General features: G+C 60.9%; 213 protein-coding genes and 2 tRNA genes (1 of these 215 running past the window's edge). 135 read left to right on the forward strand and 80 right to left on the reverse strand.

The features are described 5' to 3' along the window. Positions 1–16 precede the first annotated feature (16 nt). Genes AEYBE204_RS22480 through AEYBE204_RS22500 form a run of 5 tightly spaced genes read left to right on the forward strand, consistent with a single transcriptional unit; the run spans position 17 to position 2,901 of the window. Positions 17–484 (forward strand): SRPBCC family protein, encoded by a 468-nt coding sequence (locus AEYBE204_RS22480; protein WP_023460625.1) that lies wholly within the window; start codon positions 17–19, stop codon positions 482–484. Between the two features lie 9 nt (positions 485–493). Then, the gene (locus AEYBE204_RS22485) at positions 494–1,183 is read left to right on the forward strand and encodes a YceI family protein (protein ID WP_023460626.1); all 690 of its coding nucleotides are present in this window, start codon (positions 494–496) and stop codon (positions 1,181–1,183) included. 1 nt (position 1,184) lies between these two features. Further along, on the forward strand, positions 1,185–1,655 hold the full coding sequence (locus AEYBE204_RS22490) for an SRPBCC family protein (RefSeq protein WP_023460627.1): 471 nt from the start codon (positions 1,185–1,187) through the stop codon (positions 1,653–1,655). A 1-nt stretch (position 1,656) separates the two neighbouring features. Continuing rightward, positions 1,657–2,217 (forward strand): SRPBCC domain-containing protein, encoded by a 561-nt coding sequence (locus AEYBE204_RS22495; RefSeq protein WP_052019214.1) that lies wholly within the window; start codon positions 1,657–1,659, stop codon positions 2,215–2,217. A gap of 57 nt (positions 2,218–2,274) precedes the next feature. Continuing rightward, positions 2,275–2,901 carry a hypothetical protein gene (locus tag AEYBE204_RS22500; RefSeq protein WP_023460629.1) on the forward strand — a complete coding sequence of 209 codons (627 nt, stop codon included), beginning with the start codon at positions 2,275–2,277 and terminating at the stop codon, positions 2,899–2,901. Here AEYBE204_RS22500 and AEYBE204_RS22505 read toward each other — a convergent pair. Then, positions 2,898–3,740, reverse strand: coding sequence for a LytTR family DNA-binding domain-containing protein (locus tag AEYBE204_RS22505; protein ID WP_023460630.1), 843 nt, complete (start codon positions 3,738–3,740; stop codon positions 2,898–2,900). The two genes, AEYBE204_RS22500 and AEYBE204_RS22505, sit on opposite strands and share 4 nt — an antisense overlap. Before the next feature lie 69 nt (positions 3,741–3,809). Between AEYBE204_RS22505 and AEYBE204_RS22510 the strand changes: the two genes are divergently transcribed. The 10 genes from AEYBE204_RS22510 (at position 3,810) to lpdA (ending at position 17,373) form a co-directional block, all read left to right on the forward strand. Further along, a complete protein-coding gene (locus AEYBE204_RS22510; RefSeq protein ID WP_023460631.1) occupies positions 3,810–4,355 on the forward strand; it encodes a DUF2306 domain-containing protein in 546 nt (181 codons plus the stop codon). Positions 4,356–4,410: 55 nt separating this feature from the next. Then, on the forward strand, positions 4,411–5,349 hold the full coding sequence (locus AEYBE204_RS22515; RefSeq protein ID WP_023460632.1) for a TraB/GumN family protein: 939 nt from the start codon (positions 4,411–4,413) through the stop codon (positions 5,347–5,349). Positions 5,350–5,413: 64 nt separating this feature from the next. Then, the gene (locus tag AEYBE204_RS22520) at positions 5,414–6,682 is read left to right on the forward strand and encodes an MFS transporter (protein WP_023460633.1); all 1,269 of its coding nucleotides are present in this window, start codon (positions 5,414–5,416) and stop codon (positions 6,680–6,682) included. Between the two features lie 223 nt (positions 6,683–6,905). Next, complete coding sequence (gene sucC / locus AEYBE204_RS22525) at positions 6,906–8,108, forward strand: ADP-forming succinate--CoA ligase subunit beta (RefSeq protein ID WP_023460635.1); 1,203 nt, start codon at positions 6,906–6,908, stop codon at positions 8,106–8,108. A 9-nt stretch (positions 8,109–8,117) separates the two neighbouring features. After that, positions 8,118–9,002, forward strand: a complete 885-nt coding sequence (gene sucD / locus AEYBE204_RS22530) for a succinate--CoA ligase subunit alpha (RefSeq protein ID WP_023460636.1) — start codon at positions 8,118–8,120, stop codon at positions 9,000–9,002. Positions 9,003–9,362: 360 nt separating this feature from the next. Further along, positions 9,363–12,341, forward strand: coding sequence for a 2-oxoglutarate dehydrogenase E1 component (locus AEYBE204_RS22535; protein ID WP_023460637.1), 2,979 nt, complete (start codon positions 9,363–9,365; stop codon positions 12,339–12,341). 73 nt (positions 12,342–12,414) lie between these two features. Beyond that, positions 12,415–13,929: a 2-oxoglutarate dehydrogenase complex dihydrolipoyllysine-residue succinyltransferase gene (odhB, locus tag AEYBE204_RS22540; protein WP_023460638.1), complete on the forward strand. Its 1,515-nt coding sequence runs from the start codon at positions 12,415–12,417 to the stop codon at positions 13,927–13,929. A gap of 84 nt (positions 13,930–14,013) precedes the next feature. After that, on the forward strand, positions 14,014–15,207 hold the full coding sequence (locus AEYBE204_RS22545) for a patatin-like phospholipase family protein (protein WP_023460639.1): 1,194 nt from the start codon (positions 14,014–14,016) through the stop codon (positions 15,205–15,207). Positions 15,208–15,309: 102 nt separating this feature from the next. Then, complete coding sequence (locus AEYBE204_RS22550) at positions 15,310–15,855, forward strand: hypothetical protein (RefSeq protein WP_023460640.1); 546 nt, start codon at positions 15,310–15,312, stop codon at positions 15,853–15,855. Positions 15,856–15,963: 108 nt separating this feature from the next. Then, on the forward strand, positions 15,964–17,373 hold the full coding sequence (gene lpdA, locus AEYBE204_RS22555) for a dihydrolipoyl dehydrogenase (RefSeq protein ID WP_023460641.1): 1,410 nt from the start codon (positions 15,964–15,966) through the stop codon (positions 17,371–17,373). A gap of 136 nt (positions 17,374–17,509) precedes the next feature. Here lpdA and AEYBE204_RS22560 read toward each other — a convergent pair whose 3' ends face one another. The 4 genes from AEYBE204_RS22560 to AEYBE204_RS22575 are packed head-to-tail and all read right to left on the reverse strand — an operon-like array spanning position 17,510 to position 19,814. After that, positions 17,510–17,893 carry a DUF2442 domain-containing protein gene (locus AEYBE204_RS22560; RefSeq protein ID WP_023460642.1) on the reverse strand — a complete coding sequence of 128 codons (384 nt, stop codon included), beginning with the start codon at positions 17,891–17,893 and terminating at the stop codon, positions 17,510–17,512. After that, positions 17,886–18,131: a DUF4160 domain-containing protein gene (locus AEYBE204_RS22565; RefSeq protein WP_031229587.1), complete on the reverse strand. Its 246-nt coding sequence runs from the start codon at positions 18,129–18,131 to the stop codon at positions 17,886–17,888. The genes AEYBE204_RS22560 and AEYBE204_RS22565 overlap by 8 nt, the downstream gene beginning before the upstream one ends. Before the next feature lie 35 nt (positions 18,132–18,166). Next, a complete protein-coding gene (locus AEYBE204_RS22570) occupies positions 18,167–19,081 on the reverse strand; it encodes a tyrosine recombinase XerC (RefSeq protein ID WP_023460644.1) in 915 nt (304 codons plus the stop codon). Between the two features lie 34 nt (positions 19,082–19,115). Then, positions 19,116–19,814, reverse strand: coding sequence for a DUF484 family protein (locus tag AEYBE204_RS22575; protein ID WP_023460645.1), 699 nt, complete (start codon positions 19,812–19,814; stop codon positions 19,116–19,118). Between the two features lie 97 nt (positions 19,815–19,911). Between AEYBE204_RS22575 and AEYBE204_RS22580 the strand changes: the two genes are divergently transcribed. Together AEYBE204_RS22580 and AEYBE204_RS22585 are read left to right on the forward strand one after the other, a co-directional pair. Continuing rightward, on the forward strand, positions 19,912–22,119 hold the full coding sequence (locus tag AEYBE204_RS22580; protein ID WP_023460646.1) for a primosomal protein N': 2,208 nt from the start codon (positions 19,912–19,914) through the stop codon (positions 22,117–22,119). 89 nt (positions 22,120–22,208) lie between these two features. Continuing rightward, the gene (locus AEYBE204_RS22585) at positions 22,209–23,369 is read left to right on the forward strand and encodes a sterol desaturase family protein (protein WP_023460647.1); all 1,161 of its coding nucleotides are present in this window, start codon (positions 22,209–22,211) and stop codon (positions 23,367–23,369) included. On the opposite strand, the gene AEYBE204_RS22590 is transcribed toward AEYBE204_RS22585, so the two are convergent. Both AEYBE204_RS22590 and AEYBE204_RS22595 read right to left on the reverse strand, forming a co-directional pair. Further along, positions 23,370–24,185, reverse strand: coding sequence for a hypothetical protein (locus AEYBE204_RS22590; protein ID WP_023460648.1), 816 nt, complete (start codon positions 24,183–24,185; stop codon positions 23,370–23,372). Between the two features lie 114 nt (positions 24,186–24,299). After that, positions 24,300–25,112 carry a TerC family protein gene (locus AEYBE204_RS22595; RefSeq protein ID WP_023460649.1) on the reverse strand — a complete coding sequence of 271 codons (813 nt, stop codon included), beginning with the start codon at positions 25,110–25,112 and terminating at the stop codon, positions 24,300–24,302. 316 nt (positions 25,113–25,428) lie between these two features. On the opposite strand from AEYBE204_RS22595, the gene AEYBE204_RS22600 reads away from it, so the two are divergent. From AEYBE204_RS22600 to AEYBE204_RS22620, 5 genes are all read left to right on the forward strand, one after another. Further along, entirely contained in the window at positions 25,429–25,983 is a 555-nt protein-coding gene (locus tag AEYBE204_RS22600) for a F0F1 ATP synthase subunit delta (protein WP_023460650.1), read from the forward strand. A 5-nt stretch (positions 25,984–25,988) separates the two neighbouring features. Then, the gene (gene atpA, locus AEYBE204_RS22605) at positions 25,989–27,521 is read left to right on the forward strand and encodes a F0F1 ATP synthase subunit alpha (protein ID WP_023460651.1); all 1,533 of its coding nucleotides are present in this window, start codon (positions 25,989–25,991) and stop codon (positions 27,519–27,521) included. A gap of 81 nt (positions 27,522–27,602) precedes the next feature. Next, positions 27,603–28,472: a F0F1 ATP synthase subunit gamma gene (locus AEYBE204_RS22610; protein WP_031229591.1), complete on the forward strand. Its 870-nt coding sequence runs from the start codon at positions 27,603–27,605 to the stop codon at positions 28,470–28,472. A 12-nt stretch (positions 28,473–28,484) separates the two neighbouring features. Next, a complete protein-coding gene (gene atpD, locus AEYBE204_RS22615) occupies positions 28,485–29,930 on the forward strand; it encodes a F0F1 ATP synthase subunit beta (RefSeq protein ID WP_023460653.1) in 1,446 nt (481 codons plus the stop codon). Between the two features lie 5 nt (positions 29,931–29,935). Further along, positions 29,936–30,211, forward strand: a complete 276-nt coding sequence (locus AEYBE204_RS22620) for an ATP synthase F1 subunit epsilon (RefSeq protein WP_023460654.1) — start codon at positions 29,936–29,938, stop codon at positions 30,209–30,211. A gap of 191 nt (positions 30,212–30,402) precedes the next feature. Here the strand turns inward: AEYBE204_RS22620 and AEYBE204_RS22625 are convergent, their stop codons facing one another. After that, positions 30,403–30,693, reverse strand: coding sequence for a DUF1330 domain-containing protein (locus AEYBE204_RS22625; RefSeq protein ID WP_023460655.1), 291 nt, complete (start codon positions 30,691–30,693; stop codon positions 30,403–30,405). A 229-nt stretch (positions 30,694–30,922) separates the two neighbouring features. On the opposite strand from AEYBE204_RS22625, the gene dapF reads away from it, so the two are divergent. From dapF to AEYBE204_RS22650, 5 genes are all read left to right on the forward strand, one after another. Then, entirely contained in the window at positions 30,923–31,756 is an 834-nt protein-coding gene (gene dapF, locus AEYBE204_RS22630) for a diaminopimelate epimerase (RefSeq protein WP_031229593.1), read from the forward strand. Next, complete coding sequence (gene mtaB, locus AEYBE204_RS22635; protein ID WP_023460657.1) at positions 31,756–33,066, forward strand: tRNA (N(6)-L-threonylcarbamoyladenosine(37)-C(2))-methylthiotransferase MtaB; 1,311 nt, start codon at positions 31,756–31,758, stop codon at positions 33,064–33,066. Before dapF ends, mtaB begins: the two co-directional genes overlap by 1 nt. Before the next feature lie 133 nt (positions 33,067–33,199). Further along, positions 33,200–34,141, forward strand: a complete 942-nt coding sequence (gene ftsY / locus AEYBE204_RS22640; protein WP_023460658.1) for a signal recognition particle-docking protein FtsY — start codon at positions 33,200–33,202, stop codon at positions 34,139–34,141. Continuing rightward, the gene (locus AEYBE204_RS22645) at positions 34,142–34,825 is read left to right on the forward strand and encodes an inner membrane-spanning protein YciB (protein ID WP_023460659.1); all 684 of its coding nucleotides are present in this window, start codon (positions 34,142–34,144) and stop codon (positions 34,823–34,825) included. Between the two features lie 88 nt (positions 34,826–34,913). Then, complete coding sequence (locus AEYBE204_RS22650; RefSeq protein ID WP_023460660.1) at positions 34,914–35,555, forward strand: MarR family winged helix-turn-helix transcriptional regulator; 642 nt, start codon at positions 34,914–34,916, stop codon at positions 35,553–35,555. On the opposite strand, the gene AEYBE204_RS22655 is transcribed toward AEYBE204_RS22650, so the two are convergent. From AEYBE204_RS22655 to AEYBE204_RS22670, 4 genes are all read right to left on the reverse strand, one after another. Beyond that, positions 35,552–35,842: a hypothetical protein gene (locus tag AEYBE204_RS22655; protein ID WP_023460661.1), complete on the reverse strand. Its 291-nt coding sequence runs from the start codon at positions 35,840–35,842 to the stop codon at positions 35,552–35,554. The genes AEYBE204_RS22650 and AEYBE204_RS22655 overlap by 4 nt on opposite strands. Positions 35,843–35,896: 54 nt before the next feature. Next, positions 35,897–36,676: a hypothetical protein gene (locus AEYBE204_RS22660; protein ID WP_023460662.1), complete on the reverse strand. Its 780-nt coding sequence runs from the start codon at positions 36,674–36,676 to the stop codon at positions 35,897–35,899. Between the two features lie 448 nt (positions 36,677–37,124). Next, a complete protein-coding gene (locus tag AEYBE204_RS22665; protein ID WP_023460663.1) occupies positions 37,125–38,177 on the reverse strand; it encodes a deoxyhypusine synthase in 1,053 nt (350 codons plus the stop codon). Positions 38,178–38,324: 147 nt separating this feature from the next. Beyond that, a complete protein-coding gene (locus AEYBE204_RS22670) occupies positions 38,325–39,593 on the reverse strand; it encodes a type III PLP-dependent enzyme (RefSeq protein ID WP_023460664.1) in 1,269 nt (422 codons plus the stop codon). 321 nt (positions 39,594–39,914) lie between these two features. Between AEYBE204_RS22670 and AEYBE204_RS22675 the strand changes: the two genes are divergently transcribed. From AEYBE204_RS22675 to AEYBE204_RS22690, 4 genes are all read left to right on the forward strand, one after another. Further along, positions 39,915–40,721, forward strand: coding sequence for a phosphonate ABC transporter ATP-binding protein (locus AEYBE204_RS22675; RefSeq protein WP_023460665.1), 807 nt, complete (start codon positions 39,915–39,917; stop codon positions 40,719–40,721). A 1-nt stretch (position 40,722) separates the two neighbouring features. Next, positions 40,723–41,748, forward strand: coding sequence for a phosphate/phosphite/phosphonate ABC transporter substrate-binding protein (phnD, locus tag AEYBE204_RS22680; protein WP_031229600.1), 1,026 nt, complete (start codon positions 40,723–40,725; stop codon positions 41,746–41,748). Next, on the forward strand, positions 41,748–42,566 hold the full coding sequence (gene phnE / locus AEYBE204_RS22685; protein WP_023460667.1) for a phosphonate ABC transporter, permease protein PhnE: 819 nt from the start codon (positions 41,748–41,750) through the stop codon (positions 42,564–42,566). Before phnD ends, phnE begins: the two co-directional genes overlap by 1 nt. Before the next feature lie 213 nt (positions 42,567–42,779). Continuing rightward, positions 42,780–43,199, forward strand: coding sequence for a hypothetical protein (locus tag AEYBE204_RS22690; protein WP_023460668.1), 420 nt, complete (start codon positions 42,780–42,782; stop codon positions 43,197–43,199). 8 nt (positions 43,200–43,207) lie between these two features. Here AEYBE204_RS22690 and AEYBE204_RS22695 read toward each other — a convergent pair whose 3' ends face one another. Then, positions 43,208–44,278 (reverse strand): glycosyltransferase family 1 protein, encoded by a 1,071-nt coding sequence (locus tag AEYBE204_RS22695; RefSeq protein ID WP_023460669.1) that lies wholly within the window; start codon positions 44,276–44,278, stop codon positions 43,208–43,210. Between the two features lie 349 nt (positions 44,279–44,627). On the opposite strand from AEYBE204_RS22695, the gene AEYBE204_RS22700 reads away from it, so the two are divergent. The 6 genes from AEYBE204_RS22700 (at position 44,628) to AEYBE204_RS22725 (ending at position 50,415) form a co-directional block, all read left to right on the forward strand. Continuing rightward, positions 44,628–45,251, forward strand: a complete 624-nt coding sequence (locus AEYBE204_RS22700) for a TetR/AcrR family transcriptional regulator (protein ID WP_023460670.1) — start codon at positions 44,628–44,630, stop codon at positions 45,249–45,251. After that, complete coding sequence (locus AEYBE204_RS22705; RefSeq protein ID WP_023460671.1) at positions 45,252–45,665, forward strand: DUF5990 family protein; 414 nt, start codon at positions 45,252–45,254, stop codon at positions 45,663–45,665. An 86-nt stretch (positions 45,666–45,751) separates the two neighbouring features. Beyond that, positions 45,752–47,272: a PQQ-dependent sugar dehydrogenase gene (locus AEYBE204_RS22710; RefSeq protein ID WP_023460672.1), complete on the forward strand. Its 1,521-nt coding sequence runs from the start codon at positions 45,752–45,754 to the stop codon at positions 47,270–47,272. 32 nt (positions 47,273–47,304) lie between these two features. Further along, a complete protein-coding gene (gene panD, locus AEYBE204_RS22715) occupies positions 47,305–47,670 on the forward strand; it encodes an aspartate 1-decarboxylase (RefSeq protein ID WP_023460673.1) in 366 nt (121 codons plus the stop codon). Between the two features lie 248 nt (positions 47,671–47,918). Beyond that, positions 47,919–49,796, forward strand: a complete 1,878-nt coding sequence (locus AEYBE204_RS22720; RefSeq protein ID WP_023460674.1) for a ribonucleoside-diphosphate reductase subunit alpha — start codon at positions 47,919–47,921, stop codon at positions 49,794–49,796. A gap of 139 nt (positions 49,797–49,935) precedes the next feature. Next, positions 49,936–50,415, forward strand: coding sequence for a GNAT family N-acetyltransferase (locus tag AEYBE204_RS22725; RefSeq protein ID WP_023460675.1), 480 nt, complete (start codon positions 49,936–49,938; stop codon positions 50,413–50,415). Here the strand turns inward: AEYBE204_RS22725 and AEYBE204_RS22730 are convergent. After that, positions 50,412–50,759: a DUF1428 domain-containing protein gene (locus AEYBE204_RS22730; RefSeq protein WP_023460676.1), complete on the reverse strand. Its 348-nt coding sequence runs from the start codon at positions 50,757–50,759 to the stop codon at positions 50,412–50,414. The two genes, AEYBE204_RS22725 and AEYBE204_RS22730, sit on opposite strands and share 4 nt — an antisense overlap. A gap of 166 nt (positions 50,760–50,925) precedes the next feature. Between AEYBE204_RS22730 and AEYBE204_RS22735 the strand changes: the two genes are divergently transcribed. Beyond that, positions 50,926–53,136 (forward strand): TonB-dependent receptor, encoded by a 2,211-nt coding sequence (locus AEYBE204_RS22735; RefSeq protein ID WP_023460677.1) that lies wholly within the window; start codon positions 50,926–50,928, stop codon positions 53,134–53,136. Positions 53,137–53,146: 10 nt separating this feature from the next. On the opposite strand, the gene AEYBE204_RS22740 is transcribed toward AEYBE204_RS22735, so the two are convergent. The 4 genes from AEYBE204_RS22740 to AEYBE204_RS22755 all read right to left on the reverse strand — a co-directional run bounded on the left by AEYBE204_RS22740 (position 53,147) and on the right by AEYBE204_RS22755 (position 56,831). Further along, on the reverse strand, positions 53,147–53,500 hold the full coding sequence (locus tag AEYBE204_RS22740; RefSeq protein ID WP_023460678.1) for a DUF1428 domain-containing protein: 354 nt from the start codon (positions 53,498–53,500) through the stop codon (positions 53,147–53,149). After that, positions 53,500–53,973 (reverse strand): RNA pyrophosphohydrolase, encoded by a 474-nt coding sequence (locus AEYBE204_RS22745; RefSeq protein WP_023460679.1) that lies wholly within the window; start codon positions 53,971–53,973, stop codon positions 53,500–53,502. The genes AEYBE204_RS22740 and AEYBE204_RS22745 overlap by 1 nt, the downstream gene beginning before the upstream one ends. Positions 53,974–54,041: 68 nt before the next feature. Next, positions 54,042–55,292, reverse strand: a complete 1,251-nt coding sequence (locus tag AEYBE204_RS22750; RefSeq protein ID WP_023460680.1) for a divergent polysaccharide deacetylase family protein — start codon at positions 55,290–55,292, stop codon at positions 54,042–54,044. A gap of 96 nt (positions 55,293–55,388) precedes the next feature. Next, the gene (locus AEYBE204_RS22755; protein WP_023460681.1) at positions 55,389–56,831 is read right to left on the reverse strand and encodes a S41 family peptidase; all 1,443 of its coding nucleotides are present in this window, start codon (positions 56,829–56,831) and stop codon (positions 55,389–55,391) included. Between the two features lie 347 nt (positions 56,832–57,178). Here AEYBE204_RS22755 and AEYBE204_RS22760 point away from each other — a divergent pair, with 347 nt between their 5' ends. Then, positions 57,179–58,222: an aspartate-semialdehyde dehydrogenase gene (locus AEYBE204_RS22760; protein WP_023460682.1), complete on the forward strand. Its 1,044-nt coding sequence runs from the start codon at positions 57,179–57,181 to the stop codon at positions 58,220–58,222. A gap of 196 nt (positions 58,223–58,418) precedes the next feature. Here the strand turns inward: AEYBE204_RS22760 and AEYBE204_RS22765 are convergent, their stop codons facing one another. Continuing rightward, positions 58,419–59,141 (reverse strand): hypothetical protein, encoded by a 723-nt coding sequence (locus AEYBE204_RS22765; RefSeq protein ID WP_023460683.1) that lies wholly within the window; start codon positions 59,139–59,141, stop codon positions 58,419–58,421. A gap of 69 nt (positions 59,142–59,210) precedes the next feature. Further along, a complete protein-coding gene (locus AEYBE204_RS22770) occupies positions 59,211–60,353 on the reverse strand; it encodes a murein hydrolase activator EnvC (RefSeq protein WP_023460684.1) in 1,143 nt (380 codons plus the stop codon). A gap of 249 nt (positions 60,354–60,602) precedes the next feature. Here AEYBE204_RS22770 and AEYBE204_RS22775 point away from each other — a divergent pair, with 249 nt between their 5' ends. Then, positions 60,603–61,607 carry a TerC family protein gene (locus AEYBE204_RS22775; RefSeq protein WP_023460685.1) on the forward strand — a complete coding sequence of 335 codons (1,005 nt, stop codon included), beginning with the start codon at positions 60,603–60,605 and terminating at the stop codon, positions 61,605–61,607. 45 nt (positions 61,608–61,652) lie between these two features. On the opposite strand, the gene rlmH is transcribed toward AEYBE204_RS22775, so the two are convergent. From rlmH to rplU, 7 genes are all read right to left on the reverse strand, one after another. After that, a complete protein-coding gene (gene rlmH / locus AEYBE204_RS22780) occupies positions 61,653–62,144 on the reverse strand; it encodes a 23S rRNA (pseudouridine(1915)-N(3))-methyltransferase RlmH (RefSeq protein WP_023460686.1) in 492 nt (163 codons plus the stop codon). A 1-nt stretch (position 62,145) separates the two neighbouring features. Continuing rightward, on the reverse strand, positions 62,146–62,526 hold the full coding sequence (gene rsfS / locus AEYBE204_RS22785) for a ribosome silencing factor (RefSeq protein ID WP_023460687.1): 381 nt from the start codon (positions 62,524–62,526) through the stop codon (positions 62,146–62,148). 140 nt (positions 62,527–62,666) lie between these two features. Then, positions 62,667–63,320 carry a nicotinate-nucleotide adenylyltransferase gene (locus AEYBE204_RS22790; protein ID WP_023460688.1) on the reverse strand — a complete coding sequence of 218 codons (654 nt, stop codon included), beginning with the start codon at positions 63,318–63,320 and terminating at the stop codon, positions 62,667–62,669. Between the two features lie 8 nt (positions 63,321–63,328). Then, the gene (obgE, locus tag AEYBE204_RS22795; protein WP_023460689.1) at positions 63,329–64,381 is read right to left on the reverse strand and encodes a GTPase ObgE; all 1,053 of its coding nucleotides are present in this window, start codon (positions 64,379–64,381) and stop codon (positions 63,329–63,331) included. Between the two features lie 132 nt (positions 64,382–64,513). Beyond that, positions 64,514–65,131, reverse strand: coding sequence for a GNAT family N-acetyltransferase (locus AEYBE204_RS22800; protein ID WP_023460690.1), 618 nt, complete (start codon positions 65,129–65,131; stop codon positions 64,514–64,516). A gap of 367 nt (positions 65,132–65,498) precedes the next feature. Further along, positions 65,499–65,768, reverse strand: a complete 270-nt coding sequence (rpmA, locus tag AEYBE204_RS22805) for a 50S ribosomal protein L27 (RefSeq protein ID WP_023460691.1) — start codon at positions 65,766–65,768, stop codon at positions 65,499–65,501. A gap of 26 nt (positions 65,769–65,794) precedes the next feature. Continuing rightward, the gene (gene rplU / locus AEYBE204_RS22810) at positions 65,795–66,313 is read right to left on the reverse strand and encodes a 50S ribosomal protein L21 (protein ID WP_023460692.1); all 519 of its coding nucleotides are present in this window, start codon (positions 66,311–66,313) and stop codon (positions 65,795–65,797) included. 290 nt (positions 66,314–66,603) lie between these two features. Here rplU and AEYBE204_RS22815 point away from each other — a divergent pair, with 290 nt between their 5' ends. The 5 genes from AEYBE204_RS22815 to AEYBE204_RS22835 all read left to right on the forward strand — a co-directional run bounded on the left by AEYBE204_RS22815 (position 66,604) and on the right by AEYBE204_RS22835 (position 72,310). After that, entirely contained in the window at positions 66,604–67,749 is a 1,146-nt protein-coding gene (locus tag AEYBE204_RS22815; protein ID WP_023460693.1) for a GTP-binding protein, read from the forward strand. 137 nt (positions 67,750–67,886) lie between these two features. Further along, positions 67,887–68,876, forward strand: coding sequence for a WD40 repeat domain-containing protein (locus AEYBE204_RS22820; RefSeq protein WP_023460694.1), 990 nt, complete (start codon positions 67,887–67,889; stop codon positions 68,874–68,876). 154 nt (positions 68,877–69,030) lie between these two features. After that, a complete protein-coding gene (gene mtgA / locus AEYBE204_RS22825) occupies positions 69,031–69,723 on the forward strand; it encodes a monofunctional biosynthetic peptidoglycan transglycosylase (protein WP_023460695.1) in 693 nt (230 codons plus the stop codon). Between the two features lie 10 nt (positions 69,724–69,733). After that, a complete protein-coding gene (locus AEYBE204_RS22830; RefSeq protein ID WP_023460696.1) occupies positions 69,734–70,294 on the forward strand; it encodes a hypothetical protein in 561 nt (186 codons plus the stop codon). Between the two features lie 120 nt (positions 70,295–70,414). Further along, entirely contained in the window at positions 70,415–72,310 is a 1,896-nt protein-coding gene (locus AEYBE204_RS22835) for a M2 family metallopeptidase (RefSeq protein ID WP_023460697.1), read from the forward strand. A gap of 100 nt (positions 72,311–72,410) precedes the next feature. On the opposite strand, the gene AEYBE204_RS22840 is transcribed toward AEYBE204_RS22835, so the two are convergent. Continuing rightward, positions 72,411–73,406, reverse strand: a complete 996-nt coding sequence (locus AEYBE204_RS22840; RefSeq protein WP_023460698.1) for an isopenicillin N synthase family oxygenase — start codon at positions 73,404–73,406, stop codon at positions 72,411–72,413. Between the two features lie 302 nt (positions 73,407–73,708). Between AEYBE204_RS22840 and AEYBE204_RS22845 the strand changes: the two genes are divergently transcribed. The 8 genes from AEYBE204_RS22845 (at position 73,709) to AEYBE204_RS22880 (ending at position 82,220) form a co-directional block, all read left to right on the forward strand. Then, a complete protein-coding gene (locus tag AEYBE204_RS22845) occupies positions 73,709–75,475 on the forward strand; it encodes a S1C family serine protease (protein ID WP_023460699.1) in 1,767 nt (588 codons plus the stop codon). A 170-nt stretch (positions 75,476–75,645) separates the two neighbouring features. After that, positions 75,646–76,326, forward strand: coding sequence for an OmpA family protein (locus AEYBE204_RS22850; RefSeq protein WP_023460700.1), 681 nt, complete (start codon positions 75,646–75,648; stop codon positions 76,324–76,326). 60 nt (positions 76,327–76,386) lie between these two features. Beyond that, the gene (locus AEYBE204_RS22855; protein ID WP_023460701.1) at positions 76,387–77,166 is read left to right on the forward strand and encodes a WecB/TagA/CpsF family glycosyltransferase; all 780 of its coding nucleotides are present in this window, start codon (positions 76,387–76,389) and stop codon (positions 77,164–77,166) included. A gap of 66 nt (positions 77,167–77,232) precedes the next feature. Next, positions 77,233–78,279, forward strand: a complete 1,047-nt coding sequence (gene pseB, locus AEYBE204_RS22860) for a UDP-N-acetylglucosamine 4,6-dehydratase (inverting) (protein ID WP_023460702.1) — start codon at positions 77,233–77,235, stop codon at positions 78,277–78,279. Next, on the forward strand, positions 78,276–79,457 hold the full coding sequence (gene pseC, locus AEYBE204_RS22865; RefSeq protein WP_023460703.1) for a UDP-4-amino-4,6-dideoxy-N-acetyl-beta-L-altrosamine transaminase: 1,182 nt from the start codon (positions 78,276–78,278) through the stop codon (positions 79,455–79,457). The genes pseB and pseC overlap by 4 nt, the downstream gene beginning before the upstream one ends. A gap of 247 nt (positions 79,458–79,704) precedes the next feature. Then, positions 79,705–80,754, forward strand: coding sequence for a pseudaminic acid synthase (gene pseI / locus AEYBE204_RS22870; protein WP_023460704.1), 1,050 nt, complete (start codon positions 79,705–79,707; stop codon positions 80,752–80,754). Between the two features lie 34 nt (positions 80,755–80,788). Then, a complete protein-coding gene (locus AEYBE204_RS22875) occupies positions 80,789–81,400 on the forward strand; it encodes a hypothetical protein (RefSeq protein WP_023460705.1) in 612 nt (203 codons plus the stop codon). Positions 81,401–81,410: 10 nt separating this feature from the next. Further along, positions 81,411–82,220: an alpha/beta hydrolase gene (locus AEYBE204_RS22880; RefSeq protein ID WP_023460706.1), complete on the forward strand. Its 810-nt coding sequence runs from the start codon at positions 81,411–81,413 to the stop codon at positions 82,218–82,220. 84 nt (positions 82,221–82,304) lie between these two features. Here the strand turns inward: AEYBE204_RS22880 and AEYBE204_RS22885 are convergent, their stop codons facing one another. The 4 genes from AEYBE204_RS22885 to moaA all read right to left on the reverse strand — a co-directional run bounded on the left by AEYBE204_RS22885 (position 82,305) and on the right by moaA (position 86,481). Then, complete coding sequence (locus AEYBE204_RS22885; protein WP_023460707.1) at positions 82,305–83,513, reverse strand: Yip1 family protein; 1,209 nt, start codon at positions 83,511–83,513, stop codon at positions 82,305–82,307. Positions 83,514–83,639: 126 nt separating this feature from the next. Then, a complete protein-coding gene (gene glp, locus AEYBE204_RS22890) occupies positions 83,640–84,878 on the reverse strand; it encodes a gephyrin-like molybdotransferase Glp (protein WP_023460708.1) in 1,239 nt (412 codons plus the stop codon). Then, on the reverse strand, positions 84,875–85,441 hold the full coding sequence (moaB, locus tag AEYBE204_RS22895) for a molybdenum cofactor biosynthesis protein B (protein ID WP_023460709.1): 567 nt from the start codon (positions 85,439–85,441) through the stop codon (positions 84,875–84,877). Before moaB ends, glp begins: the two co-directional genes overlap by 4 nt. Before the next feature lie 17 nt (positions 85,442–85,458). Next, positions 85,459–86,481, reverse strand: coding sequence for a GTP 3',8-cyclase MoaA (gene moaA, locus AEYBE204_RS22900; RefSeq protein ID WP_031229617.1), 1,023 nt, complete (start codon positions 86,479–86,481; stop codon positions 85,459–85,461). Between the two features lie 119 nt (positions 86,482–86,600). Between moaA and AEYBE204_RS22905 the strand changes: the two genes are divergently transcribed. Then, entirely contained in the window at positions 86,601–88,199 is a 1,599-nt protein-coding gene (locus tag AEYBE204_RS22905) for a carboxylesterase/lipase family protein (protein ID WP_023460711.1), read from the forward strand. A 276-nt stretch (positions 88,200–88,475) separates the two neighbouring features. Beyond that, entirely contained in the window at positions 88,476–88,718 is a 243-nt protein-coding gene (locus AEYBE204_RS22910) for a hypothetical protein (protein WP_155908182.1), read from the forward strand. A 5-nt stretch (positions 88,719–88,723) separates the two neighbouring features. On the opposite strand, the gene AEYBE204_RS22915 is transcribed toward AEYBE204_RS22910, so the two are convergent. The 5 genes from AEYBE204_RS22915 to AEYBE204_RS22935 all read right to left on the reverse strand — a co-directional run bounded on the left by AEYBE204_RS22915 (position 88,724) and on the right by AEYBE204_RS22935 (position 94,393). Further along, positions 88,724–89,155, reverse strand: a complete 432-nt coding sequence (locus tag AEYBE204_RS22915) for a GNAT family N-acetyltransferase (protein ID WP_023460713.1) — start codon at positions 89,153–89,155, stop codon at positions 88,724–88,726. Then, positions 89,152–89,982 (reverse strand): alpha/beta hydrolase, encoded by an 831-nt coding sequence (locus AEYBE204_RS22920; RefSeq protein ID WP_023460714.1) that lies wholly within the window; start codon positions 89,980–89,982, stop codon positions 89,152–89,154. Before AEYBE204_RS22920 ends, AEYBE204_RS22915 begins: the two co-directional genes overlap by 4 nt. 9 nt (positions 89,983–89,991) lie before the next feature. Beyond that, the gene (locus AEYBE204_RS22925) at positions 89,992–91,302 is read right to left on the reverse strand and encodes a polysaccharide lyase family 1 protein (RefSeq protein ID WP_023460715.1); all 1,311 of its coding nucleotides are present in this window, start codon (positions 91,300–91,302) and stop codon (positions 89,992–89,994) included. Positions 91,303–91,326: 24 nt separating this feature from the next. Then, on the reverse strand, positions 91,327–92,766 hold the full coding sequence (locus tag AEYBE204_RS22930) for a mannitol dehydrogenase family protein (protein ID WP_023460716.1): 1,440 nt from the start codon (positions 92,764–92,766) through the stop codon (positions 91,327–91,329). Between the two features lie 139 nt (positions 92,767–92,905). Then, positions 92,906–94,393, reverse strand: coding sequence for a UxaA family hydrolase (locus tag AEYBE204_RS22935; protein WP_031229621.1), 1,488 nt, complete (start codon positions 94,391–94,393; stop codon positions 92,906–92,908). Positions 94,394–94,665: 272 nt separating this feature from the next. Here AEYBE204_RS22935 and AEYBE204_RS22940 point away from each other — a divergent pair, with 272 nt between their 5' ends. Beyond that, positions 94,666–95,775, forward strand: coding sequence for a LacI family DNA-binding transcriptional regulator (locus AEYBE204_RS22940; protein ID WP_023460718.1), 1,110 nt, complete (start codon positions 94,666–94,668; stop codon positions 95,773–95,775). Positions 95,776–95,915: 140 nt separating this feature from the next. Next, complete coding sequence (gene uxaC / locus AEYBE204_RS22945; RefSeq protein ID WP_023460719.1) at positions 95,916–97,328, forward strand: glucuronate isomerase; 1,413 nt, start codon at positions 95,916–95,918, stop codon at positions 97,326–97,328. 152 nt (positions 97,329–97,480) lie between these two features. Here the strand turns inward: uxaC and AEYBE204_RS0119765 are convergent, their stop codons facing one another. After that, entirely contained in the window at positions 97,481–98,005 is a 525-nt protein-coding gene (locus AEYBE204_RS0119765) for a hypothetical protein (protein WP_023460720.1), read from the reverse strand. 193 nt (positions 98,006–98,198) lie between these two features. Here AEYBE204_RS0119765 and AEYBE204_RS22950 point away from each other — a divergent pair, with 193 nt between their 5' ends. The 9 genes from AEYBE204_RS22950 (at position 98,199) to AEYBE204_RS22990 (ending at position 110,461) form a co-directional block, all read left to right on the forward strand. After that, the gene (locus AEYBE204_RS22950) at positions 98,199–99,341 is read left to right on the forward strand and encodes an ABC transporter ATP-binding protein (protein ID WP_023460721.1); all 1,143 of its coding nucleotides are present in this window, start codon (positions 98,199–98,201) and stop codon (positions 99,339–99,341) included. Next, positions 99,331–100,233: a carbohydrate ABC transporter permease gene (locus tag AEYBE204_RS22955; protein ID WP_023460722.1), complete on the forward strand. Its 903-nt coding sequence runs from the start codon at positions 99,331–99,333 to the stop codon at positions 100,231–100,233. The genes AEYBE204_RS22950 and AEYBE204_RS22955 overlap by 11 nt, the downstream gene beginning before the upstream one ends. 1 nt (position 100,234) lies before the next feature. Further along, a complete protein-coding gene (locus AEYBE204_RS22960; RefSeq protein WP_023460723.1) occupies positions 100,235–101,107 on the forward strand; it encodes a carbohydrate ABC transporter permease in 873 nt (290 codons plus the stop codon). Between the two features lie 4 nt (positions 101,108–101,111). After that, a complete protein-coding gene (locus AEYBE204_RS22965) occupies positions 101,112–102,410 on the forward strand; it encodes an ABC transporter substrate-binding protein (protein ID WP_035441426.1) in 1,299 nt (432 codons plus the stop codon). Continuing rightward, on the forward strand, positions 102,411–103,943 hold the full coding sequence (locus AEYBE204_RS22970; protein ID WP_023460725.1) for a glycoside hydrolase family 28 protein: 1,533 nt from the start codon (positions 102,411–102,413) through the stop codon (positions 103,941–103,943). It abuts the gene before it with no gap. After that, positions 103,937–105,115, forward strand: coding sequence for a glycoside hydrolase family 105 protein (locus AEYBE204_RS22975; protein WP_023460726.1), 1,179 nt, complete (start codon positions 103,937–103,939; stop codon positions 105,113–105,115). Before AEYBE204_RS22970 ends, AEYBE204_RS22975 begins: the two co-directional genes overlap by 7 nt. Further along, positions 105,112–105,954: a 2-keto-4-pentenoate hydratase gene (locus AEYBE204_RS22980; RefSeq protein ID WP_023460727.1), complete on the forward strand. Its 843-nt coding sequence runs from the start codon at positions 105,112–105,114 to the stop codon at positions 105,952–105,954. Before AEYBE204_RS22975 ends, AEYBE204_RS22980 begins: the two co-directional genes overlap by 4 nt. Positions 105,955–106,302: 348 nt before the next feature. Beyond that, positions 106,303–109,290 carry a TonB-dependent receptor gene (locus tag AEYBE204_RS22985; protein ID WP_023460728.1) on the forward strand — a complete coding sequence of 996 codons (2,988 nt, stop codon included), beginning with the start codon at positions 106,303–106,305 and terminating at the stop codon, positions 109,288–109,290. A gap of 142 nt (positions 109,291–109,432) precedes the next feature. After that, the gene (locus AEYBE204_RS22990; RefSeq protein WP_023460729.1) at positions 109,433–110,461 is read left to right on the forward strand and encodes a sugar kinase; all 1,029 of its coding nucleotides are present in this window, start codon (positions 109,433–109,435) and stop codon (positions 110,459–110,461) included. Here AEYBE204_RS22990 and AEYBE204_RS0119770 read toward each other — a convergent pair. The 3 genes from AEYBE204_RS0119770 to AEYBE204_RS23000 all read right to left on the reverse strand — a co-directional run bounded on the left by AEYBE204_RS0119770 (position 110,458) and on the right by AEYBE204_RS23000 (position 116,349). Beyond that, positions 110,458–112,170: an ATP-binding protein gene (locus AEYBE204_RS0119770; protein ID WP_023460730.1), complete on the reverse strand. Its 1,713-nt coding sequence runs from the start codon at positions 112,168–112,170 to the stop codon at positions 110,458–110,460. The genes AEYBE204_RS22990 and AEYBE204_RS0119770 overlap by 4 nt on opposite strands. Before the next feature lie 256 nt (positions 112,171–112,426). Further along, positions 112,427–114,373 carry a M1 family metallopeptidase gene (locus tag AEYBE204_RS22995; protein WP_023460731.1) on the reverse strand — a complete coding sequence of 649 codons (1,947 nt, stop codon included), beginning with the start codon at positions 114,371–114,373 and terminating at the stop codon, positions 112,427–112,429. Positions 114,374–114,528: 155 nt separating this feature from the next. Next, positions 114,529–116,349: a DEAD/DEAH box helicase gene (locus tag AEYBE204_RS23000; protein WP_023460732.1), complete on the reverse strand. Its 1,821-nt coding sequence runs from the start codon at positions 116,347–116,349 to the stop codon at positions 114,529–114,531. 455 nt (positions 116,350–116,804) lie between these two features. On the opposite strand from AEYBE204_RS23000, the gene AEYBE204_RS23005 reads away from it, so the two are divergent. Together AEYBE204_RS23005 and carB are read left to right on the forward strand one after the other, a co-directional pair. After that, complete coding sequence (locus AEYBE204_RS23005) at positions 116,805–117,302, forward strand: PilZ domain-containing protein (RefSeq protein WP_155908184.1); 498 nt, start codon at positions 116,805–116,807, stop codon at positions 117,300–117,302. 410 nt (positions 117,303–117,712) lie between these two features. Then, positions 117,713–121,012 carry a carbamoyl-phosphate synthase large subunit gene (carB, locus tag AEYBE204_RS23010; RefSeq protein WP_023460734.1) on the forward strand — a complete coding sequence of 1,100 codons (3,300 nt, stop codon included), beginning with the start codon at positions 117,713–117,715 and terminating at the stop codon, positions 121,010–121,012. Between the two features lie 243 nt (positions 121,013–121,255). Here carB and serA read toward each other — a convergent pair whose 3' ends face one another. Continuing rightward, entirely contained in the window at positions 121,256–123,181 is a 1,926-nt protein-coding gene (gene serA / locus AEYBE204_RS40955) for a phosphoglycerate dehydrogenase (RefSeq protein ID WP_023460735.1), read from the reverse strand. A gap of 218 nt (positions 123,182–123,399) precedes the next feature. Between serA and AEYBE204_RS23020 the strand changes: the two genes are divergently transcribed. The 7 genes from AEYBE204_RS23020 (at position 123,400) to AEYBE204_RS23050 (ending at position 129,490) form a co-directional block, all read left to right on the forward strand. Continuing rightward, positions 123,400–124,314, forward strand: a complete 915-nt coding sequence (locus tag AEYBE204_RS23020) for an Hsp33 family molecular chaperone HslO (protein WP_023460736.1) — start codon at positions 123,400–123,402, stop codon at positions 124,312–124,314. A gap of 83 nt (positions 124,315–124,397) precedes the next feature. Then, complete coding sequence (locus AEYBE204_RS23025; protein WP_023460737.1) at positions 124,398–124,748, forward strand: GFA family protein; 351 nt, start codon at positions 124,398–124,400, stop codon at positions 124,746–124,748. A 110-nt stretch (positions 124,749–124,858) separates the two neighbouring features. Continuing rightward, positions 124,859–126,292, forward strand: a complete 1,434-nt coding sequence (gene cysG / locus AEYBE204_RS23030) for a siroheme synthase CysG (protein WP_023460738.1) — start codon at positions 124,859–124,861, stop codon at positions 126,290–126,292. After that, positions 126,289–126,600: a DUF2849 domain-containing protein gene (locus AEYBE204_RS23035; protein WP_023460739.1), complete on the forward strand. Its 312-nt coding sequence runs from the start codon at positions 126,289–126,291 to the stop codon at positions 126,598–126,600. Before cysG ends, AEYBE204_RS23035 begins: the two co-directional genes overlap by 4 nt. After that, positions 126,600–128,243 carry a nitrite/sulfite reductase gene (locus tag AEYBE204_RS23040; protein ID WP_023460740.1) on the forward strand — a complete coding sequence of 548 codons (1,644 nt, stop codon included), beginning with the start codon at positions 126,600–126,602 and terminating at the stop codon, positions 128,241–128,243. The genes AEYBE204_RS23035 and AEYBE204_RS23040 overlap by 1 nt, the downstream gene beginning before the upstream one ends. Next, entirely contained in the window at positions 128,230–128,745 is a 516-nt protein-coding gene (locus AEYBE204_RS23045; protein ID WP_023460741.1) for a DUF934 domain-containing protein, read from the forward strand. Before AEYBE204_RS23040 ends, AEYBE204_RS23045 begins: the two co-directional genes overlap by 14 nt. A 4-nt stretch (positions 128,746–128,749) precedes the next feature. Further along, positions 128,750–129,490, forward strand: a complete 741-nt coding sequence (locus AEYBE204_RS23050) for a phosphoadenylyl-sulfate reductase (RefSeq protein ID WP_023460742.1) — start codon at positions 128,750–128,752, stop codon at positions 129,488–129,490. Between the two features lie 177 nt (positions 129,491–129,667). On the opposite strand, the gene AEYBE204_RS23055 is transcribed toward AEYBE204_RS23050, so the two are convergent. The 4 genes from AEYBE204_RS23055 to AEYBE204_RS23070 form a co-directional block, all read right to left on the reverse strand. Continuing rightward, positions 129,668–130,918, reverse strand: a complete 1,251-nt coding sequence (locus AEYBE204_RS23055; RefSeq protein ID WP_023460743.1) for an MFS transporter — start codon at positions 130,916–130,918, stop codon at positions 129,668–129,670. 90 nt (positions 130,919–131,008) lie between these two features. Beyond that, a complete protein-coding gene (gene pseF, locus AEYBE204_RS23060) occupies positions 131,009–131,698 on the reverse strand; it encodes a pseudaminic acid cytidylyltransferase (RefSeq protein WP_023460744.1) in 690 nt (229 codons plus the stop codon). Then, complete coding sequence (locus AEYBE204_RS23065; protein ID WP_023460745.1) at positions 131,695–132,624, reverse strand: hypothetical protein; 930 nt, start codon at positions 132,622–132,624, stop codon at positions 131,695–131,697. The genes pseF and AEYBE204_RS23065 overlap by 4 nt, the downstream gene beginning before the upstream one ends. Continuing rightward, positions 132,625–132,846 carry a phosphopantetheine-binding protein gene (locus AEYBE204_RS23070; RefSeq protein WP_023460746.1) on the reverse strand — a complete coding sequence of 74 codons (222 nt, stop codon included), beginning with the start codon at positions 132,844–132,846 and terminating at the stop codon, positions 132,625–132,627. It lies immediately after the preceding gene. Between the two features lie 112 nt (positions 132,847–132,958). On the opposite strand from AEYBE204_RS23070, the gene AEYBE204_RS23075 reads away from it, so the two are divergent. The 12 genes from AEYBE204_RS23075 to AEYBE204_RS23130 all read left to right on the forward strand — a co-directional run bounded on the left by AEYBE204_RS23075 (position 132,959) and on the right by AEYBE204_RS23130 (position 142,476). Beyond that, positions 132,959–134,020 (forward strand): ketoacyl-ACP synthase III, encoded by a 1,062-nt coding sequence (locus AEYBE204_RS23075; RefSeq protein WP_023460747.1) that lies wholly within the window; start codon positions 132,959–132,961, stop codon positions 134,018–134,020. After that, on the forward strand, positions 134,020–135,108 hold the full coding sequence (locus AEYBE204_RS23080; protein ID WP_023460748.1) for an aromatic ring-hydroxylating dioxygenase subunit alpha: 1,089 nt from the start codon (positions 134,020–134,022) through the stop codon (positions 135,106–135,108). The genes AEYBE204_RS23075 and AEYBE204_RS23080 overlap by 1 nt, the downstream gene beginning before the upstream one ends. After that, the gene (locus AEYBE204_RS23085) at positions 135,105–135,899 is read left to right on the forward strand and encodes an SDR family NAD(P)-dependent oxidoreductase (protein ID WP_023460749.1); all 795 of its coding nucleotides are present in this window, start codon (positions 135,105–135,107) and stop codon (positions 135,897–135,899) included. The genes AEYBE204_RS23080 and AEYBE204_RS23085 overlap by 4 nt, the downstream gene beginning before the upstream one ends. Before the next feature lie 5 nt (positions 135,900–135,904). Beyond that, a complete protein-coding gene (locus tag AEYBE204_RS23090; RefSeq protein ID WP_155908186.1) occupies positions 135,905–136,699 on the forward strand; it encodes an alpha/beta fold hydrolase in 795 nt (264 codons plus the stop codon). Beyond that, positions 136,689–136,931, forward strand: a complete 243-nt coding sequence (locus AEYBE204_RS23095) for a hypothetical protein (RefSeq protein WP_023460751.1) — start codon at positions 136,689–136,691, stop codon at positions 136,929–136,931. The genes AEYBE204_RS23090 and AEYBE204_RS23095 overlap by 11 nt, the downstream gene beginning before the upstream one ends. Further along, complete coding sequence (locus AEYBE204_RS23100; protein ID WP_023460752.1) at positions 136,928–138,034, forward strand: class I adenylate-forming enzyme family protein; 1,107 nt, start codon at positions 136,928–136,930, stop codon at positions 138,032–138,034. Before AEYBE204_RS23095 ends, AEYBE204_RS23100 begins: the two co-directional genes overlap by 4 nt. Further along, entirely contained in the window at positions 138,031–138,762 is a 732-nt protein-coding gene (locus tag AEYBE204_RS23105) for an SDR family NAD(P)-dependent oxidoreductase (RefSeq protein ID WP_023460753.1), read from the forward strand. Before AEYBE204_RS23100 ends, AEYBE204_RS23105 begins: the two co-directional genes overlap by 4 nt. A gap of 14 nt (positions 138,763–138,776) precedes the next feature. Beyond that, on the forward strand, positions 138,777–139,763 hold the full coding sequence (locus AEYBE204_RS23110) for a ketoacyl-ACP synthase III (RefSeq protein WP_235068035.1): 987 nt from the start codon (positions 138,777–138,779) through the stop codon (positions 139,761–139,763). Then, complete coding sequence (pseG, locus tag AEYBE204_RS23115; RefSeq protein WP_155908188.1) at positions 139,700–140,752, forward strand: UDP-2,4-diacetamido-2,4,6-trideoxy-beta-L-altropyranose hydrolase; 1,053 nt, start codon at positions 139,700–139,702, stop codon at positions 140,750–140,752. Before AEYBE204_RS23110 ends, pseG begins: the two co-directional genes overlap by 64 nt. Beyond that, on the forward strand, positions 140,745–141,305 hold the full coding sequence (locus AEYBE204_RS23120) for a GNAT family N-acetyltransferase (RefSeq protein WP_023460756.1): 561 nt from the start codon (positions 140,745–140,747) through the stop codon (positions 141,303–141,305). The genes pseG and AEYBE204_RS23120 overlap by 8 nt, the downstream gene beginning before the upstream one ends. Before the next feature lie 84 nt (positions 141,306–141,389). Further along, complete coding sequence (msrB, locus tag AEYBE204_RS23125) at positions 141,390–141,866, forward strand: peptide-methionine (R)-S-oxide reductase MsrB (protein ID WP_023460757.1); 477 nt, start codon at positions 141,390–141,392, stop codon at positions 141,864–141,866. A gap of 247 nt (positions 141,867–142,113) precedes the next feature. Further along, positions 142,114–142,476, forward strand: coding sequence for a hypothetical protein (locus AEYBE204_RS23130; protein WP_023460758.1), 363 nt, complete (start codon positions 142,114–142,116; stop codon positions 142,474–142,476). A gap of 78 nt (positions 142,477–142,554) precedes the next feature. Here AEYBE204_RS23130 and AEYBE204_RS23135 read toward each other — a convergent pair whose 3' ends face one another. After that, positions 142,555–143,988 carry an aldehyde dehydrogenase family protein gene (locus AEYBE204_RS23135; protein ID WP_023460759.1) on the reverse strand — a complete coding sequence of 478 codons (1,434 nt, stop codon included), beginning with the start codon at positions 143,986–143,988 and terminating at the stop codon, positions 142,555–142,557. A 379-nt stretch (positions 143,989–144,367) separates the two neighbouring features. On the opposite strand from AEYBE204_RS23135, the gene AEYBE204_RS23140 reads away from it, so the two are divergent. The 4 genes from AEYBE204_RS23140 (at position 144,368) to gltB (ending at position 153,719) form a co-directional block, all read left to right on the forward strand. Further along, the gene (locus AEYBE204_RS23140; RefSeq protein WP_023460760.1) at positions 144,368–145,528 is read left to right on the forward strand and encodes a DegT/DnrJ/EryC1/StrS aminotransferase family protein; all 1,161 of its coding nucleotides are present in this window, start codon (positions 144,368–144,370) and stop codon (positions 145,526–145,528) included. Positions 145,529–146,049: 521 nt separating this feature from the next. Then, positions 146,050–147,333: an ammonium transporter gene (locus tag AEYBE204_RS23145; RefSeq protein ID WP_023460761.1), complete on the forward strand. Its 1,284-nt coding sequence runs from the start codon at positions 146,050–146,052 to the stop codon at positions 147,331–147,333. 417 nt (positions 147,334–147,750) lie between these two features. Then, a complete protein-coding gene (locus tag AEYBE204_RS23150) occupies positions 147,751–149,196 on the forward strand; it encodes an NAD(P)-dependent oxidoreductase (RefSeq protein ID WP_023460762.1) in 1,446 nt (481 codons plus the stop codon). Continuing rightward, the gene (gltB, locus tag AEYBE204_RS23155; protein WP_023460763.1) at positions 149,193–153,719 is read left to right on the forward strand and encodes a glutamate synthase large subunit; all 4,527 of its coding nucleotides are present in this window, start codon (positions 149,193–149,195) and stop codon (positions 153,717–153,719) included. The genes AEYBE204_RS23150 and gltB overlap by 4 nt, the downstream gene beginning before the upstream one ends. Positions 153,720–153,860: 141 nt before the next feature. On the opposite strand, the gene AEYBE204_RS23160 is transcribed toward gltB, so the two are convergent. The 7 genes from AEYBE204_RS23160 to AEYBE204_RS23190 all read right to left on the reverse strand — a co-directional run bounded on the left by AEYBE204_RS23160 (position 153,861) and on the right by AEYBE204_RS23190 (position 161,637). Further along, positions 153,861–154,226, reverse strand: coding sequence for an endonuclease domain-containing protein (locus AEYBE204_RS23160; RefSeq protein ID WP_035441433.1), 366 nt, complete (start codon positions 154,224–154,226; stop codon positions 153,861–153,863). Between the two features lie 140 nt (positions 154,227–154,366). Continuing rightward, positions 154,367–155,818 (reverse strand): SEL1-like repeat protein, encoded by a 1,452-nt coding sequence (locus tag AEYBE204_RS23165; protein WP_023460765.1) that lies wholly within the window; start codon positions 155,816–155,818, stop codon positions 154,367–154,369. 223 nt (positions 155,819–156,041) lie between these two features. After that, on the reverse strand, positions 156,042–157,655 hold the full coding sequence (gene pgi, locus AEYBE204_RS23170) for a glucose-6-phosphate isomerase (RefSeq protein ID WP_023460766.1): 1,614 nt from the start codon (positions 157,653–157,655) through the stop codon (positions 156,042–156,044). After that, complete coding sequence (locus tag AEYBE204_RS23175; RefSeq protein ID WP_023460767.1) at positions 157,652–158,647, reverse strand: glycosyltransferase family 2 protein; 996 nt, start codon at positions 158,645–158,647, stop codon at positions 157,652–157,654. The genes pgi and AEYBE204_RS23175 overlap by 4 nt, the downstream gene beginning before the upstream one ends. Further along, on the reverse strand, positions 158,640–159,812 hold the full coding sequence (gene queG, locus AEYBE204_RS23180; protein WP_023460768.1) for a tRNA epoxyqueuosine(34) reductase QueG: 1,173 nt from the start codon (positions 159,810–159,812) through the stop codon (positions 158,640–158,642). Before queG ends, AEYBE204_RS23175 begins: the two co-directional genes overlap by 8 nt. Positions 159,813–159,934: 122 nt before the next feature. Beyond that, positions 159,935–160,627, reverse strand: coding sequence for a glutathione S-transferase family protein (locus AEYBE204_RS23185; protein WP_023460769.1), 693 nt, complete (start codon positions 160,625–160,627; stop codon positions 159,935–159,937). Further along, a complete protein-coding gene (locus AEYBE204_RS23190) occupies positions 160,624–161,637 on the reverse strand; it encodes a cation diffusion facilitator family transporter (protein ID WP_235068038.1) in 1,014 nt (337 codons plus the stop codon). The genes AEYBE204_RS23185 and AEYBE204_RS23190 overlap by 4 nt, the downstream gene beginning before the upstream one ends. 170 nt (positions 161,638–161,807) lie before the next feature. On the opposite strand from AEYBE204_RS23190, the gene AEYBE204_RS23195 reads away from it, so the two are divergent. Then, the gene (locus AEYBE204_RS23195; RefSeq protein ID WP_023460771.1) at positions 161,808–162,995 is read left to right on the forward strand and encodes a citrate/2-methylcitrate synthase; all 1,188 of its coding nucleotides are present in this window, start codon (positions 161,808–161,810) and stop codon (positions 162,993–162,995) included. 46 nt (positions 162,996–163,041) lie between these two features. Continuing rightward, positions 163,042–163,839: an undecaprenyl-diphosphate phosphatase gene (locus AEYBE204_RS23200; protein WP_023460772.1), complete on the forward strand. Its 798-nt coding sequence runs from the start codon at positions 163,042–163,044 to the stop codon at positions 163,837–163,839. 106 nt (positions 163,840–163,945) lie between these two features. On the opposite strand, the gene AEYBE204_RS23205 is transcribed toward AEYBE204_RS23200, so the two are convergent. Continuing rightward, entirely contained in the window at positions 163,946–164,917 is a 972-nt protein-coding gene (locus AEYBE204_RS23205) for a complex I NDUFA9 subunit family protein (protein ID WP_023460773.1), read from the reverse strand. 220 nt (positions 164,918–165,137) lie between these two features. Between AEYBE204_RS23205 and AEYBE204_RS23210 the strand changes: the two genes are divergently transcribed. The 7 genes from AEYBE204_RS23210 (at position 165,138) to AEYBE204_RS40200 (ending at position 169,131) form a co-directional block, all read left to right on the forward strand. Beyond that, a tRNA-Leu gene (locus AEYBE204_RS23210) sits at positions 165,138–165,224 on the forward strand. A 172-nt stretch (positions 165,225–165,396) separates the two neighbouring features. Continuing rightward, positions 165,397–166,614 carry an integrase arm-type DNA-binding domain-containing protein gene (locus AEYBE204_RS23215; RefSeq protein WP_023460774.1) on the forward strand — a complete coding sequence of 406 codons (1,218 nt, stop codon included), beginning with the start codon at positions 165,397–165,399 and terminating at the stop codon, positions 166,612–166,614. Positions 166,615–166,620: 6 nt separating this feature from the next. Further along, positions 166,621–167,184, forward strand: coding sequence for a hypothetical protein (locus tag AEYBE204_RS23220; protein WP_155908191.1), 564 nt, complete (start codon positions 166,621–166,623; stop codon positions 167,182–167,184). Between the two features lie 165 nt (positions 167,185–167,349). Continuing rightward, positions 167,350–167,550: a helix-turn-helix domain-containing protein gene (locus AEYBE204_RS23225; protein WP_023460776.1), complete on the forward strand. Its 201-nt coding sequence runs from the start codon at positions 167,350–167,352 to the stop codon at positions 167,548–167,550. Positions 167,551–167,561: 11 nt separating this feature from the next. Then, positions 167,562–167,999, forward strand: a complete 438-nt coding sequence (locus tag AEYBE204_RS23230; protein ID WP_023460777.1) for a helix-turn-helix domain-containing protein — start codon at positions 167,562–167,564, stop codon at positions 167,997–167,999. Between the two features lie 38 nt (positions 168,000–168,037). Then, a complete protein-coding gene (locus tag AEYBE204_RS40195) occupies positions 168,038–168,706 on the forward strand; it encodes a hypothetical protein (RefSeq protein ID WP_023460778.1) in 669 nt (222 codons plus the stop codon). Positions 168,707–168,732: 26 nt separating this feature from the next. Further along, a complete protein-coding gene (locus AEYBE204_RS40200; protein WP_023460779.1) occupies positions 168,733–169,131 on the forward strand; it encodes a hypothetical protein in 399 nt (132 codons plus the stop codon). A gap of 186 nt (positions 169,132–169,317) precedes the next feature. On the opposite strand, the gene AEYBE204_RS39810 is transcribed toward AEYBE204_RS40200, so the two are convergent. The 7 genes from AEYBE204_RS39810 to AEYBE204_RS40205 all read right to left on the reverse strand — a co-directional run bounded on the left by AEYBE204_RS39810 (position 169,318) and on the right by AEYBE204_RS40205 (position 176,793). After that, on the reverse strand, positions 169,318–170,307 hold the full coding sequence (locus AEYBE204_RS39810; protein ID WP_081724561.1) for an HNH endonuclease: 990 nt from the start codon (positions 170,305–170,307) through the stop codon (positions 169,318–169,320). Between the two features lie 5 nt (positions 170,308–170,312). Beyond that, the gene (locus AEYBE204_RS23245) at positions 170,313–171,209 is read right to left on the reverse strand and encodes a restriction endonuclease (protein WP_023460782.1); all 897 of its coding nucleotides are present in this window, start codon (positions 171,207–171,209) and stop codon (positions 170,313–170,315) included. 9 nt (positions 171,210–171,218) lie between these two features. Then, positions 171,219–172,709, reverse strand: coding sequence for a DNA sulfur modification protein DndB (locus AEYBE204_RS23250; protein ID WP_023460783.1), 1,491 nt, complete (start codon positions 172,707–172,709; stop codon positions 171,219–171,221). Then, positions 172,706–174,082, reverse strand: a complete 1,377-nt coding sequence (locus tag AEYBE204_RS39315) for a restriction endonuclease subunit S (RefSeq protein WP_155908192.1) — start codon at positions 174,080–174,082, stop codon at positions 172,706–172,708. Before AEYBE204_RS39315 ends, AEYBE204_RS23250 begins: the two co-directional genes overlap by 4 nt. Positions 174,083–174,129: 47 nt before the next feature. Next, the gene (locus AEYBE204_RS40640) at positions 174,130–175,539 is read right to left on the reverse strand and encodes a class I SAM-dependent DNA methyltransferase (RefSeq protein ID WP_255346416.1); all 1,410 of its coding nucleotides are present in this window, start codon (positions 175,537–175,539) and stop codon (positions 174,130–174,132) included. A 20-nt stretch (positions 175,540–175,559) separates the two neighbouring features. Further along, the gene (locus AEYBE204_RS40645) at positions 175,560–176,411 is read right to left on the reverse strand and encodes a type I restriction enzyme HsdR N-terminal domain-containing protein (protein ID WP_200862152.1); all 852 of its coding nucleotides are present in this window, start codon (positions 176,409–176,411) and stop codon (positions 175,560–175,562) included. Positions 176,412–176,505: 94 nt separating this feature from the next. Continuing rightward, positions 176,506–176,793, reverse strand: a complete 288-nt coding sequence (locus tag AEYBE204_RS40205; protein ID WP_155908194.1) for a hypothetical protein — start codon at positions 176,791–176,793, stop codon at positions 176,506–176,508. A 56-nt stretch (positions 176,794–176,849) separates the two neighbouring features. Between AEYBE204_RS40205 and AEYBE204_RS41055 the strand changes: the two genes are divergently transcribed. Together AEYBE204_RS41055 and hsdR are read left to right on the forward strand one after the other, a co-directional pair. Beyond that, positions 176,850–176,957, forward strand: a complete 108-nt coding sequence (locus tag AEYBE204_RS41055) for a DEAD/DEAH box helicase family protein (protein WP_200862153.1) — start codon at positions 176,850–176,852, stop codon at positions 176,955–176,957. Between the two features lie 4 nt (positions 176,958–176,961). Beyond that, positions 176,962–178,665: an EcoAI/FtnUII family type I restriction enzme subunit R gene (gene hsdR / locus AEYBE204_RS40960; RefSeq protein WP_023460787.1), complete on the forward strand. Its 1,704-nt coding sequence runs from the start codon at positions 176,962–176,964 to the stop codon at positions 178,663–178,665. Between the two features lie 178 nt (positions 178,666–178,843). Here hsdR and AEYBE204_RS23265 read toward each other — a convergent pair whose 3' ends face one another. After that, positions 178,844–180,343 carry an HD-GYP domain-containing protein gene (locus AEYBE204_RS23265; protein ID WP_023460788.1) on the reverse strand — a complete coding sequence of 500 codons (1,500 nt, stop codon included), beginning with the start codon at positions 180,341–180,343 and terminating at the stop codon, positions 178,844–178,846. Between AEYBE204_RS23265 and AEYBE204_RS23270 the strand changes: the two genes are divergently transcribed. Together AEYBE204_RS23270 and AEYBE204_RS23275 are read left to right on the forward strand one after the other, a co-directional pair. Continuing rightward, positions 180,342–180,800 (forward strand): hypothetical protein, encoded by a 459-nt coding sequence (locus tag AEYBE204_RS23270; RefSeq protein ID WP_023460789.1) that lies wholly within the window; start codon positions 180,342–180,344, stop codon positions 180,798–180,800. The genes AEYBE204_RS23265 and AEYBE204_RS23270 overlap by 2 nt on opposite strands. Positions 180,801–180,812: 12 nt before the next feature. Next, positions 180,813–181,250 (forward strand): hypothetical protein, encoded by a 438-nt coding sequence (locus AEYBE204_RS23275; RefSeq protein WP_023460790.1) that lies wholly within the window; start codon positions 180,813–180,815, stop codon positions 181,248–181,250. A gap of 44 nt (positions 181,251–181,294) precedes the next feature. Here AEYBE204_RS23275 and AEYBE204_RS23280 read toward each other — a convergent pair whose 3' ends face one another. From AEYBE204_RS23280 to AEYBE204_RS23305, 7 genes are all read right to left on the reverse strand, one after another. Then, positions 181,295–181,804 (reverse strand): hypothetical protein, encoded by a 510-nt coding sequence (locus tag AEYBE204_RS23280; protein ID WP_162148390.1) that lies wholly within the window; start codon positions 181,802–181,804, stop codon positions 181,295–181,297. Positions 181,805–181,865: 61 nt separating this feature from the next. Then, positions 181,866–186,851 (reverse strand): DUF11 domain-containing protein, encoded by a 4,986-nt coding sequence (locus AEYBE204_RS23285; RefSeq protein ID WP_023460792.1) that lies wholly within the window; start codon positions 186,849–186,851, stop codon positions 181,866–181,868. Between the two features lie 69 nt (positions 186,852–186,920). Further along, a complete protein-coding gene (locus tag AEYBE204_RS23290) occupies positions 186,921–188,024 on the reverse strand; it encodes a DUF11 domain-containing protein (RefSeq protein ID WP_023460793.1) in 1,104 nt (367 codons plus the stop codon). A 69-nt stretch (positions 188,025–188,093) separates the two neighbouring features. Further along, the gene (locus AEYBE204_RS23295) at positions 188,094–188,552 is read right to left on the reverse strand and encodes a DUF11 domain-containing protein (RefSeq protein ID WP_023460794.1); all 459 of its coding nucleotides are present in this window, start codon (positions 188,550–188,552) and stop codon (positions 188,094–188,096) included. Between the two features lie 27 nt (positions 188,553–188,579). After that, the gene (locus AEYBE204_RS23300; RefSeq protein ID WP_155908198.1) at positions 188,580–189,509 is read right to left on the reverse strand and encodes a DUF11 domain-containing protein; all 930 of its coding nucleotides are present in this window, start codon (positions 189,507–189,509) and stop codon (positions 188,580–188,582) included. 406 nt (positions 189,510–189,915) lie between these two features. Next, positions 189,916–191,310 (reverse strand): alkaline phosphatase, encoded by a 1,395-nt coding sequence (locus AEYBE204_RS0119795; protein ID WP_023460796.1) that lies wholly within the window; start codon positions 191,308–191,310, stop codon positions 189,916–189,918. A 227-nt stretch (positions 191,311–191,537) separates the two neighbouring features. Then, positions 191,538–191,611, reverse strand: a tRNA-Gly gene (locus AEYBE204_RS23305). Between the two features lie 289 nt (positions 191,612–191,900). On the opposite strand from AEYBE204_RS23305, the gene AEYBE204_RS23310 reads away from it, so the two are divergent. Both AEYBE204_RS23310 and AEYBE204_RS23315 read left to right on the forward strand, forming a co-directional pair. After that, entirely contained in the window at positions 191,901–192,422 is a 522-nt protein-coding gene (locus tag AEYBE204_RS23310) for a GcrA family cell cycle regulator (protein WP_023460797.1), read from the forward strand. A 65-nt stretch (positions 192,423–192,487) separates the two neighbouring features. Further along, positions 192,488–193,027 carry a hypothetical protein gene (locus AEYBE204_RS23315; RefSeq protein ID WP_023460798.1) on the forward strand — a complete coding sequence of 180 codons (540 nt, stop codon included), beginning with the start codon at positions 192,488–192,490 and terminating at the stop codon, positions 193,025–193,027. A 4-nt stretch (positions 193,028–193,031) separates the two neighbouring features. On the opposite strand, the gene AEYBE204_RS40210 is transcribed toward AEYBE204_RS23315, so the two are convergent. Both AEYBE204_RS40210 and apaG read right to left on the reverse strand, forming a co-directional pair. Continuing rightward, the gene (locus tag AEYBE204_RS40210; RefSeq protein ID WP_155908200.1) at positions 193,032–193,451 is read right to left on the reverse strand and encodes a hypothetical protein; all 420 of its coding nucleotides are present in this window, start codon (positions 193,449–193,451) and stop codon (positions 193,032–193,034) included. After that, on the reverse strand, positions 193,448–193,849 hold the full coding sequence (apaG, locus tag AEYBE204_RS23320) for a Co2+/Mg2+ efflux protein ApaG (protein WP_023460799.1): 402 nt from the start codon (positions 193,847–193,849) through the stop codon (positions 193,448–193,450). Before apaG ends, AEYBE204_RS40210 begins: the two co-directional genes overlap by 4 nt. 102 nt (positions 193,850–193,951) lie before the next feature. Here apaG and AEYBE204_RS23325 point away from each other — a divergent pair, with 102 nt between their 5' ends. Next, positions 193,952–194,956: a 2'-deoxycytidine 5'-triphosphate deaminase gene (locus AEYBE204_RS23325; RefSeq protein ID WP_023460800.1), complete on the forward strand. Its 1,005-nt coding sequence runs from the start codon at positions 193,952–193,954 to the stop codon at positions 194,954–194,956. Between the two features lie 121 nt (positions 194,957–195,077). Next, positions 195,078–195,293, forward strand: a complete 216-nt coding sequence (locus tag AEYBE204_RS23330; protein ID WP_023460801.1) for a YodC family protein — start codon at positions 195,078–195,080, stop codon at positions 195,291–195,293. Positions 195,294–195,485: 192 nt separating this feature from the next. On the opposite strand, the gene AEYBE204_RS23335 is transcribed toward AEYBE204_RS23330, so the two are convergent. From AEYBE204_RS23335 to AEYBE204_RS23345, 3 genes are read right to left on the reverse strand one after another with little or no spacing between them, the layout of a single operon-like run. Continuing rightward, positions 195,486–196,436, reverse strand: a complete 951-nt coding sequence (locus AEYBE204_RS23335) for a hypothetical protein (protein WP_023460802.1) — start codon at positions 196,434–196,436, stop codon at positions 195,486–195,488. After that, a complete protein-coding gene (locus AEYBE204_RS23340) occupies positions 196,436–197,419 on the reverse strand; it encodes a glycosyltransferase family 2 protein (protein WP_023460803.1) in 984 nt (327 codons plus the stop codon). Before AEYBE204_RS23340 ends, AEYBE204_RS23335 begins: the two co-directional genes overlap by 1 nt. A 1-nt stretch (position 197,420) precedes the next feature. Then, a complete protein-coding gene (locus tag AEYBE204_RS23345) occupies positions 197,421–198,554 on the reverse strand; it encodes a GNAT family N-acetyltransferase (protein ID WP_023460804.1) in 1,134 nt (377 codons plus the stop codon). 265 nt (positions 198,555–198,819) lie between these two features. Between AEYBE204_RS23345 and AEYBE204_RS23350 the strand changes: the two genes are divergently transcribed. The 8 genes from AEYBE204_RS23350 to argF all read left to right on the forward strand — a co-directional run bounded on the left by AEYBE204_RS23350 (position 198,820) and on the right by argF (position 203,770). Further along, on the forward strand, positions 198,820–199,017 hold the full coding sequence (locus tag AEYBE204_RS23350) for a hypothetical protein (RefSeq protein WP_155908202.1): 198 nt from the start codon (positions 198,820–198,822) through the stop codon (positions 199,015–199,017). Between the two features lie 8 nt (positions 199,018–199,025). After that, a complete protein-coding gene (locus tag AEYBE204_RS0119800) occupies positions 199,026–199,463 on the forward strand; it encodes a hypothetical protein (RefSeq protein WP_155908204.1) in 438 nt (145 codons plus the stop codon). An 11-nt stretch (positions 199,464–199,474) separates the two neighbouring features. Further along, entirely contained in the window at positions 199,475–199,909 is a 435-nt protein-coding gene (locus AEYBE204_RS39320) for a hypothetical protein (RefSeq protein WP_023460807.1), read from the forward strand. Positions 199,910–199,923: 14 nt separating this feature from the next. Then, complete coding sequence (locus AEYBE204_RS23355; protein ID WP_023460808.1) at positions 199,924–200,112, forward strand: helix-turn-helix transcriptional regulator; 189 nt, start codon at positions 199,924–199,926, stop codon at positions 200,110–200,112. Positions 200,113–200,162: 50 nt separating this feature from the next. Then, positions 200,163–201,086 carry a TraB/GumN family protein gene (locus AEYBE204_RS23360; RefSeq protein ID WP_023460809.1) on the forward strand — a complete coding sequence of 308 codons (924 nt, stop codon included), beginning with the start codon at positions 200,163–200,165 and terminating at the stop codon, positions 201,084–201,086. Positions 201,087–201,217: 131 nt separating this feature from the next. After that, positions 201,218–201,559 (forward strand): hypothetical protein, encoded by a 342-nt coding sequence (locus AEYBE204_RS40215; protein ID WP_155908206.1) that lies wholly within the window; start codon positions 201,218–201,220, stop codon positions 201,557–201,559. Between the two features lie 64 nt (positions 201,560–201,623). After that, a complete protein-coding gene (locus AEYBE204_RS23370; RefSeq protein ID WP_023460811.1) occupies positions 201,624–202,847 on the forward strand; it encodes an aspartate aminotransferase family protein in 1,224 nt (407 codons plus the stop codon). Beyond that, positions 202,847–203,770: an ornithine carbamoyltransferase gene (argF, locus tag AEYBE204_RS23375; protein WP_023460812.1), complete on the forward strand. Its 924-nt coding sequence runs from the start codon at positions 202,847–202,849 to the stop codon at positions 203,768–203,770. The genes AEYBE204_RS23370 and argF overlap by 1 nt, the downstream gene beginning before the upstream one ends. Positions 203,771–203,973: 203 nt before the next feature. On the opposite strand, the gene AEYBE204_RS23380 is transcribed toward argF, so the two are convergent. Further along, positions 203,974–204,192: a hypothetical protein gene (locus tag AEYBE204_RS23380; RefSeq protein ID WP_035441548.1), complete on the reverse strand. Its 219-nt coding sequence runs from the start codon at positions 204,190–204,192 to the stop codon at positions 203,974–203,976. A gap of 222 nt (positions 204,193–204,414) precedes the next feature. On the opposite strand from AEYBE204_RS23380, the gene AEYBE204_RS23385 reads away from it, so the two are divergent. The 9 genes from AEYBE204_RS23385 (at position 204,415) to AEYBE204_RS23425 (ending at position 219,526) form a co-directional block, all read left to right on the forward strand. Beyond that, a complete protein-coding gene (locus AEYBE204_RS23385) occupies positions 204,415–207,657 on the forward strand; it encodes an SEL1-like repeat protein (RefSeq protein ID WP_023460814.1) in 3,243 nt (1,080 codons plus the stop codon). 73 nt (positions 207,658–207,730) lie between these two features. Continuing rightward, positions 207,731–208,651 (forward strand): sulfite exporter TauE/SafE family protein, encoded by a 921-nt coding sequence (locus tag AEYBE204_RS23390; protein WP_023460815.1) that lies wholly within the window; start codon positions 207,731–207,733, stop codon positions 208,649–208,651. Between the two features lie 214 nt (positions 208,652–208,865). Beyond that, positions 208,866–209,675, forward strand: coding sequence for a TIGR02186 family protein (locus AEYBE204_RS23395; RefSeq protein ID WP_023460816.1), 810 nt, complete (start codon positions 208,866–208,868; stop codon positions 209,673–209,675). Positions 209,676–209,854: 179 nt separating this feature from the next. Continuing rightward, positions 209,855–212,764, forward strand: coding sequence for an ATP-dependent DNA helicase (locus tag AEYBE204_RS23400; protein ID WP_023460817.1), 2,910 nt, complete (start codon positions 209,855–209,857; stop codon positions 212,762–212,764). A 175-nt stretch (positions 212,765–212,939) separates the two neighbouring features. Then, the gene (gene leuA, locus AEYBE204_RS23405) at positions 212,940–214,613 is read left to right on the forward strand and encodes a 2-isopropylmalate synthase (RefSeq protein WP_023460818.1); all 1,674 of its coding nucleotides are present in this window, start codon (positions 212,940–212,942) and stop codon (positions 214,611–214,613) included. A 168-nt stretch (positions 214,614–214,781) separates the two neighbouring features. Continuing rightward, positions 214,782–215,849, forward strand: a complete 1,068-nt coding sequence (locus AEYBE204_RS23410; RefSeq protein WP_023460819.1) for a DUF2125 domain-containing protein — start codon at positions 214,782–214,784, stop codon at positions 215,847–215,849. Positions 215,850–216,078: 229 nt separating this feature from the next. Continuing rightward, entirely contained in the window at positions 216,079–216,921 is an 843-nt protein-coding gene (locus tag AEYBE204_RS23415) for a chorismate mutase (protein ID WP_023460820.1), read from the forward strand. 88 nt (positions 216,922–217,009) lie between these two features. Further along, on the forward strand, positions 217,010–218,113 hold the full coding sequence (hisC, locus tag AEYBE204_RS23420; RefSeq protein WP_023460821.1) for a histidinol-phosphate transaminase: 1,104 nt from the start codon (positions 217,010–217,012) through the stop codon (positions 218,111–218,113). A 309-nt stretch (positions 218,114–218,422) separates the two neighbouring features. Continuing rightward, positions 218,423–219,526, forward strand: a complete 1,104-nt coding sequence (locus AEYBE204_RS23425; protein ID WP_023460822.1) for an aromatic ring-hydroxylating dioxygenase subunit alpha — start codon at positions 218,423–218,425, stop codon at positions 219,524–219,526. A gap of 92 nt (positions 219,527–219,618) precedes the next feature. Here the strand turns inward: AEYBE204_RS23425 and AEYBE204_RS23430 are convergent, their stop codons facing one another. Continuing rightward, positions 219,619–220,299, reverse strand: a complete 681-nt coding sequence (locus AEYBE204_RS23430; protein ID WP_052019234.1) for a TetR/AcrR family transcriptional regulator — start codon at positions 220,297–220,299, stop codon at positions 219,619–219,621. A 343-nt stretch (positions 220,300–220,642) separates the two neighbouring features. On the opposite strand from AEYBE204_RS23430, the gene AEYBE204_RS23435 reads away from it, so the two are divergent. Both AEYBE204_RS23435 and AEYBE204_RS23440 read left to right on the forward strand, forming a co-directional pair. Beyond that, positions 220,643–220,849, forward strand: coding sequence for a twin transmembrane helix small protein (locus AEYBE204_RS23435; RefSeq protein ID WP_023460824.1), 207 nt, complete (start codon positions 220,643–220,645; stop codon positions 220,847–220,849). Further along, positions 220,842–221,411, forward strand: coding sequence for a cob(I)yrinic acid a,c-diamide adenosyltransferase (locus AEYBE204_RS23440; RefSeq protein WP_023460825.1), 570 nt, complete (start codon positions 220,842–220,844; stop codon positions 221,409–221,411). Before AEYBE204_RS23435 ends, AEYBE204_RS23440 begins: the two co-directional genes overlap by 8 nt. A 19-nt stretch (positions 221,412–221,430) precedes the next feature. Here AEYBE204_RS23440 and AEYBE204_RS23445 read toward each other — a convergent pair whose 3' ends face one another. Next, positions 221,431–221,760, reverse strand: a complete 330-nt coding sequence (locus tag AEYBE204_RS23445; RefSeq protein WP_023460826.1) for a hypothetical protein — start codon at positions 221,758–221,760, stop codon at positions 221,431–221,433. Between the two features lie 243 nt (positions 221,761–222,003). Here AEYBE204_RS23445 and AEYBE204_RS23450 point away from each other — a divergent pair, with 243 nt between their 5' ends. The 5 genes from AEYBE204_RS23450 to AEYBE204_RS23470 all read left to right on the forward strand — a co-directional run bounded on the left by AEYBE204_RS23450 (position 222,004) and on the right by AEYBE204_RS23470 (position 226,312). Then, the gene (locus AEYBE204_RS23450; protein ID WP_023460827.1) at positions 222,004–222,750 is read left to right on the forward strand and encodes an electron transfer flavoprotein subunit beta/FixA family protein; all 747 of its coding nucleotides are present in this window, start codon (positions 222,004–222,006) and stop codon (positions 222,748–222,750) included. 1 nt (position 222,751) lies between these two features. Then, entirely contained in the window at positions 222,752–223,684 is a 933-nt protein-coding gene (locus AEYBE204_RS23455) for an electron transfer flavoprotein subunit alpha/FixB family protein (RefSeq protein ID WP_023460828.1), read from the forward strand. Positions 223,685–223,789: 105 nt separating this feature from the next. Continuing rightward, positions 223,790–224,668: a 3-hydroxybutyryl-CoA dehydrogenase gene (locus AEYBE204_RS23460; protein WP_023460829.1), complete on the forward strand. Its 879-nt coding sequence runs from the start codon at positions 223,790–223,792 to the stop codon at positions 224,666–224,668. A gap of 4 nt (positions 224,669–224,672) precedes the next feature. After that, complete coding sequence (locus AEYBE204_RS23465; protein ID WP_023460830.1) at positions 224,673–225,134, forward strand: hypothetical protein; 462 nt, start codon at positions 224,673–224,675, stop codon at positions 225,132–225,134. Further along, on the forward strand, positions 225,131–226,312 hold the full coding sequence (locus tag AEYBE204_RS23470) for a DUF418 domain-containing protein (protein ID WP_023460831.1): 1,182 nt from the start codon (positions 225,131–225,133) through the stop codon (positions 226,310–226,312). Before AEYBE204_RS23465 ends, AEYBE204_RS23470 begins: the two co-directional genes overlap by 4 nt. A gap of 170 nt (positions 226,313–226,482) precedes the next feature. On the opposite strand, the gene AEYBE204_RS23475 is transcribed toward AEYBE204_RS23470, so the two are convergent. Then, on the reverse strand, positions 226,483–227,067 hold the full coding sequence (locus AEYBE204_RS23475; protein WP_023460832.1) for a CDP-alcohol phosphatidyltransferase family protein: 585 nt from the start codon (positions 227,065–227,067) through the stop codon (positions 226,483–226,485). Next, positions 227,067–227,756: a TlpA disulfide reductase family protein gene (locus AEYBE204_RS23480; RefSeq protein WP_023460833.1), complete on the reverse strand. Its 690-nt coding sequence runs from the start codon at positions 227,754–227,756 to the stop codon at positions 227,067–227,069. The genes AEYBE204_RS23475 and AEYBE204_RS23480 overlap by 1 nt, the downstream gene beginning before the upstream one ends. 37 nt (positions 227,757–227,793) lie before the next feature. Here AEYBE204_RS23480 and argH point away from each other — a divergent pair, with 37 nt between their 5' ends. From argH to lysA, 3 genes are all read left to right on the forward strand, one after another. Then, positions 227,794–229,161: an argininosuccinate lyase gene (gene argH / locus AEYBE204_RS23485; RefSeq protein WP_052019235.1), complete on the forward strand. Its 1,368-nt coding sequence runs from the start codon at positions 227,794–227,796 to the stop codon at positions 229,159–229,161. After that, on the forward strand, positions 229,158–229,451 hold the full coding sequence (locus AEYBE204_RS23490) for a hypothetical protein (RefSeq protein ID WP_023460835.1): 294 nt from the start codon (positions 229,158–229,160) through the stop codon (positions 229,449–229,451). Before argH ends, AEYBE204_RS23490 begins: the two co-directional genes overlap by 4 nt. Before the next feature lie 91 nt (positions 229,452–229,542). Further along, a protein-coding gene (gene lysA, locus AEYBE204_RS23495) for a diaminopimelate decarboxylase (protein WP_023460836.1) crosses the window boundary here: on the forward strand, positions 229,543–230,686 show its 5' portion. The gene runs 176 nt beyond the window's last position; 1,144 of the gene's 1,320 nt are visible here — the first part of the coding sequence; its start codon is at positions 229,543–229,545; the stop codon falls past the right edge of the window.

Consider the following 230,686-nt stretch of genomic DNA (forward strand, 5'->3'; position numbering starts at 1 on the left):
CCCGAAAGGAAACTCCATGAGTCTCAAAGACCGCGAACTGGTCCTCACCCGCACGCTCGATGCGCCGCGTGAGCTGATCTGGCGTTGCTGGACCGACCCCAAGCTGCTGGCCGAATGGTTCTGCCCCAAGCCGTGGTACATCGATGAAGTCAAGCTCGACGTCCGCAGCGGCGGCAGCAACAGCTTCACCATGCACGGCCCGAACGGCGAGACCGTCCCCAATCGCGGCGTCTATCTGGAGATCGTCGAGAACGAGAAGATCGTCCTGACCGACGCCTATACGACCGCCTGGGAGCCGTCGGAAGACCCGTTCATGACGGCCATCGTCGAACTGAGCGACGCCGGTGACGGCAAGACGCTCTATGTCGCCACGGCGCGTCACTGGTCGGTCGAAAAGAAGGTCCAGCACGAACAGATGGGCTTCCACGTCGGTTGGGGCATCTGCGCCGATCAGCTCGAAGCCCTCGCTCAAACCCTGAAGTAGGAGGTTGTCATGCGTCTTTTGCCCTTTACCTTCGGTCTGCTGGCGGTTGCCGGTTTGGCGGCCTGTTCGCCCAAGCCCGTTGAAAAACCGCCGGTGGCCGCGCCCGAAGCGCCGCAAGCCGTCGCGCCCAAGGATTTCCCGGCGGGCGACTATAAGCTCGACAAGTCCCACGCCAGCCTGACCTTCACGGTCAACCACACGGGTTTCTCGACCTACACGGCAGGCTTCGATGCCTTCGATGCCCACCTGACCATCGACCCCAGCGCCCCCGAAGCCGCCAAGCTTACGGCCAGCGTCGACGTCAAATCGCTTGACCTGCCGACCCCGCCGACCGGCTTCCACGATAGCTTGATGGGGGCGCAGTGGTTCGACGCGGCCAAATATCCGCAGATGACCTTCGTTTCGACCAAGGTGGAAAAGACCGGTGATTTCACGGCGAAAATCTACGGCGACCTGACCCTGCATGGCGTGACGAAACCGGTGGTTCTGGATGCGACGCTGAACGGCGGCTATGCCGGGTTCGCGCCCTATGATCCTGCCGCCCGCGTCGGTTTTTCAGCAAAAGGCACGATCAAGCGCTCCGACTTCGGCATCAGCTACGGCATCCCCGCGCCCGGCACGGTGATGGGCGTCGGCGACAGCGTCGGCATCGCCATCGAAGCCGAGTTCTCCGGCCCGCCGTTGAAAGCGGAGAAGTAACATGACCCGTCACGTTACCCCGCATACCATGATCATCACCCGCGATCTGAAATTCGCGCCGTCGGTGGTGTTCAAAGCCTGGGCCGATCCGGTCGCCAAGGCCAATTGGTTCTCAGGCCCGCCCGACTGGGAGGCCGAGCCGCACCGGCTCGACTTCCGCGTCGGCGGCGAAGAATACAGCGCTGGCGGCCCGAAAGGCGGGCCGATGCACATCATGCGCGGCGTCATTCACGAGATCGTGCCGCCAGAGACAGGAGAGGCGCGCATCATTTCCAGCTTCACCATGCACGTCGATGAGACCATACTGACCGTGTCGCTGGCGACGATCGAGTTCGTGGCCACGGCGACGGGCACGAAAATGACCCTGACCGAGCAACTCGTCTTCCTTGACGGCTGCGACCACATCGCCGACCGCGAGCACGGCACCAAGGCCATGCTCGACATGATGGAAGCCTATCTGAGCCGGCAATGACATGACCGATATACCCCCTATGCTGACCGTCACCACCGAAGACCACCACGACGTTGTGATGGTGCGCCATTTCGATGCTCGCCCGGCGCTGGTCTGGCTGGCCTTCACTCAGGCTGAACATATGGCGCAGTGGTGGGGGCCGTCGACCTTCACCGCCCGCGCCGAAATGGATGTGCGGCCGGGTGGCGCCTATGTCATCGACATGATCGGGCCGGACGGGTCTGTCTCGCCGATGAAGGGTCGCTATATCGAGGTCATCGAACCCAAACGACTGGTCTTCGACTTCGATATTTCGGAACACGGGCCGGCGTTCAACCGCATGCTGCGCGAAACCTATATCGCATGCGGCGGCGGGGCCGACGATCCGCTGGGGACGTGCAACACTATCACCGTGACGTTCGAGGACGAAGGCCACGGCACGCGCCTGACTTTCCGTCAGGGACTGGCCACCGCGGCCGAACGCGACGCCTATGTGAAGATGGGTACCGCGGAAGGCTATGCCGAAAGCTGCCTGAAACTGGATAAGCTGCTGGCGTCGATGCAGTTGTTTTTCCACGGTTAAGGTAACCTTGAGCCCACGCGTCGGATATAATAGACTGCCCTCAAAGAGGGGGAGACTATGAAGTTCGGTGTTCTGGCGATCGGTATATTGGCCGTCTTGGCAGGTTCTGTGGGGGCTGCAACGCCGCCTGATGTGCCCTATGGTTATCTGGAAGAGGTGAAAGCGCCACCGCGAGCGAAGGTAGCGCCGTCGGTGTTTCGGTTGGGGGCGTTGACTTATCGGTTCGAGCAAACGCCCTTGATCGATCTGGCCAAGGCAACCGGCCATAAGCGCATCGGCCACAAAGGCGATGCGTCGGAGGCTCTGGATTGGTTGTGCTTTACGATAAAAGCACCGCAACCCTATCGTCTGTGGCTGTCGTCCAGCGAGATGGGCGGCGGGACGGTCGATGGTGTCGATATGCGCGCTGAGGCAGCGACGGCGACGGAGGACTGTCCGATCCTGGCCGCGCGCCTGACGCCGGTATCCGTCGATGGCGTAAGGATCGGCATGACGCAGGCCGAGGTGCGCAAGGCGCTGGGGGCGCCCTCTGATCAACGTGACGGCTGGTGGATCTATACCTACGAAAAGAACGTCCGACCCAGCGATCCGGGTTACTTTTTCACGGCCTATGGCCACATGATGCTGCATTTCGAAGATGGGCGACTGACTCAAATCAGTGCCGTTCGGGTTACGTCCAACTAAACCCAGCCGTCGGCGCGCAGGGCCTTCTGGAAGCTGCGGCTGACCGGGGCTTCGAGGTCGCCTTTCAGCACAAGACAGACCTTTCCGTCTTGTTTGCGGATGTCGGTGATGGCGTCCTTGGCCACCCACCATGAGCGGTGCGTCTGGCTGCCTTCGATGCCTTCCAGTTCGCGGATAGCGTCGTAAAGCCGCATCAGGATCATCGTGTTTCCGGCGCTGGTATGGACACGCAGATAGTGATCTTCGGCGGTGATGGCGTAGATATCCGCGCGCTGGTGCTTGAACGGCAGGCGCTCCAGAAAGGCGACGGCGGCAGGCGTGGCCTCGGCGACGGGCGCGACGAAGGCGTGGCTTTGCTGGGGCTCGCGGTTGATCAGCATGTTCAGGCCGGTCATCGCCGCCGACAGGATGCCGACCGGGGTCAGCAGATGCACATAGTTCGACAGGTTCCATACAGACCCGCCGAAGAGGGGTGTCAATAACCATACCACGACGGAAATCGCCGGAGTTAACAGAACGACCAGCAGCGCGGCATAGGGCAGGGGCCGGTGTTCCAGCTTCAGCCGCGCGCGCAGGACGTGAAACGTAAAGCTCTCGACAAAGACCGCGACCAATGTCCCCAGCACCATGACCGGCACCCAATAGATCAGCCGGTGCCACAGCGGCATGGCGCCAGTGCCAAATGCGCCGATCAGGCTGAGAAACACGCCCATACCGATGGCGACGCCCGTGGCGCGCAACCAGTTGCGCCAGTTGCGCGTCCACACTTCCGCCGTCGTTGGCGAAGCGTGAACGGCCGGCGGCGTCGTTTCACGCAATTCCGGCCCCGTCTCACGCATGGTTCAGTCCCCTGTCGAATGGCCGCGCTATTGGAGCCAAGCCGCGTCCATAACTCAAGGGGTAATTCCATGGCAACGACCGTTCCGGGCAAATTCAACTATCTACGCAGCTTTATCGCCGCTGTCCTGCTGACGGTCGCTGTCATCGGGATCGCCGTGTGGATGACCGGCGGCGACCTCAGCCGCATCGGCGAGGTCGTCGCGCAAAGCCGTTTGCATACGCCGCATCTCAATCTGATTGCGCAGTCGTCTTTGGCGACGCAGATACATCTGAGTGCCGCGTGTCTGGCGTTCCTGATCGGGCTTTATCAGCTCATGGGGCCGAAGGGCCGGACGCCGCACCGCGTGCTGGGCTATATCTGGCTGGCCCTGATGCTGACGGCGGCGATATCGAGCTTCTGGCTGAAAGGCCTGAACCACGGTGCCTATAGCTTCATCCATATCCTGTCCGGCTGGACGGTGGTGGTGGCGCCGATGATCCTCTATTCGGCAAGGACGAAGAATATCAAGCGCCACCGCAACATGGCCACGGGCCTGTTCATGGGCGGACTGGTCGTGGCGGGCCTGTTCGCCTTCATTCCGGGGCGTCTTATGTGGCAGGTGTTTTTCGGCTGATTGCCATAGGCTCATAAACGCGGCATCCTGCTCTGAAAACAGGGGCGGGACGACGATGAAGCGGCTTATCGGTATAGTTTTGGCCTTGATCGCCTGTTCGATCGGGTCGGTGGCCGCTCAGACCAAAACCCAGTGGTCCGATATCACCGAGGTCGTCGTCCGTGCGCCAAACAGCGGTCCGGCCATGTGGAAGCTGACGCGGGGCGATTCGACGGTTTGGGTGCTCGGCACGCTGATCCTCATGCCGGAGGGGCTCAAATGGGATCAGAAACGTCTGGCGCGGACGCTGAACGGTGCGCAGTGGCTGATCACACCGGCTATCAGCCAAAGCGATCCGACACGGGCGACTGAACTACAGAAAATAGCGAGGCTGCCGAACAATGGGCGGCTCTATGATGTGTTGTCGGAGACCGTCTATGCCCGGTTCGAAGACGTGGCGCAGCGTGAGCATCTGGCGATCAACGACTACAATCGTCTCCAGCCGGTGATCGCCACGGGCAACCTGTCGCGCGATGTTCTGAACGCGCATGGTTTGTCGATCAGGGCGGTCTATGATCAGATGACGACGACGGTCCGTAAATCGAAGGTCAAGGTCCGGCGGGCCGGCCATTACGATCAATCCGCCCTGATTACCTACTATGCCGGTCTGGACACCGCCAGCGCCGAGGCCTGTACCGTCAACGGACTCGACGGCCTGGACTACGACCTCAGGACGACGAAGGATATGGCCAGGGCCTGGGCCGTCGGCGACCTGAAAGGCGTCATGGCGCTTTATCGCGAGCCGGATTTCCTGACCTGCGTCCTGTCGGGCGAAACGACCGCGGCCCTGTATCAGACCTATGCCATCGACCATATGACGGCGGTCCTCGACGCCGCCCTGAACGTGCCGGGCAAGAGCGTCGCCATCGTGCCGTTCGACGACCTGCTGCGCAAGGACGGCGTGCTGGATCGCCTGCGGCTCAAGGGCGTGGATATCAGCGCGCCCGCCTTATGAATATAATAGCTTCGTTTTTTTAAACGACGTGTTAGATTCCGTCTGTTAATGCGGCGGGCAGAGTATGACTGAGGGTTCAAAGACAATCGGCTGGCGGGCGCATCTGTGCCTGAGTCTTCTGCTGGTCGTCTATATCTTCAACTTCATCGACCGTCAGATCCTGTCGATCCTCGCTCAGCCGATCAAGGCGGAACTGAACCTCACCGACGCGCAATTGGGCTGGCTCGGCGGCTTCGCCTTTGCGCTGTTCTACACACTGGTGGGTATCCCGGCGGCGCTCTACGCCAATCGCATCGGGCGGACGAAGATGATCGCAGGCGCTTTGATGCTGTGGAGCGCGGCGACGGCCTTTTGCGGCTTGGCCTCGTCCTATGCCATGCTGGCGGTCGGGCGCTTCGGCGTCGGTATCGGCGAAGCGGGCGGCGTCGCCCCGGCGCAAAGCCTGATCAGCGATCTCTATCCGCCGCAGCACCGCGCCAAGGCGATGGGCGTCTTTTCGATGGGCGTGCCGCTGGGCTCGGGGCTGGGCATCATGTTCGGTGGGCTGGTCGCGGCGATCTTCGACTGGCGCTGGGCTTTTATTGCCGTCGGGCTGGCGGGGGTGATCTTTGCGCCGGTCTTTTTCTGGGGTGTCAAGGATGGCTGCGAACGCCCGGTCGACACGCGGCGCACTGCGCGCGACGCTCTCGGGGCTGTCATCCGTAACCGCAGTTTGTGGCTGATCTCGCTGGGGGCGTCTTTGTCGTCGGTCATCGGCTACGGTCTGATGTTCTGGCTGCCCTCGGTCTTCATGCGCTCGTTCAAGGCGAGCCTGATGTCGGCCTCGATCGGGTTTGGGCTGATCGTCCTGATCGGCGGAGTCATCGGCATCGCGGGCGGGGCGTGGCTGGCCGATAAACTGGGGGCGAAATCGCCACGCAGCTTCGTCTTCGTGCCTGCGGTCGCCTATCTGCTATGCATCCCCGTCTATGCGCTGGTCCTGCTCGATCCGGCGTTCGGGTTCAGCACGGTGTCCGGCTTTGCGTTACTCCTGCTCGCTCAAGCGCTGGGATTGGTGTGGATGGGGCCGGTCATGGCCAGTCTGCACCACGTGGTTGCCCGCGAAGACCGTGCCCTGGCCTCGGCGGTGTTTCTGTTCGTCACCAATGTCATCGGGTTAGGCTTCGGGTCGTGGATTCTGGGCGCGATTTCCGATTATTTATCACATAATTACGCCGAAAACGCCCTCAAGATGTCGGTAACGGGGGGCTTGGGCTTTTACATTCTGGGCGCGACCTGTTTCGCGCTGGCGTCGCGAACCCTTGCTCAGGACTGGAAAAGCGGTCAATCCTGACTGCGGGAATCATCACTTTTGCAATGCGGTATCAATTTTCGACGATCTTGCAGTTGCACAACGCCATTGCGGACCTTATAAACCCTGCCCGTAAGCAGGACGGGCAACGGTGTTCGGCCAGCCAGACCTTAAACATGTCGCCCGGGCGGTTCGTCATCGCCCAGATTTGTCATTAGGGTATCGCGTTCGCGATGCCTGACATCCCTTTTTCAAGACCGGTTCCATGAACATTCACGAGCATCAAGCCAAGGCCGTCCTCAAAGAGTTCGGCGTCGCCGTTCCGCGCGGCTATCCCGCCTATTCCCCCAAGGAGGCCCTTGAGGCCGCCAAGAACCTGAAAGACGATTCCACCAAGGTGTGGGTGGTCAAGTCGCAGATCCACGCCGGTGGCCGCGGCAAGGGCAAGTTCGAAGGCCTCGGTGCCGACGCCAAGGGCGGCGTCCGCGTCGTGAAGTCGCCGGCCGATGTCGAAGCCAATGCCGACGAAATGCTCGGCCGCGTTCTGGTCACGCACCAGACCGGCCCGGCGGGCAAGCAGGTCAACCGCCTGTACATCGAAGAAGGCGCCGACATCAAAAAGGAGCTTTACCTGTCGCTCCTCGTCGACCGCGTCACCTCGCGCGTCAGCGTCGTCGCCTCGACCGAAGGCGGCATGGACATCGAAGAAGTCGCCCATTCGACGCCTGAGAAGATCCATTCCTTCACCATCGACCCCGCCACGGGCGTCTTCCCGACGCACGGCCGCACTCTGGCCGCCGCGCTGGGTCTGAAGGGCGATCTGGCCAAGCAGGGCTTCAAGCTGCTTCAGCAACTGTACGCGGCGTTCAACGCCAAGGACATGGACATGCTGGAAATCAACCCGCTGATCATCACCGGCGACGACCAGCTTCTGGTTCTGGACGCCAAGGTGTCGTTCGACTCCAACTCGCTCTTCCGTCATCCGGACATTCAGGCGCTTCGCGACCTGACCGAAGAAGACGCCAAGGAAATCGAAGCCTCGAAGTTCGACCTCAGCTACATCGCCCTTGACGGCGAAATCGGCTGCATGGTCAACGGCGCGGGTCTGGCCATGGCCACGCTCGACATCATCAAGCTCTACGGTTCGGAGCCCGCCAACTTCCTCGACGTCGGCGGCGGCGCCACGACCGAAAAGGTCACCGCGGCCTTCAAGATCATCACCTCGGACCCCAAGGTGAAGGGCATCCTCGTCAACATCTTCGGCGGCATCATGAAGTGCGATATCATCGCCACGGGCGTGATCACCGCGGTGAAGGAAGTTGGTCTCAAGGTGCCGCTGGTCGTGCGCCTCGAAGGCACCAATGTCGATCTCGGCAAGCAAATCATCAATGAAAGCGGCCTGAACGTGATCGCCGCCGACGATCTGGCCGATGCGGCCGCCAAGATCGTCAAGGCAGTGAAGGGCTAAGGTTTAAACATGTCTGTACTTATCAATCGCGACACCAAGGTCATCACGCAGGGCTTCACCGGCGCGCAGGGCACCTTCCACTCCGAACAGGCGATCGCCTATGGCACGCAGGTCGTCGGCGGCGTGACCCCCGGCAAGGGCGGCACCACCCACATCGGCCTGCCGGTCTATGACAGCGTGGCCGAAGCCAAGGACCGCACGGGCGCCACGGCCTCGGCCATCTACGTTCCGCCGCCCTTCGCGGCCGACGCCATCCTTGAAGCCATCGAAGCCGAAATCCCGCTGATCGTCTGCATCACCGAAGGCATCCCGGTGCTGGACATGGTCAAGGTCAAGCGCGCCCTGTCGGGTTCGAAGTCGCGCCTCATCGGTCCGAACTGCCCCGGCGTCCTGACGCCGAACCAGTGCAAGATCGGCATCATGCCGGGCAACATCTTCTCCGAAGGTTCGGTCGGCGTCGTCTCGCGTTCGGGCACGCTCACCTATGAAGCCGTGTTCCAGACGACCAATGCCGGTCTCGGTCAGACGACCGCCGTCGGCATCGGCGGCGACCCGGTCAAGGGCACCGAGTTCATCGACGTGCTGGAAATGTTCCTCGCCGACGAAGCCACCAAGTCGATCATCATGATCGGTGAAATCGGCGGTTCGGCCGAAGAAGACGCCGCTCAGTTCCTGATCGACGAAGCCAAGCGCGGTCGCAAGAAGCCGATGGCCGGTTTCATCGCGGGCCGCACGGCGCCTCCGGGCCGTCGCATGGGCCACGCCGGTGCGATCATCTCCGGCGGCAAGGGCGGCGCGGAAGACAAGATCGCCGCTATGGAAGCCGCAGGCATCCGCGTCTCGCCGTCGCCGGCAGCGCTGGGTGAAACGCTTCTGGCCGTGCTGAAGGGCTAAGTCTTATACCTCCCTGCACTTTAGTGCGGGGAGGGGGACCGCACGAGATGACCGAAGGTCAGCGAGATGTGGTGGTGGGGTGCCTTAAGTTCCACAGCTATATTGTGGTTAGCAGGTATCCACCCCACCACCATTCGCTTTGCTCATGGTCCCTCTCCCCGCCAGCGGGGAGGTATGATTTAGCACTTTGAAATACATCTTTCATGAAAGGCGCGTAATTTCGGTTACGCGCCTTTTTGCCGGTTCTCAACAGGTAATAAACAGAGTATAGGCAAAGGCGTCGGGCGGTGTCGTTATTGGCCGCCTTCACACCAGTGGAAAGGGAGACGGTGTCGTCATTGGCCGTCTCAGGGTATACATATGGCAGACGATTCCGGTCGCCTTAATCAGGTTTTCGCAGAAACATCGTTTCTGTATGGCGGCAACGCCCTGTTCATCGAACAGATTCAGGAGAAGTGGGCAGCCGATCCCAACTCCGTAACGCCCGCCTGGCGGGCCTTTTTCGATCAACTCATGGATCAACCGGCGAATGTGGCGCAGAACGCCTCGGTCGGCGGCTGGGCGCGCCCGGTACTGGATGCGCGCGATGAGCTGACCTCGGCCATGGACGGGTTCTGGCCCGCCGTCGAGGCCAAGGCCGCCAAGGGCATCGCCGACAAGTCGGCCAAGGACGTCGCCGCCGGTAAACCCGCCGCTTCGGCTGCCGATCTGCAAAACGCGGCGCGCGACTCGGTCCGCGCCCTGATGCTGATCCGCGGTTACCGTATCCGCGGCCACCTTCAGGCCAATCTCGACCCGCTCGGCCTTGAGCCGAAGGGCGACAATCCGGAACTTCAGCCCGCGCACTGGGGCTTTACCGATGCCGACATGGACCGTCCGATCTTCATCGACGGCGTGCTGGGCATGGAAACGGCGACCCTGCGCGAAATCCTGCAAATCCTCCGCCGCACCTACTGCGCCAATGTCGGCGTGCAATATATGCACATCGCCGACCCCGCCGAAAAGGCGTGGATTCAAGAGCGCATCGAAGGCCGCGACAAGGAAATCACCTTCACCAAGGAAGGCAAGATCGCCATCCTCAAGAAGCTGATCGAGACCGAAGGCCTCGAACGCTTCCTGCACCGCCGCTTCCCCGGCACCAAGCGCTTCGGCCTCGACGGCGGTGAAGCGCTCATCCCTGCGATGGAGCAGATCATCAAGCGCGGCGGCAATCTCGGCGTCAAGGATATCATCCTCGGCATGCCGCACCGTGGCCGCCTGAACGTGCTGACTGCCGTGATGGGCAAGCAGTACCGCGCCCTGTTCCACGAATTCCAGGGCGGTTCGACCGTCCCCATGGACATCGACTCGACCGGCGACGTGAAATACCACATGGGCGCGTCGTCGGACCGTTCGTTCGACGGCAACAACGTCCACCTGTCGCTGACGGCCAACCCGTCGCACCTTGAAATCGTCAACCCGGTGGTGCTGGGCAAGGCCCGCGCCAAGCAGGCCTATCATATCAAGGCCAAGGGCGACGGCGTGCTCGACCGCACGCAGACCATCCCGTTGATCCTGCACGGCGACGCCGCCTTCGCGGGTCAGGGCGTAGTGGCGGAATGCTTCGCGCTGATGGGCCTCAAGGGTTACAAGACCGGCGGCACGCTGCACATCATCGTCAACAACCAGATTGGTTTCACGACCGCGCCGCGCTTCTCGCGCTCCTCGCCCTATCCGTCGGATCAGGCGCTGGGCGCGCAGGCCCCGATCCTGCACTGCAACGGCGACGACCCGGAAGCCGTGGTCTTCTGCGCCAAGGTGGCCACCGAGTTCCGCCATCAGTTCGGCAAGGACGTCGTCATCGACATGTTCTGCTATCGCCGCTTCGGTCACAACGAAGGCGACGATCCGACGTTCACGCAGCCGATCATGTACGCCAAGATCAAGGACCATCCGTCGACGCGCGAAATCTACGGCACCCGTCTGGTCGCCGAAGGCGTCGCCACGGCGGCGGAAATCGACGCCTGGGTCGCCGAATTCGAAGCCTTCCTGAACGTCGAATTCGATGCCGGCAAGGAATACAAGGCGACCAAGGCCGACTGGCTGGACGGCAAGTGGTCGGGCCTCGGCCTGCCCGAGGACGACGAGCGCCGGGGCTCGACCTCGGTGCCGCGCGCCAAGCTGGAAGAGATCGGCAAGAAGATTACCACCATCCCGAACGAGATCGACGCGCACAAGACCCTGCGTCGCGTCATAGACGGCCGCCGTCAGGCGATCGATTCGGGTGAGAACCTCGACTGGGCGCTGGCCGAGCATCTGGCCTTCGGCTCGCTGCTCGACGAGGGCTTCGATGTCCGCCTGTCGGGTCAGGACTCGATCCGCGGCACCTTCTCGCAGCGCCATTCGGCCTTCATCGATCAGAAGACCGAACACCGCTACTTCCCGCTGAACCACCTGCGCGACGGTCAGGCCCATTACGAAGTCATCGACTCGGCCCTGTCCGAAGAGGCGGTGCTGGGCTTCGAATACGGCTATTCGCTGGCCGATCCGAACACGCTGGTCATGTGGGAAGGCCAGTTCGGCGACTTCGTCAACGGCGCTCAGGTCGTCATCGACCAGTTCATCTCGTCGGGTGAACGCAAGTGGCTGCGCATGTCGGGTCTCGTCATGCTGCTGCCGCACGGCTACGAAGGTCAGGGCCCGGAACACTCCTCCGCGCGCCTCGAACGCTTCCTTCAGGCCTGCGCCGAAGACAATATGCAGGTCGCCAACTGCACGACGCCGGCCAACTACTTCCACATCCTGCGCCGTCAGATCCACCGTCCGTTCCGCAAGCCGCTGATCATCATGACGCCGAAGTCGCTTCTGCGTCACAAGAAGGCGGTCTCCTCGATCACGGAAATCTCCGAAGGTTCGTCGTTCCACCGCGTGCTGCACGATGATGCCGAGCGCCGTCCGGACGTCGCGGGCGTCAAGCTGGTCGCCGACGACAAGATCCGTCGCGTCGTCCTGTGTTCGGGCAAGGTCTATTACGACCTGCTGGAAGACCGTGAGAAGAAGGGCATCAAGGACGTCTATCTGATGCGTCTGGAGCAGTTCTATCCGTGGCCGATGAAGTCCCTGCTCACGGAGCTGGGCCGCTTCAAGAACGCCGAACTGGTCTGGTGTCAGGAAGAGCCGAAGAACATGGGCGGCTGGACCTTCGTCGACCCGTGGCTGGAGCTGACGCTCGACAAGCTCAAGATCAAGGCCAAGCGCGCCCGCTACGTCGGTCGTCCGGCCTCGGCCTCGACCGCCGCCGGTGTCATGAGCCGCCACCTCAAGGAACTCGAAACGTTCCTGAACGAAGCGTTCGCCTAACCATCCTTCATACGGGGCGCGCAACGGTGCGCCCCGACCTCACTGAATTCAAAAGATAAATCGGAGCCTTATCATGGCCGACATCCTCACACCTGTTCTGGGCGAATCCGTCGCCGAAGCCACCATCGCCAAGTGGACCAAGAAGCCCGGCGACGCCGTCAAGAAGGACGAAATCCTCGTCGAGCTGGAAACCGACAAGGTCTCGCTCGAAGTGGCCGCCCCTGCCGACGGCACCCTCACCGAAATCCTCGCCGGTGAAGGCGACACCGTCGTCCCCGGCACCGTTCTAGGCCGTATCGGCGGCGCGGGCGAAGTCGCCGCTGCCGCACCTGCCGCTAAGGTTGACACCCCTGCCGCGGCTCCGGCTCCGGCGGCTGCCCCCGCCGCTTCGGGTGCCCTGCTCGACGTGAAGACCCCGGTCATGGGTGAATCGGTTGCCGAAGGCGCGATCTCGCGCTGGGCCAAGAAGGCCGGTGAAGCCGTCAAGAAGGACGAAATCCTCGTCGAGATCGAAACCGACAAGGTCGCCGTCGAAGTCGCCTCGCCCGCCGATGGCACACTCGCCGAAATCGTGGCCGCCGACGGCGCGACCGTGACGCCGGGTCAGGTCATTGCCCGCATCTCGACCGATGGTTCGGTGGTCGCCGCCGCACCGGCACCGGCCCCTGCCGCAGCGCCCGCACCGGCGCAAAAGGCTTCGGACCACCTGTCGCCCGCCGTCAACCGCATCGTCTCGGAAACCGGCCTGAACACCGCCGGTATCGCCGGTTCGGGCAAGGACGGCCGCATCACCAAGGGCGACGCTCTGGCCGCCCTGTCGAACCCGGCGCCGACGGCCATCGCCCCGGTCACCACGCCCGCCGCGCAGATCGCCCCGCGCGAAGTCGGCCCGCGTGAAGAGCGCGTGAAGATGACGCGCCTGCGTCAAACGATCGCCCGTCGCCTGAAAGAGTCGCAATCGACCGCGGCTCAGCTCACCACCTTCAACGAAGTCGACATGACGACGGTGATGAGCCTGCGCAACACCTATAAGGACGCCTTCGAGAAGCGCCACGGCGTCAAGCTCGGCTTCATGTCCTTCTTCGCCAAGGCGGTCGTCGCGGCGTTGAAAGACATCCCGGCGGTCAACGCCGAAATCGACGGCACCGACATCATCTACAAGAACCACTACGACCTCGGCATCGCCGTCGGCACCGAAAAGGGCCTCGTCGTGCCGGTTCTGCGCGATGTGGACACCCTGTCGCTGGCCGGTATCGAAAAGGGCATCGCCGGTCTGGGTAAGCAGGCCCGCGACGGCACCCTGTCGCTGGACCAGTTGCAAGGCGGCACCTTCACCATCACCAACGGCGGCATCTACGGCTCGCTGATGTCGACGCCGATCCTCAACATGCCGCAGGTCGGTATTTTGGGTATGCACAACATCGTGCAGCGTCCGATGGTCGTCAACGGTCAGATCGTCGCCCGTCCGATGATGTACCTCGCCCTCAGCTACGATCACCGTATCGTGGACGGCAAGGAAGCCGTGACCTTCCTGGTAAGAATTAAGGAAGGTCTCGAAGACCCGCAGCGTTTTATTTTGGATGTGTAAGCGTCTGAAAGTCTGACATTGAAAGCCGCTTCGTTGACGCAACGGAGCGGCTTTTGTTTTGAATGCAGCGCGGTATAATGCAGCATGACCCACGCCCTGATCCGATCGTTCAAACACGCTGCGGCAGCCGTAGGCATCGCGATTTCGATGTCGGGGTGCGTAACGCTGGAACGGCCCGAGCAGGACTATCCCAAGACCTCCGACTTCGCGCCGATGGGCTTCAAAAACGCCCGCATGTCGGCCAGCGACCCGACGCTCCCGGCCAAGCTCGAAGCCGATGCCCGCAACGAGATGAAGCTGTCGGCCAAAAGCCGCTTCGACGTGCTGGCGCTGTCCGGTGGCGGCGCGGACGGCGCGTTCGGGGCCGGGGTGTTGCTCGGCTGGACCAAGCGCGGCGACCGGCCGCAGTTCCGCATGGTCACCGGCGTCTCAACCGGCGCCCTGATCGCGCCCTTCGCCTTCCTCGGTCCCGACTACGATGAGAAACTTAAAGAAGCCTATACCTCCGGTGCGGCCAATGGCCTGAGCCGGTCGCGCGGCCTGATGTCGCTGTTCACGCCGGGTATTCTCGACACCAATGCCCTGAGCGGTCTGGTGACGCGCTATGTCGATGAGCCCATGCTGATCGCCATCGCCCGCGAACACGCTAAAGGTCGGCGGTTGTTAGTCGCGACGACCAATCTCGATGCCCAGACCGGGGTCCTGTGGGACATCGGTGAAATCGCCAGCGAAGCGGTGGCGGCCAAATCGCCCGAACGGTTGAAACAGGCCCGCGACCTGATCTGTCAGGTGCTGGTCGCCTCGGCCTCGGTGCCGGGGGCCTTCGCGCCGGTGATGATCGATGTCGAACGTCCGATCAATGGCGGCGTTCAGCATTTCCGCGAGATGCACGTCGATGGCGGTGTGACCCTGCCGTTCTTCGTCTTGCCGGAATCGATGCTGAACTGGACCGTGCCACGCGACCTGATCAGCGGCGGGCATATCTACGTGCTGGTCAATGGCAAGATCACCCCGCAACCGGCCATCACCACCTATAACGCGCTCAACATCATGGCGCGCTCGCTCGATACCTTGACCAAGGCGCAGGCCCGCACGACCCTGATCACGCTGGAAAGCTTCGGTCAGCGCAACAATATGGGCGTGTCGTTCGTCTCCTTACCCGACGAATTTGCCGAAGGCGGTCTGCTAGCCTTTCAGGAAGATTCCATGCGCCGCGTCTTCTATTACGGCTTCCAGTTGGGCGCATCGGACAAGCTGTGGGCCAAACCGGAAAAATAAACAGACGGTTTGAACCTCTCCCGGCGCACGAAAACCCCATAGGCAAACTCCCGTAACTGCGGTACAAAATGGGTTAACCATGTCTTAAAGGTGGAACGCCCCATGAAGTATCTGCGCTGGATGATCGCCATTATCGTGCTGGCCTATGCCGGATGGATCGCCTTCCCGGTCGTCAAGAACGCCTTCACGCCGACCTACGACCCCAGCGTCCCGACGCGTCAGGCCGACGACACCTCCTACCGCAGCGGGCCGTCGATTACTGCGAACGACGACGCCTACGGGACCGACGTCGTGGTGCCGACCGACTCGATTCAGGGTGAAACCGCCGTCGCCGCTATCGAAACCGACAACAAGCCGGTGATCTGGCTGTGGGCCGGAGTCGTGGTGTTTTATCTGCTCTCCGCGTTCCTGCTGGCCAAGGGCAATCTGCGCGCGGGACTGGCCTATGGGGCGGCCTTCGTCGCCGATGTGACCCTGACCTATCTGACCAAGGGCGAGGCCGGTTCAGGCCTGTTCGACAAGATATTAGAGACCCTGTCCGGCTGGGACCCGCGCTATACCCTGACGCTGGTGGCGCTGGTGCTGGGCTTCATCGTCCTCATGGCGCGCGGCCGTCCGCTGCCGAAGCGTCATCTGGCGATGGAATAGGGCACAATCCGCCAAAAATCGCCGGTCGGGCTGTGAATAGACTTGACCCTGCGGCTTGAGGATTTTACGGCAGAGCACATATATTTTTGCACGAAATAAGGCTCAGTCATGTCTCAGGAACAAAGCTTCGACGTCGTCATCATCGGCGGTGGTCCCGGCGGCTACAATGCCGCGGTGCGTGCCGGTCAACTGGGCCTGAAAACCGCGATCATCGAATCGCGCGGCGTACTGGGTGGCACCTGCCTGAACGTCGGTTGTATGCCCTCGAAGGCCCTGCTGCACGCCTCGGAACTGTTCGAAGCCGCGACGCACGAATTCAAGACCATCGGCATCGAAGTCCCCGCGCCGACGCTCAACCTCGTCCAGATGATGAAGGCCAAGCAGGACAGCGTCACCGCCCTGACCAAGGGCGTCGAGTTCCTGATGAAGAAGAACAAGGTCACCTATATCCCCGGCTTCGGCAAGATCGAGGGTCAGGGCAAGGTGTCGGTCACCGCGCAGGACGGTTCGGTCCAGCAGCTTTCGACCAAGAACATCGTCATCGCCACGGGCTCCGAGCCCACCCCGCTGCCGGGTGTCGCCGTCGATCAGAAGCAGATCGTCGACTCGACCGGCGCCCTGTCGCTGCCAAGCGTGCCCAAGCATCTGGTTGTCGTGGGCGCGGGCATCATCGGCCTTGAACTCGGTTCGGTCTGGCGTCGTCTGGGCGCCAAGGTGACCGTGGTCGAATTCCTCGACCGTATCACGCCGGGCATGGACACCGAAGTCGCCACGGGCTTTCAGAAAATCCTGACCAAGCAAGGCTTCGAGTTCAAGCTCGGCACCAAGGTCACCGCCGCTAAAACCTCGGACAAGGGCGTTGCGCTTAGCCTTGAGGCTGCAAAAGGTGGCAATGCCGAAACGCTCGACGCCGACGTGGTGCTGGTCGCCATCGGCCGCCGTCCGTTCACCTCGGGTCTGGGCCTCGAAAACGTCGGCGTGGCCACGGATCAGCGCGGCTTCATTCCGACCGACCACTTCAAGACCTCGGCCCCTGGCGTGTGGGCCATCGGCGACGTGATCACCGGCCCGATGCTGGCGCACAAGGCCGAAGAAGACGCGGTCGCGGCTATCGAACTGATCGCCGGTAAGGCCGGTCACGTCGATTACGATCTGGTCCCGTCGGTCGTCTATACCTTCCCGGAAGTGTCGTGGGTCGGCAAGACCGAAGACCAGCTCAAGGCGGCGGGTGTGCAGTACAAGGTCGGTAAGTTCCCGTTCATGGCCAACAGCCGTGCCAAGATCAACCACGAGACCGACGGCTTCGTAAAGTTCCTGGCCGATGCCAAGACCGATCGCGTCTATGGCGTCCATATCCTCGGCCCGCAAGCCGGTGAAATGATCGGCGAGGCCTGTGTGCTGATGGCGTTCGGCGGCGCGTCGGAAGATCTGGCGCGCATCTGCCACCCGCACCCGACGCGTTCGGAAGCCGTCCGTCAGGCGGCCATGGGCGTCGAAGGCTGGACGATGCAGGCGTAACGCATGTGTTACGGGGTTTGGGGCCTGTGGCCCCAAGTCTTTCTAAACAAAAGAAAAGCCTCGCTTTTTGGAGCGAGGCTTTTCTTTTGTTCAAAGGTTTCGTGGGGTCGCGGACCCCACACCCCATAACCGGAGCTCACGCGGCTTCCGTCTTTTTCGGTCGTCCGCCCATCTTGCCATTCAGGCGGCTTGCCTGACTGCGCTTCAACCGCTTGAGCATAATCGTCGATCCCATGTGATCAGCGAGCAGTTGTGCAATGGAAAGGTCGGCGTCGAGGGCGGGGATATGTAAGCCGTAACCACGCCCCTCGATAACGAGTTTGCGCAGGTCGGCCGGGGATGCTTCGGCCAGCTCCGGAATCAGTCGCGTAGGAATACCGGCCCGCGTACCGTTCGAAAGGCTGATGCAGATTTCATGATGACGCGCATCATACCGCGCGCTCTCGGCCACCATGACCGGCGCTTTTTTAAGGGTTCTGGCAGCAAATTCAGCCGCATTGGGCATTTTGAATTCAGCCATGAATCTCACTCCATTTTTCGCAGATAGCGGTCAGGTTCTCAGCAATGGCTTCGCCGATTTTTCTGACCTCTGTGGGTTTGAAGCCTTCCTGTTCCATAAGTTCAACGGGGCCATCCGGTCCGTTCAACGCGAATCTCGCCCGCGCTTCGTTACCTTTGACGGCGTGAACATGCGGTGGCGGATGATCGTTCGTATAGATGATGACCCGTATGTTCCCGATTTGCAAAACCGTAGGCATGACGTAGTATATCAAAACCTAACTATATGTCTAGGTTAGCCCTTCGGATGCGCCGCCGCATAGGCGGACAGCAGGCGTTCGGCATCGACTTGGGTATATTTCTGCGTCGTCGAGAGCGACACGTGCCCCAGCAGCTCCTGAATCGAGCGCAGATCGGCCCCTGAGCCCAGCAGATGCGTGGCGTAGGAATGGCGCAGGGCGTGCGGTGTGGCGCGATCGGACAGGCCTAGTCGCGAGCGCATATGCTGTACCGAAGCCTGCACATGACGTGGCGACAAGGGGCCGCCGCGTTTGGCGCGGAACAGTTCGTCGTCAGCGGAGAGATTGAACGGTTGCAGGCCTTTATAGGTCTCGATGGCCGCACGCACCTCATCCAGCACGGGGACAAGGCGCGTCTTGTTGCCCTTGCCGACGATGCGCAGGCTATCGGTCAGCGGCGTGTCCTTGATACGCAACGACAGGGCTTCGGAAATCCGCAGACCGCAGCCGTAGAGGAGCAGGTAGACCGCCTGATCGCGGGCGGCTTCCCACTCAGTCTTGTCCGCATCGAGCACGGCTTCCTGCATCAGCCCCAGCGCCTGATCTTCGTTGAGCGGGCGGGGCAGGGTGGCTTTCAGGCGCGGCCCGCGCATCAGGGCCACCTGCGGGCTCGACATCCCCAGATGCAGGTCGAGATAGCTATGGAAGGATTTGATGGCCGACAAATGCTGCGCCAGAGAGCGTGGCGACAGGGGCGGGTCTTTGGACCTCAGATGCGCCATCCAGCCGCGAATATCGACCGAGGTCAGGTGCGTCAGGTCGTTGAGGTCGATCTCGCTGCCGAGGGTGCGTTTCAGATGCGCCAGATAGAGCCCGAAGGCATGGCCATAGGCTTCCAGCGTGCGCGGTGAACAGCGCTTCTGGGCCTTCATATAGGTCAGCCATTGCAGGCGGGTATCGTCGATGGTCATGCGCCCAGATTAGGCGCGAATGGTAAGCAAGTGCTTACGACAAAACCGGCCAGCGTTCGGCAACGCGTTCGACGACACGGGTGACGAAGGCAACAAGTTCAGCGCCCATTTCCGGGCTGAAGCCGTCGAAATCAGCCGAGCCGAAGGCCACGGCGCCGGGACGGCCATCGCGCCACATGGCCGTGCGCAGGACGGCGGCGGATTTGATGCGGCGGACATCTTCGCCGAACAGGGCGCGGCAAACCCCTTCGGGGCCAAGCAGAGACAGACCGGTCTCACCGATGATGTAGTCGACGCCGCCGTAATCGAGCGTCATCCAGCCAAGCGGCACGGGCGCGGTGTCTTCCAGCGCAATCGTCGCGGAAACGAGGCCGAAACGGCTGCGCACCTCCTCATTGAGGCGGCGCGCCAGATCGGAATGGTTCCGCGCTTCCATCAGGCTAAGGATCAGGCCGTGGGCCTGATTCTGCGCATCGAAATTGGCTTTTGCGGTCAGTTCAAGCTGCCGGCGGACGTCAAAATCCTTGATCGCCTTGGCTTCCAGCCGCGACAGGGCGGCGGGGCCGAAGTCAATCAGGTTGCGCGTCTTGGGTTGCAGGCCCATGGCGTCGAGTAGGGCGCGATCCTGTTTGATTTCCTGCGCGAAGTCAGGCAACAGACCGCGCAGCGTCTGATAATCCATCAGCGCGGCAAGGCGTTCTACGGTGCTGGGTTCGCGGTAATCGGAAGACATCTGTGGTTAGCAACGCGTTAAGCTTGTGGTCAGCCCAATTGATGACATAAAATCTGCATCAGCATGAGTCAAATCTATGGTTAATACGTAAATTCTTATGGATGCCCTGTTCACCACCGCTGAAATGACGCGTCCGATGCGGTGCACGAAGGTGGCTGTGCTGGCACCGATGGACACGCCGCTCGATTATGCATTGCCGGACGATATGATGCTCAGTGTCGGTGACCACGTCTGGGTGCCGCTTGGGCACGCGAAAATTCGCGGGCTGGTGACCGAGATTTCGGACACGGTCGAGACCGAATTCAAGCTCAAACCGATTGCGGCGAAGATCGACGATGAACCGGTGCCCCCGGCATCCCTGCGCTTCTGGCTGTGGGCGGCGGGCTGGACCCTGACCGCGCCGGGGACGTTCCTCAAGGGCTGTTTACAGGCGCTGAAAACCCCGAAAGCTCAGGTCAAACACGGCTTTGTCCGCACCGAGGCCGAACCCGTCAAGCTGACGCCGAAGCAGATGCGTGTGCTTGAGGTCGCCGTCTTGGCCATGAGCGCCGCTGAACTGGCCCAAGCCGCCGGGGTGACCGTCGGCGTGGTGCAGACTCTGGAGAAAAAAGGCTATCTGACGCGCGTCGAATTTACCGCGCAGGGTTTCGATGCGCCCGATCCGGATTTCATGGCACCGACGCTGAACGGCGATCAGGCGGCGGCGGATCGTCTGCTGGAAATGGAGTGGGACAGACAGGTCTTTTCACCTGTTTTGTTGGACGGAGTGACCGGGTCCGGCAAGACCGAGGTCTATCTGGAAACCGTGGCACGGGCGTTACGCGACGATCCTACCGCTCAGGTGATGATCCTGCTGCCGGAAATCGCCCTGACCACGGCGGTTATGGGACGTCTGAAGCGCCGCTTCGGCGTCGATCCGGTGCAATGGCATTCGGCCATTTCGCCCAGCCAGCGCCGCCGTATATGGGAAGGCGTGGCGCGCGGTGAGGCCCGGCTGATCGTCGGCGCCCGTTCGGCTCTGTTCCTGCCCTATGCCAATCTGAAGCTGATCGTCATCGACGAAGAGCACGACGGCTCGTTCAAACAGGAAGAAGGCGTGCGCTATCAGGCGCGCGACCTCGCCGTCATGCGCGCCCATCAGGAAGGCTTCATGGTCGTCATGGCCTCGGCGACGCCGTCGCTGGAAACCCTGACCAATGCCCAAAAAGGCCGCTATGCCTGGGTGCGGCTGGAGCAGCGCCACGGCACGGCGCAACTGCCGGATATCGACCTGATCGATATGAAGGCCCACGCGCCCGAAGCCGGGCCGACCGGCGACAAATGGTGGCTGTCCGATCCATTGGTGAAGGAGATCGAGGCGACCTTGGCGCGGCGCGAACAGGTCCTGCTGTTCCTCAATCGCCGGGGCTATGCGCCACTGGTCCTGTGTCGGGCGTGCGGTGAGCGGATGACTTCGCCGAAGACCGATAGCTGGCTGGTCGAACACCGGGCGACCGGGCGGCTGGTCTGTCACCTGACCGGTTTCTCGATGAAAAAGCCCGACCGCTGCCCGCATTGCGGCGCGCTGGACAGCCTGACCTCGATCGGACCGGGGGTCGAGCGCATTCTGGAAGAGGTGCGCGAGCGCTTCCCGGCGGCGCGGGCGGAAATATTCTCGTCCGACACCACGCCTGATGCGGACTCGTCGGCGGCCCTGATCAAGCGAGTCGAGGACCACGAAACCGATATCCTGATCGCCACGCAGGCGGCGGCCAAGGGGCATAATTTTCTCAACCTGACCCTCGTCGGGATTGTCGATGCCGATCTCGGCCTCAAGGGCGGCGATTTGCGCGCGGCGGAGCGGACGTTCCAATTATTGGCGCAGGCAACGGGCCGTGCCGGTCGCGCGGAAAAGGCCGGACGGGCGGTGCTGCAAACCTATTCGCCGGAGCATCCGGTCATGCAGGCGCTCAAGGCGCAGGACCGCGAGGCCTTTTACGCCTACGAACAGATGAGCCGCGAAATCGCGCAGTTTCCGCCGTTCGGGCGGCTGGCGGCGGTGATCCTGTCGGCTAAGGACAATGCTCTGCTTAACCGCTTCGGGCGCGAACTATCGCTGGCGATTCCGAACACGGAAGGTATCGACGTCTATGGCCCTGCCGATGCGCCGTTGAGCCTTGTGCGCGGCATGTGGCGCAAGCGGTTTCTGGTCCGCGCCGACCGCAATCGCGACCTGCAAGGGTTCATGACCGCGTGGCTGAAAAGCGTGAAGACGCCGAATGCGGTCCGCGTGGTGACCGATATTGAGCCGTATAGTTTTCTGTGACGGCAAAATAATCGTCATGCGTGCGCCCGCCTAAACCTGACGTTAGGTAATATTGGCTATGTCTCGATGTGAAACCGAGGGGCATTTCCATGATAACCAAGCTGCGTCTGGCGATCCGCAACGACCTTGAGGCCGCGGCCGAAGCGCGCGTTTTCGGGTCCGGCTGGCTGAGCGGCGTGCTGGCGCTGGTGCTGGGCGGATCGGCCCTGTTGTTGCTGCTGGCGCATCAGTATCCGGCGTGGTTTTCGGTCGAAGATCTCGAAGCCGTCCACGCCAGCCCTTATTATATGCTGGGGGTTCAGGCTCTGGCGCTCGCTGCGTTCGCGCTGGCCTGCGTCAATCTGGTCCTGCGTCGGAACAAGATTCTGGGGTTCAGCGCCGTCGCCTTCGTGCTTATGACGACGACCCTGGGCGCGATCGGTGCCCAGACCATTCCCGGCGAAGGCATCAATTTCGGCGTCGACTGGTTTATCCTCAATCTGCTGCTCAAGGGCCTGTTGTTCGTGCCGCTGGAAAAGCTGTTCAGCGGCGACAAGCCGCAGCCGCTGTTTCGCTACGAATGGCGCGAAGACCTGCTCTATTTCCTGATCTCCAGCCTGCTGATCCAGATCATGGCCTTCATCTCTCTGGCCCCGACCATGGCGATTCTGAAACACGCCGCGCTGTGGCAGTCATTGCGGGATGCGGTCGCCGCCCAGCCCTATATCGTGCAATTCGTCGAGCTGATGCTGATCGCCGATTTCATGCAGTACGGCTTTCATCGCCTGTTCCATCAGGTGCCATTCCTGTGGCGCTTTCACGCCGTCCACCATTCGGCGCAAGCCATGGACTGGATGGCCGGTTCGCGGATGCACCTGTTTGAAATCCTGCTCCTGCGCGGTGTGACGATCATTCCGCTCTATGCGCTGGGCTTCGATCAGAGCGCGCTCTACGGCTACATATTCTTCGTCTATCTTGTTTCGGCCTATGTCCACGCCAATCTGCGCTTCAAGGACGAGGGGATCTCCCTGTTCTTCGTGACGCCGCGCTTCCATCACTGGCACCACGGCATCGAAAAAGAAGCCATCGACGTGAATTTCGCCGTGCATTTTCCGTGGATAGACCGGCTGTTTGGCACCTATTATCTGCCGAAAGGGCAGTGGCCGTCAGGCTATGGTATCGGCGGTCATCCGGTGCCCAAGGGCTGGTGGGCGCAATTCATCTACCCGTTGCAGCGGGAAAAGAAGCCCGTGCCCGAACCGGCGGAATGATCAGGCGTAAAGCACCGATTTCGGGCCGAAGACCGCGCGTTCATCGTCGAGGCCCTTGCTGAGGTCTTCGAATTCTTCCTCGATGTCCTTCATGTCCTCGTAAGAACTGCGGAAATCCTCGACCGTATCCTTGCCGACTTTTTGAAAGGTCAGCTTGATCTTGGCGGTTTCGAGCAGTTCCTTGGTGGCTTTCATGAAGCCGCGCACCAGCCGCATGAACTCGCCGACCTCCATCAGTTCGCCCTGAGCCCGGTCGCGCTCGGTTTTCACATAGGCTTCGGCGGCGGTTTTCGCCTCAAGCGGTGTCTGGGGTTTTTCGGCGGTTTCCGAGGTTTCGGCGGTGGCTTCAACCGCGGTGTCGCCTTCGACCGCTTCCGTGGGCACGTCTTCCGACGTGGTCTCGACCTCGCTCACGGCGTCGGAGGCTTCAGCCTCGACGTCCTTCGTCTCGTCCGGGACGGGCGTACTGGCGGTGACCTGCGCGGCGGCATAGCCCGACACATCGCTCGAATTGCCGCCCGCCCTGACATATTCCTTGACGATGGCTTTCAGCTCTTTCATCGCCTGCGCCAGCAGTTTGGCCATCATCTTAGGGTCGTTTTCGCCCAGCTTTTTGATGATCTTCATGCGCTCGAAAAGCTGCATCAGCTTTTCCTTGGCGCGGGCGCGGGTATCGTCGCGCACCTTGCGCGGCACATCGCGGACATCGTCCATCGCCTGTTTCTGAGCGCTGAGTTTCTCGGCCTTGAGCGCCTTGAGTTTTTCGGCCATGCCGCCCGTCGTCAGCGACGGCATGAAGGTCGTTCTGATGTCCATGGTCCTCAGCCTTCTGCTGTGTGTCGGGATGGTAACAGAACAGGCTTAACCGAATCTGAAACGCAAAACGCCTCCGGAAAACCGGAGGCGTTGCAAAAGCAAACCGTGTTTGCCTTAGATATGAGAATCGGGGTGCTTTTCAGCGCCTTGGGCCGCCTTCTTCTTCTGGCTGGCGCGCGAGAGCATGTTCAGGCCCTCGACCAGTGCCGAGAAGGCCATGGCGGCGTAGATATAGCCCTTGGGGACGTGGACGCCGAAGCCTTCGGCGATCAGCACGGTGCCGATCATCAAAAGGAAGCCGAGCGCCAGCATGACGACGGTCGGGTTCTTTTCGATGAAGTTGGCCAGCGGGTCCGACGCCAGCAGCATGACCAGAACCGCGACGACGACGGCGACCATCATGACGGGGACGTGGTCGGTCATGCCGACGGCGGTCAGGATCGAGTCGACCGAGAAGACGAGGTCGAGCAGGATGATTTGAACGATGGCGGCGCCGGCATTGTTGATGGTGGCGTTCTTGGCGTCCATCACGTCATGCGTCGGCGCAGGATCAACCGTATGGTGGATTTCCTTGGTCGCCTTCCAGACGAGGAACAGGCCGCCGGCGATCAGGATCAGGTCTTTCCACGAGAACGAGGTCTCGAACATCGGCTCACCGTGTTCGCCCAGCGGCCCGATAAGGCCCAGATTGAACACCTCGGCCTTCAGGCCGATGATCCAGCCGATGGTCAGCAGCAGACCCAGACGCATGATCAGGGCCAGACCGATACCGAGGCGGCGGGTCTTCTGGCGGTCTTTCTCCGGCAGCTTGTTCGACAGGATCGAAATGAAGACGAGGTTGTCGATGCCGAGCACGACCTCCATCACGATGAGGGTGACAAGGGCCGCCCAGACGGCGGGATCGGAAAAAAGGGCCACAAGGTCCATAGGATATGTCTCTGAAAGCAATAGGGTGCGCTATACATAGGGCAACCCCGTTAAAGCACAATCAGTCGCATAACAGGAAAATCGTTTGCATAAGGCGCTAGGCCCATTTTTCGGGCAACCATTGCAGATAGGCGGAAAAATCTGAAAATCATCTATGATCTCGTCCGGTCACAGAAAATTGAAAAATGCCGTTTGGTTGGTTGCGATGCGGGAGACCCCATGCTAAGAGGCGCGCGGCTTTAAAAGCTTGGCGCCTTGTATGTGTGCGCCTGTCAGGCTGCGCCCATTCCAATTATTTCTTTTGCCGGAACCTGCCGTGAGCGATATTTTTACAGAAACAGAGGTCGGCGCCCGTTACGCCAAGGCCGTGTTCGAACTGGCCGTTACCGCTGGTTCTATCGACGCCGTCCATGCCGATCTGGTAACTCTTAAGGCTTTGCTGATCGAGAGCAAGGACCTGCGCCGTCTGGTGACCTCGCACGCCTTCACCTCAGCCGACAAGCTGAAGGGCCTGACCGCCGTTCTGGAAAAGGCCGCGCCGAACGCCCTGACGATCAAGGCGCTGGGCCTGATCGCGCAGAATGGCCGCCTGTCTCAGGTTTTCGGTTTCATCACCGCGTTTAACCGCCTGCATGACGCCCGCAAGGGCATCGTTTCGGCGGTCGTTGCCTCCGCCACCACGCTTTCCGAAGCCCAGGTGGCCGATCTTCAGGCGGCCCTGCGCACTGCGCTGGGCCGTGACGCCGTGATCAGCCAGTCGGTTGATCCGTCCCTGCTCGGCGGGCTTAAGGTCCGCGTGGGCTCGCGTCTGTTCGACGCGTCGCTCAAGACTAAACTCGACTCCCTCAAATTCGCCCTTAAGAGAGCGTAAGACTCATGGACATTCGTGCTGCCGAAATCTCGGCCATCCTCAAAGCTCAAATCGCCGGTTTCGGTGAAGAAGCCGACGTTTCGGACGTAGGTTCCGTTCTGTCGGTCGGCGACGGTATCGCCCGCGTTCACGGCCTCGACAAGGTTCAGGCCGGTGAAATGGTCTCCTTCCCCAAGGCGGGCGTCAAGGGCATGGCCCTGAACCTCGAAAAGGACAATGTCGGCGTCGTTATCTTCGGCGAAGACCGCGAAGTCCGCGAAGGCGACGAAGTCCGCCGCCTCGGTGAAATCGTGCAGGTGCCGGTCGGCAAGGGCCTTCTCGGCCGCGTCGTCAACCCGCTGGGCGAGCCCATCGACGGCAAGGGTCCGATCGAAGTGACCGAATTCCGCCGCGTCGACGTCAAGGCCCCCGGCATCATCCCGCGCAAGTCGGTGCACGAGCCCGTGCAGACCGGCATCAAGGCCATCGACACCCTGATCCCCGTCGGCCGCGGCCAGCGCGAACTGATCATCGGTGACCGTCAGACCGGTAAGACCGCCGTCGCCATCGACGCCATCCTGAACCAGAAGGCCGCTAACGCCGGTTCGGACGAGTCGGCCAAGCTGTACTGCATCTACGTCGCCATCGGCCAGAAGCGTTCGACCGTCGCCCAGATCGTCAAGGCACTGGAAGAAAACGGCGCGCTGGAATACACCATCGTCGTCGCCGCCACGGCGTCCGAGCCCGCCCCGCTGCAATTCCTGGCACCGTTCGCCGGTTGCGCCATGGGCGAGTTCTTCCGCGACAACGGCATGCACGGCCTGATCATCTATGACGATCTGTCGAAGCAAGCCGTCGCCTATCGTCAGATGTCGCTGCTGCTGCGCCGTCCGCCGGGCCGCGAAGCCTATCCGGGCGACGTTTTCTATCTCCATTCGCGTCTGCTGGAACGCGCCGCGAAGCTGAACGAAGACAATGGTTCGGGCTCGCTGACCGCTCTGCCGATCATCGAAACCCAGGCCAACGACGTGTCGGCCTACATCCCGACCAACGTGATCTCGATCACCGACGGCCAGATCTTCCTTGAAACCGACCTGTTCTATCAGGGCATCCGCCCCGCCGTGAACGTCGGCCTGTCGGTGTCGCGCGTCGGCTCGGCCGCCCAGATCAAGGCGATGAAGCAGGTTGCCGGTTCGATCAAGGGCGACCTTGCCCAGTATCGCGAAATGGCCGCCTTCGCCAAGTTCGGTTCGGACCTCGACGCCGCCACGCAGCGCCTGCTGGCCCGCGGTGCGCGTCTGACGGAACTGCTGAAGCAACCGCAATATTCGCCGCTGAAGGTCGAAGAGCAGGTTGCGGTGATCTACGCCGGTACGCGCGGTTACCTCGATAAGGTCGCCGTCAACGAAGTCGGTCGTTTCGAGCGCGAATTCCTCAGCCTCCTGCGTGGCAAGCACGTCGAACTGCTGGCCGCCATCCGCGACAAGAAAGCCCTGTCGCCGGAGCTGGAAGAGCAATTGAAGGCCATCGTCACGGACTTCGCCGCCAACTTCGCTTAATAAACAACCTCCCCTGCGACAGCGGGGGAGGGGTCAGCTTGCTGGCCGGAGGGGCAAGGCCCCGATTTATAGGGACTATTCATGGCAAGTCTTAAGGACATGCGCGTTCAGATCGCCAGCGTGAAAGCCACGCAGAAGATCACCAAGGCCATGCAGATGGTCGCCGCCGCCAAGCTCAAGCGGGCTCAGGACGCGGCTGAGAACGCACGCCCCTACGCCAAGCGCATGGCCTCGGTCATCGCCAATCTGGCGCGTGGCGTGTCGGGCGATGCCGCACCGAAGCTGCTGGCCGGGACCGGCTCGACGCAGAACCATCTGGTCGTCGTCGCCACCGCCGATCGCGGTCTGGCCGGCGGGTTCAACTCCTCGATCGTCCGCGCGGCGCGCGAACACATCCGCGAGCTGATCGCCGAAGGCAAGACCGTCAAGGTGCTGACCGTGGGCCGCAAGGGCCTCGATCAGCTCAAGCGTCAGTATGCCGACCGCATCACCGGTTCGTTCGAACTGGCCAAGACGCTGAACCTCGATGTCGCGCAGCCGATCGCCGACGCCATCTTCACGGCGTTCGACAACGGTCAGGCCGATGTCGTAACCCTGTTCTACAGCCAGTTCCGTTCGGTCATCTCTCAGGTGCCGACCGCGAAGCAACTGATCCCGGCCCAGATCGAAGCCAGCACCGAGGAAACTTCGGGCGGCGCGGTCTATGAGTACGAGCCGTCGGAAGAAGAGATTCTCGAAACGCTGCTGCCGCGCAATCTGACGGTTCAGATTCTGGCCAGCCTTCTGGAAAACAACGCGGGCTTCTATGCCGCCCAGATGAGCGCGATGGACAACGCCACGCGCAACGCGGGCGAAATGATCAAAGCCATGAACCTGAAATACAACCGTAAACGCCAGGCGCAGATCACGACCGAACTGATCGAGATCATCGCCGGTGCCGAAGCCATCTAAGGATTATTGAAAATGTCCGCCCATCAAACGATTACGGCCAATAAGGGCCGCGTCACCCAGGTTATCGGTGCCGTTGTCGACGTCGAATTCGACTCGAACCTGCCCGCCATCCTCAACGCTCTGGAAACCGTCAACACGGCTTCGGGTTCGCGCCTCGTCCTCGAAGTGGCGCAGCACCTCGGCGAAAACGCCGTGCGCACCATCGCCATGGACGCCACCGAAGGCCTCGTCCGCGGTCAGGAAGTGACCGACCTCGGCGCCCCGATCACCGTTCCGGTCGGCCCGGCGACGCTTGGTCGCATCATCAACGTCATCGGCGAGCCGATCGACGAAGCCGGTCCGATCGAAACGCAATTCTTCAACCCGATCCACGCCGATGCTCCGGCGTTTGCGGACCAGGCCACCTCGGCTGAAATCCTCGTCACCGGCATCAAGGTCATCGACCTGATCTGCCCGTACGCCAAGGGTGGTAAGATCGGCCTGTTCGGCGGTGCCGGCGTCGGCAAGACCGTGACCATTCAGGAACTGATCAACAACATCGCCAAGGCCTACGGCGGCTATTCGGTGTTCGCCGGTGTCGGTGAGCGTACCCGCGAAGGCAACGACCTCTATCACGAAATGATCGAGTCGAAGGTGAACGAACACGGCGGTGGCGGCGCGTCGCGCTGTACGCTGGTTTACGGTCAGATGAACGAGCCGCCGGGTGCCCGCGCCCGCGTCGCCCTGACCGGTCTGGCTCAGGCCGAATATTTCCGCGACGTCGAAGGCAAGGACGTTCTGTTCTTCGTCGACAACATCTTCCGCTTCACGCAGGCCGGTTCGGAAGTGTCCGCTCTGCTGGGCCGTATCCCGTCGGCGGTGGGCTATCAGCCGACGCTGGCGACCGAAATGGGCAAGCTGCAAGAGCGCATCACCTCGACCAACAAGGGTTCGATCACCTCGGTTCAGGCTGTGTACGTGCCCGCCGACGACCTGACCGATCCGGCTCCGGCCGCTTCGTTCGCCCACCTCGACGCCACGACGGTTCTGTCGCGTTCGATCGCCGAACAGGGCATCTATCCGGCCGTTGACCCGCTCGACTCGACCTCGCGTATCCTCGATCCGCGCATCGTCGGCGAAGAGCACTACAACACCGCCAACCAGGTCCAGCAAATCCTCCAGCAGTACAAGTCGCTGAAGGACATCATCGCCATCCTCGGCATGGACGAACTGTCGGAAGAAGACAAGCTGGTCGTGGCCCGCGCCCGTAAGATCCAGCGCTTCCTGTCGCAGCCGTTCCACGTCGCCGAAATCTTCACCGGCACGCCGGGCGTTCTGATGAAGATCGAAGACACCATCAAGGGCTTCAAGGGCCTTTGCAACGGCGACTACGACCACCTCCCCGAAGCGGCCTTCTACATGGTCGGCGGCATCGAGGAAGCCATCGCCAAGGCCGAGCGCCTGGCGGGTGAGGCCTAATCATCATGGCCGAGAAGCTCCACGTCTCTCTGGTGACACCGGAAAAGGAACTCTTTTCCGGTGACGTCGATCAGGTGATCGCACCGGGTTCCGAAGGCGAATTCGGCGTGCTGGTCAATCATGCGCCGTTCATGACGACGCTGGCCGAAGGTATGGTAACCATCCTCGACGGTGACAAGAAGCGCATGTATCAGGTGCGCGGCGGCTTTGCCGACGTGAACGCCGAGGGCATGACCATTCTGGCCGAAAGCGCCGAGGAATATGTCGAAACGGTCCACTAAGGATCGGTTTCTGACGGCTCAAATTAAACCCCCGCTGGATTGCTCCGGTGGGGGTTTTTGTTTTCCCCCTCGCCCCTTTGGGGAGAGGGTTGAGGTGAGGGGGCAACACCGAGCGTGGGATTTCCCCCTCACCCGGCCCAAAGACTATCGTCTTTGCGCCACCCTCTCCCCGAAGGGGCGAGGGGAAGTCCTTACTCCACGCCTTCGACCAGAACCATGTTGAACTCAGCCGCGTTGAGGCGGTGTTCGCGGGCGGCCTGATAGTCCGGCGAGTTATAATAGCCGAGCGCCGCCTCATAGGACGGGAACTCAAGGATCACGACGCGCGGAAAGCCCTGACCTTCCAGCACTTCCGAACGCCCGCCACGTGCCAGCGGCGTCATGTTGAAGGCTTCGGCCGGGGCCTTGGTCCCTGCGCCGTACTTGGCGTAGGATTCGGGATCGCTGACCTTGGCCTGAGCGATGATGTAAGCTTTGGGCATATGAGCATTCTCCTGTTGCTAATACTCCCCCACTTGTGGGGGAGATACCGCCGTCAGGCGGGAGAGGGGGGCCTTACAGCCGGAAAGGCCCCCCTCCGTCGTTTTCGCTAAAGCTCAAACGCCACCTCCCCCGCAAGCGGGGGAGTATTTGGGAAGCATATGTGTCGGTTAGCAAGAATTTGCACAAAAGCCTACAGTTCGACGCCATTTGCGACTATATAGGCCCCAAATGAGTACACCTTTTCTCAAGATGAACGGCCTCGGCAATGATTTCATTGTCGTTGATGCCCGGACCCGGAGTTTCCAACCCGCCGCGGAGCAGATCCGTGCGTGGGGTAATCGTGCATCTGGCGTCGGTTTCGATCAGTTGATCGCCATCGAAGCCTCGCCCGAAGGCGACGCCTTCATGCGCGTGTGGAATTCCGACGGTGGCACGGTCGAGACCTGCGGCAATGCCTTGCGCTGCGTGGCCTGGTATCTCGATCAGGACCAGCCCGATACTGAGCTGAAAATCGACACACTGGGCGGCAAGACGACCGCACGGGTGCTGGAGCGCGACGCGAAGACCGGCATCGCTTCGGTCGATATGGGTAAGCCGCGCCTTGACTGGACGCAGATTCCGCTCTCAGAAGAAATGAACACCGAACGGCTGGAGCTTCAGGTCGGCCCCATCGACGCGCCGCTCTATCACACGCCGTGCGCCGTCTCGATGGGCAACCCGCACGTCGTGTTCTTTGTTGACGATGTCTCCACCGTCGATGTCGAGCGCACCGGCAGCCTGATCGAGAACCACCCGCTGTTCCCCGAAGGCGTCAATGTCGAGTTCGCGCAGGTGATCGACCGCAACACCATCCGCATGCGGGTGTGGGAGCGCGGCGCGGGCATTACTAAGGCCTGCGGTACTGGAGCTTGCGCCACATTGGTCGCCTGCGCGCGGCGCGGCCTGACCGATCGCCATGCCAATGTCATCATGGACGGCGGGCCGCTGCATATTCTGTGGCGTTCCGATGATCACGTCATCATGACCGGCCCGGTCGAGGTCGAATTCGAGGGCGCGCTGTAGTGGCTCACGATCACGCGCACGAAGAGGTTCTGGCGGAAGCGCCGGAAACGCCCGTCGGCCTGCAAAACGGCGTCGAGGTGGTCACCTTCGGCTGCCGTTTGAATTCGTACGAGTCCGAACTGATCCGCAAGACGGCGGCCAATGACGGCCTCGACGGTGCGATCATCTTCAATACCTGCGCCGTGACGGGCGAGGCCGTGCGTCAGGCGCGTCAGGCCATCCGCCGGGCGCGCAAGGAAAACCCGGACGCCAAACTGATCGTCACCGGCTGTGCGGCGCAAACCGATCCCGACACCTTCGCCACTATGAGCGAGGTCGATTTCATCATCGGCAATGGCGATAAATCGACCGCCGGGGCCTATGCCCTGACGCCGGACTCGGCCCGCATCGCCGTCAACGACATCTTCTCGGTGCGTGAAACCGCCGGGCACCTGATCGACGGGCTCAAGGATCGCGCCCGCGCCTATGTCGAGGTGCAGAACGGTTGCGACCACCGCTGCACCTTCTGCATCATCCCCTATGGCCGCGGCAATTCGCGCTCGGCGGCGGCGGGCGACGTGGTGGGGCAGATTTCGCGTCTGGTCGATGAAGGTTATAACGAGGTGGTCCTGACCGGGGTCGATCTGACCTCGTGGGGCAACGACCTGCCGGGGACGCCGCAACTGGGCAACCTGGTCGGGCGTATCCTGAAGCACGTGCCGGACCTCAAACGTCTGCGTCTCTCGTCGATCGATGCGGCGGAAATCGACGACAGTCTGATGCGGCTGTTTGCCGATGAAGAGCGTCTGGCGCCTTATCTGCATCTCAGCCTGCAACACGGGGACGACCTGATCCTCAAGCGCATGAAGCGCCGCCACCTGCGCGCCGATGCCATCAAGCTGGTGCAGCAGGTGCGGGCCCTGCGCCCGGACGTGGCCTTCGGGGCCGATATGATCGCCGGGTTCCCGACCGAAACCGAGGAACACTTTGCCAATTCGGTGGCGCTGGTCGATGAATGCGATCTGGCGTTTCTGCACGTCTTTCCGTACAGCCCACGCCCTCAGACCCCGGCGGCGAAAATCCCGCAACTGCCGCGTCCGCTGATCAAGGACCGCGCCGCGCGTCTGCGCGCCAAGGCGGGTGAGGCGCTGGTGCGGCACCTCGATCGTCAGGTCGGACGTGAGATTTCGGCGGTCGTCGAAAAGGACGGCTTTGCCCGCGCGGCGGACTTTACCGAAGTGCTGTTCGAGGGGGCGGCGACGATTGGTGGTCTTGCGTCCTTACGCATTACGGGCCATGACGGTAAGCGCGCGCTTGCGGCAATAGCTTAACTTCCCTCGCCCCTTTGGGGAGAGGGTGGACAAAGACGTTAGTCTTGGCCGGGTGAGGGGGAAACCCACTCACAGCGGCCCCCTCACCCCAACCCTCTCCCCGTGGGGGAGAGGGGGTTTGACTAGGACGGTTATGACCGAGAAGAAACCCGGCTGGTTTTCGCGCCTGACTCAGGGCCTGTCGAAGACCTCTCAACAACTGACCGAGCAGGTGACGAGCGTCTTCGTCGCCAATAAAGCGCTGGACGCGGCGGCGCTCGAAGAGCTTGAAGACATGCTGATCGAGAGCGATTTCGGTCCGCAGATTTCGGCGACCATCGCCGCCAAGATGGCCGAGCGCAAGTTCGCCGATAACGACCCCAATGCCGTCAAAGAAGCCTTGGCCGCGGCCATTGCCGACGAGCTGAGGGGCCGTGAAGAGGGCTTCGATCCGCTGTCGGGCCCCAAGCCCAATATCGTTCTGTTCGTCGGCGTTAACGGCTCCGGCAAGACGACGACGTTAGGGAAGATCGCGGCGTCTCTGACGGCGCGCGGGGCCAAGGTTCTGATCGTCGCGGGCGACACCTTCCGCGCCGCCGCCGTCGAACAGCTCAAGGTCTGGGCCGAGCGCGCCAAGGCCGACTTTATGGGCCGCAAGACCGGCGCCGATGCGGCGGGACTGGCCTACGATGCCTGTGTGCGCGCCAAGGAAGAGGGCTACGACGTCGTGCTGATCGACACGGCAGGCCGTCTGCAAAACAAACAGCAACTGATGGACGAGTTGCTCAAAATCGTCCGCGTCATCAAGAAGGTCATCGACGGCGCGCCGCACGAGACCCTGCTGGTGCTCGACGCCACGGTGGGTCGCAACGCGCTGGCGCAGGAACAGATTTTCGGCCGTCAGGCCTTCGTGTCGGGCCTCGTTATGACCAAGCTGGACGGCACGGCGCGCGGCGGCATTCTGGTGCCGATCGCCAAGGCCTCGGACGCGCCCATCAAGCTGATCGGTGTCGGCGAGGATATCGAAGACCTTCAGCCGTTCCGCGCGCGCGAATTCGCCCGCTCTATGGTCGGCCTTGAACCTTTAGGTGAGTAAATGAGCGACCCGAAACCCAAGATCGAGATCACCGAAGCCCAAGCCGAGGCCATTCCCGAAGTCATCGTGCCCGATGCACCGGAACCGGCCGCGACCAACTGGGTCAAGTCGGCCATCGACTTTGGCCCGGTCGTCGGGTTTGCCGCCAGCTTTTTCATTTTCAAGAAACTCGGGATCGGCGGGACTGACGCGACCGCCCCGATGATCTATGCGACGGATGTGTTGATCGCGGTGTCGATTATCGCCCTGATCGCAGCCCTTATCATCGAAAAGCGTATCGCGTGGATTCCGCTGGTGGCGACCCTGTTCGCCATTCCGATGGGTCTGATGACCATCTTTTTCCACGATCCGGTCTTCATCAAGGTCAAGGTCACCGTGGTCAATGTCCTTATCGGCGGTATTCTGGGCATAGCCGCGCTGATGAAAAAATACCCGCTCAAAAGCCTGCTCGGCAGCGCCCTGAACCTGCGCGAGACGGCGTGGCCGACCCTGACCTGGATCTGGGTAGCCTTTTACGGGGTTATGGCTGTGGCCAACGAGGTCATCTGGCGGACGCAGTCGGACGATCTGTGGGTGACGTGGAAGCTGGGCTCGATGTTCGGCGGGCCGGTGCTTCTGACCCTTATCCTGACGCCATTCCTGATGAAGAATATTGTGGAAGACAGCAAGTCTTCCGCCACCTGATGGTTGTCCGTCAGTACGCGGATGGATTTGTCGCGAAACTGTGATATTATAATGCTTATATGCGCGCATTCCATCCGGGAGGCGGTGCATGAAAAAGCATAAGCGTAACCATTTTCAGGGGTCCGAGTTGTTAGAAAATTCGCCGTCGCATCTGCTGCATCGTGTCCTTCAGATCGCGCTCGATATCTATACCGAAGAAACCGGCGACAACGCCCTGACCCAGCGTCAGTACGCGCTGCTGCTGGCGGTGGACTCGGCGGAGGGCCTGACCCAGACCGACCTCGTCAAGGCGACCGGCATCGACCGCTCGACGCTCGCCGATATGGTAGCGCGTCTGATCACCAAGGGGTGGCTGGAGCGCGAACGCTCCGCCGCCGATGCCCGCGCCAATCTGGTCCGCCTGTCGACCGAAGGCCGCATGGTGCTGCGCGATATCCAGCCCAAGGTCGAGGCCGCCGACGAGCGTATCCTGAGCCTCCTGTCGCCACCCAAGCGCGACAGCTTCATCAAGCTGCTGCGCAAGATCGCCGCCGTACGCGAAGAGGCCTCCGACGACGAGACCGTCGCCAAGAAGGTCAAGGCCGACAAGAAGGGCGATAAAAAGAAGAAGCACAAGAAGGCTGGCAAGAAGAGCAAGCATTCGTTCTCGGACGGGCCTCTGCCGTTCCCTGAACTGGATAATGGTGCGGTCGAAGAAACTGCCGCCGTAACTGAAACCGAAAAAGCTTAGACCCGAATATTCAAAAGGCTGCCGGGGCGCATCAGTTGCGCCTCCTCCGGCTTGAGGCCTTGCGCGATATCGGCGGCCTTGAAGGTCGCGGGCGTGACCCCTGCGGGCTTGGGCGCAGCCTGCTCCACATTGCCCGCAGCCTGACGGAAGAAGGCTTTCTGCGCCGACAGCGCGCCGTTGAACCGCGTGGCTGTGTCGGTAGACGCAGGCTTGGCGGTCGCGCCCGTGGCTTGTGCTGGGCGGCCCAGAATCATCTGCGACAGGGAAGAGGGGATCGGCGTGGTCATGACCCTATATGTCGCCGAATCAGGTATTTATTTAGTTAACGGCGGATTAGGAATCTATTCGATGCGTTTATAATCCTTGCCGTCGTAGGGTTTCAGCGCGAACGCTTTTTCCGACACCACGGCGATGGGAATGAAAGAGGGGATATCGGTGCGCGGCACCCATTCCAGCTGATCGGTGGTCCCGGCTTTGAGCGCCTGCATAACAGCGCGGTCCTGCATCAGGATCCAGCTGCCGTCCTTGAGGCGCAGGGCGCGGGCCTCGACATAGGTCATGAAGCCCCGGCGCATGAAATCGATACAGACCAGCCTGAGTTGCTTTTTCGAGACCCATTGGCCTTCGTCGCAATTGACAGGGAAATAATGGACCTTTTTCGTCGCCCAATCGACGATATACCAGCCGTTGCCATTGGCGGCGGGCGTCAGGCTGGCGATGTAGCGGCCATCCGGCGACGCTGTACCGCCGTCGACCAGCATATAGCCGGTGCCGTCCTGATCGATGATCAGCTGATCGCGGTTTTCGACCGCATCATAGGTAATGACCGGCAGATCGGCGCGGCCTTCGGCGTCGCGCAGGCGCATGACACCGGTAAACCGCTTGTCTGGCCCATTGGCGGGACAGGGGACCTTGGCGCAGGTTCTGGCGCTGAGTTCGCCGATCCTGTCGCCGTCGCTGTAGATCGTGAAGACGTCGTTGCGGCGCTTGACCAGGCCGCGGTGTTTCTTGAGCAGGGCGGCTTCGCGTGCTTCCGGCGTGACGGGGGCCTGCGCCTGTATCGGCACGGTCATGGTGAGCGCTGTCAGGGCGGTTACACCCGCCAGTATCCACGCTTTCATAAGATCCCCACCTGTTTCAATCCCGCGACTATCTCAGGTCGTTTGACGACTGGCAAGTTACGATGACTGTGAGGATGGGGGGCCGGATATTTACGCGAGCCCCGTCCGTCTGCCCGGCACGCTGGGGGAGTATGAAAGTCGGATCGATGGCAAAAACAGAAACGGCCCTCTCTGGGGGGCAGAGAGGGCCGCGCATGCCGCCGGATTCGAGGGGGGGGGATGATCCCGGCGACGAACTGTGGGTCAACGACTCAACATCTATAAGCCGTAACCGATAAAGTCTAAATAAGAGTTATTTCGCAAAAGGGAAGAGGTAAAATAAAAAAAATCTCGATTATTTTACCTGAGGCTCCCGACGATGGTGACTTTGTACCGATAAGTGTACGAATTCGTCTCAATCATCTGCGAATTAATCTTATTTACTCATACGTTACGTAAATTGCGCAAATTAAGCAAACAGCTTGGCCCAGTTGCGCTTTTCACGGCTCTTCCACGCACCGCGATGATAGGCGTCCGATCCGATCAGCGGCACGACGGTCGTGGCTTCGGCGAAGACCATCTGCTCATAGGTGGTCGAGACCTTGCCCCACGAGGCGGCTTCCTTGAGCGTCGAAGACGAGCAGGCGCCGTCGCGCACGTCGGCGACCGTGATCTGCACTGCATATTTGTGCATGTCGGCTTCGACACCGAGGATTTCGGCGCAGACGACGGTGTCCTGGGCGAAGTTCTTCGGCACGCCGCCGCCGACCATGAACAGGCCGGTGGTGCCCGCCGCGATCTTGACGTCGGTCAGTTCGCGGAAGTCGGCCACGGCGTCGATCATCAGGTAAGGTTGCTTGGCGGCGATACGCTCCTTCTGGTGCTTGACCAGACCGAAACCGGCGGACGAGTCGACGAAGGCCGGGCAGAAGATCGGCACGCCTTCTTCGTAGGCGGTCTGGATCAGCGAGCCCGGCTTCTTGGCATTGCCTTCCGACAGCCACTTGCCCATTTCCCAGATGAATTCACGCGAGGAATAGCCGCGCGGCTCAAGGCGGTTGCAGATCTCAAGGATCGTGTGGTCGCAGGCCTGAAGCTCTTCTTCGTCAATATAGGTATCGTAGATGCGGTCGATATAGTTGTCGCGCAGGACGTTATCGTCCACCTGACCGGCAGCCTGATAGTGCTTGAAGCCGAGCGCTTCGAAGAAGTCCATGTCGACGATCGAAGCGCCCGTGGCGACGACGGCGTCGATCATGCCGAACTTCACCATGTCGCGATAGACGTGCATGCAGCCGCCGGCCGAGGTCGAACCGGCCAGGATTAGCCACGGCGAGCAGGACTGGTCTTCCAGCGCCATGTTGAAGATGTCGGCGGCACGCGCGGTATCGCGCGACGAGAACGACATCTTGCGCATCGAGTCGATGATCGGACGCGCGTCGTACGAGGTGATGTCGACGTGCTCAACGGTGTTCTGGAGCAGGGCGGCTTTCTGGTTGGATTGGAGGGTATCAGCGTTCATCTCTTGAGTCCTTTGAGATAGGAGAAGGGTGAGCGCCCGTCATGGGCCCGTAATCCCCCAGACGGTGCGATGGGGCGGGAATAGAAAGAACGGCGGCGCTATAGAACATAAGCGCCGCCGTGGCAAATCAAGGTTTTATAAGAAACCTTATTTCGAGCGCTTCTTGCCGCGCTTGCCGCCTTTCGGGCGGTTGAGGCGGACGACCTTGTTCTCTTCGACGGCGTCGTAGGCGTTGCGTGGCACGTTGAGCGAGCGCGGGGCCAGACCGAACAGCGAGGCCATCGGCGCTTCGTCGAGGAAGACCGTTTCGCTTTCGCCATAGCCGTTGAAACCGGTGGTCATGGCGACGCCATAGGCCCCCAGCATACCGATTTCGACGTAATCGCCTTCGTCCACATCGGCGGGCAGCCAGAACGGCCCCGGCATGTGGTCGATGGAATCGCAGGTCGGGCCGTAGAAACGGAACGGTTTCAGTTCTTCGGTCTCATCACCCTCTTCTGCCCGATGCAGGCGCACCGGGAACGGCCACTTGGCGTGGGTCGCGTCGAACAGATTGCCGTAGGCGCCGTCGTTCAGATAGAGGGCGTCGCCCTTGCGCAGTTCGACACGGGTCAGGATCGAGGTCGATTCCGCCACCAGCGAGCGGCCGGGTTCGGCCCACAGTTCGGTCGTCTCGTGTACCTTCATCTCTTCGAAGGCACGGTCGATGACGTCCATATATTCGGGCAGGGACGGCGGGATCATGCCGGGATAGACCGACGGGAAGCCGCCGCCGACATCGACGATATCGGCCAGCACCCCGGCGCGAACCAGCGCGCGTGAGGCCGCCGACATGGCCGCGGCATAGGCCGTCGGGCGCATGCACTGAGAGCCGACATGGAACGACAGGCCCATGCGGTCCTGCGTCGCCTGACGCGCCGCCAAAAGCAGGGCCGGGGCTTCGTAGGGCTGGGCGCCGAACTTGTTGGTCAGGGGCAGGTTCGAGCCTTCGCCGGAGGTCGCCAGACGCACGATCAGGTTCAGGTCCTTCGCGCCGCCCGTGGCGTCGAGGATCTTCTGCAATTCTTCGTGGGTGTCGAGGCTGAAGGTCTTCACGCCGAAATCATGATAGGCCTCGGCGATGGCGCGGCGCGACTTGACCGGGTGCATGAAGGCCAGACGCGCGTCGGGCGCGATACCCTTGACCAGCTTGACTTCGTTGATCGAGGCCACGTCGAACGAGCGTACACCGGCTTCCAGCAGGGTCTGAATGACCCACGCGGAAGGGTTGGCCTTTACGGCATAGAAGACATCGCCTTTGAAGTGGCGCTGGAACCATTGCGCTGCGACGGAAACAGGCTCGCGTCGCACAAGGGCGACGGGCTTTTCCGGTGACTGCTCGCGGACCAGGTCCAGGGCCGTTTGGTAGTGTTTCACTATCCAAAACCCCGTAGATAAAAGTTAAACCCAGACCGGCGTTAGCAGCGTTTCATGGATACCCAGCCGAGAGTCGTACTGAACTCAAGGCCCCAGGGTGTCCAACCTATGTGTCGGGGTCCGCCGGAAGCGCGCTATATCGGGTATTTTCGCCCCCATGTAAAGAGTTTTGGGGCATAAAATTTCAATGACAGCCAAGGATCGTCAGCAATGTGCGGCGAATGGGCAGGCGCGGCATCTGTTACAGTTGCCAAAGCTATGAAACTTCGGCAAGACTCCCGTTCATCAGTGTTAACGCGTGCGGGATGGGCCAATCCACCGATGTCGAGTCTGGTCGAAGTTCAGTCGGTGTCGAAAACCTACGTCCAGAAGGCGCAGGGCCATAAGCCATCGCGTCCGTTCAAGGCGCTGGATGGGGTCTCCTTTTCCATGACGCGGCCCGAACGCATCGGCCTGATCGGGCCGTCGGGTTCGGGTAAATCGACGCTCCTGCGATCGTTGTCCGGTCTGATCGTCGCCGAAGTCGGCCACGTCAAAGTGCTGGACAAGACCGTTCAGTCTGCTGGTCGTCTGGGCGAGGACGTGCGTGAGGCGCGTGCCACGATGGGCATGATCGCTCAGCAGTTCAATCTGGTCGGGCGGCTGTCGCTATTCACCAATGCGGCCTTGGGGTTGCTGGGGCGGATCAATCCGTGGCGTGGCTTTTTCGGCCTGTGGAATGCGGACGAAAAGCAGCGCGTCATGGCGGCGCTCGATCACGTCGGCATCGCTGAACGTGCGGGGCAGCGCGCTAACACCCTGTCCGGCGGGCAGCAGCAGCGTGGGGCGATTGCGCGCGCCATCGTGCAGGACGCCAAGCTCATTCTGGCGGACGAGCCTGTCGCCTCGCTTGATCCGGTGTCGGCGCGCCGGGTGATGGAACTGTTGGTCGAGGTCAATGAGCGCCAGAAGGTCGGCGTCATCGTCACCCTGCATCAGGTCGACTATGCGCGGAAATATTGCGACCGCATTCTGGCCCTCAAGGCCGGTAAGATCGTCTATGACGGTCCCGCCAACGCGCTGGGGCTTGAGCAGCTCAAGGATATCTACGGCTCTGAAATCGAGTCCGCCTATTGGGGAGAGATTTGACATGACTTTGTCACGCAAGGACATGCTACGCGGAATCACCGCCTCGGCTATGTTTATGGTTGCGGGCTGCGAGCGCAAGGCCGCCTCGGCCAAGGGGCCGCGCACCGAGATCAGCTTCTCCATCCTGTCGACCGAAAACGCCCAGAACATGGAACCGCTGTGGAAGCCGTTTCTCGCCGACATGTCGAAACAGACAGGTCTGACTATCAAGCCGTTCTTTGGCTCCAACTATACCGCCCTGATCGAAGCCATGCGTTTCGATCAGGTGCAACTGGGCTGGTTTTCCAACGCGTCGGGCCTCGAAGCCGTGCGCCGTGCCGAGGGTGAAGTCTTTGCGCGGTCTTCCGACGAGACGGGCGTCGATGGCTATCAGTCGGTAATCATTGCGCGCGCCGATTCCCCTCTCACCGCCGAAGACCTGCTGACATGCGACAAGACGAAGACCTTTGGGTTGGGTGACGTGAAATCGACATCGGGGACGCTGGCGCCGATGACCTATTTCTTCCTCCCGGCCAAGGTCGATCCGGCCAAATGCTTCAAGAGCGTGCGTTCGGCCGGGCATGAGGTCAATTTCCTCGCCGTGGCCAACGGCCTTATCGACGCGGCGACCAATAATAATGCGTCTTTGGAGCGCATGGGTCAGGCGCATCCGGAAAAACTCAAGCAGGTCAAGGTCATCTGGACCTCGCCAACCTTGCCGGAAGACCCGATCATCTGGCGCAAGGACCTCGATCCGGCGACCAAAGAGAAGATCCGCTCCTTCTTCCTGACCTATGGCACGGGCAAGGACGCCGAAGGCGCGCGTCAGCTTAAGGTGTTGAATAACCTGCTGTTCGGCGTGTTCAAACCGGCGGATAATACGCACTTGCTGCCGGTGCGTGAGATGGAGGCCGCCGAGGCGCTCATTCAGGCGCAGAACGCCGGCGACCCTGCCGCGATCGAAAAGGCCAAGGCCGAACTGGCGGTGGTGACGAAAGAGGCCGACGCCGTCAAGGCCGCACCGCAAGCCGCGCCCGACGCTCAGTAATGTCCGTGTCCGAAAACCGTCTGGCGGCGCTTGAACCACCGCGCGCCTCCCTCAGGGAAAAGCTTTTTACCTGGGGCGCGTGGATTGCCCTGGGCCTGATACTGGCGGTCAGTTTCAGGGGCGCACAGATCGGCGACCTCTATCTGCTCGGCAAGAATTCATCGAACACGCAGGCCTATTTGCAGGATTACCTGCATCCGGACTTTTCGAGCTGGGGCACCATCCGGCTCTATATCGACAAGATGTGGGCGACGCTGGAGATGGCCATCTGGGGCACTCTGATTTCTGTGCTGCTGGCGGTGCCGTTCGCCCTGTTGTCGTCGGCCAATCTGGCGCCCCAGTGGATCGTCTTTCCGGTGCGCCGCCTGATGGATATCCTGCGCTCGGTCAATGAACTGGTGATCGCCACGGCGTTTCTGGTGGCCGTGGGACCGGGCGCTTTGGCGGGTGTGCTGGCCCTGGCGCTGCACAATACGGGCGTGCTGGCCAAGCTGTTCTCCGAGGCGGTGGAGGCCGTCGATAACGCGCCGATCGAAGGCGTGCGCGCGACGGGCGGAACGCGTCTGCATGAAATCGTGTGGGCGGTCATTCCGCAGGTGGGGCCGCTGTGGACCTCGTTCGCGCTCTACCGCTTCGAGGCGAACGCGCGGTCGGCGACGGTGTTGGGCATTATCGGCGCGGGCGGCATCGGGCAGATTTTATTCGATAATATCAACAGCTTCAACTATGCCCGCGTTTCGGCCATCGCCATCGTCATCGTGGTGGCCGTGACGCTGATCGATATCGCTTCGTCGGCGATCCGCAAGCGGTTGCTGTAAAAAGTTTTAGCCACGGATAAGGCACGGATGCCGGTGCTGCGCACCGGCTGACACGGATGTCTGAGTCCGTGGAACCGCCGATGCTACGCCAAGGACATCCGTGTTCGCCGCGCTTGAGCGGCATCCGTGGCTAAATCTCTTATATTTACACGGTTTGAACCGTATTATAGGCGCACTTATCCCCGTCGTTCCGAGCCGTGCGCATCATGGGGCATGACCGACACATATGCCCCTCTGCACGACCGTCTGATGATTCAGGCTCACCGCATGCTCGCCGAGATCGAGCGCGCCAAACCCTCAACGCTGAAAGAGATCGTCGCCGTTCTGAGCGCCCTGTGCGTCGCGACGCGGCTGATCCGGCAACTGCATACCCCGCTGACGAAGGCGAAGGTCGTGCAGACGGGTGTCGATCACACGCCCTCCTCCCTACGCAGTGGGGAGCGGGGCGGCCCGTGCCGTGCAGCGAGCGAAGCGACGCTGACGGAGGGGGCGGCGCAGCCGCAAACCCCGCCCGCTTCGGACGCGCCCGCATGGCGAAAGGGCTGGTCAGACAAACAGGCCGCCTTGCGCGAACAGCGCGCGGCCCGCACCGGCAAATGGCCGGACGGTACGCCTTATAAAAAGACGGATTAGTCTAGGGCTTAAGCCGCCTTGCGCTTTAAACGACGCGGCAAGGCCCGCAAACGCGCCCACAGCTTCTTCTTCTCGGCTTCCGGATAGGGCTCCAGATTGCGGATAAATTCCTCTGCGCAGGCCTTCCATGAATATTTCTCGGCATGGCGGCGGACATGGCCGCGGTCGAGTTTCAGCGCCTCGGTGATGGCTACGCTCAGGTCGTCGTCGATGACGCCCGCGCCGGTGCCGGGGATCAGGTCGATCGGACCGTGCGCCGGGAAGGCCGCGACCGGCGTGCCGGTGGCCATGGCCTCAAGGATCACCAGCCCGAAGGTGTCGGTCAGGGACGGGAACACGAACACGTCGGAGTCCGCATAGGACCGCGCCAGATCGTCGCCGAAGCGCGCGCCGGTAAACATCACGTCCGGGTATTTTTCCCGAAGTTCCTCAAGCTGAGGCCCCTTGCCGACCACGACCTTGGTGCCGGGCAAGTCGAGCGCCAGAAACGCCTCGATGTTCTTTTCGATGGCGACTCGGCCGATATAGGTCATGATTGGACGCGGCAGATCGCCGAAGATCGGCTCAAGGTCCGGGCGGAACATCTCGGTATCGACGCCGCGCGTCCACGGCGAGATATTGCGGAAGCCGCGCGCCTCAAGGTCTTTTTGCAGGGTCGGCGTCGCGACCATGATGCGGCCCGACGCCTTATGGAACCAACGCATATAGCCATAACCCCAACTGAGCGGGATCGGCAGGCGCGCCGAGACATATTCCGGAAACTTGGTGTGATAGGACGTCGTGAATGGCATCTTCCATTCGATGCACACGCGCCGCGCCGCCAGCCCGACAAAGGCCTCGGTCGCGATATGGACGGCGTCGGGTTCGAAATCCTGAATGATCTCGCGAACGTCTTCGTAACAGCCCAGCGCCAGCTTGACTTCAGGATAGTCGGGCCAGGAGACGGACTTGAACTGGTTATAGTCTACGATCTTGAATTCGTGGCCCAGCTTTTCGCATTCGCCGATCACACGCTTGAGCGTCGTGACGACGCCATTGACCTGAGGGTCCCATGCATCGGTCGCAAGCAGAATACGCACGGTTGTCCTCAACTCCATCAGCAAACGGATCGCAATGTGTAATGTGCAATCCGGCGCGTGTGAAGCATGATTTTGTATCAGGCACATGACAGGTCGGGGGTATCCCTACGGCAAATGCGGTGTCCAAAGGCTTCGCAAACCGATATTAACCAAGGGAAAAGCTTATCTGAACGCCGAGTTTTTGTTGCGATGCACAAAAAGCGGCGTATAATCGACAATCAGGGATGACCCTATCGTCTTGCCGTAACAACGGCTTGCCAATCGTGGTGAATACCCTAAATCTGAGTACGGTTCGCGCCCATATATGAAGACGACGAGGGGGAACGCGCGGACCCAAGAAGGCATGGTAATGAGCGAGAAACCGAAAGATACGCCCAAGTCCCGCCGCACGCGGGTTCAGATTCTGGAGACGGCCATGCGGCTGTTTGCGGAACTGGGCTATGATCGCGCCGGTAACGCCGCCATCGCCGAGGCCTGCGGTTTGACACGCGGGGCCATGCTCTATCATTTTCCGACCCGTGAAGCTCTGGTCGAGGCCGCCGCCTGGCACATTCAGGCGGCGCGCGAAGCGGCCTTCGAGGCCGAGGCGGGCAAGCTGAAACCCAATCAGGACGCGCTGGACGGCGCCATCGACGCCTATTGGCGCTTGCTGAGTTCGATCCCTTTTTCGGCGTTTCTGGCGCTGGAACGCGCCGCACGTCAGGATCAGGACGTCGCCAAGGCCATCAAGCCGGCGCAGGACGCCTTTGACCGCGGAGCGATGGGGCGGGCCACGCCGGGCTTCATCACGGCCGGGATCGACGCGCGTTTTCAGGCCAGCCGCGATCTGGCGCGCTTTGCGCTCGACGGTCTGCACCGGGCGGCCCTGACCTACGATCAGGACGAGCGCATCGAAAACCTGCTCAATGTCATCAAGCGCGCGGTCCACATGCTCAACCGTAAGGGCGATGTGCAGGATCTGTGGGTCGAATAGGTGGCGGACGCGGCGGTCATCCTGCGTCTGACGATCAAGGATCCCGTGCCGGGTGTGCGCTACAGCCTTCAGGACAAGGATAGTCGGCCGGTCGACGCCGTAACCGCCGGGGACGCGCCCCTGTCGTTCGACGTGCCGGTGCGCCTGTCCGAAGACGGGCGCTGGCTGGGGCCGTTCGTGCGTCGTGAAGGTGCCGAGCGCCGGTTCATCTATATTGCCATCGGTCGCCACGCCGGTGACCCGAATACGGTCTGGGACCGACGGGCGAAAATCGACATCCATACGATTTCCCCCGATTTATGCGCTCAGGCCCGCGCGGGTCATGTGATCGAAGCCGTGCTGCCCGGTCGCGGCAAGGACGGTACGCCCGCCTGCGCTACCGTTCGCCCGGTCGAGGACTGGCATCCGGGGTAACCGTGTTTCCCGCTTTGAAATTTTATGCCTCACGACCTACGGGTGTGGCGCCAGTTCCGGCTTCTGCATCTTTGTAGGATATCGGTATGAACCGCGCCGTGCTTTCTTTCCTCGCCCTGGGTTTGGTCCTGACCGGTTGCGGTGGCGGCGGTTCAGGGGGTGGCAGCGGCGGCGGTGGTGGCGGTTCTGCGCCGGTATTCAGTTCGGCCACAACGGCTTCCACGCCCGAAAATAGCACGGCCACCGTCTATACGGCGGCTGCGACCGGTAGCGGTACGGTAACCTACGGGCTGACGGCGGCAGGCGATTCGGCGCTGTTCTCGATCAATGCGACGACGGGCGCCCTGACCTTCAGGGCCGCGCCCAATTTCGAGGCGCCACGTGACGGCAATCGCGACAATATCTATGTCGTGACCATCACGGCCGCGAACAGCGTCGGAACCACGTCCCTTACGGTGTCCGTTAGTGTGACCGACCGCCCGGGCCGTGTGGCGCTGCGCCGCGTGGGCGCGGGGTTTACGGAGCCGCTGTTTCTCGCGGGTCGCGGCGATAGTTCGGGCCGTGTGCTGGTGGTGCAAAAAGGTGGCTTGATCCGCGTACTCGATCCGCTGACCGGCACGATCGAAGCGACGCCGTTCCTCGATGTACGGCCCGAGATCGCCACCGACAGCGAGCGTGGACTTCTGGGTTTGGCTCTGGCCCCCGATTTTGCGACCAGCAACATATTTTACGTCTTCCTGACCGCGACCAACGGCGATGTGCAGGTCCGCCGCTATACGGCCTCGGCCACCGGCGCATCAGGCGCAGGCGACATTATCCTGAGCGTGCCGCACCCGATCGGCAATCATAACGGTGGCTGGATCGGTTTCGACCGCAATGGCCTGCTGGTCGTGGCCATAGGCGACGGCGGCGGTGCGGGCGATCCGTCCGGCAATGCCCAGAACCGCAATGTTCTGCTCGGCAAGATGCTGCGGATTGATGTGCGCGGCGATTCCTATCCCCTCGATGCCAGCCGCGACTATATGATCCCGGCGGCCAATCCCTTCGCCCTGACCGGTGGCGCGCCGGAAATCTGGCATTGGGGCCTGCGCAACCCCTTCCGCAACAGCTTCGACCGTGAGACGGGGCATGTCTATATCGGCGATGTGGGGCAAGGTGCCGTGGAAGAGATCGACTTCGCGCCGTTGAGCAGTCCGGGCCTCAACTACGGCTGGAACGTCCTCGAAGGGACGCAAGCCTATGCCGGGGGATCGACAACGGGTCTGACGCCGCCGGTGGCGCAATATGCGCAAGGAACCGGACCGCTACAGGGCAAGTCGGTCACCGGCGGCTACGTCTATCGCGGCCCGGTCGTGGCCTTGCGCGGGCAGTATGTCTTCGGCGATTTCGTCAATGCGCGTTTGTGGACGATTCCGGTGACCAGTTTCATTCAGGGCACTACCCTGACCAATGCCAGCTTCACCGACCGCACAACGACCTTCGCCCCGGCGACCGGCAGCACGCTCGGTAACATCCCCAGTTTCGGCGAGGACGATTTCGCCAATCTCTATGTCGTTGATTATGACGGCGACATATTCCTTATGGACGAGGTGGACGAGGGGTCGTAAAGGGGCGCATCCACTTTATCGGGTTGCCGTCCATGCGTCAGTTGCTGCGTTCCAAGATCCACAATGCCTATGTCACCGAGGCGAACCTCGCCTATATCGGCTCGATCACCATCGATGAAGACCTGATGGACGCCGTCGGTCTGTGGGAGGGGGAGCGGGTGCTTGTGGTATCCAACACTTCCGGCGCGCGTCTTGAGACCTACGTCATCACCGGCGAGCGGGGGTCGGGCAAGATCGCCATGAACGGCGCCGCCGCCCATCTGATTAACGAATCCGAGCAGATCATCATCATGGGATTCGAGCTGACCGACGCCCCGATTATCCCCAGAGTCGTGCTGGTGGATCGCGAAAACAAGGTTGACCGCTATTTGTCCGAAACCCCCTCGACGATTCTTTAACAAGAGTCTTTTTTGGGGACATATCTGTGAATCCCGGCCAAGCCCTTGAGGCGCTTGAACTTCTGATTTTTTTAGGATTTCATTAACTAAAAAGTTCGCTTCTGCGGCGACTTGGCCGTTGACGGCTTCACCGGATTATGGCCCCATATAGTTGTTCGGGGCGACATCAACCACTATATCTAGCGTGTTGGCGTCGGCCATTTGTAAGCTCCGGGGGCGGAGCGGTTTAGCTTTCCAGGTGAAGTGACATGTCGGTTAACGATGCAGCGGCCAAGCGTGAGACTCCCGTAGCCTATAAGGCCAACAAGGCGGTTCGCCCCAAGACCCGTCCGGAGTTCAAGCTGATCAAGCACGTGGTCACCGACCCGTCGAAGGATTCGAAGCTGACCGACTTCGGCATGAAGACGCTGGACGACCGTTATCTGATGCCGGGTGAATCGTATCAGGACATGTTCGCGCGCGTCGCTACGACCTATGCCGACGATTCGGACCACGCCCAGCGCATCTACAACTATATTTCGAACCTGTGGTTCATGCCGGCGACGCCGGTCCTGTCGAACGGCGGCGCGTCGCGCGGCCTGCCGATCTCGTGCTTCCTGAATTCGGTGCCGGACAACCTCGAAGGTATCGTCTCGACCTGGAACGAAAACGTCGCTCTGGCCTCGAACGGCGGCGGCATCGGCACCTACTGGGGCGGCGTGCGCTCCATCGGTGAAAAGGTCAAGGGCGCGGGCCAGACATCGGGCATCATCCCCTTCATCCGCGTGATGGATTCGCTGACGCTGGCGATCTCGCAGGGCTCGCTGCGCCGGGGTTCGGCGGCTGTCTATATCGACATCCACCACCCGGAAATCGAGGAATTCCTCGAAATCCGCAAGCCGTCGGGCGATTTCAACCGCAAGGCGCTCAACCTGCACCACGGTATCTCGATCACTGACGAATTCATGGAAGCCGTCCGCGACGGCGAACAATTCGGTCTGCGCTCGCCCAAGAACGACGAGGTCATCAAGTTCGTCGATGCCCGCGCCCTGTGGCAGAAGATCCTCGAAATCCGTATGCAGACGGGCGAGCCCTACCTGATCTTCTCGGACACGGTGAACCGCGCCATGGCCCCGCACCAGCGCGAACTGGGCCTCAAGGTCAAGCAATCGAACCTGTGCGCCGAAATCATGCTGCACACCGGTAAGGACCACCTCGGCGAAGACCGCACGGCGGTCTGCTGTCTGTCGTCGGTCAATGCCGAGACCTTCCTCGAATGGCGCGATCAGCCGCAGTTCATCGAAGACATCATGCGCTTCCTCGATAACGTCCTTCAGGATTTCATCGACACCGCCCCCAATTCGATGTCCGCCGCCATCTATTCCGCCGAACGCGAACGCTCGGTCGGCCTCGGCCTGATGGGCTTCCACTCCTTCCTGCAATCGCAGGGCGTCGCCTTCGAATCGGCCATGGCCAAGTCGTGGAACATGCGCCTGTTCAAGCACCTGCGCCGCGAAGCCGACAAGGCCTCCGTCAAGCTGGCTCAGGAGCGCGGGCCGTGCCTCGACGCCGAAGAGCGCGGCGTCATGGAACGCTTCTCGCACAAGCTGGCCATCGCGCCGACAGCCTCGATCTCGATCATCTGCGGTGGCACCTCCGCCGGCATCGAGCCGATCCCGGCCAATATCTACACCCACAAGACCCTGTCGGGTTCGTTCGCGGTAAAGAACCCCTATCTCAAGGCGCTGCTCGCCGAAAAGGGCCTCGACACCAGCGACGTCTGGGACTCGATCGTCGAACACGAAGGCTCGATCCAGCACCTCGACGCGCTCGACGCCGACGAAAAGGACGTCTTCAAGACGGCGTTCGAAATCGATCAGCGCTGGGTAGTCGAACTGGCCGCCGACCGCGCGCCGGAAATCTGCCAGTCGCAATCGCTCAACATCTTCCTGCCCGGCAATGTCGATAAGTGGGACCTGCACATGCTGCACTGGACCGCGTGGGAACAGGGCGTCAAGTCGCTCTACTATCTCCGCTCCAAGTCGGTTCAGCGCGCGGCGTTTGCCGGTGCCGAGACCAAGGAAGCCGCCGCTTCGATGATGGATGCGGCCAAGACCGATTACGAAGAGTGTCTGGCTTGCCAATAAGCGCAGTCCCAAAAGTGGGAACCGGTTTTGGGGACCAACTGCGCGACTAAGATTGCAGGGCCGCAGGCCCTGCACCCCTGACTTGGAACAGAATGAAAGGCCGGAGCATTAGCTTCGGCCTTTTGTACGTGAGGATAAAATGGTTGAAATTGTCAGGGCGGATTATCGCAACCCAAAGCACGCGGAAGCCATCGTCAGTCTACTGAAGATCTATGCGCTCGACCCGATGGGCGGTAGTTCAGCCTTGTCTGAACCCGTCGCAAAAGCACTCATTGATAAGCTGGCGGCCTTTCCGACGGCCTTCTCACTGCTGGCGCTTGTCGATAACCAACCCGCAGGGCTGGCCAATTGTTTCGACGGTTTCTCGACCTTTGCCGCCAAACCCCTGATCAATATCCACGACATCGTCGTCGCGCCAGAGTTTCGCGGTCAGGGCGTGGCCAAGGCCCTGTTCGCCGAAATCGAAGTCATCGCGCGCGAAAAAGATGCCTGCAAGCTGACGCTTGAAGTGCTCGAAGGCAACCGCCCCGCACAGGCGCTCTATGCCTCGCTCGGTTTCGGCGACTATGTGCTCGACCCGGAGCAAGGTAAGGCCCTGTTCTGGCAGAAGAAATTTTAGGCCGACAGTATATTCTCGAAGCCGCCCCAGAACATGCGTTTGCCGTCAAAGGGCATGTCTTCCATCTTCATGCGGTCGTCCTGCATCAGCTTGCTCCAAGCCTCATCGCGTACGGCTTTCGACGGCCAGACGATCCACGAAAAGACCACGGTCTCACCCTCCTGGAGTTTCACCGACAGGGGGAACGAGGTGACTTCCCCGTCGGGGATATCGTTGCCCCAGTTTTCCCAAACGGCGGTCGCGCCGTATTCCTTGAAGATGTCCGCGGCCTTGGTCGCCGATGCCAGATAGGCGTCTTTCTTCTCGTTTTTAACCGGGCAGACAAAACCATCGACATAGGACATGGGAACCTCCGTTGTAAGAACGCGGGTACATTAGGGGTGAACGGATAAGCTGGCCATATGAAATATTCTTAATGTGCCGATGCGCCAACTCGCCACAATTGTGCCTCAGCTTGCCGTACCATAGGGGTTGTGAGGCCGCCGGGGGAGTGCGGTCAGAGGGGATATCATGAAATCTTCGCGTTTATTGTGCCTGACGGCTGTGTCGTTGTGCCTGCCCGTGGTCGCGTTAGCCCAGGCGACGGCACCCAAGCCCGACTCCAAGGCAGAGGTGAAGCCCACGCCGGAAAAAGCCCCCGAAAAAACAGACGACAAGACCGACCCGACGACCGTGACCGTGAAAGGCCAGCGGAACAGTCTGTCCGGCGAAAAGGAAGTTTACGACGTCACGAAAAATCCCGATGCGGCGACCGGCACGGCGCAGGACGCCCTGAACAAGGTGCCGGGCGTCAGCGTCGATCCTGACGGCAACGTTTCCTTACGGGGGCGCTCGGCCCGCGTCTTCATCAACGGGCGGCCGTCGCTGATGATGTCGGGCGACAACCGCGGCGCGGCGCTGCAATCCATGCCCTCGGCCTCCATTTCCTCGATCGAGGTCATCTCCAACCCCGGTGCGCAGTATTCGTCGAGTAGTAACGAGCCGATCATCAATATCGTCACCAAGCGCAATATGCCCCCGGGCAAGTTCGGCACGGTCAGCGGTATGGCGGTGTCGAACGGCGGCCTGACCGGCAACGGATTCCTGAGCTACACCAAGGGTAAGTTCAGCCTGATGAGTTCGGCCTTCCTTGGCAATAATCACTTTGATTCGACGTCTCAGTCTCAGACCGAGGGCTTTGACGCGTCAGGCAACAAAACCCGCGAGTCGCGCGGTAACGGTGAGTCGGCCTCCGAGTCGAACACGGCCTTCCTGATGAGCAACATGCAGTACGATCTGGGGGACAATGACACCCTCACGGGAGGACTGACCTACAACCGAAGCAAGTCCGATAGCCAATCGCTCAACGACTCGTCGATATTCTCAGGCGTCGGCGTGGTGACGGATCAGTTTTCCAGTCGTAGCCAGAGTCGGTTCGACCGCGAAAACGGTACCCTGACCTTCGGCTATACGCACTATGGCAAAAAGCCGGACCAGTCGTTCAAGGTCGACGGCAGCCTGTCGCGGACGGAAACCGGAAACAATTCCGACAGCCTGACCATGTATCACCTGGGCGCGCGCCCCGACCGGGCGACGCGGCGTGAGGCTGAGGGCTCGAATACGGCGGCCATGCTTCAGATCGCCTACAATACCACTTTTGGGAATACGCAGGTCAGTGTCGGTACGCAGTTCAACCACGACGACAACCGCTCGGACAGCCTGTCCTATGGTCCTGACGCCAGCGGCACGGGTCTGGTCCTTCAGCCGCTTCTGACCAATGACCTGCGTTACGAGCAAAATTCAAGCGCCGTCTATGCCACAGCCCAACGCCAGTTCGGACCGAAATGGACGATTCTGGCTGGGCTGCGCGCCGAATATCTCGATCTGGACACCAGCGAGACCCGCACCGGCAGCCGCAACCATATCGACTATGGCCGCCTGAACCCCAGCCTGTTCGCGACCTATGCCCTGTCGAAAAACAAGAAAATCCGTCTGAGCTATACACACAAGCAGCAGCGCCCGGATGCGTCGGATCTCAATCCGCGTCTGGTCTATGTGTCGGCGACGTCGGTCAATCTCGGCAACCCCGATCTGGGGCCGCAGGAAAGCGATAATATCGAGGCAACCTATGAGGTGTCGGGCACGACGACCAACTATTCCGTACGCGGATTCCTGCGCACCGATGACGATATGATCGTGACCTCCAGCCGCATCATCCCCGATCCGCAAAACCTCGGCAATCTGGTGACCCAGACGACGCGCGTCAATGGCGGCTATCAGCGTCAGGCGGGCGTTACCGTGGCCTATAGCCGACGCTGGGACCGCAAGCTGACGCTCAATCTGGATGCAACGGTAGCTTTGGTCGATCTGAAAGGGCCGAATATTATCGGCACCCAGTCCGAGACCACCTTCGGCGCCGGGATGTCACTGAATTATACGTTCAAGAACACCGACACGATATCGATCAACTATAAGATACTGCCCTATCGCTACACCGGACAGGGTTACAGCGAAACCTATGCGCAGGGCACGGTCTTCTACCGCCACAAGCTGACGCCCAAGCTCGATCTGGTGATCTCGGTGCAGGAGCCGCTGAAAATGACGAAGACGGTCAGCGTCACTGAAGGGCCGCTGCTCAAGGGTCGCTTTGTCAACGAACGCGATGTGCCGATCGTCTCGATAGGTTTCAGTCGGCGCTTCGGTGGGTTTACGGCGGCGCCGGTACAGGTCAAGAAGCCTTGACCGTCGGATTTTACTTCTCGACCAGCACCTGAAAGCCGCCATATATCAGGCGTTCGCCGTCGAACGGCATGTCGTCGGTCGGCTGCATACGCGGGTCGTCCATGACGCGCTCATTGCCTTCGTCGCGCGCCTCTTTCGACGGCCACAGGACCCACGAAAAGACCACGCCGTCGGGTTGTTTGGCGCGCATCACCGACTTGAACGAGACGCCGAGTTCGCTTTCGGGCAGGTCGTCGCCCCAACACTCGATTACCTGAATCGCGCCGTGTTCCTTGAATACGGTAGACGCCGTTTCGGCCAGCTTCTTGTAGGCGGCGCGGTTTTCCTTCGGCACCGGCACGACGAAGACATCGACATAGGACATCAGAGAGCCTTGAATTGAGCGATGACGTTGCGGTACGAGTCGCGCTTGAAATGCACGACGCGGTCGATGACACGATCGAGGTCACACCATTCCCAGCGGTCGAACTCCTGCTCGCCGTGGGCCTGCAAGTTGACTTCGCTGTCCTGACCCGTGAAGCGGTAGAAGAACCAGATCTGCTTCTGACCCTTGAAATTGCGGCCGATTTTCTTCTGCGCCAGCACTTCGGGCGGAAAGTCGTAGATGACCCAGTCCTGTGTCCGTCCAATCAGCTCGACCGAGCGAAGGCCGGTTTCTTCATACAGTTCGCGCGCGGCGGCGGTCTCTAAGTCCTCGCCCGCATCGACGCCGCCTTGCGGGAATTGCCAGGCATAGTCGCCGCTCATGCCGAAGCGGTGGCCGACCCATACGCGGTTATCGGCATTGACCACCACGATCCCGACATTGGGCCTGTATTCCTTAAGTTCGTCCGTCATCGTACCATTCTTTTATCAACCGATACGATTTTCGCAGATATCGCGTAGCGATACAATGTGACGCCGGTTTATTTATGCGCCAGGGCCGAAGCGGGGGCCAGTTGCAGGCCCTTGGCCTCCAGTCCCTGCGTCCACTTGATCGCGACCGCCAGCGTCACCGGATAGGCGAAGCCCGTCCCCAGCGCCCGACCCTTGGAGCGGGCGGCGGATTCCACGCCAGTCAATTGTGCATTGATGCTCTGGGCGTTGATCTGGGCGTCTATGACGCGATCGGCGCTGGCGCGGTTCCACGCCCCGCCCTGATCGCGGGCCTGCCCGTCATCAATAAAGGTCAGGCCGCGCGTCTTCATCGTGCCGAGAAAACCGTTCATGGCCGGTTTGTCGCGCAGGAAAGCCGAACCCTGATAGTTCATGACACCGAAATAGCCGACGGCGCGGCCGAGCACCCAATTCAGACGCGCCTGCATATCGTCCGGACGCTGATTGATCAGAAGCGTTTGCGGACCGGGGTCCGTATCGGGGTAGTTGGTGGGCTCCATCGGGATTTCGATCAGCACCTCGTGGCCCTGAGCACGGGCGGCATCGATCCAGCCCTGCAAACCTTCCGCATACGGAACGAAGGACAGGGTGACTTCGGCGGGCAGTTGTTCGATGGCGGCGCGGGTGGTCGTCGGATTGAGGCCGAGGCCGCCGACGATCAGCCCTACCATCGGCTTGCCGTTGGATTTGAAGGGGCGGGCATAGGTCGCGGCGGCGACGCGGCCATCGGTGGCGATGATCGGCAGCGGGCCGTTGGGGCCGTTTTGCGACAGGCCGGCGATGGGCGCGGGCGTCAAGGGGCTGGCCGCCAATTTGACCGCGCCCGATGCGCCCGCGACCGTGATCGGCGCGCCGTCATTGGGCAGGGTGATCACGGCGGCTCCATCGACGGGACCGGCTTCACCGCTGGCGTTGAACTGATCGGCAGAGGCGTCCTTGAACAGGCCGAGCGAGTCGAGCGTAAAGGCCTGAAGGCCCGACGTGGTGTCATCGGCGATCGGCTGATCGCTCGGGGCGGCGGCCTTGGGCGTGGGCGCATGATCGCCGCCGCCCATCGAAATCCGCACGCTGGGGGAACCGGCGCCGGGGTCGGAGGCCAGGTTGAGGAACAGCACGCCGCCGCCGACGAACAGGCCCATGGCGAGCAGCGGCGCGGTATAGGGTTTTTTCAGAGTCTCAAGCGCGACGGGGCCGAGCCCCCTGAGGCGCGCGATCAGGCCCGTCGGCTGACGGAACAGCGACGAGGAGGACAGGGCGGACAGTTTCGGTTTGGCAAACATCGCGGCAACCCACGCAAAAAACCCTGCCGGACGCACGATCCGACAGGGTTAATTTGTGCCGCAAGGGGGTTAATAAACCCTAACGAAAGCTGAAAATTACTTCTTTTCTGCCGGTTTGACGGGTGCCTTGGGCGCCGCAGATGAAGAGGCCGTATCGGCCTTCGCCTTGGTCTTGTCGGCAAAACGCGACGTGGTCTTGTCGACCAGATCGGCCTCGGCCAGCTTGAGGCCGCGCGGGTGCGCCGCCGCCTGTTTCACGTCGCCGCCATAGTTGAGAACGTCGACGGCACGGGCCAGCTGGAAGTCGCCGGTCTTGACGTCGTAGGCGTCCGGCGGCACTTCCGACACGATGTGCGCGCCCTGACGGACCTTGCCCTCGTCGGCGTCGAGCGCGTTCTTGTAGTCGGCTTCCGAGAAGGAATAGTTGCGGTTGGCGATAACCTTGGCCTGTTCGCGCGACTGCGCCACTTCGAGGTCCGGCACGATCCCGGTCTTCTGGATCGAGCGGCCCGACGGCGTATAGTAGCGCGCGATGGTCAGCTTAACGGCACGGTTTTCACCGAGATTGACGACGCTTTGCACCGAACCCTTGCCGAAGCTGGTCAGGCCGACGGTCGAGGCGCGCTTGTGATCCTGCAAGGCGCCCGCGACGATTTCCGCCGCCGAGGCCGTGCCCGGATTGGTCAGGATCACGATGGGCTGGCCCTTCATGATGTCGCCCTTGTGCGCCTGATAACGGGTGATGTCGTCGGGGCGGCGGCCGCGCTGCGACACGACTTCGCCGCCTTCGAGGAACAGGTCCGCGACGCCGACCGATTGATCGAGCAGACCGCCGGGATTGTTGCGCAGGTCGAGGATCAGGCCCTTCATCTGCGGGTTCTTGGCGCGCAGTTCGGTCAGACCCTCCAGCGATTCCCGCGCCGTGTTCTCGTTGAAGTTCGAGATGCGCAGATAGCCGTAATCGCCTTCCATGCGCGTCTTGACCGACTTCACATTGATGATTTCGCGCGTCAGGGTGACGTCGAACGGCTCGTCCTTGCCTTCGCGCACGATGGTCAGGGTCAGGTCGGTCTTGGGATCGCCCTTCATCTGAGACACGGCGTCGTTGAGGCGCAGACCGAGGATCGATTGCCCGTTGATGGCGGTGATATAGTCGCCCGACTGGATGCCGGCCTTCATGGCGGGGGTGTCGTCCATCGGCGTGACGACCTTGACCGCCCCGTCTTCCGACTGCACCTCAAGGCCGATGCCGCCGTAGGCACCGCGTGTCTTTTCCTGAAGATCGGTATAGTCCTCCGACGACAGATAGTTCGAATGCGGATCGAGCGAGGACAGCATGCCCTGAAGCGCGGCTTCGATCAGCTTCTTGTCGTCGACTTCGACGACATAGTTCTGCTTGACCAGCGCCAGCACGTCGCCGAACAGCTCCAGCATCTCGTAGGTGTCGGACTTGGGCGAAAAAGCGGGCTGGTTGGCGTAGGCCACCGCGCCGACACTGAGGGCCAGGGCCGCGATGCCGCCCAGCAGATAGTTCTTCATTCAATCCTCGATGGAGCTTCAGGGCTCCGGAATACGCACGCCGACACGTTTGGCGCACACCGTTACTACACATAGTACAGGGTTTTAATGTGGCGTAAACAGGGCGCGCGCAAACCTATGCAAAAGGAGTTTACACGTCACATATTTCCGTGTAATCGCCCCGCCATGTCCATGATGACCGTCATTAAAGCGATTATTAAGCCGGCCCGCACACGCGGGGCGGTCCGGTCGCGCTTGACGGTTTAACAACCCAAAGCCTCTGGACGAAGCCCCGCCGAAGCGCGGGGCACGGTTTCACACAAAACCCAAACCCTCGCGTTTCTGCTCACAACAGGAAACGTGAAACTATGAATAACCAATCCCAATCCGGACTTAACGTTGGCATCGTCGGTGCCACCGGTCTTGTCGGCAGCATGATGCTGTCGCTGCTGGCCGAGCGTCAGTTCCCGGTCAACCGTCTGCGCCTGTTCGCCTCGCCGCGCTCGGCGGGTAACCGCCTGTCGTTCGCGGGCAAGGATGTCGTGGTCGAAGATGCCTCGGCGGCGGACTATAGCGGTCTGGATGTGGTGTTTTTCTCGGCGGGTGGTTCGACCTCGAAGGCCTTGGCCGAAAAGGTCGCGGCGGCAGGGGCTCTGGTCATCGATAACAGCTCCGCGTGGCGCAGCGACCCGGAGGTGCCGCTGGTGGTCGCCGAGGTCAATCCGCACGCCCTGCGCAATATCCCCAAGGGCATCGTCGCCAACCCCAACTGCACGACCATGGCGGCCATGCCGGTGCTCAAGCCTCTGCACGAAGCCGCAGGCCTGAAGCGCCTTGTCGCCAGCACCTATCAGGCGGTATCGGGCGGAGGCCTTGAAGGCATCGAGGTGCTGCGCAAGCAGGTGGTCGCCGGTGCCGACGGCTGCGCGGCGCTGGCGCAGAACGGCAAGGGCGTCGATCTGGGGACGCCCGAGAAGTGGGTCGTGCCGATCGCCTATAATGTCGTGCCGCTGAACTACGTGCTGGGTGAAGACGGCTATACCGAAGAGGAGCTCAAGCTGCGCGACGAAAGCCGCAAGATTCTCGAACTGCCGGATTTGCGGGTGGCGGCGACCTGCGTCCGCGTGCCGGTCTTCACGGGACATTCGCTGTCGATGAACGTCGAGTTCGAGCGCCCGCTGTCGGTCGAGGCCGCGCTTGATCTGCTCAAAGACGCACCGGGCGTCGAACTGAGCGAGGTGCCCAATCCGCTGGACGCGACAGGTAAAGACCCGGTCTTCGTCGGTCGCGTCCGTCGCGATCCGACGGTCGAGCACGGCCTGACCCTGTTCGTCAGCGGCGATAACCTGCGCAAGGGCGCGGCGCTCAACGCGGTGCAGATCGCCGAGGTTTGGCTGAGCCAGAAGGGCTAAGGCTTATACCTCCCCGGTGTACCGGGGAGGGGGACCGCACGAGCGAACGCAGTGAGTGAGATGTGGTGGTGGGGGCTCGTGGTGTTTTAACAGGTTCGGTGCCTGTTAATCTTACGCGAGCCCCCCTCCGTCAGCTTCGCTACGCTCGCTGCCACCTCCCCCGGCACGCCGGGGGAGTAAAAAGGCTGTGTAATGACTACTTCAATTGGGTGATCTTCGGGAAACCCGTGCCGCCGCAGGCCCATTCGCCGTCCTTCGACGTGAAGCAGAAGTAACGGCTTTCGACGCGACGCTTTTGCACGCCGTCGCGGTATTGCTCGCAAACCACATGCGTCGAAGCAACCGGCGTCAAAACCGCATTGGGCGGCGCGCCGTCGGTGACGCGTTGCGCGCCCTTGCCTGGTACATTGGTCACGGTGTTGACCACGGTCTTATAGACGACGAAGTTTTCGAAGGTGATGCCGACCCGTTGCGGCGCACTCAGCGTACCATTGGCGTTCATGGCGTAATTATCGTAGATCTTGCGCTGGAAAACAGCGACCGAGCGCGGGGCATTTTTCGCCACCGCCGCCGGCGCGCCGGGACAGGTTTCGGCAGCCTTTTGCGGCCCGCCACCCGGTGACGGCGGGGCCTTGCCCTGCGTCGCCCAATAGCGCTTTTCCCAATTGACCACGTCCTCGGCCCACATTTCGGTAGCGTTGCCGTTCCCGATCAACTGGCCGTTCTCGTAATATTTGACCATGCACTTTTCACCCCACTGCGCCTGATAGCAGTTGATGACCTGAATCTCGGTCTTGGGGTCGATGCGGTGCATGGAACCGGCGGGGATATTGTAGTTGGTCGCGGTGGCCGCTGGCAGGGCCGAGAGCGCGACTACGGCTGCCGCCGCAAGGCCGCCGATAGCGATGGGTTTCCACATGAGGCAATCTCCCGGTGCAATTTTACCGACAGGCTAACAGTGGTATCCGGGATGTCAACTTACAGTCGCTTACAGCTTGGAGAGATCGAAACCACGCGCCGGATTGACCGGCGCGTCGCCCTGACGCAGTTCGACATAGACGCTGGTCGGCTTGTCGGTCAGGTTCGAGGTCCGCCCCAAAGGCTCGCCGCGCCCGACGGTTTTGCCCTGATCGACATAGACGCGGCCAAGGCCCGTAAGTACGACGCGGTAATCGCCGCCGACATTGAGGATGATCACCTGTCCATAGCCGTTGAGCGGGCCAGCATATTCGACCTCGCCTTCGCCGGGGGCACGGACCTGAGTCCCCGGTGCGGTTTCCAACCTCAGACCGCGCAAAAGCTGCCCGTCTATGGTCTCGCCGTAGCTGCCCTTGCGCGTCCCGACGACCGGGATTTGCAGGTTCAAGCCCTTGTCCGGCGCTTGCAGCGCCCGCAAGGGCGCCAGCCCGCGCAGTTCGCGTTGCCGGGCCTCAAGCTGAAGGTTGCGCGCCTCGATGGCGTCGGCCTCGCGCAGCAACTGGTCCTCCAGTTCGGCGCGCTGAGCCATCAGGCGTTCCAGTTGCTGCTGCTGTTCCGACACATCGCTTTCGGAGATGAACAGGGCCTCGTTTTGCAGGGCGGCGTCGCGGCGCAGCTTGATCAGGGTGCGGTTCTGATCCGACAGGGCCTGAGCGCGTTTTTTCAGTTCCGGCGTGATATCCTTGAGGATGATCGCCGCGATCACCGCGTCATTGGCCTTGCGCGACGACACAAAGATGGTCGGCGGCGGATTGCGCGAATAGATTTGCAAAGCGCTAAGCAGCCGCGCCTGTTTGTTGCGCATCGTCCCCAGCCGCCGGGTCATGTCGGTTTCGAGCAGGTTGAGTGCCACCAGTCGCGAGCGGTAAACGGCGGCGCGCTTTTCCGACGCGCCTTGCGTGCGGGCGATGTCGATCATCTGCTTGCGCAGGTTTTCGGCTTCCTGTGCGATCTGACGCGCCGACTGGCGTTTCTGTTCGCGCTTGCGGGCATTGGCGCGTAGTTCGGCACCGATCGTATTTAGCTCGGTTTCGGCCTGTTTCGACAGCGGTTTCTGGGCCGTTTGCGCCACAACTCCGCCCGTTCCGCACAGAACGAGGACGATCAGCGCGCCATGTTTCAGGCCGCGCAGAAATAGGGCGCGAAGGGTCATGTTAGTAGGGTAAGGTCTGAGGGTTAATGCGGCGTTAGGGAATAGCCTATCGCTTCTTGATTTGACAGTCGCGCGCGGTTGTTTTCTAATCGCCTTATCCTCAGGGAGTAGCCGGGGCCTTCGGGCTCCTGCAATGCCGTCAATACGAAGACAGTCCTGTCTGTCTTCCGGCTTTGCGGAATGTGCGTTGAAAACGCGCAGATGGCGAGACTGGGACCGGTATCCACCTGTCCAGCCCGTGAGGTTCCCATGTCTTCTGTCGGTACGCCGCTATTGTGGTCGCTGTTCGCGGCCTTTGTCGTCATCGCCCTGCTCATCGACTTTTTCGCCATGAACAAGCAGGGCGCGCATAAGGTCTCCCTGAAAGAAGCGGCTATCTGGTCGCTGATCTGGGTCGCCGCCAGCATGGCTTTTATGGGTTTTATCTGGTGGCGGTTAGGCGGCACGGGGCCTGAACCCGCCCTGGCCAATAGCAAGGCGCTGGAGTTCCTGACCGGCTATCTGGTCGAAAAAGCGCTTGCGGTCGACAATATCTTCGTCTTCCTCATGCTGTTCACCTATTTCGCCGTGCCCGCCGAATATCAGAAACGCGCCCTGATGATCGGTATCCTGACGGCGCTGGTGCTGCGCGGCGGCTTGATCCTGATCGGAGCGTGGGTCATCGCGCAGTTTCACTGGGTGCTTTATGTGTTCGGCGCGTTTCTCGTTTTCACGGGCATAAAGATGTGGCTGGCCGCCGGGAAAGAGCCCGATATGGAAGCCAATCCGGCGCTGAAATGGGTGCGCAAACATTTCACGATTTCACCGAATTACGACGGCGAAAAGTTTTTCACGCGGTTCAACGGCAAGCGATTGGCGACGCCGTTGCTGGTCGTGGTGCTGCTCATCGGGGTCATCGACGTGGTCTTTGCCGTGGATTCGATCCCGGCGATCTTCGCCATCACGACCGATCCGTTCATCGTCCTGACCTCGAACGTCTTTGCCATTCTGGGGTTGCGGGCGATGTATTTCCTGCTGGCGGGGATGCACGAACGTTTCCACCTTCTGCCCTACGGCCTGGCGCTGGTGCTGGTCTTCATCGGCACCAAGATGCTTTTGATCGATATCTACAAGATCCCGGTGACGTGGTCGCTGGGCGGCACGGCCTCGATCCTTGTCCTGACGGTGATCCTGTCGCTGCTGATCAAGCCGAAAAGTGCCCATCCGCACGGGGCCTTTCCGTTCAACGCCAAAGACGACAAGGAGAATGATTAGCGCGCATCTGATTCCAAAAACCGCTGCACACTTTTTGGGATGCGCTTAGTCTCTGTGATAGGGCGATCCGGCAAGGATGGTGGTCGCGCGGTACATCTGCTCGGCCAGCATCAGCCGGACAAGCGCATGCGGCCAGGTCTGCGGCCCGAAGGCCAGCGAGAAGCGCGCCGACTTGACCAGATCGGCATCCAGCCCATCCGCGCCACCAATCAGAAAGGCCAGCTTGCGTTCGCCGGAGTCTTTCAGCTTATCGACGCGCTGGGCAATCTGACGTGAGGTCAGCAGTTCGCCGCGTTCGTCGCAGGTGATCAGGCACACGCCGTCGCCCAGGGCCGTGCGGATGGCCTCGGCTTCGCGCGCCTTGTTGAGCACGGACTCTTGCGATTTGGCGGTCTTTTTGGGCTCGATCTCTAAAAGTTCGACCGGCCCGAGCCCCAGGGCCCGGCCGGTCTGCGTGGCGCGGCTGAGATAGTCGCGCGTAAGCGTATTTTCAGAGGTGTTGCCGAGCTTGCCGACCGCGGCCAGCAGCAGCCTCATCCTACTGGCGCAGCGGGTCGATCGTGTGGTTCGACGACACGGACCAGATCTTTTCGATATTGTAGAAGCTGCGGACTTCCGGACGGAACAGGTGAACCACCACGTCCCCGGCGTCGAGCAGCACCCAGTCGCAAGCCGGCAGGCCTTCGACGCGTACCTTGCCGAAGCCCTGTTCCTTCAACGCGCGCATGACGTGATCGGCCAAAGCGCCGACGTGACGGTGCGAACGGCCCGACGCGATGATCAGGGTATCGGCGACAGAGCTTTTGCCGCGCAGGTCGATGCAGACAATGTCCTGCGCCTTGTCGTCATCCAGCTTGGTGAGGATGGCGTGTTCAAGCGATTCCGCTTCAAATTCGACGGGGTTTTGGTCGATATCCACCGCCGCAGCGGCGGCAGGGGTTTCCGAATGCGCATCTTGCGCAAGCTGACGAGACAGTGTGTTACTCCTGAAAAGGGTATCCGTGTGGATAAGTTGGCCGTACCGTACCATAAATGCGGGTCCGGGTCACGGTTTGTATTTTAGTTTTTTGCTGACAGCCTTTGCGCCCGGATGGCGGTCGAGGACGCATTGTGCAGCGGTCCTTTGAGATAGACCCACGCGGGGGCTTTTTTGTCCGGCAGGATGTGGGCCTCGCGTTCCTTATAGCGATAGTGGGCGAAGCGCCGCGCGGTGGGCGACAGGCGGCTTTTCATCAGCACGCCGGGGCGCGAGACGATGGCGATGGGGATCATGCGGGCGATCTGCATCCAGCCGCGCCAGCGGTGGAACGAAGCCAGACTGTCGCCGCCCATGATCCACACGAACTTTACGCCCGGATAGCGGGCCTTGAGCGCGCGCAAGGTGTCGAGGGTATAGGTGGCGTTGATACGCGTCTCGAAATCCGAAATGATATCTTTCGGGCCGATAAACGGCTTGATGGCGGCGATGCGTTCGCTGAGCGGGGCCGTATCGCGCGTTGATTTCAGCGGGTTCTGCGGCGAGACCAGCCAGATGATGCGATCGAGCCCCAGCCGCCGTCGTGCGGTTTCGGCGACGTGGGCGTGGCCTTCGTGCGCCGGATTGAACGACCCGCCGAACAGGCCGATTTTCATGCCGCGCTCAAGGTGCAGCCCGGTCCTCAGCGCACCGCAGCGCAGGCTATGCACAATGGGGGCGGGACCGGCGAACCACATTTTCCGGGTCAGTTATCCCAGGGATTATAGGCGGTGGACGGCGGGTTTTCGGCGTGCTTCTCGGCCTTGTCGCCCGCGACGATCATCGAATGCACGACGAACAGAAGATCGCGCACGCCTTCGCCGGTGACGCCGGAAATCAGGTGAGGTGTCTGTTTCGAGGCCTTTTTCAGCTTTTTGACCAAGTCCTTGCGCGTATCGGCATCGAGCGCGTCCGCCTTGTTGATGACGACCAGCTCCGGACGTCCGGCCAGATCCTCGGCATAGGCGGCCAGTTCCTTGCGGATGACCTTATAGGCGCCGACCGGGTCTTCCTGTGTGCCGTCGATCAGGTGGATCAGCACCTTGGTCCGCTCGACGTGGCCCAGGAAGCGCGTGCCGAGGCCGGCGCCTTCCGACGCGCCTTCGATCAGGCCGGGGATATCGGCGATGACGAAGCGCTGTTCGGCGCCCAGGTCGATGACGCCGAGGTTCGGCGTCAGGGTCGTGAACGGATAGTCGGCAATCTTGGGTCGCGCGGCGGACGAAGCGGCGAGGAAGGTCGACTTCCCGGCATTGGGCAGGCCCAGAAGACCGGCATCGGCGATCAGTTTCAGACGCAGCCAGAGCCACTTTTCCTCGCCGTCCTGACCGGGCAGGGCGAAGTCGGGGGCCTGATTGACCGGGCCCTTGAAGCGCGTATTGCCCCAGCCGCCATTACCGCCCTTGGCCAGCATGATCTTCATGCCGACCGTATCGAGGTCGGCGATCAGGGTTTCGTGATCTTCCTCGAATACCTGAGTCCCGACGGGGACGCGCAGGATCAGGTCTTCGGCATTGGCACCGTGCATCTGACGGCCCATGCCGTGCGTGCCGGTATCGGCCTTGAAATGCTGGGCGTAGCGGTAATCGATCAGGGTGTTCAGACCGTCGACCGCCTCGATATAGACCGAGCCGCCCTTGCCGCCGTCGCCGCCGTCGGGTCCGCCGTTAGGGATGAACTTCTCGCGCCGGAACGACACGGAGCCCGCGCCGCCATTGCCCGAGCGGATGAAGATTTTACACTGGTCGAGGAATTTCATTGAGGTAATCGAACGGTTGAAGGCGGCCCCGCTGCTGCGGAAGCCGCCTTTGTGAACTAAGTCAGGGTGAAGATCAAATCCTTGCGCGCTTCTTATGCTCAAATCGAGAAAATGTCGCGCTTAAAATGACCGCTACAGAATCCGGATCATATGGACGGCCTCGTGCCGGCCTTCGCGCCCCATCGAGGTTTCCAGCGTCCGGCGGCCCGTATAGAGGAAGCCCGCCCGCGCCAGCATCCGCGCCGACGGATCGTTGTCGGCAAAGTGCGCGGCGTGCAGCACGCGGTGACCACCGAAGCGTTCCGCGTAGCCGATCAGGCCTTCCAGCGCCTCGAGGCCATAGCCGTGGCCTTGGAACTCCGGCGCGATGCAGATGCCGACCGAAGGACCGAACAGGTGCAATCCGCCGGTCTGACCGCAGGTCGCACGGTCAAGGCTGGTGATACCAATCAGGTTTTCGGACTCGTCGCGCACCGCAAAGACCGGCAAACGCGGCGACGAATTCATCCGCGCCTTATCTATAAAGGCCTTGGCGTCGAACGCGGTGAACGGATGCGCGATCGCATGGGTCATGCGCGCCACGGATTTGTGGGCAAAGACCTGACGCACATCATCGAGATCGTCCGGGCACAGGCCCGACAGATAGAGGCGCTTGGTCTGCACGGCATGGCTGACGCGACCAGCGAGGCGGCCAATAGCGGCGCGGTTGCTGAGGGGCAGGCTGTGGACTTCGGGTGTTCTGACGATCATGATATTCCCCGTTCGCTTCTTAAAAAAGAGGTGAACACACATGGCTTTTGCCACGCGCTTTGTTCGTTATGGCCCGATTTGTGCGGACCCCGAGTTAAAGTGTCGGGAGGTGTCGTTTCTTGTGTGACGTGAGAGTGACAGATCGCACATAAAAATACGGCCTCCCGTGCCCTCGCAGAAATAAAGATTCCGTAAGGAGCCGGTTTTACGAACGGGGAACTGGAGGGGAGGGCTTTGTTTTCGCGTAGCTTTTTTGCACGTGCGAAAACGAAAAGGGAGCCCGGAAACAAATCCGGACTCCCCGTTCAAAGGCAATGTCCAGATCGGCTTAAATTAAGCGCGATCTGTGACACATCTTTCAGATCGCTTATTCGGCAGCGATAGCGGCCGGAATGATCGACACATAGCAGCGGTTGTCGCGCTTAGTCGTGAACTTCACCACGCCGTTGGCGGTGGCGAAGAGGGTGTGGTCGCGGCCGAGGCCGACATTGTCACCCGGGAAGAACTTGGTGCCGCGCTGACGGACGAGGATGTTGCCCGCGAGGACGTTTTCCGAGCCGTACTTCTTTACGCCAAGGCGCTTGGATTCTGAATCGCGGCCGTTACGCGACGAGCCGCCGGACTTTTTGTGAGCCATTGTTGAACTCCTCTATAACGTTACGATTACGCTTCGTCGGAAGAGGCCTCAGTGGCCTTCTTCTTCGGAGCAGCTTTTTTCTTGGGGGCCGGAGCTTCTTCAGCGACCACGGTGTCAACGACCGGGGCTTCGACAGCGGCAGCAAGGCTGCGCGGCGCCAGGTTACGGGCGCGGGCGTCAAGCTCGGCCTTGGTCACCAGCGACACGGTGCCTTCCCAGGCGGCGGTCTTGCCGGCGCCGTTCAGCGAGGTGATACGGATGACCGTTTCGTGCTGACGGTGACCGTTGGTGCGGCGATAGCCCTGACGGCGGGTTTTCTTGAAGATCTTGACCTTCTTGCCCTTGCGGGTTTCGATCAGGGTGCCTTCGACCACAGCGCCTTCGACGACCGGAGCGCCGACAACGGCACCGGCGTCGTCGCCGACGAGGAGAACTTGGTCAAAGCGGATGGCGGCGCCTGCATCGCCTTCCAGCTTTTCAACGACGAGCAGATCGCCCGCCGAAACGCGGTATTGCTTACCGCCGGTCTTGATTACCGCATACATCGGTTTAGCCTCTAAGCTTTAGTGACTGGCAAACCCGAACGGTGATAAAACCTGCGGTTCGCGCAAAAAAGGATGATCCCCGTGAGGTTGCCCTCCGGGAGAAGAGGGGCGCTTTATATAGTTTTTGGCCTGTGAGTCAATCGCTCTTTGTCGGGCTTTTCCAACAAAATGAGGCCTTGCCGGATTCGCTCTGATATCGGAGCAAAACGGCGGTGTACAATCCAAGGCTTGATTTCAGTTGCCAAAAGCCTACTTAGAGCCGGACTGTATATCATATGAGAGCGCATCCCATGGCCGATACCGCAAACGCCGTCGCGAAAACCCCCGTCACCGTCCTGACCGGCTATCTGGGCGCGGGCAAGACGACGCTGCTCAACCGCATTCTGTCGGAAAACCACGGGCAGAAATACGCGGTCATTGTCAATGAGTTCGGTGAAATCGGCATCGATAACGACCTGATCGTCGGCGCCGACGAAGAAGTGTTCGAAATGAACAACGGCTGCGTCTGTTGCACGGTGCGTGGCGACCTGATCCGCATCCTTAGCGGCCTGATGAAGCGCAAGGGTCGTTTCGACGCCATCATCGTGGAAACCACGGGCCTCGCCGATCCCGGCCCGGTGGCCCAGACCTTCTTCGTCGACGAAGACGTCAAGGCGCGCACCTATCTCGACTCGGTGACAGCGCTGGTCGATGCCAAGCATTTCAAATCGGCCTTGGCCACCGACCGCGTGGTCAAGGAACAGATCGCCTTTGCCGACCATGTGATCCTCAACAAGACCGATCTGGTGACCGCCGCCGAGCTGGACGAGGTAGAGGCGCGCATCAAGGGCCTCAACCCGCTGGCCTCGATCCAGCGTGCCGAACGGTCTGGCGTCGAGATCACGAGCCTGCTCAACCAGCACCGCTTCTCGCTCGACAAGATGGAAACCATCGCCAATCACGACGAGCACGGCGTGGATTGCGGCGACGACTGCGGGCATGATCACCCCCATCATGGTCATGACCACGGACATCACCATCACGATCATGGGCACAACCCGGCACATGGTGAGCCCGGTCACGTTCATGACGAACATTGCGGCCACGATCACCATCATCATGACCATGCACATTCGCACCTGAACCCGATTCACGACGATGAAATCCGCTCGGTGTCGCTGTCGTCGGAAAAGCCGGTCGATGGCGTCAAGTTCACCAAGTGGCTCGACAAGCTGCTGGCCGAAAAGGGGCAGGACATCCTGCGCGCCAAGGGCATCCTCCACGTGCAGGGCGAAGAAAAGCGTCTGGTCTTTCAGGCCGTACACATGATCCTCGAAGGCGAACTGCAACAGCGCTGGCGCGAAGGCGAACACCGCCTGAGCCGCGCGGTCTTCATCGGTCGTCACCTTGATGACGCGGCGCTGAAGGCCGGGTTCGAGGCCTGTATTGTACAATAGCTCCCTCGCCCCTTTGGGGAGAGGGCTGGGGTGAGGGGGCACACTTCAGCGTCTGAGACGCCCCCTCACCCGGCTTAAAGACTTCGTCTTTGCGCCACCCTCTCCCCAAAGGGGCGAGGGGAATGATAGAGAGACCTATGCCCTTCGCTTTTGAGAAACATTTCGACGAATACGTCATCGCTGCCCTGTTCGATTCCGCCGACGATCCGGTAGTGGCTCTGGGCGATGGCCGCGTGGTGTTTCCCGATGTCGACGCGGTGTTTGAGCCGCACCCGAATGCCGGTATCCTGAGTGCGGTGATCCATCCGTCAGGCCTTGGCATTATCACCGGAGGCGACGACGGGCGCATCGTATGGACGACCAAGGACTCCGGTCCTATCGAGATCGCTCACATCAAGGGGGCGTGGTTCGACGCGATCGCTGCCAATGGGGCGGCCATGCTGATCGCGGCCTCGGCGGGCAAGAAGGTTTACGTCTTCGATATCGTCAAGAAGACCGCACCGGTGGTCTTCGAGCATACGGCCTCGATCGCCGACCTGACCTTCGACGCCAAGGGCCGCAAGCTTTACGGGGCCAGCTATAACGGCGTCGCTGTCTGGTTTTCGCGCATCGCCCAGCAAAAGCCCGTCCTGCTCAAATGGGCCGGTTCGCACACCAAAATCGCCATCAGTCCGGATGACAAGTTCCTGATTACCGCCATGCAGGAAAACGCCCTGCACGGCTGGCGGCTGTCGGACGCCAAGGACATGCGCATGGGCGGTTATCCGGCCAAGATCAAGTCGCTCGACTTCTTCGCCAAAGGCAAGCTGCTGGCGACGTCAGGGGCCAATGGCGCAGTCGTCTGGCCCTTTCTAAAGGCCAATGGTCCGATGGGCGAGGAGGCCTCCGAGATCAATGCCGAAGAATCGACCATGGTGACGGTCGTTGCCGGATCGGTCGAGGACACGCTGCTGGCCGCCGGGACCGAGGATGGACGCGTCTGGCTGGCGGAACTTCAGTCTACGGGTATCGACTGGATCAAGCGCGAAAAGGGCGCGGCGATCACGGCCTTGAGCGTGTCGGGAGAGGCCAATCGCCTGATATTTGGCGACGAAGACGGAAACGTGTATATATACGAGGCGGAGTAACCGATTTCATACTCCCCCACTTGTGGGGGAGATGTCGCGAAGCGACAGAGGGGGGCCTTGCGGTGGAAAGGCCCCCCACCGTCTTTTGCCTTCGGCAAAATCCACCTCCCCCGCGTGGCGGGGGAGTATTGATGGTGTGTACGGAGTTGTGGCCGTGGGGGCTAAGACAAAATTCGGCATAGGTCGCATATTGGTCATGCTGGTGGTAGGCGGGTTCGCGTTCAGCGTCCTGTCGGTCGCCGTGCATCGTTTTCTGCCGGTGCCGGTGACCTTTCTGATGGTGCAGCGTCTGGCCGAGGGCAAGGGCTACCACCACGAATGGGTGCCGCTATCGCGTATCTCCGACAACCTCAAGGTCTCGGTCATCGCCGCCGAAGACGCCAAGTTCTGTACGCACTACGGCTTCGACATGACCGCCATCGAGAAGGCCCAGCGCTCGAACGCGCGCGGGCGCAAGGTGCGCGGCGGCTCGACCATTTCGCAACAGACCGCCAAGAACGCCTTCCTGTGGCCGCAGCGCTCCTATGTGCGCAAGGGCGTCGAGGCCTACTACACCCTGCTGATCGAAACTCTGTGGTCCAAGAAACGGATCATGGAGGTCTATCTGAACAGCGCTGAATGGGGGCCGGGCATCTATGGCGCGGAGGCTGCCTCGCAATACTGGTTCGGCAAGTCGGCCTCGGAGCTGACGCGATCGGAGGCCTCGCGGCTGGCGGCCATTTTGCCGTCGCCGCTCAAGTGGAAGGCGGCCAATTCCGGCAAGTACGTCAAGCGCCGCTCCGGCAAGATCAGCGCCAATGCCGGCCTCGTCAAGCGCGAGGGCATCGAAACGTGCGTGCTGGATTAAAGGGGGCAAGGTGATTGAGGTTATTGAAACCGGTGGAATAACCGTTCTGTTTCACCTGGGCCTGGTTATCGCCGTGTCCGGTATTTGGTTGCATACGGCTTTTCAGCTTGTTTCCGGCACCCGAAAAGGTCGTCCGACCGACCGGGTTTATTATGCTCTGGTTCTGATCGCCATGTCGGCCATTTGGACCTCGACCTTGTTTTTTCTGGGGGCGGCTCTGGCGGAAAAGGACAAGTTCTTTGGCAGCACGGTTCATCATATGACCTGGGCGGTCGTGGTCTTGTGTCTGGGCTTGGCGGAAGTTTTTCGAGGGAAAGCCATCCGAGCCCACCGCAATAAAGAGCGGCGGGAATGGCCTTTCCTAAATAGAGCGCTTGATCACCGACATAACGATCCGTTGACGCGGGAGCAAAAACCGGCATCCGGCCTCACTTTGTTAATTGGCGTATTTTTCGTATTAGCAGGCAGTCTTACGCTCGGATATTACGCACTGAACGCAACGACTACCCTTCTGGCGCTCTCGTCCGACTGGCAAGCCGTGCTTCTCGCGCTCGTGGGTTTATTGAGTTAAGGTTACATCATTAACCTCTCTTGACGAACGCTTGAAAACGGCGTCACTTTCCCTCCGTATTTTCGCGCATGCTGGCCGCCCCGCAAAAGGCCGCGCGCTGCATTTTTCAGGAGGGTTTTGATGATCAAGCGTTTGTTGGTGTCCGTCGCAGGGCCTGCCCTGATCTCAGGTGTGCTGCTGTCGGGCTGTACCTCCATGCCGCCGGAAGCCCTGATCAAGGATATCGTTCCGCCCGCGCCGAAAGCGCCGTCGCTCACCGAAACCCCGGCCCCGCCGCCGGTCGTTGGCCCTACCGCCGAAGACGCCAAGGCCTATGTCGAGGCCGCAGAGGCGAAGCTCGCCACCATGGGGGAATACGCCGCCCGTGTGCAGTGGGTGCGCAACACCTATATCACCTACGACACCATGTGGCTGGAATCGAAGGCCAATGCCGACTACACCGAAGCCAATGTCAAGCTGGCCATGGGCGCGGCCAAGTTCAACGACGTGCAGGTCGACGAGGTCACCCGCCGCAAGCTGAACCTGCTCAAGCTGTCCCTGACGCTGCCCGCCGCCGACAAGCCCGGCGCGGCCGAGGAAATGGCCAAGCTGGCCACCTCGCTCGACTCGACCTACGCAACGGGGAAATTCACCTATAAGGGCAAGGTCTATACGCTGGACGACGCGTCGGAGGTCATGGCGACCTCGCGCGATCCGGTCCTGCTGCGCGCCATGTTCGAAGGCTGGCGCACCATTTCCGTGCCGATGAAGGGCGACTATACCAAGCTGGCGGCGTTGGCCAATGAAGGCGCCAAGGGGCTCGGATTTGCCGATACCGGCGCTTTGTGGCGCTCGAATTACGATATGGGACCGGATGAATTCGCCGCGGAAACCGACCGCCTGTGGGGGCAGGTCGAGCCCTTCTATCAGAACCTGCACTGCTATGTCCGTCGCAAGCTGAATGAAAAGTACGGCGACGCGGTGCAACCGAACAAGGGCCCGATCCGCGCCGACCTGCTCGGCAATATGTGGGCACAGGACTGGGCCAATATCTACGACGTGGTCGCCCCCAAGAACATCAAGGGCTCCAGCTATTCGCTCGACAAACTGCTGGTCGCCAAGAAGTACGATGCGACGAAGATGGTCAAGACGGGCGAGGGCTTCTATACCTCGCTGGGCCTTGCCGCCCTGCCGCAGACCTTCTGGGAACGTTCTCAGATCGTGCGCCCGAAAGACCGCGAAGTCGTCTGCCACGCCTCGGCCTGGGACGTCGACAATATCGACGATCTGCGCATCAAGATGTGTACCAACGTCAATGGCGAGGACTTCTATACGGTCCACCACGAACTGGGTCACAACTACTATCAGCGTGCCTATAAGGACCAGCCGTTCCTGTTCAAGAACGGCGCCAATGACGGCTTCCACGAGGCTATCGGCGACTTCATCGGCCTGAGCGCCGTGACCCCGGTCTATCTCAACCAGATCGGCTTGCTCGATAAGGTGCCGGGCGAGTCCGAGGACATCCCCTACCTGCTGAAAATGGCACTTGGCAAGGTGGCTTTCCTGCCGTTCGGCCTGATGGTCGACCGCTGGCGCTGGGAAGTCTATTCCGGCAAGATCACGCCGGCGCAGTACAACAGCCGCTGGTGGGAGCTGGTCAATCAGTATCAGGGCCTGACGCCGCCGGGCGTGCGTCCGACCGATGCCTTCGATCCGGGCGCCAAGTATCACGTGCCGGGTAACGTCCCCTATACGCGTTACTTCCTCGCCCACATCTATCAGTTCCAGTTCCAGAAGGCCGCCTGCGATCAGATCGGCTGGAAAGGCCCGCTGCATCGCTGCTCGATCTACGGCCACAAAGAGGTCGGCACGAAGTTCAACGCCATGCTGGAGATGGGGCAGTCGAAGCCCTGGCCGGACGCGCTGGAAAGCTTCACGGGCACACGTCAGACCGATGCTTCGGCGGTGGCGGAGTACTTCAAACCGCTCAACGAATGGCTGATCGTGCAGAACAAGGGTCAGCAGTGCGGGTGGTAGGACTGGCTTTGCTTTTTTAACCTGCCGCGCGGAATAGAAAACGGAGAAGGGGAGCCTTCTCCGTTTTCGTTATAACAGGCTATAATTGTGCAGACTGCGCCTAGGCCAGCTTGATTTCGCGCAGGCGCTGCTGGAGGAAGTCGTTGGCGGTAATCGACTGACCCGCATACTGGTCCGGGCGTTCGGCGGTGATCGTGCCGGGCAGGGTTTCGATCACGTAAGGGCTTTCGAAATGCAGGAAGAACGGCATCGAATAGCGTGAGAAGCCCTTGCGCGATTCCGCCGGATTGACGACGCGATGGATCGTCGAGGGCAGGACGTGATTGGTCAGGCGCGACAGCATGTCGCCGATATTGATGACGATGGCTCCCGGCGGCGGCGTAATCGGCAGCCACGACCCGTCGCGGTCGAGCAGTTGCAGACCCGGTTCTTCCGCTCCCATCAGCAGCGTAATCGCGTTGATATCACCGTGCGCCCCGGCGCGCACACTGGCCCCGGCCTTGTCCACCGGCGGGTAGTGCAGCATTCGCAGGACCGAATTGCCCAGTTCGACCTTGTCGTCGAAGAAGGCCGGATCGAGTTTGAGATAGATGGCGATGGCCTTGAGCACCTTCTTGCCGAGGCCGTCGAGCGCCGCATAAAGCGCCTGAAACGTCTCTTTGAACTCAGGCACCTCGGTGGGCCAGATATTGTCGCGCATATGGTCGCGATAGGGATGGTCTTCGGGCAGGTCGCGGCCGATGTGGTAAAACTCTTTCAGGTCGCTGGCCGTATAGCCCTTGGCGGTTTCGACGCCGAACGGCGTATAGCCGCGCGCGCCGCCCTTGCCCTTTTCGTGGTGGGCGGTCTTGGTGTCGACCGGCAGCTCGAAATAGTCTTTCGCCAGCGCATAGGCCTTGTCCACCAGGGCTTTGTCGAGACCCGCGCCGTCCTTGTCGAACAGGCCCGACAGCACCGCAAAGCCGTAGCGCTCGAACGACGACCCCAGTTTCTGCGAGAAGGCAGACAGGTCTGTATCATAGAGCGACAGGGGCACCGGCTCGATCGCGGGCGCGGTGGACAGGGGCGCGGAATCGTAAAGGGCGGTGTCGGACATGGCTTACTCTTTTGGTGCTTTCAGATGATACTTTTATGACGATGCAGGCATCGCCATGCAAGCGGATAAATGGTCGCGGCACGCGCGTATTTTCAGAACCGTGCGCTGCTTTTCGTTCATTTGGAGCCGCTGACCCGCGCAATAGTATCACAGTGAGCGACTCATGTATGCTGTTGCGCGATTTTTTGATTGCAGCGACGGCGCGGGTGTCGTTTTGATGCGAACATATTTAGTGTCGCGTAATGGCGTTTTTCGGGCGGTTTCCACGGGTGGTCAGGGTTAGGTTTCGGTTCGGCAAGATTTTGACCGCGGGCGTCTTCGCCCTGTCGGCGGTGGCCCTGTGCGCGCTCGGCTGGCCGGTGGCGGCGCAGCTCCTGCCCGAAGAACCCGCCAATGCCGAAGCGCTCGACAGCCTCGATCCGGCCCTGCAACCGGTCAATTCGACACAGGCGCTGAAAACGTCGGAACAGTCGGTGGTGCGCGTGCTGGTCGTCTATCGCGGCTACGGCGGCGTGCCGCTCGATGCGGTCGGCATGGGATCGGGGTTCGTCGTCGCGCCGGGCTATATCGTCACCAACTACCACGTCATCGAAACCCCGCCCGAAGCGACCTCGGCGGAAATCTATATCGTCCCACACAAGGATTCCGGTGCCGCCTATCAGCAGGTGACGCTGGCCCGCCCATGGATGGAGGGCGATCTGGCGCTGCTGCGCGCCGAAGGGCTCAAGATCGCACCGCTCAAACTGTCGCTGGTGCCGCAAAAAAACCAGCAGGTCGTGGCTATGGGCTATCCCGGCATTACCGACCGTCTGCTCAAGCGCGGCGGCACGGAGTTGCTTGAGCCCGCCGATGCCTATGTGACGCAAGGCTCGATCGCGCTGTTCGCCTCGACCAACCCGGACGGCTCACGCGTCGACACGCTGTTTCATACGGCCCCGATCAATCCGGGTAATTCCGGCGGACCGCTGATGGACGAATGCGGTCAGGTCGTCGGCGTCAACACCTGGTCGGCGGTGTCGACCATGTCCGAAGGCGGCGACATGGATGTCCCGGCGGGCCAGTATGTGGCGACCCACGTCTCGGCGCTCAACACCTTTCTGCAATCGGCGGGCGTGCCGGTTCAGACGACATCCGACCCCTGTTACGCCAAGACCGCCGACGAAATCGTCAAGGATGAAGGCCTGTCGAAGGCCCTGGCCGCCTATCGCGACGCTCAGGCCAAGCGTATCGAGGAGCAGCGCAAGGCCGAACAGCTGAACGCCGTTATGGATCAATTGCAACTGGGGGCGCTGGTCCTGTTGTCGTTGCTGGTCGTCGTGCTGATCGCCCTGATCATCCGCCGCCGCCCACACAAGGAAAAGGACGCGCCGACGGCCTACAGCGCGCCCACCGCCGATGATGCGGCGACCCTGAACCCGGCGCTGTCGATCCCCAATCCGCGCGCCCGTCCGGTCGTCAAAACGCCGGAACCGGTCGAGAAAAAAGTCCATGCCAAACATCCTTTCCCGTGGGGCTGGATCGCGCTGGGCACCGTCGTCGTGCTGATCGCGCTCGGTTTCGTCCTGCGCGAAAGCCCGATGTTCCAGAAAATGTCGCAAAAGACCGAAGTTTCCGCCGTCAGTCCGGCGATCATGCGTTTAAACTGCGATGTCGATCTCAAGGCCTCGCCGAAGCCGCTGGCCGGGGTGGGGCCCATCGATTTCGAATTCGACGCCGCCCATGCCTGCGTCAGCGGCCGTACACCCTACGAAGTGCAGCCCAATGGCACGCTGTTGCGCTTTACCGTATCGGACGCCGAACCGGTCGCGGCGCGGCTGGAGCTGTCGCGCGACGGTCTGGTCTTCAAACGCAGCGATTATCGCCTGAGCGACGAGGCGCACCGGTCCTATGTGTCGCAGCGTCAGGCGCTCGGTTCGCTGCGTTGTGTGAGCGGTAAAGATACCGGACAATCGGAAGCGTTGAAGGACAATCTGCGTAAGGTTCGCACGCTGGCGCAATCTTTTCTGACCGCCGGACCGGAGACTGAAACGGTGTGGAAATGCCGTAAAGCGCCTGAGAAAACTTCGTAGCCAGATCGGTTTTTTATATTTCTGCGTTAAGATTTTACGACAACCTTAACGAATCCTTATTTCCCGTACATTGGCTATTTATGCCCTTCATCATAGGTTCATGTGAAAGGGGCTAACTGTGCCTTCAGAGGCGTCCCATCGATGCCGGATAAACCTACGGAGAGACCAAAATGCGTAATTTTGCTGGACTGAAAGTCTTTGGCGCCTTGACCGGCCTCGCGCTGCTGACGGCGGCCTGCACGACCACCGACCCGAACACCGGCGAAGTCGTGCGCGACAACACCAAGACCAATGCCCTGATCGGGGCCGCTGCCGGTGCAGCGCTCGGCTACGCCACCAATACCAACAAGGGTGAGCAGGGTCGCAAGAATGCCGTCATCGGCGCCGGTATCGGCGCGCTGTCGGGCGCGGCCATCGGCAACTACATGGACAAGCAGCAGGCCGAACTGCGCAAGGAACTGGCCGGTACGGGCATCGGTGTGACGCGTAACGGCGACAACATCATCCTGAACATGCCGTCCGACGTGACGTTTGCCACCGGCAGCTCGACCATCGAGTCCGGCTTCTATTCGACGCTGAACGACGTGGCCACTGTGCTGAACAAGTATCCCTCGACCTATGTCGATATCGTCGGTCACGCCGATTCGACCGGTTCGGACGCTATCAACGAGCCGCTGGCCGAAAACCGCGCCAATTCGACTGCGGCCTACCTGACCGGTCGTGGCGTCGCCAATCAGCGTCTGTTCGTCGCGGGCATGGGCTCGCGTCAGCCGATCGCCTCGAACGCGACCCCGGAAGGCCGCGCCAAGAACCGTCGCGTGGAAATCACCCTGCGCCCGGTGACGGAGTAAACCTCTCTTTAACCCTGTTTCGTCAGGGGATTGAAACGGCTTTAGACTAAGCTGGGCGGCATGGAACATTCATGCCGCCCTTTGTCTGTCCGCCGCCTGCCCCTGCTGGGGGCTGAGGTCGATGTCGTCACACCGGACATGGTGATGGACTTCATCAGCACCGCGCGCGGGCAGAAGGCCATCGTCGCCAACCACAATCTGCACAGCCTGTACCTGTTCCAGAAGCGCGCCGACATGCGCCGCTTTTACGATCACGCGGCCCTGATCGAGATCGATTCCGTGCCGATGATCGCCTGGGCGAAATTGATGGGGCACAACGTGTCGCGCGCCCACCGCTGCACCTATCTCGATTTCCGCGACACCTTCTGGAGCCGCGCCGTGACCGAAGGCTGGCGCGTCTATCATATCGGCGGCGCGCCGGAACATAATGCCGCGTCGAAACAGGCTATCCTCAGGCGCCATCCCGATGCACAGCTTGAGGTCCGCAGCGGCTATTTCGACGTCAATGGTCCGGCCAACGACCTGTTGCTCGCCGATATCGCCGCGCATAAGCCCGATGTGCTGCTGGTCGGTATGGGGATGCCGCGTCAGGAGACGTGGATACTCAACAATCTCGACCGCCTGCCCGATTGCGTCATCCTCCCCGTAGGTGCGGCCTTCGATTATGAGGCCGGGGTCATGTACACGCCGCCGCGCTGGGCCGGGCAGATGGGCGTCGAGTGGCTGGTGCGCTTTTTCCACGAGCCGAAACGCCTGTTTGAGCGCTATTTCGTCGAGCCGTGGGTGCTTATCCCGCAAATGCTGGGTGATCTCAAGCAACGCAGCAAGCGAACGGTCTAGGATATTAACCAATATTTCAGCGGCGCGCGCGACAATCTCTCGACGAGTGATAGGGATTTCGAGCGTATGGCTGATATTTTCAGGGATTTCGCGCCGCAGGGCGATCCGGTCAAGGGCCAGTCGGTCCTGATCACCGGCGGTACGGGCAGTTTCGGTCGCAAGCTGGTCAAGACCCTGCTGGAGCAGTACGACCCGAAAAAGGTCATCATCCTGTCGCGCGACGAACTCAAGCAGTACGAGATGCGCTGCGAGCTGGAAGAAACCTTTCCGCCGGAAAAACTGGCTAAGCTGCGCTTTTTCCTCGGCGATGTGCGCGACCGTCCGCGTCTGGAACTGGCCTTCCGCAGCGTCGATATCGTGGTCCATGCCGCCGCCCTGAAACAGGTGCCCGCCGCCGAATATAATCCGTCTGAATGCATCGCGACCAATGTTAACGGCGCGGAAAACGTCGTCTGGGCCTGCCTGCAACAAGGCGTGAAGCGTGTCGTGGCGCTATCGACCGACAAGGCCTGCTCGCCGATCAACCTTTATGGCGCGACCAAGCTGGCCTCGGACAAGATTTTCGTCGCCGCCAACAACCTGTCCGGCGATATCGGCACGCGGTTCTGCGTCGTGCGTTACGGCAATGTGGTGGGGTCGCGCGGTTCGGTCGTACCCTATTTCAAGCGGCTGCTGGCGCAGGGTGCCAAGGATCTGCCGATCACCGATCCGCGCATGACGCGCTTCTGGATATCACTCACTCAGGGCGTCGATTTCGTCCTGTCGTGTCTGGAAACGACGCGCGGCGGCGAAATCTTCGTGCCCAAGATCCCGGCCACCACCGTCAGCGATCTGGCGACCGCTCTGGCCGCCGATGTGCCGCAGCGGACCATCGGCATTCGCCCGGGTGAAAAGCTACACGAAATCATGATCTCGGCCGACGATTCCCGCGCCACCTGGGAGTTGGACGACCGCTATATGATCGAGCCGGAATTCGTCGAATATCCGCGTGACGGCGCCGAAACGGTCGGCGCGAAAAAGGTCGAAGAAGGCTTCGCCTATTCCAGCGACATCAACCCCGAACGCCTCGATGTCGAGGGTATTCGCGCTATGATGGAAGCCTATTTCGCGTGAGCGGGTTTTTGCCTTACGGACGGCAATCGATCGACGACAGCGACATCGCCGCCGTCGTCGAGGCCCTGCGCTCCGACTACCTGACGACCGGCCCGATGGTCGAGCGCTTCGAGCGCGAACTGGCCGCAACCGTTGGCGCGAAAGAAGCCGTAGTCGTGTCGAACGGCACGGCGGCCTTGCATCTGGCGGTTCTGACGCAGAATCTGGGTCCGAATGACGTCGTCATCGTGCCGTCGATCACCTTTGCCGCTTCGGCCAATTGTGTTGCCTATTGCGGTGCGCAGGTGGTGTTCGCCGATGTCGATCCGCTGACCGGTCTGATCACGGATGAAAGCTTCGATGCGGCCCTGAGCCTGATCGATAACCTTGGTTATCGCTTTGCCGGAGCCATTTCCGTTCACTATGCCGGTCGCCCGGTCGACCTAAGCCACATCGCGGCGACCTGTCAGGCGCGCGGGGCGTTCCTGATCGAAGACGCCTGTCATGCGCTGGGGACGTCCGGCGCGCAAGGCTCGGTCGGGTCGTGTGCGGCCTCGGATATGGCCGTCTTCTCCTTCCATCCGGTCAAGACCCTGACGACTGGCGAGGGCGGGGCAATCACCACTAATGATCCTGATCTGGCGCGGAAACTGCGCCTCCTGCGCAGCCACGGCATCGAGCGCGATCCGGCGCAGTTCGAGGGGCTCGGCTATGGCGACAGCGACGACACCGGGCCGTGGGTCTATGAAATGCAGGCACTGGGGTTCAACTACCGCCTGCCGGACCTCAATTGTGCGTTGGGCGTGGCGCAACTGAAGCGCCTACCGCAGTTCATCGAGCGCCGTAAAGCGCTGGTCGCGGCCTACGAAGCCCTTTTCAAGACTAACCTGTCTGTCTCGTGGCCGTCGCCGGATGCCGTCACCGATCCGGTGTTTCATCTGATGGCCGTGGCGATCGACTTTACCGCAGGCAAGCCCCGCGCTCAGGTCATGACCGAACTGAAATCTCACGGCATCGGCACGCAGGTTCACTATATCCCCGTGCATCGCCAGCCTTGGTGGCAAACGCAACGGGCCGCACGCGATCTGCCGGGGGCCGATGCCTTTTACCGTTCGACCCTGTCCCTGCCGCTCTATCCCGACATGACCGACGCCGATCCGGCGAGGGTGGTCGAGGCGTTGAAAGCGGTGCTCGGATGACCGCCCTCCTTTTATACTCCCCCAGCTTGCTGGGGGAGGTGGATTTGAGACCAGAGGTCTCAAAGACGGAGGGGAGCTCGGAAAGGCGACGCATCGCCTCTGTATTATCTACACGAGCCCCCACCACCACATCCGCATCGGCGGTCCGATCACTTGCTTCGCAAGCTCGTGCGGTCCCAACGCTTGCGAAAGCTATACTTTCGCTGCGCTATACCCCAGTAAACTGGGGAGGTATAAGGTTAGCAGCATGACCCCCGAAATCACCATTGCCGGACGCCGGATCGGCGCGGCACACAGCCCCTATATCATCTGCGAATTGTCGGGGAACCATAACGGGTCGCTCGACCGGGCGCTGGCTCTGGTCGACGCCGCCGCTGATACGGGCTGCGATGCCATCAAGTTGCAAACCTATACCGCCGACACCATCACGCTCAACTCCGACCGCCCGGAGTTTCAGCTGACCGGCGGCATGTGGAAAGGCTATTCGCTCTACGACCTCTATGCCGAGGCCCACACGCCGTGGGACTGGCATCCGGCCCTGTTCGAGCGGGCGGCGAAACGCGGCGTGACGATGTTTTCGTCGCCGTTCGACGATACGGCTGTCGATTTCCTCAACGACCTCGGCGCGCCGGCGTTCAAGATCGCCTCGTTCGAGTTGGTCGACCTGCCGCTGGTCGCCTATGCCGCGTCGAAAGGCAAGCCGCTGATCATGTCGACCGGCATGGCCAATCTGGAGGAAATCGCCGCTGCCGTGGACACCGCGCGCAAATTCGGCACGGGCGAGATCGTTCTGCTCCATTGCGTCAGCGAATACCCGGCCAATATCCACGACGCCAATGTCCGCGTCGTCCCGGACCTCGGTGCGAAGTTCGGCGTGCCGTCTGGCCTGAGCGACCATACCTTCGGCACCGCGGCGTCTGTGGCGTCGGTGGCGCTGGGTGGTTGCGTGATCGAGAAACATTTCACGCTGGCCCGCGCCGACGGTGGTCCGGATTCGGGCTTCTCGCTGGAGCCCACCGAATTCACATCGTTGGTCAGAGACTGCAAGGACGCCTGGGCTGCGCTGGGTCATATCCATTACGACACACTGGGCTCGGAGCGTGGCTCGAAACAGTTCCGCCGTTCGCTCTACGTGGTTGAAGACATCAAGGCGGGTGAGCCCTTCACCAAAGTCAATGTCAAGTCGATCCGTCCCGGCCTCGGCCTGCCGCCGGTGCGCCTGTGGGACGTGCTGGACAAGACGGCGTCGCGCGATATCGTGCGGGGCGAACCGCTCAGCGATGATATGATCGGCTGACATGGCGGCAAGGGGGGCGGCAAGGGGGGAACGCATGTCATACAAAGAGCCTCGGCGTTTGGCTGCCGGGTTGAAAGGCCTGCTCCTGTGCGGCCTGAGTTTTTCGACGCTTGGGGCGCTGGCCCTGGCAGTCTATTTCGTCATGGATCCGCTGCGTCAGGAAATGGGTGCGTTTAACGGCGTCAGCTGGCTGGTTTTAGTCGGATTATTCCTGCCGATTCTGAACCTGATCCTTAACCTGATGGCGCAGATCTTGTGGATGTTCTGGGTCCGCCGATTAAGCCTGAACGTCGGGCTGAGTGGTGCGACGGCGATCGCGGCCTTCGTCGTGCCGATCGGTAATCTGTGGGGACCATTTCGCGTCATGCAGCGCCTGACCGCACAGATGGGCGAGGCAGAAGGTCTTCGGCGGTGGTGGTTGATAACCCTGTTGGCCGGTATTCCGATCCTGCCGCTAAGTATCTGGTTGGTTGGCAATATGGCGGACAGTATAGGCTTAACGACGCCTTTTACAGTTGTCATGCTTTTCGGATACGCTTCGATGGTTACGGCACTGCGAGACTATCTGGGTTGGCGGTTAGTGAAACGGCTCAGCGTCGCCGACAGCGCTGCTGCCCGAACCGAAATGGCGGTCAGTGCTTTTTGAGGAAACCCATATGAAGTGGATTATGCGGACGGCTCTGACCCTGCTGCTAACGGTGGTTCTGGCCTATGCCGGGGTGTGCGCCTATCTCTATATCAAGCAGCGCGACATGCTGTACATCCCGCCGAAAGAGGTCACCGCGCCGAAGGTCGAGGGCGTGGCCATTTCGGTTGTCAAGATCACGACGCCGGATCATGAAACCCTGAACGGCTGGTTCACGCCACCCGTCAAAAAAGACGGACTGGTCTTTCTCTATTTGCCGGGGCAGGGCGGCGGCCTCGACATGCAGGCCGGGCGTTACAAGCGTATGGCGGCCAAGGGCGTGGGGTTCCTCAGTCTGGCCTATCGCGGCTTCTTCGGATCGACCGGTAAGCCGACCGAAGACGGTATCCTGACCGACGGGCTGGCCGCCTATGACTGGCTGATCCAACAGGGCTACAAGCCGGAACAGATCGTCCTGCACGGCCATTCGCTGGGCTCCGGACCCGCGACCTATATCGCCACGCAACGCAATGCCCGCGGCCTGATTCTGGAAGCGCCCTTCACGGCGGCGTCCGACGTGGCGCAGGAGCGTTATCCCTATGTGCCGGTGGGCTTTCTGATGAAGGACAAGTTCGCCAATCGCGAGCGTATCAGGGACGTCCACATGCCGGTCCTGATCGTCCACGGCGACCGTGACAGCGTCGTACCCTATCGCCACGGCGAGCGTCTGTTTGCCTTGGCCAACGAACCCAAGACCTTCAAACGCATGGCGGGCGAGGATCATTCGACCCTCACCCGCGCCGGTGTCTATGATGTTTATTGGAAGTGGCTTGAGCGATAGCCGAAAAGTGGGAACCGGTTTTCGGTAATATATCGCGACAACTAAGGAATTTCCATGGAATGATTAAGTCATTCCATGGAAACCTTAATTGAGCAGGGCCGCCGCCCGGTTAGCATCGACGGCGGCTACGGCGGCTTTCATGGTATTGATATCGATGTCGGAACCCTCGGCTTCGATGGTGATGCGTTCGGCGACGACGATGGTGTAGCTGCCGCTGCGGCTGGCCGTATCGTAGCGTTCCGAGATCAGCCTGCCGTTTTCCGTGGATACCTTTTCATAAGACGTGCCGTTCTGGCTCGATGACTGGACCTTCATCGCAGTCCCCAGGGCCGTCATCGCCCCCAGCGCGCCGATGTCGCTGATCTTGAGATTGATGCGGCCGTTACCCACCACGTAGGTCGCATGGGCCTCCGATACCGAATAGTTGCCAGCGCCACCCGCCGAGGTGCCGCCGTCGGCTTTCGTCGCTCCGGCGATCGAACCGGGCAGCAGGCCGTCGAGCAGGGTCGGGTCGAGCGCCGGTTTGGCCGTGCCGTCCTGCATGGACTTGGCCGCCGCTTCCATGCGCCTGGCCGCCGCTTCCATGCTGTTGCCCTCGATCTTCACCGTGCCGTCGGGGGTATTGATGCTGACATTGGCCGAGGTGTGCGCACCGCCAGCCAAGGCTCCCATCATGCGAATAGGCAAGGTCACCGCGCCGATGATCAGCTGGATGACGATGGCGATGATCACCACGACCGCCGTATAGCCCAGGCTCTTGTCCTTGGGCGACTTCATCAGGATCGGCAGGCCGGTATAGATGAGATAGAGGCCATAAAGCCCCAGAAGCCCCAGGATGCTCAGCATCGGAATGGCGGCGAATATCCCGGCGACCCAGCCGGCGGTCGCCGAATAGGCGGCAACCTTGAAGGCCTGAACCTTGTTCTTCTGCCCGTCGAAACTGGGGGCCAAGGCATCGATGATGAAGCCCGCAATATAGACCGACGCGATGGCCAGGGCATAGACAACCGCCGCATAGATCAGGCCGCTGACGGGGGATATTTTCGTACTGAAACCGGCGATGGAAACGCCGATCAGGCTTTGGCCGATAAACCCGGCGATGGCCGGGATGGCTGCCAGAACCATCACATAACCGGTGGTTATGCCGCTGATCGTGCTGGGTTCAGTCTCGATTTTCTGCCATTCCGGCGTGGGCTTCAGCAAGATGCCCTTGACGCGCTCGATGAGCGACGATGAGCCGGAAGTGACAGTGGGCGGTGGGGGCGTTATATCGCCCGGCGGCGTATCGGTCATCGAATTTTGTCCCGCGATAAAAGGCCTGACGGCCATGCCTGAAAATGAGAAGCGAACGCGTACAATAGCGGCGCTACTTTTAGGTGCGGTGCGGAACCGGTCAATTCACCTTTAAGTCAGAACGCTTTAATAGCGATCCAACCGTACATATTCGGCCACGTCGCCTGCTGGTAACATGGGGGCATTGGCCGACCGCCTTATCAGCGCGTCGCTTTGCGAGAACACGGCAATCAGTGAGGAATCCTGATCGGCAAAGGGCTTCAAACTTGGCTGACCGGAAGCGTCGGCGACGATACGCCCGCGCAGGAAGGTTTCACGCGGGCCATTAGCCGCCAGCGTCGTGGCGACCGGGAGGGAGGCCAAAGCCTTTGGGACGGCTTGACCGAGCGCCGCCTCGATCCACGGTTTCAGGAACAGTTGCGCGCAGACCATCGCCGACGCCGGATTACCGGGCAAGCCCAATACGCGCCGTTCGCTGGCCAGAATACCTGTCCAGGTCGGCTTGCCGGGACGAATATTGATGCTGCTGAAATCGAGCGCCAGACCGAGGCGCTCCAACGCCGGTTTGACGAGGTCGTAATCGCCGACGCTGGCCCCGCCGATAGTGACGATCAGATCGGCCTCGCAGGCCTTGACGGCGTCGTGGATACCGTCGAGGTCGTCGCTTTCGACGCCAAGAAATTCAGCCTTGGCCCCCCATTGGCGGCACAGGGCCATCAGGGCGAAGGAGCCTGACTCGAATATCTGATCGGCGCGAGGCTCGTCTCCGGGGGCGACCAGTTCGTCTCCGGTGGACAGGATGGCGATGCGCGGACGGCGGGCTACGGTGACGGATTTTCGCCCGGCGGCTGCCGCCAGCGACAGCCGCCACGGATCGAGACGCAGACCCGCCGACAGCAACTCATGACCCGCTTTGAAATCCTGACCGCGCGGGCGGATATGGGTTTTCGGATCGTTCCAGCCGTCAGCCTCGATGAAGATGCCGTGGTCGGTAGCCCCATTCTCCAGAATTTTGGCATTTTCCTGAATAACCACGGCCTTGGCGCCGTCGGGCACCGGCGCGCCGGTGAAGATACGCACGCACTGCCCCCATTCGACACGACCTTCGAAACGCTTCCCGGCGACGCTTTCGCCGATCAGCTTCAGCGGCGTGCTCTGGGCGACCGGATCGGTCAGGGACTTGCAGATGGCGTAACCGTCCATCGCCGAGGCATCGAAGGGCGGCTGATCGCGGGTGGCCACGACCGGCGCGGTCAGGACACGGCCCAACGCCTTGCGCAGAGCGACCTTGCGTGGGAGGGGCGCGGGCGCAACCTCACGCAGAAAGGCCTGCGCCTCATCGACGGAAATGCCTTTGCGGGTCATTTCTCCAATAACCGGGGCATCAGTTCGACCATGTTGCACGGGCCGTGACGCGAATCGAGCTGCCAGCGGATGACCTTGTCCCAGCCGTCCTTGCACGCACCGTTCGAGCCCGGCAGGCAGAAAATAAACACCCCGCGGATGATCCCGGCCAGGGCGCGCGATTGCAGGGTCGACAGGCCCACCGTCTGGAAGCTGACCATGTGGAAGATGGTTGAAAAGCCCTCGATACGCTTGTCCAGCAGGGGTTCGACCGCTTCGGGGGTGATGTCGCGACCCGTAATCCCCGTGCCGCCGGTCGAGATGATCACATCGACATTGCCGGAATCGATCCAGTTGGTGATGACGGTACGGATATGATCTTTGTCGTCGCGAACCAGTTCGCGCGCGGCGACGTGGTGACCGGCGGCGGTGATCCGTGCGTCGAGCAGATCGCCGGAGGTGTCGTTTTCCCGCGTCCGGCTGTCGGAAACTGTCAGAACGGCAATATTGACGCTTCTGAACGGGCGGTCGGCGTCGATGCGGCCTGCCCCCAGATAGGACCGTTCTGTCTCTGTCAGTTCCATGCTTATTCCCGTTTGTCTTAACCGCCCGTCACGGACATGGTCCGGCGCGGCACATAGGTACGTTGCGGCGGTGGCGCGCCGTGTCCGGCGATGAAAAAATCATGCGCCTTCGGTTTGTGACGCAGGGCCTCGGCAAAGGCAAGGCTCAAAGACCGATCTGTCTCATCCTCACGTAATGCCTTACGTAAATCGACATGGTCGTCCTGCCCTAGGCACATATAGAGCTGGCCGGTACAGGTGATGCGGACACGGTTGCACGTATCGCAGAAATTATGGCTGAGCGGCGTGATCAGGCCCAGCTTGCCGCCGGTTTCCGCCACGCGGTAATAACGTGCCGGGCCACCCGTGGTATCCGTGACCGGCGTGATATCCCAGAAACTGCGCAGATCGGTCATGACCTCGCGCAAAGAGACGAACTGGTCTTCCCGGCCTTCGATCTCGTCGCCCAGCGGCATGGTCTCGATCAGCGAGACGTCGATGCCGCGATCGTGCGCAAAACGGATGATGTCGGGCAGGTCGTGACGGTTGTCCTGCTGAAGCGCCACGACGTTCAGCTTTATCTTGAGGCCTGCCGCCTGCGCCGCCTCTATGCCATCCAGCACAACGCCCAGATTACCGGTGCGGGTAATGTGGCGGAATACGTCGGGGCGCAAACTGTCGAACGAGACATTGACGCGTTTGATCCCGGCCTCGACCAGATGCGGCGCGGCGGATTTCAGCAGTGTGCCATTGGTGGTCAGGGTCAGTTCTTTCAACCGCCCGTTATGGACCTGCTGACCCAGCCGTTTGAGGAAGTCGAGGATACCTTTGCGCACCAAGGGTTCGCCGCCGGTGATGCGCAGACGCTCGACGCCACGATCGATCAAAAACAGGCTCAGGCGCTCCAGTTCCTCAAAGCTGAGGAGTTCTTTTCGAGGCAGAAAGGTCTGTCTTTCGGACATGCAGTAGGTGCAGCGCAGGTCGCAGCGATCCGTCACCGAAATCCGCACATAGGAGATGCGGCGGTTGAAACCATCGACAAGCGCGGGTGATAAACTCATGCCTTTGAAATAACCGGAAAATCGCGGCGAACACAAGGCGTTGCGTCTTTACTTTTATGTGTTTCCGCGCAAACCTCGGCTCACAACAATGATATAATCCGCAACACAGGAAATGCCTCATGAACCGCCGCCAAGCCCTGTCGGGCCTTTCTGCCGTTGCCTTGTCATCCGCCGTGCCACCGGTGTCAGCAGCGGAGACAAGCATAACCGTCAAGACCGCCGCCGGTCCGGTCGTCGGTCAGATTAAAAACGGTACCGCCGTATTTCTGGGGCTGCGTTACGGCGAAACCACCGCCCCGCCGCATCGTTTTCAGCCGCCGCGCAAACCCGCCGCCTGGACGCAGCCGGCGCTGGCCGATCACTACGGCCCGGCCAGCCCGCAGGGCAGCAACCCCGATCCTTACGGCAAGAGCGAAGATTGCCTGTTTCTCAATGTGTGGACGCCGGAGGCAGGTTCTAAAAAGAAGCGTCCAGTCATGGTCTATCTGCACGGCGGAGCCTATTCGAACGGGTCGGGATCGCATGCGGAATATGACGGGACGAACCTGTCTTTGCACGGCGATGTGGTGGTGGTGACGATCAATCACCGGCTCAATGCCTTTGGTTACCTCTATCTGGCGCGGCTGGAGCGGCAGATTAAGGGCAAGCCGGGGCCTCTGGCCCTGTCCGGCAATTGTGGGCAACTCGATATTATTCTGGCGCTGGAGTGGGTGCGCGACAATATCGCCCAATTCGGGGGTGACCCCGGCAATGTCATGGTCTTCGGCCAATCGGGCGGCGGCGCCAAGATCGCCACCATGATGGCGACGCCTGCCGCCAAGGGCCTGTTCCACAAGGCCGCGACCATGAGCGGTCAGCAGGTCACGGCCTCCGGTCCCGGTAATGCGACCTTGCGCGCCAAGGCGTTTTTGGCGGCGTTGAATCTCAAGCCCGATGCTGAGGGCTTGGCCGCCGTGCAGACCCTGCCGTGGGAACAGTTGGTGACCGCCCTGAAAGCGACCGATCCGGTGCTGGGCGGGGGCGTCTATATGGGGCCGGTGCTCGACGAGGCGCACCTGTTCCGTCATCCCTTCTATCCCGATGCCGCGCCGCAGTCGCGTGGCATGCCGATGATCATCGGCAATACGCTGAATGAAACCCGAGGCTTTCAGGTCAATAATCCGGAATTCCAGAACCTGACCTGGGAGACTTTGGCGGAGAAATTGCCCGCCAATTACCGCGTCGATATCGATCCCTATGTGGTGATCGAGACCTATCGCAAGCTCTATCCGCAGATGACGCCAACCGATATCTATTTCGCCGCGACGACAGCGGGTCGGTCGTGGCGCGGGGCGGTCATTGAGGCCGAGGAACGCGCCAAGGTGGGCGCCAAGACCTTCGTCTATCAGGCCAACTGGCAAAGCCCGAAGGACGGCGGCAAGTACGGCGCACCGCATGCTGTCGAAATCCCGCTCGTCTTCCGCAATACCGCCGTGCCGAGCGCCGTGACGACGGACTCCGACGGCGCGCGAAAGATGGCCGATCTGTTCTCGGATGCCTTTATCGCCTTCGCCAAAACCGGATCGCCGCAGACGGTGGCCCTGCCGAAATGGACACCCTATAGCCTGCCGAACCGTGAAACCATGCTGATGGATCTGCCACCAAAGCTGGCCAATGATCCGCGTGGTGCAGAGCGCAAGCTGTTCGATAAGGTGCCTTTCGTTCAGGCGGGGACGTAAATTAGTATGGTGGAGTCTTTGGGGAGGGCGGATATGTCGCGCATCGGTATTGCATTATGCCTCCTATTGCTAGGTGGTTGCCGCGTAGACTTCAAACCCCCACGGCACTTGCCACCCCTTTACGGAGAAAGTGCTCACCTGACGGATCGGTATTATATAGTTCGTCAAACAGAAACGTTTCCCGTGGCAGGGGCAGGCGATCGGATACGCCGCGAGCCGGGAGATCTAAGTTTATGCCGATGGAGCGAGCCGCCGGAGGGAGATTGTACAGCGGTTGTGCCCGGTAAAGTATTGGCTCTCGGTTTTGATGAGAGCTACATTGTCATCAAGCAGACGGTTGAGGGGCGGGTGTCTTACTTTGTCATCGATCTTGCTACCCACACGGCAGCTCAACCGCATGGAGGTGCCCTTTCCGAGGCGGAGTTTCAAAGGCAAGTGAAGGCCAAGGCTTTACCCGCCTTTGCCTCCCGGTTGCCCCGCTTGAAAGTCGGCAAGGCCGGACCGCCGAGCGAAATATAGAGCTATCAATTCTGCGCCATGAAGACGACCGGATAAGGGTTGCCGGCATCGTCTGTCTCCGACCGGCCGGTTATGTTAAACCCGCACTTCTCGTAGAAGGTGATATTGCCCTCGACCTGTTCGTTGACCGTGACGGTCAGGGAGCCTTTGAGCGCTTGTGCGTGGCCGATCAGGGCGCGACCGATGCCACAGCGCTGAAACGCCGGATCGACGAACAGCATGGCCAGCACATTTTTTCCGACCAGAGTCGCAAAGCCCGCGGACGTGCCGTCAATGTCCGCCATACACACGTCTCCGCCAGCCAGCCCCGCCAACAGATAGGGCCTGTAGAAGTCGATATCGGCCTCGGTCAGGAAATGGTAAGCGGCGCGCACCGAATCTTCCCAGATGGCGATAAGACGCTGGGCGTCGGCGGTGGTCGCAGGTCGGATAATCACCCCAGAACCTTGTCGAACCAGCGCGCAGCGAGGGCTGGCCATTGCTCGTGCGTGCCGTCCAGTTCACGCAAGGCGAAGCCGTGCGGTGCCTGGGGGAAAATATGCGCTTCGAGGTCGGCACCGGTCTGCTGCGCCGTGCGGATAAAATTCAGCGCATGATCGATGGGGACAATCTTATCGTGCAGGGCATAGGCCATAAAGACCGGGATTTGCGGCACGCCGTGAGGTTCGGCGGCGATGCCGACCGGCCAGGCATTGTAGAAGTCCTGTTTCTGGACCGGCGGGAAGTCCGGTTTACCGGCGGGGGCCTTGTAATCGCGATGGTTGGCATTGACCGGCGCATAGGCGATCAGAACGCCTTTCGCGGTCAGATCGTGCGGCTGACAGGCCATGACCCCGGCCAGATGCCCACCCGACGACAGGCCGACATGCAGTAGCGGCAGCGCGTCCAGCGTTGTCAAATGATCAAGTGCCTTTACGCCGTCCTGCAAGGCGATATCGTGGGGATGAACCTCGCCCTCACTATCGTCGGTGCCGGGAAGGCGATGGACCAGCACATAGGCGTCGAAGCCCAGCGCATTGAGCCACAGGGCTATTTCGATGCCCTCACGGTCGGCGACCAGATTGACATAGCCGCCACCGCCATAGACCACTGCCCGCCCGCGCGGGTTTTCCGTCTTATATTCATGCAGTTCGGCACGCGTGACACGGTTGTAACGCCGTTCGGGCCAGTCACCCTCGGCGACATTGGCCGCGCCCTCCGATAAGGCAATGACCCGGTCGGCTTCGACCACGTGATCGGGGAGAGCGGGCAGGGCAATGGCCATCGGGAGTCCTTATTTTTTGAACAGACTGTCCCACCCGGCCTTCGGGCTCATATCGGCAAGATTCCAGTCATCCGGAACAAAGGCGCGGCGGGTAGGAGCGTAGGCCGGGTATCCGCCGGATTGCGACTCGCTGTCAATGATCATTCCGCGCTTTTGCGCCAGTTCAGAAAGCAGCCGCGCATCGATCGGATCGCGCGCCCACGGCCGCATCCCGGCACTGAGCGGCACGGCCTGTTCGATCTCGGCGGCGGGACGTATGCGCAGGCCTTCGGGCAGATAGGGCGTGGCGGCCTCGACGATCTTAGCGTCGGAGGTGGTGTAGCGGCCGGTCATCGGCAGGGGCTGACCCTGCGTATCGAGAGCCAGATTGTTGCGCAGATAGAGTGAGACGTCACCGATGCCGCCCAGTTTAAAGAGGGCCGTGCCTTTTACCGTGTCCGGGCCGGCGCGATAGGCATTGCCGATGAGGGTGAGCAGACCGGTCTGTACGGTTTGTCCTTCCCACTCTCTGGCCACCAGATTGTAATGGGTCGCGTGGATGCCGGGATTGAAGATCAGGTTATTGACCATCGCCGCCTGCGCACCGCCCTTGATAAAGGCGTTGCGCTCATAGTTCGAGGCGTAGAGATTGCCGTAGATCAGGATGCCGGAGGCATTGTCGTGGACCAGAGTGCCTTTGGAGTGCTCGCCCTTGGTGTGCGTCGAATTTTTCAGGCCTTCGTAGATCAGGTTGTGGCTGAGCGTGATGTTGCGCGATGTGCTTTGTCGCCAGTCGTCCGGCGTCGCGCCATTGAAACGCGGGCCGGAGGTCGACAGGTTCTCGTCGGTCGCCCACGAAAACGAACAGTGGTCGATGATCACATTGTAGGCGGCATAGGTCGACAGGCCGTCGGCTTCCCAGCCGCTTTTCTTCGCCGCACCCGCTTCACCGGGACGCACGGCGATATGCTGGATGATCACGTCATGGGTCGAGACGCTGAACGCGCCGCGAATGAAGGTGATACCAGGATTGGGCGCCGTTTGCCCGGCGATGGTCAGGAACGGTTTCTTGATGGCGATATGGGTTTTGCCGAGGTCGATCACGCCACCGACCTCGAAAACGATGATGCGGGGACCATCGGTTTCGACCGCGGCGCGGAACGAACCGGGGCCGGTGGCGTTCAGATTGGTCACGCGCAGGATCTGCCCGCCCGCGCCGCCCTGGGTCGAGGCCCATCCTTGCGTGTCATAGGTGGCGCGGTTCAGCCCGTCGGATTTCGCCTGTACCGGCAGGGCCAATGCCATGACCGCAAAGGCTCCGCACAAAAACGCCTTGATCATACGGAGCCCCTTTTTCGGTTGTGGCTAGGCCGCGATATTTTCACGAGACAGAAGAGTCTCGTAAGCGGCCTCGACCGCTGCGATCACGCGCGGATCGTGGGCGAGGGCCTCCGGGAATACGTTGCGGAACGCCAGTACCTTGGCCACGTCCGACACGTCGTCGGTCAGGGTCTCCCCCAGAGCGATCAGGTCGGCGGCCAGCGGATCGGTGATCGTGCCGCCCGAGACGGCCTTGTCTCTGACGAAACGCGCCCATGCCGCCAGCGGCACGGCGAAACGCGATACGTCCTGTCCTTTTTCGAGCGCTTCCGACAGCGATGACAGCAGACGGATGGGGATTTTCTGCGACCCGTCCCAGGCGATCTGCGACAGCAGGTGCTTGATCGCCGGATTGCGGAAACGCTTCAGGATGGCTTCTGAATAATCGACCAGATCGAGGCCTTTGGGGGCTTCCAGCAGCGGTACGACGTCGGAAATCATCAGGTCGCGGGCCAGTTCGGCCAGTTCGGCGTCCTTCATGGCCTCGGACACGCTTTCGATGCCCTTGTGCAGCCCGGCATAGGCGAGCGTCGAGTGCGGGCCGTTGAGCAGGCGCAGCTTGGCGCGCTCATAGGCCGGGACATTGTCGGTCAGGATAACGCCGACGCTGGCCCAGTCGGGACCACCTTCGTGGACATGTTCTTCGACCACCCACTGCGTGAAGGCCTCGCGCTGGATCGGCCAGGCATCGCTGACGCCGATAGCGTCGGCCACGCGCTCACGCAGGGCGTCGTCGGTGGCAGGGGTGATCGAATCGACCATGGTGCAGGGGCAAGACAGGTCTGTCTCTATACGGCTTGCCAATTCGGCGTCCAGCTTCGCTACAAAGGCCACGACGGCGGCTTTCAGGCGGTGGCCGTTCTTCGGCAGGTTATCGCACGGGATCAGGACGAACGGCGCAACATCGGCGGCATAACGGCGACGCAGGCCTTCGGCGACGTAGCCGATATAGGACTTCGGCGTCGCCGGGTTGGCCAGATCGTGAACGATGTCAGCGTTACCGAAATCCAGTTCCCAGTTCGGATCGAGGCAATAGCCTTTCTCCGTGACGGTCGAGGTGACGATCTGCACCTCCGGACGCGTCAGGCGTTCCAGAACGGCTTCGATGTCTTCGGGGCCGACCAGCACTTCGCGCATCGAGCCGAGGATCTGATACTCGATCTTTTCATCGAGGATGGCCAGCGTATAGAGGCCGTCCTGCGGTTCAAGCGCGTCACGCACACCCTTGGAATGGAGCGATACACCACATATCCCCCAGCGCGGATCGCTGGCCAGCAGTGCATCGACAAAGGCCGCCTGATGAGCGCGATGGAAGGCGCCGGGACCGAAATGGACGATGCCGACCGACACCTTCGCCGGATCATAGGCGGGACGAATTACATCGGGTTTCAGGGCATCGAGCGTGGCAAGCGACAGGCGGGTCATATGTTTTCCTTTTAACCCCCTCTCCCCTGCGGGGAGAGGGTTGGGGTGAGGGGGCAGCGGCGTTCCCCCTCACCCGGCCCTGTGGGCCACCCTCTCCCCAAAGGGGCGAGGGGCAAAGGTACGCCGCTTCCTGTAATAGTTACAGCGTCACGCCATTCTTCCAGATGGCGATTTCGCGTTCTTCGTTCTTTTCATTGTTGCTTTGCTCGCCCGACGCGACGCGCAGGATCAGCGCCATCAGATCGTCCGCCGTCTCGTCCAGCGTCTTGCCTTCCAGCGCCTGACCGGCGTTGAAGTCGATCCAGTGCGGCTTCTTTTCGGCCAGCGCCGTATTGGACGCGATCTTCAGCGTCGGGGCCGGGAAGCCGAGCGGCGTGCCGCGACCGGTGGTGAACAGGACGATGACCGCACCGGCCGCCGTCAGCGCCGTCGACGACACCGCGTCATTACCGGGGGCTTCGAGCAGGGACAGGCCGCGTTCCGTGGCGCGTTCGCCGTAACGCAACACCTGCGTCAACTGGCTGAGGCCGCCCTTTTGCACAGCCCCAAGCGATTTTTCCTCCAGCGTGGTGATGCCGCCCGCCTTGTTACCGGGAGAGGGGTTCTCGAACACAGGCTGGTTGTTGTCGAGGAAGTACTGTTTGAAATCGTTGACGACATCGACGATCTCATGGAACACCGTCTCGTCCTTGGCGCGTGCCATCAGGATGCGTTCGGCGCCGAACACTTCCGGAATTTCGGTCATGATCGACATGCCGCCCGCCTGAGCCACCGTATCGGCGACGCGGCCGACCAGTGGATTGGCGGTCAGGCCGGAAAAGCCGTCCGAGCCGCCGCATTTAACCCCGATGGCGAGGTCCGACACGTGACACAGTTCGCGTTCGTCCTTTTCGACGACCGCGACCAACTCTTCCAAAGCCTCAAGCCCGGCTTCGTGCTCGTCATCGACCATCTGGGCCGCGAAATATTTGAGGCGGTCGGGACTGCGGCCCTGAATTTCACCGAGCAAGGCGCTCAACTGGTTGTTTTCGCAGCCTAATCCGACGATCAGTACGCCCCCGGCATTGGGGTGAGACGCCAGTGCCGCCAGCAGCTTGCGTGTGTGATTGAGGTCGTCGCCCAGTTGCGAGCAACCGAGGGGGTGGGTCAGGGCATAGACGCCATCGACGCGGCCTTTGAACCGTTCGGATGCCACCTTGGCCAGACGCTCGGACGTGCGCGCCACACAGCCGACGGTACACAAAATCCAGATTTCATTGCGGATACCGACGCGGCCATCCGCGCGACGATAGCCCATGAATGTCCGGGCGTCGGGGTGCGAGCCGGGGCCTTCGGCGGCTTCCGGGGCATAGGCATAGTCCTCGACGCCACTGAGCGCGGTGGCCAGATTGTGCGTGTGGATATGCTCGCCCGCCTTGATCGGTGCGATCGCCCTGCCGATGACGAAGCCGAACTTCAGCACCTCCTGACCGGGCGCAATATCGTACAGCGCGATCTTGTGCCCCTTGGGGATGTCGGTTGTTAGAGTCACCGACAGGTCGCCAAAGCTCAGCACTTCACCGGCGCTCAGCGGCTCGACCGCGATGGCCACGTGATCGGTAGAGTGGACGCGGACATAACGCACCATGACCGGTGTCGTTTTGTCGGCATCGCTCAGGGTTGCGCAACCAGAGGCGTCGTCTGACATGGAAGCAAGCTCCTCGACCTGTCCGCATCGGGACAGATGAAACTTTGTTGTTGTTTTTACTCGGTAACCGGTGTCATACTGCTGAACCGGGTCTCTAGGCAAGAGCGCAACGTCATGCGCATCGAAAAAAGCCACGACTTGCCGATGACCCGACTTTGCGCATACTAACCCACAATAAGATTCTCAGGCTGAACCGGAAACGTCCCGCATCCATGTCCGTACCTTCTGCGCCGAATACGCCGTCCGGCCCGTCCGCTATCGATCCGGTCGAGGCGTTTCTCACGCGTCGCAAGAAGGCCACGATCAACGATGTGGCATCTCTGGCGCAGGTGTCGAAGAAGACCGTGTCGCGGGTGATCAACAATTCCCCGTCCGTGCGTGCCGAAACGCGCGAGCAGGTCAATACCATCATCAACCGCATCGGCTTCAAGCCGGACCCGCAGGCGCGCGGTCTGGCTTTTCGCCGGTCGTTTCTGCTGGGGCTGATCTACGACAATCCCAATGCCCAATACGTGGTTAATATCCAGGCGGGTATTCTGGATTGCATTCGTGGCTCGGGCACCGAGATCATCGTCCACCCTTGCGATAAGAACAGCGATGATTTCCTTGAGGAAATTCGCGATTTTGTCGAGCTTCAACGACTGGCGGGCGTCATCCTGCTGCCGCCGATCGCCGAAAACCGGCAGCTTCTGGCCATGCTCGATGAGCTTGAGGTGCCCTATGTGCGCATCACCGCCATGCACGGTGCGGAAAATAATCCGCCGATCGTATCGCCGCAGGTCGTGTCTCGGGACAGACAGGGCTGTCTGGCTGCGGCCAGCCATCTGGTCGACCTTGGTCACAAGCGCATAGGCTTTATTTCAGGCCCGGCGGGTTATGCCTCGGCACGCGAGCGCAGGCAAGGCTTCGATGAGGGTTTGGCGGAACATGGTCTGAGCCTGTCGGATGACCTGATCACCGGCGGAGAATATACGTTCGAATCGGGGTTTGAAGCCGCGCGTCACCTGCTGGCCTTGTCGCCGCGCCCGACCGCTATCTTTGCCTCGAATGACGAAATGGCTATCGGTGCCTATAAGGCGGCGTCACAACTAGGGTTGAGCATTCCCGATGATCTGAGCGTCATCGGCTATGACGACGCGCCGATTGCCTCGCGCATCACGCCGGGCCTGACCAGCGTGCGCGCGCCGATCCGCGACATCGGACGTGCCGCCGCAGAAACCCTCATTTCCGAGGATACGCCGCGTCGTACCATCACGATTTTCGACACGGCCCTGATCGTGCGCGAATCCACTGGTCCGTGCGAGCTCGACTTCAAGCCTTAGATTTAGGGCCGTGGCGGTTTAAAAAGGTTGATTAATACCATGACACCGGTTACCTGTTGCGCAGGGAAACACAGGGGTGTCTCGATCGTCAGCGGTTTAAAATCCGGTCGGCGCCTCGCTTTTTACGGTTCAAATTTCGCATGTCCAAGCCTTTGATTCTGAACGAAGATCGTTTGTTCGCATCCGATCCGGCCCAGCGCGCCGTCGCGCGTGAGCTTTACGCCCTCGTCAAGGCCTTCCCGATCCTGTCGCCGCACGGTCACACGGACCCGCAATGGTTCGCCGATAACGAAAACTTCGGCAATGCGACGGAACTGTTTCTCGCCCCGGACCACTATGCCTATCGGATGCTTTATTCGCAGGGCGTGGAAATGAACGCTGTCGGCGTCGGCTCCAAGGCTGGCCCGTCAACCGCCGATCCGCGCGTCGCGTGGAAGATTTTCGCCTCGAACCAGCACCTGTTCCGCGGCACGCCGACCTCGATGTGGATGAGCCACGTTTTTGGCGAGATCATGGGCTTCGATACGCGCCTTGATGAAACCACGGCGGATCATTATTACGACCGCATCGGCGAGCTTCTGGCGTCCGACGCCTATAAGCCGCGCGCCCTGTTCGAACGTTTCAATATCGAGCTTCTGGCGACGACGGAATCGCCGACCGATACGCTTGAGCACCACCAGAAGATCAAGGCCTCTGGCTGGAAAGGCCGCGTCGTCACGGCCTATCGCCCGGACCCGGTGATCGATGCCGAGCATGAGGACTTCCGCGACAAGCTGAAGGTCTTCGCCGACCTGTCGGGCGAGGACGTCTATAGCTGGACCGGTTACCTTAAGGCGCACCGCATCCGCCGCGATTTCTTCATGGAACTGGGCGCGACCTCGACCGACCACGGCCACCCGACGGCCCAGACCGCCAACCTGTCGACGGCGGAATCCGAGACCCTGTTCAACCGCATCATCAAGGGCGATTTCACCGCCGCCGATGCCGAGCTGTTCCGCGCCCAGATGCTGACCGAAATGGCGCGCATGAGTCTCGACGACGGCCTGACCATGCAGATCCACCCGGGTTCGTACCGTAACCACAACCAGAAGGTCTTCGAGACCTTCGGTCGCGACAAGGGCTGCGACATCCCGATGGCGACGGGTTACGTCAACGAACTCAAGCCGTTGCTCGATGCCTTCGGCAACGAAAAGAACCTGACGGTGATCGTGTTTACGCTGGACGAAACCAGCTATGCGCGCGAACTGGCCCCGCTGGCCGGTCACTATCCGATCCTCAAGCTCGGCCCCTCGTGGTGGTTCCACGATTCGCCGGAAGGCATGACGCGCTTCCGCGAACAGGTCACCGAAACGGCGGGCTTCTACAACACGGTCGGCTTCAACGACGATACCCGCGCCTTCCTGTCGATCCCGGCGCGCCATGACGTCGCCCGCCGCATCGACGCCAACTTCCTCGCACGTCTGGTCGTCGAGCATCGCCTCGATATCGAAGAGGCGGCGGAAACGATCAAGGACCTGACCTATAATCTGCCAAAGGCGGCTTATAAGCTTTAAGTCTAGGAAAAGACGAAGCGGCCGAAAGCCCTCTTCACCCCATATGTAACGAGCCCTGTCGTCACCGATCGGGCTCGTTTCGTTTCGAGGTGCAGGAGCGTTTTTTGTGCGCTACCGCTTCGCTGTTTGAGCGCGTCCTCCTGCAATTTTTCTTATTCTGCCGGCAATGCCGCAGGCAGTTTCTTCTTCTCCGCCCGCAATTGCCACCAGATGCCCGCGATCAGCAGTAGCAACAACACCCCGCGCACCGGGGCCAGTTCCGGGGCTTCCGGCGAGGGCGAGAAGGGTTTCCCGGCGGGCAGCCGCGTCAGGCCTTCGGTGGTGGTAAAGAACCAAAGGAAGAAATAGGTCACCGACAGGCTGATGATTTCGATGGTCCGGGCTTTGAAGCGCGTGAAGCTCAGATATTTGGCTCCGGCAGCGGCCAGCAATAGGACAATAAACAGGGCGCTGACGATGTGCGGGATGCCGGGACCGCCGTGATGAAAAATGGTGATGCCGGTGACGGCACCGATCAGGGCTGACCCAAAATAAATCTTCCCCAGTTCGGTTCTGAGGTCGATCGTGCCCTTGGTCACATAGAGATAGCCGCCGATAAACAGCGGTATGAAGCTTATGGCCGTATGAACGGCACCATAGAGCGTTATCGTGCTGGGCACGAAAGCGGCGATGGACATGAGAACCCCCTCAGATTGCAATCCTTTGGAAAAGATACAGCCAAACACCTGTTTTGGCAAACCGCGTTATTCGAGTGTCGGGGTAATGATTTTCTGGCCTTGTCGCGCTTTTCCCCCGTTAGGGCGTTGAAAATGACACCGGTTTCCTATACAGGTCGTTTAAATACAAAAAACAAAAACAGTGCGGGGAAACGTGGTTACAAACAGTGTAAAGCTGAGTGACGTCAAAAAGTCCTTCAATGGCCATGAGGTCATCAAGGGTGTGTCGCTCGAAGTGCAAAAAGGCGAGATGGTCGTCTTCGTCGGCCCGTCGGGCTGCGGCAAGTCGACCCTGCTGCGCCTGATCGCCGGGCTCGATACGCCGACCTCCGGTCAGATCGATATCGCGGGCAAGGACGTTACCTACGCCCATCCGTCGAAGCGCGGCGTGGCGATGGTGTTTCAGTCCTATGCCCTTTATCCGCATATGACGGTGGCCGACAATATCGCCTTTGCGCTCAAGATTCAGGGCCTGCCCAAGGCCGAGATCGACGCCAAGGTCCGCGATGTGGCCGAAGTCTTGCAACTGACGCACCTGCTCAAGCGCCGCCCCAAGGCCTTGTCCGGCGGACAGCGTCAGCGCGTCGCCATCGGCCGCGCCATAGTGCGCGAGCCCGACGTCTTCCTGTTCGACGAGCCCCTGTCCAATCTCGACGCATCGTTGCGTGGTCAGATGCGCGTCGAAATCGCGCGCCTGCATACCAAGCTCAACGCGACATCGGTTTACGTGACCCACGATCAGGTTGAGGCCATGACTTTGGCCGACAAGATCGTCGTGCTCAATGCCGGTCGTATCGAGCAGATCGGCGCGCCGATGGAGCTGTACCGCAAGCCCGCCAACCTGTTCGTCGCCGGGTTTATCGGTTCACCGCGCATGAATATACTGAGCACCAAGGTTCGCTCGGTGTCGGGCGAAGCCGTGACGCTCGACACACCGCAGGGCGTGCTGGCCATTCCGCGCACGGGTGCACAAGCCGCGACCGGCGCGGCGACCAGCCTCGGGATCCGTCCCGAAAACCTGCATGTGGTGGCAGCGGGCGAAGAGGGCCACCTGAGCGGCTATGTCATCCTGATCGAGCGTCTGGGCGGTGAAACCTTCGCCTATGTGACGCTGAAAGGCTTCGACGGCGAACCGATCATCCTCAAGCTGGACGGCGAAGCGCCGGTACATAACCATCAGGAAGTGCGGCTGACGATCGATCTGAACCGCGCGCACCTGTTCGATGAGGCCGGTCTGGCCGTCGGCGTGTCGCCCGACTTCGCGAGTGAGACAGACGGGTCTGGTCATGTACAATAACAAGCTGATCGGCAGTCTCTACGTCACCCCCTTCGTCATCGGTTTCCTGCTGTTTACGGCCTTTCCGTTCGTCGCGTCGTTTATCCTCAGCCTGACCGATGCGCGCTTGCAGGACCAGCTGGGCGCGGCGCAGTTCACAGGCCTCGCCAACTATACCGGCATGGTTTCGGATTCGACGTTTCAGAAATCGCTGGGTGTGACTTTCGCCTATGTCTTTATCACCGTGCCGCTGAAACTGGCCTTCGCGCTGTTCATCGCCGTGGTGCTGAACTTCAAGCTGCGCGGCATTGGCCTGTTCCGCACCGCCTTTTACCTGCCCTCGATCCTCGGCGGCAGCGTGGCCATCGCAGTGGTCTGGCGCTTCGTGTTTGCGGGTGACGGCCTGATCAATCAGGGGCTGGGCAGCCTCGGCATCGGCGGCGTCAACTGGCTGGGCGAGCCGACGACGGCCATGTTCTCCATCGTCCTCCTGCGCCTGTGGCAGTTCGGTTCGGCCATGGTCGTGTTCCTCGCCGGCCTGAAAGCCATCCCCGAAGACCTTTATGAGGCCGCCGACCTCGACGGTGCCTCACGGATGAAGCAGTTCTGGATGATTACCCTGCCGCTGCTGACGCCGGTCCTGTTCTTCAACTTCATCATGCAGATCGTGCAGGCCTTTCAGGAGTTCAACGGGCCGTACATCATCACCGCCGGGGGGCCGCTCAAGTCGAGCTATCTGTTGCCGCTGATGATCTACGAGGAAGCCTTCAAATATTTCAATCTCGGCTACTCCTCGGCCCTGTCCTGGGTGTTGTTCATCATCATCGCCATCTTTACCGCCGTGGCCTTCTGGTCGCAGAAACACTGGGTGTTCTACGCTCAGGACCGCGGCGACGACAAGGGAGGCCACTGATATGGTCACCGCGACAATAGACACCGGCTGGCGTAAACACCTGCCCGTCCTCAACGCCTTTTTGCGTTACGGCATTCTGATCCTCGTCGGCTTCGTGATGATCTATCCGCTGCTGTGGATGATCGGCGGGGCGTTCAAGAACAACGCCGAAATCTTCTCCTCGATCGGCTTCATCCCGAAGGAACCGACGACCGACGGCTTCGTCAACGGCTGGAAGACCTCGACCGAATATACGTTTGCGACCTACCTGCTCAATACGATGAAGATCGTCATCCCGAAGGTCATTGTCACCGTCATTTCCTCGGTCGTCGTCGCCTACGGCTTTGCGCGTTTCGCCATTCCGGGTCGCAAGTGGCTGTTCGCGCTCCTCATGGCGACCGTTCTGTTGCCGAAGTCCGTGCTGCTCATCCCGCAATATCTGATGTTCCGCGAATTCGGCTGGCTCGACACCTATCTGCCCCTCTACGCGCCGCAGGCCTTTGCGACCGAGGGCTTCTTCGTCTTCATGATCATCCAGTTCATGCGCACCCTACCGCTCGATATGGAAGAGGCGGCGGTGATGGATGGCTGCAATTCGTTTCAGGTCCTGACCCTGATCGTCTGCCCGGTCATCCTGCCGGCGATCATCTCGGTTGCCCTGTTCCAGTTCATGTGGTCGATGAACGACTTCCTCCAGCCGCTGATCTATCTGTCGTCGGTCGAGAAATACCCCGTGGCGCTGGCGCTCAAGATGTCGATCGACGTCACCGAAGCGACCTCGTGGAACGAGATCCTGGCTATGTCGACCATCGCGATTGCGCCGTCGCTGATTCTGTTCTTCGCGGCTCAGAAATACTTCGTCGAAGGTCTGACCTCCGGCGCGGTGAAGGGGTAGGGCGATGGACGCATACAGATTACATCGCCGGACCATGTTGCTGGGGGCGGCTGCCGCATTGACGGCGTGCGGTCAGACGTCCTCGCGGCCCGCAGGTACGAAAGAACTCCGCATGAGCTGGTGGGGCGGGTCGTCCGCCCACAAGGCGACGCTGGAGGCGCTCAAGCGCTTCGAGAAACGCCACGGCATCCGCGTGCGCGCCGAATATACCGGGTTCGCCGGGCATCTTGAGCGCCTGACGACGCAGATTTCCGGCCGCACCGCGCCCGACGTCATGCAGATCAACTGGTTCTGGCAGACCCTGTTTTCGCCCGACGGCACCGGCTTCCTCGATCTCAATCAGCACCGCGACAAGATCGATCTCAGTCAGTTCGATGCGCGCAGCCTGAACATGGGCACGACCAAGGGGCACCTGAACGCCATCCCGGTGTCGAATGCCGCGCGGCTGGTCTATCTCAACCAGACGACCTACGACAAGGCGGGCCTGTCCCTGCCGTCGTCGTGGGACGAGCTGTTCGCGCGCGGGCCGCAGTTCAAACAAAAACTCGGTGACGGCTATTATCCCATCGACGGCCTGTTTCTGGAATTCATCGGGCTGGCTCGGACCTATGTGGTGCAGGGGACCGGCAAGCCGCTGATCAGTGCTGAGACCAAATCGCTCAACTGCTCGCGGCAGGACATGCACGACTTCGCCGGGCTTTATGCCCGGATGACGCGCGACCACGTCTGGCCGAGCGCGCAGGTCCGCGCCTCCTATGGTAATGTTGCCCAGCAGGAAATGCGTCCGTGGATCAACGGACAGTTTGCCGGGACCTTCATGTGGAACTCGACCATCGAGAAATACAGCGACACTTTGGCCGGGAACCAGAAAATCGCGCTGGCGCCCTATCCGTTGCGCGAAGGTGCCAAGGACTCCGGCATGATGTTCCGCCCGTCGATGATGTTCGCCGCCAATGCGACGACGGCCCACCCGGACGAAGCGGTGATGCTGATCGACTTCCTGCTCAACGACCCCGACGGGGTGCGGGCGATGGAGCTGAAACGTGGGGTGCCGGTGTCGAAAACCGCCCGGAAATTGCTTAATGACGAAGGCCTGATCAGTCCGCTGCAACAGGCCAGCGAGGCGCAACTGGCCTCGGCGCAAATCAATGTGCTGGAAAGCCCCTATTTCGAGCATCCCCGCGTCCGCGACGGTTTTCAGGACATCCTCGAAGCGCTAGGCTATGGCCGGATTTCGGAACAGCAGGCGGGCGACCGCCTGTTCGACGATATCAATGCCATACTCCACCGCGTCGTGAGATAAATGGGTGAACTGAAACTCATCGCCGACCTGCCGACCGCGCTTACCTTCGAGGTGGACGACGGCAGCATCTACCGCGCCGATACCATGCGTCAGGTCGTGGTCGATGGCACGGTGCGATTAGAGACGGATCTGAATGTCTTCACCCTGCGCAATCTTAGGCCCGATACGGTCTATCGTGTGTCGGTCGGTGATCTGAGCGTCGCCGCGCGCACCACGGCGTTAAAGGCAGTGGTCGATCCGCGCGCCTTCGGGGCCAAGGGCGACGGCGTCACCGACGATAGTCGGGCCTTGCAGGCGGCGATCTCGGCCTGTCCGCGTGACGGGCTGGTGCGTTTGTCCGAGGGCGATTACCTGACCGCGCCACTGTTCCTGAAAAGCGATATGGCGCTGGAAATCACCGCAGGCGCCCGCCTGATGGGGCATCGCGATATAACCCAATGGCCCGTCCTGCCGGGGGTGCTGTACGACACCGACGGTCGTGAGAAAACCTATCTCGGTTCGTGGGAAGGCGAGGCCGACGATTGCCACGCCGCACTCATCAATCTCTTGTCGGTCAGCAATGTCCAGATCTACGGCGAAGGTGAAATCGACGGTCAAGCCGGGTTCGATACCTGGTGGTCGAAGCCTAAGGAACGCTTCATCGGCTGGCGGCCCCGGCTGATCTATGCGGTCGATTGCGAGCATGTGTTGATCGAAGGCGTGACCCTGAACAACAGCCCGTCGTGGACCCTGCACCCGCTCGCCTCGCGCTGGCTGACTTTCACCAATCTGAAAATCAAGGCGCCCGCTGATAGCCCCAATACCGACGGGCTGAACCCCGAAAGCTGCACCGACGTGACCATCTGCGGGGTGCATTTCACGGTCGGTGATGACTGCATCGCCTTGAAATCCGGCAAGCTATCCATGGCGCAGCGTGTGGTGCGCCCGACGCGGCGGGTGCGCATTTCCAATTGCTGGATGCAGGACGGGCATGGGGCCGTCGTCATTGGCTCGGAAATGGCCTGCGGTGTCTATGACGTCTGGGTACAGAACTGTCTGTTTACCGGTACGGATCGCGGCATCCGCCTGAAGACCCGGCGCGGACGCGGCAAGGATGCGGTCGGGCGAAATCTGAATTTTGCCAATATCCATATGCAGGATGTCGGCACGGCCTTCGTGATCAATAGCTTCTACTGGTGCGATCCAGACGGCAAGACCGACTATATCGCCGACCGTAACGCTTGCCCGGTCGATGACGGTACGCCCAGCCTCGGCGGATTGTCGTTGCGCAATATCACCGCTGAGGGGGTACGCCACGCGGCGGTCTATGCGCTGGGTCTGCCGGAACAGCCCATCGACGGGCTGACCATCGAAAATTTCCGCATTCGCTATAACCTCGACGCCCAACCCGGCGAACCCGACATGGCGGCGACCATCCCGCTGGTAGTCCGTCTGGGCGTCTATATTTCCGCTGCTAAAAATGTTCGCCTGACCGGCCTCGATATCGAGGGTCAGGACGGCGAACCGATCATTCTGGAAAACGTCACATGCTAGATGTCAGCCACTCTATCCCCGTCGATGTCGCCGCAGCGACGGTTCAGCGCCCGTTCGATTTGTCGGCGGACACAACACGCCGTCTGGCACCATTCGGCGCGCAGGTGCCCGCGTTCCTGAACGGCTATTTCCGTAGCTGGACGCCCTATCGCCCCCACTGGAACTATGAGGATGGTGTCATCTGGAAAGGCGCGCTCGACCTCTATCTGGTCACCCGCGACCCGGCGCTGCTCGATTATGTGCTTCAGGAGATGGAAAGCCGCATCCTGCCCGACGGTTCGATGCCGACCTTCTTGCCCAAGGAATACAATATTGACCACGTCAATGGCGGCAAGATTCTGTTCCCGCTTTACGCCATCACCGGCGATGAACGCTTCCGCAAGGCGATGGACGTCCAGTATGCGCAGTTGAAGGACCATCCGCGCACCCGATCCGGCAATTACTGGCACAAGCAGATCTATCCGCATCAGGTCTGGCTCGACGGCCTGTTCATGGCCCAGCCGTTTCAGGCGTCCTATGCCCGGATGACTGGCAACGAAGTCCTGTTCGCCGACACGGTAGCGCAGTTCAGCAGCGTCGATCGCCTGCTGAAAAAGGACAATGGCCTCTATTTCCACGGTTGGGACGAGAGCCGTGCCGAACGGTGGGCCGATAAACAGACCGGTCTGTCTCAAAACGTCTGGGGGCGTTCGATGGGCTGGTGGGTCGGGGCCCTGGTCGATGTCTATGAAGCCTCGGAAGGCTTCAGCGAGCATCTGCGCGACGAAATTGCCCGCATCACGCGCGACACCCTTAACGCGCTGCTGAAATTCCGCTCGGAAAATGGCCTGTGGTATCAGGTCGTCGATCAGGGCGACCGCGAAGGTAATTATGAGGAAGCCTCGGCTTCGGCCATGGTGGCCTACGGCCTGATGAAGGCCGCCCGCATGGGCATCATGGGCAAGGATGTTAGCGATACCGGAATCGCATCGCTGCATGCGGTTTGTGATCGCTTTGTCACGCCGGGTGCGCTAAATGGCATTTGCGGCGTCGCCGGTCTCGGCAATGTGCCTTACCGCGACGGCTCCTACGAATATTATCTGTCGGAAAAAATTACGCCGAACGACCCCAAGGGTGTGGGCGCGCTGATGTGGGCGCTGTCCGAAGGGGTTCGGGCCAAGGAGACCTTATGAGCACTCAGGATATCGCCAACCGTTTCGTTTCCGCCCGTCGCGCCGCAACCGCGCTCAAGGATTATCCCGGTGATATTCCGGCGGCCCTGACCGAGTCCTATGCGATTCAGGAAGCCGCCATCGGTCTGTGGAACCGTCCGGTCGTCGGCTGGAAGATCGGCCGTCTGGCCCCGGAACGTCAGGCCGAACACGGCACCGAGCGTCTGGCCGGGCCGGTGTTCGACACCCTGTTCAAGCCCGCCGCCGGTGAGGTCGAAATCCCCGTCTTCACCGACGGTTTCGCCGCTGTCGAGGCCGAGTTCGTCTTCCGCATCGGTAAGGACGCCGAACCGGGCAAGACCGAATACAGCGAAGTCGAGGCGCTGGGCCTGATCGACGCCCTGTTTGCCGGGGTCGAGATGGCCGGTTCGCCGCTGCCGACGATCAACAAGCTGGGGCCGACGGTGGTCGCGTCGGACTTCGGGAATAATTTCGGTTTGATTCTCGGTCTGCAACTGGCGGCCTATGATGAGAACAGCACGGTGGCCGACCTCGATGAGGCGACCGTCAAGGGCTATAAGGCCACGACCGAAATCGACGGCGTCGTTGTCGGCGAGGGCGGCCTGTTCACCATGCCGGGCGGCCCGCTGAAGGCCATCGCCTGGCTGGCCGGGCATCTGGCGGCGCGCGGTCGTCCGCTCAAGGCTGGTCAACTGATTTCATCGGGGGCCACGACCGGCATCCACGATATCGTCGCGGGTCAGGTCTCGAAGGTGACCTATTCCGGTCCGCATCACGACGACTACAGCATCGATCTGAAAACGGTCGAACTGACCTCGGACAAATCCGAACTGGTCTAGGCTCTAAAAATACCGCAATGGCGCCGTCCCTGAATCAGGGGCGGCGTTTTTTTGTTTCAGAATTTATTAAGTCTGATGCGGCAACATTCCGACATTCGTGTCGAAAAGAGGGTCATTCAGGATAAAAATATGGCAGATATGTCACCCTTCACATCTTGTTGTGACGAATGTCTTGTTTTTTTTGCGGAGATATGTCTTTCTTTCGGCGATTGACACCGGTTACCAAAGAATTTTTGACACCGGTGTCAGCAAATTAATATCAAAAGCCCGATAACGGGTGTCACAGTACCAGATCGCTTACCGCATAAAAAACAGCGGAGGTGTCTGGTGTAACGGGGAGTTAAATTTATGAAGTCGAAGCCTATCCACACCCGAAATGCGTCCAAAATCGCGCATTACGGCGTCTCTCTGCTGGCGCTGATGAGCGTCGGTGCCGTCGCGCCGGCCTTTGCGCAGGACGCCGCGCCAGCCGAGCCCGAAGAAACGGTCGTCGTCGTCACCGGTTTCCGTAACTCGCTACAAAGCTCGATCAGCGAAAAGCGCAAGTCGAACGACATCGTCGACGTCATCAAGTCCGACGATATCGCGCAGTTTCCTGACCTGAACCTCGCCGAATCGCTGCAACGCGTGCCGGGCGTGGCGATCGACCGCGATGGTGGCGAAGGCCGCACGATTACCGTGCGTGGTCTCAATTCCGAATTCACCCGCGTGCGTCTGAACGAACTTGAAGCTCTGGCGACCGCCGGCGGCAAGGACGTGTCGGGCGGCGCCAACCGCGGCCGCGGTTTCGACTTCAACGTCTTCGCGGCGGAACTGTTCAACTCTCTGACCGTGCGCAAGTCGCTGTCGGCGGAAATCGAAGAAGGTTCGCTGGGCGCCACCGTCGATCTGCGTACCGCGCGTCCGTTCGATTATAAGGGTTTCACGCTCGCCGGTTCGGGGCAGCTGGGCTATAACGACCTGTCCAAGGACACGTCGCCACGCGGCACGTTCCTGATCTCCAACCGCTGGGCGGACGGTCGCCTGGGGGCGCTGCTGTCGGTCGCCTATGGCGAGCGCATGGCCAACGAAGAGGGCTCGAACACCACGCGTTTCGAAAACGCCTATTCACCGTCGAACGTCGGTCGTTTCGAGCGCTATTCCACCGATGGCGGCACGACCTGGAACGCCATCGCTGCCTGTACCAATGCCAATGCGGCCTGTAACACGACCGAAACTCACGCGACGAACCCGACCCTGACGGGCGAAGCGCAAAAGATCAGCCGTGCCTTGCACCCGCGTATCCCGCGCTATTCGCGTCTGATTCAGGACCAGAAGCGCCTCGGCGTCACCGGTTCGTTCCAGATGCGTCCGTTCGAAGGCACGCTGGTGACGCTCGACGCCATGTACGCCACCTTCCAGTCGAATCGTCAGGAATACGAAATCGAAGCCATTTCGTTCAGCCGCAACGGTCAGGGCCTGCCCAAAACCGACGTCTACAACTACACGATCGACGACACCGGCACGCTCATCAAGGGCACGTTCAACGATGTCGACGTGCGGGCCGAGCAGCGTTTCGACGAACTGAAAACCACCTTCAGCCAGTTGAACCTGACCTGGGAGCAGGACATCGGTGAAAAGCTGAAGATGAAGGTTCTGGTCGGCGCGTCCAACTCGCTTCAGGACAATCCGGAACAGACGACCTTCACCTTCGACGCCTATGACGTGCAGGGCTATTCCTACGACTTCACGAACAAGAACGCGCCGGTCTTCAACTATGGCACCAAGAACGGCTGTACGCCGGACAAGGCCTGTTACTGGTCCTATACGCCGAACACCACCGCGACGACTCCGGCCGCCAGCGCGGCACTCGGCGACGCGTCGTTGATCCGCATTCGTCCGCAAAGCGTCGAGAACAAGTTCGCGACGACCAAGATCGATTTCAAATACGATTTCAACGACACCTTCACGGTGAAGTTCGGCGCGTCGACCAAGAGCTACGACTTCGAATCCGTCGAATGGGGCCGCTACACCGCCAGCACCAATACGCGTGACGAAGCCGCGCACAAGGCCGCGACCGGCGTCAGCTATTCGGCGGGTCTGGTTGACGCCATTCAGGCCGATCTCGGCAAATATTCGCAGAGCGTGTCGGTGGCGGGCAATACCTTCCTGATCCCGAACCTCGACCTGATCCGTTCGACCTTCGGCTACGATTGCCGCTGCGTGAACCAGTACGGCACCTTCACCATCAATACGGTCAATTCGTCGTCGCGCGCCAATAACCGCGACGCGCACGAAAAGGACGATACGGCCTATATCCAGCTCGATTTCAGCACGGACCTCGGCACCATACCGTTCCGCGGCAATATCGGGGTGCGCAAGGCCGATACGCAACAACGCGTCTCCGGCTATGTCGGCAAGGGCACGACGCCGATCCTGACGACCATCGAACGCAGCTATTCCGATACCCTGCCGGCGATGAACCTGACGCTTGAACCGTTCGAAAATATCTATGTCCGGTTCGCGGCGGCCAAAACGATGGCACGTCCGACCCTGGCCAGCCTGTCGCCCGGCGGTACGATCACCACCGCCAGCCAGACCCTCAGCGTCGGCAATCCGTACCTCGATCCGGTACGCGCCAATACGATGGATCTGAGCTTCGAATGGTATCCGAACAAGGACTCGCTGCTCACGATCGGCTTCTTCAAGAAGGACATCAAGAGCTACATCCAGTCCTTCACGCGCGTCGTTCCGTTCTCGGAAACCGGCTTCGATATCAGCCTGCTTGACGGTACCGGCCAGGTCGCCTCGACGCCCTATACGGTGACCCAGCCCGTCAACACGCCGGGCGGCGAACTGAAAGGCTTTGAAATCTCCTTCCAGACGCCGTTCACCTTCCTGCCGGGCTTCCTGCGCTATACGGGTGGTGTGTTCAACTACACCCACGTCGAATCGAAGATCAACTACAACACCTCGACGACGACGACCGCCGTTTACCGCGAGGAAAACCTGCTCGGTCTGTCGCCTGAGTCCTACAACGTCACCTTCTACTACGAAGACGGCAAGCTGTCGGGCCGCGTCGCGTCGTCCTACCGCGAAGGCTACCTCGTCATGCTGGCGCCGGGGTCCGGAGCCGACTTCTCTGGCAAGAACGAGACCTTCAACGTCGACGCTCAGATCACCTACAAGCTCAACAAGCACATCACGCTGGTGGGTGAAGGCATCAACCTGACCGACGAATACGACGACCGCTACGTCGCCTACAATACGGCCCAGGGCAATGTCGTCGGCGATCTGCCGCTCGACTACTCGCATCCGGGTCGTCAGTACTATCTGGGCTTCCGCTACAAGTACTGATCTTCTCCTGCCTGCAAACCAAACTTGAGGCGTCGCATGTGCGGCGCCTCTTTTTTATGAAGGTTTGCCCGCTTAAAAAGGGTTCCCCTTTTGGGGATAAGGCTTTAAAGCCTGACACAAAGATATCCAACGGAAGCCGCTTATGTCCTCGACGCCCCAAGCCTTTACCTGTTTCGGCGAACTGCTGATCCGTCTGTCGACTTCGGGTCGCGATCCGCTCTATAGCCTGCCGGAACTGACGCCCTTCGTCGGCGGGGCGGAGGCCAATGTGGCGGTGGGTCTGGCGCGTCTGGGTCACGCCACGCGCGTCATCAGCGTCATTCCCGACAACGATCTGGGCCACGCCGCCGCCGGGCAACTGCGCTTCTGGGGGGTCGATGCCAGCCGCGTCACCACCGCACCCGGCCGTATGGGGCTCTATTTCCTGACCACCGGCGGCATCCATCGCCCGTCGGACATCCTTTACGATCGCGCCGGTTCGGCCTTTGCCGAGGCCGATTTCGCGTCGTTCGACTGGGCCAATCTGCTGGCCGGTTCGGCGTGGCTGCACGTGTCGGGCGTCACGGCGGCGCTGGGACTGAACGCCTTCAATGGCGCGCTGAAGGCCATGCAGGTCGCCCGCACGCTGGGGATCAAGGTCTCGTTCGACTGCAACTACCGTCCGAAGCTGTGGGAAGCCTGGGGCGGCGACGCCCGGTCGCTGATCCCGCAACTGATGGCGCAGGCCGACCTGATCTTCGGCGGCTACCGCGATATCGAGCTGGTCTTCCAGACGGTCTTTGACGGCGAACCGGGCAGCGAGGCGCGCAACCGCGCCGCTGCCGACCACGCCTTTGCCGCCTTCCCGGACTTGCAGCGCCTGATTTCCACGCGCCGCGAACAGGTCAATGTCGATCATAACCGTCTGGCCGGTCTGATGTATACCCGCAGCGAGTCGCTGGAGACGAAGTGCTACGACATCGCGCGCATTATCGACCGGATCGGCGGCGGCGACGCCTTCGCGGCGGGCGTTCTGCACGGCATCCTCAGCGGCAAAACCGATCAGGAAGCGCTTGATCTCGGTATCGCGGGCGGCTGCCTGAAGCACGCCATGCCGGGCGACTTCGCACTGGCGACCGTGGCCGACCTCGAAGCGTTCCTCAGCGAAGACGGCTTCGACGTTAAGCGCTAAGCGCTTTTACGCGCGTCGGCTTCCACCGCCGTGACCCGCGACACCAGCGTATCGATCAGCAGGTCCGGATCGATCGGCTTGGTCAGGAAGTCGTAGACGCCGACGGCTTCCCACGCCTTTTTATGCCCGTCCAGCGCATTGGCGGTGAGGGCGATGATAGGCGTCTGCTGATTGGGTCCGGCTTCGGCGCGGATGGCGGCGGTGGCGTCTATGCCGCCCATGACCGGCATCTGCATGTCCATCAGGATCGCATCGAAGGTCTCGACTCGTGCCGCCTCGACGGCTTCGGCCCCGTTCACGGCCATGACCGCGTCAAAACCGGCGGGCTTGATGAACAACGAGACGATGCGGCGATTGACCTCGTGGTCATCGACGATCAGGACGCGACGGGCGCGCGGGGCTTCGATGGGGGACGCGGACATGGGGACTTCCTCGACGGGTGCGGTGTGGACCGGCAGATAGGGCAGGCTGAGCGTAAAGGCCGAGCCGACATGGGGGATGGAGACCATTTCGATATCGCCGCCCATCAGGCGGGCCAGTTGGCGTGAAATGGGCAGGCCGAGACCGGTGCCGCCATAGCGGCGGGTCGTGGCGGTTTCGGCCTGTTCGAAACTGGAAAAGATGCGATCCTTGAGCGCGGGCGGAATGCCGATACCCTGATCGGCGACCTCGAAACAGATAATGCCGTCGTGCTGGGCCAGGGTCAGACGGATCGTACCCTGAGCGGTGAATTTAACGGCATTGGACAACAGGTTGAACAGGATCTGACGCAGGCGCAGGGCGTCGGCCTGAATGTGCCGTGACAGGCCGGTGGCGATATGCACCTCTAAACGCAAACCCTTCTGTTCGATCTGGGGCCGCCACAGACGCGCCATCCCCTCGATCAGGTCGGGCAGGTCGAGCGCCGTATAGTCGAGCGTCATCTTGCCGGCCTCGATCTTCGAGATATCGAGCACGTCGTTGACAAGGGCCAGCAGCAGGTCGCTGGCCTCAGTAAGCATGGTGACGTGTTCGGTCTGTTCCGGCGTCAGCTCGGTGCGCTTTAGCAGGTGCGCGGCGGACACCACCGCATTCATCGGGGTACGGATTTCGTGGGTCATGACGGCGAGGAAGTTCGATTTCGCGGCACTGGCCTGTTCGGCGGTATTGCGCGCTTCGGTGACCTCGATCATGGCCTGACGCGATTGCCGCACGGCCAGCGCCAGATTGGTCAGAAACACCAGCGTGCCGATATTCAGGGTCAGCAGCATCAGGGCCTGCGGCCCTTCGGTCAGGGCGCTGAAGGTAGGTAAAAACAACAGATAGGCGGCGTGCGGGCCGACGGCGGCATAAAGAAACCGCCGCTTCTGGTTCATCTGCAAACTGACGTGCAGGAGCGCACCGGAAATGGCGACAATGGCAAACAGGCGCCCGACCATGCCGCCCAGGAACCATGTATAGGCGGCCATGCTGGAAAAGACGATGACGCTGAACACGACCGAGGCGATCAGGATGATTTCCTGCCGCCGGTCGGGCTGTTCGTTGCGTTTCAGGGCCTTGCCGAAGAGGTGTTTATCGATGACCTGCGACACGGTATAGACCAGCAGCCACAGGGCGGGCCATACGCTCCAATGCAGCAGCAGGGCCGTGCCGCAGACAAAGGCGGCCAGCACGAGGCGTTCGGTAATGCCACGGACGCGGGCCGCGGCGATGTCTTGAAAGCCGTTCATGCGGTCGAGTGTAGCGCAAAAAACTTAAGAGACGGTTGGGACGTCAGTGGTTAAATGCGCTCCCTCCTCCCTACGAAGTGGGGAGGTGGCAGCGAGCGTAGCGAAGCTGACGGAGGGGGATGACTCCGAAATCCCAGCCCATTGAACGGCTTGGCGTTATACCCCTCCGCCTCAACGCTTCGCGCTTCGGCACCTCCCCACGCAAGCGTAGGGAGGAGGGAGGAAGATGAGATGATAGTTTTCAAACCATCTTCTGTTACTTCACGATACCGTCCACCGTTGAACGCGTGACCTCGTGATAGAGCGGTCGCGCCGTCGCATAGACGCGCTTGGCCATATCGACGCCCCAGCCCGGTTGCGCCATCAGGTCTTCGTAAAGCGGTTTGACGAACTTGCGCCGACCTTGCGAGGTCAGGAAGGCTTCGAGCGGCTGCATGGCCGGTTCGTAATGGTGCGCAATGGCGATTTTCAGCCAGTCGAACAGGATTTCCGAATTGTGCGTCGTGGTGAAGCCGAAGGTCGCGTCGAGATCTTTCAACTGCGCCTCGGTCAGGTCCTGCGGCAGTTCCTCAAGGAAGCGCTGCCATTCCTGCGTCACCCATTCGCCGGTCTGCAAATCCTTGGCCGGCGTACCGCTCTTGAAGGCCTCCACCTGGGCATCGACCTTGGCAAAGGCGTCCGACACCGGCTTGACGGCGTTCGACGGCAGGCCCGGCTTATATAGCCACTCATTCAGTTTCAGGCGGTCTTCGATGCCGACCTCGCCCTTGAACAGGTTCTCGCGCATGTCGGCGACGAAGCCTTCCGTCGTCATGCCCTTGAAGGCGTAGCGCTGGAAATAGCCCTTGAGATAGGCGTCGAAGCGTTTGCGGCCGAAGGTCTGTTCCAGCAGACGCAGGAAAGCGGCGCCCTTCTCATAAGGCACGTCCGAGAACCCGTCGTCCGGATCGCGGTTCTTGAGGTCGGTGTGCAGTTGTTGCAGGCCCGGTTCCTTGATCGACGCCAGTTCGCCTTCGAGGCTCGAATAGCCGAGGCTTTGCAGCATCAGGGCGCGGTCCTTGCCATAGACCTCTTCCATGATGCGGTTTTCGAAATAGGTGGTGAAGCCTTCGTTGAGCCAGAAATCGTCCCAGGTCGCGTTGGTGACGAGGTTGCCCGACCACGAATGGGCCAGTTCGTGCGCGATCAGCGAGACCAGCGACTTGTCACCCGCCAGAATGGTCGGGGTGGCGAAGGTCAGGCGCGGGTTTTCCATGCCGCCGAACGGGAAGGACGGCGGCAGGACCAGCACGTCGTAGCGGCCCCAGCGATAGGGGCCGTAGATTTTTTCGGCGGCACTGACGAACTTTTCGAGGTCTTCCAGTTCGGCGGCGGAACGTTCGACCATGGCGCGTTCGGCATAGACGCCGGTACGTTTGCCCGTCGAACGGAAGTCGATATCGCCGATGGCCAGCGCGATCAGATAGGGCGGGATCGCCGCGTCCATCTTGAAGCGATAGGCCTTGAGGGCGGGCTGACCATCGACTGCCTCACCCTTGGGGGTGAGCATTTCGGCGCTCATCACCGCGGTCAGTTCCTTCGGCACCAGAATGGTCGCCGTATAGGTCTGGCGCACGGCGGGGGAGTCCTGCGTCGGAATCCAGCTACGCGTCAGAATCGACTGACCCTGCGAGAACAGGAACGGGTGAACCTTGCCCTCGGTTTGCGACGGGCTGAGCCATTGCAGGGCGGTTGTCTTGTCGGTTGTCTGATAATGGACCACGACCTTTTGTGCGCCTTGCGGCAGTTCGATGGTCAGGGGGCTGCCGAAGATGGGATGAGCCTTGCCGACCGTATATTTCAGTGCCGCGCCCGACGCGTCGGTGACGCCCTGAATGTCCAGCGCCTTGATGTCGAGTATGACCTGTTTGGCGGCGGGATCGGTCTCCAGCGTCAGGGCGGCCGTGCCTTTCAGCACCTTGGCCTTGAAGTCGGCGGTCAGGTTGAGATCGACGTGGCGGACGCGGGCGACGTTCGGCTGGGCGTAGGAATGGACGTCGGCGGCATTGCGCACCAGAGTCAGGACTTCGGAATTTTCAGCGGCGGGTTCGACCGCTTTCGGCTGACAGGCCATCAGCGTCAGGCCCCCGGCCAGCGCCGTTGCAAGTCCGAGTGCAGCCCATATACGGCGCGGCCAAATGACCGACTGGCCCAAAACTTTCATGACTGTCCCCATCACGCCCGCCGAAATGTTTCCCGACCGGAAGAAATCTGATTAAACTGAATATTAGCTACATTCACAATCGTTAAAATGCAACCGGATGCACGCAAAAGGGGCCGCCGTTTCCGGCAGCCCCTTCGTGTCGTTTGGCAGTGGAATTAACCGTTGCGCGAACGGCGCTTCAGTTGCGCGCCTTCCGAACGGTCGCCGACGGGCTCGGAGTGGTGAGCGCGCGGCTTGGTATTGGTCTTTTTGCCGCCGCCGCTGAAGGGCTTGCGGTCACCGAACTTGCGCTCGCCAACCGTCTTGCGTTCGCCGGCGGGGCGTGCCGGACGGTCTTCGAAGAAACGCGAGTCGGCGCGGGCGCCATCCTTTTTGGCGAAGGGACGGTCGCCTTTCGGTTTGTCGAAGCGGGGCTTGTCGCCGCGCGGCTTATCGGCACGGTCGAAGCGGGGGCGATCGCCGAATTCCGGACGCGGAGTGGCGGCGGGACGCTCGGCAGCCATCGGATCGTAGCGTTCGGTACGCTCGGCGCGTTCCGGACGGCCACCCCGACCGCCGTTGCGGTCCATGTTGCGGTCTTGGCGCGCGCTGCGGTCACCGAAGGCGTTCTTCTTGCCTGCCGGACGGTCGCCACGATCTTCACGCGGCGTGAACTCGGCACGGGCACCGTCGCGCGGGGTGTCGGAGTTATTGCGACCCATGTCTTTACCGGGCCGATTACGCGAACGCTTATGCACGCGCTCGGCGTCCGGATCGCTGTGACGGGCTTCCTTGACGCGATCCGGCGTCTTCGGCTTTTCGGTCTGACCCGAGGCGAGGATCGCTTCGTCGAGCAGCTTGAGGGCCTGATCCTTGCGGCGGTCGAAGGACGGGATGCGCTGACGGGTGATGCGCTCGATGTCCTTCAGCAGCTTGCGCTCGTCGTCCGAGACCAGCGTGATGGCGAAGCCTTCGCGACCGGCGCGGGCGGTACGACCGATGCGGTGGACATAGGCTTCCGGACCGAACGGCAGTTCGTAGTTGATGACGTGAGTGACGTTGTCGACGTCGATGCCGCGGGCGGCGATGTCGGTGGCGACCAGGGCACGGACCTTACCGGCCTTGAAGGCTTGCAGGGCGCGTTCACGCTGCGACTGGTTCTTGTCGCCGTGGATGGCGGCGGCTTCGACGCCACCGGCTTGCAAATAGGCGGCGACGCGGTCGGCAGAGCGCTTGGTGCGCGTGAAGACCAGCGTGCGGCTCAGCTTGTCTTCGGCGTACAGTTCGCTGAGCAGGGCGCGCTTGCGCAGGGATTCGACGAAGATGACGCTTTGGTCGACGCGCTCGGCCGTCGTGGCTTCCGGCGTGATTTCGACGCGCTTGGGGTTGGTCAGAAGCTCACCGGCCAGCAGGCCGATTTCCTTCGGCATGGTCGCCGAGAAGAACAGGTTCTGACGCTTGGCCGGCATACGGCTGGCGACCTGACGGATCGGCTTGACGAAGCCAAGGTCGAGCATCTGATCGGCTTCGTCGAGGACGAAGAATTCGACCGAACGCAGATCGATGGTCTTTTGTTCCAGGTGGTCCATCAGACGGCCCGGCGTCGCCACCAGAATGTCGATGCCCTGCGACAGAGCCTTGTATTGCGGGCCGTACTTCACGCCGCCGAAGATGGTGGCGATTTGCAGACCGAAGCCGCGCGAATAGGCCTTGAAGCTGTCGGCGATCTGGGTCGCCAGTTCGCGCGTCGGCGACAGGACCAGCACGCGGCAGGTCTTGGGGGCGGCGATGATGCGGTTCGACAGAACGTGGTGCAGGATCGGCAGGGCGAAGGCCGCCGTCTTGCCGGTGCCGGTCTGGGCGATGCCCAGCAGGTCCTGACCGTTCAGCAGGGCCGGGATGGCTTGCGCCTGAATGGGGGTAGGGGTGTGATAGCCCTCTTTGTCGAGGGTGGCCAGCAGGCTGGGGGACAGGCCGAGGTCTTTAAAGGTCGTCAAGAGCTTGCGCTTTCATAATAGGGGCGCGGACGCTAAAGCGCGCACAACACCCATTGGCCCGATCTCAGGAATTGAGAAGCGGGCGGTTTCGGGTGAGGCCAGCGCGTGTCTTAGCTCTCGGTTTTATTTTTAAAGATTATCAAGCGCCGATCGGTGGCGCATCTGTCATCAGTTAAAGTCTGGCGGAAGGGCGAAATGGATGCCTTTCCTCACGCGGCCAGATAGGTCCAGAAGGACGTTCGCATCTGTGTGCAGACGCGAAGAAGGGCCGTATGACGCAAGACGGTGGAAAAGTCAAGCGCCGTAAAGAGTCCTTTCACGATCATCCGTCATTTGAGCCGTCTTTTTGCGTAAAACCTTTTGCACTGCCCTCTTATTTCTGAAGATACATGCACGTTTTATCAACCTCACATAACTATGATCGGCGCAACTCACATACAGGGAAACGTCCCGTCATGACCGCGCTCACCGGACGAGAGGCGTCTCCCGCCGCTCGTCCCTCTAGTCCTGTGCCGAACCCGATTGCCGGGATTTCCTCGCCGCGTCCCGGTGTCGAGATCATCCAGCCCTATGCGCAGTTCAGCAACCGCCGGTCCGAACCGCGCTTCGACTGTAATGACTCCGCGACGCTGTTCCTGCTGCCTAGTCAGGCGCAGGTATCGTGCCGGGTGCTGAACCAGAGCGCGTCGGGCGCGCAGGTGATTTTCGAATCCCTGCCCGAAGTCCCGGCGGAAATCTGGCTTATCGACATCAAGACGCACATGGTCAAATGCGGCACGGCGGCGTGGTCGATGACCTCGAAGATGGGGCTGAAATTCAGCTTCCTGCAACGCCTCGATCCAGCGGCGGCGCGTCCGGCGCGGGTGCCTGAGGCGGTGTATAAGGCATGGCGCACACTGGCCGGTCTCGACCCGGAACCGCCCGTTGAAGACGACGTGTTCTTTCTGGACTAACCTTTTATATCTCCAGGCTATCGGGGTTTAGCACCAGCGAAAGTAAAACTTTCGCAAGCGACGGAACCGTTCGAGCCACGACGTGGCCCGGTGTGGTGGGGGCTTCCGTCATCGTCGGTTTCCGTTTGACCACGGCAATATAATCACCATCACGTCCTTCGGGCGCGGTCCACCTCCCCGAACTGAAGTACGGGGAGGTGGTTCTGTGGCGTTTTTGCATGAGGGAAAAGATGTTCAAATTCGCACTTGCATCCCTTGCCCTAAGCCTCTAAAGCACCCGCTTAGCCTGAAAATATAATGAGAGCTTAACGGCTCACACCCTCACCGGACAGCCGCGCCTTGCGCGCTGCCCGAAAACTTACCGCGCGCGGGATACGCGCAGCCTAAAGACAACGAAAGACCGAGAGACCATGCCCAAGCGTACAGACATCAAGACCATCCTGATTATCGGCGCGGGTCCTATCGTCATCGGTCAGGCCTGCGAGTTCGACTATTCCGGCGTGCAGGCCTGTAAGGCTCTGCGCGAAGAGGGCTACCGCATCGTCCTCGTCAACTCCAACCCCGCCACGATCATGACCGATCCAAACGTGGCCGACGCGACCTATATCGAGCCGATTACGCCGGAATTCGTCGAAAAAATCATCGCCAAGGAGCGCCCGGACGCGCTGCTGCCGACCATGGGCGGTCAGACGGCGCTCAACACGGCGCTGGCGCTCGACGCGTCGGGCGTGCTGAAAAAGTACAGTGTCGAAATGATCGGCGCCAAGGCCGAGGTCATCGACAAGGCCGAAGACCGTCAGAAGTTCCGTGACGCGATGGACAAGCTGGGCCTCGAATCGGCCCGCTCCGCCGTCGCCCACACCTGGGACGAAGCGGTCGAGGGCCTCAAGGCCATCGGCGGCCTGCCCGCCGTCATCCGCCCGTCGTTCACGCTGGCCGGGACCGGCGGCGGCATCGCCTACAATCAGGAAGAGTTCAAGGAGATCGTCCTGCGCGGTCTCGACCTGTCGCCGACCACCGAAGTCCTGATCGAGGAATCGATCGTCGGCTGGAAGGAATACGAAATGGAAGTCGTCCGCGATAAGGCGGACAACTGCATCATCGTCTGCTCGATCGAGAACGTCGACCCGATGGGCGTCCACACCGGCGACTCGATCACGGTCGCACCGGCCCTGACCCTGACCGACAAGGAATACCAGATCATGCGCTCGGCCTCGCTGGCTGTGCTACGTGAGATCGGCGTCGAAACCGGCGGCTCGAACGTGCAGTTCGCGCTCAACCCCGCCGATGGCCGCATGATCGTCATCGAGATGAACCCGCGCGTGTCGCGCTCCTCGGCGCTGGCCTCGAAGGCCACCGGCTTCCCGATCGCCAAGATCGCCGCCAAGCTGGCCGTCGGCTATACGCTCGACGAACTGACCAACGACATCACCAAGGTCACCCCGGCCTCGTTCGAGCCGTCGATCGACTACGTCGTCACCAAGATCCCGCGTTTCGCGTTTGAAAAGTACCCCGGCTCCGAGCCCCTGCTCGGCACCTCGATGAAGTCGGTCGGCGAAGTCATGGCCATCGGCCGCACCTTTGCCGAGTCGGTGCAAAAGGCCCTGCGCGGGCTGGAAACCGGCCTGTCGGGCTTCGACGAGGTCGAGATCGCGGGCGTCAAGACAGCCACCGACACGCAGGGCATCAAGGACGCCGTCGTGCGCGAACTGGGCCGTCCGACGCCGGACCGCCTGCGCGTCATCGCCCAGGCCTTCCGCCACGGCCTGTCGGTCGAGGAAATCAACGCCGCCTGTATGTATGAGCCGTGGTTCCTGCGTCAGATCGAAACCATCGTCGCCGAAGAATCGCGCATCGGCGCACTGGGCCTGCCCACAACCGCGCACGAACTGCGCACCCTTAAGGCGCTCGGCTTCTCCGACGTGCGTCTGGCCAAGCTGACCGGTGCGACCGAAAAGGAGGTTCGCGCCCACCGTCGCGGCCTCGACGTACGTCCGGTGTTCAAGCGCATCGACACCTGCGCCGCCGAATTCGCCTCATCGACCGCCTATATGTATTCGACCTACGAGTCGGGCGCTCTGGGTCAAGTCCCGGAAAACGAAGCTGAGCCCACCAATCGCAAGAAGGCCATCATCCTCGGCGGCGGCCCAAACCGGATCGGTCAGGGCATTGAGTTCGACTATTGCTGCTGCCACGCCGCCTTTGCCTTCAAGGACATGGGCATCGAGGCGATCATGGTCAACTGCAACCCGGAAACCGTCTCGACCGACTACGACACGTCGGACCGCCTCTATTTCGAACCCCTGACCGCCGAAGACGTGCTGGAGCTGATTGCCGTCGAACAATCGACCGGTGAACTGGCCGGCGTGGTCGTGCAGTTCGGCGGCCAGACGCCGCTGAAACTGGCGCAGGCGCTGGAAGACGAAGGCATCCCCATCCTCGGCACCTCGCCGGACGCCATCGACCTGGCCGAAGACCGCGAGCGCTTCCAGCACCTGCTGCGCGACATCGGCCTGACCCAGCCGGTCAACGCCATCGCCCGCACCCCGGAAGAGGCCTTCAAGGCCGCTCACGAAGTCGGCTACCCCATCGTCATTCGCCCGTCCTACGTGCTGGGGGGCCGCGCCATGGAGATCATCCGCGACGACGAGCAACTGACCCGCTACGTGCGCGAAGCCGTACAGGTGTCGGGCGACTCGCCGGTCCTGATCGACCAGTATCTCTCGGCGGCCATCGAGGTCGATGCCGACGCGCTGGCTGACGGTTCGGGTGACGTGTTTGTCGCCGGGATCATGGAACATATCGAAGAAGCGGGCGTCCATTCGGGCGACTCGGCCTGTTCGCTGCCGCCCTTCTCGCTGAAGCCGGAGACGGTCAAGGAACTGGAGCGCCAGACGGTCGAACTGGCCAAGGCGCTCAAGGTCAAGGGCCTGATGAACGTGCAGTTCGCCATCATGAACCCCTATACAGATCCGAAGATCTACGTCCTTGAAGTCAATCCGCGCGCCTCGCGCACCGTGCCGTTCGTGGCCAAGACGCTGGGTCAGCCGCTGGCCGCCATCGCCGCCAAGGTCATGGCCGACACGCCGCTGGCCGAGTTCGGCCTGACCGCGCGCGACTATAAGCACGTCGCCGTCAAGGAAGCTGTCTTCCCGTTCGCGCGCTTCGCCAATGTCGACACGGTGCTTGGCCCTGAGATGCGTTCGACCGGCGAAGTCATGGGCCTTGACTGGGTCCGCGACGGCGAAGAGATGATCGACGCCTTCTCGCGCGCCTTTGCCAAATCGCAGCAGGGCGCCGGGGTGCAACTGCCGACCGCCGGTAAGGTCTTCGTCTCCGTCAAGGATCAGGACAAGCCGCTGATCGTCGAATCGATCCGCACCCTGCTCGGCCTCGGCTTTGCCGTCTGCGCGACGTCCGGTACCGCCGACTATCTGGCCCAGCACGGCGTCAGCGTCGAGACGATCAAAAAGGTGCTCGAAGGCCGTCCGAACATTCAGGACGCCATCAAAAACGGCGAAATCGCGCTGGTCTTCAACACCACCGAAGGCAAGCAGGCCATCCTCGACTCGTTCTCGATCCGCCGCACGGCCCTGATGTCGAAAGTGCCCTACTACACCACCGCCAACGGGGCCGTGGCTGCCGTCCGCGCCATCGCGGCAGGTGCCAAAGATGGCTTCGACGTGCGTTCCATTCAGACGTATGCTTAAACCCCTCTCATATCTTTGCCCTTTGATGAGGCAAAGATATGAGTTAAGCGCACCCAAAAATTGGGATGATTGTCGGCGTGGAGGGCTTTTGGGGGGCCAGATGACCCCAAAAGCCTACCGTCGATGTGACGTGCGGTTGGCGCGCTTGCTTACGACGTGGGTGTCGTACCCGTCGCAAGACACGCTATTTCCTACGGCATTAGGCAGGGACGATAAGAAGCCTAAAATACGCTTCCACTGTGCTTACACCAACGACCTGAACTTTAGCGTGCCATTCACCGCGCGCAGTTCATCCAAGGCTTCCTTGGAATAACCACGATCGACATCGACGATCACATAACCCAGTTGCTCGTTCGTCTTGAGGTGCTGGGCCAGGATGTTGAGGTTATATTTCGCCATGATCTGGTTGATCGAGGCCATGACGCCCGGCACGTTCTTATGGATGTGCAGGAAGCGGTGACGGCCCTCGACCTCGGACAACTGCACGTTCGGCATGTTGACGCTGAAGGTCGTGTCGCCGCGGCTGATGAAGTTCAGCAGACGCTCGGAGGCAAATTCCCCGATGGCTTCCTGCGCCTCTTCGGTCGAGCCACCGATGTGCGGCGACAGGATGACATTGTCCAGCCCCATCAGCGGGCTGTCGAACGGATCGTCATTGGTGCGCGGCTCTTCCGGGAAAACATCGACGCCCGCGCCGTAGATTTTCTTCGACCTGATCGCCTCGGCCAGGGCCTCGATATCGACGACGTGACCGCGCGACAGGTTGATGAACAACGCGCCGTCCTTCATCTTCGCGAACTGCGCCCTGCCGAAGATGTTCTTGTTCTCGGCGCGGCCATCGACGTGCAGCGACACGACATCGGCCTCGGCCAGAAGCGCGTCGAGCGAGCGATAGCGTTTCGCATTGCCCATGGTCAGCTTTTCGGCGACGTCGTAATAGATGACGCGCATACCAAAGGCTTCGGCCAGGACCGAGAGCTGCGAACCGATGGCACCATAGCCGATGATGCCGATGGTCTTGTTGCGGACCTCGTGCGCGCCGGTGGCCGACTTGTCCCACTTGCCGGTGTGCATCTGGATCGACTTGTTATAGATATTCCGTGTCAGGACGACCGTCAGGCCCATGACCATTTCCACCACGGAACGCGTGTTGGAATAGGGGGCGTTGAATACCGCCACACCCTTGGCCGAGGCGGCCTTGAGGTCGATCTGGTTGGTGCCGATGCAGAAAGCCCCGATGGCCATCAGCTTGTCGGCGGCGTCCAGCACTTTGGCAGTGACATTGGTTTTCGAGCGGATGCCGAGCACATGCACGCCCTGAATCGCCTCGATCAGGGCGTCTTCGTCGAGCGCGCCTTTCAGGGTCGAAACGTCGTAGCCTTCTTCGCGGAAGTGCGCGATGGCGACCGGGTGGACGTTTTCCAGCATCAGCATCTTCATGCGCGAACGCGGGAAGGAGTAGCGACCTTCATAGCCTTCGTTATGCAGCACTTCGTCGAACGAGGCCGCGACCTGAGTCGCTTCGTTGCCGGTGGTGGCGGCGACGACCTTTTCACGGCTGATGTTTTCGACGAAGGCGTAGAAGCGATCCGCGCCGCCGCCCTTGAAGACCTCGAAATCGGTCCAGCCGTCGCCGATCATGACGACCTGACCGCTGACCGCCCACGATTGCAAGGCGATGATCTTGCCGCCGTCCTTCGACAGGGGATTGTCCTGCTCGACGCCCGTAGCGATGCCGTTGTCGTCGAAGATCAGACGGTTGGCCAGCACGTGTTCGGCCTTGATGCCGTAGTCGGCGACGACCGGCTCGATAAATTCATGGAAGCCGCCGGAGATGATGCGGATCTTGCCGGGATGTTCCTGAAACACCTTGAGGTTCCGGCCGATCGAGTCCGACACCTGCTGCTTCAAAGTCTCGGCCAGACCGGCGATGTCCTCGCGCGACGGCTTCAGGATCTGGATGCGCTTTTGCAGGGCCTCGCCGAAGCCGATCTCGCCCGACATGGCCAGTTCGGTCAGCTCCTTGATCGCGTTCAGGTCCGTCAGGCGCGCCGGATCGGACGAAAACAACTGTTCGGCAAGGACGTCGAGCGCCTCGACCTTGGTGAAGGTCGAGTCGAAATCGAGGACGAGAGTGGCGAGGTTTGCGCTGGAGGGAGCCATGTGCATGAACGCGTCCGCATATAATAACAGGGGGAGAAAAGTCGCGTTGGCGATTAAGCCAAAAGCCCCCGCAAGACAACCGCGTTTGTCATTATTTGCCTTTGGTGCGGCTTTTTTATACTGATGCGATGGTTTAAGCTGGCTAACTCTTGAAATGATGTCTTGAAACTCGTCAAGCCTGAAACTATCTGCGCAACTTGACTTTATCTTGTGTGAATTACCTTATGACCGCCACGACCTTGCCCTCGCAGGACTATGCCGCCCGTTTCGTGATCGACACCCTGCCGGTGCATGGCCGGCTGGTGCGGCTGGACGAGACCCTTAACCGCATCCTCGATGCGCACGACTATCCGGAGCCGGTAGCGACGCTTCTGGGTGAGGCCTGCGTGCTGGCCGTTCTGGTCGGTTCGGCGCTGAAATTCGACGGGCGCCTGATCATGCAGGCGCAGGGCCGTCCCGACGAAGGCGGCGGGCCGGTACGTTACGTCGTGGCCGATTACGACACGCGCGGCACCCTGCGCGGCTTCTGCCGTTACGACGAGGGCGAACTGACCGCGCTTCAGGCCGCCAATGCAGGCAGCTTCCAGTCGCTGGGGGCCATGCAACTACTCGGCAAGGGCACCTTCATCATGACGCTGGAGCCTGACGCCGCCTCGGGCCTTGGCGACCGTTATCAGGGCGTGACGCCGATCGAGGGCGACAGCCTGTCGCTGTGCGCGGAATATTATTTCGCTCAGTCTGAACAGGTGCCGACCCAGATCAAGCTGGCCGTGTCGCATGTGGACGGCCAATGGCGCGCCGGTGGGGCGATGATTCAGGCCACGGCGGGCGACGACTCGCGCGGCGACACGAAGGAAGCCTTCGAGCATATCCGCGCCCTGTTCGCCACGCTGGGCGAAGACGAACTGACCGATTTCGATATCGACGCCGAACGTCTGCTCTATCGTCTGTTCCATGAGGACGGCGTGCGCCTGTCGCCGCCCAAGCCGATCGCGCAACAGTGCCGCTGTTCGCAGGAGCGCGTCGAGGATCTGGTCAAATCCTTCCCCGCCGCCGATCAGGAAGACATGGTCGAGGCCGACGGTCAGGTCCACATCACCTGCGAATACTGCTCGAAAACCTACTACGTCGCACCGTAAACAAAGCGTCGCAGGGCGTTCCGCATTCCTTTTTTACGCGTCTCCGGCTTTGGTCGTGTGATCGGACCACCGGAGGCGTAATTATGACCATCCATCAGGGAAGCTGCCATTGCGGGAAGATTGCCTTCGAAGTCGAGGGCGATTTCAGCGAAGGGCTGGATTGCAACTGTTCGCTTTGTCGGCGGCGCGGCGGATTGTTGTCGTTTATTTCGCGCGATGCCTTTCGGCTGAATAGCTCGCGCGACGACCTGTCGATGTACCAGTTCAATCACCACGTCCTGAACCACTACTTTTGCAGCACTTGCGGTATCGCGCCGTTCAGCGAAGGCAAGAACAGGGACGGGTCTGAAATGACCGCGGTCAACCTGCGCTGTATGCCGGACATCGATCTCGACGCCTTGAAAATCACCAAATGGGACGGGGCATCCAAGTAGTTAGCCTCTCTAAACCCTTCGGTGACAAACCATCGCTTTCCTTAGAGCGGGTGAAGGACTAGAAGACGGCCAATGGGGCCGGTAGCGCCCCTTTTTGCCGTGGTTTTCTTATGCTCGCATTGCCGCTGTCCTGGCCGCTGGAAGGCCGTCGCGTCGTCCTGATCGGGGCGGGGGACTGGCTTGCGCGTAAGCTGACCCTGCTGCGCCGGACTCCGGCCAGCTTAAGCGTCTATACGCCGGATGGCGGGACCTTCGACATAGAGACCGAAGCGCGCTGGCCGGAGGTTGAAGACCTGCACGGCGCGACGCTGGTGATCGTCGCCTTCGATGACCGGTCTAAGGCTGAACGCGGGGCCGCTCTGGCGCGCGCGGCGCACCTGCCCGTCAATGTCGTTGATTTCCCGGATCTTGGCGACTTCCATATCCCGGCGATCATCGACCGTGGCTCTTTAAGCATCGGCGTCGCCACCGGCGGAACGGCTCCGGTTCTGGCCCGCGAAACGCGCCGCAAGATCGAAGCCGCCGTGCCGCCATCGGAAGCTTTCCTTGCCGATTTCGCGACGCGCCTGAGCCCGTCTCTGCGCGAAGCCTTTGCCAATGTCGATGACCGCCGCCGCGTGTGGGAAGCGGTGCTCGACTCGCCCGCCGCCCGTCTGGCGCGCGAGGGTAAGGTCGAGGCGGCGCTGGAACTGGCGCGCAAGGATATTCAAAACCCGCAACCGCGCACGGGCGTCGTGCATCTGGTCGGGGCGGGTCCGGGCGATCCGGAACTGCTGACACTGAAGGCGCTACGGCTCCTCAGCGAGGCCGATGTCATCGTCTATGACCGGCTGGTCGGTGACGGGATCATGGACATGGCGCGCCGCGACTGTGAGCGCTTCTATGTCGGCAAGGCGCGCTCGAACCATTCGGTGCCGCAGGATCAGATCCACGCCTTGCTGGTCGAACAGGCCCGTCTTGGTAAGCGCGTCGTGCGCCTCAAGGGCGGCGATCCGTTCGTCTTCGGGCGTGGCGGCGAAGAGGTTGAGGCCCTGAAAGCCGCCGGGATCGAGGTCCATATCACGCCAGGGATCACGGCGGCGCTGGGCTGTGCGGCGTCAAGCGGCGTGCCGCTGACGCACCGTGATCATGCCCAGAGTGTCAGCTTTATTACCGGTCACGCACAAGCGCCCGCCGAAAAGTGCGAAGCGGTTTTCGGAAGCGAGGGCGCGACCACTAAAAATGACGGGGAATTCGATCACAATCCTCTGCAACTGGACTGGGATCGTCTGGCGGCGAAGAATCATACGCTGGCCGTCTATATGGGCGTCCATACGGCCCAGACCATTTCGGACAAGCTGACGGCGCACGGTCGCGATCCGCAGACACCGGTGCTGGTCATCGAGAACGGCACCCGCCCGAACGAGAAATGCAGACTGACCCGTCTGTCTCTGCTGCCCGACGCCCTGCGCGCCGACCCGCCGCAAGGCCCCGCCCTGCTGATGATCGGCGAAGTGGCCAGCCTCTATACCCCTACTGCACCTGAACTCGGGATTTCCCTATGAAGCTACTGACTGCCAATCGCCTGACCGACGGTCTGGTCCTGTGGTATCGCGACGGCGACGACCTGAACGGCTGGACGGAAAACGCCGCCGACGCCGCGCGTCTGGACGACGAGGCCGCCACGGCGCTTCTGGACGTCTGGAAGGCACGCGAAACCCTGCTGGTCGCGCCCTATCTGGTGCCGCTGGTCGACGACAATACGCTGGTCAAGCGCGAATACGTCCGTGAATTTGTCCGCGCCAACGGCCCGACCATCGGCCAGACGGCGCTCGATACCGCCAAACTCCAGAACCGTGGAGAAGTCTTCTAATGTACGTCTACGATCAGTTCGATCACGCCGTTGTCGCCGCGCGCAACGCCGAATTCAAGGACCAGGTTGCCCGCCGTCTGGCCGGTGAACTGTCCGAGGATCAGTTCAAGCCCCTGCGCCTGATGAACGGCCTGTACCTGCAACTGCACGCCTATATGCTGCGCATCGCCGTGCCATACGGCGTCCTGTCGTCGGCCCAGATGCGCACCTTTGCGCACATCGCGCGGACCTATGACCGCGATTTCGGCCACTTCACGACGCGTCAGAACATCCAGTTCAACTGGATCAAGCTGGCCGACACGCCGCAGATTCTCGAAGATCTGGCCAGGGTCGAGATGCACGCCATCCAGACCTCCGGCAACTGCATCCGCAACACCACGACCGACCAGTTCGCCGGGGCGGCGAAGGACGAGATCGACGATCCGCGCCCGTGGGCCGAACTGATCCGTCAGTGGTCGACCTTCCACCCGGAATTCACCTTCCTGCCGCGCAAGTTCAAGATTGCCATCACCGGCGCCACGCGCGACCGGGCGGCGATCCGCGTCCACGATATCGGCCTGCAACTGACCGCCAACGGCTTCGACGTCTATGTCGGCGGCGGTATGGGCCGCACGCCGCACCTCGGTCACCTGATCAAGTCGGGCGTGCCCGGTGAAAAGCTCCTCAGCTATCTCGAAGCCGCCCTGCGCGTCTATAACCGCTATGGCCGCCGCGACAATATCTACAAGGCGCGGATCAAGATCCTCGTTTCGGCGCTGGGGCCGCAGGAATATGCGCGTCAGGTCGAAGAGGAATGGGCCTCGCTCGATCAGGCCAAGATCGACGCGCCCTATGCCGAGATCGCCCGTATCAAGAGCTTCTTCCCGGAGCCCGACTATACGAGCAAGGCCTTCGACGCCGCCGCGCTGGAACGCGCGAAAGCCGCCGATCCGGGCTTTGCCCGCTGGGTGCGCAACAATACCCTGGCCCACCGCCGCTACGACCACGTCTCGGTGACCATCTCGCTCAAGCCGACCGGATTGCCGCCGGGCGACGCCTCGTCCGAACAGATGGACGTCATGGCCGACGTCGCCGACGATTACGGTTACGCCGAACTGCGCGTCAGCCACGAGCAGAACGTCATCCTGCCGCACGTGGCCAAGGCCGACCTCTACGACCTCTATCAGCGTCTGGATAAGACCGGTCTGTCTTCGGCCAATGTCGGCAAGATCACCGACATGATCGCCTGCCCCGGCCTCGACTATTGCTCGCTGGCCAATGCCCGCTCGATCCCGCTGGCGCAGGATATCTCGAAGCGCTTCGAGGACGCGGGCTATACGGACAAGATCGGTGATCTTCAGATCAAGATTTCCGGCTGCATCAATGCCTGCGGGCACCACCACGTCGGCCATATCGGCATCCTCGGCGTCGATAAGCAGGGCGAGGAATTCTATCAGATCCTGCTCGGCGGCCGGGCCGACGAAAAGGCGGCTCTGGCCACGATCACCGGCAAGGGTATGCCGGCGGAAGCCGTGCCCGCTGCCATCGAACGCGTCGTCAATCTTTACCTCGAACTGCGTACGGATGCGTCCGAACGCTTCATCGACACCGTCGGCCGTCTGGGCCGCGAAGCCTTTGCCGGAGCCTTGCATGAGCCCGCTTAATTCCGCACACGAACCTAAACTGGTCGCCGCCGACGGCACCCTGATCCCCGACGGCTGGCGTCTGCTGGCCGACGAAGACACCGTCGGCGTCGATGAACCCAACGTGCTGGGTTTCGACCGCGCCCTTAACGAACTGGACGGCCTGAACGGCAAGTACGGTGTGCGCGTCAATCCGGCGGACGATGTGCGCAAACTGCTGCCGTTCATCGAAAAGATCGCCCTGATCGAGGTGGCCTTCCCCGGCTATCGCGACGGGCGCGGCTACTCGACCGCCCGTATCCTGCGCGAAGAAGGCTTTACCGGCCCGATCCGTGCCGTCGGCGACGTGTTGCGCGATCAGTTGCTGTACATGATCCGCGTCGGCTTCGATGAATTCCTTGTCAAGGACGCCGACCCGCAGGGCGCCATCGCCCACGCCAAGAGCCTGTTCGACTATGCCTATCAGTCGGCGGCGGACGACCTCAAGCCGGTGTGGCAATTACGGCAGGAAGCAGGGCTTTAAGGCCATGACCGTTCTGATCAACAATCTGGTTGCCGATACGCCGGAGCACGAACGCGCCCGGATGCTCAGTGCGAAATACGAAGGCTGGAACGCCGAGTCGATCCTGCGCGACGCCATCGACCACGAATTTGTGGGACAGATCGCTCTGTCTTCCTCGTTCGGGGCCGATGCCGTGGTGCTGCTGCATCTGGTGGCGCAGATCGACCGCACGACGCCGGTGATCTTTCTCGACACCGACCGGCACTTCTTCCAGACCCTGCAATATCGCGACGAACTGGTGGCGCAGCTTGGGTTGACCAATCTGATCAATCTGCGTCCGGCTTTGGAAGATGTGCGGGCGTTGGACCCGAAAAACGTCCTGTTCCAGAGCGATCCGGACGCCTGCTGCGATATCCGCAAGACGAAGCCTCTGGCGGCGGTGACCAAGGACTATGCCGCGTGGATTTCGGGCCGCAAACGCGGTCAGGCGGCGACGCGCAAGGCCATGCAGATCGTCGAATTCGACGGGCGCAATTTCAAGATCAATCCGCTGGCCGACTGGTCGCCGGTCGATGTGGCCGACTATATCCGCGCCCATAATCTGCCGCCGCATCCGCTGGTCGAACAGGGCTATCCGTCGATCGGTTGCTTCACCTGCACCAAGCCGGTCGAAGAAGGTCAAGACGCGCGCGCGGGTCGCTGGGCCGGTCAGGACAAGACCGAGTGCGGCATCCACCTCAGCGTCTATGACGGCGGCGGAATCTGAATTCTTACACCTCCCCAACTTGTTGGGGAGGGGGACCGCACAAGACGGCGAAGCCGTTGAGATGTGGTGGTGGGGGTTCTTACTTTTGAGTGCGCGGAAAGTGGGTTAAGTAAGATGCCCCACCACCACGCCTTTCAGGCGCGGTCCCCCTCCCCGGCATAGCCAGAGAGGAGTGTTTTACGAAGCGCTCACAACCCCATACCCCTTGCGGCGGTCGTTGAGCACGGAAACCACCCACATCAGCAGACCGCCCAGCGTCAGGGCGCAACCGACCCAACCCGCCGACGGAAAGCCATAACCGGCGGCAACGGCCATGCCTGCCAGATAAGGCCCCAAGGCATTGGCCGTATTGAAGGCCGAATGATTCAATGCGGCGGCCAGCGTCTGAGCTTCACCGGCCACGTCCATCAGCCTCGTCTGCAACATGATCCCCAGCCCGCCGCCGCAGCCGATCATGAAGACGACGACGCACATGGCCCACAGATAGGGCGTGGCGAAAACGAACAACACCATGCACAGGGCGCTCCACGCCAGGCAGGCGGCGACCATCGGCATCAGGGCGCTGTGCTGGCTGGACAGAGACAGGACTGTCCACATGGATTGCAGCGACCGCGGCAGGGACTTGTCCGCCGCCCAGCCGCAGAACAGGGTCCCCGCCGTCATGCCGATGCCGAAGATGCACAACACCACCGGCACCATGGCGGGCGCGACGTGAGTGACCTCAAGCAGGGTCGAGGCGACGTAGGTATAGACGGCGAACATGCCGCCGAAGCCGATGGCGCCGATGCCGAGCGTCAGCCAGACCTGCGATTTTTTCAGCGCACCCAGCTCACGCAAAGGGCTGGAATCCTTATCCGGCACGTCCTGCGGGGCGTAAAGCGCGATAAGCAAGACCGTCAGCGCGGCCAGTCCGGCGACGATGCCGAAGCCCCAGCGCCAGCCTATGGCCTGACCCAAAGCATTGGCGGCGGGCACCCCGATCACGGTGGCGACCGTCAGACCGATCATGATCAGCGACACGGCCTGCGCGCGTTTATCATTCGGTACCAGCGACGCCCCAACCAAGGCGGCAACACCGAAATAGGCCCCGTGCGGCAGGCCGCTCAGGAAGCGGAACAGCAGCATGGTGTGATAGTCGGGCGCAAGTGCGCTCAGGCCGTTGGCGATGCCGAAGACGATCATCAAGCCGATCAGCAGCGTCCGCCGCGACAGCTTCGCTGCCAGAATGGCGATGGTCGGTGCGCCCACGACGACGCCCAGCGCATAGGCGCTGATCACGTGTCCGGCGACCGGCTCGCTGATATTCAGGCCCCGGCTGAAGTAGGGCAACAGGCTCATGGCGGCGAATTCGGTCGTGCCGATGGCGAACGAACCGACGGCCAGCGCGAACAGCACCACGCCGGGATTAATCTTGGGGGGAGGGGACATGCGAACTCCGGCTGCACACACAAAAGACAGCACGGTCTCTGTAGCAGCCCGAAGCGGGATCGTAAATTCGGAAACTATGGGTTCAGTAAATCACGATTTGTGACGGGTCGCGGCATAAAGCTGTTCGGCGACGGCCCAGTCTTCGGGCGTGTCGATATCGACGACCTCGGTCCGCGGCAGGATGACCGGGGCGGCGTCCGGCGAAAAGACGCTCTCGCCGTTCAGCGTCGCCTCGGTCCAGCTCCAGTAAAACTGCGCCGCGTCGTGATAGGCCTCGGTCAGATCCTGCGACCGGGTGCTCAGATGTTCGGGCTGGAACATCGCCACCCCGCCGTCGGACGTCCGGTACAAGGCGCGCTGGATCGGAAAAGCATAAGACGTCACCGAGAACGCAAAGCGCTTGCCCTGCAAGGCCTGCCAGCCTTCAATCAGGCGCGCGGACGTGAGAAACGGCGCGGTCGCATAGACGCAACATAGCGCATCGGGACGCTCGCCCTGATCGGTCAGCCAGTTAGCCGCATGGATCATCACCGCGCCGGTCCCGGCCTGATCATTGGACAGTTCCGGCGGCCGCACGAAGGGCGTTTCCGCTCCGAACGACCGCGCCACCTCGGCGATTTCGGCATCGTCGGTCGAGACGATGACGCGGTCGAACAGGTCTGTCTCTAAAGCGGCGCGGATCGAATAGGCGATCATGGGCTGGCCGAAAAACGGCTTGATGTTCTTGCGCGGGATGCGTTTGGAGCCCCCGCGCGCCGGGATGATGCACACGCGTCTCATCGCAGAAACACCCGGTTGATATAGGGGTCGTATCCACCGGGATTGTCCATCACCGGCGCTTTCGGCGAATGCGGCGACGGGTAGAGATTGTACTGGAGGGCCAGCAGCAGACGCGGTTTCGACACCGGCAACAGGCCTTTGTGGAAACCATAGACGTCTTCCATGAACCACGACCCGGCGGGGCCGGTGATGCGCACGACGTTTTCCGATCCGAAGGCTTCGCTGATCGCCTCGTCGGTCTGGGCCTTGCCGGTTTCCAATATGCGCGACCGCTGCGAGCCCTTGGCATAGACGTGCGGCCCGGACTCTGGGTCGACCTCGGTCAGGTAGTAAAACAGCTTCACATTGCGCACGCAGTCATAGTCGCGGTGGAAACGCTGGACACCCTTCGACACGTCGCGCCCCGGCCACGACCACATACAGCCGATATTGTCGAGCACCGGCCTGGCGCCCAGATAAAGCTCGGCGGCGGCCAGCACATCGGGCCGGTTCATCAGGTCGAGCATGTGCGGCGCGCGCAGCACTTCTTCTGGGGTGAAATAACCGATATTGACCTCGTCCGACGGCACGGCATCCCAGCTAAACTTACCCAAGTGTGGACGATAGGGATCGTGGCACGGCGTCGCTTTGAAATAACTGACCACGTCGTTCAGCACGCTTGATGCGATCGGCGGCTGGACGGCACTGAACCCGTCGCGGCGCAAATCTTTGCACAGGGATCGCGCCACCGGCGACGGTTTGAGGCCGGGCGTTTTCGGATGAAAGGCACTGATGATACTCGCCAATCGCTTACGCCCTTTCAGCCCCAATGCAGGTAGCAGGTCGTAGGCGATATTGCGCTCGTCGGCGCGGGCGCGGGCAAGGAAGTGCGACCACGACGGCACGCGCGTTTTCAGGCGCTCGGCAAAGGTGGTCGTCTCCGGCACTTAAAGCCCCGCGACGGCGGCCAGATCGTTGAGCGTCACGGCGTCTTTCAGCTTTTCGCCGTCGACGATGTGGCCCAGGTCGGAATCGACCATGGCGACGAAGGAGATGACCGACAGGCTGTCCCAGTTGCCGATCTCGCGCACCTTTTCCTCACCGGTCAGACCGGTCGGATCGATCTCTAAGATTTCCGCTACTGCGGCAAAGAAGGCAGGTTTATCCATGACGATTTACTCTCCAAAGGCGACTGTTAAGAGAGATGGAATCGCCTTTTCGTCAATATTTGCTTAAAACTTGATAACTAAGGTTAACACCACGAATTTTAGTGGAGTCCACATGACCGACGGCGTGTTGCAGGGGGTATCGATCCGCGGCGTGCGCGCCTGCGTGCCCGCGCACAGCCGGGGCATAGACGACCTGATTCCGGACGAGGCCGAACGCGCACGTCTGACGGGTTCGATCGGCGTCCTGTCGCGCCGTATTGCACCTGCGGGTGTCCTGACCTCGGACCTGTGCAGTCGTGCCGCCGAAAACCTGCTCGCCGATCTGGGTTGGGCGAAAGACAGCATCGACGTGCTGATCCTCGTCACGCAAAATCCCGACTATGTGATCCCGGCGACGGCCTGCGTGCTGCAAACGCGACTGGGGCTCGGCAACTGTCTGGCCTTCGACATCAATCTCGGCTGTTCGGGCTATACCTACGGCCTGTGGACGGCGGCCAGTTTGCTGAAAACCTTCACCGTCGCAGGCCGACCGGCGCGCGCCTTGTTGCTGGCCGGAGACGTCAGTTCGGCGCGGCTGCTGCCCGACGACCGCTCGACCGTGCCGCTGTTCGGCGATGCCGGTTCGGCTACGGCGCTGGAAATCGACGCCGAGGCCGACGACATCTACGGTGTATTCGGCACGGACGGTTCCGGCGCGCCGCATATCCTGATCGAGGCTGGTGGCACCAAGATGCCGCTCATGCCGCCGAAAGAACCGTTATCGCCCGAAGACGCTGAGAAACTCTACAAGGCCGCGCGGTTGCACCTGAACGGCGCCGAGGTGTTCAATTTCACGCTCAAGGCCGTGCCGCCGCTGATGAAGGCGATCCTTGAACGATCACAGGCGACGGTCGACGATATCGACTATGTCCTGTTCCATCAGGCCAATGCCTTCATGCTCAACCACCTGCGCAAGAAGTCCGGCCTGCCGGAAGCCAAGGTACCGGTGGCGATGGAAAGCTATGGCAATACGTCCTCGGCCTCGATCCCGCTGACGCTGTGCGCGTCATTGGCTGATGTGCTGGACGCGCCGAAACAGGTGGTCATGATGGGCTTCGGAGTCGGCTGGTCGTGGGGGGCGCTGAAACTGACCCTGAACCCCGCCGTGCGACCCGTCATCGACGAGTACACCTGATGCAGATGGGCGCGGTCACCTCCGATCTCTATCACCGCGACGACGTGTTCGCGGCGGAGATGGACCGTGTCTTTCGCCCAAGCTGGCTGTGCGTCGGCTTTTCTGAAGACCTGAAAAATCCGAACGACTTCATCACCACGGACATCGGGCCGCACGGCATCGTCGTGCAGAACTTCAAGGGCGAATTGCGGGCGTTCCGGAACGTCTGTACCCACCGTTTTTCGCGGCTCCAGACCGAAGCCTGCGGCAATCGCCCCCTGACCTGCCCCTATCACGGTTGGACCTTCGGCAAGGACGGCGCACCGGTCGGTATTCCGTTCGAGCGGCAAAGCTTCGGTTTCACACCGGAGGAAAAGACGTCCCTGAGCCTCGATGCCTACCAAGTCGAAGTCGTTGGTAACTTCGTCTTTGTACGGATGGAATTGGGCGGCATGAGCTTGCGCGACTATCTCGGCAGCTATTACGATATGCTGGCGCATCTGGGCGGACTATGCAGCGACCGCGTCGAGAGCGAGCGTTTCGTGTGGTCGGGTAACTGGAAGCTGGCCATGGACAATGCCGCCGAGGCCTATCACGTGCCGCTGGTCCATGCCGATAATTTCAGCCTGATCCTGCACAACGACCTCAGCATCACCACCGAAGGCGAACACGCGACGTCGACCGGAGAACTCAAGGAACGGTCGGTGAAATGGTGGGCCAATGCTTGCCGCGCGCTGAAAATCGAGCGTTCTGATCAATGGCAGGGCTATATGAGCGCGGTCATTTTCCCGAACATCGTCCTGACCTTTTCCTACGGCGCCTTCCTGACGTTTCAGACCTTCGATCCGATCGATAAGGACCGTTTCACGATCAAGACGGCGGCCTGGATCGGCACCAATCGCGGCGGCGCGGCGCGCGCCCTGATCCACGACAATCTGCGTGAATTCACCGCCAGCGTCCGTGCCGACGACGAGCATATCATCGCTCAGGTGCATAAGGGCACGCGCGATACACCGACCCCGCGCCGCGCCGTTCTGGGCGCGATGGAGGCCGGTCCGGCACAGTTGCAGCGCGCCTATGCCGCTCGCATGAAAGGCGTGATCGCATGACCGACCTGACCCCGAATGCCGCCGTATCGCGCGAGCCATTTAACCCTCTGTCGCTCGAAGGTCGCACCATCCTCGTCACCGGCGCGACCAGCGGCATCGGTCAGGCGACGGCGGTCTATCTGTCGAAACTTGGTGCCCGGATCATCGCCACGGGCCGTGATGAAGTACGCCTGCAAACGACGCTCGACCAACTCTCCGGTGACAGCCATGTGGGAAGGACCTTCGACCTTAGTGAGGCCGACAGGATCGCCGCGTGGATGAAGCAGCTGTGCGCCGATCACGGACCGCTCAACGGATTGGCCCACTGTGCGGGTATCCAGACGACCCGTCCGCTTCAGGCGATCAATCTCGCCTATGTGACCGAGATGCTGAACGCCAATCTGGTAACGGCCTTCATGCTGCTTCAGGCGTTTCGGCTCAAAGCCTGCCACCACCCCAATGCCTCAGCGGTGCTGGTCTCCTCGTCCTCGGCGTTGAAATGCGCGCCGGGCAATTCGGTCTATGCGGCGTCGAAAGGCGGCATCATTTCCGCCACCAAGGGGCTCGGCGTCGAACTGATCCGCGACGGCATCCGCGTTAATGCGGTCGCCCCGGCCCTGGTCGATACGCCGATGTCGGATCGTTTCAAATCCGTCCTGTCCGAGGACAATTTCCAGCGTGTGGTCGACATGCACCCGCTGGGCCTTGGGCAGCCCGACGATGTGGCGGGCGCGATTGCCTTCCTGCTCGCCGACACCTCGCGCTGGATCACCGGCTCCGTCATAACGGTCGATGGCGGGTTGCTGGCGTGACGCTCGTGGCCGAAAAATCATCGCGCAAGATCAGCCTGTCGTACACGGACGGTTTGCAGGGCCGTGTCAGTTTCCTCGAAATGGGCCGTAAGGACGCACCCGTCGTGGTTTTGGTGCATGGCTTTGCAGCGGACCTTTTAACGTGGCAGTTCTGCCTGGTGCCGATGGCCGCAAAGTACCGCGTTATTGCGCTGGAACTGCCCGCGCATGGCAAGACCCACGATGCCGCAGGCGATTGCAGCCTCAATTATATGGCCGACTGGCTTAATGAAACACTAGGCGTTCTGGGTGTCGAAGCCGCCCATATGGTCGGCCATTCGATGGGTGGGCGTATCGCTCTGGCTCTGGCCGAAGCCAATCCGGAAAAAGTACTCAGTCTGTCGCTGATCGCTCCAGCGGGCATCGGCGGCGACTTCCGTCGCGAGGCTTTCGAGCGCTACCTGTCCGAAGGCAGCGAGGCCGCCGCCCATGCCGCTGCCATTCAATTGGTCGGCCCTGATAACGCCTCCTATGTGCCCGTCATGACGGCATCGCTGATCGCTGCTGCCACACCCGAACGCCGGGAGACCTTGCTGCGGTTTCTGCGCCGGATCGAGGCCGCGTCGGGTGACCTCGGCGTCTATGACTGGTCACAATTGCCTTGTCCGGTGACGGTGCTGTGGGGCGATCAGGACCGCGTTATTCCGTTGCCGGACGGCTTGCCCAACCTGTGCGTGATCGAAGGCGCGGGTCATGTGCCGCATATCGAGGCATCACGCCGCGTCACGTATCATATTCTGGAGTTCCTCAATGTCCTTTGACCTCGTCCGCACCGAGTTGACGCAAATCCTGACGGATAAATCCGCGTCGGTGGTTGAGATCACCCCCGATACCGTCCTGCTCAACGGGCCGCTGGACATCGACAGCCTTGATCTGGCAACGCTGGTGGTGACACTGGAAGAAGTCACGGGCTTGCAGCCGTTTCGCGAAGGGTTCGTCCTGTTTCATACAGCGGGTGAACTCGGGGCCTTGTTCACGAAGGCCGCTGGATGAGCCTCAGTCTCGACGCGCGTTTTGAACTGATCGAAGGTGGACAAGTGTTCACTGCCGCCGATCTGCGCGCGCGCGCCGAGACCACAACATCGCTAGCTATCGCTGAGGGTGATCAGCCGGTCGCCGATCTGATCGCCGCGTTGATTGCCACACAAGCTAATGGGACAGACCTGTTCGTTCAGCGTAACTTCAGCGCCGATATTCCGGTTCCGGATCAATCCGGCCGTGTCTGGCTGCAAACTTCGGGCACGACCGGAACGCCGAAATGGGCGGGGCATGATCTTGCCAAACTGACGCAAAAAATCGCCGCCGGATCGGGCGCGAAAGCGCGCTGGCTGCTGACCTATCATCCTTTCAGCTTTGCCGGCGTGCAGGTTGTATTGTCAGCGCTGATCGGCGGCCATACCCTGATTGCGCCGCCGCTCAACGCCTCAGTGGGTGACATGGCCGTGCTGGCCGAGGTCACGCAACCGACCCACATTAGCGGAACACCGACCTTCTGGCGGGCCTTCCTGATGGCGGCGCCGGACCTCGATCTCAAGGGCGTGACGCTGGGTGGGGAAGCCACGGATCAGGGCTTGCTCGATGCCTTGCGGACACGGTTCCCGAACGCCCATATCCGCCATATCTACGCCACGACCGAGGCCGGGGTGGTGTTTACGGTCAGCGACGGTAAGGCGGGATTCCCGGCGGCGTGGCTGAACGACACTCTGGCGATTACAGAGCACAATACGTTGAATGTTGATGGCCGCGATACGAACGATGCCGTGATCATTGACGATGATCGTGTCCTGTTTCGCGGGCGGCTGGATTCGATGGTCAATATCGGCGGGGTGAAGGTCTTTCCCGAAGAAGTCGAGGCGTATCTTCTCACCTGTCCGGTCGTGCGCGATGTGCGCATTTCCGCACGGCCAAATCCTATTACGGGTCACATCCTGACCGCCGAAATCGCACTCGATCTGTCAGCGGACGAAGGCGAGGTGAGAGCGCAAATCAAGGCGCATATCAACGCCTTGCCGCGCGCGCAGAGACCGGTCAGTCTCGCGTTCGTCGCGGCGATCCCGTACGGCGAAACCGGCAAGAAATCGAGGGCCGCATCATGAGTAAATGGGTGATCGTCAGCGGTGTCAGCCGGGGTCTGGGCCATGCCATTACTATGGATTTGCTGGCGGCGGGCTACGGTGTCGCGGGATGTTCGACGACCCTGAGCGACGAGGTCAAGGCACTGCAATCCGAATTTGGTTCGCGTTTTTTCTGGCAGGCGACCGATATGGGCGACAGCGACGCCATAGAAGCCTTTGTTGCGACATCTATCGCGCATTCCGGCACCCCGCCGTGGGGCGTGGTCAACAACGCCGGCATGTCGGTCGAAGGCATTCTGTCCACCCTGCCGCTGGCCGATATCGAGCGCGTGTTACAGGTCAATCTGACCGGCGCGATTGCGCTTACCCGCGCCGCGCTGCGCCGGATGATGCGCACGCGCAAGCCGGGGCGGATCATCAATATTTCCTCGATCACCGGTTCGCGCGGCTATACGGGTCTCAGCGCTTATGCGGCGTCGAAAGCGGGCATGGACGGCTTCGGCCGCGCCCTGTCGCGCGAAGTCGGGCGGCTGGGGATCACCGTCAATTCCATTGCACCGGGCTATATGAAGACGGCCCTGTCTGCCGGGTTGGACGATAAGCAGCTCGATCAGATCGTCCGTCGCACGCCGCTCAATCGCCTGTGCGAGTTGAGCGATATTACACCGCTGGTGCGTTTTCTGCTGTCGGACGAAGCGGCCTTTATCACCGGGCAAACCCTCACCGTAGACGGGGGGCTGACAAGCTGATGACGGCTTTCGCCATGACAGCTCCGGTTCTGCGCGGCGTGGTCACCGCCATGCCCGAAGCCGTGTCTGAAAACGCCGATCTGGCGCCGCAGTTCGGCAGCGACGTCATGGCCAAGATCATCACCGCCACCGGCATCGAGCGCCGGCCGGTCTCCACGGCGCATACCGTGTCGGAACTGGCGGTCACCGCCGCTGAACACCTGATCACCACGCTCGACTGGGCGCGCGACTCCATCGACCTTTTGGTTGTCGTGACTCAAACGCCGGACTATCCGCTGCCGTCCACGGCCTGCGTCATTCAGAATAAACTCGGTCTGGGGTCGCAGACGGCGGCTTTCGATCTGGGGCTTGGCTGTTCGGGTTACGTGTACGGATTATCGGTGGTCAGCGCTCTGATGCAGGCCGGCACGATCCGCCGCGCCTTGCTGGTGACCGGCGACATGACGTCGCGCATGATCTCTGACGACAACCGCGCGCTGGCACCCTTGTTCGGGGATGCGGTGTCGGTGACGGCTTTGGAGACAGGCGAAGCGACGGCGGCTTTCGATCTGGGCTCTGACGGTTCCGGCGCGCCCTATCTGATCTCGAAAACCGGTGGGCTGGCCGAACCGGGCACGCCGGAACTGTTCATGGACGGCACGCAGGTCATGGCCTTCTCGCTGCGTCAGGTCGCCCCGTCGATTGCGCGGGCTCTGACGACGGCGGGCAAGGACATTGGCGATATCGACCACGTCATCCTGCATCAGGCCAATGCCCTGATGCTGCGGACGCTGGGGCATAAGATCAAGGCGCGCGACGATCAGATGGTCTATGCGGTGCGCGATTACGGCAATACCTCTTCGGCCTCGATACCGCTGGCCCTGTGCGACTATCTGCCGAAACAGCCGCCCAAGGATCGCCTCAACCTGCTGCTGTGCGGGTTCGGGGTGGGCTGGTCGTGGTCGACCGCCGTGTGGTCGACCCCCGCGCCCTCTATCGCCGCCATCGTCCGGGTACCGTGATGCGGATGTGGGTGCGCACCGAAGCCTCGACGCGGATCGGCCTGGGGCATTTCATGCGCTGCTTCGCCATCGCCGAAGAGGCCTGCCACCACGAAATCGAGGTCGTGTTTCTGCTCAATGAAGCACCGAACGCGGCCATCGCGCGGTTGCAAACCATCGGTGCGAAATGGCGTTGGATGGAGACGCGGATCGGGTCACCCGAAGACATCGTCGCGATCAAGACCGTCGTGCCGAAAGGCGATGTTTTGCTGCTCGATTCCTACGCCTTTGACGCCGATAGCTATGATCGTCTGTCGGCGGACTATTATCTGGCGGTGATGGATGACCTCGCCGACGTCCGCCAGCTTAAAGCGCATCTGATCGTCAACGCCGCCGGATCGGCGGTCGATCTGGCCTATGTCGACATCGCCCCGGAAGCGACCCTGTGCCTCGGTCCCGACTATGCGCAAATTCGCCGCGAGTTCCGCCGTCACTACCCCGCGCCGCGCCGCCCGCACATAGCCGTCATGTTCGGCGGCTCCGATCCCAAAGGCCTGACCGCGACTTGCGCCGAAGCTCTGCTGGAGTCCGCCCCGGCGATGGATATCCGCCTGATCGTCGGACCCGCCAATGCCAATGTCGATGCCCTGCGTCAGCTCTGTGCCGAGCGGGCGGGGCTCAAGCTCTATCTGTCGCCCGATAACGTCGCCGAAGTCCTGACCGGCGCCGAACTGGTCGTTACCGCCGCCGGTGGCAGCGTCGGTGAAATCGCCGCCATGAACCTCGCCGCTCTGGTCATGGTTGTCGTCGATAATCAGGTCGCCGCGCTCACATCGTCACCCTTTCCAGTCCTCGACGCCCGCGATGGCTGGCCCGCCGACTTCGCCCTGACCATCGAGGCCCTGATGGGCGATGCCGATATGCGGCGCGAGATCGCCGCCCGCGCGCACGGCCTGATCGATGGCAAGGGCTGCGAACGCATCATAAAGGCGATCCGATCTCATGGCTGATTTCCTGTCCTATCGTCCGATCACGACCGACGACGCCAAACGCCTGCTCGATTGGCGCACGGCCCCGCACATCACGCGCTACATGCTGACCGACGTGCCCTACGATATCGAGCGGCAAAAGGCGTGGATCGAACGGTCTGAAGCGCGCGACGACTATCATCACCGAATTATCCAGATCCACGGCAAGGACGTCGGCTTCTGCTCCCTGACCGTCACTGACAAAGCCAACCAGATCGGCGAGGTCGGGGTCTATATCGGCGACCCGGAGGTCCCCGTCGCCCTATCGATGTACAATTTCCTCGGCACGCTCAACCATGCCTTTTTTACGCTGAAGCTGCATAAGCTGGTCAATCACGTCGTTGACTGGAACGACCGGGTTATCCGCACTCAGGCCTTTATCGGCTATCGTCACGTTGGTGTTTTGAAGAACCATGCTTTGAAAGACGGCGTACGGCACGACCTGCATATTTTCGAACAGGAGGCGTCCGAATGGGCCGCTTTCCGCAAAAAGTTTCGCGACACCCGTGATTGGGATGGCAACGAGACTATATAAGACAAAGAATTGGGGCCATGCGCTCAAGCAGCGAAGCGGTAGCGCGCTAAAATGCCCCCCAAACCCCTGAACCGGGAGTTCAACATGGCCAAGTCAAAGCTCGGATTCGATCTTACCCCGCCTTCCAAAGACGAAATTACGCAACTGGCCGCCCGGCTGGATCCCGAAGCGCGGCGCATCCTCCTTAATCACGGCACCGAACCGCCCTTCTGCGGCAAGTTCGACGAATATGAGGAGGAGGGCATCTATACCTGTGCCCTGTGCGCCCTGCCTTTGTTCAATTCCCGCGCCAAGTTCCATTCCGGTTCCGGCTGGCCCAGCTTCTATGAAAGCATCGGTGAAGGTCACATCCATTATCTGCGCGACGTAACGCACGGCATGGTGCGTACCGAAATCCGCTGTGGTCGTTGTGACGCCCATCTGGGCCATGTCTTCGATGATGGCCCGCGTCCCACCGGTCAGCGCTACTGCATGAACTCGGTGGCCATGGACTTCGTGCCGGAAGGACAGGCCCTGCCAGATTTGTTACAACGCGACGATCCGGCAGTCGTAAAGGATTAGCGTTGTGCGGCGCATTATGATTTCGTCTTTCTGATTATCGTTTGCAAATCGGCAGGTTATTTTCATATATACTCCGTAAGCTGATAAAAAAATAATGCCGAAAAACTGCATTTTTTAGTCCGAACCCTGATTATTTAACTTGAAAATTTCAAATAGCGGCGCATCCTCAGGGGTGCAGCCTTGGGTATGGTTGTGCCTCGGAGACAGGCTTCACCCAAGTCAATGAAAATAAGTACAGGAGTTGGACATGATGAAATCGGTTATGGGTGCGCTGGTCGTTTGCGGCGCGCTGGTAGCGGGGTCGGCGTTTGCGGAATGCGACGCCACGCAGGAAAAGATGGTCGGCAAGGCGATCGCCGATGCCGTGGCGGCGGAAACCGGCAAGGCGGCACCTGCGCATAAGGAGATCGTCGATCTGGACCGCTGCGAAGGCGGCAGTTCGCATTTCGACACGCGCTTCAAGTACAAGGCCGTAATGGCCGATGGCAAGGTGGCCTGGATCGAAGGTCGCGCCCGTGGAACGAACGACCGCATCGAAGACATCCGCTATACGCGCGCCAGCACGGAACTGGCAGCCTTTGCGCAGGGCGCGATGGTGGCGGCACGGTAACAAAAAAAGTGGCTCCGTTTCCGGAGCCGCTTCTCTTATGTAATGGGGTTTGGGGGCTGTGCCCCCAAGCCTTTTTCTTTATCCCGCGAAGGTATAGGCCGTCTTGACGATGGTGTAGAATTCCTTGGCATAGGCACCTTGCTCGCGCGGACCGTAGGACGAGCCCTTACGACCACCGAACGGAACGTGATAGTCGACACCGGCGGTCGGCAGGTTGACCATGACCATCCCGGCTTCGGCGCGGCGCTTGAAGGTCTCGGCCGACTTCAGCGAGGTCGTGCAGATGCCTGCCGACAGGCCGAACTCGGTGTCGTTGGCAACCTTGATGGCTTCTTCGAGGTCCTTGACGCGGATGACCGAAGCGACCGGGCCGAAGACTTCTTCCTTGTTGATGGCCATGTCGACGGTCGTCTTGTCAATAAGGGTCGGGGCGTAATAGTAGCCAGGCGTACCGAAGGTCAGGTCTTCGCCACCGGCCAGAATCACACCGCCTTCGGCCTTGGCCTTGGCGACCGCGTCCTGCGCGATCTTGAGTTGTTCCTGCGAAGCGATCGGCCCCATCTGAACGCCGTCGGCGCGCGAGTCGCCGACCTTGATGGCCTTGGCGGCTTCGGCGAGGGCGGCAACGAATGTATCGGCGATGCCTTCGGTGACGATGATCCGCGACGAGGCCGTGCAGCGGTGGCCCGACGAGAAGAACGACGAGTTCAGCACCGAATTGACGGCGACATTGAGGTCGGCGTCATCGAGGACGACGACGGGGTTCTTGCCACCCATTTCGCACTGGATGCGCTTGCCCTTGGCGACGGCGGCGTCACGGACGCGCGTGCCGGTCGGAACCGAGCCGGTGAAGGAGATGGCGTCGCAGCCGTCGATCATCAGCGGACCGGCGACCGAACCGCGGGCGAAGACAACGTTCAGCACGCCCTTGGGCAGGCCGGCGCGGGTCAGGATGTCGGCCAGAGCCCACGCACAGGCCGGGGTCAGCTCGGCGGGCTTGCAGACGACGGTGTTGCCGAACGCGATGGCCGGGGCCATTTTCCACGCCGGGATGGCGATGGGGAAGTTCCACGGGCAGATCAGGCCGATGACGCCGACGGCTTCGCGGGTGATCTCGACCTTGACGCCCGGACGAACCGAGTCGAGGACTTCGCCGTGGGCGCGCAGGGCTTCACCGGCAAAATATTTGAAGATGTGACCGGCGCGGGTGACTTCGCCGATACCTTCCGGCAGGGTCTTGCCTTCTTCGCGCGACAGGAGCGCGCCCAGCTCGGCCTTGCGGGCGAGGATTTCGGTTCCGGCATTGTCGAGGACGTCGAAGCGCTGCTGCGGCGTCGAATACTGCCAGGTCTTGAAGGCTTCCTTCGCGGCGGCGATGGCGGCGGTGACTTCGGCTTCACCGGCGGTCGAATAGGTTCCGATGATGTCGTTGGTGTCCGACGGGTTGATGTCGTTGAAGGTGCTGCCCGTAACGACCCATTCGCCGTTGATCAGATTGCCGTATGTGGTCACTGTCCGCTCTCCCGGAAGATATGAAAGAATGTTACGCGATTATGGTAGCGCTAACTTTGGCCGCCTGTGGTCGCGCAAATGCCGCCCTGCGTCAACCATATCCGGATAAAAAAGTAAAATGCCGGAACGGTATGGATCGCTGCACAGTTTGGCAGGTTCGAATACGCGCCCTTATATAGACAAAAGTCTGACAAATTAAAGGGCCAAAAGCCTCACGCAATCTTGTAATTTTGGGTAATGCCTTTTGAGATGCGCCGGACTCAGAACCTGTTACACCGACAACGACTGTAATTTCAGTGTTTAAATTTCTGTTTTTTCGCGCATTTGATTCCGAAAACCGGTTCCCACTTTTCGGAATGCGCTTCAAGCGAGGCACAGCATGGCTATTCCGTTTATCGATCTCGGCGTTCAGCGTGAGCGCATCGGTTCGTCCATCGAATCCGCCGTGCTCAAGGTCATCGGCCACGGCGCCTATATCATGGGGCCGGAGGTCAAGACCTTCGAGGCCAATCTGGCAGCGTTCGCCGGGTCGAAGCACGCCCTGTCCTGCGCCAATGGTACCGATGCCATCGAACTGATCCTGCTGGGGCTGGGCGTCGGGGAGGGCGATGCCGTTTTCGTTCCGGCCTTTACGTTCGTGGCCACCGCCGAAGTCGTGCCGATGACGCGTGCCGAACCGGTCTTTGTCGATATCGACCCCAAGACTTACAATATGGACCCGGCCAAGCTTGAAGCCGCCATCGCCGCTGTCAAGGCTGAGGGGCGTCTGAAGCCTGCCGCCATCATCGCGGTCGACCTGTTCGGTCAGGCCGCCGACTATCCGGCGATTTCCAAGATTGCCAGGGCGCACGGCCTGCCGCTGATCGCGGATTCGGCGCAGGGCTTCGGCTGCACCATCGACGGCAAGCAGCCGCTGGAATGGGCCGACGCGACCTCGACCAGCTTCTACCCGGCCAAGCCGCTGGGTTGCTACGGCGACGGCGGGGCGGTGGTGCTGAACGACGCCGCCCTGCTGGAAAAGCTGATCTCGTTCCGCGTCCACGGCGGGGCGACGCCGACCGATGCGGCGACGATGAACTATACGCATGAGGCCAAGTATCTGAACGTCCGTATAGGGATGAATTCGCGCCTCGATACGATTCAGGCGGCGGTGCTGATCGAAAAGCTGGCCATCTTCGCCGAGGAAATCGAACTGCGTCAGGCCGTGGCCAGGCGCTACAACGACGCGCTCGATGGCTATGTGACCAGCGTCCCCTATGTGAAGGACGGCTACGTCTCGACCTGGGCGCAATATACGATCGAGCACGAAAACCGCGACGCTCTGCAACTGTTTCTGCGCGAGAAGGGTGTTCCGACGGCGGTCTATTATCCGATCCCGCTGCACCAGCAACCGGGCTATGCGAAGTTTACATCCGGCACGGGCGACCTGAGCGTGTCCGAAGCCAAGTCGAAAACGGTGATCAGCCTGCCGTTCAGCCCGTACCTTACAGCGGAGACGCAGGCGGAGATCGTCGCGGCGGTGAAAGCGTTTAAGGGCTGAGATACGTCCATAACTGAATGGCCCCCACCACCGCATCTAGCCGCTAACGCGGCGTCGTGCGGTCCCATCGCTGGCGAAAGCTATACTTTCGCTGCGCTAAACCCTGACCTCATCCATTGTGTGAAACGAGATGAGGTCGGGGAGGTATGGATGAGAGTGTCCCCCTTTTCTTTATACCTCCCTGCTGCCAGCGCTATAGTTGCTGCGCAAAGGATGGCGGCGGGGAGGGGGACCGCACGAAACGGCGAAGCCGTTAAGATGTGGTGGTGGGGGCCATTCGTTGACTCACCATGAGATACAGGCTGGCACGAAAGAGTACTTCTCCCCGCGCTGCAACACGCTGTAATCCCAATTGTGAAGTTTTTTGCCGGATGACGCAAAATTTGCTCGCTTTTCGGTAAATTTTCGCGCAAAGAGCAAAAATACAGGAAAACATTTGACGAAAGCCGCCCGGCCCGCTGGACCGCGACGCTTTTGCGGATGCGAGTTTCCTGAACACAAAACGATATACCGAGACTCTCATGACAGCGACGACGACGAGTGTGGTGGAAACGGCAGCGCCGGTGCTTCTCAAGCATCAGGCGGCGCTGGCGCTCGATACCGGCCATACGTCGTGGATCATCGTCTCCACCGCGCTGGTCCTGCTGATGACCCTGCCGGGTCTGGCCCTGTTCTACGGCGGCATGGTGCGCAAAAAGAACGTTTTGTCGGTGCTGGCGCAATCGGTTGCCGCCGCCGTCATCGTTTCGGTGTTGTGGATTGTCATCGGCTATTCGCTCTCCTTCGGCCTCAACGGCAATGAAGGTCTGAACCGTTTCCTTGGGTCGTTCGATGCCTTCCTGCTCAACGGCGTGACCATGAACACCGCGTTCGGCCTGGCGCCGCAATTGCCGGAGTTCCTGTGGATCGCTTATCAGATGACCTTCGCCATCATCACCCCGGCCCTGATCGCCGGAGCGTTCGCCGAACGCATGAAGTTCTCGGCCTTCGTCCTGTTCACGGCGCTGTGGACCCTGTTCGTCTATGCCCCGATCTGCCACTGGGTATGGGGCGGCGGCTTCCTCGGCAGCGCGGGCGTTCTCGACTTCGCCGGTGGTGCCGTCGTTCACGTCAATTCGGGCGTCGCGGGCCTTGTCTGTGCGCTGGTGCTGGGCAAGCGCCGTGGCTTCCCGCGCGAATATATGGCCCCGCACAACCTCGCCTTCACCATGATCGGCGCGTCGCTGCTGCTGGTCGGCTGGCTGGGCTTCAACGGCGGTTCGGCCTGGACGGCGGATGCGCTGGCCAGTGTGGCCGTGCTCAACACCATCGTCGCCGCCATGACCGGCGCGATCGGCTGGACCATCCCCGAATGGATCGAGCGCAAGCAACCGACCGTGCTCGGCATGATTTCCGGTCTGGTCGCCGGTCTGGTCGCCATCACCCCGGCGGCGGGTTTCGTCGATCCGAAGGCGTCTCTGCTGATCGGCCTGCTGGGCGGTGTGGCCTGCTTCTTCGGCGCGACCGCGCTCAAGAAGGCCTTCAAATACGACGACAGCCTCGATGCGTTCGGTGTCCACGGCGTGGGCGGTATTGTGGGCGCTATCCTGACCGGCGTCTTCGCCAATAGCGCCATCAATGCGGCGGGCGAAAACGCCAGCGTGATAAAACAGGCACTGGGGCTCGTGGCCGTGATCGGCTGGAGCGCGCTCATTACATTCATTATTCTGATGATCTGCAAATTCACCACCGGCCTGCGTGTGGACGAAGAGCAGGAAATCGAGGGTCTCGACGCGACACAGCACGGAGAGACCCAACACGGATAGGACCCGGAACCCGCGCAGGGCAAAGGGGCTGAACCGAAACCGGTCAAGGCAAGCCCCGCCCAGAGAAGAGCGGAACGACCCAAAACCGGATACGGAAACGCCCCTCAGAATTTGCCGGACTTCTTAAACGAAGTCGGGTGAACACTGGGGGGTTTTGCGTTCGCTTACAATTTACGCATGTCTTCGGAAATGCTAAGTACGTAAGGGATACGCAAAGAATAAAGTATAAATTGAAACGACTTCGATAAATTTCTCACGCTTTGAGGTTTTTATCGCGAATCGACGGGAATCTGCATTTTCCGCTTTGCTTGACCGGACTTTTGCGCTTTACGGGCGTTTTAGTGCGCTAAAACAAAACGGACACCGAAAATCTTCCTTAAACGGAAGAGTCCGCACCGAGTTATAAGGGTTAAGCCTATGAGCTACGAGACGAACCGCTTCGTCGTTGAACATAAGAAAACGCCAAGCAAGGCTGAGGCGAAGACCCGAATTAATAACTTCGGTGAGATTTATGCCGACTTCAAACCGGGTCAGGCCGACAAGCAGGCCTCGCGCTGCGCCCAGTGCGGTATCCCGTTCTGTCAGTCCGGCTGCCCGTTGCAGAACAACATCCCCGACTGGCTGCGCATGACCGCCGAAGGGCGCTACGAAGAGGCCTATCGCCTGTCGTCGGCGACCTCGGCGCTGCCGGAAATCTGCGGCCGCATCTGCCCGCAGGACCGCCTGTGCGAAGGCTCGTGCGTGCTGGAACAGTCTGGCTGGGAAAACGTCACCATCGGTGCCGTCGAGCGCCACCTCGGCGATCTGGCGTTTGAGAACGGCTGGATCGAGCCCATCGTCCCGGTGCAGGAGCGCGAGCAAAGCGTCGGCATCATCGGCGCGGGCCCGGCAGGCATCGCCGCCGCCGACCGTCTGCGCACCCTGGGTTACAAGGTCACCATCTACGACCGCTACGACCGTGCGGGCGGCCTGCTGACCTATGGCATCCCGTCGTTCAAGCTGGAAAAGGACGTCGTGGCGCGCCGCACCGACCGTCTGGCCGCGTCGGGCGTCGAATTCGTGCTGAACTGCGACATCGGCGAAGACGTCACTTTCGAAGAGCTGCGCGACAAGCACGACGCCATCCTCGTGGCGACCGGCGTCTATAAGACGCGCCGCCTGACCGTGCCGGGCTGCGGCTCGACCGGCGTCGTCGTGGCGCTGGACTACCTGACCATGGCGAACAAGGAAGGCTTCGGCTACAATGTCGAAGAAGCCGCCGAAGCGCATCTGAACGCCAGCGGCAAGCACGTCGTCGTCATCGGCGGCGGCGACACGGCCATGGACTGCGTCCGCACAGCGACGCGTCAGGGCGCGAAGTCGGTCACCTGCGTCTATCGCCGCGACCGCGCCAACATGCCAGGTTCCGACCGCGAAGTGACCAATGCCGAGGAAGAAGGCGTGTCGTTCGAATGGTTGTCGGCCCCCAAGGCCGTGCTGGGCGATGCCGACCACGCCACGGGCCTGCGCATCCAGCGTATGCGCCTGACCACGCCGGACGCGCAGGGCCGTCAGGGCATCGAGGACATCCCCGGTGCCGAATCCGACCTGCCCGCCGATCTGGTCATCGAGGCGCTCGGCTTCGAGCCGGAAAACATCCCGGTCATGTTCAATCAGCCGGGCCTCGAAGTCACCAAGTGGGGCACCATCAAGGTGCAGGCCGGTGAGTTCCAGACCTTCGTGCCGGGCGTCTTCGCGGCGGGCGACATCGTTCGCGGCGCGTCGCTGGTCGTGTGGGCCGTCCGCGAAGGTCAGGACGCCGCCGCCGACATCCACCACTATATACAGTCCAACGTTTCCGTGTCTCTGGAGGCCGCGCAATGATCACCACTTCCGGATCGTCTTTCGCTTACGAACTCTATCATCGTAACCGCAAAAACCTGATCGACGCGCACGCCTACGACCCGGCTTCGGAAATCGACGCCTGCGGCGTCGGCGTGGTCTGCTCCATCGACGGCTCGGCTCGTCGCGACGTGGTCGAACTGGCCGTCAAGGCGCTGAAGGCCCTGTTCCACCGCGGCGCGGTTGATGCCGACGGCAAGTCGGGCGACGGCGCGGGCATCATGCTGTCGGTGCCGCAGGACTTCTTCCGCGAGCAGGTGCGCAATATCGGCCACGAGCCGCGTCCGGGCCCCGTGCTGGTCGGTCAGGTCTTCCTGCCGCGCGCCGACCTCGGCGCTCAGGAAGCCGCCCGGACCATCGTCGAGTCGGAAATCCTGCGTTCGGGCTTCTATCTCTATGGCTGGCGTCAGGCCCCGGTCGACGTGTCGCAACTGGGGACGCGCGCCAATTCCACGCGCCCGGAAATCGAACAGATCATGATGGCCGCGCCGGAAGGCCTGACGGACGAGGCGCTGGAACGCGCTATGTTCCTCTGCCGCCGTCGCATCGAAAAGCGCGTCGATGAAGCCAATCTCGACTGTTATCTCTGTTCATTCTCGTCGAAGACGCTCATCTACAAAGGCATGTTCCGCGCCGAGCTGGTCGACGACTTCTATCTCGACCTGAAAGACCCGCGTTTCGCCTCCAGCGTCGCGATCTTCCACCAGCGCTTCTCGACCAACACCTTCCCCGAATGGCGTCTGGCCCAGCCCTTCCGCATGCTGGCGCACAACGGAGAAATCAACACCCTGCGCGGCAACGTCAACTGGATGAAGTCGCACGAAATCCGCATGGCGGCGGCGACCTTCGGCGAAAACGACAAGGACGTGAAGCCGGTCATCCAGCCGCGTGGCTCGGACTCCGCCGCCCTCGACAACGTTTTCGAACTGCTGGTCCGCGCCGGTCGCTCCGCGCCGATGGCTAAGGCCCTGCTGCTGCCGGAAGCCTGGTCGAAGCAGGCCGTGACCATGCCGGACTCGCACCGCGCGCTCTATGCCTACTGCAACGCCGTGATGGAGCCGTGGGACGGCCCCGCCGCCGTCTGCGCCACCGATGGCCGCTGGGTCATCGCCGGTAAGGACCGCAACGGCCTGCGTCCGCTGCGCGTCACGCAAACCCACGACGGCCTGCTGATCGTCGGTTCGGAAGCCGGGATGACCGGCGTGTCGGAAGACCGCGTGTCGAAGCGCGCCACCATCGCGCCGGGCCGCATGATCGCGGTGGACCTTGAGGCCGGTCAGTATTTCGGCGAGGACGAGATCCTCGACGCGCTGGCGGGCAAGCACGACTATACGAGCTGGCTGGAAAACATCGTCGATCTCGACTCGATCATCGAACCGGGACCGGAGCCGCGTTCTTTCCACGGCGAAGAACTGGACCGTCGTCAGATCGCGGCGGGCTTCACCCTCGAAGACCTCGACACCGTGCTCGACGCCATGGTCAAGGAAGGCAAGGAAGCCATCGGCTCGATGGGCGACGACACGCCGCTGGCGGTCCTGTCGAACGAGTGGCGGCCCCTGTCGCACTATTTCCGTCAGAACTTCGCGCAGGTGACCAACCCGCCGATCGACCCGCTGCGCGAAGAAGCCGGCATGTCGCTCAAGACGCGCTTCAAGAACCTCGGCAACATCCTCGCCGAAGACGAAGCCCAGACCAATGTGCTGGTCATGGACTCGCCGTTCATGACGACGGGCATGTACGATCGTCTGCTGCAAACCAGCAAGTTCGGTGAAGTCGCCGAACTCGACTGTTCGTTCCCGCTGCCGGAAGAGGGTGCCAAGCCTGGTGCGGCGCTGCGTGTCGTGCTCGACGCGATCCGCGCTCAGGCCGTCGAAGCCGTGAAAAACGGCGCGGGCATGATCGTCCTCACCGATCAGAACGCCGGTCCCGACCGCATGGGCGTGCCGATGATTCTGGCGGCGGCGGGCGTTCACGCGCGCCTTGTGCAGGAAGGCCTGCGCTCGTTCGTTTCGATCATCGTCCGCTCGGCCGAAGCGATGGACAGCCACGCCTTTGCGGTGCTGGTCGGCGTCGGCGCGACGGCGGTCAACCCCTATCTGGCGCTGGAGCTGATGCAGGAGCGCCTCGACAAGGGCCGCTACGGCAGCCAGACCTCGTACAAGTGCTTCATGAACTACAAGAAGTCCATCGAGGCCGGTCTGATGAAGATCCTGGCCAAGAAGGGCATCTCGATCATCTCGTCCTATCGCGGCGGCTATGAATTCGAAGCGCTGGGCCTGTCGCGGGCGCTGGTGGCGGAATTCTTCCCCGGCGTGACCTCGCGCATTTCGGGTATCGGCCTTGCCGGTATCGAAACCAAGCTGAAGGCCCTGCACGACACGGCCTGGGCGTCCAAGCGCGCCCTGATCCCGATCGGCGGCTTCTACAAGATGCGCGCGGCGGGTGAGACCCACTACTATCAACCGAAGCTGATCCACCTGCTTCAGGACGCGACGACGCGCGGCGATTACAAGACCTTCAAGACCTATTCCAACATGGTCGCGAAGATGTCGAAGGAGACGCCGACCGCGCCGCGCGACCTGCTCGACTGGGCGCCCAAGTCCGCGCCCATCGCGCTGGAAGAGGTCGAATCGGTCAACGAAATCCGCAAGCGGTTCGTGACGCCGGGCATGTCGCTGGGGGCGCTGTCGCCCGAAGCGCACGAGACCCTCAACATCGCCATGAACCGCATCGGCGCGCGCTCGGTGTCGGGCGAGGGCGGCGAGGATCCGGAACGCTACGTCCGTCGCCCGAACGGCGACAACCCGAACTCGGCCATCAAGCAGATCGCGTCGGGCCGTTTCGGCGTCACGGCGGAATATCTCAACCAGTGCCGCGAAGTCGAAATCAAGGTCGCGCAGGGCGCCAAGCCCGGTGAGGGTGGCCAGCTTCCGGGCTTCAAGGTCACGGAATTCATCGCCCGTATGCGTCACTCGACGCCGGGCGTGGGCCTGATCTCGCCGCCGCCGCACCACGACATCTATTCGATCGAAGATCTGGCGCAGCTCATCTACGACATCAAGCAGATCAACCCGAATTGCCGCGTCACGGTGAAGCTGGTGTCGCAGTCGGGCATCGGCGCGGTCGCCGCGGGTGTCGCCAAGGCAAAAGCGGATGCGATCCTCGTCTCCGGTCAGGTCGGCGGTACGGGCGCGTCGCCGCTCACCTCGATCAAGTTCGCCGGCCTGCCGTTCGAACTGGGCCTGTCGGAAGCGCATCAGGTGCTGACGCTGAACAACCTGCGCGGTCAGATCCGCCTGCGTTCGGACGGCGGTATGCGCACGGGCCGCGACATCGTCACCGCCGCCATGCTGGGGGCCGAAGAGTTCGGTATCGGCACGGCATCGCTGGTGGCTATGGGCTGCCTGATCGTGCGTCAGTGTCAGTCGAACACCTGTCCCGTCGGTATCTGCGTGCAGGACGAACGCCTGCGCGCCAAGTTCACCGGCACGCCGGAAAAGGTCATCAACCTGTTCAGCTTCATCGCCGAGGAAGTGCGCGAAATCCTGGCCTCGCTGGGTCTGCGCTCGCTCGACGAAGCGGTCGGCCGCACCGACCTGCTGCGTCAGATCTCGCGCGGCGGGGCGCACCTCGACGATCTCGACCTCAACCCGCTGCTGGTCAAGGTCGAACGCGATCCGTCGGCCCCGGTTACGCTGCCGCATGAGATCAACGAGGTCGCCGATACGCTCGACGCCCAGATCGTCCGCGACGCCGTGCCGCTGATCCAGCGCGGCGAGAAGATGTCCCTGACCTACGACGTGCGCAACACCATGCGCGCCGTCGGCACGCGCACCTCGCACATGCTGGTCAAGAACTTCGGTGACAAACTGGCCGATGCGCACCTGACCCTGCAACTGCGCGGCTCCGCCGGACAATCGCTGGGGGCCTTCGCGGTCAAGGGCCTGTTCATCGACCTCAACGGCGAATCGAACGATTACGTGGGTAAGGGTCTGTCGGGCGCGACCATCGTCATCCGTCCGAAAATCTGGCAGAACGGTCAGATGCTGGCCGGGAACACCAACCTCTACGGCGCGACCTCGGGCAAGCTGTTCGTGGCGGGCCGTGTCGGTGAACGCTTCGCCGTGCGTAACTCCGGCGCGACGACCGTGGTCGAAGGCGTCGGCGCACACGGCTGCGAATATATGACCGGCGGTAAGGTCGTCATCCTCGGCAAGACCGGCGCCAATTTCGGCGCGGGCATGACCGGCGGCGTGGCCTATGTCTGGGATCCGGAAGCGACCTTCCCGAACTTCATCAACCCGGAAGGCATCACGCTGCGTCCGGTGCCGGAAGCCGACGAGGCGGAACTGAAGGCGCTGATCGCAGAGCACTTCGCGACGACGCAATCGCCGCGCGCCGAGGCCATCCTCGACGACTGGTCGAACGCGCTGAAAACCTTCGTTCAGGTCATGCCGAACGAGATTTTGGCGATACAGGCTAAGCTTGAAGCTAATGTAGCCTAAAGCAAAGTCGCAGGGGCACAGCCCCTGCACCCTTAACCGGGAGTTCAAAAAAGCCGCCTCTGCAAAGGGGCGGCTTTTTTCTAATGCCTCCCCTGATTTCAGGGGAGGTGGCAGGTGAGCGGAGCGAAACTGACGGTGGGGTTAATGCCTCTGTCTCACCCGCTCTGCCGTGTATCGATAAATGCCATCGGCGATGTCATCAGGATCGCTCAGGATATCCTGCGCCGAGATACGCATGATTTCAAAACCTCGCTCGAGGAGAAAGGCGTCACGGAATTCGTCTTTCTCAGGTTGATCCCCGACATTGTGTGACCAACCATCGATTTCGATGATCAACTTTAATTTCGCACAATAAAAATCAAAGACATAAGGTGCGAATGGATACTGCCGTTTGAAAACCGGTAAACCCTTATCACGGTGCTTTAGTCGCGCCCATAACAGCCGCTCAGGTAAAGACATTTCCTGTCGAAGATGACGGGCAAAAGCGATGTTGGGTTGTTTAACCATGGTAAAAGCATAGTTTGTGTTTCTGACCGTTTTAACCCCACCGTCTTTTGTCGCTTCGCGTCAAAATCCACCTCCCCTGAAATCAGGGGAGGGTCTTAAGTTATAACTCCAACGAACGGGTGCAGGGTCCGCGACCCTGCCTATGACTTAGGGGCCAGTACAGCCTCGGCCTCGGCCTTTTCGGCAGCGGTCATCTGCGGCTCCAGTTGCTTGAGCGCCGCCTCGGCATTCGGGTGACCAGCCTTCTGCGCGACGGTGAACCACAGCCACGCGCTCTTGCGATCGACCGGCCCGCCCTGACCCTTCATCAGCAGGACCGCCAGATTGTACATGGCCTCAGGCTCGCCGTTCTTGGCCGAGACCTCGAACCATTTGCGGGCAATAGCCTCGTCCTTGGGCAGGATCGTATCGCCCTTGGCGAAATAGGTGCCGATATCGTTTTGCGCCGCCGGATTACCGCGCACAGCGGCTTCCTTGTAATAGAACAGAGCCTGTTTCGGATCGGCCTTGACGCCCTGACCCTTGTCGTAGGCGACGGCCAGGGCGTAGAGCCCGTCCGGGTGGTTGGCCTTGGCGGCGTGATAGTACCAGTCGAGCGAGGTCTTCGGATTTGCCGGGACGCCCTCGTCGCCGGACGCCAGAATCTGCGCCATAGCGATCTGAGCCGGCGCAAAGCCGTTTTCGGCAGCGGTCTTGTAGTTGCGGCTGGCGCGGACGACGTCCTTCTTGACCCCATAGCCGTAGTAATAGAAATCGCCGACGGTTTTATAGGCCGGGACATAGGCGCGCGAGGCAGCCTTTTGATACCATTTCAGCGCGGTCGTCGGGTTCTTTTCGACGCCGTGGCCGATCAGGTAGATCTTGGCCAGAACGATGCTGGCTTCGGTGGCGGCGTCCATGCGTTCGGGCACCTTGGGATCGAAGCGCAGGGTCCTGGGCGGATTGGGTTGTCCGGCGGCCTTGTCCAGCCATTCCAGCGCCTTGGGCGTATCGGCCTCGGTGCCGAGCCCCAGCAGGTACATGCGACCGATCATCAGGGCCGCTTCGGCGTAACCGATCTTCTTGTAGGATTTCTGGAACAGGGCCAGGGCTTCGGGATACTTCTTCTGATCGAACAGAGCGAAGGCGTCGGTCAGGGTACGGTCGCGGGCCTGGATATAGGCCCGACCGGCGGCGAAATTATAGTCCGACTGCGAGCAGCGGCTGCGGTCGTTATAATCGTAAAGGCCTCTGCCACCGAAGGCCCCCGGCGGCGCATAGGGGCTGATCGAGGCATCGCCATAGGGCGAATAGGCGCTGAAATAACCCGACCCGGCATAGCCGCGCGACGGATCGCCGCCGAACCGCGCCATGTAGTCGCGCGCATAGTCGCTGTCCATCGCCGAAGTGCCGAAGAAGTTGCAGCTTGAGGCGGAGCTGCCTCGGATGCGAATATTGTCGAGTGGGACACTGGCTTCGCGGCGCAGGAATATGGTGACGTCCGTGACGTCCTTGGCATTGGCGTCCGGGCGCTGCGGTTGCGCGAACGAGGTGGGCGACATCGCGGCAACGCACAGGGCGATCACTACGCAGGATTTGAACGATTTGAGCATGGCCTCACCTGTAGAAATTGTTTTAATTGTAGGATATTTGAAATCTACTTATGCGGTATAATGCGCCTTATCCGGCTACCGTCAAGTGAATTTTTTAAACGATAATGGCTATATCGTTTTTAAATTTCACGAGTGATGAATTGCAGACGCACATCCTCACAAAAGAAAACCGCCTCCCATTGACAGGAAGGCGGTGAAGACGAAAGAATGATCAGCCTCTGGCCTACTTCACCTTTTCGATAGCCGCCGTGGTGGACGGGTCGTGGACGGCGATGTCGCTGCCGGTAATATCTTTCAACACGCTGGTGGCCAGCGTCTTGCCCAGTTCCACACCCCACTGATCGAAGCTGTTGAGGCCCATGACGATGCCCTCGGCAAAGGTCTTGTGCTCGTAAAGCGCCAGGAGGGCGCCGAGCGTTTCCGGCGTCAGGGCCTCCATAAGGACTAGGGTGGACGGCTTGTTGCCGGGGCAGACCTTCTGCGGCGCGATGATGGCGGTCTTTTCGTCGTCGAAGCCCAACGCGCGGCATTCGGCCTCGGAGGTTTCGAGCGACTTGCCGACCATGAAGGCCTCGCCCTGGGCAATGACGTTCGACAGCAGTTTCTGCTGCATGTCGAGCGGGGCTTCGGGGTTCGACTTCACCGCGATCAGTTCCAGCGGCACGACGTCTTCCGACTGATGCAGCATCTGGAAAAAGGCGTGCTGGGCATTGGTGCCTTCGTCGCCGAAGACGATGGGGCAGGTCTTGGTCGGCAGCAGGTTGCCGTAGCCGTCGGTGCGCTTGCCGTTCGATTCCATTTCCAGTTGTTGCAGGAAGGCGGCGAGGCGGCGCAGGCGGTGCGCATAGGGGATAACCGCGCGGGCCGGGCGGTCGAGCGCGATGCGGTTGAAAACCTGCGCGGCGGCCAGAAGCAGCGGGGCGTTCTGCGCCGCCGGGGCGGTCAGGAAGTGCTGATCCATCTCATGCGCGCCGTTGAGCAGACGCTCATAAACCTCATAACCGCCAGCGATGATGACGCTGAGCGACACCGCCGACCACAGCGAATAACGGCCACCGACCCAGTCCTTGAAACCGAAGACGCGGTCTTCGGGGATACCGTACTGGCTGGTCTTGGCTGGCGCGGCGGAAACGGCAGCGAGGTGCTTAGCCGCAGCGTCTTCACCGAGAACCCCAATAATCCATTCGCGCGCGGCAAGGAAATTGGCCAACGTCTCCTGCGTAGTGAAGGTCTTCGATACAGCGATGACCAGAGTTTCCGCCGGATCGAGGTCGGCGGTGGCGATGGCCAGTTCCGAGCCGTCGACATTGGCGACGAAACGGATATCGATGGACGGCTTGAGCGGGCTCAGAGCCTGCCACAACAGGCGCGGGCCGAGGTCGGACCCGCCGATGCCGATATGGATGATGGTTTTGAAGGGTTTACCGGTCGCGCCGGTGATCTTGCTCGCATGTATACCATCGGCATAGGCCTTCATGGCGTCGCGGGCGGTCTTGACGTCGTCGGTGATTTCCGCGCCGCGCAGGCGAGCGTTTTCGCTGTCGGAATCGCGCAGCGCCACGTGCAGCACGGCGCGGTCTTCGGAGACATTGATCGCCTGACCGGTCCACATCTTCTCGCGCGCGGCGTTCAGGCCTGCGGTCTCGAACAGGCTCAGGGCCGCCTCAAAACCTTCCTGCGACCACGACTGCTTCGACACGTCGACATAGAGTCCGGCGACGGACAGGGACTGCTGCCCCAGACGGTCGGCTTCGTACTCGAACTTGGCGGCAATGGGCGTCCTGGCGTCGATATGGGCCTGGGTGGTCAGGGCGGCGACAGCATTGGCAAGGCTCATTTGGGCTTCCTAAGATCAAGACCGCGACGTCCTATCAGGCGCGGGCTCCAGGTCAGTTGACGTAACAGGCCGACGGCAGGCAATCGGCGGGTACGCTGCACATGACGGCGGTCGTTCAGCACGGGCCCCAGACCGCTAACGGCATCCCTGAGGGCGCGGGCGACGACCTTGCCGCGCCCTTTCAATACATCCTTCGCGGCGATACACAAGCTCAACAAAAGGTGAGGAAGGGCGGTCAGCCACATTACCGGTGCGGGCGTGTTCTTGAGGTACAGCCACAGCCGGTTGCGATAGCCGTAATAGAGCGCGAAATCCGAGCGCGCCCCCAGGGTTGCCGAGCCGATATGGTCGACCTTCGCGTCGGGCACCAGCAGGGTGCGTTCTCCGGTCAGGCGGGCGCGGTAACCGAGATCGGCGTCCTCGCAATAGATGAAGAAGCGCTCGTAAAAACCGCCCAGGCTTTCAAACAGACTGCGCTCGATGACGAAGGCCGCGCCGCAGGGAGAGAAAACTTCGCTGACAGGGATATGCGGCGGCTTCGGCGCGCGGTAGCCCATGCGGTAAGGGAAGCCGAACCAGGTCATGCCATCGCCGGCGCCGTCAAGGATCGTCTGGTCCTGCGGGTCCAGTTGCAGTGACGTGAAGATGCGGGTGTCGGAATGGGTGCCGATCGCCACTGCCATCTGCGCCAGCCACGTCGCGTGGACGAAGACGTCGGGATTGATGAAGCACAGCCACTGGCCTTGCGCGTGGCGGGCAGCCTGATTCATCCCCTTGGCAAATCCCAGATTGCCGCCGTTATCGACAAAGCGCACGTCGGGGTGACGAGCCAAGACGGCCTGCGGCGCACCATCGGTCGAGCCGTTGTCGGCGAGGATAATCTCATAATCACCGGACTGTGCCTTTAGCGCCTCGATGCAGCGTTCAAGATAGGAGCCGCTTTGGTATGACAGGACGATTAGCGAGAACTTTGGCAGCGAGAACCTAGGCAATGTCTTGTCTCCATTCGGCCAAGACATCGGGATCGGTCTCATCGGCTAAGCACATATCGCGCAGATACTCGAAATCCTGCGGCGGCAGGCCGCGCGACAAGGCCCATACCGCCGAACCGCGCACGACCGGGCTCTCATGCCGCAGGTTGCGCACCAGCGGGTCGATCTTTTCAAAATCCACCAGTTCGCCGAAGCTGTTGCCGATCGCATAATGGACGTTGCGCAGGAAGGTCGCCAGTCCGATGCGCTTGATCGGCGATTTGCTGAACAAAGCCCGGAACGCCGGATCGTCCAATTGCGCCAGTTCGAACAGCGGCATGGCGGTCGCCCCGTCGCGCGCCATCAGTTTCGCCTCGGTCGCCGACTGGGCGAATTTGTTCCACGGACAGGCTGCCAGACAGTCATCGCAGCCGTAAATCCGATTACCCATTTGCTCCCGGAACCGTTTCGGCCAGGGCCCGCGATATTCGATGGTCAGGTACGACAGGCACGACCGTGCATCCAATTGATACGGCGCGACAAAGGCATTGGTCGGACAGACGTCGAGACACGACCGGCAGGAGCCGCAATGGTCCTTTTCGGCAGCATCTTCGGGCAGTTCCATATCGGTCAGGATGACACCCAGAAACATCCATGAGCCGAACTCACGCGACACCAGATTGGTGTGCTTGCCCTGCCAGCCGAGCCCGGCCAGTTGTGCCAGCGGTTTTTCCATCAGGGGTGCGGTATCGACGAAAACCTTGACCTCACAACCAGCCAATTTAACGACGTCGGTAGCCAGAAGCTTGAGCTTTTTCTTGATCAGTTCGTGATAATCGTCGCCGCGGGCATAGACGCTGATGTTGGCGATATCGGGCGTGCCGAGCCCTAAAAGCGGGTCGCTGTCGGGGCCGTAGTTGAAGCCCAGAACGATGGCGCTTTTGGCGCCGTTCCACATGTTTTGCGGATGTTGACGGCGCTCCAGTGTCTCTTCCATCCACGTCATGGCACCGTGATAACCTTCGGCGACGAAGGCTTTCAGGCGCTCGGCGGCGTCCCAGGTTTGCGGCAGGTTGACGAAGCCGACGGTCGCAAACCCGAGGTCGAGGGCCTTTTGTTCAATTAATCCCCTCGCCCCTTTGGGGAGAGGGTTAGGCGCGGCCCGGCGAGGGTGAGGGGGCTGCATAAGTGTTGTTGATAAAGTCGTTGCCGGTTGGGCCTGCGATGCCCCCTCACCCGGCCGAAGACTAGCGTCTTCGTCCACCCTCTCCCCGCAGGGGCGAGGGGAAGAAGGGGGGGCAGAAGACATCAAAAATCCAGCTCTTTATATTGCGCCGACGGGGCGACCCCCGGCAGCACGTCCGACAACAGCGGCCTGAACGCCGGACGCGACTTGATGACCATGTACCAGGTCTTCAGGTGTTTGAACCTGTCCCAGCTTACTTCATCGAAATAGTCGATGACGCTGAGGTGCGAGGCCAGCGCGAAATCCGCAAACGACAGATTGCGTCCGGCCAGCCAGTTGCGCGCCTCCAGCAGGCTCTCGAAATAGCTCAGATGATCGCGCAACGCTTCGCGCCCGGCGCGCAGGTTTTGCAGGTTCGGCGCTCCCAGCCCCATCAGGCGCTTTTCCATCTTTTCATGCAGCAGCAGCGAATTGACGTCCCAGTCGAACTTGCGCTCGAACCAGCCGACCAGACGCCGCGCTTCACCGCGCTCCTGCGGGTCGAGCGGCCACAGGCGGATCTCCGGCGCGGTCTCATCCAGATGTTCGAGGATGGCGCGGTTCTCGCACAGGGTCACTGCCCGGCCATGATCGAAGGTCTCGACCAGCACCGGCAACAATCCCGACGGGTTCATGCGGATCAGATCGTCGGACGGCTCCCAATACTTGATCGGGACTTCCTCGAACGGCAGTTTCTTCTCGCTCAGAGCCAGCCGCACGAGGCGGGAATGCGGATCGAAGGCAAAGTGATGGAGCGTGCGCTGCGGGAAGGTCATCGGCCATTTATACTCTGTTCGGCGTGCGAAGGAACGCCTGAAAATACGCCGCCATGCGGTTCGGACACGCCCGCCGGATCGGGATGGATCAGGATATCGGCGTTCGGGAAAACGCTCAAGATGCGTTGCTCCGCGCTTAGGATTATTTCGTGCGCCCTGACAAGGCTCAGATCGGCGGGCAGAGCCATGTGCATCTGGATAAGCCGGTGCGGGCCGGAAATACGTGTGCGCAAGCGGTGGACATCGAGCACCTCCGGTGCGTTGCACGCGGCCTCGACGATGCGGGCAATGTCTTCGTCATCCATGGCGCGGTCCATCAGGTGATCGGCGGCGGAGCGCAGGACCTGCACCGCACCCCACAGGAGCCACAGCGCGATCAGGCCCCCGGCGATGGCGTCGATATGGACGACGCCCAAGGCCGCCGCGCCAACGCCAATCAGAGCGATGCCGTTGCCGGCGAGGTCGGCGGCATAGTGCGCGCGGTCGGCGGCCACGGCGACGGAGCCCGACGCCTTGACCGCCAGAGCTTGCGCGTAAATCAAAGCTCCGGTCAGGGCCAGCGAGACGATCAGCACAGCTATCGACAGCGCGCCACCGCTGACCGGTTGCGGGTCGCGCAGGTGCGCCCAGCTGTCGCTGAGGATCAAAGCCGCCGAGAAAAAGACCAGACCGGCCTGTATCAGCGCGCTGAAGGCCTCTGCCTTGCCGTGGCCGAAGGGGTGTTCTTTATCGGGGGATGTGCGCGCGAACCGCACCGCGAAAAAGGTGATAAGCGAGGCAATCAGATCGAGCGCGGAATCGGTCAGCGAGGCCAGAACGGCTACCGAACCCGACGCCGAAAGGGCCAAGGTTTTCAACGCGATCAGGATGACCGCCACAGCGACCGACAGGCCCGACACGCGCAACACCGCCTGTTCCGGCGTCAGGTCGCGGAAGCTGAACGGATTGGCATTTTTATGGGCCGGATTTGGCATGGACAGGCAGGTTCCACGGATGGGTAAGCGCGTCAACGCGTCTCATGTCCAGAGCGCAATAAAATAATTAAGGCCTCTTTAATCGGTCATGGATTTTTAACATCGCCTGTGGTCTATTCGGCGTAATAATCAATCTTGATTGATCGCGGTTTTTGTTTGTCGCGATTGCTACCGGTGCCCGCACACCCGAACTCAGGATATTGCTCATGTCGCGTCAATGGATCAGCCGCGCCGAAGCGCTGCAACGTCTCGATGTCAAGCCGCAGACCCTCTACGCCTATGTCAGCCGGCAACGTATCGCCGCCCGCGCCGACCCGACGCATCCGCGCAAGAGCCTCTATGCGCTGGATGATATCGAGCGCCTGTCGACCCGCGCGCCGGGGCGTCAGACCGGTGCGCCGACCCCGAAACCGGTCCTGACTGGCGGGCCCTCGGTACGCGGCGAAGCGGCCATCGATTCCGAAATCTTCGTCGCCATCGACGACCGGCCGTATTACCGTACGCACGACTCGTTGAGCCTGAGCGAAACCGAGAATTTCGAGTCGGTCGCGGCGCTTTTGTGGAACGACGAACCCAATCCGTTCGGCGCACTCAAGCCGCGTCCCGATGTCAATTTCCCCGGCAGCCCGCGCGCCCGCGTGCTGGGCATGTTATCGCGTCGCCTCGAAGAAGAGGCGATGTCCGAGATCGTCGAGGCGCGTAACCTCAAGGGTGAGGCGGCGGGCGTGCTCAACGAACTGATCGACGCCGTGACCAACGGCGGGCCGCGTCTGTTTTTTCACCAACGTCTGGCCCGTGCCTGGAAGGTCAACGACTCCAAAGATGTCGATCTGATCCGCCGCGTGCTGGTCCTGTCGGCCGATAACGGGCTCGATCAGGCAACGCTCGCCGCCCGCGCGGCGGCGGCGGGGCAGGGGCCACTGGCGGCGCCCGTCATCGCCGGTTTCGCGACGCTATCCGGTCCGGCTCTAGGGGGCCGTGTGTCGCGCGCCGAGAGTTTCGTTACGCAGGTCCGCCGTCAGGGCAATCCGCGTCTGGTCGCCGAAACCTTTTTGCGTCAGGGCATCGAACTGCCGGGCTTCGAGACCGGGCAGTCGGCGTGCGACGCCCTGCGCGCCGAAAGCCTGATGAACGCCGCCCCCCACATCGGCGAAGACCTGAAAACCCTGCGTGCCGTGGGCGAAGACCTGACCGGCAAACCGCTCGGCTTCACGCTGGCGCTCGCCTTGATCGGGCGGCACCTGGACCTGCCCAAGGAAGCGCCGTTCACCCTGTTCGGCGTCGGGCGCTCGGCGGGCTGGCTGGCTCATGCGATTGAGCAGACGGAATCGAAATCCCGCCCGAATATTCGCTTGCGTTATATCGGTGAAAATCCTGTCGTTAACGCGGGATAAAGCATAGGCTCGTAAGGCTGCGAACAACGCAGCCGAAGGAGCGGGCATGGACTATCTGATCGCGGTGTTTCTGGGCTTTGTCGAAGGCCTGACCGAATATATACCCGTCTCCTCGACCGGCCACTTGCTGTTGCTGTCGCATTTTCTCGGCTTCGATTCGCAGGGCAAGGCCTTCGAAGTCCTGATCCAGCTCGGTGCGGTTCTGGCCCTGCTGAGCCTCTATTTCAATCGTCTGTGGAACGTGCTGATCACCTTGCCATCGTCGCCGCAATCGCGGGGCTTCGTCGTGTCGATCCTCGTCGCGTTTTTCCCGGCGCTGGTGCTGGGCGTCGTGCTGCACGACTTCATCAAGACCGTGCTGTTCGAGAGCCCGTACCTGATCTGCGTCAGCCTGATCGTCGGCGGGATCATCCTGTGGGCCGTCGATAAGTACGCCCCCACCCCGACGCACGATGACGCCATGCGCCTGAGCTGGAAAACCTCGCTGATCATCGGCCTGTTTCAGTGTCTGGCGATGGTGCCGGGCATGTCGCGGTCGGGCTCGACCTTGATCGGCGCTATGTTGTGCAAGGTCGAAAAGAAGGCGGCGGCGGAATTCTCGTTTTTTCTCGCCATGCCGACCATGGCCGGGGCCTTCGCCTACGACGTCTATAAGACGCACGATCAGATGAGCTTCAACGATGCCGGTCTGGTCGCCGTCGGTTTCATAACAGCCTTTGTGACGGCGTTATTTGTCGTGCGCGCCGTGCTGAATTTCGTGTCCCGCCACGGCTACGGCGTCTTCGCCCTGTGGCGCATCGCGGTGGGCGGGATCGGCCTCATCCTGCTGTCGCTGGGGCACTAATTTTGTCGCGCATCTGGCCCGAAACAAGGTTCGGCGAAGCCAAAACCGCATACACTTTTCGGGATGCGCTTAAAAAGAAAAGGCCTCCGAGCGGAGGCCTTTTTGCTTACCCGTTCACCACCTCGGCGAACTGACCGTTCTTGCGGAAGCGCCAGAGATAGGACGGCACCACCGATTCGACGGCGGTCGGCGCGATGGCCAGATCCTTGAAGCCCAACGTCTTGCCGGTGACGATATTGTCGCTTTGCAGCAGCGTCACCTGATCGTTGGTCAGCAGCGGCTTGATCAGGAACGAGGAAAAATCGCCGACCAGCGCGATCAGGCGCGCCGCAAAGACCGGCATCCATACCAGCGGGCGCGGGGACTGCACTTCCTGACCGACATATTTGACCAGATCGTTGAAGGTAAACACTTCCGGACCACCCAGCTCAAACGTCTGACCGGCATAGGCGGCATTGCCCAGCACGTCACCGATGGCGCGGGCGACGTCGCCGACATAAACGGGCTGGAACTTCGTCTTGCCGCCACCGATCGACGGCATGATCGGGAACATCTTCACCTGCTCGGCAAGGCCCGTGAAGAAACCGTCCTGCGGCCCAAAGATGACCGACGGGCGCACGACGATGGCCGAGGCGATGGCCTTGCGCACGGCGGCTTCGGCCTGACCCTTGGAGGCGGCATATTTCGAGCCGGATTTTTCATTGGCGCCGATGGCCGAAACCTGCACGAAGTCGCTGATCCCGCGCGCGGCGGCGGCCTCAGAGATGGCCTTGGACGCACCACGGTGCAGTTCGTCGAAGCTCTGCGACGGCGTTTCATAGAGGATGCCGACCAGATTGACGACCGCCGAGGCACCGTTCAGCGCGGCGGCAATATCGGCCTCCTTGCGCACATCACAGCGGGTGACCTGAATCTGACCGACACCACCCAGGGGCTTCAAATCATAAGCGTAGGTCGCCTTGCGCACGGCGACGCGGACGCGCCAGCCGCGCTGGGCGAGGGCGCGCACGACCTGCTTACCGACGAAGCCGGAGCCGCCGAACACCGTAACCAGTTTCGTGTCGAACGGAGTAGCCATGGGAAAGGTCCTGAAAGCGCTGTGGGTAAGAGGTAATATCCTCAATTAGCGCATGGCCATAGACGCCGCAATCCCCAAGCGGGGCACGGAATATGTTTTTGCGGCCAAGCATCTGTGGAAATGTCACAAAGCGCAAAAAATGTCATTGACCTGCCCGGTCATTATCGGTATCAGGCCCTCCTCCGGTCGCGAGATCGGGGAACTACCACCTAAGACGAGTGCCCAGGTGGCGGAATTGGTAGACGCGCTGGCTTCAGGTGCCAGTGATGTAACAGTCGTGAAGGTTCGAGTCCTTTCCTGGGCACCATCTTAGAGTTCGCTGATGTCCGCGAACGTTTGAAAAATCCTTTAAAATCTGATAGATTTAACGGCATTCCTCCGGGGATGTCCGCTTTCGTCCGTCTGCATCCGGGCGGTTTGGGGGTATCCTTGGGGGTACGAAACCGAAAATACCCCCACCGCAACGGATCATACCCCCAATGGCGCTTTCAGACGCTTCCATTCGTGCCGCGAAGGCGCAGGCAAAGCCTTATAAACTAACGGATGGCGGAGGGTTGTTTCTTTTGGTGACGCCCGCCGGTGGTAAGCTCTGGCGCTTCAAATATCGCTATAACGGGGCCGAAAAGCTTCTGGCGCTGGGGGTATATCCGGAAGTTGGTCTGAAACAGGCCCGCCAGCGTCATGACGAGGCAAAGAAGCTGCTGGCGAACGGTGTCGATCCGAATGCGGATAAGAAGCGGCAAGCCTTGGCGGCGACCCTATCGGCCAGCAATACGTTTGACAGTATCGCGGCGGAGCTCATCGACCTGAAAGAACGCGAAGGCCTGTCTGTCTCAACCCTGATCAAACAAAAATGGTTCAGGTCGCAATTGCAGTCGGCTATCGGCGACCGTCCGGTGTCCGACATTGAGCCTATGGAAGTTCTGGCGGCGCTCAAGGCAATCGAAAGGCGCGGCAACTATGAAACGTCCAAACGTACCCGCGCCTTCGCCGACCGGGTGTTTCGCTATGCGATCATTACGGGACGGGCAAAAGCCAATCCGGCGACAGGGCTGGGGGATGCCCTCATATCCGGAAAGGTGAAGCACCATGCCGCAATCATCGACGCAGCGGGCGTAGGGACGCTCCTGCGCGCTATTAATGCCTATGAGGGTAGTGTCCTGACCAAACTGGCGACGCAACTGCTGGCGCATGTGTTCGTGCGTCCCGGTGAGCTTCGCCACGCCGAATGGTCAGAAATTGACTTTGACCGGGCGGTCTGGCTGATACCGGCGGCAAAGATGAAGATGCGCGCGGATCACGCCGTGCCTTTGTCCATGCAAGCGCTTGCCATTCTGAATGAGGCGAAGGCATTGCGTGTGAACAGCCGCTATGTCTTTCCGTCCTTAGTGTCCAGTTTGAAACCCATGTCAGAAAACACGGTCAATATGGGCTTGCGCCGTATGGGCTATACCAATGAGGAAATGACGGCGCACGGCTTCCGCAGCACGGCCAGCACCCTGCTGAATGAGTCGGGCAAATGGAGTTCGGACGCTATCGAGCGCGCTCTGGCGCATAAGGACGGCGACGCCATTCGCGGGATTTATCATCGCGGCAAACATTGGGATGAGCGGGTTAAGATGGCGCAATGGTGGTCTGATTACCTTGACAGATTATGCGCCGGTGGTGAGGTTGTCCCGTTGAGGCGGGAAGGTTAGCTTTGATTGGCATTCAAATACCGAAAACGTAATCCGGGATCAGGTGGCGCGCGTCCGGGGGCAGGGCGGCGGCCTGATGTTTCCCCTGCTTTGCGTCGTATCATCGGCGACCTTTGTATCCGGGCTTACAGGGCTGAATGTGCAAAGCATCACCTGAGAGCGTGGTTTGATAGCCTTATTCTACTGTGGCAAGCCGCGAACCAAGGTCTTGCTTATAAAAACCAGTTACAAGACCGACTCTTTGTCGATGCCCGCGTCGCGTTAGAGCGCCGACTTTTTGTGCGACAGTTCATTTTTGAGCCGGACAGTTTCTATAATGACGCTGGCGAACTGACGATTGATTTGGATGATGTTGCTCCCGCTGCCGCAGTCCTTTCGGCGATGATCGGTGGACCGGCGTTACCGTCGAATCCAGATGCCAAGCCGCCGAGAAAATTGATTGCCTTGATGCGTAAGCGCGCTTTGCACCGGGCGCGTAGTGAGGTGGTCATGTCGCCGCCCCTGTCAGATGGCTTTATTTTGGGCTGCTGGCGAGAAAGGGAGTTGTGGATAGTGGGGATAAGGCGATGATTGTTAACAGGCGTGGGGCATGATTTGCATTTTTGTAGTGAATAAAATTCGTCCGTATTTGTCCAAAACCCGTTAAAATAAAGATCATTTGATCTTTTTTGAAATCATTAAATTTGCATCCGACTCCGGGCATTCCGGTATTGTCTCTAATTCGGGTGCATACACATGGATACTCTCTCGCAAACTGAAAAGCTCGCCTATCGTATCGAAGAGGCGGTTCAGGCCACAGGTCTGGGGCGCTCTTTTCTCTATGAAGCCATGAAGTCTGGTGAGCTTCCGGCGTTTAAAATTGGTGGTCGCCGTCTGATCGGGCGTGACGAACTGGTTGCGTTCATCGACCGTCATCGTGCCGCCTCTCAGCGGTAAGCGGTAGCGTCATGACCCGTCGTGTTTCGTGTCGCGGTATCCGGACGCACCGCAGCTATACGGTCGAAGAAGTTGCGCGCCTGCATAAGGTGACGCCTCACACCGTCCGGCGCTGGGTGAAAGACGGCTTACCCGTTCTTAAGGATCAACGCCCGTTTCTGATTTTAGGTGGTGATCTGGCGGACTTCCTGAGCGCCAGCAAGACGCCGAAACAGCGGTGCGCTCCCGACGAATGCTATTGCGTCAAATGCCGGATGCCGCGCCGGGCGGCGGAAGGCATGGCCGAATTTGTGCCGGTTTCCGACCTCACCGGCAATCTGCGGGCGCTTTGCCCCGTTTGTCACACCCTCATGCACAAGACCGTTTCAGCCAAGGCCTTACCGGCCTTACACGGCCTTTTGTCCCTGACGGTTGCGCCTCGTCCGCCGAACATAAGAGACGGCTCCTAACGCCCCCTGAATGTTCACTTTAGCCATGAGGTTTGATCATGCGTAAGCACAATCCCAAAAACGAACGCATCAAGCGCCGCTACTTCATCTTTCTGGAAGAGGCAAAGCGTATGAAAAGCACGTCCGTCGATCAGGTCGCAGCGGCGCTCTCGCAATTCGAGGCCTTCACCAAGCACAAGGATTTTGCCGCGTTTCATATCGAAGATGCCCGCAAGTTCAAACGCAATCTTGCCGAGACCGTCAGTCCGGACACCGGCAAGCCTCTAGCCAAGGGGACGATCTATAGCCGCCTGATGGCCCTCAAGACGTTTTTTGAGTGGCTGGCCGGGCAGTCGGGATACCGGTCGCGTCTCACCTATGCCGATGCCGCCTATTTCAACCCGTCGAACCGTGACACCGAAATTGCCAAGACGGTGCGCGAAAAGCGGGTGGCGACCTTTGACGAAATCCGTCGGGCGCTGTTTGCCATGCCGAATACCACCGACATTGAAAAGCGCAATCGGGCGGTGATGGCTTTCATTGCTATGACTGGTGCGCGTGACGGCGCGGTGGCGTCGTTCAAGGTCAAGGACGTCGATATGTCTCGCCGTCGCGTCTATCAGGACGCCCGCCACGCCAATACGAAATTCAGCAAAAGCTTTCACACCGACTTTTGTCCGGTCGGCGAAGATATTGAGCAGGTTTCGCGGACTATATTACGCACCTGACGGGCGTTCTGGGCTATGGGCCGGAAATGCCGCTCTTTCCGGCGACCAAGGTGGGGTTAGGGGCGTCCTGCCACCTTGAGGCGTTGGGCCTTGCGGATCACGGCTGGAAAGGCGCGGCGACGATCCGCGCCATTTTCAAAGAGGCTTTCACGGCGGTGGGCTTGCCCTATTTCAACCCGCATACCTTGCGCAATAGCCTCATGGAGCTGGCCTATAGCCTCAACCTCTCGCACGAAGAGATGAAGGCGTGGAGCCAGAACCTTGGCCATGAGAATGTCATGACCTCGCTGCGCAACTACGGCAATGTCACCACCGCCCGCCAAAGCGAACTGATATCGGGATTGCGGGCAAAGACCGCTGATAACGCAAACGATGGCCCTTCAACCGAATGGCTTTTGGAACAGCTTAAACGACGTATCGGGTGAGGCGGCCTGCAAAGACTTGCGAGGATTGCCCTCGTCCCCAAGGTTGCGCGACTCAGACCGATGCCGGGTAAAACTACACTATGTACGATAACGCTTTCAATCAGATCGAACGAGACCTCCGTCCCGAAGAGGGGGTATAGGGATAGAGCTTGAAAAATACATTCCTGACCACACCTCATCAGGTCATTAGTGATTTTGAGATGTGGCTATCGCATTCAACCTAATTGTAGTTTTGTTTTTAGCAATTTTGAGGCGTGCATGCTCTACTCTATGACAGGTTGGGCAAAGCAAAGCAAAGTCGGCGACGGTGGTAAGGCGAACTCCTTCAGCAAGGGGGTTTTTATGATGAACATCAAGAAGGGATCGTGGTTTGATTTGATCTGGTGAGAGCTTATGTGTTGGATCGAACCCGCAATCGTCACATCTCAAAGGTCCGGCTCTCTGACGTTCGCGAACGAACTTATCTCCAAGCCACGCGGCACGACGCCGAACCAAAGCGCGCCGCTCTTCGTTGAGGCCTTCCATTGCGCCAAGATCGCCATTGATCAGTTCAATCATCCGCGGATTGATTTCGCTTCGCCTGGCTATTTCAAATTCGTCTTCGATGGCGACCCAAGCATTTTTCGATGTCTGCTCAACTATCTCTAAGTCGGCAATGCAATTACGATGTACATCGGAAAGTAGACGCAAAGTCGCTGATTGGCGACGCAATAAAGATTTCAAAAGCTCTTCACTGAATATCGCGTTCGCTTTTGGCCTCTCGATAATTTCAAAACTCTGAACTATAGGAAACGCAACAGACCATCGATTTCGGCTTTGGTTTCGTGACCACATGTCTTGAATATGTTTGTAATCGTCGGCACCCAAAATTTGTTCTAAAGGACGTGCCGTACCATGCAATTTATGCACTTTAACAAGGCGACCTTTTAGCTCGTCGTGGACCGTGAGTTCTTTTTTGTATTCTTCGCTTTCTGCATACCCGGTGTTCGGCTGTTCCAATTGCTTGGTGACGTATTCGAGTACATAGCCCGAACCAAATTGCCTCTGAACAGTGCTCTGACATTTAGCATGGGCATCAGTCCCCTTGCCTTTCGGCGTGAACCCAAGCCATGAGTCGCCGGGTATCCAGTCAGCTTTGCAGGCTGTGACTGAGTTGGGCAGATCGCCAATTCTCATGTCGCTTATTGACCCGCTTTTTGATAGGGCGCGAAGAAGTCACGATCGATTGTGAGCGCCTTTGTCTCTCGGATCCCAAGGCTTTCCTCAATCAACAGTTCCAACAACCGGTCTATATCAACCAGTTCAATTGCAGTTGCATTCTCGCGAGCTGCTTCTTCGCGAGCGCCTTTTGTGAAGGTGCCGGTCGTAAGAAAAATACCCCTTTCCGCCCGGCCTTGTATTGCGCCGCGGAAGTCGCGGATTTCCTTCACCTGTACGGTGCCTGTATATCGCTTGCATTGAAACATGACCTTGATGCGTACAAAGCGGTTGATAAGAAGGAAGCCTTCGCCATCAATGCCATGATCGCCCGTTTGTCCTGTCACTTTCAGGTTCTCAAAGCCGATGTGCCGAAGAAGCCGCGCGCTTAGCTCCTCAAAGCCCTTATCCGTCACCCCGCGCAAAATGCGAACGAGCTCTTCTTGGATCGAATCTTGATTGAGGTAAGTTTTTTCGTCCGGGGCGCTCGCATCGGCTTCGTCGACGGTGTTTTCTGTTTCCGCTTCGCCCGGCTCTCCGTCTTCTCGCTGAAAGCTGTCATGGATGGTCTTGAACAGGTTGTAGGCGTCGTCATCGGAAAGTTTTGCCGTGCGGCCTTTTTCGGTGAGGACCCAAACGCCGCGCTGCTCAGTGTCGATCAGCCCGCCTTTGGCCAGATAAAACCGCGCCCAACCAACCTTATTTTCAAACTTGGATTGGCCGCCTTTCGTCGTCCCTTCGATTTCCTCCTTCGGAATTGATAACCGCTCTGCGATCCAGGTATAGACCTCACGCGGTTTAGCGGACGATCCAAGGTCGCGAAGCCCGTCAATGACTGGCTGGAAATATTGAACAAATTTAGGGCCTTTTGGATTTACCAATAGCGGTATCTATCCCCCCAAACCGTAGAATGTTGAAATCTGCTTCTTGACCTCTTCACGCAACGAATTGGTGTCGTTTAAGCGTAATTGCTTGATTCCAGCTATATTGAAGCCGATATCTTTGGAGACATCGCCAATCGACCCGTTATGGATCAGAAGAAAGTTTTCGTGGGGAAAGCCTTTGCCTTGGTTCAATCCCATGAGGTAACCAATCTCCTGATAGACGTTCTTATTGCCATGCGTTAAGTCGGCTATCAACAGACCGGAATCTTCGATTAGGCGTAAAACTTCGCCGTTGATCTCATAAGAATAGCCCGTGTCGAATTGATCGATACGTATAGACCGGATTTCAATATCGAGCTTATGCGCCTTGTTTAGATCTTTAACTGCGCTTTCGATCGCTTCGAAATTGGGCTTTGTGTCCGGGGTAAATTGCATCGACACGAAAACTTGCCGTTTACGCGATTGGGCAATTTTCCCGAATATTTTGATCAGGTCCGCCGCATGAATTGATGTCAGTTCGTGTTGGTGCGTTCGAAGAACCCAATTTGTAAATTGCTCATAGCTGCCGTTGAACCGGTCCTTGTTCAGATGAAAATACAGGAATGCCGCGAACAATCCTTGGGCGGTTGATGTCCGCAAACGCGAGTCAGCATAGGTATCGTTGATGCGCTTTATCGCTTCGAACACGGCATCGGTTTCAAGCGGGGTTTCGCTTCCCAACTGCTTTTGGACGTCTTGCAGGGACTGGATCAAGACCGAGCGGCTGCATTCGTTTTGGCCTTCATTCTGGCCAAATGTCGCTTTCAGGTTCGAAAGGTAGGCAAAATCCAAACGCCCCTTGAGTTGGCGGCATTGAAGATATTCGGCACCGAAGCGGTCGCGCAAGGCATCGTCGGGAAAGTCCACGACGTCATCGACAATGCCCTTGTAGGCTTCTTCGGATGTCAGTGGCCAAGCTTTGGTGTTGATGTTGTGGAACAGGGCCTTTTCATTCCGCCGCGCTTCTTTCGCGGGCAAGAACACAACACAGAAGGGCGCTTCGAAGCGGTCGAATTTTTCGTCCTGAAGCTTTTCGAACGCACTTAGTCGATGATTGCCATCGATCCTTTTGAAAAGCTTAGCCCCATCCGGAACCGTGATTTCATAACGTGTTAGATCATTTGCCGATTTTGGTTTGCGTGGCCTTATGCTCAGACTATTTACGTTGGACTTAAAGGGAGCGCCCTGGCTAATCAATTTGAAGGGGTCACCATCAGGCGCATCTGACTTTTCGAAATCGGCATCGAGTTGAACGGACAGGATGATTTCGGGGAAGAACAGATATTCGCCTTCGTCGAAGAACTTTTTGATATCTTCGACGTGATCCGGTTTCAAATCGCGTTGATACGCCTCATCGGCGAGGGAGCATTTGGCGATGTCGGCTAGCCGGGCATAGCCGCGCACGGTTAGGAAGCCGCCAATGGAAGGGGCAAAGGCACCGGTAAATGTAGTGCTCATGCGGCATCCCCCAACAATATGGCTTCAATCTTGCGCTTGGCTTTTTCAAGTTCAGCGTTAGCTTCAGCTTCAAGCTGGATTGCACTAATTGCATGAGATCGCGCTTGTTCCGCCAACTCGCGCTGAAAAGCGATTGGCGGAATGGGAATTTCAAGCGTTCGCAAGAAGTCAGCATCAACGCGTTGGTGCCCTGAAGAGCCGGTGAAGAAGCGCGTCGCAGCCTTACGAACGCGCTTCATTCTTAAGAGCGCATGCAAATAGCCGACGTCCAGCCGATCGTCAGGGGAGCGTAGGACGTGGTACTCGGTCGATCCATAGCCAAACCCGTTGTGAAGGTCATAGGCTACGGCTGACTTTCCGTTTTCCATGCATGGCGTGATTTTGGCCCAAAGCAGGTCACCATTCCTAAACGACGTGTAGCCAATGTTTTCCGCCAAGATGCGTTGTTCACGCCTCTCAATGATGCCCAAGCGATCCGATATGGCATCCATTGGTATAAAACTGACTTCATCGCGATCCGTGAGGTCGCGAAAAACAGTTTTCGGGTTGATGGTACATATCGTGCCCAAACGGGCATTCGGATGTTTGCCGGACTTCAGATTGAAATCGTATTGATGAACGCGTGCATCAAACCTCCAACCTGCTAACTCATGCGCGTTAGTGCGGAACATGCGGTTGGCGATGGTGCTTTTTGGTTCAGGCGGAAGCACGATGCCAAGTTCCGAGAGCAGGTAGTCGTCTATAGAGGCGAGTAGTGCGTCGGCCTGAAGGTGCTTGATTTTTGCGTTTTTCCTACTGACGTCAATAATAGTATAGATTAATTGTTGGTCGGCAGGCGGCAATAATGGAATCGGAAGCGCGCGAAGTCGTTCGCCTGCAAATCCTGACTGGTTATTCCAATTTGTGCACAGATTAAAGAACACTCTATTTTCGCGGTAAATATTCAGAACAAAAGCGTAAACCTCTGGGTTATATCCACTATTCAACATGATCTGTGTCATGTGGTTGGAAAGAAGCATGGTTGAGTGCTGCGAACCATCCCAAACGCCAGTCTTTCCCACAAGTTGCTGCGAGTTGGTGTTATTGAAAACAATGTCGCCGTTTGAGACAGATTTGGCGGTAGTGGGAATCACGCCTTCGTCCAGGTAGGTGAGCTTTTCGAAAAGCCATCTACCTTCAGAATCCATATTTGTTGGGCGCAATTGAAGAAATTCAGTTTCTTCGTCGGCCTGCAATTCACGCCCGACTGCGAAACCATTGTTAAAGCCGGAAGCGATCTTTGAGAACCGCACGTACTCATGCCTTCCGCCTTCAACAAGGCGACGGAGAAAGAACGAAGGTTGAAAAGGTAAAGGATCAAAGCGATCCTTCAAAATGCCCCAACTTACAGTGAAGAAATGATCTTCACTTAGGTTGGGGCTTAGGCGAAAGGGCGCGCGCCCCCACTTTCAATGTGCTGGATAAAGCGGCTCAATTCTCCAGAAACAATATCAAGCTCATTCGCCCCGGTTGGCCGTCCGGTCGCGTCGTAGCCAATATCTTCGGCAATCGCCATGAAGATTTCGTAGTCCGCGACCTTGGCCTTCACTTCGCCCAAGAATTCGTCGTTCAGCGCTTCGCGCATCGTGGCGATTCGCTCGTTAAATTCTTCTGCCGTCGCAGCTTTCCATAGCTGGAAGCCCTCCGTCGCTTCATGGGCTTTTACGTCTTCGTCGGCTTGGGCCTTTAGCTTGCGCTTGGCGTCCGCTGTCAGATTGCCTTGGGCGTTCAGGGCATCTAGCCGGGCCACGAGCTCTTGCTGTATGTGCTGAATCGTGGCGTCGCCCTTCTTCAGCTTGGTGGCTTTCTCACTAATCAGCGTGAGCGCCTTGCCACCATCCTTACGGGCATGGATCGCGTCCTGCGCCTTCTCCTTGGCGCGCTGAATGGCGATGGTCGTTGCGTCATCATACTTGCGCAGGAACAGCACCGAACTTTTTACGCCCGCGCCATTGGCGGCAAAAGCAAATTGCGGAAGTGAAACGACACTGACAATACGCCAATGCTCTTCTATCCAATCCCGCACATATTGCATGCTGGAATTGGTCAGTATGCTGTCGGGAATGACCATTGCCATATAGCCGCCCGGCTTCAAAAAGCGGTGACATTGTTCGATAAACAGCACTTCGGTTGTCTGTTGATCGCGGGCTTGTTCAAGTAGGGTGCGGCGGATGAAATCTTTCTCGCCAACCTTCTTTTGCTTGACCGTGATGTTCTTTAGTTTGGCATCGATCCAATCGACATCCTTGAAACCCAGATCATAATCTTCGAGGTAGCGCTTCTCTTTCAGTTTCACTTTCGCGCCGAAGGGTGGGTTCGTGATAATGTAATCGAAGCTGTTAGGCTTGAAGCCCTGGTTTTTGGTGCGATCGCGCATCGTTTCGATGGATTCCAGTCCATCGAAGGCAATGACGTTGGTATGGCCATCATCATGGATGATCATGTTCATTTTGGCGGTGCGGGCGATCCCTTCGGAAATTTCTATACCGAATAGATTTTTCTCAGCAAAGTCATGCCAATGCTTGTGGTGCTGAACCGATTTCGGCTTGAAGTAGCCATCCTCGGCCATTTTGTCGGCTTCGCGCCGCACCTTATCCAGTGCATGAAGCAGGAACCCGCCGCTTCCGCATGACGTGTCGATCACGACGGAATCGTGGTTGATAGGCAAGGCATCGACGATGAATTTAACGATGTTGCGTGGCGTAAAATATTGGCCAAATTCACCCCGGAAAAACCCGGTCATGAAAGTTTCGAAAGCACGTCCCTTGCTATCTAGGTCCGTGTTGCCCAAGTCGGTGCCCGCAAGGTAGCCTACGACGGTTTGGAGTTCCGAGCTTGAAAGACGGATATCTTCTTTGAAAACCTCTTCATCCTTCTCGCGCCCTTTTCATAGGGTTCGCCCGGTTTGCGCGGGGTCCTCTCATCCCAAATTTTACAGAAAATTAGCTTGTCGAGTTCGTCGAAAGCTTCAGATGGGTTACGCTTCCCCCCTGCCCACAAAGCATCATGAGCTTGTTTGAATTTACGAGTGAGTTCGTTTTCCTGAACGGTTTCCAGCTCGAAGCCATCTTTACCGCCTTTAGTATATTTGGCGCGGGCGGCTTCGGTTTTACCTTCCTTAGGAAGGTCGGCGATTCTGTTTTCGATGCGTTCGGCACCCCCGAACCCCATGACTTTAAAATAGTCATTTCGGATGATAGAAGTCATCCACAAGAATTCAGCCCGGAGCTGATTGGCGTAGCCAAAGCCTTGAGCAACGGCTTGATCCAGTTCTCCTTGACTTGCTTCTTCTCGCTTACATTCGACAACGATATAGGGCGTTTTTTTGGTGCGATCTTTGAATACGACGATATCCGCAAAATGGTTTGGCACTCGGTCGGGCACCGAAAATTCTAAAGCTATGCAATCCGCCGAATAACCGTAGTCCAATATTAATGATATATAGGCTGTGGCGCGCACTATTTCTTCAGTATTGTTTAATCTATATTTTCTATTTTGCGAAATATATACAACGCTTTTACCGTCGTCGGATATACTAACAATATTGGCGTCAATCCCCCGTTCAATATCTGAATTAGGTTTTAGCGAAACTTCTTCATTTATAGCCATTTTTTCTTGTTCCACATGCAAGGGATAGGCGAAACTTGCCTTCTCTAGAATCATCTTTCATCCCTTATAGCTCCGCTTTTCGCGAGTGACGCCAGGTATTTCCGGAGCCTACGCCGTAAATTCGACGCCTCCAAGCCATGTGTTCTTGCTATCGCTCTAAGCCCAAGTTTTTGACTGATTTGCGCAACTCGGATAGCTTTCTTTCGTGGCCCTGGCGTGCAACATTAGCCGCTATTCTCAATCTCGCCATCGCAGTTGTCATTCCCGTTGGCAGGGCCCCGCCCGCCAAAATACTTGTTAACCTCCCACGCGATATCCTCACCTCATCCGCTACCGCCTTGCGGCCAAGAATGTTGGCCAGTTTGCGTAATTCTGCGATCCGTGTCGCCGTGTCATCCGGCGACATTCCATATTCTGGATTGGCGTCGTCTTCCAAGCCGATCACCTGCTTCTCAAGCTTGTTGGCCTCTTTATGTTGATTTTCAGTGAGAAGTGACCCGGCGTATTCTGCTGAGCCTGGCCACCGGCACCGGCAAGACTTCGATTGCCTTTCAGATTGCGTGGAAGCTGTTTTCAATCCAAATGGAATCTGAGCCGTGAACCGGTGCGCCGCCCGCGCATCCTGTTTCTGGCCGACCGTAATATTCTTGCCGATCAGGCGTTCAATTCCTTTTCGGCTTTCGACCCTGACGCCCTGACGCGGATCAATCCGGTGACCATCGCCAAGCACAAGGGACGGGTGCCGAAAAACGCAAGCGTGTTTTTCACCATCTTCCAGACCTTTATGACCGGCGATGGCGAGCCACTGTATACGCAGTATCCGCCTGATTTCTTCGACTTCATTATCATTGACGAATGTCACCGGGGCGGCGCGAAGGATGAAAGCGAGTGGCGGGCGATCCTCGAATACTTTGAACCTGCGGCGCAACTGGGCCTGACCGCTACGCCCAAGCGCAAGCACAATGCCGACACCTACGCCTATTTCGGCGAGCCGGTTTACACCTATGCCCTGAAAGAGGGGATCGAAGACGGCTACCTGACGCCGTTCAAAGTGCGTCAGATGGCCAGCACCATCGACGAATATGTTTATGATGGTTCCGACGAGCTTGTGAGCGGTGAGGTCGAAGAAGGCGATCGGTTCAGCGAACTGGATTTCAATACGCGCATTGTCATCGAACAGCGCGAACTGAGCCGCGTCAAAGAGTTCATGAGCCAGATCGACCAGCGGCAAAAGACGCTTGTTTTCTGCGCGACGCAGGACCATGCGGCACTGATCCGCGATCTGATCAATCAGGTGAAGACCAGCACTAACCCTGACTATTGCCACCGTGTGACCGCCAATGACGGGGCGGTGGGTGAAGCGCATCTGCGGGCATTTCAGGATAACGACAAGACCATCCCGACTATCCTGACGACCTCTCAGAAGCTATCGACGGGCGTCGACGCGCGCAATGTGCGGCATATCGTGCTGATGCGGCCTGTGAAATCCATGATCGAGTTTAAGCAGATCATCGGACGCGGCACCCGTACCTTTGAGGGAAAAGCATTTTTCACGATCTGGGATTTCGTGAAGGCGCATGAGAATTTTCAAGACCCGGAATGGGATGGCGAGCCGCTGGAGCCGGTTGCGCCTGAGCCGCGCGGGCCACGCGCTCCCGGCGAACCTGATCCGGATGAGCCGTTCGGCGACGGTGGTGAGGACGAGGGCGAGGACGATACCGGGTCTACCGGAAAGATCGTCATAAGGCTGGCTGACGGTAAGGATCGCCATATCCGTTTCGTCGCCACGACGACCTACTGGGGGCCGGATGGCCGCCCAATGACCGCAGCGGAGTTTCTGCAAAGGTTGTTCGGTGATCTGTCGGGCATGATACCCGATGAAGATGCCTTGCGCGCGGCATGGAGCAACCCCGACAGACGAGAGCAGTTTCTGGAACAGCTTTCAGATCGCGGATACGATCACGATAAGCTGGATGATATGCGGCACTTGATCGACGCCAAGGATTCCGACCTGTTCGACGTGCTGGCCTATATTCTGTTTACCCATCCGCCGGTGACGCGCTACCAGCGAGCCAAGACGACCGAGACGCTGGAGCTGAGGACCATTGACGGTGAATTGAAAGACCTCTTGGTTTCGATCCTGCGCGCCTATGAGACAAATGGTGAAGGTGAATTAGGGACGAGGAAGCTGGGCAACTACCTGATCGCGCGATATGGCAGCGTGGCCGAGGGCAAGACGCGACTGGGCGAACTTTCGACTATTAAGGACGCCTATATTCGGTTGCAGGAAACGCTGTATTCGATTTAAGAGCGGACTGTAACCGGCAAAACACAGAAGTTTGGGGGTATGATTGGGGGTATCGAACTGTAACTGCCTTAAATCATAATATTGAAATCAAATGGTTATTTGTTCCGTTCGAGTCCTTTCCTGCACCATCTTAAAAACCCCGCTGTTTGGCGGGTTTTTTAATGCCCGGAACTCAGGATCACGCCGTCCGCTGCAAGGGGCGGTCCTCGGTGTCCATGTATACCGTGCCGGTCGTGCTGTTCGTCTCGATGCGGTCGATGGCGGTTTTCAGGGCCTCAAAGCATACAGGATCGATGGCGTTGCCCACGCTCTCGCCTATGATCTCCAAAGCTTTCCAAACCGGCATGGCCGCACGGTAAGGCCGGTCGGCCGTCAGGGCGTCGAAAAAGTCCGCCACGGAGATAATCCGCGTCTCGAAACTGATCTCCTCAGCGTTTAGACCGTGCGGATAACCCTTGCCGTCCAGCCGCTCGTGGTGCGCGCCGGCGATCCTGGCCAGTTCAGAAAAGGCGCCGATGCGCGAGAGGATGGTTTCGGTGTGCAGGGCATGGGCCTGCATCTGCGTCCACTCGTCGCCGTCCAGCTTACCGGGCTTGTCGAGGATGGTGTTGGACACGCCCAGCTTACCGACATCGTGCAGCAGGGCGGCGCGTTTCAGCCAGCGTCTTTGATGGGCTTCGAGGCCCAGCACCTCAGCCATCATGTCGGTATAGAGCGCGACACGTGACGAATGGCCCGCCGTATAGGGGCTTTTGGAGTCGACGACTTGCCCGAAAGCGATGGCGATATCGTCGAGATAGTCCTCATCCAGTTCGACCTCGGCGTGGGGCGGCTCCAGCGCCTGCACCCGCGTGGCGATATCCGGCGCGGCGAGGCCGTCCCAGAAACCGTCGCGATCGCAGATTTCCAGAAAAGCATCGACGGCCTCCGGTTCGAACCACGTCCCGGCGCGTTTCAGGACTTCGTCCTTGGCGGCGTCGTGGCCGCGGCTCATGAAAAAGACATCGACGCACTGGCTGAGCAGCGCGATGCGGGCATAGGGCGAGATCGCTGTGCGCGCCAGTTTCATCGGCTGGCCACGGCCATCCCAGTGCTCGTCCAGATCGCGGATACCGACGGCGATGGGCTCTGAAAAGTGTAACTGGCGCGCGATATCGGCCCCGCGCTGGCAGCGCGTTTCGATCAGTTCGCGGGCGATCTCGCCGCCATTCTTGAAGATATTGACCACGGCGCGGAAGCGTTCGGCCAGATCGGCCTTCAGACCTGTGTGCGAAATGACGAAGCGCATCACGTCCGACAGACCTGTATCTATCTCCTTGAAATCGCGTTTAAAATCGAGATCGTTGGTCAGATAGAGCTGGCAGATGCGCGCGGCGTTCGACGAACAGCCGAGATCCTTGAGCAGCAGAACGTAATACAGCTCCCATAGTTCCTGCGGGGACATCCCCAGTTCCTCGCCGACGTGCATACCGATCCAGCAACAGCGGACGCAGTGCCCTTCCGGCTGGCCTTCGGTAATGTCGAGCGCATAGGAAAAGGCGCTCAGAAGCTCGGACAGTCTGAGGTTCTTCGCGGTCACCAGCGGGAGTTTAGGGGCCTTGGTCATGTCCTCACCATAGACGGACACGCTTAAGAAGCCGTTGCACCGGTTGGGCGCGGGCTGATATAGGCGACGCATGACCCGTCTCCACCTGCTTCATCTCATCTGGCTGTACGGCGGTAACGTCCTGGCGTTACTTATCGGTATCTGGGCCTTGTGGCGCGGCGGCAAGACCGAGCGTCTGGGCACGGTGGTTCTCTGGGGCGGATGGATCGCGACCCCGTTGGTGCAGACGCCGCATGCGGGCATAGATATCGGCATCCTAATCGTCGATCTGATCGTGACCGCTGGATTTTTCTGGCTCTCGCTGACCTCGCGCAAACTGTGGATGGCCTTTGCCACGGCCTTCATGGTCATGGCCGTGGCCAGTCATTTCGCACCGCTTCTGACGCGTTATGTCAGTCTGTACGTCTACATCACCGCCAATGGTTTCTGGGGCGGTCTGGCGGTGCTGGGCGCCTTTCTGGCCGGGATGCTTCAGGTCGAAAAGGAACGACATAAGGCGCGCCCGTTGCGTCGGGTTAGTGCCCGCTGATATAGGCCGTGTATGGACCGTCTGCACCTGATCAATCTCATCTGGTCGAAGACCAGCCTCGTTCTGGCGATCGTCTTCGGCATCTGGGCCTTATGGCGGGGTGGCAAGACCGAGCGCATCGGCACGGGGCTAATCTGGTTCGGCTGGGTCGCGTCGCCGCTGGTGCAGACGCCGCGTCCGGGCATGGATATAGGCATCGCCATCGTCGATACGATGGTGCTGATCGGCTTCGTCTGGCTGTCGTTCGCCACGCGCAAGCTATGGACGGCGTTCGCGGCGGCATTTCTGCTGGTGGCGGTCGCCTGTCATTTCGCGCCGCTTCTGACGCCGCAGGTCAGCCTGTACGTTTATATTACGGCCAACAGTTTCTGGGGCGGCTATGCTCTGCTCGGGGCGCTTTTGGCGGGGATGCTTCAGGTCGAAAAAGAACGGCGGAACGCTCTGGCGTAAGCGTGCGGTTCTGATTTCGGTGTCGGCGAACCCTCGTAAAGCCCTCATTTGATCATGATGCGATACCTCAGGCTGAAGTTTGACCCGGCGCGGAAGGTGCCGCTGAGCGTGACGCGGATATTGGTTATGTTGGCGTCATAACCGTCTGCATCGGCGACCGGCGTATAGCCCCAGGTCGCGCCGTTATCGTTGGAAAAGGCGATCGAATCCGTCCCGCTGCCTAAGCCGCCGAACGTATAGCTCAGATCGCTGCCCAGAAGGCCGAGCCCGAGGAGGTTGTCGTCGTAGAAGGCTACCGGCCCCGTGGTGACCAGATTGACGCTGTTCAGGCTAAGCGAGCCCAGCGCGCCGACATAGAACTTTGTGCGCGGCGGCAGGGCGTCGGTGATCGCCACCGGCGTCACCGTGGTGAAGATGCCATTGGGATTGGTTATCTTCACCGTATAGTCGACGACGGCGCCGGGGATGGCCTTGGGACTGGCGACACCGTTGAGCGGGTCCGACATCAGCAGCGACGATTTGGCGATCGTCAGGGCTGCGGCGTTAGCGGTCATGGGCAAGCACAGCGGGGCCAAGCACAGCAGGCCAAAAAGAAGCAGAAACAGGCGTTTCATCTTAGTGTTTCCCCAGTCGTTGGGCGGCGTTGGCGAACGTCGTCTGGTCGAACTTGAAGCGGGCCGTGACATAGGCGCCCTGACGCGTATAGCGCGAGTCGTCGAAGTCACGGTCGTGGAAGCCCGCAATATTATAGCCTGCGGTCAGCCACACATTCTTCGCCGGCGAGAAGCCGAGCGAAGGGCCGTAGGTGTAGTTCACGGCTCCGGTGGTCCAGGCGTGCTGGACGGCGAGGTTGAACCCGACGTCGAAGCGTTGGCCCAGGTCGTGGCGGAATTCGACGCCGAGAAGGTCGACGAACCCGTCATAGCTGTCGTCGGCGAAGCGGCCTTCGACATATTTCGCACCGTAATAGGCGGACACTTCGTAACCGTTGGCGCGGTCGTCGTTGTCGTCCATGCGGGCGAATTGGGTGAAATTGACCGCCAGATTGTTGACGATGCGGGTGGTCTGCTGCGCGAAGCTGCCTGAGTTGACGGCGAGCACGTTGGCGCGGCTCACCCCGGCGTCGGCATTTTCATGGCGCAGTTCAAGACGCTCCAGCACCGACCAGCGGCTGTCGAGCGGGCGGTAGGCGATGGCGACGTCGGCGGCGGCAAAGCGCGTCGTCTGGCCGTCATGGCGAACCACTTCGTAGGCGCGCAGGCCGGAGGCGACGGTCTTGCCTTCACCGAGGCTGCGCAGGACGTTGGAGGTCACCCCCCAGCGATCGGAAGTATCCGAGGTGCGGCGCTCCAGACGGCCGGTCCACGACCAGTCGCTGGCGCGGTAGGTCGCCCCGACCGTGGCAGCCATATAGTCGCCATTACCGCTGTCGCCGTCGGTATTGGTGGTCACCGGACGGAAGGGGTTGAGGCCGGTCGGTGTCTGACCGGAAACCGTCTGACTGGCGTCGAAGGTGGCGTCGACGGTCCAGTTCTTGCTCAGCGGCACCGACTGGTTCAGGCCGAGGCTGGCGAAGGTGCGCGCACCGTTTTCACCGATGGCCTGCTGATTGACGGTGGTCGAGATCTTGGCCCCGGCCCACGGCGCGACCTCGAAGCCGAGCTGCGTATTGTGGGCCTTGAAGGCATCGCCCTCGGCGATTTCGTGGCTGGCCAGCAGGCGGATGCCGTCGCGGATCTTATAGGCGGCGGAAATCTGATGGCGCATCGGGAAGTCCGAAGAGGCCTTGTCACCGCCGAGCGCGAACTGGACCTGAGCCGACAGTTGCAGTCTGTCCTTGAGGAAGGACTGGCTGCCGCCGAGGGTCAGCAGACGGCTGAGGTTCGTCGCTTCCGGCTGGGTGTCGTCGAAACCGCGGTCCGAGGTGGCTTCCAGCCCAGCGAATACGGTGCCGTTGGCGCGGCGGTATTCGAGGCGGGCATTGCCGGAGGTGCGGGTTTGCGGGGTATCGATGATCGTTTGCTGCCACAGGCCGCCGGTCAGGCGCCACTTATCGTTCAGGCGGACCTGTCCGTCGATGCCATGCTTGAAGGTGCCGCTTTCACCGAGGTTCTGCTGACCCAGACCGAAGCCGTGGTCCTGACGACGGGCATAGGCCAGCACGTCTGCACGCTGGGAATGGTGCTCGACCTCGACCAGATAGGCCCCGGCGTCGCGGTTGTCGGCGTCACCCCCCTTGGCGGCTTCGACGCGCAGTTCGGTGTTCTCGAAGATCTGCGCCTTCAGGTCGAGCCCGGCGACGCTGGCGTCGTTGTCGGATTCGTCCTTCAGCAGGCTGGCCCCGACGACGACCTTATCGGTCACTTGCGCGGTGGCGCGGGCCCCGGCGACGAGGCGCTGGTCGCCATTGCCGTCGATTTCGTAATCGGCAACGATGAAGATAGGGTTGCGGTCGGCGTCCCAGGCCATGACCGGCTCACGGAAGGTCAGGGTGCCCGACAGCGGGTCGATGTCGTAGTCGATGTGGCGCGTCAGCAGGCGGCTGTCGACGATCTTTTCCGAACGGTAGCGGTCGCGGGTTTCCAGCGTGATCTTGTCGGAATTGGCGATGATGTCCGAGGCGCTCAGGCGGTAGGGGCCGCTCAGGCCGTTGCCGCGGATTTCGTCACGGGCATAGCGCTGATCCGAGTGGGCGGCGAAGGCCTTCACGCCGATTTTCTCGCCGTGATACTCGGTCTTGACGCCGTTCAGGGTGCGCGAGAAGCGGGCCAGTTGCGTGTCGGTCAGGCCGGTCTCGAAGTCGCCGAACAGGGCGTAGTATTCGCGGCGCTCCAGACGGAGGTACAGCTTGCGTTGCGTAGCGGCATCGTAGGCCTGCTGCGTGCCGTCGCCATAGACGGTGTAATATTTGTTCGGATCGATGACCGAGAGCAGGCCGGTGCGCGCGTCGAACTTGCGGTCGGAGTCGTAGGCCAGGGTCATCAGCCATTCACCCTTGACGCGGCCCTTGGCGTAGAAGGCCAGTTGACCGTCGGTGATGGTGTCGTCTTCGCCCGCTTTGAAGGCCTCGGCCTTGTCGGAGAGCGTATCGAAGCCGAGGGTGCCGGCGCCGAAGCCGACGACGACCCACTTCTGCTGACCGGCCTTCAGCCAGGGGCGCAGTTCGGACTTTTGTTCGATGCCGTCCTGCGTGAAGCGGAAGACGAGGTGGACGGTTCCGGCCTGCATGGTGGGTTGCAGGGCGACGAAGGCGATACCGTCGTCGCCGACGACACGGGCGGTGGGCAGGTTGCCGTCAAGGCCCGACAACTGGCGGTTCTGTTCGGCAGAGGCGGTCTGAGCGGCGACATAGGGCTGATCGACCATGAAGGTGGCCATCGTCCCGGCGCGGACGGGCTTGCCGTCGCGATCGGTCAGGCGGACTGCGATCAGCGGCGTTTGCACGCCGTCGGCGATCAGGCGGGAGTGTTCCGGGGCGAGAGCGGCCTTCACCGGGGTGTTGGAATAGTGGACCATGCGGGTCAGGACCTTGGCCACCGAGCCGTCGGCGTTCAGGACGCGGGCTTCGAGGGCGTTGTCGCCTTCCTTCAGCGGCAGGCCGGTCCACACGCTGACGGCGATGTCACCGTCGCGGTCGGCGCCGTCGAAGGCCAGGGCGTCGGGGGTGACACCATTGACGGTCAGGGCGACGCGCTGGGTCGGGGCGTGCTTGATGGCGACGCGCAGAGCCGGGGCGCGAGGATTGTGATTGATTTCCGGGAACAGCCAGTCGATGCCGGAGGCCTGACCGATGAACCAGTTGGTGCGACCGCCCGAAGCGATGGCATCATCGGCGATTTTCAGCGAAACAGACGGGTCTGTCTCTACGATATCGGTGCCATTTCGACGAACCCGGAAGTCAACGCGGATAAGGGAACCGCCTTGTCCTTCGATAAAGCGGGAAATGTCCGACCCGGCCCAGCGCGTATCGTTGGCGCAGGCGCTGGGGATCAGGTTTTTCGGCAGGGCGTTGGTGTCGATCTGCACGACGTGGCGACCTTTGCGGGCGCCTTCGATGTGGTACAAGCCGTCGCGATCGGTCACGACCGAGGTGCCGTCCTCAAGCAGAATACGGACATTGGCCACGCCCTTGCGCTTTTCGGGCGGCAGGACGCAATCGCCTTCGGTGACGCGACCGACAATGGTCAGAGCGTCGCTGTTGAGGAACGGACGGATGCGGACCGAGGCGCTGGCCTCAAGGCTTTTCACTGAATTGCCGTCAACCCAGGCCGTGGCGCGGTTGATCGCTTCGCCGGTGCGGGCATTGGGCAGGACGTCGGTGACGTAGCGGATCGCGGTGGCACTGCCGGGGGCGATGTCGCCGATATTGAAGACAAGCGTACGGCCATCACCGGATACCGTAGGTTCCGCTGCGCCGCGGGTCGAGCCCTTGCGGTAGCGCTGACCGGCGGGCAGGGTGTCGGTGATCTTGACCTTGCGCATCATCCAGGTGTCGGGGTTACTGACGCTCAGTTGATAGGGGATGATATCGCCCGCCGAGGCTTCGCGCACGGACGTCGTCTTCTGCATTTGCAGGTTACCATCGTGCGGCAGCGGATCGATGGGGATATCGACTTCGAGCGGCTCAGGCGAGCTGAGGACGAAGGATTTCCCATAAGATGCATCCAGAATGGTGTAGATGTCGTGGTCGGTCGTTGGAATATCGGCGGGCGCGACCAGCGAGGGTGCCACATAGCCTTCCGGCGCGGTGACTTTCAGGCGATAGGTCCCGGCATAGGTCATCGGGAAGCGGTATTCGCCGTCACCGAAGGTGTAGGTTAGGCCGCCAGCATCGGTCACCGGGCGACCGCTGACGACGGTCGAGGGATAGACCGTCACGCCGTCGTCGGCAAACACCTTCGCCGGTTGGCCGGTCGCCTCGTCGATCAGGGTGACCGTCGCGCCATTGATCAGGGCGCCGGTTTTGGAATCGAAAACCTGACCGAACGGATCGATCAGGATCTCGTCTTCGGTCGGAGTGGCCAGGCCTTCGGCATTGAAGCGGATATAGACCTTGAGGTTTTTCGGGAACGGCGGAATACAGGCCTTGGCATTCGAGGTCGAGGCCGTCGTCGAAACGCCACCGGCGAAAATGCCGGTATTCACGTCGGTTTCGGTGAGGATGAATTTCGCTTTTTGACCGTTCGAGAGGCCTGCATCGATGATCTGGGTCTCACGGACATTGGGGTTTTGGTTGCCGTGCGGATAGTCCAGCACCATGCCGGTGGTCTGGTCCGTATGGCTGTCGTCTTCCGGCATGGTCGCCAAAACATCCGGAGAGATAGGGGCGGCATGCACCAGACGGGACGCCATATCCACGCAGGTCAGTTCGCTGTAGTTGAAATTGCGCGGCATGCGATGGAAGCGCAGCTTGGCATAGTAAAGTTCGTCCTTGGTCGTCAGAACCGTGCTGTTGGACGAAACAGCGCGGGGTCCGCCGCCTCTGGTGAAGGTCAGTTGAGCCGTATTTTCGATAGAATTCGCCTCCACAGCGGCGGGGGCCGTTATGGTTATGCTCGCCAAAGCAATGATCAGGGACGCAATTTTACGCGATAAGGCCATGACTGTCCGGCCCGCACGAAAAAGCCCGTGCGATGGCCGCCTTCACCAAAGAAAAGCAGGGGTAGTTTTTTAGTTGATGACGACGCGGAAGCGCGCCGAAACCGTCGTCAGCGGCAGGATGACCGGCATGGTCGCCGTCACCTTGGTGCCATCGAAGTTACCGCCGTTGATGTCGGTTTCATCGAGGCCCGTGGCGTCGTCGTCTTCCGGCGTGCCGTCGATGACGCAGGCGCCCAGAAGGGTCGTGCCACCGGACCAGATCGAGCCCGGCACATAGGTCGTGCCCGCGGGGATATTGTCGGTGATCGAGATGTCGGTGACCGAGCCCGGGCCGCCATTGGTTACCATCAGGCAGTATTCGACGATCGCGCCCGGCACGGCCTTGGGAGACAGAATGCCGTTGACCGGATCGGAGATGATGGTAGCCTTCTTGACGAAGTTGATAGCCGCGGTACCGACCGTATATTGGTCGTAGGCCGAGGACTTGCCGTCGCGCAGGCCGTCGAGGATACCGGCGTCGTCGGCAAAGACGATGTCGACGCCCGCGTCGGTGCCTGCACCGCTGGTGCCGACCACGTCGATGCCCAGAGCACCTGCACCGCCGCCATTGGCGGTAACCGCCGTCAGGCTGACGCCGGCGATGGCGCCGATAGGACCGGTGGCCGGGACATCGGCGACGATAAAGACCGTCTTGGAGCCGTCGGCGGCCAGTTCATCGATGAAGGTCGCCGTATCGGTACCGGCCTGATAGATGCCGTCGTCGTTGGAATCGACATAGACATGCACATTGGTCATGTCGAAATTGTCGATGCCGCCGAAGGCCGTCAGGGACAGGGTGCCCTGCTGACCGGCGACCAGACGGAAGTCCTGCGTCGCGTTGGTCAGGTTGGTGACCTTGAAGGTCGTGACCTGAGCCGTGGCGCCGAAGAAGACGTTGGTGGCCGAGTTGCCGACTTCGGTGACCGTGAGGTTGACCTTCTTGTCGACGACGAAGCTGGCGGTGTTGGAGGTCACTTCGGGCTGCGGCGTGCCGCCGACCGAATATTTCACCTTGGCCACGTTGGTGATTTCCGTGCCGGCGACCGTAGCGGTGGCGGCATTCGCGCCCCCGGCCATGACGGCCAGGCTGGCGGTGGTTCCCAGCAGGAGTGCGGGGAGGGTACGCTTGATCATGTCTTGCCCTTTCTGTGCTGACGAGATCGGTTACAAATTCACCTGCTGGTGAATGGGGTAAGGTGGTGTCTAGTTTAACACCGCCTTGAAAGAGACCTGACCGGACGCGCCCGGGGCTACCGGGGTTTTGAGCGTCCAGCGCAGATGAGTGACGTCGGCAGCCGTCGCCAAACGGCCGCCGATGTGCAGGGTTTCGAGACGCGCGAAGGTCTTGCCATCGACCGAGACGTCCGGAACGGAGGTGTTGCCGAGGGTCGCGCGATAGGCGACACCCTTCGGCAGCGGATAATCGAGCACCATATCGGCCACCGGCGTCTTGCCGGTGTTGCGGTAGCTGAGGGTATAGATCAGCGTGTCGCCGGGAACGGCGGACTTCACGGGGATGGTCTTGATCGTCGTCGTGCCGTCCTTGGCCGCGATGCGCTGTTCCTTGACCACGTTCAGATTCAGGGTGACCGGCTCGGCCGCGAACGCAGGGAGCGCGGCGGCGACGAGGCCGAAAGTGCAGAGAAGGCGGGGGAATTTCATTCTAAAGCTCCTTTGTGGCTTTGGCCGTTATTGAATGGTGACCTTGAAGGTGACGGTGCGCGTCGCCGCACCCGCCGGATCGCCGAGCGCGATGCCGAGGCTCTGAGCGCTGGTGTCGTAGGCACCAGCATCGCTGTCGGTCGCATCCGTCAGCACCGCGCCGTCAAGCGTCAGGCTGCCGGGGATGTAGGTCGTGCCTGCGGGGATGGCGTCGATGATCCGCGCGCCGCTGGCCCTGGCATTGGTAGGGAAGGTCGCGATCAGGGTGTAGGTGATGATGTCGCCGCGCGTCGGCTGCGGGCCGGACAGGGTGGTGACGGCGAACGACTTGCTCAGCGTGACGCCGCCATTGCCGCTGCCGTCGTCTTCGCGATCGTTGTTAACGACGACGATACGCGCTTCGGCGGTGGCGGTGCCTCCGGTCTTGCCGGTCATGGCGTCCAGGCCATTGACGCCCGCGCCGGAAAACACCGTGCCTGCCGGGCCGGTACCGGTGCGCGAGTTGGCGGTAAGGCTCAGCGTCGCGCGTTCGTCGTCGGCCATGTCGCCGATCTGGCTGACGGCCAGGATCGAGACGGTTTCACCCGCTTGCAACGGGATGCCATCCGTCACCGGGGTATCGATGTCGGGATCGAAGGCGCCGTCATTGTTGCGGTCGATCCATAGACCGCGCAAGGTCACCTTGGGGTTGTTCAACTGCGCCGAGAGGGAAAATGTGTCGAGATGCGTGCCGCTGTTGGTCAGGAAAAAGATCGCGGTAAAGTCGTCCTGCTTCGCCTCGGCGACAAGCTCGTCCTCGTTCAGGTTCTGCAACCGAACGTCAAGCAACTGGGTTAACCGCAGGGTTTGGGTATTGGACGCCAGACGAACCGGCTCACCACCGAGGGTGGTCTGGAGATAAGCGGTGTTGGTGATGGCGTCGGCGGCCAGAGCCTGACCCGACGCGGCAAGGGTCAAAGCACTTGCTGCATAAGCGAAGAAACGGCCCGAACGGCGCACAAAACGAGCGCGATCGGCGGCGGCGATTCTTCGCCCGATACCCATGTGAGAACAGGAAAAACGCACCTGCAAGCCTCTTACGCAACACTACTATACCGCCTCAGGGTAGAGGGTATTGGTTAAAAGAGTCCCCTACGAGTTGTAACTATTGCTGGTTCGAGTCCAGGTTTTGGTTCGCAAAGGTTGTAATTTTCAAATTGCACTAATGGCAAAATCATGAACTTTAACGAGAATCTATCGAATTTCTTACCTTAACGTCAGGTTGAAAAAAGATCGCAAAAAAGTCGTATTTGACCACTTTTGTTGCCGTTTTTTCGCCTTTAAGTCGCCGCAAAGGCGAAATGCGGCGTATAATCCTTGACCATTAAGACGGGTTTGCCGTCGGCAATTTAGCCTTTGCAGCCCAGCTGCTGACCCCATTACGCAACTCTGAAGCGGCGAGCGTCAAGGGCGGCCAGGCCGATTGGCCGCGGCTGTTGCGCAGCACAAATGTCAGGCGCGGCTCCGGATCGAAGTCGAAGCGCAGCACCCCGAAATTGACGTCCGAAACATAGGCCGGACGGACGCGCTGTTCCGGCTTGCGCGCAGCGTTGGCCAGTTCCGGGTCCTGCGCCAGCGGCGATGAGACGAGGTCGTAGAGATCGTACCCGCCCTTGTCCGCGCGTGGGATGGCGTTCAATTCGCCGATATGGGTGTCACCGGACAGAAGCACCACGCCCTCGATCTTTTCGTCGCGGATGAAGTCGAACAGGGCATCGCGCTCGTGCAGAAACGCCGACCAGGAATCGCCGCCGGGCCCCTTGGCGTTCGACCAGCCCGACCCGCAGGCCAGGACCTTGAAACTGGCGCGGCTTTTTTTCAGCCCGTCTTTCAACCATTGAAGTTGTTTTGCACCCAGAAGCGTCTTTTGCGGTGCATCGGGCGCTGCGTTGGGGTCGCGATAATAGCGGCTGTCGAGCATGAAAAAGGCAACGTCGCCGTACGTAAAGGTGAAAAACACCCCCGGCGCATCCGGCAGGCCGTAACTAGGGTTGGCCCAGTATTTCCTGAAGCTGTTGAGCGCGATATCCTTGACCGGATTGGTGCGGTCGTGGTCGTTCAGTCCATAGTCGTGGTCGTCCCAGATAGCCAGTTGCGGCACGCTGCGCAGGATCGGCTCCAGATTCGGTACCGAACGCTGCCAGCGCCACATCTCGTCCATGATCTGCGGTTCCAGCGTGTCGTGATAGACATTGTCGCCCAGCCACAGGAACAGGTCCGGGTCCTGCGCGGCGACGGCGTCCCAGATCGGCTGAACCTCGGCGGCCTGAATGCGGGTGCACGACCCGAAGGCGACGGTGAAGGGCTGGCGCTTGCCGACGATAGGCGCAGTGGTAAAATGGAACGGCGCCAGACGCTTCTGGTAACCGTCCGGCTGCCCGTCGATCTGCACACGATAGAAATAACGCGTGGCGGGCGTCAGGCCGGTCACGTCGATCAGGGCGATATAGTCGTTGTCGGGACCGGTCGCGACGCCGGCGCTCACCTTTGCACCGGTGAAATCGGGATTGGTCGCGTATTCGACGGCGACGGTCGCCCGCGCCGAACAGCGCATGTGGATGCGCACACTGTCGGGTCCGATGGCCCCCAGCATCGGCCCCTGCATCAGGCGATAGGTGCTTTTCTGGCTCACGGCAGCGAACACCTTGCGCGGCAAGGCCGTCACGCCCGCCAGCATGGCGAAGGCGGAAGTCAGCAACTGACGACGAAACAGGGTCATGGGCGGCTCCGGACAGACAGGCTGATAGTGATCCTATCGTGTATCGGCGTTTACGTAAGCTTGATGTCGGTTTTGTGAAACAACGCGCAGGGCAGCCTTGTTGAGCGAACACACAAGACTGGAGCATTCGTTTTTGTCTGGAAGTTTTGGAGCGGGTGAAGGGAATCGAACCCGGTTGGCGTCAGCCAACAAAGTCTAGAATTGAGGGTTCGTTTTCGTAGGAGTTTTGGAGCGGGTGAAGGGAATCGAACCCTCGTATTCAGCTTGGGAAGCTGCTGCTCTACCATTGAGCTACACCCGCGTACCGTGCTGACGTCATTATCGTAACGCGACGCCGTTTCAAGCGAAAAATGCCCCCTGCGCGAAATCTGTGGATGGGCGAGTCTGACGCGTAGTTTATCCACAGAAACCACCAGATATAGTTTGCTGTGGACATATCCTATCAGGCGAAACACCAGATATTGCGTTTTTTAACCTTTTGTTTACGATTAGTAGGTGCCGGAACGATTTCATCAGGCCGAGCGAATCAATATCTAGTGGTTATGGTTTGGCGGCCGGCAGGTCGCCTGAGGGGACGGAGGCTTTAAGTTATGAGCTGGACTGACGAACGCGTTGAAACCCTGAAAAAGCTCTGGCAGGAAGGTCATTCCGCCAGCCAGATCGCCAAGACCCTCGGCGGCGTCACCCGTAATGCCGTGATCGGCAAGGTGCACCGTCTCGGCCTGTCGGGCCGTGCGGCTCCTTCGCAACCGGCGCGCCCGCTGTACAAGCCGGCGAAACCCCCGCGTCCCGCCGCTCAGGCGACACCTGCGCCGCAACCGGTCGCCCGCCGCGTCGCCGTAGAGCCCGTCGCCACCCGTCCGGTCGCGCAGGTTCCGGCTATCTCCAGCATTGAAGGCCCCGGCACGGCGACCGTCCTGACGCTGGGTGCCAAGATGTGCAAGTGGCCGATCGGCGATCCGTCGTCGGACGAATTCACCTTCTGCGGCCGCCGCGCCTCTGACGGCATTCCCTACTGCGTAGAGCACTCGCGCGTCGCCTATCAGCCGCAGCAGAAGAAGAAAAAAGACACCGGTACGGACCTGTCGCGTTCGCTGCGCCGCTACCTGTAAGTCAATTCGATTGTTTAAAATCCCCTTTCCGTCTATGGTCGCCATAGGTGGGGAGGGGATTTTTCATGGACGATATGTTGCTGTGGACGCTAGTGTCGGCGGTCGCGACCGTCATGACGGCCCTGACAGGTGTGATTTTCTGGCTGTTGAGCCAGCATAATCAGGCCAAGACCGAAAAGGCCGAGTTCTATGTCGAGTTCACGCGGCGTTATAACAGTTCCGACATGCACGACGCGCTCTATCGCCTGATGCAGCACTATACGCAGAACCCAGACAATTTCGTCGAGCTGTACCTGTCGGAGTTCCTGTCGCACACGCAAAAAGGCTTCGAGATCGAGCGCTCGCGCCGTATCGTCAGCCGCTATTTCAACGACATCGCCGAGATGCGCCAGAACAAGCTGATCGACCGCAAGCTGGCGCGGATGCTGTGCAATTTTCAGGGGCTGAACATCTATTACAACGTCGTCGTGCCGATGAGCCGCGCGCGGTACGGCAATTCCAAGACACGCGAACGCATCTATGCGGCCCTGCGCGCCATTCGCCCACATTTCGACGACGGCGGCTTCGGTCTGAGCATCGCGCCGGGAACCACAAAGGCCAGCTAAAGCTTTATTTGCTGGGGCCGAATATATCGGGCGGCAAATTGAGGCTATCCTCAAAACTCACGTTTTCAAGGTAGGGTAGTTTTTCACGAACAGCGCTGCTACCAATCGGGATTGTGGGAACAGCTACGCATTCATACAAAGACGATTCTTCTGCATGAGACCGATGAGCATCCCGCCAATCATACACATATAGCCCTCTGATGGCGAATTCGGCGTAACCTTCAGGTCTGGGAACCGTGACGATAAGGCGTGCTTCCGTCGTGATGGGTAGGCTTAACAGGTTGGATTCCAAGGCTACCCAGTCCGTATCAGCTATTTCTTCCGGAAAAGGACCTTGGCCAGCGGTTAAAAAGACTGCGACAGCATCCTTCTTATCCTTGGCGCACCAGACGATATCGAAGTCTGTGGGATAAGGTTTGGTCAATTCAACACCCGCCGTGTTTCCGGCATGTCGAGCGAGAAGTCCGGGATCGTCACCTTGAGCCAGTGGCCGTCCTCGGTGACAAACATATAATGGCCGCCCATCGCGCCGGACGACGTATCGAGCGGGCAACCCGACGAATAGGCATAGCTTTCACCGGGTGCGATCAGCGGGGTCTCGCCGACCACGCCGACGCCTTCGACGGTCTGGATGCGGCCCAGCGCATCGGTAATCGTCCAGTGGCGGGTTTTCAGCCTCACCGCCGTCTCGCCGTCGTTTTTGAGCGTGATATGATAGGTCCACAGCCACTTGTTCTGAGCGATGGCATCGTCGCTGCGGGGGACGAACTGGACGCGAACGCTGACCGTAACGTCGTGGGTGGTGGCCGAATAAAGCATCATTGCACCCTAAACCGCTTCGAAGCATTGATAAAGCCTTTGATATACTGAGAATCCTGTCTTAAATGCGTGTCCCAAGAATTACATAAGGCCTCGTCCGTTCCGATGACGACCCCCGGTATCCTGCCCCTGCAATCCATCCGTGACCTCGTCGATCAGGGCGCGATCATGAGCGCTTCGAAGCTCGACGACGATCAGATCCAGCCGGCTTCGATCGATCTGCGTCTGGGGGCGCGAGCCTGGCGGGTGCGGGCGTCCTACCTGCCGCGCGGCAAGAAGGTTGTCGATCGCCTGCCGGACGTGGTGATGCACGAGATGGACCTGACGCGCGGCGCGGTGTTCGAGTCGGGCTGCGTCTATATCGCCGAATTGCAGGAGTTTCTCAGCCTGCCCGCAGGGATTTCAGCGCGCGCCAATCCGAAAAGCTCGACCGGCCGTGTCGATGTCTTCGTGCGCCTGCTGTCGGATCATGGCGATCTGTTCGACGATGTGCGCGAAGGCTACAAGGGCCCGATCTATGTCGAGATCGCGCCGCAGACCTTTTCGGTGCTGGCGCGGACGGGGACACGGCTGAACCAGTTGCGCCTGAAGACCGGCGAGGTGCCGAAGCTCAATACGGCGGATTGCGGCGTCGATCTGACCGGCGATCTGGTCGGCTATCGCGCACGCCGCCATGCGGGGGTGATCGACCTCGACAACGTCGACGGGCACGATCCGCGCGACTTCTGGGAACCGCTGTACCAGAACAAGGGGCAGTTGCTGCTCGATCCGGGCGAGTTCTATATTCTGGCCTCGAAGACCGACGTCATCATCCCGGTCGATGAAGCCGCCGAGATGCTGCCGATCGACCCCAGTGTCGGCGAGTTCCGCGTCCACTATGCCGGGTTCTTCGATCCCGGCTTCGGCACGGAAGAGGCGGGCGGCACGGGCTCTAAGGGTGTGCTGGAGGTGCGCTGCCACGAAACGCCGTTCCTGCTCGAAGATGGGCAGATCGTCGCGCGTCTGGTTTACGAGCCGCTGACGGAAAAGCCGGAGCGGTTATATGGTCAGAGCGGGTCGCACTATCTGAAGCAAGGGCTGAAGTTGTCGAAGCATTTTAAGACTTGGTGACTTCTCTTCTCCCCGCGTGCGGGGAGAGGGGGTTTTGATAAGGTTCTTCCTGTTCCCCATCGCTTTTTTGCGCAGAAGTAACGTCTGATGGACTGCCACACGCAGACCAGAGGAGGCGACTATGGGCTTTATGATCGGCGATACGGTGCAACTGAAATCCGGCGGCCCGTCGATGACGGTTAACAATGTCGATCTGGACGACTACGTCTATTGCGACTGGTTCGATGAGCACGGCGACCGTCATTCCGACAAGTTCAAGGGCGACCTGCTGCAAGGCGCAGCGCCCGCGCAAACGGCCGCGGAAGAGCCCGTGCCGGTGGCAACGCCAAGTTTATAATCTCTTATACCTCCCTGCGCTTGCGCGGGGAGGGGGACCATTTGCGGAGCAAATGGTGGTGGGGTGTTTTGCCGAGATTCAGCGAACACTGCCGCGAGAAAGCAAGATACCCCACCACCACCACATCTCACTTGCCTACGGCAAGCTCGTGCGGTCCCCCTTCCCGGCATAGCCAGGGAGGTATGATTTTGTTTAGGCCGCTTTTTTTTCCGCCGTCGGGACCTCGACACCGTCATCGAAATGCAGAACCTCGGCCTTTGACGCGTCCAGCGTGAAGCGCGGTTTGAGCGGCGACTTGTTGCCGTTGAAGCCGCCGCGCATCTTGACGATCCGCGCGAAGACGACCTTGAACGGCTCAAGGAACTTCGGGGATTTCGACAGCGATGGATTCAAGCCGAACCAACGGCGCAGACAGCCGTTCGCATAGATGACATTGGCGCGCCAGATGGCTTTCGGCGTCATGAACTCGATCGACAGCGACACATTGACCGAGTCCTGATTGACGATGCGGTGCGGGGCGTTTTGCACCCAGGTCAGCATCTGGCCCGGATGGAACTCGACCTTGGTCGCCTGCGCGTCCCATTCCGGCGAGAAGCGCAGTTGCTCGTCCGATTCGCGCAAGGCGACACCTTCGAGGTCGTGATCCGAGACAAACGGTGCTTGCGGCGGATAGACATAGACGTGCTTGACGCCGCGAATCTGCCACAGGGTGACCAGCGGGATATCGAGGTGATAGAAGACATGCGCGCGCGGCGATGAGATCAGTAGCCCCAGATCCTGTTTCAGCGTCGTGACGCCCGACTTCGCCTTGATCTCGGCGAACATTGCGTCGCACAGCGCGCCGATCTCAGCGTCCGAATGGTTGACCTTGCGCAGGTTGAGCCACAAACGGCCGGCGCGAACGCCTTCCATCAGGGACCGCCCGTCGTGGTCGCCGCGTCGTCCCAGATACCACTGACCCCAGTTGGTCGGGTCGTAGCCCATGGTGAACACCTCCAGCTTGTCGCGCGGATAGCGGTCGATCAGGGCGATCAGGGCTTCGTCGGTGAATAGCGGGCTCTTGTCAACGTCGTGCGTAAATTGCAGGTTTTCTTTGGAAAACGCGGCCTTTTGCACGTCGGTCCAGTGAAGGAGGTCGGTCATTATCTACCTGCCGGATTGGGTTTCAGCAAAGCGGTGCCGTAAAAGCCGAGCTTATGGAACCAGATGAGTTTGCCCGCGCCCCGGGCAGCCTTGTCAAGGATACGCGCGGCGGCCTTCGAGCCGGTCGCGTAGAGCGCGACGCCTGCGCCGCCGAAGACGGTGGCCTGAACGAGGCCGTTGAGCATCCAGTAGGCGCAGGTGAAGGGCTTCTTGATCTCGCCCGTCATGGCCGAGGTCGAGGGCCCCTGACCGTAGGCAAAGGCGCGCGGCAGGGTGTAGTTCAGCGTTGCGCGGCTTTCGGGGACGTCTTCCCAGACGAAGGCGTCGGCGGCCCAGACCATCTTTTTGCCTGCCGCCTTCATGCCGTAAAACAGCTTGTCGTCCTCACCGCCGCAATTGTTGCGGTTGGTGTCGAACACCTCGCCGTCGGGCAGGGCCGCGCGGCGCAGCAGCGAATTGCCGCAGCCGTAATAGTCGGGGATAGGGCCGCTTTCCGCCGGGCCGAAGCGCGAGAAGAAGGCTTCGAAATAGGGGCGGAATTTATCTGCGTCGCCCGAGCGCATCCCGAAAAGTGGGAACCGGTTTTCGGAATCAGATGCGCGTTCTAACAACAACCGCGCGGTGACGGGGCCGAACACCACATCGGCGTCGTAGGCCTTTTGCGTGGCGATCATCCTGGACGCCCAGTCGGCGGGGGCTTCTTCGTCGTCGTCGAGGAACAGGATGAAGTCGCCGGTCGCCGCGCTCAGCGCCGTGTTGCGGGCATTGGCGACGCCGGGACTCGGTTCGTGCAGATAGACCAGCGTCTGGCTATCCGGCGGCGTCAGAGCGGCGACCTGATCGCGCGCCGAGCCTTCGGGCGAGTTGTCGCAAACGATGACCTGCACCGGCACGGTGACGCCCGTTTGTGCGAACACCGAGGCCAGCGCCGTTTTAAGGCCTTGCGGTCGGCGGAAGGTCGGGATGATCAGGCTGACCGACATACTATCCCCGTAACCGCTTTCCGGCACTCTTGAAGGCGTAAAACGTGCCGTCGAGGCGACTTTTCAGATCGAGCTCAAGGCTGGCCATATGGTCGAGGCGACGGGTCAGGCGATCGGTCAGCGAGGCGACGCCCAAGGCTTTTGTACCCTTGGCCGCGAGGTTCGCCACGGCGGCACTGGCGCGTCCGTCGCCGGAATCGGCGTAGAGCCGCCCGTGCCGGACGACGGTGTGGGTGTTGCAGAAGGCGTTTTTATAATGCTGCTGACCGGTCGACAGGTCGTAGTAACGCACCCCCGCTTCGCGCAAAGGCTTATGGCATTCGTGCAGGAATATCTGCCCCGGCGAATAGGGGCTGTAGGCGGCATCGAAGGCCGAGACCCACGGATGGGCGCGCTCGTTCAGGCGTGGGCCGAAGTGCCACAGGATCGGCGTGTCGCCCGCCATCAGGGTAACCAGCATCCCTTCGACGCCTTCATCGGCGGGGGTATCAAACAGGTTGTGAACGAGGGTCTGTACCCAGTCGGCAGCCAGGAAATCGTGGATGCCGGTCTGCGCCGTCTGGGCGCGCTTGACGGCCAGCATGGCTTCGAAATTGGCGCGGTCGCGGTCGCCGACGACGAAGCGCACCGGGCCGTGATCGGCCTCCAGCTTGCGGCGCAGGCGGTTGATATTCTTCAGATGTTTCTTTTCGACATTGTTGATGATCGCGGCTTCATCCAGCGTCAGATCGATGCCGTAGGCGTCTTCCGGCGCGCCGTCGAAGCCATCGAAGGCGCCGTAAGGGTCGATCAGGCCGGCGACCTGAAAGGCGCGGATACCGGCCAGCGCCAGCGCTTCTTTGGCTGGGAATGCTGTGTCGGGAAAGCTGATCAGGGTCGTGTAATCGGCGAACGGCGCGCCGACCGGGCGCGCGAAGCGGTTCGGGCGGCGATGGTGCGGCAGGAAAGCGATGGTTTTGCCGTCGCGGCGGTAGACGGCGACCTTTACGTCGTCGCGGACCTTCGCGACGGCAAGCGTAAATTCCGGCGACAGGATCGGCGAGCCGAACGCAAAGGTTTGCGCGGTCATCTCGCGCCAGACGCCGAGGTCGGCGGCGGTCAGATCGGCGGGGGCAATCAGGTCGCAGGTGATCATCGTGGTTCCGGAAGCGGGGGGCGGAATGGATGGCAGAATCGGAGCCCGCCGTTATTTCGTAAGGGACACATTACGGCGAAAGGGTAAATTTTCGGTGGGGCGACAGGGTTAATAATTCACGCAGCGGTATGCCGTGCCCGCGTCTCTTTTGGTTACGTGTAAAATTATCGCGTCTTTTTGACAAGGATGCTTGACATGTATGTGGGCATGGATGTAAAGGTTACTTGTCTTAATGTTAAGGGAGGTTGATATGAAGGGGAAGGAGATGCGCCACGAACTGGTGTTCGCGCTCTGGCTCACCTTTGCCAGTCTCAGCACCGGGTTGATGTTCGTGGCGGCGCATCCGGCGCTTGCCGGCTTCAAGCCGTGGCTGGCCCTGATCGCGGGCGGGTTCGGTGCCATCGTGCTGGGTACGGCCGCACGGTTTCTGATGCGGCGCAAGGGGAATGAGCAAGGGGAATGAGAATGAGAATGAAACATCTGCATAGTTACGCCCGGACAGGCATGACGGTCTTCGTCTGTCTGGCCCTGCTGTTCGGCGGCTTTGTTGGCTACGAGAAAAGCAGCGGCGGCGACCTGTTCGGCAATGCGCCGTGGGTGATCCCGTTCTTCACGCTGTTTCTGATCATCGGCGGTCTGGGAATCAGCATCCTGTGGTGGCAGGCGATCGACGAAGCGCAGCGCGAAGCCCACAAATGGGCATGGTACTGGGGCGGATCGAGCGGCATCCTGCTGATTTTGCCGCTGTTTCTGACGGTTCGTTTCGGCGGCGACGCGGCGATCGAACGGTTCGCGCAAAGCATCGGCATGGGCGGGCATTATTTCGAACTGGGCATGCTCACCGTGCTGGGCCTGACCCTTCTGGGCTACAGCGTCGCCTGGATCATCTGGTGGATACGGCATAGGTAAGGAACCGTAAAATGGCTAAAAATCTGACACGTATGGTCGTGACGGCGCTGGTCACCTTCGTCATGGCCGCCTTTCTGCTCGGCGTCTTTGCCGGCTATACCGGGATAGAAAAATCCGAAGCCCTGACACGCTTCAGCTGGGTGCCGCTCATCGCCTGCACTATCGGCGGATTCATCGGTCTGGGCATCGCCGTCGTCTGGTGGAAACGATCCGATGAGGCGGTGCGCGAAGCGCACAAATGGGCCTGGTACTGGGGCGGATCGGTCGGGCTGATCGTCCCGGCGGTCATTCTCGGCATGTCGATGCTCGGCATCGAGGTCCTGCCCGACGCCTACGTCGCCTCGACGGGACTGTCGGGTCCGGCCAGCGGCATCCTGATCACCCTTCTACCCATGTTCGCCGGTTATATCGTGGCGTGGGCGGTGTGGTGGCTGAGGCACAGATGAGTGAGGATGAACTCATGAAAAACCGCCTCAAGGTGCTGCGCGCCGAATACAATCTCTCTCAGGCCGATCTGGCCACGCGATTGGAGGTATCGCGTCAGACGGTCAATGCCATAGAAACGGAGAAGTACGATCCCTCCCTGCCGCTGGCCTTCAAGATCGCCTCGGTCTTCGACCTGAAGATCGAAGAGATATTCACACCTTGATCGGTGTAAAAATACCGTATCAATTTAAGTCTCAATCGAGGGGAATACCTATGTTCAATCTGAAAAACACCCGCCGGACCATCGTTACCGGCCTTCTGACCGCCGCCGCGTTTCTGCCGATGGGCTTCGCGGCCCAGGCTAAAGAGCCGTCGAAACCCGCGCCGAAAATGTGGGTCATCAAGGACGCCGACTCGACCATCTATCTCTACGGCTCCTTCCATCTGCTCAAGCCCGACACGCAATGGAAGACGCCGGGTCTCGACAAGGTCTTCAACAGCGCCGATACGCTTTACCTCGAAGTCGCCAATCTTGACGATCAGCAGGCCGCGATAGCGCTGGTGCAGAAATACGGTGTCGACCCGACGGGCGGCCTTTTGAAGCCTTATACGCCGGAACAGCAGAAACTGATCCGCGAGACCTACGCCAAGTACGGCCTGAATATCGATCAGATGCTTATGTACAAGCCGTGGCTGGCCGGCGTGATGCTGACCGTTGCCCAGATGCAAAAGGCGGGCTTCGACCCGAACGCGGGCGTGGACAAGACCCTGCTGACGGCGGCGCGCGCCAGGAATTTGCCGGTCAAGGGTCTGGAAACGATGGAAGACCAGATGAAGGTTCTGGCGACCGGTTTGTTCGGTGAAGAATCGACGGCGCTGCTCGATATGGTCAAGGAGGACGCCACGGTAAACGAGACCTTCGGCAAGTTGCTGACGGCGTGGTCGATCGGCGATGACAAGACTTTGGAAACGCTGCTGGTCGACGAAATGAAGACCAAGACGCCGAAGACCTACGAAGCGGTTCTGGTCAATCGCAACCGCAACTGGATCGCGCCGATCAAGGACATCCTCGCCGGATCCGGCACGCAGTTGATCGTCGTTGGCGCCGGGCATCTCGCCGGTCCCGACAGCGTTCAGAACATGTTGAAAAAGGACGGCGTAAAGGTCGAGGCCTACGACTATCAGGCGGCGCAATAAGCCGGTTTGAATGATTGAAAAACCCGCGTACGGATACCCGTGCGCGGGTTTTTTGTGGCCGGTTAACCGTGATTGTTCGGCACTGGCAACCCCGATCGCATACCCTTCAGGTTGAGCGATGAGGGCCCTTCATGCGCGATCAGGTATCTTTTTCTCAGGGCGCGAAACCGAAGTCCCGCAACTGGGGCCGCGATATCGCCCTCGGTCTGGGCATCGGCGTTGCGGTCAGCGCCTGTGGTTTCGGCGGTGACGATGCTGCGCAAGCGCGGCTTTACCGTCACGCGGGTCGATCGCGTTTAAATCGAACCCTGTCGCTTATTGACATTAGAAGCGTTTTTATACACAAGGCGCGCCTAAGCATCAGAGCGCTTTCGCTGCCCGAAAACACTCTGATTTTTTGCTGTCGCGCATTTGATTCAAAAACCGCCAGGACAGTATTTTGGCACTTTTTGGAATGCGCTCGGAAAGCTTAGATATCTGGTCCCCTCAGTCGTTGCCCGACTTTGGGGATGCTTTCTTTTTAAGGGATTAACCCCGATGAACACCCCCTCGCCTACCGCTCCCGATGATCACCTGTTCAGCGTCTATGCGCGCGCTCAGGTCGAGGTCGAGCGAGGCGAGGGCGTGCGACTTTACGCCCGCGACGGGCGGGTGTTTGTCGACATGGTGCAGGGTATCGCCACCAACGGGCTGGGCCACTGCCACCCCAAGCTGGTCGAGACCGTCAAGGCGCAGGCCGAAAAGCTGTGGCACGTGTCGAACATCTTCCGCATCCCGGATCAGGAGGCCTTGGCCGCGCGTCTGTGCGAGGATTCGTTTGCCGATCAGGTCTTTTTCACCAATTCCGGCACCGAGGCCGTGGAGTGCGCGCTGAAACTGGCGCGCAAGTACCACGACAGCAAGGGTAACCCTGAGCGAATCGATGTCATCACCTTTACCGGTGCCTTTCATGGCCGGTCCTATGCGGCGGTGAATGCCGGTGGCAACGAGGCCTATACCAGGGGCTTTGGTCCTAAGCTTCCGGGGTTCGTGCATCTGGAGTTCGGCGACCACGAAGCGCTGAAAGCGGCCGCCGCGCGCCCGACCGCAGCCGCTATCCTGATCGAACCGGTTCAGGGTGAGGGCGGGACACGGGTCGTGCCGGAACCGTGTATGCGTGGCCTGCGCGATCTGTGCGATCAGTACGGCCTGTTGCTGATGGTGGATGAGATCCAGTGCGGCATGGGCCGGACGGGCAAGCTGTGGGCCTATCAGTGGTCGGGCGTCGAACCCGACGTGCTGATGACCGCCAAGGCGCTGGGGGGCGGCTTCCCCATCGGGGCCTGTCTGGCCACGCGCGACGCGGCGTCGGGCATGGTGCCGGGCACGCACGGCTCGACCTTCGGTGGCAACCCGTTCGCCATGGCCGTCGGCCTGACCGCCTATGGCGAGCTGTCGACGCAAGAGTCGCTCGATCATGTCAATGAGGTGTCCGGCTTTCTGCGTCAGCAATTGCAGGGCCTGAAAGCGGCTTTCCCCGATGTAATCGAGGATATCCGCGGCCGGGGCCTTTTGGTTGGTATGAAGCTCACGCCGAACAACCGCGAAGTGATGGCCTTGGCGCGCGAGAAGGGCCTGCTGATCGCCGGCGGGTCGGACAACTGCGTCCGTCTGCTGCCACCGCTCAACCTGACCATCGAGGAAGCGCGTGAGGCCTTGGGCCTGCTTGAGCAAACCTTTCAGACGGCGCGCGAAACCCTGCTTAGCAAGGAGCCGGTCTGATGGTGAAGCATTTCCTCGACATCAATGATCTGAGCGCCGCCGACCTGCGCAGCATCCTCGACGACGCTCATGCCCGCAAGGCCGCCCGCAAGGGCTGGCCCAAGGGGCGCGTGGACGCCGACGCCCCGGCGCGCGATCGCGTGCTGGCCATGATCTTCGAAAAGAACTCGACGCGCACGCGCTTCTCGTTCGACGCGGCGATCCGGCAACTGGGCGGCGACGCCATCATCTCGACGGCGACCGACATGCAACTCGGGCGCGGTGAAACCATCGAAGACACGGCGAAAGTCCTGTCGCGCATGGTCGACGCGATCATGATCCGCGCCAACCGTCACGACGACGTCCTGCGTCTGGCGCGCACGGCGACGATCCCGATCATCAACGGTCTGACCGACAAGAGCCATCCGTGCCAGATCCTTGCCGACCTTCAGACCATCGAAGAGCATCGCGGTAACATCAAGGGCAAGACTCTGGCCTGGGTCGGCGATGGCAACAATGTCTGCGCCTCGTTCATCCACGCGGCGGCGCGCTTCGACTTTACGCTGAACATCGCCTGTCCGGCGGGTTATAAGCCGTCGAAGGACGACATGGTCTTCGCGTCGGAGAACCGCGCCCGTGTGACGGTGACTCAGGACCCGGAGGCCGCCGTACGCGGAGCTGACGTGGTCATGGCTGATACCTGGGTGTCGATGGGCGACCTCGATCACGACGAACGCCTTGAGGCCTTCGAGCCATATCAGGTCAATGAGGCCCTGATGGCTTTGGCCAAGCCCGACGCGCTGTTCCTGCACTGTCTGCCCGCCCACCGCGGGGAGGAGGTGACGGACGGCGTCATAGACGGCCCGCAGTCGGTGGTCTGGGACGAGGCCGAAAACCGCATTCATGCGCAGAAGGCCGTCTTGGCATGGTGTTTTAGCGCCTGATCTTTTAACCCCTGACGGTCCCCGTCAGGGGTTTTGACTCCCTCCTCCCTGCTCGCGGGGAGGTGGCCCGAAGGGCCGGAGGGGTAAATCCGAAAGTCTGAATACGCTGAAACGTTTGGCGTTATACCCCTCCACCGCATCGCCTTCGCTTCGCTCAGTTGTGCGGTCCCCCTCCCCACCTTCGGTAGGGAGGAGATTGACACTCAATACTGCGCCGGCGGATCGCTCTTCAGGCCCAGCAGGGTCAGGGCATGGATGATCAGAAAGATCGTCACCGTCGCCGACAGCAGCATGATGAATCGCCACGGCATCAGGCGTGGCTTTTCCGAGCGGAAATCGTGCGGGCGGGCGCCCAGCCAGCCGGACACGGCGGTCAGCACAACGAAGCCACAGAGGCACATAAGCGTAAGCGGTAAAGTCATATCCATTTTCGCCATATGGGGCAGGGGATAAGTTTTCGGCAAGCCCCGTCGCGCATTTTTGTGGATAAGGCCGCACCCTTTTGATTTTTCGCGCAAAACGCGATTCAAGAACGTTGCTCTTTCCACAGAAGAATGATGTTACCCCAGATATTGGGGTTAACAAAAGGTTTACACCCCAGATAATGAGTATTAGCCTTTCGGAAAGGTGAATAGGGGATTCGTATGACCGGCGGCACGCCCTGGAGCGTTAAGGGTATCGATTCGAAGGCGCGTGAAGTCGCCAAGGACTTGGCGCGCCGGTCGGGCATGACCCTCGGCGAGTGGTTAAATCATACCATTCTGCAAGGCGAGGACGTCGAGGCGGTGATTCGCCGCGAGCGTCAGAAGGCCAAAAGTACGCCCCGTGAACGTCGTCCGGTCGAACCTGTTTACGACGAAGACGATCTTTATGCAGAGGACGATTACGCGCCGCAAGTCGCCCGCCCGGCGCCGCGTTATGACGCGCCCCGATACGACGCTCGTCCGTCGCGCCCGGCGCCGTTTTCGCTGGCCGCGCAACGTGACGCTCGCCGCCCCACCGCCGATGCCTATTACGATGAGCCCCGTCCGGCGCGTGAGTCGGCTGAGTTAGGCCGCGTGACGCGCGTACTGGAAAGTCTCGGCACCCGTATCGAATCGTCCGAAACCCGTTCGGCCTCCGCCGTGCGCGGCGTTTCGCAGGCCGTCGAAGCCTTGCTCAACCGTCTGGAACGCTCCGAATCCGCGATTGCCGAAACCCTCGCCGAAAGCGAAGGGCGTCTGGAAGAGCGACTCGGTGAACGCCTGGGCGAGCGCCTCAACGGTCAGACCCGTCACGTCCTCGATACGGTCAGTTCCGCCTCGGAGCGTCTGGCGCAGGCCGAGGACGAACAGGCGGCTCTGGCCGAACGCCTCTATAATGCCGAACGCGTCGTCGATGCGCAGGCCGAGCGTCTGGAGGGCCTGTCGGGCCACCTGCGCGACGAACGCGAACGCGTGGCGCGGCTTGAGGCCGACCTGAAGGCCTCGCCGGTCAAGGACACGGTTCAGGCCGTCGAAGGCGCTTTGGGTAAGCTGGCCAACCAGTTGTATGAAAACGACGCCCGTTCGCGCGACACCATCAAGGACGTGCGCGGCGACATGGTCAACCTGTCGCACCGTCTGGCCCAGATGGAGATGAAGGACCACGACGCAGCGGCGCAACAGATGGTCGATCGCGTCGTCTCGCAACTGTCCAAGCGCCTCGAAGCCGCCGAGGCTCAGACCGCCACGGCCATCCGCACGCTGGAACAGGCCTTCGCTTCGCTCGACGCGCGCCTGCTGCGGTCAGAAGAGCGCGGCGACGTCACCGATCCGGAAAGCGTCCATTCCCTGACGCGCCTGACCGCCGACCTGACGCGTCGCGTCGAGGAATCGCGCTACGAAGTCATGCGCGCGCTGGAAACCTCGACGCGCGCCAACCTCGATCAAACCGTGTCGCTGCTCAATACACGACTGGGCGAGGCCGAGGCCCGTTCGGCTCAGGCCATCGAGACGCTGGGTCAGGACGTGCTGAAAATCGCCGATAACCTCAATCGCAGGATGACGGGTGTGGTGCAGTCGAGTGAAGACGCGGCCTCACGCACCTCGGCCGAGGTGCGCCGCCTGAGTGAAACTCTGGACGGGCGTTTTGAAACCGCCGATCAGTCCCACGCCCGCGCGCTGGAGCGTCTGAGCGGTGAGATCGCCCGCATCTCCGAACGCCTGACGCAGAAGGTCGCCGAGACGGAGCGCCGCACGGCGCAGGTGCTGCAAGGCGTCGGCGAGGAACTCGATACGCGCCATCAGCGCGTCAATACCGACATCGCCGACCGCATCCGTCAGAGCGAGGAGCGCACGCAAAAGCTGCTCGACGAGGCGCGCAGCAAGATCGATTCGCGCATCGGTCAGGTCCAGACCCAGACCCTGTTGCAGGAGGCGGCACGCCCGTCCCTGCGCAAGGCGGTGGTCGATGACATGCCGAATCCGTTCCCGGCAGCAACCACCGAACTGCAACAAAAGCCGTTCGGCGCGTTCGAACACGGCTTCGATGAGGTCGCGGAAGAACCCGCGCCGGTCGCCGCACCGGAACCCGTGGCCGCCAAACCGGCGCCCAAGGCGCCGATATCGGAAGACGACGATATCGACCTTACGGGTCGTCTGCTGAGTTCGGCGCTCGATTTCGGCGACGATCCGTTCGCGGATGCGCCCGCGCCGGAACCGCGTAAAACGCCGGACGCTTTCGATGCCGGTCGCAAGCCGGATGTCGATCCGTTCGACGACGATGATGACTTTGACGGCGGCGTAGCGGAACTGGCCATGCAGGCGCCCCTGACGCCGCGCCCGACTCCGCGTAACGAAACCTTGAACGATCCGTTCGCCGATATGGCGGACGATCTCGACCCGTTTGCCGACGTCGATGCCTCGCGCAAGGTGTCGCCGGCGCGCGCCGACGCGCCGAAAAACGATGTCTTCGATGCGCCCTTTGACGAGCCGGCTTCGCGTCCGGCCTTCGAGGATGGCGGCGTATCGATGTCGACCCGCGATGCGCTCGCGGCGGCGCGAGCGGCCGTGCGCGCCTCGGTCGAGGGGAACACCTCTGACAAGAAGCCGCTGGGCGGCCTCAAGCTCGGCATGTCGCGGACCAAGGACGCCAAACCCGTCAAAGAGAAACCGGCCAAGGAAAAGGGCAAGACCCTGCTCAACGCCTTCAAGGCTTCGTCGGTGGCCGTGGTCCTGACCGCGGGCGTCGTCGGCGGTTACATGCTGGTCCGCGACGGTGCGGCGGATAAGCCTGCCACGGCGGCACCGGTCCTGGCCACGGCGGTGGCGACCGCCCCGACGGCGCAGGACCTGACCCGCATGAAGGCCATGTACGACGCGGCGTCGATCGCGCTCAAGGCCAACGATCCGAAGGGCGTCGAGGCGCTGCGCACGGTTGCCGACATGGGCTACCCTCAGGCGCAGTTCGACCTCAGCGTGCTCTACGACAAGGGGACCGAAGGCCTGATCGCCGCCGATAAGGCGCAGGCCCGTCGCTGGGTCGAGCGCGCGGCGCAGGGCGGTGTGCCGGAGGCCATGTATAATCTCGGCCGCATGTACTACAACGGCGAAGGCGGACCGCAGGATCTGCCGGGCGCTCTGTTCTGGCTGCGCAAGGCGGCCGAACGCGGCGAGGTCGAAAGCCAGTACGGGCTCGGCATCATGTATATGCACGAAATCGGCACGGCGATGAACCTGACCGAAGCCTATAAGTGGCTGGCCATCGCCGCCGGTAACGGTGATGCGGAATCGGCGAATACACTCAAGGAACTGCGGCCTCAGATGACGGCGGAGCAGATCGCCAGCGCGGAATCCCAGGCCAAGGCGTTCAAGCCGATCGGCAAGACCGTGGTCTCGACGGTGGCCCCAACTGTGGCAAACAAATAACGCGCTATCACTTGCTTCGATACGCGCCCGTATGACATCGTGCATACGGGCGCATTTACTTTGAAAGGCTTGCGTGGAACTCTATCTCCCCATCGCCGAAATGTCGGTGAATGTCTGGCTTATGGCCGGGCTGGGGGTGGTCGTGGGGTTCCTGTCCGGCCTGTTCGGGGTCGGGGGCGGCTTTCTGATGGCCCCGGTGCTCGTCGCGCTCGGCATCCCGCCGTCGATTGCCGTGGCGTCTCAGGCCGGGCACGTGTTGGCCACCTCGACCTCCTCGGTCTTGAGCTATGGTCGCGAGGCCAATGTCGATATGCGCATGGGCACGCTGATGGCCGGCGGGGGTATTGTGGGGGCCATTGCCGGGGTCGAAGTCTTCCGCATCCTGCGTTTGCTCGGTCAGGCCGACCTGATGGTGGCGCTGCTCTATCTGTTATTGTTGGGTGCCATCGGCGGGCTGATGCTCAATGAAAGCCTGCGCGCCCTGTTGCGCACCAAGCAGGGCCTGCCGCCGGAACGTCCCAAGAGCAAGCGCCCGGTCTGGCTCTATTCCCTGCCGTACAAGATGCGTTTTCCGCGTTCGGGGCTGTATATCTCGGTCATTCCGCCGCTGGCCATCGGGTTTACGGTGGGTATTCTGGCGGCCCTGATGGGGGTCGGCGGCGGTTTCCTGATCGTCCCGGCGATGATCTACCTGTTGCGCATGAAGGCCTCGGTCGTGGTCGGCACCAGCCTCTATCAGATCGTCATCACGACCCTGGTCACCATGATCCTTCAGGCCGTGCGCAACCATACGGTCGATGGCGTTCTGGCCTTTATCCTGCTCATCGGCGGGGTGGTCGGGGGGCAACTGGGCATCCGCGCCGCGACGCGGTTTCGCGCCGAGCAACTGCGCGTCATTCTGGCGGTGATCATCCTGATGGCGGGCTTGCAGATGGGGTTGACGCTGTTCGTGCCTCCGGAAGACCCGTTTATCCTCGCCCCCACAAACGGGTAGAAGGCCATAGCCCCATGAATATATTCGCCATGGTGCCAGCACGGTTTGATGTCATAATGTATGACATGCAAAAGCACGCTCCGCGCGGCGAAATGGCTTCATCCTGCGGCGTCGATGGACTTGGCCGTAGGTGGGCTACGGCCTGCCTCCATCTCCTGGCATTATTTTGCCATTTCTGCCGCCATGGCGACCATATTCGTGGAGCTATGGCCTGATGGTCGCCGCATCTCTGCCCCCCGAAACGCCCGCCCCCTATGTCGAGAACCTGCCGGTCGCCCCGACCATCGCGCCCGACAGCCTTTCCACCGACCTGACGCAAAACCGCATCGAGGTGTCCTCCTCGTTTCAGGGCGCGAAAGTCATCCTCTACGGCGCGGTGTTTCAGCCGAAGGACCAGCCGTCCGACGTGGTGGTCATCATCCGCGGGCCCAGGGCCTCGATGCGCCTGATCCGCAAGACGCAGGTCGCCGGGCTGTGGCTCAATTCGCGGCCCGTGGTGTTCGAGGGCGCGCCGGGCTATTACATGGCGGCCTCGTCGCAGCCGCTCGATCGCATCACCGACTTTTCGCACCGGCGGTTGCTGGGTCTCGGTCTCGACTATATCGCCATGGATACCTCACGCGAAAACAAGGTCGTGACGCGTTACGGCGTCAAGGACGTGGTGGTCAACGGGCTGGAGTCCGACTATCTCGACTGGCGCCGCGCGGTCATCCGCCTGAAGACGAAGGCCGGGCTCTATGAAGACAATCCGCTGGGGGTGCGCTTTGTCGATCAGAACCTGTTCCGCGCCGAGGTCACCCTGCCGTCGGAAGCCCCCATCGGGGACTACACCGCCGAGGTCTGGCTGTTCCGCAACGGTCAGCCGGTCGGCTATTCCGAAAAGACGATGACGGTGGAAAAGGTCGGTTTCGAGCGCTTCGTGTTCAATGTCGCCCACCGTCATGCGTGGCTGTACGGACTGGCTTGTGTGGCCATGAGCATGGGCATGGGCGCGCTGGCCTCACGGTTGTTCCGGAGGGGGTAGCTCACTTTCCCTCGCACCCGTGGGGAGAGGGACGGCGCGAAGCGACAGGGTGAGGGGGGGGAGTCGCAAGCACCGAGTTAGCCCCCTCACCCTAGCCGGCACCGGCCGCCCGGCTCTCCCGTGGGGGAGAGGGGATTTTTGCTCTTGGGATTAAGGGCGAAAACCATTACATTAACCGCGTGAACGATTTCCCCGACATCGAGGTTCCGACCGCCGTCCCCATACCGGACGCGTCCCTGCGCCGGTTCCTGCCGCAGCAGGGGTTTGCGCTGTTGCCCTCGCACGCAGCCCTGAGCGACGGTCACCTCGCACGCCGGGCCGGTGTGCCCGAAGCCCGCGAAGCCTGGGGTCGGGAAGGGCTGTTGGTCGCCAATGCACCCCTGATCCGGCAGCGTCTGTTCAATGGCCGCAACCACCGCGAAGCCAAACATTTCGACCTGCTGGAGCTATTCGCTTTCGTCCGTCCGGCGAAGTTCTGCGCCCCGTCGGTGGCCGGTGTAGCGCTGGCCGTCGGCTTCACCGAACCCGAAGGGGCCGAGGCGCAATCGGCCATGGTCGTGCAGGTGGCGCTGGCTCTGGGTCGCGAACTGGCCGAAGCGCCGCTGGCGTTTCGCCTGATGGCCAGGGCATCGCTCGCCTATATGCAGCAGCAGAACTGGGTCTGGGCGCCGTTCGTGGAGGCGGCACTGAATGAGAAGCCCGTGCCCGAAGGCTATGTCGCGCCGCCGGCGCTGGAGGTGTGGTCGCTGCTCGAAGAGTGGGAGGATCAGGCCCCCGCGGGCGATGCGCGTCAGGTCAGCCTTTCAGACGACGAAATCACCGGTGGCCTGGGGGCGAACCTCAAACGCGCAGGTCTGGCCGAACTGCGCCCCGAACAGCAACTGTTCGCGTTGCGCACCAAGGACATCTTCGCCCCGAAATGGGCGTCGGAACAGCCGAACATGCTGCTGCTGGAAGCCGGGACCGGCACCGGCAAGACGCTGGGTTACCTGTCGCCCGCACAGGTCTGGGCCGAAAAGGCGCAGGGCCGCGTGTGGATTTCGACCTATACTAAGGCGCTGCAAAAACAGATATATCACGACACGCGCGCCCTGTTCGACACCGAGGCCGAGCGCGAGGCCAAGGTCTCGATCCGCAAAGGGCGTGAGAACTATCTGTGTTTGCTCAATTTTCAGGAACGTCTGGCCCCGCTGACGCAGGGACCGGGCGAGGCGATTGTCGCGGCGCTGGTGGCGCGCTGGATCGTCTATAGCCGCGACGGCGATATTGTCGGCGGCGATTTTCCGACCTGGCTGCCGTCGTTGTTGCCGCCGCAATCGGCCGCCGCCATGTTCGGGGCGCTCAACCCGGCGAACCTTGTCGACCGGCGCGGCGAGTGCATCTACAGCGCCTGCGCCCACTACCGGACGTGCTTCGTCGAAAAGTCGATCCGCAAGTCGAAATCGGCGCAGATCATCATCGCCAATCACGCCCTGGTCATGGCGCAGGCGGCCTACGACCTGCGCGAAGCCGCGAAAGCTGCCGACGGCCAGCCCACGGTCGAGCCCGAAACGCCGGGCCTGTCGCGGCTGGTCTTCGACGAAGGTCACCACGTGTTCGAAGCCGCCGACGGGGCGTTCTCCAGCGAACTGTCGGGCTTCGAAGCCGCCGAATTGCGCCGCTGGATTCGCGGTAATGAAGGGCGCGGGCGGCGCTCGCGCGGTCTGGAACAGCGGCTGGGCGACCTGCTGGCGACGCGCGAAACGGCGCAGGAGGCGTTGAAAAACCTGATCCGCGCCGCCGCCGCCTTGCCCGCCGAGGGCTGGTCGCAACGCCTGACCACGCGGACGCAGTCAGGTGAAATGATGCAGCCGGTCGGCCCCATCGAGGCGCTACTGGCGGCGGCGCTGAAGCAGATCGAGGTGAGGGGCGCGGAAAGCGCGGCCAAATCGCGGTTCCGGCCTGACACCGAAAATGGCGAGTGCGAGGCGCATCCGTGTCTGCCCGAGGTCGCCGAAGCGGCGTCTCTGGCGGCCAAGGCCCTGCAATCCATCGAAGTGCCCTTGCTCGCCTTGGTCCGTGCGATGGAAGACATCCTGACCGGCGAGGAAGACCTCGATCTGGCCGAACGAACGCGTATCGACGGGGCCTTGCGCGGTCTGGAGCGACGGGCGCGCATGACCCTGCCCGCGTGGCGCAGCCTGTTGCAGCAACTGGCTTATGCCGAAGGCGACGACCCTACGGCTCCCAGTCCTTTTGTCGACTGGTTCGCGACCGTGGCCCATAACGGGCGGCTGGTCGATGTTGGGCTGCACCGGCATTTCGTCGATCCCTCCGTGCCGCTGGCCGACTATGTGTTGAAACCGGCGCATGGGGTACTGATGGCCTCAGCGACCTTGTCGGATTCGTCGCAGGAGGAGCCGTTCGCTCTGGCGCGGCAACGGACCGGCGCAGCGCATCTGGTCATGGGGGCCAAATCTCTACGCATCGCCTCGCCGTTCGATTACGAGGCGCAGGCGCGGCTGTTCGTCGTCACCGACGTGCCGCGCGACGATCCGCGCGTCGTGGCGGGGGCGATGAAGGCGCTATTCCTCGCCTCCAAAGGCGGGGCACTCGGTCTGTTTACCGCCATCCGCCGTCTGAAAGCGGTCTATGAGCAGCTCTACCGGCCTTTGGGCGAGGCGGGGATTTCGCTCTATGCCCAGCACGTCGATCCGCTGGATGTGTCCGATCTGATCAGCGTCTTTCGCTCCGAACAGCATTCGTGCCTGCTGGGCACCGATGCCGTGCGTGACGGCATCGACGTGCCGGGTCAGGCGTTGCGGCTGATCGCCTTCGACCGCATCCCGTGGCCGCGCCCGGACGCTCTGCACAAGGCGCGGCGCGCGCATTTCGGGGCAAAACTCTACGATGACGCGCTGGTTCGCGCCAAGCTGGCTCAGGCCTTCGGGCGGCTGATCCGCAAGGCCGACGACCGGGGCGTCTTCGTCATGCTCGATTCGGCGGCTCCGACGCGGCTGTTCGCATCCCTGCCGGAGGGCGTGGTGGTGCAGCGCTGCACGCTGGCCGAGGCGATTGCCGCGATCGAGGGGTTTTTGACAGTGGAATAATTCCCCTCGCCCCTGTGGGGAGAGGGTGGTGCGGAGCACCGGGTGAGGGGGCGTTACACGAAGAAAGAGGCCCCCTCACCCTAACCCTCACCCCGTAGGGGAGAGGGGGTTAATGGCATTGACCCGCCCTCGGGCACGGCCTAAGAGTGCGCCGATATCCTGCGAGTGCCCATCCATGATGCTGAAAAATCCGTCGGACAAGTACCGTCCCTTCGTCTTCCCGCACGACATGTCCGACCGGACGTGGCCGTCGAAAACGTTGAACAAGGCCCCGCGCTGGCTATCGACCGACCTGCGCGACGGCAATCAGGCGCTGGCCGATCCGATGGACATCGAAAAGAAGATGCGCTTCTGGAAGCAACTGATGATCGTCGGCCTCAAGGAGGTCGAGGTCGGCTTCCCTTCGGCGTCGCAGATCGAGTTCGACTTCGTGCGCAAGCTGATCGAGGAAGACCATATCCCCGACGACGTGACGATCCAGGTGCTGGTGCAGTCGCGCGAAGACCTGATCAAGCGCACTTTCGAGTCGCTGAAAGGCGCGAAACGCGCCTGCGTCCACCTGTATAACGCCACCTCGCCGCTGTTCCGCCGCGTCGTGTTCGGGCTGGAGCAGGCCGACGTCATCGGCCTCGCCGTCAAGGGCGCGACGTGGATCAAGGAGGAAGCCGCCAAACAACCCGACACCGAATGGTCGTTTGAATATTCGCCGGAGACCTTCTCGGCCACCGAGCCGGACTTCGCCGTCGAAGTGTGCGAGCGCGTGATGAACGTATGGGAGGCCTCGCCGCAAAAGCCGGTGATCCTGAACCTGCCGGCCACGGTTGAGGTATCGTCGCCGAACATCTATGCCGACCAGATCGAGTGGTTCTGCCGCAAGCTGACGCGGCGTTCGTCGGCCATCGTCTCGCTGCACCCGCATAACGACCGCGGCACGGGCATCGCCGCCGCCGAACTGGGCGTGCTGGCCGGGGCCGACCGCATCGAAGGCTGCCTGTTCGGCAATGGCGAGCGCACCGGCAATGTCGATCTGGTGACGCTGGCGCTCAATCTCTACACGCAGGGCGTCGATCCGGAGCTGGATTTTTCCGATATCCGCGCCGTGGTCAATACCGTCGTCCACTGCAACAATATCCCCGTCCACCCACGTCATCCCTATGCCGGCGAACTGGTCTTCACGGCCTTTTCCGGCTCGCATCAGGACGCGATCAAGAAGGGCTTCGCCGCCCACGAACAGCGCAATGACGGCGTGTGGGAAATGCCTTACCTGCCGATCGACCCGGCAGACCTCGGCGAAAGCTATGAGGCGGTCATCCGCGTCAATTCGCAATCCGGCAAGGGCGGCATCGCCTGGATCCTGGAGCAGGACAAGGGCCTGAAACTGCCGCGCCGGTTGCAGGTCGATTTTTCGCACAAGGTGCAGGACATCGCCGACAAGACCGGTAAGGAAATGCAGGCGGCGGATATCTGGCACGCTTTCGAGGACGCCTATTTCCTCAAGGGGACCACGACCTACGAACTGGTCGAATATACCGATTCCGGCGCGCGACGTTCGGGGGTGGATCGTCTGTTCGCGGGGCGCGTGACGCACGACGGCGTCGAGACGCCGATCAACGGGCGCGGCAACGGTCTGATGGCGGCGGCGGTCGATGCGCTGAACGCCGCCTACGGGCTTGGGCTTGAGGTGCTGGATTTCCACGAACACGCCCTGAGCCGGGGCACGGACGCCAAGGCCGTAGCCTATGTCGAATGCCGCACGAAGGACGATCGCAAGGTGTTCGGCGTCGGCATGGACGTCGATAGTGCGACCGCGTCGGTCAAGGCGTTGCTTTCTGCCGCAAATGCGTTGTAGGGTTAAGTCTTAAACCCCCTCGCCCCCCACCTTGGTTTTTCGGGGGGAGAGGGTGGCCCGTCAGGGCCGGGTGAGGGGGCCTCCCAGCACCGGTGCTTTCCCCCTCACCCCAACCCTCTCCCCCCGAAAAACCAAGGTGGGGGGCGAGGGGGTTATGTGGAGCGCCCGATGGCCGAAACCTTGACGCCCGCCGAAAAGCCCAAAAAGAAACCCTCGCGCTGGGGCCTGTTCGCGCCCATCCTGATCTTTCTGGTCCTGCTGGCCGGGTGGACCGGCTACTGGTTCTACGTCGCCAGCCAGCTTGAAAATCGCATCGCCCTGACGCGTCAGAACCTGATCGATGCCGGTTACCACGTCGGTTATTCGCCGCTGCACGTGCAGGGCTACCCCTTCCGTATGTTCATCGCTCTGGACAAGTTCGAAGCCATAGCCCCTACCGGCAAGGGCTTTGCCGCCCCGCGTCTTGAAGCCGAGGCCTCGGCCTTCGTGCTCGATAAGTGGGTGTTCGTGGCGACCGAAGGCCTGACCTATTATCGTGGCCGTCGCGAAACGCCCGATCTCGGGGCCATCGACCTCGGAGAAGTCAAAATCACCGGTGACGCCCTGCGCGCCAGCGTCTCGGGCTGGACACAACCGATTCAAACCATAGCCGTCGAAGGCCTGAACCCGGTCTTCACCGTGTCGAAAGCCGAATACCCCTTCCTGCTGCAAAGCGCCCAGCGCTTCGAAGCCTATCTGCGGCCGAACACCGCCGCCGTGGATAATGCCGATTTCCTGTGGCGTGTGACCGGCGCCAAGGGGCATCCCGAAAGCCTGATCGGACGGATGGGGCCGAACAAGACCTTCGACCTGCATCTCGAAGGCACGGTGGGTCAGGCCGCGAAGTTCAAGGACGGTCGCCTGTCCGCGTGGCGCGACGGCGGCGGCGTGATGACCGGCGTCAAGACCTCGCTGCACATCGGCGATCTGGAAATTTTCGGTCAGAGCGACGCCATGCGCGTCGACCCCAATCTGGCGCTGCAAGGGCCGCTTGAGGTCGAAATCAAGGGGTCCGGCGATCCGGTGACCTTCCTGCTGGGGGCCGGTCTGATCGCGCCGGAATACGAGCCTCTGGCGCGCCCCTTCATCGGGACGACCATGACCGCCGACAAACCGGTGAAGCTCAAATTCGACTTCCGTGACGGCGGCACCTATGTGGGGCCGTTGAAGGTGTCGGACGCACCGGTGGTGCGGTAGCTTTTTACGCGATCTTTTGCGGCTGCGAATAAATTTGCGGCCGCTCTATTGTAAAGCCGGTAAAATTGGACTGTAATCACAATAGATACACATTCGTTTCTCATGAAACGAATGTGGGGTCTGTGTATAATTTGCAATAAAGGCGTTTCCGTCAGATGAAACGCTAAATAAAAGGCCTGAGTTTAGTCGCGCCGGCGATCGAATGAAGGTTTGGAGAACGGTATTGGCCATGACGGCACGTGCGCAAACCAAGACGAAGCCAGAGGTAAAAGCGGAGACCCTGCAATCGTTGCGGCTGAAAATCGACGCGCTCGATACGGAACTGCTGCGCCTGATCGACGAGCGCTCGGCTCTGGCCCGCGACATCGCAGCCGCCAAGCTGCGCGAAGGTGTGACCGGTCAGTCCGTCTCGCTGCTGCGTCCCGACCGCGAAGCCCTGCTGCTGCGCAAGCTGATCGACGCCCCGCGCAAGGCTGCGTCGGATGCCGCCATCATTGCGATCTGGCGCGAGCTGATCTCGGAATCGCTGCGTATTCAGGGTGAAGATCAGGGTGGTCTTCACCTTAATTTTTGGGCGGGCGACAAACCGGCGGAAATCTTTCAGTGGGCGCGCGAACGCTTCGGTGCCGCCCCGACGCAAGGGCCGCTGGCCGAGCCGCTGCATGTCATTGCGGCTGCCCGCGACCCGCAAAATATCGGCATCATCAGTTTAGAGACGCGCGCCGGTGCCTGGTGGGCGCGACTACTGGCCGAACCCAATGTGCGCGTCATCTGCGCCCTGCCCGAACGCAATCCCGATCGTCCCAAGGCCTTTGCCATCGCGGCCTTAACCCCCGAACCGACCGGCGACGACGTCTCCTACTGGGTGACCGATAGCCGGTTGAGCGAACCCGCCCTGATCGAAGAACTGGGCCATCGCGGTCTGGCGGCGGAATGGCTCTACAATGTCGGCGGCATGAAGCTGTTCGCCCTGTCGGGCTTCGTTCAGGCCCATGACGCCCGTCTCGATCCGGCCTCGGGCAAGGTGCTGGGTGGTCTGTCGGGGATTATCGGCACGTCGGCCAGAATTTGAAGTGAATTTAAGCTGGAAAAACAGCATGTCCCTGCTTTAAAAATCCTATATACCGCCCGGAAACGTCTTCACTCCGCCGGAACCGATCATGGACAGCTTCGCACCGCCTTCCAAACAACCCGAACCGAAACAGGGTATCTGGGACATCGCCGCCTATGTCGGCGGCAAGTCGAAGATCGACGGTGTCGCCGAACCGGTCAAGCTGTCGTCGAACGAAAACGCGTTCGGTTGTTCGCCCAAGGCCGCGGCCGCGTTCACCGAGGCCGCCGCCAAGCTGTTCCGTTATCCCGACGGCCACGCCAGCCCGCTGCGCGCCGCGGTTGCCGCCTATCACGGGTTGGAAGCCGAGCGCCTGATCTTCGGCAATGGTTCGGACGAAGTGTTCGGCCTGCTGAACCAGACCTGGCTGGAGGTCGGCGACAATATCGTCACCGGCGAACACGGCTTCCTCGCCTACCGCATCAGCGCCGAAGCCTGTCAGGCCGAGGTGCGTCTGGCGTCTGAGCCCGAACAGCGCGTCGAGATCGATCGTCTGCTGGACCTGGTCGATGCGCGGACCAAGATCGTCTATCTGTCGAACCCGGCCAATCCGACGGGGACGTGGAATACGCCCGACGAAATCGCCGATCTGCGCCGCCGCCTCGACCCGGCGATCCTGCTGGTCGTCGACGAAGCCTATGCCGAATTCGCCGATGTGCCGAGCTATGAGAGCGCTTTCGGCTTAGCGCGCGGCCACAACAATATGATCGTCACGCGGACCTTCTCGAAGATCCACGGTCTGGCCGGTCTGCGCGTCGGTTTCGGCTATTGCCCGGTGCGGGTGATCGAGGCGATGGAACGCATCCGGATGCCGTTCAACGTCAACCTGCCGGCGCAATATGCCGCCGTCGCGGCCCTGTCGGATCAGGCGCACATCGACGCCTCGAAGGATCAGGTCGTTCAATGGCGTCCGCGCTTTTATCAGGCGGTGCGGGCCTTGGGTTACCGCATCGATCAGAGCCTCGGCAACTTCGTCCTGATCTATTTCAAGGACGAGGCGCAGGCCGTGCGCGCCAACGAACACCTGATGCAGAAGGGCTTCATCATCCGTCATGTTGCGAATTACGGTTTGCCGCAAGCGCTGCGTGTGACTATCGGCAAGGACCATGAGAACGAAGGTTTTCTGGCGGCCTTGGGTGAGTTTGAGGGGTAACCCGCTATCATACCTCCCTGCATGAAGTGCGGGGTATAGTGCAGGCGAAAGTATAGCTTTCGCCAAACGATGGGACCGCACGAACCACGAAGTGGTGAGATGTGGTGGTGGGGTGTTTTTCCGGATACTTCGTATCTGTTGAAGCATCGCAAGCCACCCCGCCCGTCATCGCTTCGCGATGCCACCCTCCCCGCCAGCGGGGAGGTATAGTTTAAGGTCAACCGGACTGGTGCGACAACAAAACGCTTTTGAGGGTTTTGCGGCGTCTGATATATACGTGGTTTGACCTTCTGACCCGCAAAAGTCCCTATGCCCGATCAAACCGCGCCCAGCCCTGCAAAAGAACGTCTTGTCTTCGGTCAGGGCTTCCTGAAAGACGCCTGGTGGTTCGCGGCCCTGTCCGGCGACCTGAAGCCCGGCAAGCTTCAGCGCTATGAAATCCTCGGCGAGCCGGTGCTGCTGGGCCGCGATACGAACGGCGAGGTCTATGCCATGCGCGACATCTGTCCGCACCGGGCCGCGCCGCTGTCCGCCGGGCAGATGATCCCCGATCCGGTCACCGGCAAACCCGTCGTGCAATGCCCCTATCACGGCTGGACGTTTGGCACCAACGGCGGCTGCACCGCCGTGCCGTCGCTGACCGCCGATCAGCCGATGGATGTCGAACGCATCAAGGTCCGTTCCTACGCCGTGCGCGAACAGCAGGGCATGGTCTGGGTCTATATTACCGCTGATCCGCGCCGCCCGACAGAGCCCGATCACGAACCGCCGGTGCTTCCGGGCGTGGTCGGCGGGAAGCCGATTATCGTCGAGACCATGGACTTCGACAGCCATATCGACCACGCCATCGTCGGCCTGATGGACCCGGCGCACGGCCCTTACGTCCACCAACAATGGTGGTGGCGCTCGGCCAAGAAGCAATTGTCGAAGGTCAAGGCGTTCGAACCGCGCGACCACGGCTTTGCGATGGTCCGTCACGCGCCGTCGAAAAATTCCCGCGCCTATCGCATCCTCGGTGGCGCGCCCGCGACCGAGATCACCTTTCGCTTGCCGGGCATCCGTTACGAGCACATCCAGATCGGTGAACGTCAGGTGCTGGCCCTGACCTGCCTGACGCCGATCACGCCCATCAAGACGCGCATTACGCAGGTCTTCTGGTCCGACCACAGCCTGTTTCGCGCCATCGCGCCGCTGTTCCGGCTGGGGGTCAAGGCCTTCCTCAAGCAGGACGGCGACATGGTCAATCTGCAAAACGAAGGGCTGAAATACGACCCGTCGCTGCTGTGGATCGACGACGCCGATACTCAGGCCAAGTGGTACCAGCAACTGAAGAAAGAGTGGTTCGCCCACCGTGCCGAACAGCGCGACTTTGTCAATCCGGTCAAACCGGCGACGCTGAAATGGACGAGTTGATAAAAATCCCTCCCTGCGATAGCGGGAGGATAAACAACAAAAAAGCCGCCGAAGTCCCCTCGGCGGCTTTTTTGTTTGTTATCTCGAACCGTTTAGGCGGCCTTGAGGCCCGACACGATCAACGACACCTGAAAACGCAGGCGATCGGTTGTCGAGGCGAAGGTCTGGCCTTCGCGATAGGCGCGGCGGATGTTCGAGAAGATCAGGTCTTCCAGAATTTCAGCGCCGTGGGCGATGTCGGCACTGGCCGGCAGTTCCTTTTCCGCCTGTGCGTGACGCAGGGTTTCCAGCACCACCTGACGGACCAGATCGGTCAGACGGGCGATTTCGGCCTGAGCCGGTTCGGACGTCTCGCCGTTGGTATTGCCGCTCCAGTTCATGACGAAGGCCGACAGGATCAGCTTCACGTTTTCTTCGGCAGCGGCATAGGCCGTCATCACCTGATGGTGCAGACGGTCGTCCAGCGGACGCGAGGTGTCGTGCGCGTCGATCATGGCGGTCATGACGCGGGCGGTTTCTTCCTCGACGACCTTGACGAAGATTTCGTTCTTGTCGGCGAAGTTGGCGAAGACGGCGCCAGTCGACAGACCGGCTTCCTTCGCGATGTCGCGCAGGGTGGCGGACTCATAGCCGCGGTCGCGAAACAGGGCCTTGGCCGAGGCGAGGATTTTGAGACGGTTAAGCTCCTTCGATCGAGCCCGGGCTCCTAATGGCAAGCTGGCTTCTTCCTGCACGAGTTTCTCTTTCAGTTCATACGCCTGATACATGGTCATTTACACACGATAAGCTAAGGGGATGATGCGGGTCAGCCCGATGACGCCCCCTGCGCCTTTAGATGGGGAGGGGCGCAGGTAATTCAATGGGTTGCGTGACTTAAAGCCTAAGGGCCCTGCGCGGCAACCCGGTTTGAGGTTACAATTACGTAATAATCGCTCGTATAGGCCTTACCCCTGTTCAGGGGTAGCGGTTTTCGTGTCTTTTAACGAGAACGAGCGTTCATTCCGTCGCTGAACGACATAAATATGCAATAAAGGGGGCGAAAAATAGACGCTGCGTCTAAAAAAGCGTAAGAGGTCCGAATTAACGTCCGAATTCGCTCAAAACCCGAGTTTATCGATGCACGGTTTCCTGTTTTCCCTGTCGCTGGTAGCGCTGTTTGCGGTTTTCGCCGTGCTGTGTGTCGGCATTTACAGCCTGTTCAAGGGCGGTAAATTCGGTGAGCGCTGGTCGAACAAACTGATGCAACTACGCGTCCTGATGCAGGCGATTGCGATTGTGATCCTGTGCCTGTTTGCCTGGTGGTCGGCCAACCACGGTGGTTAAGCTCAACAAGATCTATACTCGCACGGGCGATGACGGCACGACGGGGCTGGCCGACGGCTCGCGCCGCCCGAAGACCGATGCGCGCTTTGTCGCTATGGGCAGCGTCGATGAAACCAATGCCGCTATCGGCGTGGCGCGGCTTTATGCCGCAGGGGATATGGATGCGCTTCTGGCGCAGGTGCAGAACGACCTGTTCGATCTGGGGGCCGATATCGCCGTACCCGACGATGGTCAGCCAAAGTCGTGGACGCCTTTGCGGTTGAAAGCGCCTCAGGTCGTGGCGTTGGAAATGGCCATCGACTTTTATAATGCCGATCTGTCGGCCCTGACCTCGTTTATCCTGCCGGCAGGCAGCGCGCTCAGCGCGCACCTGCATCTGGCACGGACCATCGCGCGACGGGCCGAGCGCGACGCGATTGCCTTGCGTCAGACATCGGTCGAGCCGGTCAGCGCCGAGATCGTCAAATATCTGAATCGACTGTCGGATTTGCTGTTCGTGCTGGCGCGCCATGCCAACGATCAGGGCCGCGCCGATGTGCTGTGGGTGCCGTCGAAGGCTTAAGATTTTTCGTGATCAAATCTTATTGCGACGCCGCCACGGACGACGATGCCGATGTGCTGGCGGGTTTCTCTTCCGGCTTAGGCGCACCGTTCGAGGCCTGACCGGCTTTTTCGGCATCCGGCCAGATGATCTTGCGCGGTTCGCCCGGTTTGCGACCGGTGAGGGTCGGCAGATAGATCGGCATCTCGCACGACCGGTATTTGTTCGTCCACCAGCCTCCGGCAGCTTCGCATTTGCGGCGCGGCATCTCGTAGAAGGCGCCATAGGCCAGTATGCCTGCGCTGATCAGGATAAAGACAGCGAGAAAGCCGAGCTTGACGCGAAAGAGCGTGCGGTCGTGGTTGCGCATAAAACCTACCTCAGAAACTGAGCGTGTTCTAAAGCGCAATCCGGAAACTGTGAAGCGGTTTCCGTAAAGGCCATTTGATTTCAGACGAAACGGCCCTTGCGGAAGGGGCTCAAAATCGCGGAAATGTCACTGAAATCCGGCTGTTTCCGCCACGGCACCGATTGACTTTAACGTCAGGCAGCGTCACTAAAACCGTCATTATAAAGCCATTCGATGGCCATTCTCGGATAAGGGAAGCGCAGAATGAAAATTTTGGTGCCTGTTAAGCGGGTGTTGGATTACAACGTGAAGGTCCGTGTGAAGACGGATCAGTCGGGTGTGGATCTGGCCAATGTGAAGATGGCGATGAACCCGTTCGACGAGATCGCCGTCGAAGAGGCCGTGCGTCTCAAGGAAAAGGGCGTGGTAACCGAGATCGTCGCCGTCTCCATCGGTGTGGCGCAATGCGAAGCCATCCTGCGCACGGCCCTGGCTATGGGCGCCGATCGCGGCATCCTCGTTCAGACCGAAGACGATCTGGAGCCGCTGGCCGTCGCCAAGGTCCTCAAGGCCGTCGCCGGAGACGAAACCCCCGACCTCGTCCTGATGGGCAAGCAGGCCATCGACGGCGACAACAACGCCACGGGTCAGATGCTGTCGGCCCTGCTCGACTGGCCGCAGGCGACGTTTGCCTCGAAGGTCGAGATTGAAGGCGGCGAAGCGCGGGTGACGCGCGAAGTCGACGGCGGTTTGCAGACGCTCGGCGTTACGCTCCCGGCGGTGATCACCACCGATCTGCGCCTCAATGAGCCGCGCTACGCGTCTCTGCCCAACATCATGAAGGCCAAGAAAAAGCCGCTCGATACGAAAGCTCTGGCCGATTACGGCGTCGATACCGCCGCGCGTTTGTCAGTGGTCAAGGTCACCGAGCCGCCGAAGCGCTCCGCCGGGATCAAGGTCGCCTCGGCCGATGAGCTGGTCGCCAATCTCAAGTCCGCGGGAGTGCTGTAATATGGCTGTTCTGGTTATTGCCGATCACGACGGCGCGCACCTGCGCGACACGACGCTGAAGACCATCGCTGCGGCGCAGACACTGTCGAGCGATATCGATGTGCTGGTCTATGGCGAGACGTCCGCTGTCGCCGCTCAGGCCGCTGCGGCTGAGGGCGTGCGCACCGTCTTGACGGCGGAAAGCGCCGAGCTGAAGGCCGATATCGCCGAGGCCATCTCGGCCCTGATCGTTTCGGTCGCCGGTGGCTACGACGTCATCGCCGTTCCGGCCACGGCGTCGGGCAAGAACTTCGCCCCGCGCGTGGCGGCCGCCCTCGACGTGTCGATCATCTCGGATGTGGTCGAGGTCGTTGATGGCTCGACCTTCGTCCACCCGATCTATGCCGGTAATGCGCTGGAAACGGTGAAGACGTCGGACGCCAAAACCGTTCTCACCGTGCGCCCGACGGCGTTCAAGCCGGTCGCCGCAACGGGCGGTTCAGCGGCGGTCGAGGCCGTGGCGGTGCCTGCCGTAGCTTTGAAGACGCGCTTCGTCTCGGACGAGAAGGTCGTGTCCGACCGTCCGGAACTGGGCTCGGCCAAGGTCATCGTCTCCGGTGGCCGGGCGCTCGGTTCGGCGGACGAATTCAAGGGCGTGCTGGAACCTCTGGCCGACAAGCTGGGTGCGGCGGTCGGGGCCTCGCGCGCAGCGGTCGATGCGGGTTACGCGCCGAACGACTATCAGGTCGGTCAGACGGGCAAGGTTGTGGCCCCGAACCTCTACATCGCCATTGGCATTTCGGGAGCGATCCAGCATCTGGCGGGGATGAAGGACTCCAAGGTCATCGTGGCCATCAACAAGGACCCCGAAGCCCCGATCTTCCAGATCGCCGACTACGGCCTCGTCGAGGACTACAAAACCGCCATCCCCGCGCTCACGAAGGCGCTGGGTTAAAACACCGGACCCGGAGCTTGTCTCCGGGTTTTTCTTTGTCTGGCCCTTGATTACCCCGTGCGGGCGGTTAAAGCTTGGCGACACAAAGCACCGGACGGGTTCATCATGACTGAGATCAAGAGCGTTGGCATTATCGGCGCCGGACAAATGGGTTCCGGCATCGCGCAGGTTTGCGCACAGTCAGGCTATGAGGTCTTCCTGTACGATCAGTCGGCCCCGGCTGTCGTCAAGGCGGTCGAAAAGATCAACAAGGGCTTCCTGAAATCGGTCGAAAAAGACCTGATCACCGCCGACGCCGGGGCGCGCGCCGCGACCCTGCTGAAGCCCGCTGCGCTGGTCGCCGATCTGGCAGACTGCGATCTGGTCATCGAGGCGGCGACCGAAAACGAAGAGGTCAAGAAGGCCATCTTCGCGTCGGTGTGCGAACACCTCAAGCCCGAAGCGATTCTGGCGTCGAACACCTCGTCGATCTCGATCACGCGACTGGCGGCGGCGTCCGATCGTCCGGGCCGTTTCATCGGCCTGCACTTCATGAACCCCGTGCCGATCATGAAGCTGGTCGAGATCATCCGCGGCATCGCCACCGATACCGAAACCTACGAAGCCGCGCTGGGCTTTGCCGAAAGCCTCGGCAAGATCACCGCCAATGCGCAGGATTATCCGGCCTTTATCGTCAACCGTGTCCTGATCCCGATGATCAACGAGGCGATCTATACCCTGTACGAGGGTGTCGGCACGATCGAGGCCATCGACACCGCCATGAAGCTGGGAGCCAACCACCCGATGGGCCCGCTGGAACTGGGCGATTTCATCGGTCTGGACACGGTTCTGGCCATCATGAACGTGCTCTATGACGGCCTGTCGGATTCCAAATACCGTCCGTGTCCGCTGCTGGTGAAATATGTCGAAGCCGGTTGGCTGGGTCGCAAGACCGGGCGCGGCTTCTACGACTATCGCGGCGAAAAGCCGGTTCCCACCCGATAATATCTTGCTCACCGTCCGCCAACCTTCCTATCTCTGGGTCGTTATCGCGCTGGCCGCCGCCAGCGTGGTGCATGCGGTCGCGTGGTTCGTCGCCCGTGCCACGGTCTTGCCCGTACCCGAAGCCCTGCACGAGACCCAGCGGCAAGTTTGGCTGGCCCTGTTCTGGATGGTCTGCGTTTCCGCCCTATGGATGATTCAAGCGCCCAAATCGCGCTTTCAGGCCCTTTTGCACGTCATGGGTTGTGCCTTTTTCGTCTGTCTGCTGGGCTCGGTCGTCGCTTTCACCAACTGGATGGTGGCGCAGAATGTCGGCTTCGACCTGACCAATCTGACGACCTTCAGCTTCTATGCCCTGCTGATGATTCTCGGCCAGATGTTCCTATCCCTGCCGTCGGCGGCGCTGTTTCAGCAGGTGCTTCTGGTGTCGCGCCGCGAGGCTGTGCCTGAGCCGGAAGCTCAGGCGTGAGGACGCCGCGATACGCGTCTCTGGATTATATCCGGGGGTTCGCGCTGCTGGGTATCCTCATTGTTAATGCCATAGCCTTCGCCTGGCCGCTGGATGTCTATTCTAACCCGATGCGTTCACCGCTCGGCATGAGCGCGGCGGACAAGGACGCATGGTGGGTTATCCATACGTTTTTCGAGTCGAAATGCATTACCCTGTTCGCCCTGCTGTTCGGGATCAGCCTATTTCTGGTTAAGCAGAAGGATGCGCCGCAAACCCCGGCCGGTAAAACCATCCTGTTCCGCCGCCTGATGTGGCTGGCGGCATTCGGCGTGATCCACGGCGCGCTGATCTGGCTTGGCGACATCCTGCTGATGTATGCGGTGTGCGGCCTGGTCTTCGCCTATATGGTGCGCACGGACAAGCTCCTGACCTTCGGCAGCGGGCTCTATATCGTCGGTTCGCTGATGATCGTCGGCTCCGGCTGGGTGCTGATCTTTGTGCCGCGTGACCAGATCGCCGAACTGATCAGCGGCAGCGACGGCTTCACCTTCGCGCAGGAAATGGCCCTGATGAAAGGCGATTTCGCGTCGTCGCTGTACGGCAATTTCGCCATGTGGGCGACGCAGATCGCCTCGCAGATCGTGGCGTTCGGCCCGAAGATCCTCGGCTTGATGATGCTGGGGCTGGGTCTGTTCAAGGCAGGATATTTCGAGGCGCGGGGCAAGACCGCCTTGCATCTGTTGATGATTTTGCTCGGTGCCGGAGCGCTTATCGTCATGGGCTGGCAGAACACGATCATCCTGCGCGAAGCCTTTCCCGAACCAGAAATCTACGGCGGTTATCGCGCGGCGGCGGAGTTTCTAAGTCTCTTCACCAGTCTCGGCTACGCCAGCGCCCTGATGCTGATCAGCCGAATTCCGGTGGCCAATCTGATCACCCAAACGCTGGAGCCGGTGGGGCGGATGGCCTTCACCAACTATCTCAGCCAGTCGCTGATCATGACGGCGATCTTCTACGGCGGACGCGGCCTGAACCTCTACGGCACCATCGGCCACGCGCAGATTATCCCCATCGTCGCCGGCATCTGGGTCGGGCAGATCGTGGTCAGTCACTTGTGGCTGACGGTATTCCGTTATGGGCCGTTCGAGTGGGTTTGGCGTTCCTTAAGCGAAGCGCGACTCGTGCCGATCCGCTGACCCATTCCCCAAATTGGGGAATTATTTTCACTCATATTCGCGTTATTTGAGAAATGTTACGGTCAAATTCCATGTTTCGGGTGTAATTCAGGCGGTTAGGCTTTGGTTAACCATCCATCTCGCTGAATTTAAAATAAAATATGGAATATGATTACCGTAAATAATTCTGATTAATCAGAATTATTATGAGCCAGTTTTCGCGCCTGTTTCAGCGATTTTACGTCGCAAACCCACCGCGGCACGGTCAGCATGATCAGGGCCGCTTCGAGTTGCGATACGATGCCCAAGGCCAGAATCAGCCAGAAAAACAGCCCCGCCTGACCGGTCAGAAACATCTGACTGAGCAAGGCCCACAGGCCGAGCGTGAACAGTTTCGACAGGACATGATGCGTCGAAGCTTCGCGTTTGAAACGCACATAGCTGATCAGGTGGACGCTTAGTTCCAGCACCCCCAGAACTACAATCATGACCCAGGTCGTACCGATCAGAGTCGGGTGCAGCAGATGCACCGCGACCGCCACACTGAGCCAGAAAACGACGTCGGCGCGGCTGTCCATCACGCGCAAGGCCGGCGTCACGCAGTCGAGTTTTCGCGCGATGACTCCGTCGAAAATATCGGAGATCACCCCGGCGGCCAGCAACCCGACGCAGACAATGGCGGCGTGCGGCACGTGCAAAAGACACAGCGCGATCATCACCGGCCCGGCCAGCAGCCTGAATCCGATCAGCCACCACGGTATCTGCCGCGCGTTCATTATTTCGCGGCGACCGCGTCGATCAGGGCGTGGACTTCTGGCGTATCCCACTTGGCTTCACCGCCCAGACGCGCGACCTCCATACCGGTCTTGTCGAGGATGATCGTCGTCGGCATGCCGATGACGCCCCACTTCGACAGGGGCTGCACTTCTGGGTCGTTGTAGAAGACCAGCGGTTCATGCACATCGAGGAAGTTCTTCGCCTCGGCCAGCGATTTCGCCTCGTCGATGCTCAGCGTCAGAACGGTGACCTTGGCCGGATCGTAGCTCTTTTGCAGGGCGGCCAGCGTCGGCATTTCGACGCGGCAAGGGGCGCACCACGTCGCCCACAGGTTCAGCACCACGACGCGGCCCTTGAACTCGGCCAGGGTGTGCGGTTTGCCGTCGCGGTCGAAAAAGCTGATGTCGGTGAGTGGCTGGGGCGTTTCATGCGTGATCAGATTGGCCAGCGACCCGGTCGCGTAGCCTTTCAGCGGGCCTTGTGCGGTTTCAGTTTCCGCCGTCTGTTCGGGCGTCGCGGCTTGACGGAACCACATCACCCCCGCTACTGAGGCGGCGATCACCAGAACCAGTACGCCGAGCACGATAAAATTAAATCGCTGTTTCCGAACGGACTTGGTTTTGACCTCTTTTGCGGGTTTAGCTTCCGCGCCGTCCGCGACTTCGTTCTCGTCCAAAGGCTCGTTCATGTCCGATAGTTCCCAAAAGCCTTCAGAAGGTCAAAAAATGTGGGGTGGACGTTTCTCTGCCCAACCCGACCAGATTATGCAAGCGATCAACGTTTCGATCGAGGTCGATAAGCGCCTGTGGGCGCAGGATATCGCCGGGTCGCGCGCCCACGCCGCCATGCTGGCCAAACAAGGTATCATAAGCGCCGACGCCGCCCAAGAGATCGACGCCGGATTGGCGAAAATCGTCGAAGAGATCGAAGCCGGCACCTTTCCGTTCCGCACCGAATTCGAAGACATCCACATGAATGTCGAGGCGCGTCTGCGCGAACTGATCGGCGCGACGGCGGGGCGGCTGCACACCGCGCGCTCGCGTAACGATCAGGTGGCCACCGATTTCCGCCTGTGGGTCCGCGACCGCGTCGACTACACGATCACGCAATTGCGCGGCCTGCAAAGCGCGCTGGTCGCTCGTGCCGATCAATATGCCGACGCCCTGATGCCGGGCTTCACCCATTTGCAACCGGCACAGCCGGTGACCTTCGGCCACCACCTGATGGCCTATGTCGAGATGTTCGGTCGCGACGCCTCACGGTTTGAAGACGCCCGCAAGCGCATGAACGAGAACCCGCTGGGCTCGGCGGCACTGGCAGGCTCCCCGTTCCCCATCGACCGCCACATGACCGCCGAAGCACTTGGTTTCGACCGTCCGACGGCTAATTCGCTCGATGGTGTGTCGGATCGCGATTTCGCGCTCGAATCCTTGAGCCACGCCTCGCTGTGCGCCGGGCACCTGTCGCGTCTGGCCGAAGAAATCGTCATCTGGACGACGCCGCAGTTCGGCTTCGTGCGCCTGTCGGACAGCTTCTCGACCGGGTCTTCGATCATGCCGCAAAAGCGCAACCCCGACGCCGCCGAACTGGTCCGCGCGAAGACCGGCCGCATCAATGGCGCGTTCATCGCGCTCACCACCGTCATGAAGGGCCTGCCGCTCGCCTATTCCAAGGACATGCAGGAAGACAAGCCGCCGGTGTTCGAAGCGTTTGAGGCGCTCGATCTGGCGCTGGCCGCCATGACCGGCATGATCGGCGACCTGACGGCCAATACGGAGCGCATGAAGGCCGCGGCATCGTCCGGTTTCTCGACCGCGACGGACCTCGCCGACTGGCTGGTGCGCAACCTCAACATGCCGTTCCGTGACGCGCACCATGTCACCGGCGCGGCGGTGAAGCTGGCCGAAGGGCAGGGTGTGGATTTGGCGCAACTTTCGCTGAGCGATCTGCAAAATCTGGAAGCGGGCATCACCGAAGATGTGTATAGTGTTTTGACACCCGAAGCTTCTGCGGCCTCGCGTCTGTCGTACGGGGGCACCTCTCCGGTAAAGGTGCGTGAACAAATCCAGCGCTGGAAGGACCTCCTGGCATGACCCTCTCTGTTTCGCGTACCGTTTTAAAGGCCGTTGTTCTGGCCGCCGCGCTCGGCCTTTCCCTGACCGCCTGCGCCAAGCAGGGCGATCTGGAAACCGCGCCGCCGCTGTGGGGCAAACGCGCGCAGGAAGAGATCGCTGCCAAGAAGAAGGCGCAGGCCGAGGGCAAGGCGACCGAACGCGCCCTGCCGCGCAAGGAATACAAGAACGAGATGGCCGACCCGTACCAGCAGAACCAGAAGGTCACCGAGGCCCCTCTGGAAGGCACTGGCAACGCCCAGCGTCAGTAACCAATCATACCTCCCCGCCACGCGGGGAGGGGGACCGTCGGCGGAGCCGATGGTGGTGGGGGCCTTTTCCTTCACCGCATAAGGCAGACTAATGAACCATTTCGAATACAAGAACGGTGAAATGCACGTCGAAGGCGTCACGGTCAGGGAACTGGCCGAGCGCGTCGGTACGCCGCTCTACATCTATTCGTCGGCGACGCTTGAGCGCCACTTTCAGGTCTTCTCTCAGGCCCTGTGGAGCAAGGAAGCGTTGCAGAGCCCCAAGGGCGAAGCGCCGCTGATCGCCTATGCGACCAAGGCCAACTCCAATCTCGCCGTGCTGCAAACCCTGGCCGAACAGGGTGCCGGGGCCGATACCGTCTCCGAAGGCGAGATCCGCAAAGCCCTGATGGCCGGGGTCGCGCCTGAGAAGATCGTCTTTTCCGGCGTCGGCAAGACCAATGACGAAATGGCCTTCGCGCTGAAAACCGGCATCTATCAGATCAATGTCGAGTCGCGCCCTGAGCTGGAGCGCCTGAGCCATGTGGCGGGCGCGCTCGGCCTTGTCGCGCCAATCGTTATCCGCATCAATCCCGGCGTCGGCGCGGGCGGCCATTCCAAGATCACCACCGGCGGCGCCAAGGACAAGTTCGGCGTTTCGGCGGCGGAAGCCATCGCGCTCTACGGTCAGGCGGCGTCCGATCCGAACATCGCGCCGATGGGCATCGCCTGCCATATCGGCAGCCAGATTTCCGATCTTGCCCCCATGCAGGCGGCGTTCTCGAAGATGAAGGGCTGGGTGCAGGAACTGCGCGCCAACGGCCTCAGCGTCGAGCGCCTCGACCTCGGCGGCGGGCTGGGCGTCCCCTATTTCAACCAACCGGAACCGCCGTCGCCCGCCGATTTCGCGCAGATGGTCGCTCTGACCGTCGGCAATCTGGGGGTGCGCTATACGTTCGAGCCGGGGCGTCTGATTGCGGCCAATGCCGGGATTCTGGTCTCGCGCGTCATCCACGTGCATGAGCGCGCCGATTCCGGTCAGAAGTTCCTCGTCGTCGATGCGGCGATGAACGACCTGATTAGGCCTGCCATGTACGACGCCTATCACGATATCCGCCCGGTCTGCGAACCGAAGGACACCAAGAAGGGCACCTACGATGTCGTCGGGCCGGTGTGCGAAACCGGCGACACCTTCACCCGCGGGCGCGACCTGCCGGTGATGAAGGCGGGCGACCTGATGGCCTTCATGTCGGCGG

The sequence above is a fragment of the Asticcacaulis sp. YBE204 genome (assembly GCF_000495855.1).
Classification (GTDB): domain Bacteria; phylum Pseudomonadota; class Alphaproteobacteria; order Caulobacterales; family Caulobacteraceae; genus Asticcacaulis.

Coding starts and splice junctions, on each gene's coding strand:
- AEYBE204_RS22480 (WP_023460625.1), top strand. CDS start 17: ATGAGTCTCAAAGACCGCGAACTGGTCCTCACCCGCACGCTCGATGCG.
- AEYBE204_RS22485 (WP_023460626.1), top strand. CDS start 494: ATGCGTCTTTTGCCCTTTACCTTCGGTCTGCTGGCGGTTGCCGGTTTG.
- AEYBE204_RS22490 (WP_023460627.1), top strand. CDS start 1,185: ATGACCCGTCACGTTACCCCGCATACCATGATCATCACCCGCGATCTG.
- AEYBE204_RS22495 (WP_052019214.1), top strand. CDS start 1,657: ATGACCGATATACCCCCTATGCTGACCGTCACCACCGAAGACCACCAC.
- AEYBE204_RS22500 (WP_023460629.1), top strand. CDS start 2,275: ATGAAGTTCGGTGTTCTGGCGATCGGTATATTGGCCGTCTTGGCAGGT.
- AEYBE204_RS22505 (WP_023460630.1), bottom strand. CDS start 3,740: ATGCGTGAGACGGGGCCGGAATTGCGTGAAACGACGCCGCCGGCCGTT.
- AEYBE204_RS22510 (WP_023460631.1), top strand. CDS start 3,810: ATGGCAACGACCGTTCCGGGCAAATTCAACTATCTACGCAGCTTTATC.
- AEYBE204_RS22515 (WP_023460632.1), top strand. CDS start 4,411: ATGAAGCGGCTTATCGGTATAGTTTTGGCCTTGATCGCCTGTTCGATC.
- AEYBE204_RS22520 (WP_023460633.1), top strand. CDS start 5,414: ATGACTGAGGGTTCAAAGACAATCGGCTGGCGGGCGCATCTGTGCCTG.
- sucC (WP_023460635.1), top strand. CDS start 6,906: ATGAACATTCACGAGCATCAAGCCAAGGCCGTCCTCAAAGAGTTCGGC.
- sucD (WP_023460636.1), top strand. CDS start 8,118: ATGTCTGTACTTATCAATCGCGACACCAAGGTCATCACGCAGGGCTTC.
- AEYBE204_RS22535 (WP_023460637.1), top strand. CDS start 9,363: ATGGCAGACGATTCCGGTCGCCTTAATCAGGTTTTCGCAGAAACATCG.
- odhB (WP_023460638.1), top strand. CDS start 12,415: ATGGCCGACATCCTCACACCTGTTCTGGGCGAATCCGTCGCCGAAGCC.
- AEYBE204_RS22545 (WP_023460639.1), top strand. CDS start 14,014: ATGACCCACGCCCTGATCCGATCGTTCAAACACGCTGCGGCAGCCGTA.
- AEYBE204_RS22550 (WP_023460640.1), top strand. CDS start 15,310: ATGAAGTATCTGCGCTGGATGATCGCCATTATCGTGCTGGCCTATGCC.
- lpdA (WP_023460641.1), top strand. CDS start 15,964: ATGTCTCAGGAACAAAGCTTCGACGTCGTCATCATCGGCGGTGGTCCC.
- AEYBE204_RS22560 (WP_023460642.1), bottom strand. CDS start 17,893: ATGGCTGAATTCAAAATGCCCAATGCGGCTGAATTTGCTGCCAGAACC.
- AEYBE204_RS22565 (WP_031229587.1), bottom strand. CDS start 18,131: ATGCCTACGGTTTTGCAAATCGGGAACATACGGGTCATCATCTATACG.
- AEYBE204_RS22570 (WP_023460644.1), bottom strand. CDS start 19,081: ATGACCATCGACGATACCCGCCTGCAATGGCTGACCTATATGAAGGCC.
- AEYBE204_RS22575 (WP_023460645.1), bottom strand. CDS start 19,814: ATGTCTTCCGATTACCGCGAACCCAGCACCGTAGAACGCCTTGCCGCG.
- AEYBE204_RS22580 (WP_023460646.1), top strand. CDS start 19,912: ATGGATGCCCTGTTCACCACCGCTGAAATGACGCGTCCGATGCGGTGC.
- AEYBE204_RS22585 (WP_023460647.1), top strand. CDS start 22,209: ATGATAACCAAGCTGCGTCTGGCGATCCGCAACGACCTTGAGGCCGCG.
- AEYBE204_RS22590 (WP_023460648.1), bottom strand. CDS start 24,185: ATGGACATCAGAACGACCTTCATGCCGTCGCTGACGACGGGCGGCATG.
- AEYBE204_RS22595 (WP_023460649.1), bottom strand. CDS start 25,112: ATGGACCTTGTGGCCCTTTTTTCCGATCCCGCCGTCTGGGCGGCCCTT.
- atpA (WP_023460651.1), top strand. CDS start 25,989: ATGGACATTCGTGCTGCCGAAATCTCGGCCATCCTCAAAGCTCAAATC.
- AEYBE204_RS22610 (WP_031229591.1), top strand. CDS start 27,603: ATGGCAAGTCTTAAGGACATGCGCGTTCAGATCGCCAGCGTGAAAGCC.
- atpD (WP_023460653.1), top strand. CDS start 28,485: ATGTCCGCCCATCAAACGATTACGGCCAATAAGGGCCGCGTCACCCAG.
- AEYBE204_RS22620 (WP_023460654.1), top strand. CDS start 29,936: ATGGCCGAGAAGCTCCACGTCTCTCTGGTGACACCGGAAAAGGAACTC.
- AEYBE204_RS22625 (WP_023460655.1), bottom strand. CDS start 30,693: ATGCCCAAAGCTTACATCATCGCTCAGGCCAAGGTCAGCGATCCCGAA.
- dapF (WP_031229593.1), top strand. CDS start 30,923: ATGAGTACACCTTTTCTCAAGATGAACGGCCTCGGCAATGATTTCATT.
- ftsY (WP_023460658.1), top strand. CDS start 33,200: ATGACCGAGAAGAAACCCGGCTGGTTTTCGCGCCTGACTCAGGGCCTG.
- AEYBE204_RS22645 (WP_023460659.1), top strand. CDS start 34,142: ATGAGCGACCCGAAACCCAAGATCGAGATCACCGAAGCCCAAGCCGAG.
- AEYBE204_RS22650 (WP_023460660.1), top strand. CDS start 34,914: ATGAAAAAGCATAAGCGTAACCATTTTCAGGGGTCCGAGTTGTTAGAA.
- AEYBE204_RS22655 (WP_023460661.1), bottom strand. CDS start 35,842: ATGACCACGCCGATCCCCTCTTCCCTGTCGCAGATGATTCTGGGCCGC.
- AEYBE204_RS22660 (WP_023460662.1), bottom strand. CDS start 36,676: ATGAAAGCGTGGATACTGGCGGGTGTAACCGCCCTGACAGCGCTCACC.
- AEYBE204_RS22665 (WP_023460663.1), bottom strand. CDS start 38,177: ATGAACGCTGATACCCTCCAATCCAACCAGAAAGCCGCCCTGCTCCAG.
- AEYBE204_RS22675 (WP_023460665.1), top strand. CDS start 39,915: ATGTCGAGTCTGGTCGAAGTTCAGTCGGTGTCGAAAACCTACGTCCAG.
- phnD (WP_031229600.1), top strand. CDS start 40,723: ATGACTTTGTCACGCAAGGACATGCTACGCGGAATCACCGCCTCGGCT.
- phnE (WP_023460667.1), top strand. CDS start 41,748: ATGTCCGTGTCCGAAAACCGTCTGGCGGCGCTTGAACCACCGCGCGCC.
- AEYBE204_RS22690 (WP_023460668.1), top strand. CDS start 42,780: ATGACCGACACATATGCCCCTCTGCACGACCGTCTGATGATTCAGGCT.
- AEYBE204_RS22700 (WP_023460670.1), top strand. CDS start 44,628: ATGAGCGAGAAACCGAAAGATACGCCCAAGTCCCGCCGCACGCGGGTT.
- AEYBE204_RS22710 (WP_023460672.1), top strand. CDS start 45,752: ATGAACCGCGCCGTGCTTTCTTTCCTCGCCCTGGGTTTGGTCCTGACC.
- panD (WP_023460673.1), top strand. CDS start 47,305: ATGCGTCAGTTGCTGCGTTCCAAGATCCACAATGCCTATGTCACCGAG.
- AEYBE204_RS22720 (WP_023460674.1), top strand. CDS start 47,919: ATGTCGGTTAACGATGCAGCGGCCAAGCGTGAGACTCCCGTAGCCTAT.
- AEYBE204_RS22725 (WP_023460675.1), top strand. CDS start 49,936: ATGGTTGAAATTGTCAGGGCGGATTATCGCAACCCAAAGCACGCGGAA.
- AEYBE204_RS22730 (WP_023460676.1), bottom strand. CDS start 50,759: ATGTCCTATGTCGATGGTTTTGTCTGCCCGGTTAAAAACGAGAAGAAA.
- AEYBE204_RS22735 (WP_023460677.1), top strand. CDS start 50,926: ATGAAATCTTCGCGTTTATTGTGCCTGACGGCTGTGTCGTTGTGCCTG.
- AEYBE204_RS22740 (WP_023460678.1), bottom strand. CDS start 53,500: ATGTCCTATGTCGATGTCTTCGTCGTGCCGGTGCCGAAGGAAAACCGC.
- AEYBE204_RS22745 (WP_023460679.1), bottom strand. CDS start 53,973: ATGACGGACGAACTTAAGGAATACAGGCCCAATGTCGGGATCGTGGTG.
- AEYBE204_RS22750 (WP_023460680.1), bottom strand. CDS start 55,292: ATGTTTGCCAAACCGAAACTGTCCGCCCTGTCCTCCTCGTCGCTGTTC.
- AEYBE204_RS22755 (WP_023460681.1), bottom strand. CDS start 56,831: ATGAAGAACTATCTGCTGGGCGGCATCGCGGCCCTGGCCCTCAGTGTC.
- AEYBE204_RS22760 (WP_023460682.1), top strand. CDS start 57,179: ATGAATAACCAATCCCAATCCGGACTTAACGTTGGCATCGTCGGTGCC.
- AEYBE204_RS22765 (WP_023460683.1), bottom strand. CDS start 59,141: ATGTGGAAACCCATCGCTATCGGCGGCCTTGCGGCGGCAGCCGTAGTC.
- AEYBE204_RS22770 (WP_023460684.1), bottom strand. CDS start 60,353: ATGACCCTTCGCGCCCTATTTCTGCGCGGCCTGAAACATGGCGCGCTG.
- AEYBE204_RS22775 (WP_023460685.1), top strand. CDS start 60,603: ATGTCTTCTGTCGGTACGCCGCTATTGTGGTCGCTGTTCGCGGCCTTT.
- rlmH (WP_023460686.1), bottom strand. CDS start 62,144: ATGAGGCTGCTGCTGGCCGCGGTCGGCAAGCTCGGCAACACCTCTGAA.
- AEYBE204_RS22790 (WP_023460688.1), bottom strand. CDS start 63,320: ATGTGGTTCGCCGGTCCCGCCCCCATTGTGCATAGCCTGCGCTGCGGT.
- obgE (WP_023460689.1), bottom strand. CDS start 64,381: ATGAAATTCCTCGACCAGTGTAAAATCTTCATCCGCTCGGGCAATGGC.
- AEYBE204_RS22800 (WP_023460690.1), bottom strand. CDS start 65,131: ATGATCGTCAGAACACCCGAAGTCCACAGCCTGCCCCTCAGCAACCGC.
- rpmA (WP_023460691.1), bottom strand. CDS start 65,768: ATGGCTCACAAAAAGTCCGGCGGCTCGTCGCGTAACGGCCGCGATTCA.
- rplU (WP_023460692.1), bottom strand. CDS start 66,313: ATGTATGCGGTAATCAAGACCGGCGGTAAGCAATACCGCGTTTCGGCG.
- AEYBE204_RS22815 (WP_023460693.1), top strand. CDS start 66,604: ATGGCCGATACCGCAAACGCCGTCGCGAAAACCCCCGTCACCGTCCTG.
- AEYBE204_RS22820 (WP_023460694.1), top strand. CDS start 67,887: ATGCCCTTCGCTTTTGAGAAACATTTCGACGAATACGTCATCGCTGCC.
- AEYBE204_RS22835 (WP_023460697.1), top strand. CDS start 70,415: ATGATCAAGCGTTTGTTGGTGTCCGTCGCAGGGCCTGCCCTGATCTCA.
- AEYBE204_RS22840 (WP_023460698.1), bottom strand. CDS start 73,406: ATGTCCGACACCGCCCTTTACGATTCCGCGCCCCTGTCCACCGCGCCC.
- AEYBE204_RS22850 (WP_023460700.1), top strand. CDS start 75,646: ATGCGTAATTTTGCTGGACTGAAAGTCTTTGGCGCCTTGACCGGCCTC.
- AEYBE204_RS22855 (WP_023460701.1), top strand. CDS start 76,387: ATGGAACATTCATGCCGCCCTTTGTCTGTCCGCCGCCTGCCCCTGCTG.
- pseB (WP_023460702.1), top strand. CDS start 77,233: ATGGCTGATATTTTCAGGGATTTCGCGCCGCAGGGCGATCCGGTCAAG.
- pseI (WP_023460704.1), top strand. CDS start 79,705: ATGACCCCCGAAATCACCATTGCCGGACGCCGGATCGGCGCGGCACAC.
- AEYBE204_RS22875 (WP_023460705.1), top strand. CDS start 80,789: ATGTCATACAAAGAGCCTCGGCGTTTGGCTGCCGGGTTGAAAGGCCTG.
- AEYBE204_RS22880 (WP_023460706.1), top strand. CDS start 81,411: ATGAAGTGGATTATGCGGACGGCTCTGACCCTGCTGCTAACGGTGGTT.
- AEYBE204_RS22885 (WP_023460707.1), bottom strand. CDS start 83,513: ATGACCGATACGCCGCCGGGCGATATAACGCCCCCACCGCCCACTGTC.
- glp (WP_023460708.1), bottom strand. CDS start 84,878: ATGACCCGCAAAGGCATTTCCGTCGATGAGGCGCAGGCCTTTCTGCGT.
- moaB (WP_023460709.1), bottom strand. CDS start 85,441: ATGGAACTGACAGAGACAGAACGGTCCTATCTGGGGGCAGGCCGCATC.
- moaA (WP_031229617.1), bottom strand. CDS start 86,481: ATGAGTTTATCACCCGCGCTTGTCGATGGTTTCAACCGCCGCATCTCC.
- AEYBE204_RS22905 (WP_023460711.1), top strand. CDS start 86,601: ATGAACCGCCGCCAAGCCCTGTCGGGCCTTTCTGCCGTTGCCTTGTCA.
- AEYBE204_RS22920 (WP_023460714.1), bottom strand. CDS start 89,982: ATGGCCATTGCCCTGCCCGCTCTCCCCGATCACGTGGTCGAAGCCGAC.
- AEYBE204_RS22925 (WP_023460715.1), bottom strand. CDS start 91,302: ATGATCAAGGCGTTTTTGTGCGGAGCCTTTGCGGTCATGGCATTGGCC.
- AEYBE204_RS22930 (WP_023460716.1), bottom strand. CDS start 92,766: ATGACCCGCCTGTCGCTTGCCACGCTCGATGCCCTGAAACCCGATGTA.
- AEYBE204_RS22935 (WP_031229621.1), bottom strand. CDS start 94,393: ATGGTGCGTTATGTCCGCGTCCACTCTACCGATCACGTGGCCATCGCG.
- AEYBE204_RS22940 (WP_023460718.1), top strand. CDS start 94,666: ATGTCCGTACCTTCTGCGCCGAATACGCCGTCCGGCCCGTCCGCTATC.
- uxaC (WP_023460719.1), top strand. CDS start 95,916: ATGTCCAAGCCTTTGATTCTGAACGAAGATCGTTTGTTCGCATCCGAT.
- AEYBE204_RS0119765 (WP_023460720.1), bottom strand. CDS start 98,005: ATGTCCATCGCCGCTTTCGTGCCCAGCACGATAACGCTCTATGGTGCC.
- AEYBE204_RS22955 (WP_023460722.1), top strand. CDS start 99,331: ATGTACAATAACAAGCTGATCGGCAGTCTCTACGTCACCCCCTTCGTC.
- AEYBE204_RS22960 (WP_023460723.1), top strand. CDS start 100,235: ATGGTCACCGCGACAATAGACACCGGCTGGCGTAAACACCTGCCCGTC.
- AEYBE204_RS22965 (WP_035441426.1), top strand. CDS start 101,112: ATGGACGCATACAGATTACATCGCCGGACCATGTTGCTGGGGGCGGCT.
- AEYBE204_RS22970 (WP_023460725.1), top strand. CDS start 102,411: ATGGGTGAACTGAAACTCATCGCCGACCTGCCGACCGCGCTTACCTTC.
- AEYBE204_RS22975 (WP_023460726.1), top strand. CDS start 103,937: ATGCTAGATGTCAGCCACTCTATCCCCGTCGATGTCGCCGCAGCGACG.
- AEYBE204_RS22980 (WP_023460727.1), top strand. CDS start 105,112: ATGAGCACTCAGGATATCGCCAACCGTTTCGTTTCCGCCCGTCGCGCC.
- AEYBE204_RS22985 (WP_023460728.1), top strand. CDS start 106,303: ATGAAGTCGAAGCCTATCCACACCCGAAATGCGTCCAAAATCGCGCAT.
- AEYBE204_RS22990 (WP_023460729.1), top strand. CDS start 109,433: ATGTCCTCGACGCCCCAAGCCTTTACCTGTTTCGGCGAACTGCTGATC.
- AEYBE204_RS0119770 (WP_023460730.1), bottom strand. CDS start 112,170: ATGAACGGCTTTCAAGACATCGCCGCGGCCCGCGTCCGTGGCATTACC.
- AEYBE204_RS22995 (WP_023460731.1), bottom strand. CDS start 114,373: ATGAAAGTTTTGGGCCAGTCGGTCATTTGGCCGCGCCGTATATGGGCT.
- AEYBE204_RS23005 (WP_155908184.1), top strand. CDS start 116,805: ATGACCGCGCTCACCGGACGAGAGGCGTCTCCCGCCGCTCGTCCCTCT.
- carB (WP_023460734.1), top strand. CDS start 117,713: ATGCCCAAGCGTACAGACATCAAGACCATCCTGATTATCGGCGCGGGT.
- serA (WP_023460735.1), bottom strand. CDS start 123,181: ATGCACATGGCTCCCTCCAGCGCAAACCTCGCCACTCTCGTCCTCGAT.
- AEYBE204_RS23020 (WP_023460736.1), top strand. CDS start 123,400: ATGACCGCCACGACCTTGCCCTCGCAGGACTATGCCGCCCGTTTCGTG.
- AEYBE204_RS23025 (WP_023460737.1), top strand. CDS start 124,398: ATGACCATCCATCAGGGAAGCTGCCATTGCGGGAAGATTGCCTTCGAA.
- cysG (WP_023460738.1), top strand. CDS start 124,859: ATGCTCGCATTGCCGCTGTCCTGGCCGCTGGAAGGCCGTCGCGTCGTC.
- AEYBE204_RS23035 (WP_023460739.1), top strand. CDS start 126,289: ATGAAGCTACTGACTGCCAATCGCCTGACCGACGGTCTGGTCCTGTGG.
- AEYBE204_RS23040 (WP_023460740.1), top strand. CDS start 126,600: ATGTACGTCTACGATCAGTTCGATCACGCCGTTGTCGCCGCGCGCAAC.
- AEYBE204_RS23045 (WP_023460741.1), top strand. CDS start 128,230: ATGAGCCCGCTTAATTCCGCACACGAACCTAAACTGGTCGCCGCCGAC.
- AEYBE204_RS23050 (WP_023460742.1), top strand. CDS start 128,750: ATGACCGTTCTGATCAACAATCTGGTTGCCGATACGCCGGAGCACGAA.
- AEYBE204_RS23055 (WP_023460743.1), bottom strand. CDS start 130,918: ATGTCCCCTCCCCCCAAGATTAATCCCGGCGTGGTGCTGTTCGCGCTG.
- pseF (WP_023460744.1), bottom strand. CDS start 131,698: ATGAGACGCGTGTGCATCATCCCGGCGCGCGGGGGCTCCAAACGCATC.
- AEYBE204_RS23070 (WP_023460746.1), bottom strand. CDS start 132,846: ATGGATAAACCTGCCTTCTTTGCCGCAGTAGCGGAAATCTTAGAGATC.
- AEYBE204_RS23075 (WP_023460747.1), top strand. CDS start 132,959: ATGACCGACGGCGTGTTGCAGGGGGTATCGATCCGCGGCGTGCGCGCC.
- AEYBE204_RS23080 (WP_023460748.1), top strand. CDS start 134,020: ATGCAGATGGGCGCGGTCACCTCCGATCTCTATCACCGCGACGACGTG.
- AEYBE204_RS23085 (WP_023460749.1), top strand. CDS start 135,105: ATGACCGACCTGACCCCGAATGCCGCCGTATCGCGCGAGCCATTTAAC.
- AEYBE204_RS23095 (WP_023460751.1), top strand. CDS start 136,689: ATGTCCTTTGACCTCGTCCGCACCGAGTTGACGCAAATCCTGACGGAT.
- AEYBE204_RS23100 (WP_023460752.1), top strand. CDS start 136,928: ATGAGCCTCAGTCTCGACGCGCGTTTTGAACTGATCGAAGGTGGACAA.
- AEYBE204_RS23105 (WP_023460753.1), top strand. CDS start 138,031: ATGAGTAAATGGGTGATCGTCAGCGGTGTCAGCCGGGGTCTGGGCCAT.
- AEYBE204_RS23110 (WP_235068035.1), top strand. CDS start 138,777: ATGACAGCTCCGGTTCTGCGCGGCGTGGTCACCGCCATGCCCGAAGCC.
- AEYBE204_RS23120 (WP_023460756.1), top strand. CDS start 140,745: ATGGCTGATTTCCTGTCCTATCGTCCGATCACGACCGACGACGCCAAA.
- msrB (WP_023460757.1), top strand. CDS start 141,390: ATGGCCAAGTCAAAGCTCGGATTCGATCTTACCCCGCCTTCCAAAGAC.
- AEYBE204_RS23130 (WP_023460758.1), top strand. CDS start 142,114: ATGATGAAATCGGTTATGGGTGCGCTGGTCGTTTGCGGCGCGCTGGTA.
- AEYBE204_RS23140 (WP_023460760.1), top strand. CDS start 144,368: ATGGCTATTCCGTTTATCGATCTCGGCGTTCAGCGTGAGCGCATCGGT.
- AEYBE204_RS23145 (WP_023460761.1), top strand. CDS start 146,050: ATGACAGCGACGACGACGAGTGTGGTGGAAACGGCAGCGCCGGTGCTT.
- AEYBE204_RS23150 (WP_023460762.1), top strand. CDS start 147,751: ATGAGCTACGAGACGAACCGCTTCGTCGTTGAACATAAGAAAACGCCA.
- gltB (WP_023460763.1), top strand. CDS start 149,193: ATGATCACCACTTCCGGATCGTCTTTCGCTTACGAACTCTATCATCGT.
- AEYBE204_RS23160 (WP_035441433.1), bottom strand. CDS start 154,226: ATGGTTAAACAACCCAACATCGCTTTTGCCCGTCATCTTCGACAGGAA.
- AEYBE204_RS23165 (WP_023460765.1), bottom strand. CDS start 155,818: ATGCTCAAATCGTTCAAATCCTGCGTAGTGATCGCCCTGTGCGTTGCC.
- pgi (WP_023460766.1), bottom strand. CDS start 157,655: ATGAGCCTTGCCAATGCTGTCGCCGCCCTGACCACCCAGGCCCATATC.
- queG (WP_023460768.1), bottom strand. CDS start 159,812: ATGCAGCCCCCTCACCCTCGCCGGGCCGCGCCTAACCCTCTCCCCAAA.
- AEYBE204_RS23185 (WP_023460769.1), bottom strand. CDS start 160,627: ATGACCTTCCCGCAGCGCACGCTCCATCACTTTGCCTTCGATCCGCAT.
- AEYBE204_RS23195 (WP_023460771.1), top strand. CDS start 161,808: ATGTCGCGTCAATGGATCAGCCGCGCCGAAGCGCTGCAACGTCTCGAT.
- AEYBE204_RS23200 (WP_023460772.1), top strand. CDS start 163,042: ATGGACTATCTGATCGCGGTGTTTCTGGGCTTTGTCGAAGGCCTGACC.
- AEYBE204_RS23205 (WP_023460773.1), bottom strand. CDS start 164,917: ATGGCTACTCCGTTCGACACGAAACTGGTTACGGTGTTCGGCGGCTCC.
- AEYBE204_RS23215 (WP_023460774.1), top strand. CDS start 165,397: ATGGCGCTTTCAGACGCTTCCATTCGTGCCGCGAAGGCGCAGGCAAAG.
- AEYBE204_RS23225 (WP_023460776.1), top strand. CDS start 167,350: ATGGATACTCTCTCGCAAACTGAAAAGCTCGCCTATCGTATCGAAGAG.
- AEYBE204_RS23230 (WP_023460777.1), top strand. CDS start 167,562: ATGACCCGTCGTGTTTCGTGTCGCGGTATCCGGACGCACCGCAGCTAT.
- AEYBE204_RS40195 (WP_023460778.1), top strand. CDS start 168,038: ATGCGTAAGCACAATCCCAAAAACGAACGCATCAAGCGCCGCTACTTC.
- AEYBE204_RS40200 (WP_023460779.1), top strand. CDS start 168,733: ATGCCGCTCTTTCCGGCGACCAAGGTGGGGTTAGGGGCGTCCTGCCAC.
- AEYBE204_RS39810 (WP_081724561.1), bottom strand. CDS start 170,307: ATGAGAATTGGCGATCTGCCCAACTCAGTCACAGCCTGCAAAGCTGAC.
- AEYBE204_RS23250 (WP_023460783.1), bottom strand. CDS start 172,709: ATGAGCACTACATTTACCGGTGCCTTTGCCCCTTCCATTGGCGGCTTC.
- AEYBE204_RS40645 (WP_200862152.1), bottom strand. CDS start 176,411: ATGATTCTAGAGAAGGCAAGTTTCGCCTATCCCTTGCATGTGGAACAA.
- AEYBE204_RS23270 (WP_023460789.1), top strand. CDS start 180,342: ATGACCCGTCTCCACCTGCTTCATCTCATCTGGCTGTACGGCGGTAAC.
- AEYBE204_RS23265 (WP_023460788.1), bottom strand. CDS start 180,343: ATGCGTCGCCTATATCAGCCCGCGCCCAACCGGTGCAACGGCTTCTTA.
- AEYBE204_RS23275 (WP_023460790.1), top strand. CDS start 180,813: ATGGACCGTCTGCACCTGATCAATCTCATCTGGTCGAAGACCAGCCTC.
- AEYBE204_RS23280 (WP_162148390.1), bottom strand. CDS start 181,804: ATGACCGCTAACGCCGCAGCCCTGACGATCGCCAAATCGTCGCTGCTG.
- AEYBE204_RS23285 (WP_023460792.1), bottom strand. CDS start 186,851: ATGGCCTTATCGCGTAAAATTGCGTCCCTGATCATTGCTTTGGCGAGC.
- AEYBE204_RS23290 (WP_023460793.1), bottom strand. CDS start 188,024: ATGATCAAGCGTACCCTCCCCGCACTCCTGCTGGGAACCACCGCCAGC.
- AEYBE204_RS23295 (WP_023460794.1), bottom strand. CDS start 188,552: ATGAAATTCCCCCGCCTTCTCTGCACTTTCGGCCTCGTCGCCGCCGCG.
- AEYBE204_RS0119795 (WP_023460796.1), bottom strand. CDS start 191,310: ATGACCCTGTTTCGTCGTCAGTTGCTGACTTCCGCCTTCGCCATGCTG.
- AEYBE204_RS23310 (WP_023460797.1), top strand. CDS start 191,901: ATGAGCTGGACTGACGAACGCGTTGAAACCCTGAAAAAGCTCTGGCAG.
- AEYBE204_RS23315 (WP_023460798.1), top strand. CDS start 192,488: ATGGACGATATGTTGCTGTGGACGCTAGTGTCGGCGGTCGCGACCGTC.
- apaG (WP_023460799.1), bottom strand. CDS start 193,849: ATGATGCTTTATTCGGCCACCACCCACGACGTTACGGTCAGCGTTCGC.
- AEYBE204_RS23325 (WP_023460800.1), top strand. CDS start 193,952: ATGACGACCCCCGGTATCCTGCCCCTGCAATCCATCCGTGACCTCGTC.
- AEYBE204_RS23330 (WP_023460801.1), top strand. CDS start 195,078: ATGGGCTTTATGATCGGCGATACGGTGCAACTGAAATCCGGCGGCCCG.
- AEYBE204_RS23335 (WP_023460802.1), bottom strand. CDS start 196,436: ATGACCGACCTCCTTCACTGGACCGACGTGCAAAAGGCCGCGTTTTCC.
- AEYBE204_RS23340 (WP_023460803.1), bottom strand. CDS start 197,419: ATGTCGGTCAGCCTGATCATCCCGACCTTCCGCCGACCGCAAGGCCTT.
- AEYBE204_RS23345 (WP_023460804.1), bottom strand. CDS start 198,554: ATGATCACCTGCGACCTGATTGCCCCCGCCGATCTGACCGCCGCCGAC.
- AEYBE204_RS23350 (WP_155908202.1), top strand. CDS start 198,820: ATGCGCCACGAACTGGTGTTCGCGCTCTGGCTCACCTTTGCCAGTCTC.
- AEYBE204_RS0119800 (WP_155908204.1), top strand. CDS start 199,026: ATGAAACATCTGCATAGTTACGCCCGGACAGGCATGACGGTCTTCGTC.
- AEYBE204_RS39320 (WP_023460807.1), top strand. CDS start 199,475: ATGGCTAAAAATCTGACACGTATGGTCGTGACGGCGCTGGTCACCTTC.
- AEYBE204_RS23355 (WP_023460808.1), top strand. CDS start 199,924: ATGAAAAACCGCCTCAAGGTGCTGCGCGCCGAATACAATCTCTCTCAG.
- AEYBE204_RS23360 (WP_023460809.1), top strand. CDS start 200,163: ATGTTCAATCTGAAAAACACCCGCCGGACCATCGTTACCGGCCTTCTG.
- AEYBE204_RS40215 (WP_155908206.1), top strand. CDS start 201,218: ATGCGCGATCAGGTATCTTTTTCTCAGGGCGCGAAACCGAAGTCCCGC.
- AEYBE204_RS23370 (WP_023460811.1), top strand. CDS start 201,624: ATGAACACCCCCTCGCCTACCGCTCCCGATGATCACCTGTTCAGCGTC.
- argF (WP_023460812.1), top strand. CDS start 202,847: ATGGTGAAGCATTTCCTCGACATCAATGATCTGAGCGCCGCCGACCTG.
- AEYBE204_RS23380 (WP_035441548.1), bottom strand. CDS start 204,192: ATGACTTTACCGCTTACGCTTATGTGCCTCTGTGGCTTCGTTGTGCTG.
- AEYBE204_RS23385 (WP_023460814.1), top strand. CDS start 204,415: ATGACCGGCGGCACGCCCTGGAGCGTTAAGGGTATCGATTCGAAGGCG.
- AEYBE204_RS23395 (WP_023460816.1), top strand. CDS start 208,866: ATGGTCGCCGCATCTCTGCCCCCCGAAACGCCCGCCCCCTATGTCGAG.
- leuA (WP_023460818.1), top strand. CDS start 212,940: ATGATGCTGAAAAATCCGTCGGACAAGTACCGTCCCTTCGTCTTCCCG.
- AEYBE204_RS23410 (WP_023460819.1), top strand. CDS start 214,782: ATGGCCGAAACCTTGACGCCCGCCGAAAAGCCCAAAAAGAAACCCTCG.
- AEYBE204_RS23415 (WP_023460820.1), top strand. CDS start 216,079: ATGACGGCACGTGCGCAAACCAAGACGAAGCCAGAGGTAAAAGCGGAG.
- hisC (WP_023460821.1), top strand. CDS start 217,010: ATGGACAGCTTCGCACCGCCTTCCAAACAACCCGAACCGAAACAGGGT.
- AEYBE204_RS23425 (WP_023460822.1), top strand. CDS start 218,423: ATGCCCGATCAAACCGCGCCCAGCCCTGCAAAAGAACGTCTTGTCTTC.
- AEYBE204_RS23430 (WP_052019234.1), bottom strand. CDS start 220,299: ATGACCATGTATCAGGCGTATGAACTGAAAGAGAAACTCGTGCAGGAA.
- AEYBE204_RS23435 (WP_023460824.1), top strand. CDS start 220,643: ATGCACGGTTTCCTGTTTTCCCTGTCGCTGGTAGCGCTGTTTGCGGTT.
- AEYBE204_RS23445 (WP_023460826.1), bottom strand. CDS start 221,760: ATGCGCAACCACGACCGCACGCTCTTTCGCGTCAAGCTCGGCTTTCTC.
- AEYBE204_RS23450 (WP_023460827.1), top strand. CDS start 222,004: ATGAAAATTTTGGTGCCTGTTAAGCGGGTGTTGGATTACAACGTGAAG.
- AEYBE204_RS23455 (WP_023460828.1), top strand. CDS start 222,752: ATGGCTGTTCTGGTTATTGCCGATCACGACGGCGCGCACCTGCGCGAC.
- AEYBE204_RS23460 (WP_023460829.1), top strand. CDS start 223,790: ATGACTGAGATCAAGAGCGTTGGCATTATCGGCGCCGGACAAATGGGT.
- AEYBE204_RS23475 (WP_023460832.1), bottom strand. CDS start 227,067: ATGAACGCGCGGCAGATACCGTGGTGGCTGATCGGATTCAGGCTGCTG.
- AEYBE204_RS23480 (WP_023460833.1), bottom strand. CDS start 227,756: ATGAACGAGCCTTTGGACGAGAACGAAGTCGCGGACGGCGCGGAAGCT.
- argH (WP_052019235.1), top strand. CDS start 227,794: ATGTGGGGTGGACGTTTCTCTGCCCAACCCGACCAGATTATGCAAGCG.
- AEYBE204_RS23490 (WP_023460835.1), top strand. CDS start 229,158: ATGACCCTCTCTGTTTCGCGTACCGTTTTAAAGGCCGTTGTTCTGGCC.